The sequence below is a fragment of the Streptomyces winkii genome (assembly GCF_032248595.1).
In the GTDB taxonomy this organism is placed as follows: Bacteria; Actinomycetota; Actinomycetes; order Streptomycetales; family Streptomycetaceae; genus Streptomyces; species Streptomyces winkii.
This window is the reverse complement of the sequence record NZ_JASTTH010000001.1, coordinates 511,455-741,058: the sequence shown is the minus strand read 5'-3', so window position 1 is coordinate 741,058 and position 229,604 is coordinate 511,455. Positions and strand designations below refer to the sequence as shown.

Sequence of the window (229,604 nt, the reverse complement as noted above, 5' to 3'; positions counted from 1 at the left end):
CGCGAACATGTCGTCGATGAGCGCGGCCAGTTCGTCGTCGAAGGAGGTGACGTTTCGGCATTCCTTGTGCAGCACCGGGTTTCCCACGACGGTGATGGGACGCGCGGTGCCGCGCTCGCGGTGGGCGTTCTCGCGCGCCTCGCAGTCCCTGGTGTCGTCCACGAAGCCGGAACCGGACGTGGCACCCGCCCCCGCCACGGACTCCCCGCTGATCTCCTGCTGCTGTCGCGCCATCCCGCCGCTTGCCTTCCTCGCCACGTGAACCGTCGCCCCACAGCGTAGCCGGAGGCAGGGCAGGCCGGACGGCCCGCCATCGGTCGCGGATCTCTTCCGGGTTCAGCAGACCTCTTCGAGATCGCGCCACTCGCGGCTGTCCGGGCTGTCCGCGGCCCAGCTGTCCAGCAGACCCCGTACGAGACCTTCCGGAGCCGCCAGCCCGCACTCGCGCTCGGGCGCCCACAGTTCGCCCGGCCCACCGGGGGTCATATGGCCCAGGGGCCCGGGATGCCCCGGTGAGCTGTGGTCGTGCGGGTCGACGTGCGCGGAGCCGTCGCCCTCGTCCGCGGGCATCCTGCTCTCCGAGCACGTACGGCACAGCAGCCGCACCGACGAGGACCAGTCCTCGGCGGCGAAGCCGGCGTCCGCGGCCAGCCGCTCCAGCGCGTCCCGGTCGGCCTCCGTCGCCGCCTGGAGCAGCACCACCCACGTCGGTACGGGCGAGGGCGCCCACAGCTCGATCTCGTCGAAGACCGGGTAGCTCGGGCCGCCGGCCGTGGTCCGTTCGCCGTGCGGCACTCCGTCGTGCAGCACGACCTCGCCCCAGCGGCGCCCCGAGGACGGCAGCGGGATGCTCTGGATCTCCACCCGCGCCGGGTCGATGCGCCGCCCCCACACGACCTCGGCCTCGCCCTCCGGCGAGAGCCGCACGGCCGCGCTGCCCAGCTGCATCCCGGTCGGCTCGGCGACCGCTGCCGTCTGTGACTGCCCGGGCACGCGGAGCCCGTACGCCTGCCAGGCGCGCCGGGCAAGCGGCCAGTCCTGCAACGCGGTGGCGGCGATGCCGACGTTCCACCAGTCGGGAGCGCCGGTCTGCCGCTCCAGCAGCGCGACGGCGCGCAGACCGGCGGTGCGGGCCTGCTCCCAGTCGTGCCGGAACTTGTGCAGCAGCGCGAGGTTGAACCAGGACTCCGACAGCCACGGCTCGAGATCCGCGGCCTGCGTGAGGAGCTCGTCCGCGTCCTCGTAGCGCCCGTCTCCGATGAGTGCGAAGGCACGATCCGTCGCCTGCCGCCACGAGGCGGAGGGACGGTGCCTCACCCTGCCGAAGATCCTCACGATGTTCCCGCCTGATTCCCGCCTGTTGCTCGGCTGCTCTCGCGCTCGCTCCTGCTTCCGGCGCCTTGTCGTCCGGCCGCCCGCGCCCCGTGTGAGCACGGGCTCCGCCCCGTTCGGGGTTCCCCTCTCGCATCCAACCATGCCCGCGCGGGGGCCTGCTCACTACCCGGGCTCACCCCGTCGTCCCGCGCGACACCACGCGTGACAGGGCCTCCACGACGCGTGGTTCGAAGTCGCGCGCGGACCCCAGCCTGAGCCGCTCCAGCGCCCGCAACGACCGCTCCATGGAAGCCTTCCCGGCGACCATGTCGTCGTACGCGTTGACCGCGCGCACGATACGGGCCGTGAGTGGCTGCTCACGGAAGGGCTCGGCCTGCCGCTCCACCACCACGGCGACTTCGGAGGCCACGCCCGTCTGACGCACCACCGCGCCGCCCAGCAGTGCGATCCGGCGCTGCTGCTCGGTATCGAGCGCTTCGGTGGCACCCGAGGCCACCGGATCCACGAGGGAGAGCTGACCGATGTCGTGCATCAGCGCCGCGTACTCCAGCACGGTGAGTTCGGGATCGGTCAGCCCCAGCTCGCGCCCGACCGCACAGCTCAGCTCGGCGACCCTGCGCGCGTGTCCGTGCGGGGTGTAACCGGCCACTTCGGTGGAGCGCGCGAGCGAGGCGATGGTCTGCCGGTACGTCGCACGTACGGAGGCGTAGCGGCGGAAGGAGAACTGCGTGAGCAGCAGCGGCACGCAGAAGACGGGCAGCGCCCACAGCCCGGCGACGGCGACGGCGAGCGCGATCACCGCGCCCGTCGCGCCGATCGCCGGCGCTATGCCGATGCGTGCGCGCAGCTGACCGCGCAGCAGCGGCCCGACAGGCCTGCCGGTGCCGCCCGCTGCGAAGACGGCCGCCAGCACCACGTCACACAGACCGGTCAGCAGTGTGACGGCGAGCAGGCAGAGCGCGTAGTACGGTCCGGGCCCCACCCAGTGCGCCAACGCGCCGGAGGTGTAGAGGGGTTGGAAGCAGGTGGCGGCGAATCCGATGGCGAGCAGCCCTCGTATCGCGTCGTCGAGTTCGAGGGACGGGCCGCTGCTCATCGCGCGGGGCGCGTTCCCGGCCAGCGCCGCGACGACCACGACGGCGACGACCTGAAGCGCTCCGTGCGAGGTGTTCCGTCCGGCGACCTCGCCGAGGAGCGCGTAGCCGAGGGCGCCCGCGGCGCCCAGGGGCGCGCTCGTCGGGGCGCGGCCGTCGTGACCGTGGCCGGGCAGTTGCACGCGCGCGGACTCGCCGACCGCGATGACGGCCGCGAACGCCAGCGCCACCCAGGGCTGTTCGAGCCCGCGCCACGCCGTGAAGCCCAGCGCCACACAGGCCAGGAGGACCGCCGCGACGCGGCTCGCCGCGATGACGTACCTCATGACGGGCGCCGCCCCGCGCCCGCCTGCTCGGCGGTGAGAGCCGAACCGGCGGCGCTGCCTGCGCCGTTGGCGGCATGGGCGGCCTCGGCGCCATCGGTGAGCTCGGTGACCTGAAGGCCGTCGCCCACCTCACCGCGCTCGCGCGCCGCCGGTACGTTTCCGCCTGCCGGTACGTTTCCGCCCGGACGGTCCGCCGTGACGGCGGGCGACCACTCCTGCCGCTCAAGGGCCCGGGCCAGCGCCCACACCATCCGCGGGTCGAACTGCGAGCCGGCGCACCGTTTCAGCTCGGCCACCGCCGTCCCCACCGACCGTGCGCTGCGGTAGCTGCGCGTGGACGTCATCGCGTCGAAGGCGTCGGCGACCGCCACCACCCTTGCGAACTCGGGGATTTCGTCGCCGGAGAGCCCGTACGGATAGCCGCTGCCGTCCAGCCGCTCATGGTGGTGCAGGATCGCCGCGCGCGCCTCGCCGAGGAAGCCGATGCCCCGGACCATCTCGTGCCCGTACTCCGGATGCAGTTCGATGACCTGCCGCTCCTCGGGCGTGAGCGGTCCGTCCTTGCGCAACAGCCGGGTGGGCACGCCGAGTTTGCCGACGTCGTGCAGGATGCCCGCGAAGCGCAGCGCCTCGGTCCGCTCGTCGTCCATGCCGAGTTCGCGCGCTATCAGGACCGACGCGCGGCCGACCCGTTCGCTGTGGCCGCGCGTGTAGCGGTCCTTGATGTCGACGGCCTGCACGAGCGCGCGGATCGTGGCCTGGTGCGCGCCGCGTTCGCGGTGGTACTGCGCGAACACCCAGCAGCAGATGTACATCGGCAGCAGTACGAAGAAGGCCGCGGCCGGTCCGTACGGGCTGCGCCACAGCACGGCCATCATCAACCCGACGAATCCGTGCAGCAGATGGGGCGCCACCGCCCGCTGGAACTGGCCGCGCCATGCCGAGCGCAGCGCACACCTCTCCGCGGCGACGAGGACGGCGCCGTCGAGCAGGGTGACCACCGCACACATGGTGAGCGCGGCGGCGCCCGCGCCCCACAGCACGTCCGGGAAACCCGCCGCGATGTGCGCCGCACCGGGCGCCGGGCCGGAGAGACCGACGCCCAGCAGCACGCAGATCTGCGCGGACGCCCAGGCGGCGAGGCCCAGTTGGGCCGCGTGCCACACACGGCGGGCCCCCGCGTGCCGCGGCTCGACACGTCCGATCAGCGCCCCCGGAAGCGGCACGAGGGCGGCCGCCGCGGGCGGAAGAAGAAAGGCGCCTGTCAGCAGTACGGGGAAGAAGGCGCCCATGTTGCCCGGGACCTTGTGGCCCATCAGCGGGCAGCGCGGGGCGAATTCGCAGATCGCGTAGAGCGCGGCGAGCGGCAGCAGGACGCCCCATTCGAGGCGGGGAAGGTTCAGCAGCGCGGGGGCCGCACAGCACAGCGCGCCCGACGCCGCGACCGCGATGAGCCCACGGGCCGCCCACGGCAGGCCTGCTCGCCCTGCACGCATCGGAAACTCCTCCCCGTACCACGCTGGAAGGGGAGAATAGGACGGCTGGGGCTCCAGTGGGGCCTCAACGGCTCAATGGTCCGCACGGGACGGGAAGTTCTCACGCGTTCGAGTGAGACGGAATTGAAAGTCGGGGCAGCGCGGCGCCCAACTCCCGTACCGGCAAGGGCAGTCGGCACGGCGTGCGGTGCAGTGCACGCCGCTGTGCGTGCACGCACCCCGCTTTCGCCCCCGCGTCCGTTCCCGCCCTCGTCAGACGTACTTCTGTCAGGCGTACTTCTTGCGCCCGGGGGCGGACCCGCGCCGCGACGCCGACGGCTCGGCCTCCGGCTCCTGCGCGCCCGGTACCTCGGTGCCCGCGGCCTCGGCCTCGCGGATCAGCTCGATCCTGCCCATCACCTTCGAGCGCAGGTCGGACGGCACGTCGTCATGGCCGCAGCAGCGCTTGACGAGCTTCTTGACCTCCTGCTCGAGGCCGTACTTCTCCAGGCAGGGCGAGCACTCCTCGAAGTGCTCCTTGAACTTCTCGCAGTCACTGTCCGGCATCTCCCGGTCCAGGTACTCGTAGAGGTGGTCCAGCACCTCGGAGCAGTCCGTCTCGTGCGGCTCTCCGCAACTCATGAGCCCGAGCCTTTCCCGTCGTGCGACTGCGCGGCTCCGGCAGGAACGAGGCCCCGGTCACGCGCGTAGTCCTCCAGCATGCCGCGAAGCTGCCGCCGGCCGCGGTGCAGCCGGGACATGACCGTGCCGATCGGTGTCCCCATGATGTCGGCGATCTCCTTGTACGCGAACCCCTCGACGTCCGCGAGATACACCGCGATGCGGAACTCCTCCGGGATGGCCTGAAGGGCCTCCTTCACATCGGAGTCCGGCAGGTGGTCGAGAGCCTGCGCCTCGGCGGAGCGCAGCCCGGTCGACATGTGCGACTCGGCACGCGCGAGCTGCCAGTCCTCGATGTCCTCGGCAGCGCTGCGCTGGGGCTCGCGCTGCTTCTTCCGGTAGGAGTTGATGAACGTGTTGGTGAGGATCCGGTACAGCCACGCCTTGAGGTTCGTGCCTTCCCGGAACTGGTGGAACGAGGCGTACGCCTTCGCGTACATCTCCTGCACCAGGTCCTCGGCGTCTGCCGGGTTACGCGTCATGCGCAGGGCCGCCGAGTACATCTGGTCGAGGTAGTTCAGCGCGTCCCGCTCGAAGCGGGCGCTGCGCTCCGCCTCGGTCTCCTGCCCGGCGTTCCCGCCGTCTTCGGTCCCGGTGACCGGAACCACCTCCTCCGATGCTCCGGCGAGCCCGGTCGCGGACCCGCCCGAATCGGAGAATAGACGACGTTCCATTCCGCGCGCCGCCCCGTTGCTCGTCCCGCCTGCAAGCGCGACCGTGGCCCAGTCCAGGTCAACGGCCTTCGGACGCTGCGGGCAAGCGAGAGGACCCATACCGACGGCTCCCTTGGTCTCGACACTCTGACTGTGGCGTGAACACATCCGCGCCGGGTGTTCATTCCCGCGTCCCCCAGTCACCGCCGTGATCCGCGTCATGGCGCCTCCGGCGCGGGCGGCAGCGAGAGCCCCGAGAGCCAGCCGGCGACGGCGTCCGTGAGCAGGGCCAGCGCGTCCTCCTGGCCGGGATCGGCCCGCTTGGGCACGGCGAAGCCGTGGTCGCCGTTCGGCACCTCCACGATCCGCGTGCCCTCGGGGAACTCCGCGGGGCGCCCGAACGGGTCGCGTCCCCCCTGCACGACCAGCACCGGCAGCCCCGTACCGGTCAGCTCCCCGGCGCGGGACTTCTCCGGCCTGGCCGGCGGATGCAGCGGGAACGACAGAGCGAGCACCGCACCCGCGCCCAGCTCCCTGCCCGTACGACACGCGACCCGCGCGCCCGCGCTGCGCCCGCCCGCGACGACGGGAAGCCCCGGCGCGCAGAGGGCGGGCCACAGCTCCCGCCAGGCGGAGTCGAGCGTCTTGGGCGCGGGCGCGACCTTCTTTCCGGCCACGCGCCACGGCTGCTCGACGAGCGCGACCGTGACGCCCGTCGCGGGAAGCGCACCGGCGAGCGCCCTCAGGTCCCGCGCCTCGATCCCGCCGCCCGCGCCGTGGCCCAGGGCGAGCACGCATCGCGCCCCGCGGGCGGTGTGCCAGGTGATCCGGGCGTCCCCGGCGGAGGTGGGCACGGTCTCGGCCTCGCCGCTCGTACTCGCGACGGCGCCGTCCCGCGCGCTCTCGGCTCCTGCGGCGTTCCTGGCGCCTGCGGCGTTCTCGGTCTCTGCGGCCTTCTTGGTCATGGAAAGCCATCCTGCCCGCCTCGTCCCCGTCCGGCCCGTACGGGCGCCCGCGTCAGAACAGCGTGCCGACCTCGGGCCCGGTCAGCTCCCTGACCAGTTCGGGGCTGTTGTTCCGTACGTTGCTCACGTCCGTGGACACCGGGTACGCGCGCATCATCCCGGGAGGCGGCGGCTCCAGCAGCGCGCGCAGGTCGTCCTGCGGGCGGCGGGCCGGACTCAGCCAGGCGTTCCAGCGCTCCGGCAGCAGCATCAGCGGCATCCGCGGGTGGATGTCCGCGAGCGACTTGGGGCCGTTCTCACCCGTGGAGCCGACGAGCGGGGCGGTCTCCGCCTCCGTGGTGACCACGGTGCAGGTCGTCCACCACGCCCTCGGGTGGTCGTCCGGCAGCGTCCCGTCGCGCCAGAACTCGTACAGACCGGCCATGGCCATCACCGAGCCGTCCGCCGGCGTCACGAAGTACGGCTGCTTGCGCGGCCGCTTCCTCTTCCCCTCCTGCTCCAGCTGGAGTTCGCCCTTCGCCGTGACCCACTCGAAGTAGCCGTCCGCCGGGAGCAGGCACCGGCGGGCGGCGAAAGGCCGCCGGTAGGCCGGCTTCTCGTGCACCGTCTCGGCCCTCGCGTTGATCATCTTGGCGCCCATGTCCGGCGACTGGGCCCAGCTCGGTACGAGCCCCCACGTCAGGGTCCGCAACTGCCGTACGGGCCGCGGGTCGTTCGAGCCCTTCAGCGGGCGGTCCAGAACCGCGTGCACCTCCTTGGTCGGAGCGACGTTCCAGTCGGGCGCGAGTGTCTCCCGGGGTTCCCACAACTCCACGCCGAAGAGCGTGGCCAGGTCCTCGGGTCTCCGGCTTGCTGCATAGCGTCCGCACATAAGTGCCACACTGCCACGGCACTGATATGGAGCGCCCCGCGTTCAGGGGAGAAGCGCATTCCGCTCAGGGAGAAGCCGAGGAGAAGGCGTGCGAGGCAGCGCACGCCCGGGGCCGGGGAGGACGAAGGAGAGCATGGACACGACGAGCATCGCCGGTCTCTGGGACCGGGTCTTCGGCACGCAGCCGGATCCGAGCCAGTGGCTGGTCCTCACGACCGCCGTGATAGCCCTCGCGGCCGTCGTGCCGCACGGCGTGTGGCGGTTGTCACGGAACGCGGTGACGATCGCACACGAAGGCGGGCACGGCCTGATCGCCCTGCTGTCCGGACGTCAACTCCAGGGCATCCGGCTCCACTCCGACACCTCCGGCCTCACCCTCTCCCGCGGCAAGCCGACCGGCTTCGGCATGGTCCTCACCGCCGCCGCGGGCTACACCGCGCCCTCCCTGCTGGGCCTCGGCGGTGCGTGGCTGCTCGCGGCGAACCACATAACGCTCCTCCTGTGGAGCGCCACGGCGCTGCTGCTGGCGATGCTCGCGATGATCCGCAACGCCTACGGCGTGCTCACCGTCTTCCTCACCGGCGGCGCCTTCGTCCTCGTCTCCTGGCTGACGGAGGCGCAGGTGCAGGCGGCGTTCGCGTACGTCGTGGTCTGGTTCCTGCTGCTGGGCGGCGTACGGCCGGTCTTCGAGCTCCAGGGGAAGCGGCGCCGCGGCGGTGCGCCCGACTCGGACGCGGACCAGCTCTCGCGGCTCACGCGCGTGCCCGCGCTGATCTGGCTGCTGCTCTTCCACGCGGTCTCGCTGTGCTCGCTGACCGGCGGCGGCCGGTGGCTCCTCGGCTGGTGAGAGTGCGGCCGCCGGGGGCGTGAGCAGCCCCGGGCGGCTCCGTGCGGGGCAGCGGCGCGCCCGTCGCAGGCCGCTCCCGTGCGGCAATCCGCCGAGGTCGGCGCACCCGGCGAGCGACTAAGGTGAAAGTCATGACCGAGCAAACCGCCTCCGCCCTGTGGTCCGCGCCGTCCGCACACCGGCCCGTCGACGCGACGGTGGCCGTGCCCGGCTCGAAGTCGGTCACCAACCGCGGTCTCGTGCTCGCCGCGCTGTCCGCGGACACGGGATGCCTGCGCCGCCCGCTGCGCTCGCGGGACACCCTGCTGATGGCGGACGCGATGCGCGCGCTCGGCGTGCACGTCGAGGAGGGCGTCGACCCGGACGGCGAGGGCGAGTTCTGGCGCGTCATCCCGGCCGGGCTGCAGGGCCCCGCCACGGTCGACGTCGGCAACGCGGGCACCGTGATGCGCTTCCTTCCGCCCGTCGCCGCCCTCGCGGACGGGCCGGTGCACTTCGACGGCGATCCGCGCTCGTACGAACGTCCGCTGCACGGCGTCATCGACGCGCTGCGCGCCCTGGGCGCCCGCATCGACGACGACGGCCGCGGGCGCCTGCCGATGACGGTGCACGGCGGCGGTTCGCTCGCCGGCGGCGCCGTCGATGTCGACGCGTCGGCGTCCAGCCAGTTCGTCAGCGCACTGCTGCTGTCCGGCCCGCGCTTCAACCAGGGCGTCGAGGTGCGTCACACCGGCGCCACCCTGCCCTCGGCACCGCACATCCGCATGACGATCGACATGCTGCGCAAGGCCGGAGCGCAGGTCGACGCGCCGGAGGACGGCGGCGAGCCCGACGTCTGGCGGGTCACCCCCGGCGCCCTCCTCGGCCGGGACCTGGTCGTCGAGCCGGACCTCTCCAACGCCCAGCCCTTCCTGGCGGCGGCGCTGATCACCGGCGGGCGGGTCACCGTCCCCGACTGGCCCGAGCACACCACCCAGCCCGGCGACGCGCTGCGCGGAATCCTCACCGAGATGGGCGGCTCCTGCGAACTGGACGAGCGCGGGCTGACGTTGACCGGAAGCGGCCGCGTCCACGGGCTCGACGTCGACCTGAGCGACGTCGGCGAGCTGACCCCCGGCATCGCGGCCGTCGCCGCCCTGGCCGAGTCGGAGTCGGTGCTGCGCGGCGTGGGCCATCTGCGGCTGCACGAGACCGACCGCCTCGCCGCGCTCACCAAGGAGATCAACGGTCTCGGCGGCGACGTCACCGAGACCGAGGACGGCCTGCGCATCCGCCCGCGCCCGCTGCACGGCGGCGTCTTCCACACGTACGACGACCACCGCCTGGCCACGGCCGGCGCCGTCCTCGGCTTGGTCGTCGACGGCGTACAGGTCGAGAACATCGCCACGACCGGCAAGACGCTCCCCGGCTTCGACGAGATGTGGGCCCGGATGCTGGGCGTGGCGGCCCCGGCCGCTCCGCGGGTGAACGGCGGCACGCGCGTCGGAGAGAGCGCCTGAGGGCGGGTCCTGGCGATGCGCCGTTACGGCAAGCACACCGACGAGGACGACATCCGCGTACGTCCCAACCGCAAGGGCAGCCGTCCGCGCACGCACAACCGCCCCAAGCACGAGGACGCGGCGCAGGGCATGGTGCTCACCGTCGACCGCGGCCGGATCACCTGCCTCGTCGAGGACCGCATCGTCACCGCGATGAAGGCGCGCGAACTCGGCCGCAAGGGCGTGGTCGTCGGCGACCAGGTGGGCCTCGTCGGTGATCTGTCGGGCGCGAAGGACACGCTCGCGCGCATCGTCCGCGTCGAGGAGCGCACTTCGGTGCTGCGGCGCACGGCCGACGACAACGACCCGTACGAACGCGTCGTCGTCGCCAACGCCGACCAGCTCGCCATCGTCACCGCCCTCGCCGATCCGGAGCCCCGGCCGCGGCTGATCGACCGCTGTCTGGTCGCCGCGTACGACGCGGGGCTGGAGCCGCTGCTCGTACTGACCAAGTCCGATCTCGCCCCCGCCGAGCCGCTGTTGGAGAAGTACACGCCGCTCGGGGTGCGCCACGCCGTGACCAACCGCGCCGAACTGGCCGACGGCGAGGCGGCGGAGCGCGTACGGGAGTCGCTGTACGGACGGATCACCGTCTTCGTCGGCCACAGCGGCGTCGGCAAGACCACCCTCGTCAACGCCCTCGTGCCGGAGGAGCGCCAGCGCACCACGGGCCACGTCAACGCGGTGACCGGACGGGGCCGCCACACGACCACGTCCGCGCTCGCGCTGCCGCTTCCCGGGGACGGAAGCTGGGTGATCGACACCCCGGGCGTCCGCTCCTTCGGGCTGCACCACGTCGACCCGTCGCGGGTCATCGGCGCCTTCCCCGACCTCGAACCGGGCACCGCCGGCTGCCCGCGCGCGTGCAGCCACGACGAGCGGGACTGCGCCCTCGACCAGTGGGTCGCGGACGGCCACGCCGACCCGCAACGCCTGTACTCGCTGCGCCGGCTGCTGGCGACGCGGGAGCAGCGCGAGGGGGATTGACCAGGACATTCCGTCCGTCCATGGGCATAATCGCCCGCAAGTGCGGCACGGAAACCGCGCATCGCGACATCGCCAAACCGCCAAATCACCCGGATCGGGAAATCGCAGAATCGCGGAAGCACACAACCACGGACTCGGCGCACCCACGGCTCCCGGAGCGTCACAGGCTTCCGCACGCAGGGACGCAGGCACGCAAGCTCGGAGGCATCCACATGGCAGCGTGGCTGCTGGTCATCGTCGCGGGGTTCCTGGAGACCGGGTTCGCCGTCTGCCTCAAGCTCTCCCACGGCTTCACGCGCCTGTGGCCCACCGTCGCGTTCTGCGCCTTCGCGCTCGGCAGCTTCGGACTGCTCACGCTCTCCCTCAGACGGCTGGAGGTCGGGCCCGCATACGCGGTGTGGACGGGCATCGGGGCCGCGGGCACAGCCGTGTACGGGATGCTGTTCCTCGGCGACGTCGTCTCGACGCTGAAGCTGGTGTCGATCTCACTCGTCGTCGTGGGTCTGGTGGGCCTTCAGTTCTCGGGGAGCGTGCACTGACGGCGCGCTCTGTCGACAGGTCGACGTGTTCACGAACCGACGCCGCACGGGTCACGCCAACGCCCGCTCCGGGACCGGTACTTCACGCGGTGCGCGCTCGCCCGTACGCCCCGGACGCGGCGTCGGCGGGCTGCGCCGCGAGCAGCGCCCGTACGACCTCCCGGATCTTTCCCACCGCCTCCTCGTCGGGCCGCCCCACGGGGGGCGCGACCACGAACGACAGCGCGATCCGCATCCCCGCCTCGCAGGCCAGGCCCAGCTTGCCCGTGGACCCGTTGGGCGAGAGTCCGTCGATCATGCGCTCGCACAGCGTGGCGGCGAGCGCTCCCGGCTGCGTCAGGCGCAGGGCGACGGGCGGCCCCTCATGACTCACGACAGTTCCGGCGCCGTTCTCCGAACCGGGGGCAGTGCCGGTCGCGGTGGGGGTCGCCGTGGGCGCGGGCAGCGGCATCCGGGCGCCCCAGCATCCCGTGAGCGCGGCACGCACGATGGGTTCGTCGCGAGCGGTGCGCAGCATCCACGCGGCCGCGGCCGCGCAGGAGGCCGCCGGGTCCGCGCCTCCCCCGCCGCCTTCCGCCGCCGCCCGTACGGCACCGTCGACGAAGCCGTCGACCAGGCGGTCGACCAGCGCGGCACCGAGCCCTTCCTTCGTGCCGAACTCGTTATAGAGCGTCTGCCGGGACACTCCGGCGGCGGTGGCGACGTCCACCATCCGCACTCCTGTCCACGGCTGTGTGCCGACGGCCGTGTGCGCGGCTTCCAGCAATGTCTCGCGTGCAGTAGGCATCGTGCCTCCGAACCCGGCGGCTGGGGTGCGGGACAGAATTGACGCGTCGCCAAGTCCTGTCAAGACAGCGTGCGGACTCCCGTCGAAGACGCCCGTCAGGCGCCCGCAGCCCGCTGTGCCGGCCTCCCCCGGACCGCGCGGCCGCCCTCCGCCGGGGCGAATGGGCGGCACTCGCATGGCGTCCCGGTGGCACTGCCCTGTGGCTGCCTATCCGGCAGGTCGATACTGTTCACACATGCCGGACTACCACGATGATCTGCGTCTCGCCCACGTACTGGCCGACGCCGCCGACGCCGCCACCATGGAGCGGTACAAGGCCCTCGACCTCAAGGTCGAGACGAAGCCTGACCTGACCCCGGTGAGCGAGGCCGACAAGGCTGCCGAGGAGCTGATCCGTACCTCGCTCAAGCGCACGCGTCCGCGCGACGCCGTGCTGGGCGAGGAGTTCGGCACGGAGGGGCACGGTTCGCGCCGGTGGATCATCGATCCGATCGACGGCACGAAGAACTACGTCCGCGGCGTCCCGGTGTGGGCCACCCTGATCGCGCTGACCGAGCTCGGCGAGGGGGGCGACCAGCCCGTGGTCGGGCTCGTCTCCGCTCCGGCGCTCAACCGGCGCTGGTGGGCGGCGAAGGGCGGCGGCGCCTACACGGGCCGCAGCCTCTCGCAGGCCACCCGCCTCCACGTCTCGGGGATCGAGGCCGTGCGGAACGCGTCGTTCGCGTACTCCTCGCTGCACGGCTGGGAGGAGCGCGGAATGCTCCCCGGCTTCCTCGAACTGACCCGTGACTGCTGGCGCACGCGGGGCTACGGGGACTTCTGGCCGTACATGATGGTCGCCGAGGGCTCGGTGGACGCGTGCGCCGAACCCGAGCTGTCGCTCTGGGACATGGCGGCTCCCGCGATCATCGTGCAGGAGGCCGGCGGCATGTTCACCGGCCTCGACGGCAGGGACGGCCCGCACAGCGGAAGCGCCCTGGCCTCCAACGGCGTGGTGCACGAAGAGGTGCTCACCTATCTGACGGCGTAGCCGCGCACTCCGCGCTCCCTCAGCGCGCGATCCCGTCCGTGTACGTCCGCGTACGTGCTCTTGTTGTGGTCCCGGAGCCATGTGAACATGAGACTCCGAAAGCTTGTGACCTTGTGAATCTCTTCTCGAAGGGGAGAGGTTTCTCCAAGGAGGTGGACCACGCACATGCCCACCCTCGTCCGAGACGCAATGACCACGGTCGTACTCACCATCGGTCCCGCCCACACACTCCGCCAGGCCGCCGCGCTGATGTCGGCCCGGCGGGTCGGCGCAGCCGTGGTCTTCGACCCCGACACCAGCGGGCTCGGCATCCTGACCGAGCGCGACATCCTCAACTCCCTCGGCGCGGGCCAGGATCCGGACCAGGAGACGGCCCAGTCCCACACCACCAACGACGTCGTCTTCGCGGCCGAGGAGTGGACGCTGGACCAGGCGTCCGAGGCCATGACCCGCGGCGGATTCCGCCACTTGATCGTGCTCCGCGCGCAGGAGCCCGTAGGCGTCGTGTCCGTACGGGACATCGTGCGCTGCTGGACCGGACGAGCCGAGGCCGTAGGAGCCGTCGGGGTGTGAGCCGGGCGCGGCACCGATCCGCGCACCCGGCCGCACAGGCACTCACAAGCACGACGACCCGCACGGGAAGGGACACGGGCAACACCGGAGGGACCGCGCGACGGCACGGTCCCTCCGGGTTCTTACGGCGAGCTTCCGATCAGCCGCGCAGGGCCTGTACCGCGGCCTCCAGTCGCTTGCCGTAGTCCTCGTCCGCCTTGCGGAAGTTCTCGATCGCGCGCTGCGCGATGTCGTCGCGCGAGACCTTCGCGATGAACCCGGCGGCGGTGTCGATCAGACGCTGCTTCGCGTCCTCCGGCATCAGGCGGTAGAGGTTGCCCGCCTGGACGAAGTCGTCGTCCTCGGCGTGCGACGGGGTCACGTGATCGCCCGTCACACCCGAGACCGCGACCGGCTCCCACAGCGGCTCGCCGGTCTCCTTCGCCTCGTCGAAGCTGTTGGGCTCGTAGTTCTTCGCACCTCCGTGCCGGCCGTCGTACATCACGCCGTCACGGCCGTGGGTGTTGGCGGTCGTGGCGTGCGGGCGGTTCACCGGCAGGTGGTCGCCGTTGATGCCGACGCGGTAGCGGTGCGCGTCGCCGTACGCGAACAGGCGGCCCTGGAGCATCTTGTCCGGTGACGGGCCGATGCCGGGCACGAAGTGGTGCGGCGAGAAGATGGACTGCTCGACCTCGGCGAAGATGTTCTCGGGATTGCGGTTGAGCTCCAGCCTCCCGATCTCGATCGGCGGGTAGTCGTCGTGCGGCCAGACCTTCGTCAGGTCGAACGGGTTGAAGCGGTAGTTCGGCGCGTCCGCGGCGGGCATGATCTGCACCTGCACCGTCCAGCTCGGGTAGTCCCCGCGCTCGATGGACTCACGAAGATCCCGCTGGTGGCTGTCCGGGTCCTTGCCCGCCAGCAGCTCGGCCTCCTCGTTGGTGAGGCATTTGATGCCCTGGTCGGTCTTGAAGTGGTACTTGACCCAGAAGACCTCGCCGTCGGCGTTGTTCCACTGGAAGGTGTGGGAGCCGTAGCCGTTCATGTGACGGTACGAGGCGGGGATCCCGCGATCGCCCAGCAGCCAGGTCACCTGGTGCGTCGACTCCGGCGAGAGCCCCCAGAAGTCCCAGACGTTGTCCGCCTCCTGCGAGCCCGTGTACGGGTCGCGCTTCTGAGTGTGGATGAAGTCGGGGAACTTGATGGCGTCCCGGATGAAGAAGACCGGGGTGTTGTTGCCGACGAGGTCGTAATTGCCCTCCTCGGTGTAGAACTTCAGCGCGAAGCCGCGCGGGTCGCGGACGGCGTCCGGGGCGCCCAGGTTGCCGGCCACCGTGGAGAAGCGGAGGAAGGTCTCCGTCTGCTTGCCGACCTCGGAGAGGAACTTCGCCCTCGTGTACCGCGTCACGTCGGCGGTCACGGTGAAGGTGCCGTAGGCGCCGGCGCCGCGGGCGTGGACGATGCGCTCCGGGATGCGCTCGCGGTTGAAGTGCGCCAGCTTCTCCAGCAGGAGCTGGTCCTGGATCAAGGTCGGCCCGCCGGGCCCTGCGGTCTGGCTCTGCTGGTTGTCCGCGACCGGGGCGCCCGCTTCCGTGGTCAGCGGACCGGTGGTCTTGTCCTGCACCGTCACGTACTCCTCCTGCTTTCCTGCGCTGGGTGAGCTTGTCCGCGATCCTACATTGGACATTGTCTAAGTCAAGAAGAGGACGAAGTCCATACGGGTTCTTTTCCCGGACCCCCGCACTGCTAGGGTTGACGTATGAGCGACCTGCTGGAGCGGCTCCGGAACCGTGGCTGGCGGCTCACCGCACAGCGGCGAGTCGTCGCCGAAGTGCTCGACGGCGATCACGTGCATTACACGGCCGACGAGGTGCACGCGCGTGCGGCTGCGCTGCTGCCGGAGATCGCGCGCGCCACCGTCTACAACACGCTGAGCGAACTCGTCTCCATCGGCGAGGTGATCGAGGTCAGCACGGACGGCCGCGCCAAGCGGTACGACCCCAACGCCCGCCACACACATCAGCACTTGGTCTGCTCGCGGTGCGGCACGATCCGCGACGTGCACCCCTCCGGCGATCCGCTGGCCGGACTTCCCGAGACCGAGCGTTACGGCTTCACGATCTCGGACGCGACGATCACCTACCGGGGCACCTGCCCGCAGTGCGCGGCCGAGTGAGCCCACTGAGGCCGCCCGCCTGATCGTCCCGCCGCTCCCCTGGCTTGACCTGCGGTCCGTAGGCATGCCGTCCGTACACATGCGAAGGGCCCGGATCCTTGAGGATCCGGGCCCTTCGACTTCAGTAGCGGGGACAGGATTTGAACCTGCGACCTCTGGGTTATGAGCCCAGCGAGCTACCGAGCTGCTCCACCCCGCGCCGTGTTCCGTAACTCTAACCCTGCGTCGACGACCAGCGCAAATCGCTTCCGGACCGCCCTGCCGGGCCCGGTGCGCGAACGCATCGGGCCCGGCAGGACAGCGTGATCGACGTCGGCCGCGGACCGTCAGGCCGTGAGCTCCGAGCGCAGCGCGTCGCGCAGCTTGGCCGCCCGCGCGGCCACCTCGGCCGGGCCGAGCTCGACCGCCTTCGCGCACCAGCGCTGCCCGGTCTCGAGCTCGCCGCGGCGCGCGCTCAGGAGCGCGAGACGCAGAGCCGCGCGACCGTGCCCCGCCTCCGCGGCACGGGTCCACCACAGCGCCGCCTCCGGCTCGCTGCCCTCACGGGCCAGCAACAGCCCGAGGTTGAAAGCCCCGTTGGGGCTTCCGGCCTCGGCCGCCGCGCGGTACCAGCGGGCCGCGTCGACGATCTCGCCGCGGGCCGCCAGGCACATGCCCAGCCGTACCTGCGCACGACGGTGGCCGTGCTCGGCCGCGCGCTCGTACCACTCCTCGTGCTCCTCGCGGCCGCTCACAGGCGCCGAGCCCGTACCGTCGGACTCCTGCGGCGTGCGCCGCTCCAGGAGCACGGCCAGCCGGAACGCACCCTCGACGCTTCCGCCGCCGGCCGCGCAGCGCAGCTGACGCTCCGCCCCCTGCTCGTCGTCCTCCGTCAGCAGCGCGATGCCCACTTGCAGCGCGGCCTCCGCGTGCCCCGCTGCCGCCGCCCGCGCATACCAGACCCGGGCCGTACGGTTATCGCCGCGGCCCACGTGCAGGATGCCCAGGTTGAACGCGGCGTCGATGCTGCCCGCCTCCGCCGCCTTGGAGAACCAGGGCTCGGCGCCGTCGGCGTCGCCGCGCTGGAGCAGCAGCACGGCGAGCGCGTTGGCCGCCTCGCGGTGACCGGCGTACGCGGCACGGCGGTACCACTGCTCTGCCTGGGCCGTCCGCCCCTGGGCCGCGCACAGCAGCCCGAGGTTGAACGCACCGTTGTCGCAGCCCGCTTCGAGCGCCACCCGGTACCAGCGCTCGGCGGACTGGCGCTCCCCGCGGTCGGCGTGGAGGGCGCCCAGCGCGTTCGCGGCGTTGCCGTCGCCGTCCTCGGCCGCACGGCGCCACCAGAGCGCGGCGTTCTCCTCGTCGCCCGCGTCACGGAGCAGGAAGCCCAGCGCGCAAGCGGCGCGCGGCTCGCCCTCCTTCGCGGAGGTGAGATACCAGCGCCCGGCCTCCTTCAGCTCACCGCGGCGCTCCAGGATCGCGCCGAGCCGGAGCGCGGCGCGGCGGTGACCGCGGGCGGCCGCCTGCCTGTACCACTGCTCCGCCTCGTGTACGACGGCATCGAGAGCCTCCTCCCGTGCCTCCCCCTCGGTGGTGACGTCGCCCGCCCGCCCGCTGATGATCTGCGCCAGGCGATAGGCCGCCTCACGGTGCCCCTGCTCGGCGGCAGCGCGGAACCAGGCCTCCGCGCCGTCCTCACCACGGTGGTCGAGCAGGTCCGCCAGGGCGTACGCGCCCAGTGCGTGCCCGCACTCGGCGGCGTGGAGCAGCCAGTAGTGCGCCGCGGCCTCGTCGCCGCGCTCGCGGTGGTGCCTCCCGAGCGCGTGGGCCGCCGGAGCCGAACCCGCGACGGCGGCGACGCGCCACCAGCCGGCCGCTTCGTCGTCGCACCCTCGCTGGTGGAGCAGAACCCCCAGGTTGTTGGCCGCGGCACGGTCGCCGGCCGCAGTGGCGGCACGCAGCGGCGCCTCCGCGCCGTCGAGGTCGCCGTGGCGCAGCAGCCGGGCGCCGAGCACGCTCAACGCGCCGACGTCTTCTGCCTCTTCGCCCCTGTTGTCAACACCGGCCTGGCCTGTGCCGGCACCCGGCGGAGCCTCCAGCCTCACCTTGTCCCCCATGAACCCCATGTTCGCACCACCCGCAACCCACGTACACCTGGTATACCACCACCGAGTGAGGTCACTTCAGAGGTTTGTCGACTTCCCGACAGAGAGACACCTCAAACCGCCGCCCACGAAAGGGGTTTGAGGTGTGACGCGTTGACACATGCGAAGGGCCCGGATCCTTGAGGATCCGGGCCCTTCGACTTCAGTAGCGGGGACAGGATTTGAACCTGCGACCTCTGGGTTATGAGCCCAGCGAGCTACCGAGCTGCTCCACCCCGCGCCGTTGTTCGACAACCCTACACCACGGCGCGGGGTGCTCCGCACCCGGGCGGCGGCCCCCCATCGGGGCACCGCCGCCGGGCCTCAACTACTGCTTCTTCGCGCCCTTTTCGGCGTCCTTCTCGGCGTCCTGCGCCTCCTTGATGGCGTCCTTGAGGTCGTCCTGCGCCTTGCCGTACGCCTTCCAGTCGCCCTTCTCCAGCGCGTCCTGGCCCGCGTCGTAGGCGTCCTGAACGTTCTTCAGTGCCTCACGCACCGAGGCGTTGCCGGACGACGGCGGCTCCTCGGGCTGCTCGCCCGGGCCCGTGCCGCCGGACTCACCCTTGGCGTCGAAGACCTTGTCGAGGGCCTGGCCGAGAGTGTCCTCGAAGGCGATGCGCTCGCCGTACGTGACCAGAACCTTGCGCATGCGCGGGTAGTTGGTGCCCGCACCGCGCACGTACACCGGCTCGACGTAGAGCAGGCCGCCCTCCAGTGGCACCGTCAGCAGGTTGCCGTACTCGATCTCGGAGTCGCCTCGCTTCAGGAGGTTGAGCGACTCGGCGATGCTGGGATCGGAGTTGAACTTGCTCTGCACCTGCGACGGCCCGGACACCGTCGTGTTGGACGGCAGCCGCAGCATCTTGATCTTGCCGTACCCCGAGCTGCGCGGATCCGCGTCGATCGCCATGAACGCACCGAGCGTCTCGCGTTTGTTGGGGTTGAACGTGGTCGTCAGCGAGAACGTCTGCTTCTTCGCGTCCGGCATCTGAAGACTCAGGTAGTACGGCGGCACCGCGTTGCCCTTGTGCGTCGGGTCGTCCGGGATCTGCCACCGCTCACTGCCGCTGTAGAACTGCGACGGCGACGTGACGTGGTAGCGCGTCAGCAGTTCGCGCTGCACCTTGAACAGGTCCTGCGGATACCGGAGATGGTCCATCAGGTCGTTGCCGATGGCGCTCTTCGGCTTGACCGTGTCGGGGAACGCCTTCATCCAGGTCTTGAGCACCGGGTCCTTCTTGTCCCACTGGTACATGTCGACCTTGCCGGTGTACGCGTCCACCGTGGCCTTCACCGAGTTGCGGATGTAGTTGACGCGGTTCTGCCGGGCGACGACGGCGCGCTGGCCGTCCGTCAGCGAGTCCTCCGTGGTGTCGCCCAGGGTCGTGCGCGAGGAGTACGGGTAGTTGTCCGACGTCGTGTAGGCGTCGATGATCCACTTGATCCGGCCGTTGACGACCGCCGGATACGGATCGCCGTCGATCGTCAGCCAGGGCGCGACGGCCTCGACCCGCTCCTTGGGCGTCCGGTTGTACAGGATCCGCGAACCCTCGCCGATCGCCCCGGAGTAGAGGATCTGCGGTTCGTTGAAGTTCACCGCGTACGCGGCGCGGTTGACCGGGTTGGCGAGGTTGACGCCGCTCTTGCCCTTGTAGGTGTACGTCTTCTCGCCCTTGTCGTCCGCGTAGTCGAGCTCCTTCTGCGGACCGCCGACGATCGAGTACTGGTTCGTCTTCTCGCCGTAGTAGACGCGCCCCTCGTACTGGCCCTTGTCGCCCTTGGGCGGCAGGTCCTGCTCGGTGAAGGAGGGCGCGCCGTCCTTGTCGACCGTCGTGCCCTTCGCGGCGACCATGCCGTAGCCGTGGGTGTACTTGAAGTGGGCGTTGATCCAGTTCTTCTCGGGGATGCCGTCCGTGTTGATCTCACGCAGACCGACGACGGTGTCCTGCTCCCGGCCGTCCTTGTTCTTGTAGCGGTCCACATCGAGCACGGCGGGGAACTGGTAGTAGCCCCTGACCTGTTGCTTCTGCTGGAACGTCGGAGAGACGACGTTCGGGTCGAGCAGGCGCGTGCTGGCCGTGGTGTCCGCGGCGTCGCGCAGCTGCTGCTTGCCGGCCTTGCTGGTGCCCGAGTAGTCCGTCACGTCGGAGTCGTCGATTCCGTACGCCTCGCGCGTGGCCTTGATGTTCTTCTTGATGTACGGCGTCTCCTTGGCCTGTTCGTTCGGCTGGACCTGGAACTTCTGGACTATCGCCGGGTACAGGCCGCCGATCAGGATCGCCGAGAGCACCATCAGCCCGAAGCCGATCACCGGAAGCTGCCAGGTGCGGCGCCAGATCGTGGCGAAGAAGAGCACCGCGCAGATGATCGCGATGCAGAACAGGATCGTCTTGGCCGGGAGGTAGGCGTTGGCGTCGACGAACTTCAGGCCCGTCCAGTTGTCCGTCGCCTTGAAGTCGCCGGTCTTCACGGCCAGTCCGTACCTGTCCAGCCAGTACGCGATGGCCTTCAGGGAGACGAAGAAGCCGAGCAGCACCGAGAGATGGCCGGTGGCCTGAGCGGTCGCGCGGGCGCCGGGCGTCGTCACCCGCAGACCGCCGTAGAGGTAGTGCACCAGCGCGGCGGCGAGCAGCGAGAGGACGACCGCGGCGAACCCGAAGCTGAGGAGGAAGCGGTACCAGGGCAGGTCGAAGGCGTAGAACGAGATGTCCTTACCGAACTGCGGGTCCGTCTTGTGGAACGGCACGGAGTTCACCCACAGCAGCCAGGTGCGCCACTGCCCCGCGGCGGAGGCGCCCCCGATCAGCCCGACGAGCGCGGTGATTCCGAGCAGCACCCACTTCTTGTACGGAGCGATGCTCATCCGGTAGCGGTCAAGGCTCTGCTGCTCCAGCGACATCGCGCTGAGCGGAGGCCGCAGCCGGTGAGCGATCCAGATGTTGAGCCCGACGGCACCCGCCATGAGAACGCCGAAGACGGCGAACATGCCGACCTTCGTCCACAGCGTCTTGGTGAAGACGGAGCTGTACTGGACCGAGCGGTACCAGAGCCAGTCCGTCCAGAAACCGGCGAACATGACGAAGAGCATGGCGAGAACTGCGAGCACGCCGACTGTCATCAGCAGCGTACGGGCACGCCGCGACGGCCGGCCCACTCTGATCCGTGGCCCTGAGGGGCCGCCTGAGCCACGGTCCGGCATCTGGAAAGCCAAGGTGTGCACCTCGAGATCGCTGTGACAGAAGGGGCCCCGCATCGTAAGCCCACTCATGCAACTTAACGAAGCTTTACCCAGTTCCCGATCCCGGGGTGGAAGCGGGCACGATATACGCATGGACAACCTCCCCGCCGATGGCACGCCCCTGGCCTCCGATCCGCTCACCCAAGCGGTGCTGGAACTCGACGAGTACGCGGCAGGCTTGGGCTGGGACCAGCCCAGCCGCCTCTTCGCCCTCGTCGACACGGCCCGGCTGCGCGCCGAGGAGCCCGAACTCGCAGGTCAGCTCGGTTTCGACGACACCGAACAGCCGGCCGCCTCACTCACCCCCGTCGAGCAGGACGAGCTGCCGACCGGCGCCCCGCTCGACGAGTTCCTGGCGACGATCGCCTGGCCCGAGGCCGTCGCGGGCTGCGCGATGACGGTCGAGCGGCTGATGCTGCCGCAGTCCGCCGAGGCGGCGGTGCCGGAGGAACTCCAGCGGGAGGGCTCCGAGGAGAGGCTCACGGAGTGGGTCGCCGGGCATCCCGAGCGTCAGGAGGTGCGGCTCACCGTCGCCGTACTGCGGGACGGGACGCGGGAATCCGCGCTGCGGCTGCGCGACAAGGACAGCCCGACGGAGGTGCTGACCGGGGCGGGCCTGGTGCCCGGGCTGGCCGACGCATTGGCGGCGACGTTCGAGGAGTGAGCCGCGGAGAGCGGGACCGCGCGGCCGTCAGCTCGCCTTGCAGCGCGAGAGGGCGGCCGTGTCGTCGTCCCGGATCTTCTTCAGCGCGTCCATGGCGTCGTCCATGGTGCGGGTCTTCACGAGCGTGAGACCGGCGGGCTTGTCCTTGGCGGCCGCTCCGCAGTTGGCGGCGGGCGTGAGGAAGTACTTGGCGCCCTTGGCGCGTGCGGCGACGGTCTTCATCTGGATGCCGCCGATGGCGCCGACCTTGCCCTTGTCGTCGATCGTGCCGGTGCCCGCGATGAAGGAGCCGCCGGTGAGATCCTCGCGGGTCAGCTTGTCGACGATGCCGAGGGAGAACATCAGCCCCGCGCTCGGGCCGCCGACGTCTGCGAGCTTGATGTCGATGTCGAACGGGAACGTGTGCCCGGTCGCGGGCTGGATGCCGACTATCGCGCGCCCGTCGTCACCGGCCTTCTTGGTGCCGACCGTTATCTGCTCGGCGTCGCTCGGCGACGGCTGCTTCCCGGCCTTCTGAGCCGACTTGACCTGTGCCGCCGGGATGATCGTGAAGGCGACCTTCTCGCCCGGCTTGTGCTTGGTCACGAGGTCGGCGACCTCCTTGGGGTTCTTGACCGCCTTGCCGTCGACGGTGCGGATGAGATCCCCGGCGTGCAGCTTGCCCTCCGACGCCCCGCCCTTGACGACGGACCCCACGATGATGTGCGAGGGAACGCGGATCCCGAGCTGCTTGAGCGCCGAGACCTTCGCGCTCTCCTGCGACGCGCTGAACTCCTCCGCGTTCTGCTGGTCGACCTCCTTGGCCGACTTGTCCTCCGGATAGAGCGTGGAATGCGGAACGACCGCGCTGTCGTGCTGCAACCAGCCGCCGACGGCCTCCAGCAGGTTCATGCGGTAGTCCGCGCCCGTGACGCGCACCGTCGTCATGTTCAGATGACCCGCCGTCTCGAACGTCCTGTGGTCCTTGATGTTGAGCACCGGCTCTCCGTCGTGCTCACCGAGAGTGTTCACCGTCGGGCCGGGCGACATCTCGGCGTAAGGCACGTTGATCAGCAGCCCGGCACAGAGCATCGCTATGAGGAGCAGCGTGGACGCGAGCATCGTCGCGGTGCGTCGTGGCATGGCACGACAGTACGGGAAAGGACCGTCAGTCCGCCGTCCGGGCCGGATGATCCGCGACCTGCCGGGCGGCCGTCACGACGGGCTCGACGGGAGGTTCCGGCTGGAATGCCTCACCGGTCTCTTCGACGCGTGAACGTTCCATCGCGGCACGGAAGCGCTCGTAACCGGCGACCCCCGCGGAATCAGGGAGACCCGTCCGACGTCGACTGGCCCAGCTGCCCCAGACGCCAGCCGCGACCGCGCCCATGATCGGAATCAGCAACCAGGAGAGTGCCGCCATGAAGACCTCCCGACCCCTTGTGAAAACGCTGTCCGACGAGACCTGCCGGGCAGAACGGCCGATGAGCAGATTAACTCTCGGCACGACAACGCTCTTTCCCGGGATCCGGTTACGCAACCGGAATGTGCACCGTACGGGTGCGCCGATCGCCTCTCACGGGGACGCGGGCTAGGCCGAACCGGCCAGGCCCAAGGGTCACGGAGTGCTACGGGCCGAATGGAGCCGGGCTACGCACGCACCCTCCCGCCCGTCGCCCGACCAACGCCCCTCACGGACAGCGCTACGCGCCGACCCACCCACCCGTCACCGACAGCGCTACGCGCCGACCCACTCCTCGGTGCCGTCCGCGAAAGTCTGGTGCTTCCAGATCGGGACCTCGCGCTTGAGCTCGTCGACGAACCTGTGGCACGCCTCGAACGCCTCCGCGCGGTGCGGGCACGAGACCGCCGCGATCACGGCCACGTCGCCGATCGTCAGCTCGCCGACCCTGTGGACCGCCGCGAGCGCCCGTACCGGGAAATCGGCTGCGATCTTCTCCGCGATCCTCCGCAGCTCGGCCTCGGCGGTGGGATGCGACGAGTACCCCAGACGAGTGACGTCGGTGCCGCCGTCGTGATCTCGCACCGTGCCCACGAAGAGAGCGGTGCCGCCCGCCGAGGAGTCGCCGACGGCGGTGAAGATCTCGTCGACGGAGAGCGGGGCGTCGCGGATGCCCAGCAGCCGGATCGGGTCCGCCGCGGCCTGCTCGCCGGGATGATCGTGGTTCTGCGCCATGGCCTCATGCTGCCGCACACCCGGCGCCGACGGGAACTGCCCCGGCCTGCCGAGCCCTGCTGGGCCGCTACAGACCCCGGCGCTTGCGGGCCCTGCGCACCAGCGCCGCCGTACCCAGCAGGGCCACGGTCGCTCCCGCGCCGGCCGCCGTCGCGGCCTCCGTACGGCCGAGCCTGCGGCCCGCGACCGTATGGCGGCCCGCGACCTCCTCCAGCAGTTCGGCGAGCACCTCTTCGTTCGTCCAGCGCGGGCGCCAGCCCGCATCGTGCAGCCGGGCGCCGGAGACGACCCAGGGGTGCATCGTGTACGCGAGGTCGCCGGCGGGCGAGGGCGTGAGGCCCAGCCGGTGCAGCCGGGAAGCCGCGCCGAGTGCGACGGCCGAAGGCAGCTCCATGCGGCGGATGCCGGTGAGCTCCTCGACTTCCTCCTGCTCCAGCCAGCCGTCGCAGCCGACGGCCATCTCGCCGTCGGCCTTCTCCAGCACCGCGAACTCCAGCGCGCTGACCAGGTCCTCGACATGGCAGAACTGCCAGCAGGGGCGGGAGTCGGCCACGACGAGCAGCCGGGGCGACTCGAAGTAGCGAGTCAGAGCGGTGTCCATGCCCGCGCCCACGAGCACCGAGGGGCGCACGACCGTCACGTTGAGCCCCGGGTGGGCACGGGGCGCCCGGCGTGCGAGCCGCTCGATCTCCAGCAGGTCGCCGACGGCGGTCGCCTCGGCCGTCGCCCGCAGTTCCGCGTCCTCGGCGAGCGGCACGTCGTTGTCGGGCAGGGCCCCGTAGACCATCGTCGAGGTGCACAGGATGACGCGGTGGACGCCCGCCGCCGCGGCCGCGGTCAGCACCGTCTGGGTCCCTCGTACGTTGAGGGCGGTACGGGCGGTGGGATCGGTCTCCAGGTCGAGATCGAGGGCGAGATGCACGAGGACGTCCACGGCGTCGCCGTCGTTGCGCAGCCGGTCGGCGATCGCCGGATCACGCACGTCGAGGGTGTGCCACTGGGCCTCGCTGACCTCGCCGCGGCGCTCGTCCAGCGCGATGACCCTCTTGATCTCCTCCGATGCCGCGAGCCGCTCCGTCAGCAGCGCGCCCACTCCTGACGCTGCGCCCGTGACGGCGACGGTCGGGGTTCGCGCTGCGCGAACGTTGCTGTCGGAGGAACTCACCAGTCGTCTCCAGCGGTTGTTTCTGGTAGGAGGTGCGCAAGCTCCATCCTGCCTGACAGGTGTCTAGGCTGGAGGTGGAGCCCGCGTCACCCAAGCAGGCTCGCCCGTGTCCCGATTGGTCCGCTTCGACCAGTCGAGGCATCCAACGTAGTCCACGTGCTCGTGTCCGCGAGCCGACCGCCGGGCGGGGCACCACCCGGGCCGCGAGGCCCAGGGGGAGCACCCTCCGCGAGACCCGCACGACCGTACGAAGAGCCACGAGACCCACACGACAGAGCCGAGGAAACCCGTGAGTGACACCCCATTCGGATTCGGCGTACCTCCCGAGGAGCCCGAAGACGGGGACGACGGCAAGAAGAAGGGCGACGGCGCGGACCAGCGCGGCCGGGGCGGTCAGGGCGACCGCAGCGGCGGCAAGGGCGGCCAGGGCGGCACCCCGAGTCCCTTCGGCTTCGGCGGCGGCACCGGCGGTTCCGGCGGCCAGGGCGCCGACAACCCGCTGGCGGCGATGTTCGGTTCGCTCGGCGGCGGTCAGGGCGGCATGGACCCGAACGACCTGGGCGCCGCGTTTCAGAAGCTCGGCCAGATGCTCTCGTACGAGGGCGGGCCCGTGAACTGGGACATGGCCAAGGACATCGCGCGGCAGACCGTCGCGGCGGGTCCTCCCGGAAGCGACGCCGCATCCGAGTCCCCGGGGACGGGCACCAAGGACGCCAGCATCGGCCCGTCCGACCGCTCGGCGGTCGAGGAGGCCGTGCGCCTCGCCGACCTGTGGCTGGACGGTGTGACGTCCCTGCCCTCCGGCTCCACCACCGCGGAGGCCTGGAGCCGGGCGGAGTGGGTGGAGAACACGCTGCCCGTGTGGAAGGACCTGGTCGATCCGGTCGCGGAGCGCGTCGGCGCGGCGATGGGCGACGTACTGCCCGAGGAGATGCAGGCCATGGCCGGCCCGCTGCTCGGAATGATGCGTTCCATGGGCGGGGCCATGTTCGGTACGCAGATCGGGCAGGCGCTGGGCGTGCTGGCGGGCGAGGTCGTCGGCTCGTCGGACATCGGGCTGCCGCTCGGGCCGGACGGAAAGGCCGCGCTGCTGCCCGCGAACATGTCCGCGCTCGGCGAGGGCCTCGGCGTCCCGCAGGAAGAGGTGCGCCTGTATCTCGCGCTGCGCGAGGCCGCACATCAGCGGCTCTTCATGCACGTGCCGTGGCTGCGCTCGCACCTCTTCGGCGCGGTCGACGGCTACGCGCGCGGCATCAAGGTGGACACCAGCAAGCTCGAGGACGTCGTCGGCCAGTTCGATCCGCAGAACCCCGAAGAGCTCCAACAGGCGCTTCAGCAGGGCATGTTCCAGCCGGAGGACACCCCCGAGCAGCGGGCGGCGAAGGCACGGCTGGAGACCGCTCTCGCGCTCGTCGAGGGGTGGGTCGACGCCGTCGTGCACGCCGCGGCCGAGCCGCACCTGCCCTCGGCCTCCGCGCTGCGCGAGACGCTGCGCCGGCGCCGGGCGTCGGGCGGTCCCGCCGAGCAGACCTTCGCGACGCTGATCGGGATGGAGCTGCGTCCGCGACGGCTCCGTGACGCCTCGCGGCTGTGGGCCTCGCTGACGGACGCACGCGGCGCCGACGGCCGCGACGGCCTGTGGGCGCACCCCGACATGCTGCCGACGGCGGACGATCTCGACGACCCGGACGGCTTCGTCCACCGCGAGAACGTGGACTTCTCGGAGCTGGAGTCGCTGCTCGGCGACGCGGCGGAGGGCGAGTCCACCGGCGGCGGGGACGGCCAGAGCGACGAGGACCGCCGGGGCGAGGGGCGCAACGAAGGCGACGAGGGCGACGGCGACGGCGACGGCGACGGAAAGAAGCCGTGACCCTGCACGAGAGCGCCACCCGGACCCTGACGGAATGGCCCGCCCCGGCTGACGACGGCCAGGAGGGCCTGCGTCGCGACTACCTCGCACACCTCCGTACCCACGAGGACGGCATGTGGAAGGCGTGCGCCGACGGTCACATCACGGCGAGCGCCCTCGTGGTCGACCCGTCGGCCGGCCGCGTGCTGCTCACGCTCCACCGCAAGCTGCACAGATGGCTTCAGATGGGCGGTCACTGCGAGCCGGAGGACGCCAGTCTCGCCGCGGCCGCGCTGCGCGAGGCGACGGAGGAGTCCGGGATCGACGGGCTGACGCTGCTGCCGGGCGGCCCTCTCCGTCTCGACCGCCATCTCACGCCGTGCGCCTGGCACTTGGACGTGCAGTACGCGGCGCTCGCCCCCGAGGGCGCGCTGGAGAAGGTGAGCGAGGAGTCGCTGGAGCTGCGCTGGTACGGGTACGACGACGTGGCCGCGGCAGCCGACGAGTCGGTCGTACGGCTCATGGAGCGCACCCGTGCGCTCGTCGGGGGCGGGCAGCGCTGAGAGCGCCGTACGCCTCCTCGTCCGCCTAGTCCTCCAAGTCCTCCTGCTCCTCGCGCGCGGCGGGGAGATGGGGCAGCCGCTCGGCGGCGACGGCCCCTTCGAGGAAGCCGCGCGCCCGCTCCGTACGGGGATAGGCGTCGAGCAGCTGCCAGAAGCGCGAGCCGTGACCCGGCACCAGCAGATGGGCCAGCTCGTGCAGGAGCACGTAGTCGATCACGTACTCGGGCATGCCGCGCAGCCGGTGCGAGAGCCGGATGCTGCCCTCGGCGGGGGTGCACGACCCCCACCGGGTGTTCTGGTTCGTCACCCAGCGCACGCTGTGGGGCCTGGCCCGGCCGTCGAGATACTGCTCGGAGAGCCGGGCGGCGCGCTCGGCGAGTTCGGCGTCGCCGAGCATGCGCTTGCTCTCCTGGGCCGCCAGCTTGTCGAGCATGACGCCGACCCAGCGCCGCTCCTCGTCCCTGGACATGCGGGCGGGGATCATCACGACGGTGCGGTCGCCCTCGCGGTACGCGGAGACGGTGCGTCTGCGTCGCGCGCTGCGACGCACTTCGACCGCCGGCTGGCTTGCGCTGTTCAGCGGGTCGGCGGACACGCTTCGACGTTACCCGCTGATGGGAGCGGAAGTCCCACCTCCGGTCGGGTTCGCGGCAATCGCCCCATATGTGTTCGCTTCATATGACTGCTTCCCGAGGCTGTGGATAACTTTCGTCGGGCTCCGGCTCGGGAATCGCATGCTGTCCGAGGCAGCGGGATCGATGGAAAACACGGAAGAACGGGGCGGCAGCATGCATCCGATGATCAAGCCGGCACTGCGGCGTGCGTGGCGCGACAGGCAGACGGTGCAGTACGGCGTGGCACCGGCGCACGCGGTGCTGCTCGGCCCGGTGGACAACACGACGGCGGCGTTCTTGGAGTCGATGGACGGCACCCGCTCTCTTGTGCAGCTGCGCGAGGAGGCCGGCCGGCTGGGGCTGCCAGAGGGGACGACGGAGCAACTCGTCGACGGGCTCGCCTCGGCAGGGGTGCTCGACGACGCCACGGCGGACCGTGAGGCCGCGGCCGGCGTGGGAGACAGGCTCCGGCCCGATCTGGCCTCCCTCTCGGTCGTGCACCGCGGGCCGGGAGAGGGGCTGCGCAGGCTCGTGGCCAGGCGGGAGGCGTGCGTGCAGGTGCGGGGCGCGGGCCGGGTGGGCGCCCAAGTCGCGTCGACACTGTCCGCGGCGGGTGTGGGCGAGGTCGCGGTCGTGGACGGAGGCCGCGTCGAACCCTGGGACACCGGGCCGGGCGGTATTCCGTCCGACGACTGCGGCGAGCGGCGGGACGTGGCCGCGCGCAGGGCTGTCTCCCGGGCGCGGCCCTGGCGTTCACGGCCACGGTCCCGCTCCCGGTCGCGGCCGAAGCTGAGGCTCGTGGTGTTCGCGCCGCGCGACGGGCTCGACGCCTACGCGCCCGACCCCGGAGCCGCGGAGGGGTTCGTCGGAGCGGGCACTCCGCATCTGTACGGCGGGGTGGTGGAGAGCACGGGGTTCGTCGGGCCGCTGGTGACGCCGGGGCGCTCTCCGTGCGCCGGCTGCATACTGCGCAGCCGGGCGGAGGGTGAGCCGAGTTGGCCTCTCGTGGTGGGTCAGTGGCGCATGTCGGCGAGACGGCGGTCGGGGGTCGCGGCATGCGACTCGGCGCTGGCGACGGTGGTCGCGGGGGCCATCGCCTCCTACGCCCTCAGCTTTCTCGACGGCGACGGGGCCTGCTCGGCCGGATACCGGATGCGGTTCGCGCTGCCGCATCTGATCGGCAGCGCCGAGCAGTTCTCGGCCCATCCCGAGTGTCCGTGCGGTGCCTCTTCCGTGACTGCGGATCGCCCGCCCTCGGCTAGGGCCGCCGAAGAGGTCACAATGGCCTGACGGCCGCCGTTCGCGGTGCGCTCTGGCCGAGCCGTCTGGAAGTTGGAGGGGCCATGTCTGATCTTCCGCGTAAGGCAGTGACGCGTACCGCCAAACTGGCTGCGCTGCCGCTGGGGTTCGCCGGGCGCTCCGCGTGGGGGCTCGGCAAGCGGATCGGAGGGCTCTCCGCCGAGCTCGTCGGCCACGACCTTCAACAGCGCACAGCGGAGCAGCTGTTCAAGGTGCTGGGCGAACTGAAGGGCGGTGCCATGAAGTTCGGGCAGGCGCTCTCGGTCTTCGAGTCGGCGCTTCCCGAGGAGATCGCGGGGCCGTACAGGGCGACGCTCACCAAGCTCCAGGAGGCCGCTCCGCCGATGCCGACCAGCACCGTCCACGAGGTGCTGGCCGAACGGATGGGCGAGGAGTGGCTCGAACTCTTCGTGGAGTTCGACGACATGCCGTCGGCGGCGGCGTCCATCGGCCAGGTGCACCACGCCGTCTGGCACGACGGACGCGAGGTCGCGGTGAAGGTGCAGTATCCGGGCGCGGGCGAGGCGCTCGTATCGGATCTCACCCAACTCGGCCGTTTCGTCCGCATGCTGGGCCCGCTGATCCCCGGCATGGACATCAAGCCGCTCGTCACCGAGCTGCGGGACCGGGTCACCGAGGAGCTGGACTACGGGCTGGAGTCGCAGGCACAGAAGGTCTACGCGGAGGAGTTCGCCGAGGATCCTGACGTGGTGATCCCGGACGTCGTCTACCAGTGCGAGCAGGTGCTGGTGACGGAGTGGATGGACGGAGTGCCGCTCGCCGACGTCATATCGGAGGGCACGGAGGAGGAACGAGACCGTGCCGGGCAGCTGCTGGCTCGTTTCCTCTGCTCCGGAACGGCGCGTACGGGGCTGCTGCACGCGGATCCGCATCCGGGCAACTTCCGCCTGCTGCCGGCCGAGGAGTCCGCGGACGGGCAGGGCGAGTGGCGGCTGGGCGTGATGGACTTCGGCACCGTGGACCGGCTTCCGGGAGGGCTGCCGCCCGTGATCGGTACCGCGTTGCGCATGGTCATCGACGGGGAAGCCGACGCCGTCTACGAACTGCTGTGTTCGGAGGGCTTCGTCAAGGACTCGATCGAGCTGGAGCCGTCAGCGGTGCTCGACTATCTGGTGCCCGTCATCGAGCCGGCGCGAGCGGAGTCGTTCCGCTTCCACCGGGGCTGGATGCGGGAGCAGGCCGCCCGGATCGCCGATCCTCGTTCTCCGGCGCACCAGTTGGGCAAGCAGCTCAATCTGCCTCCGTCGTATCTGCTCATACACCGCGTGACGCTGAGCACCATCGGTGTGCTCTGCCAGCTCGGGGCCACGGTACGGATGAGGGAGGAGATGGAGGCCTGGGTGCCCGGCTTCACCCCGGAAGCGGACGACGGTGAGGACGGCTCGCCCGCCACCGCGGAGACCTCTGCCTGAGGCAGGCTCACCGGGCGGGAGCCTCCGGTTGGAGCGGAGCCGGTCCGGCCGTGCCCGCTCGGCGCGGGCCTTCTGGCCGGGCCCGCCGACATTTGTGCGCCGCAACGGCGGAGAGCCGGGGCGGGCCGCCCCGGCTCTCCGGTTCTTCACTGCATGACCGCCATTGCCAGCGCTCTGCGGGCGCGAAGTGAAGCGCGCTCCGCACGGCGCTGAAGGCGACGGGCCGATGTGACGCGCAGCGCCCTGCGTTCGGACTCGGCCTCGTGCAGGCGGTGATTCATATGGGCTCGGGCCAGGGATTCTGGCATGAGTTGCATTTGTCGTGTCCTGTTCTGCGGCGAGGTGTTCGCCTCGCTACCAGAGTGGTTCGGAATGTCGGAGTCGGCTGTCATCGTCGGGCCTGGCTTCGGAAGGGGACGCTGCGGATCGCGCGTCGTCGGGCGGTCGATCGTGCCTGCGCTGCTCATGCCGTGACCGGGTTCTTGCGGGGACGGCCACGCGGACGCTTCCGGGGCACGACCACGCCCTGGACGAACAGCTCGCCTCCCCAGACACCCCAGGGCTCGCGGCGGTCCTTGGCACCGGCGAGGCAGGCCTCGCGCAGCGGGCAGGTCTGGCACAGCGTCTTCGCGTACTCCACGTCGGCCGGGGCCTCGGCGAAGAAGACCTCCGGGTCGTAGGAGCGGCAGGGCACGGTCACACCGAGTCGCTCGATGGCTTCGTCGAGCTCTGTGAGCGTGATCAGCGGGGCGGTCACGAGATCCTCCGTGGTGGCATCAGGCGGCATCAGGTCTGTCGTGGGTGACGGGGTGTGCGTTTCGGGGTGCACTGCCGGTTCCTCGTCTGTCGATGTCTGTTGTCTTGTCGGCCCGGCTGGTGGCCGGGCGGGGGCAAACAGAAGGGCCGCGGATCCCTGTGTGGGTTCCGCGGCCCTGGAAGGTGCCGACCTGATCTCGCGTATCAGGCTGGATCTCTCCAGGGTTCGAGCCCACGGAAGGCCCACATCGGGTTGTGCTTCGTCTTCTGGCTGCCATCGCCGACACCAGGGGCCGCGAGCGCAAAGGCGTAGGCCGCTGCCGGCGCCACTGCTGCCGCTACCTCGTGTGCCGTCGCCGGTCGCTCGTCGGCGCCGGGAACGACGCGGGACAGACCCGTCTCGTCGACCCGGGAACCGAGCAGGCAAGAGGAGACGACCGAGCGGTCGGTCATCTTGGTGGTGTTAATGAAGTCGATCACTGGGCTCGCCTCCCTTCGGCGACTCGGGGGACCGGCCGGAGCCGATCCGCAAACGTGCAAGAGTCAGTACAGCATGGATGGGTTGGAGCGGAAAGCCCCCGCCCTGTCCACGTCCGGAAGGCTATGGGGCTCCGGACGGCGCGCGCAAACTATTTTTCCGCCGTCTCCCAAAAAGCTTCCGGGCCGGTTTCGGGCGCGGCCGCCGCAGGGCCTTCACCGGGCCCGTCAGCCGGAGAAAGTGAAGTCCCGCCGCGCTCCTGCCCGTTCAGTCAGTCGCTCCGGCTCCAGTGCCGGCCCCGGTGGCGTTCCCGGCCGCGGTCTCCGCCTCCGCCTCCTCGCCGCCGTCCTCGTCGGAGGACGCCGGGTCCTCGCCCGCGCACAGCGCGAGGACGTCGGCCCCGAACCGCTCCAGCTTCCGCCCGCCCACGCCGGAGATGCGCGCGAGAGCCCCTTCGCCGTCAGGCACCGCCTCGGCGATCGCCATCAGCGTCTTGTCGGTGAAGACGCAGTACGCGGGCTGGCCCAGCTGCTTGGCGCGCTCCGAGCGCCACTCGCGCAGCCGCTCGTACAGCTCCTCGTCGAGATCCGAGGGGCAGCCCTCGCACCGCATCAGCTTCATCTCGCCCGGATCCGTCAGCGAACGCCCGCACACCCGGCAGCGGACGGGACCGCGCCGCTTGCGTCCGCGCCCCCCGGAGGCTCCGCCGCGCTCGATCCCGCCACGGCCCCCGGGCGAGCCCGCCCCAGCGGCCGACGTGCCGGGCCGGAGCCCGTTGAGGAACCGGCTCGGGCGGCGCCCGCCACGGCCCCCGGGCGAACGGGACAGCGCCCAGGAGAGGTTGAGATGGAGGCGGGCACGCGTGACCCCCACATACAGCAGGCGCCGCTCCTCCTCGATCTCGGCGTCCCTCTTCGCGTGGGTGATGGGCAGCATGCCCTCGGTGAGCCCGACCAGGAACACCGCATCCCATTCGAGGCCCTTCGCCGAATGGAGCGACGCCAGGGTGACGCCCTCGACGGTCGGCGCGTGCTGGGCGTTCGCCCGCTCGTCCAGCTCCGCCACGAAGTCGGAGAGCGTGGGCTCCTCCCCGCCCGCCGCCGCGCGCCCCGCGGAGAGTGCCTCAGCCAGCCGGACCAGAGCCATCAGGGACTCCCACCGGTCGCGAACGGCGCCCGAGCCCGCCGGAGGCTCGTCGCTCCAGCCCTTGCCGCTGAGGACTGCGCGCACCTGGGAGGGCAGGCCGACGGCATCGTCGAGCAGGGTGTCGTTCCCGCCGAAGCGGGCCGCGCTGCGCAGCGCCACGCCCGCCTCCCGCACCTCGGGACGTTCGAAGAACCGCTCCGCCCCGCGGAGTTGATAGGGCACACCGGCGTCGACGAGAGCCTGTTCGTAGATCTCGGACTGGGCGTTGATGCGGTAGAGCACGGCGATCTCGCTGGCCGGGACCCCCGAGTCGATGAGCGCGCGGATCCGCTTGGCGGCACCCTCCGCCTCGGACGGCTCGTCCGCGTACTCCGTGTAGACCGGCTCCGGGCCGGGCTCACGCTGCGAGATCAGTTCCAGGCGGTGCTCGGCGGTGCGGCCTGCGGCCTGGGAGAGCAGGCCGTTGGCGAGATGGACGACCTGGGGCGTCGAGCGGTAGTCACGCACGAGCTTCACGACCGTCGCCTGCGGGTGGCGGGCGCGGAAGTCGAGCAGGTGGTCGGGGGTGGCGCCGGTGAAGGAGTAGATGGTCTGGCTGGCGTCGCCGACGACGCACAGGCTGTCCCGCTCGCCGAGCCACAGCTCCAGGAGGCGCTGCTGGAGCGGGCTGACGTCCTGGTACTCGTCGACGACGAAGTGCTGGTACTGGGCGCGGACCCGCTCGGCGATGTCCGGACGGTCCTGGAGGACGCCGACCGTCAGCAGCAGCACGTCCTCGAAGTCGATCGCCGAGCGCTCGCGCTTGAGCTGCTCGTAGAGCCCGAAGACCTTGGCCGTCTCGGCCGGGTCGCGCGGCGGGACACGGCCGGACTTGGCGAGCATCGCCGGATAGTCCTCCGGCACCGTCTGCGTCACCTTCGACCACTCGATCTCGCCGGTGAGATCCCTCAGTTCACTGCGGTCGAGCCGGAGCCGGCAGCGGGCCGCGGCCTCCGCGACGAGCTGCACCTTGCGCTCCAGCAGCCGCGGCAGCTCACCGCCGACCGCGCGCGGCCAGAAGAACTGGAGCTGCCGCAGCGCCGCCGAGTGGAACGTGCGGGCCTGCACCCCCTCGGCACCCAGCTGCCGCAGCCGCCCGCGCATCTCGCCCGCGGCCCGGTTGGTGAATGTGACTGCGAGCACACTGGCGGGCGGCAGGATCCCGGCCCGCACTCCGTACGCGATCCGGTGGGTGATCGCGCGGGTCTTGCCCGTGCCCGCTCCCGCGAGCACGCACACCGGGCCGTGCAGCGACGTCGCCACCTCGCGCTGCTCGGGGTCGAGCCCCTCCAGCACCGCGTCCGCATCGCGCGGCGGCCCCGCGAACGCATCCTGATCGGGGTGGGAGAAGAGAGTGGAGTCAGTTGCTGCTGTCACCCCGCCATGCTGTCAGGTCGCAAGGGACAGAGGTGACGCTTGTCCACAGCCGGGCCCGGATCGTCATACGACACTCAGCGACGCCCCCGGACCCTCACGAACCCGCCGCGGCCCGGGAATGGTCCGGCCCGTTCACGCGTTCCCCTGTCACCAACGGACGCGAAGGAGCGCAGGACCCATGACGGGAAACGTGACGATGTACAGCACCACGTGGTGCGGCTACTGCCGTCGGCTGAAGGGCCAGATGGACCGCGCGGGCATCCCGTACACCGAGATCAACATCGAACACGACCCGGAGTCCGCCGACTTCGTGGAGAAGGCCAACAACGGCAACCAGACCGTGCCGACGGTGCTCTTCCCCGACGGGTCCACGCTGACCAACCCCTCGCTGGCCCAGGTCAAGGAGAAGGTCGGCGCCTGACGCGGCGTACGAGCCCGGCCCGGCGTATGGGCCGCCCCGCCCGGGGCCTCAGCGCCCGGGCCGGGGCAGCGGCTCCCCGTACCAGCGCTCCACGAGGCGGGACGCGATGGAGATGCCGGACGGCGGGAGCACCTCGCCGGAGGCGAACGCCTCCTTGAGGTCGTCGCGGGAGAACCAGCGGGCCTCCTCGATCTCGTCCCCGTCCACGCGGATCTCCGGTGACGTGGCACGCGCCATGAAGCCCAGCATCAGGCTGGCCGGGAACGGCCACGGCTGGCTGGCCACGTACTCGACGCCGCCCACCGCGACGCCCGCCTCCTCGGCGACCTCCCTGACGACGGCCGCCTCCAGCGACTCCCCCGGCTCGACGAATCCGGCCAGCGTCGAGAAGCGGCCCTCGGGCCAGTGGATCTGACGGCCCAGCAGTGCCCGGTCCTTCTCGTCGGTCACCAGCATGATCACGGCGGGGTCCGTACGCGGGTAGTGCTCGGCGCCGCAGGCGGGGCAGCGGCGCACATGTCCGGCCGCGGCGATGACGGTCCGCTGGCCGCAGCGCGAGCAGAAGCGGTGGGTGCGCTGCCAGTTCTCCAGGCCCACGGCGTGCGCCATCAGCTCGGCGTCGCGCGCGGAGAGCAGCACTCCGGCCTCCCGCAGGCCGGCCGGGCGTGCGATGTCGTCCATGCGGCCCGGCAGCGAGTCCTTCTGGAGCGCGAAGTAGCGGACGCCCTCGTCGTCGACGCCGAGGAAGTAGCGGTGGGCCTCGGTGAAGGGCGCGTCGAACGACGGCATCATGACCAGCTCGGTGCTGCCCTCGTCGTCGTCCTCGACCAGGGCCTGTCCGCCGGAGACCACGAACACTCGCGTCGTCGGGTGGCTCCAGGCGGCCGCCAGCCACGCCTCGTCCATGCGGTGATGCGCGGCACGGTCGATGCCGCCGGTCGGGGCGAGGGCGATGGGGCGGTCCGCGCCGGTGCCGGCTGCGGCCGAGTCGGTCCGAGTGGTCACGTCAGCTTCCTATTCCTCCTGCGACGGCACTGCGGGGAGTGCGTGAGTGCGTGATTCGGTGCTCAGGTGCTCCGCGCGCCCGGGGTCGGCGCTCCGTCGCTGCTCCAGGCTCCGGTGCTCCGCGAGATCGCACCAGAGGCGGGCGGCGGTCCCGGCGCTCTTCGCCGGCAGATCCGGTTCGGCCGGCTCGTCCGGCTCGTCCGGCTCGTCCGGCTCATCCAGCTCGTCCGACTCATCCAGCTCGTCCGGCGAGTTCCGGACGTCCTGCGGTACGGAGACGCCCGCCCGCGCCAGGCGGGCCCGCTGCCCGAGACGGACGGGATGCGCGGCCACTCCACGAGGTCGTCGAGGAAGGCGGCCCGGCCGTCTTCGATGCGGGCCCGGACGGCGTCGTCCGGAGCTGCCGGGTTGGTGCTCATGCCGGGCAGCCTATCCGTCATACGGGGGACGGCTCCCATCCGTATCCGCGCCCGCCGGGCTCAGCGCGGGGCGCCGTTCTCCCGGTGCTCCCGGTGCTGCTCGCGCTCCCCGGACTCCCTCGACGTACGGGCGGACTGCTCGCCGTCCTCGCCGCCGGCTGCTTCCTCGCCCGTTCCTTCCTGGCCGAGAAGCAGCGCTTCGAGCGCGGAGCGGCCGAGGAGGCCCTCGGGGCGCACGAGTTCGCCGCCACGTACGTAGAGGAAGGCCGCGCCGACGGATTCCAGCGGCACGCGCTGCTTCTCCGCCCAGGCCAGCCGGTAGACGGAGAGCTGGAGCGGATCGGCGTCGCGCGCGCGGCCGGTCTTCCAGTCGACGATGTCGTACGTGGCCGTGCCGTCCGGTGCGACGTCGCGGTACACCGCGTCGATGCGGCCGCGGACGACGCGGCCCGCGAGTTCGAGCTGGAAGGGCTCCTCGACGCGGTACGGCGTGCGCTGCGCGTACGACGAGCGCTGGAACGCCTCCTTCAGCGCGGTCAGATCGCGCTCGTCCGCGATGCCGTCGGGCTCGCCCGAACCGTCCGGCGCGATCGGGCCGCCCGATCCCACGAAGCCGTCGCCGGAGCCGGGCAGTTCGTCGGGGCCGAGCATCGGAAGAGTCAATTCCTCGAACCGGGACTCCACCCAGGCGTGGAACCGGGTGCCCCGGCGGGCGGCCGCGGGCTGCGGAGGACGGGGCATCGGACGGGCCAGCTCGCGCGCGAAGCCCTCCGGGTCCGCAGCCATGCGCAGCAGTTGCGACGCGGAGAGCGAGGACGGCAGCGGGACGTCCCGTACGGGGACGCGGGCGCGCCTGAGTTCGCCGGTGAGCGCGTCCAGATCGCGGTCCCAGGACGCGACGAGCCGCGACTCCTCGGGGGTCAGCCCGGGCTTGAAACCGGGGCTGAACTCGGGGCTGGACTCAGGGCTGGACTCAGGGCTGAGGGTGTCGTCCGGCCCGGCGGCCGCCTCTCCCCCGCCGAAGACCGACCCGGCAGCGGCCTGTTCGGAGTCCGCCGGCTCGGCGTGCTGCGGCTCGGCGTGCTGCGGCTCGGCGTCCCCCGGCACGTCGTCCGCGAGCCGCGCCAGCACCGCGCTCGCCGCCGCCCGCCGGTGCGCCAGCGCACCCTCGTCCAGCGGCAGCGGCCACTCCCGCGCCTCGGCGGCAGCGGCGGCGAGCGCCGGATTCTCCTCACCCTCACCGGGGGCCTCGGCCCACTGCTCGACCTCGCCGTGCGCCGGATCCGCCTCGCAGTGGGAGCGCAGGGCCTCCAGGAACGCCGAGGGCCCGCGGGGCCGCTTCTGGTGCGGCCCCCACCAGTGCCCCGAGCCGAGCAGCAGCGAGCGTGGACGCGTGAACGTGACGTAGCCGAGGCGGAGTTCCTCGGTGGCCTGGTGGTCCCGCATCGCCGTCTCGTAGTCCTTCACGCCCTTGGCGGTCCACTCCCGCACATCCGGGAGGGTGGCCGCGTCCCCACGCAGCGCGTGCGGCAGCACTTTCGGACGGCTGAGCCACGACTCGCGCGGCTGCTCACTGGGGAACTGCTTCGCGACGAGCCCCGGCACCGCCACGACGTCCCACTCCAGGCCCTTCGCCTTGTGCGCGGTGAGCACCTTCACGGCGTTCTCCCCGCCGGGCAGCGAGCTGTCGAGTCCCTTCTCGTGCTGCGCCGCCGTACGGAGAAAGCCCAGGAACGCGAGCAGCGTGGCCTCGCCGTCGAGCGCGGCGAACCCGGCCGCCACGTCGAGGAATCCGCTCAGCGTCTCGCGGCGGCGGGCAGCCAGCGCGTGCGGCGACGCGGACAGCTCGACCTCCAGCCCGCTCACCGCGAGCACGCGGTGCAGCACATCCATCAGCGGGTCGGCCAGCGAGCGCCGCAGATCCCGTATCTCGGCGGCGAGCCTGGTGAAGCGCACCCGCGCCTCCGCCGAGAAGGGAAGCCCGTCGTCGTGCCCGGAGCCGGAGTCCAGGAACGTCTCCAGGGCGTCGGCGAGCGAGACGACCTCGGCCGGATCGACGCCCTCGACGGCGGCGGCCAGGCGCCCGTCCGGATCGCCCTCGTGATCCTCCTCGTGCCGTACGAGGAGCTTCGCCCGCCTCCCGAGCAGCGCGAGATCGCGCGGGCCGATGCGCCAGCGCGGGCCGGTCAGGAGCCGTACGAGGGCGGCGTTGGCGGTCGGGTCCGAGAGCACCTCGCACATGGCCACCAGGTCGGCGACCTCCGGCAGATGCAGCAGCCCGGTCAGGCCGACGACTTCCACGGGCAGTTCGCGGGCGACCAGCGCGCCCTGGATCGCCGCGAAGTCGCCCGCGCCACGGCACAGTACGGCGATCTCGCCGGGCGGTGTGCCCGTACGGACGAGGTGGGCGAGCGAGTCGGCCAGCCACTCGACCTCGTCCTCCTGCGTGGGCAGCAGGGCGCACCGCACGAGGCCGTCGCGCTCCGCGCCGGGGGCGGGCCGCAGCGCCTCGACGCCCTCGTGGCGGCTGCGGAGCGGCGCGGCAAGGGAGTTGGCGAGGGAGAGCAGCCGGCCGCCGCTGCGGCGGTTCTCGCCGAGCGAGTGGCGACGGGCGGGACTGCCGTCGGCGTTCGGGAAGTGGCGGGGGAAGTCGTCGAGGTTGGCGACGGAGGCACCGCGCCAGCCGTAGATGGCCTGGCACGGGTCGCCGACAGCGGTGACGGCGTGGCCTGTGCCCTCGCTCCCGCGCCCGCCGCCATCGGGGCCCGCGGCCCTCCCGTGGGTCTGCCCCGCGCCGAACAGCCCGGAGAGCAGGACGCGTTGGGCCACGGAGGTGTCCTGGTACTCGTCGAGCAGGACCACCGAGAACTGCGCACGCAGCGCCCGGCCGACCTCCGGCACGTCGCGCGCCAGCGTGGCGGCGAGGGCGATCTGGTCGCCGAAGTCGAGCAGGTCGCGCTCCCGCTTGCGTGCTCGGTACTTCTCGACGAGGCCGAGGAGTTCGCCCCGGCCGAGCGCCGCCCGCGGCACACCGCGCAGCGCGGAGTTGCTGAGGTGGGCGCTCTCCAGGGAGGCGAGCAACTCCTCGTCGTACGCGCGGAGTCGGCCGGGCTGCACCAGATGCTCGTTGAGCTCGCCGTCGAGCGCGAGCAACTCCTCGACGAGTGCGGCGACCGGCCTGGTCAGCGCCTCGAAGGGGCCCGGATCGGAGCGCAGCACGCTCGCCGCGAGCTGGAAGCGCGTGGCGTCGGCGAGGAGCCGCGCGCCCGGCTCGATGCCGAGGCGGAGTCCGTGCTCGGTCAGGAGGCGCCCCGCGAACGCGTGGTAGGTGGAGATCTGCGGCTCGCCCGCGGCGGGTTCGAGACCGTCGAGGCCGGAGTCGGCCGGGTCGGCCGGGTCGGGATCCGGGTCCGTGACTCCCGCCCGTACGAGCGCCCTGCGGACCCGCTCGGTGAGCTCACCGGCGGCCTTGTTGGTGAAGGTCAGGCCGAGCACCTGCTCCGGCCGCACCTGGCCCGTGCCCACCAGCCACACGACCCGCGCCGCCATGACCGTCGTCTTGCCGGAACCCGCGCCCGCCACGATCACTTGGGGAGCGGGAGGCGCCGTGATGCAGGCGAGCTGCTCCGGGGTGAACGGGATGCCGAGAAGCTCTCCGAGCTGTCCGGTACTGGTGAGTCGTGCGGGCACGGGAGAGACGCTAACGGCTCGCACCGACAACCGGCGGAGAAAGCCGGCCGCCGACCGCCCGGACGGTACATCAACTGCACGCGCGCGCAGGGCAGTCCGCCACGTCTGCCGAGCCGTCAGGGGCGAGGAGTTCGACCCTCGGGGGGTAGGAGGGACGGGGGGTGGCAACCGTTGCGCGAGCCGGTCACTCGATGATCTGGCGGCCCTCGGTCCGCGCGGAGCAGGCGCTGCGGAAGGAGCAGTGCGAGCAGTGCGTGCCGGGCGAGGGCACGAACCGCTCGTCGAGGACGCGTCCGGCGGCCTTGGCGAGCAGCTCGCCGATCCACTCGCCGCTCCCGCCCTCGCCCTCACCGCCGCCCGCGGAGGCATCCGTACCGGAATCAGCACCGCCATCGGCGTCCTCGCCGCCGCCAACGGCGTCGCCGTCCGGCGTCAGCGCGTCCTGACGCTGCACCACCGGCAGCGATTCGCCGCCGTCCCGCTCGGACGCGCCCAGCCGCAGATGCACCAGCTGCGCGCCGCCGGGCTCCGGGCGCCGTCCGCCGAAGAGATGGTCGGCGGCGCCTTCCCGCACGGCCAACTGGTAGACGGCGAGCTGCGGATGGCGATCGACCTCCTTGCCGCTCGGCCTGGAGCGTCCCGTCTTGAAGTCGACGACGTACGCACGCCCCTGCCCGTCGCTCTCCACGCGGTCGACGCTGCCGCGGATCCGCACCTCGTACTCCCCCGCCTCCAGCGTCACGTCGAAGCCGAGTTCGCTGCCCGCGACGCGGCTCCCCTCACCGTCCCCTTCACCGTCCGGCTCGCCCCCCGCGTCACCACGCGCCTCGTCGCCGCCCCGCATGACGTGCCAGCGCAGGAACCTCTCCAGCGCCGCCCGCGCGTTCTGCTTCTCCTGCCGTGACTGCCACGGCGCCTCGAACGCGAGACCGTCCCAGACCGTCTCCAACCGCTCCATGAGCACCGCGAGATCGGCGGGCGTGCTTCCGGAGGCGACCTCGTCGGCGAGTACGTGCAGCACGTTCCCGAAGCCCTGTGCGGCGGTGGCCGGGACGTCCGCCTTCACCTCGCGGGCCAGGAACCAGCGCAGCGAACAGGAGTTGGCCAGCTGGTCCAGCGCGCTGCCCGACAGCGTGACGGGCAGGTCGCGGTCGCGGAGCGGCACCGCCGACCGCGTCGGCTCGTCCAGCCCCCACCAGCGGTGCGGATGCGCCGCCGGTACGAGGGCGTGGCCCTCCTCGTCCCGCAGCCCCGCCAGCCGGGCGAGCCGCTCGGCCGCGGCCGAGCGCAGGGCGGGCGAGGCCGCCGGGTCGACGGTCGTGGCGCGCAGCTCCGCGACGAGTCCGGGCACCGAAAGGGGCCGCCGCGGACGGGAGTTGACGGTCTTCGGCTCGACCCCCAGTTCGCCGAGGAACCGCGACGGCTGATCGCCGTCGTCCGCCGGTGCCCGTACGGCGGTGACGACCAGACGCTCCTTCGCACGCGTCGACGCCACGTAGAACAGCCTGCGCTCCTCGGTCAGCACGGCGCCCGGCGTCAGCGGCTCGGCGAGCCCGTCGCGCCCGATGCGGTCGGGCTCCAGCAGCGAACCGCGGCGCCGCAGATCGGGCCACAGCCCCTCCTGCACGCCCGCGACGACGACGAGGCGCCACTCCAGCCCCTTCGAGCGGTGCGCCGTCATCAGCCGTACGGCGTCGGGACGTACGGCACGGCGCGTGAGCGTGTCCGCGACGATGTCCTGGGCGTCGACCTCTTCGAGGAAGTTGAGCGCCCCCCGGCCGCCGCTGCGCTCCTCCGCGCGGGCCGCCGCGTCGAACAGCGCGCACACGGCGTCCAGATCGCGGTCGGCGTTGCGCCCCGCGGCTCCGCCCCGGAAGGCCGCGCGCTCCAGGCGCCGCGGCCACGGCGTGCCGTCCCACAGCTGCCACAGCGCCTCCTCCGCGGTGCCGCCGCCCGCGAGCAGTTCCCGGGCCTTGCGGAGCAGCAGACCGAGGCGCTGTGCTCCGCGGGCGTACGCCGGGTCGTGCGCCACCAGGCGCTCGGGCTCGGCGAGCGCCTCAGCGAGCAGTACGTCTGAGGGCCGCGGGACCCTCGCGCCCGCCGCGCGCTCCTCCTCGCGCAGGGCGCGGCCGAGACGGCGCAGATCGGCGCCGTCCATGCCGCCGAGCGGTGAGCCGAGGAGGGTGAGCGCGGTCTCGGTGTCCAGCCAGCCGGGCGCGGGGGTGCCGCCGGCGTCCCGATCGCCGCCGCCCGGGCCGGAGTCGGCGGACTCCGGGCCGGCCGGATCGGGGACTTCGGGATCGGGGACTTCGGGATCCGGGACTTCGGGATCTGCACCACCCGAACCCGCGTCCGCGGCGTCCCCGGCAGCGGCGTCCGAACCGGCGCCCGGCTCGCCCCCCGCCACGGTGTCCAGCGCCGCGCTCGCCCCCGTGTCCGCGTCCGCGTGAGCGGCCGCGCTGGCCACCGCCCGCAGCGCCGTCAGCAGCGGCGCGACCGCCGGTTCATGGCGCAGCGGCACGTCGTCGCCGTCCACGTCCAGCGGCACGCCCGCCGACGTCAGCGCCCGCCTGGCCGCCGGGATCGTACGGCCTCCCGCACGCACCAGGACCGCCATCTCGCCCCACGGGACGCCCTCTTCGAGGTGTGCGCGCCGCAACAGGTCGGCGATGTTGTCGAGTTCGGCGCCGGACGTCGGGCAGGTGAAGGTCTCGACCCGCCCGCCCGGCCGCTGGGCGACGAGCCCGCGGTGTGCCCGTACGGCCTCCGCGGGCAGCCGCGTCAGCGGGATTCGGCGGGCGACCTCGCGCGTGGCCTCCAGCAGCCGGCCGCCGCTGCGGCGCCCCGCGCGCAGCACGCGCACCGGCGCGGGCGCACCCGAGCGCTGCCGGAAGACCTGCGGAAAGTCGAGGATGCCGTTCACGTCGGCGCCGCGGAACGTGTAGATCGACTGGTCCGGGTCGCCGAAGACGACGAGGGTGCGGCCGCCGCCCGCGATCGCCCGCAGCAGCCGCACCTGGGAGGGATCGGTGTCCTGGTACTCGTCGACGTAGACGGCGTCGTAGCGCCCGCGCAGCTCGGCGGCGACGTCGTCGGTCTCGGCGAGCAGCACGGCGCGGTGCACCAACTCGGCGTAGTCGAGGACACCTTGGGCGTCGAGCACGTCTAGGTACTCGGCGAGGAAGCCCGCCGCCGCGGACCAGTCTGGTCTGCCGGTGCGCCGCGCGAAGTCGCCGAGCTCGTCCGGCCCGAGGCCCAGCTCCCTGGTGCGGGCGAGCACCGCCCGCACCTCGTCGGCGAAGCCTCGCGTGGTCAGGCAGGCGCGCAGCTCGCCGGGCCAGGCGATCCCGCCGCGCCCCTCGGACTCCAGCGCGAGCTGGCCCTCCAGCAACTCCCGGATGTACAGGTCCTGTTCGGGACCGGACAGCAGTCGCAGCGGCTCGGCGAAGAGCTCGGCGTCCTGGTGCGCGCGGACGAGCGCGTAGCAGTACGAGTGGAACGTCGTCGCCTGCGGGGCGGACGCGCGCTCCACGAGGCCCGTCAGGCGTGCGGCCATCCGGTCGCGCAGCGCGACGGCGGCCTTGCGGCTGAACGTCAGGACGAGGATGCGCTCGGGGTCGCCTCCCGCCCGTACCCTCTCCGCTACGGCCTCGGTCAGCGTCGTGGTCTTGCCCGTGCCGGGACCGGCCAGCACCAGCAGCGGCCCGCCGGAATGGTCAACCACTTCGCGTTGCTGTGCGTCCAAGGCAGGAGCGGCGGTGGGCTCCGGCCGCGTGCGCACCAACCGGTACGTACCCGCGCCCGAACCGGGGCCCGGGGCCGGACCGGTGCCGGACACCGGCCGGTGCGCGTACGGGATGGAGGAGCTCACGTGGATCGCCTCGGGGAGGGTCTGTGCTGACTGGTGCAGACGCTACGCCAGCGGGCACACGGGCCGCAGCGCAGTGCTTGTGTACTCCGTACGGGTGGCCCGGTACGAGCAGGGAGCGGACATGGCGGAAGGTGGTAACCGTGAGCAGCCGCAGTACGTGGTCACATCTCGCCGCCGTCCCATCGGGCCCTGCGCATGTCGATCCGCGGAACGTGTCCCTCCGTGGCACGGCCGGCCTCACGCAGCGGTGTGCCCTCGGCCCGGTAGTGCTCCAGCGCGCGCAGCTCGTGCCCTTCGAGCAGCACGCCGTCGGCCCGTACGACGCGCCACCACGGCGCGGCACCTCCGTACAGCGCCATGACGCGGCCCACTTGACGGGGGCCGCCCTCTTCGAGCCACTCGGCGATGTCCCCGTACGTCATCACGCGGCCCGGCGGGATGCGCTCGGCGGTGTCGAGAACCCGCTCCGCGTACTCGGGCAGTTCAGGCAGTTCGGGCAGCTCTTCCCGCTCGGGCGGCCGGGGTGGCTCCGGCCCGTCCGGTGGCCCCGGCTCGCTCGCATGCATGCGGGCCATGGTGCCGTACGCCACCGACAGCCGCCGCGACGGCGGACTCGGCGGACGTGCGAGCCCACCCTCGGCGGCCGGTCCCGTGCGGCCTCGTGCCACCATCGTGCAGGCGGTGACGAGTGATACGGGACCAGGACGGACGGGCAGCCGGTCAGCGGCAAGGTGAGCGGCCCGCCACGGGAGCGGGCGGTGGCACCTCCCGCGGTGCTGCCCGCGGCCGGGGCGACGCGCGCCCCGGAACACCGGGCCGGGGCGAGCCGCACGGCGCGCGGGAGTGGCACGGCCCGGACAGATCGCCCGACGGGGACGAGTCCCGGGACGGGGACGGATCGGGTCGTACGGGCGGATCGGATCGCGGGGACGGGCCAGGTCGTACGGGCGGATCGGATCGCAAGGACGACAGGGGGCATGCGGACGGCGCAGGACCCGGCGCGGAGACGCCGTCCGAGCCGAACGACGCGGTGGACAGCGACGAGCCGCTGCTCTCCGCCCGCGTGCACCGCCCCTCCGATCTGCTGCGCCTGGGGCTCGGCCTGCTGGCCATCGCCGTCGTGCTGGTCATCGCGAACTTCGCGCACGGAACCACCGCGGGCCTGGAACAGGACATCGACAAGGGCACCCAGCAGGCGCCGCCGCTGCTGATCAGCGTCACCGGGCTCGCGTCCAGCATCGCGATCCTGCTCGTCCCGGTGGCGTTCGCGATCGAGCGGCTGATCAAGCGGGACGGGCTGCGCATCGCCGACGGCGTGCTGGCCGCCGTCCTCGCGCACGGCGCCTCGCTGGCCGTCGACCTGTGGGTGGCGCAGGCCGCGCCCGACTCGGTGCGCGACGCCCTCACCAAGCAGATCACCGACACCGACCTCACGACGCCGGTGCACAGCTATCTCGCCCCGGTCATCGCCTATATGACCGCCGTGGGCATGGCGCGCAGGCCGCGCTGGCGGGTGCTGCTGTGGGCTGTGCTGCTGCTGAACGCCTTCGCGATCCTCTTCCCCGGCTACTCGACCCTCTTCTCGATCATCGTCACGGTGCTGATCGGCTGGTCCGTCGCGTACGGGACCCTCTACGCCGTCGGCACCCCCAACGTCCGCCCCACCGGGCAGACGCTGCTCGCGGGGCTGCGGCGGGTCGGCTTCAACCCGGTCAGCGCGCAGCGCGTCGAGGATCCGGAGAGCTTCGACCCGGCGGAGTCGGGCGACCACGGCCGCCGCTACCTCGTCACGCTGGAGAACGGCCCGCCGATCGACGTGACCGTCGTCGACCGCGAGCAGCAGGCGCACGGCTTCTTCTACCGGGTGTGGCGCCGCCTGACGCTGCGCGGCATCATCCAGAACCGCAGCCTCCAGTCCCTGCGCCAGGCCCTCGAACAGGAGGCGCTGCTCGCGTACGCCGCCATCGCCGCCGGAGCCAACGCCCCCCGCCTCATCGCGACCTCCGAGCTGGGCCCGGACGCGGTGATGCTCGTCTACGAGCACATCGACGCCCGCACTCTCGACTCCCTCCAGGACGAGGAGATCACCGACACCCTGATGCGCGCGGCCTGGCGCCAGGTCGAGGCGCTCCAGTCGCGGCGCATCACGCACCGCCGCCTCGTCGGGGACGCGCTGCTGGTGGACGGCTCCGGCACGGTCTATCTGACGGACATGCGAGGCGGGGAGATCGCGGCCGGCGACGTCGTACTGCGCATGGACATCGCCCAGTTGATGACGACGTTCGGGCTGCGGGTCGGCGCGGAGCGGGCGGTCGCCGCCGCCGTCGACGTGCTCGGCCCGGACTCCGTCGCCGACAGCCTGCCGCTGCTCCAGCCGATCGCCCTCAGCCGCCGTACGCGCACCACGCTGCGCAGGCTCGCCAAGGAGCGCGCCCAGCGCGAACGCACCGCCGTCATCGAGGCGTCCCGCGCGGGCAAGGAGACCAAGGGCCAGGGCGGGGAGAACGCGCCGCACGCGGCCGCGCAGAAGTCGGACCGCAAGTCGCTGCGCGCCGAGAAGAACGCCGAGAAGCGGGCCATCGACGACGCGCTGGAGGAGGCGCGCGAGGAGGACCTGCTGGCGCTGATCCGCAAGCAGGTGCTGCTGATCAGACCGCAGGCACCGATAGAGCCGGCGCGTCTGGAGCGGGTCAAGCCCCGCACGCTGGTCACCTTCATCGCGGGTGCGCTGGCCGCGTACTTCCTGCTCTCGCAGCTCACGCAGGTGCAGTTCGGGCACGTCGTCGGGGAGGCGAACTGGGCCTGGGTGGGCGGTGCCGCGCTCTTCTCCGCGTGCACCTACTTCGCCGCCGCCATGGCGCTGCTGGGCTTCGTGCCGGAGAAGGTGCCGTTCCTGCGTACGGTCGTCGCCCAGGTCGCGGGTTCCTTCGTCAAGCTCGTCGCTCCGGCCGCCGTGGGGGGCGTCGCGCTCAACGCCCGCTTCCTCCAGCGGGCGGGCGTACGGCCCGGGCACGCGGTGGCGAGCGTCGGCGCCTCGCAGCTCTTCGGGCTGGGAAGCCACATCACGCTGCTGCTGCTCTTCGGCTATCTCACCGGCACCGAGCACACCCCGACGCTCTCGCCGTCGAGGACGGTCATCGCGGGTCTGCTCGCGGCGGCCGTGCTGATCCTGATCGTCACGGCGATCCCGGCGCTGCGCAGATTCGTCTCCACCAGGCTGCGTTCGCTCTTCGCGGGCGTCGTTCCCCGGATGCTGGACGTCGTTCAGCGGCCGAGGAAGCTCGTGACGGGCATCGGCGGGATGCTGCTGATGACGCTGCTGTTCGTGATGTGCCTGGACGCCTGCGTGCGGGCGTTCGGCCACGACGCGAGCTACGCGAGCATCGCCGTCGTCTTCCTCGCGGGCAACGCCCTGGGTTCGGCGGCCCCGACGCCGGGCGGTCTGGGCGCGGTGGAGGCGGCGCTCATCGCCGGTCTCATCACGTTCGGGGTGCCGAAGGAGATCGCGACGCCGGCGGTGCTGCTCTTCAGGCTGCTGACGCTGTGGCTGCCGGTCGGGCCGGGGTGGCTGTCGTTCACGCATCTCACGCGGAAGGGCGCGATCTGATCCGCGTCTCCGAGTCACGCTCCGGGGAGCACGCCGACGGCCGGGGCCCGGCGCGCGGTCTGCGCGGTCCGGGCCCCGGCCGTAAGCGATGCCGTATGCGGTGCCGTATCGGTGGGAGCCTGCCGGCTCAGTACACCGGCTTGTCCGGCTCGATCTGATTGACCCAGCCGATGACGCCGCCGCCGACGTGCACGGCGTCCGAGAAGCCCGCGTCCTTCAGCACGGCGAGGACTTCCGCGGAGCGGACACCCGTCTTGCAATGCAAGACGATCTTCTTGTCCTGGGGCAGGTCCTGAAGCGCGTTCCCCATGAGGAAGTCGTTCTTCGGGACGAGCTTCGCGCCGGGGATCGAGACGATCTCGTACTCGTTCGGCTCGCGCACGTCGATGACCTCGATGGACTCGCCGTCGTCCATCCACTCCTTGAGCTGCTTGGGAGTGATGGTCGATCCGGCCGCGGCCTCCTGCGCCTCGTCGGAGACGACGCCGCAGAACGCCTCGTAGTCGATGAGCTCGGTCACGGTCGCATTCTCGCCGCAGACCGCGCAGTCCGGGTCCTTGCGGACCTTCACCTGCCGGTAGCTCATCTCCAGGGCGTCGTAGATCATCAGGCGGCCGACCAGCGGCTCGCCGATCCCGGCGAGCACCTTGATCGCCTCGTTCACCTGGATCGAGCCGACCGACGCGCACAGCACGCCCAGCACGCCGCCCTCGGCGCAGCTCGGCACCATGCCGGGCGGCGGGGGCTCGGGGTACAGGCAGCGGTAGCAGGGGCCGTGCTCGCTCCAGAAGACGGACGCCTGGCCGTCGAAGCGGTAGATGGAACCCCATACGTACGGCTTGTTCAGCAGCACGCAGGCGTCGTTCACGAGATAGCGGGTGGCGAAGTTGTCCGTCCCGTCGAGGATCAGGTCGTACGGGGCGAAGATGTCCATCACGTTCGAGGAGTCGAGACGCTCCTCGTGGATGTTCACCGTCGTGTAGGGGTTGATCCCCAGCACCGTCTCCTTCGCGGACTCGGCCTTGGAACGCCCGATGTCCGACTGACTGTGGATGATCTGGCGCTGCAGGTTCGACTCGTCGACCTCGTCGAACTCCACGATCCCCAGCGTGCCCACGCCCGCGGCGGCCAGGTACATCAGGGCGGGCGACCCGAGGCCGCCCGCACCGACGCAGAGCACCTTGGCGTTCTTCAGCCGCTTCTGCCCGTCCATCCCGACGTCGGGGATGATCAGGTGACGCGAGTACCTGCGGACCTCGTCAACGGTGAGCTCGGCAGCCGGCTCGACCAGGGGTGGCAGCGACACGGGGACTCCGTTGGTCGGTGGAACGTACGGTTGTTCTTCCGTAACACTGCCACGCACGGTCTCATTCCGAGATGGCCGGTCCGATGCGCGAGACGAGCTCGTCCCAGTAGCCGGGCAGCGCCTCCCAGGGGTTCTGGCCGTCCCGGTCGGTCCTGTCCGTGAACCACACCGTGCCCGCGCCCTGCCAGCGTGCGACGCGCAGCGCCTCGTCGATGTGCATGCGCGGAACGCCGTGCACGAGGTGGCAGAAGCGCTCCGGCGGATGGTCCGCGGTCCACTCGGCGGCCTGGGACCACCGGTAGTCGGTCCAGCAGCCGGAGAAGGTCACCAACTGGTCTGCCAGATCCGCGTATCCGGGATGCGGATGCGTGCCGTGGCCGAAGACCAGCGCCGGGCGCGGCCGTGCCGCCGCGCGCTCCGAGGCGTCCGGTGCCGGGCGCATGCCCGCCCCGTACGGTCCTCGGGCCCCGGAGCCGACGGGGTGCCGGTCCTGGTAGCGGCGCTGCTGCACGCAGAGCGCGCGCAGTGTCGTCACCGTCCGCGCGGTCTCCGCCAGTTGGGCCCGCTCGGACGGACAGGCGGCGAGGTAGAAGCCGTCCACGCCGTACCAGTCCAGGAAGCGGTGCGCGTCCGAGACCAGTTCCCCGAACGACCGCGTGCCGTCCCGCATGCCGAGATGGCCGAGCACGGTCACGCCGGCCTCGCGCAGCCTGGCCGCCGCCGCCAGGCAGTACGGGTCGGGCCGCGCGCCGGGACCTCCGGCCACGTCGAGCACCGCCCAGTGCAGGGGCAGCCCCGGCTCGGCCAGGGCCGCCCACTCGACGGGCGCGAGCATCGGGTGCGCCCAGCCGGGGACACCGAATCCCGTACGGCCCTTCGACGCGGCCGGTGCCCGTGCCGCTCCGCCGGGAGTCATCAGATGCGGCATGCGGCCTCCATCCAAATGTCGGCCATCGACTCCTCGAGGCCGATGCGGGGGCGCCATCCGAGGCGGTCGCGCGCGGTCCGCACGTCCGCCTGCTGCCAGCTGCCGCAGCCGTCGGGGTAGGGGTACGCGGACGGGGCGCCCGACCCCGGCGGCGACGCTCCGGCGCCCGGTTCCAGCTCGTGCAGCGAGCCGCCGAAGCCGGCCACCCGCGCGAGCACGCCGGCTGCATCGCGCACCCTGACGGCCCTGCCCGTCCCGATGTTGACGACGCCCTGGGCCGCCGAGAGGGACGCCGCGTGCACGGCACGCGCGATGTCCCGTACGTCGACGAAGTCGCGCTGCACGCCGAGCCCGCCGAGCTTGAGCTCGCTGTCGCCCTGCTGCATGGCGCGGCGCATGCCTTCCGCGAGCCGGCCGAGCGGCGAGCCAGCCGGGGTGCTGGGCCCCGCGGGCGAGAAGACGCGCAGCACCACGGCGTCCAGGCCCGAGGCGAGCACCAGCTCCGTCGCCGCCAGCTTGCTCACGCCGTACGGCCCGCCGGGGCGCGGCACGGCGGCCTCCCCGATCGACGAACCGGACGTCGACGGCCCGTACTCCGCGGCACAGCCGATGTGCACCAGGCGCGCGTCGCACGCGCTGCGCCGCAGCGACTCGCAGACGGTCGCCGTGGAGACGGTGTTCTGCCGCGTCAGTTCGCGCGCGCCACCGCGCGTGGCGCCCGCGCAGTTGATGACGACGCCCGGGTGCACAGCGTCAAGGAACCGTGTCAGAGCGCCGGGGCTTCCCGTCGACAGGTCGAAGCGAACGTCGGCGTCGTCGTTCCGGCCGAGGGCCGTGAGCTGTACGGCGGGGTCCGCCAGCAGCCGGTCGGCCACGAAGCGGCCGAGATAGCCGCCCGCGCCGAGCAGGAGCACTCTCATCGCGCATCCTCCTCTTCGGACGTCCGGTACGGCAGCCGTGCAGTGATCATCTGGTGTTCGCTCCTTGTCGTTCTGCGGGTCGCGCGTCCGGCCCTCGGCGGGCGTCGTACGCGGGCATATGGGCGGGTCTGCGGGCGGGAGACCGGCTGCCGTCAGAGGGCCGTGCCGCCGCCGGGGCGCTCGCAGTGCTCGCACTGCTCGCAGGTCTGGCACTGCTCGCGGTCGGTGCGGCTCTCGCGGCGCCGCGGGCGGGGGATGCGGCCGATGCGACCGCCGAGTCCGCGGACTCCGCTTGTCCCGCCCGATCCGGCCGGGCCGCCGGCGCCGTGGATTCCGCCGGTCCCGCCGGTCCCGCCTGTTCCGTCGTCGCCCGGCGGTTCGGACCTCGCCGTGACGTCGCGCGGCCGGTGCGCCGAGGCCCCGCCGAGCAGGCGGTACGCGCACGCCAGCAGGAGCAGCGCCGCGAAGCCGCACGCGGCGGCCGCGTACAGGCCCGCGTCGTCGTCGGGCGGCCGTGGGCCTCCTGCTACGGCGGAGCCCGCGGCGGACGCCGCGGTCGCGGCAGCCGCCTGGAGCGCGCACGCGGCGACGAGCCCCGCCGCGGCCGTGCCCCGGAATCCATGCATCCGCAGCAGCAGCGCCGCGAAGAGCAGCACTCCGAGCGCGAGGACGCACGCCGCCAGCTCGGCCGCCGCCGCACCGCCCCGCGGCGCCCCGGCAGGCAAGCCCCGTACGCCCGCGAAGACCGCGATCTCCCGCGAGACGAGGTGGAGGCCGGTCAGCGCCACCGCGAAGAGCACCACGGCCGCGGTCAGCAGCGGCCGCGTCCCGGCTGCGAACTCGGCCAGGCTGCGGCTGTGTTCGAGCCTGCGCCGCGCCCGTACGGCGAACCAGCGCGCACACCACACGGCGGGCACGAGCGCGCAGACGAGCCCGGCACCGAGACCGAACGCGGCGGCGAGGACGCCTCCCGCACCCGGCCCGGCGCCCGCACCCGACGACGCGAAGACCGCGACGGCCGCTGCGACGGCCACACCGGGAAGGACCGCGAGCAGCGGGAGCAGCACACGGGGCGGTGCGGCACAACCGGCCGCAGGCCGCGCTGGGTTCGGCGCCTGCCGGCCTGCGCGTGACGCTCCTGCGGAGGCGGAGGCGGAGGCCGTGTCCGGGCCCGGTTCCTCCGCGCGCGGCACCCGAGCGAACAGCTCCTCTGCCAGCGAGAAGACGTCGCGGTGCCGGAAGCGCGCCGCGACGCGGTCGGTCACCCCGTGCGCCTCCAGCGTGGCGGCGATCTCCAGCGGGTCGACCGCCCGCTCGCACAGTTCGCGGTGGCGGTGCATCAACTCCCGTACGGGGTCGGCGGGTCGGGACGGGTGCGCGACGGGCCTGGGGCCCGGCCTGCCGCGCCCGGCACGCGCGCCGTCCGCGCCCCCCGACCGCTGTCCGGCCTGTCCGGCTCGCTCCGCGTTGCCCGCCCGGCGTCCTCCGCCGGAGTCCGCCCTGTCACGGGCACCGTCGACCAGCGCCCGGGAGCGGGTGTCCCATGCGTCCGCGCCCTCAGGGGTGCGCGGCTCGTACGGACAGCCCGCCGGGGCGGACGGCCCAGCGGTGCGCGCCGTGGAGCCCGATGCGGGTCTGTGAACACTCAACTGCCCTCACCCTTCCGGTGTTCGCGCCCGGCGTGTGCCGCGGAGAGAAGCGCCGGCCGGACCGATGCCGCGGAGAGCATGAGCGGCGCCTGAGCGTTCCCCGTACGCAGCACGGACAACGGCAGACCCGCTCGCCCGGCGCCCGCTCGGGGCGGCCCTCCGGCCCAGCGGCCCGGCAGATGCGACTCGGCCGGCCTCGCGAAGGGCAGCGGCTCCTCCGCCTCCCCGGCCGGCACCGCGTCGGCGGCGCCGACGGGCCAACGGGACATCAGCTCCAGATAGATGGCGCGGAAGGCGGCGACGTTCTGCTCCACGGTGAAGAGTTCGAGCGCGCGCGCCCGCGCCGCCGCCCCGAGGCGCTCGCGGCGCTCCGGATCGCGCAGCAGCGCGATGCAACTGTCCGCCAGCGCGCGCGGGTTGCGCGACGGTACGACCAGGCCCGTGCCGCCGATCACCTCGCACACCGCGCCGACGTCCGTGGAGACGGTCGCGCATCCGCTGAACATGGCCTCGACCAGCGGCACGGGAAAGCCCTCCACCGAGCTGGAGAGCACCACGACGCATCCCGCGCCGTAGGCGTCCGCCGGCGTGGGCACGGACGGCGTGCCCGACTCCTCGAAGGAGACGGGGTTCTCGCCGACGGCCACGGCGTCGGCCGCCTCGTCCGGGAAGAGCTGCGCCGCCAGCGCCCGGCACCGCGACTCGTACTCGCGTGCCTCGGAACCCCGCCCGGGCGCCGTGGAGATCAGCCGCAGCCGCGCCTCCGGAATCGACCGCCGGACCTCCGCGAAGGCGTGGAGCAGGCCGACGAGGTCCTTGGACGGCTCGATGCGCCCCGCCCAGACCAGCGTCGCGTCGTCCGGAGCCGCACGGCCGCCCGCGCGCTCGCCCAGCGCCGCGAACGGCTCGGCGTCCATGCCCGGGTAGACCGTGCGCAGCTTGTCGCGGGGCGCTCCGCAGCGCTCCTGCCAGCGCCGCGCATGGGTGTTGCCCGGGGTGATCAACTGCGCCTGGGCGTACGACTCGTGGGCCAGCTGCCGCTGGAAGGAGGCGAGCAGCGCCCGTACGGGCGCACCCGCGGCGGCGGGCGCGACGGCCGCGGCCGGGGCGACCGCGTCGGCGGCGCTGGCGAGATAGTGCTCACGGACGCGGACTCCGTACTCGGTGATCAGCAGCGGCGTACCGAAGAATCGCTTCGCCAGGAGCCCCGGAAGAGCCGCGGGACCGCCCCCGACCGCGTGGCACAGATCGACGCCCGCCAGGCCCTGCCGGCCCCCGTCGGGGTCTCCGCCTGCCGCCGTCCTCTGCGCCGCCTCAGCGTCCGCCCCGTCTCCGTACCAGTCGAGAGAGAGCGGCCGCAGCGCGCGCTCCAGCCGCGCCGAGACGGCGAGGAGGTCGGTGACCTGAGCCGAGTGCACCGCACGGAGATTGCCGGGTGCGCGGCAGGCCGACTGGAGGATGCGGACGGCCAGTTCGGAGCGGAGCGCCGCGCGCAGGCCGCCGCCGCAGTCGCGCGCCAGCTCGGCGAGGCCGTAGAGGCCCGCGGCGAAACGGTCCGCCAACTGCCCGGCGTCCGGGCCGTCTTCACCGGGACGCGGGCCCTCGCCGGCACCCGGACCGGCTCCCCCGCCGTGCCCGGCACCGCACACGGCCGCGGCGAGCTCGCCGAAGCACTCGGCGAAGCGCCGCTTCTCGCGCCGCCCGTACGGGACGGGCGAGCCCGCCCGCGCGTCGGCGGAACCGCGGCCCGCGGCGGCGTCCCACAGCGGAGCCGTGCGAACTCGGCTTACGTTGCGGGGCAGTTCGCACCGGTGGCCGTGGTCCTGCCGGGCGCTGCGGCTCAGCGCGTACACCTCGAACTCGTGCCCGCCGAGACCGCGCAGCAGCCGGTCGCACCACACGACCGCCTCACCACGCGCATAGGGATAGCCACCCTCCGTAAGCAATGCGATGCGCACGGACGCACCACCCCCGACCGGTTCTCCGACTGGGCCACCGGCCGAACGGCCGACGACATGACGCGGAAGACGCTATGGCGCGCCGTTCGCACACGGTGGACGGTTGTCCGTCGCACCACCAAAAGGGGTGAAAGCCCGTGACTTACCGCCCAGTCGGACGTTCCCGTGCGCTAGGCGGCAATCCGGACTCACGGAACCGCGGCGCGAGCACCGCAACGAGAGCGCGCACACATGCCCGCGCACACCGCGCCGAAGTCACGCGCGCACGCACCTGAAGAGCCGGGTGTGCCCTAACTCCCTAACTCCTTGGATACGGCCACGGGTTGGGCCGGCACTTGTCCCCGCCGGAGGTGAGGGACTTGGTCTGCTGCATCATCACCGGCGCGAGGGCGCCGTCCTTCGGGCAGCCGACGTGGTCGCGGCCCAGCCTGTGCCCCACCTCGTGGTTGATGAGCATCTGCCGGTACGCGAGCATCTTGTCGTCGCCGAAGGTCTTCGAACCCTGCGCCCACCTGTAGGCGTTGATCATGACGCGGTCCGTGGAGGCCGAGTCGCAGGAGACCTTGTCCTGGCTGGTGTCCAGTCCGGACTTCGCGCACCACACGTCGGTGGTGGGCGAACTGGCCAGCGTGATGACGAAGTCGGCCTTCCCTTTCGAGATCCTCTCGAAGCTGCGCTCCCCGCCGTGCGCCCAACTACGCTTGTCGTTCAGCGTCTTCTGCACGAACTGCGCGAACAGTTCGGATTCCAGGGGGAGTCCCTTCTCCACGTCGACGCGGTAGCGCATCACGTCGCTGGCGCCAACGCCCTCGTCGCTCCCGGCCACCGCCTTGAAGTCGCCCTTGCCCTTGAAGTTCGCGTCCAGGGAGTACGTCTTGCTCAGCTTCTCCGTGTACGACAGCGCCGCTCCCTTCGCCTCGGCGGCGGCGCCTCTGCTCTTCTCCGAGCGGGACGCGGGACCGTCCGCCGACAGGCCGCGCTCGGCCCCTCCGGCGCCGTCGTCCGTACCGTCGTCGCCGGGCTGGCCCGCGCCGGTGACCTGGCCGGCCACGGCGAAGGCGATCACGGTCGTGACGGCGACGGCGAGCACGCCCGTGAGGGCCTTGCCCTTGCCGCTGCCGCCCTTACGGTCCGAATACGGGGTCTGCACGGGCACGCGGGGCGGCGGAGGCGCATGCGGAATGCCCCCGTCGGCTTCGGGGTCGGCGGGGCCGCCGGGCTCGGACGCCGAGGCGCCCTCATAGCCGTTCCACGGGCCCGGGGTCCCCGGCCTGCGGCCGCCGAGGCCCTGAGCGAGGTCCTGTCCGCGGCCCGGAAGCGGCGCCGGGCCCCTGCCCGGCTCGCCGCCGCGGGTCCCCGGATGACGTGGTGCGGGCGCGCGTACCGAGTTCGTCGCGGAACCGCCCGGACCGCCGCCGTTCGGCCCCTTGCCGAACACGGAGTCGTCGAAGGCGTCGATGTACTCCTGGCGCGGCCCGGCGGGCAGCCCCATGCCGAGAGCACCGCCGCCCGGCGTCCCCTGGAGCACCCGCCCCGCGGCGGTGCCCCCTTCGGGCCCGCGCCCGGAGGCGTCCGCGCCCCAGCCGCCGCCCGGTTCGCGGTGCTCGGGATGCCCGCCGCGCACGTCGCCATGGCGGTACCCGCGCCGGTACCGGTCGCGAAGCGGGGAAGGAGTGCCGTCCGCGGAGGCGTCACGCGGATCGGGCGGCCCGTACGGCGGCTGCGGGCGGTAGGCCGCGACATCCGCCTCGGACATGCCGTACGACGCGTACGACGGCGGGTCGTCGGCGTGTGGCTCCGACCGCTCGGACGGGTGACCGGCCTTTGCGCGCCCCTTGCGGCTATGGCGTCCCACTAGTCACCTTTCGGGGATAGGAGCCTCGGCGACGGAGCGATCCCCACCTCGGCATGACCCGTCAACTGAGCTGTGTCCACGAGTAGTTCACGAAAAGCACACGCGACGATCTCCGGATACTCCATCATCGCCACATGCCCGGCCTCGGGCAACGCCAGCATCCGGTTGTCGCGGAACACCGCAGCGGCGCGTCGCGCCATCCGGAAGCTCACGAGCTGGTCTCGCCCGCCGTACACCAGCAGCGTCGGTGCGAGCACGCGCTCCGCTTGCCGCCACAACGAATGCTGACCGCCCAGAGTGTAGGCGTCTACGATGCCGCGCGCGGAACGTGCGAGAGAATCCCAGAAGTACGGCAGCCGCAGCCTCCGCTCGAACTCCGCGACGGCGGCGGCGAATCCCCCTGGTGACACCCTTCCCGGGTCGCCGTAGCACAGCGCCAGCACCTCCCGGGTGCGCCGCTCGGCGGACCAGCCCTTCGTGAGCCTCCCGAAGAGACCGGCGACGCCGGGCACCGCCAGCAGCGCCGTCGGCACCGCGGTCCGCTGCGGAGGCAGCTCCGGCAGCGCCGGCGAGACCAGCGTCAGGGTGCGTACGAGATCGGGACGCCGGGCCGCCACGCGCGTCGCGACCGCACCGCCGAGCGAGTTCCCCAGGAGATGCACGGGAGCGCGCCCGCACGCGTCGAGGTAGCGGACCACCGCGCGCGCGTGCCCGGAGACCGAGTAGTCGCCGTCGTCGGGCGGAGGCGAGAGGCCGAAGCCCGGGAGGTCGACCGCCTCGCTGTCGACGTCGCCGGCCAGCTCCAGCATCAGCGCGGACCAGTTGAGGGAGGAGCCGCCGAGCCCGTGCACGTAGACGGCGGGCGGAAGCCCGGCGCTCCCGGGCGGCCGCGAGCGCACGTTCAGCGTCAGACCGGAGAGGGCCACCGACCGGACGGTCTCGCCGTCGTGGACCGGAGGATCACCGGCGGGCGGCACCGACTGTGCCGCCTCCGGGGCACTCCGTACACCAGGCCGCTCCGTCGATGACATGGCGCAATATTACGAGACGATCACGCGGCTCCACCGGTGTTCATGCTCACACGACCGCCCCGGCCACGTCGTAGCCTCGAATAAGAGGCGTCTTTCCTGGAAAGGGGAGCGAGCATGTCTGTTGACCCGACCGACCCGGAGAACTTCGAGGACACCTACGAGGCGGAGCCGGAGGAGGAACCGGCCGGTTTCGAGGCCCCTCCGGAGGACGCCGCCGAACAGCACGCCGATCTGCTCCGTCAGCGGAGGATGCCGATCACCGGCCGCGAGGACATCGAGGCCGACCCCGCCGACGCCGCCGAGCAGGCACGCGTGGTGGAACTGAACGAGGATGAGTACCGATAAAGCGCCCGCTGTGTCAGCCGCAGTCTGAAATATTCGGCCCGCAGCAGTCACAGTCCAGTTACCGAAAAGTACGATGGCGGGCGCAGCGCACACAGCGCACAGAGACTGATCAGGGAGGCGGCGTGACAGCCATCGAGCAAACAGAGGCGCGCCCACGCGGCACGCGCCTGCCGCGCCGGGCCCGACGCAACCAACTGCTGGGAGCAGCACAGGAGGTCTTCGTCGCGCAGGGCTACCACGCGGCGGCCATGGACGACATCGCCGACCGGGCGGGCGTCAGCAAGCCCGTGCTCTACCAGCACTTTCCAGGGAAGCTCGATCTCTATCTGGCGCTGCTCGACCAGCACTGCGAGTCCCTGCTCGAAGCGGTGCGTGCGGCTCTGGCCTCCACGACGGACAACAAGCAGCGGGTCGCGGCGACGATGGACGCCTACTTCGCGTACGTCGAGGACGAGGGCGGCGCCTTCCGGCTCGTCTTCGAGTCCGACCTCACCAACGAGCCCGCGGTCCGCGACCGGGTCGACAGGGTGAGCCTCGAGTGCGCGGAGGCCGTCAGCGACGTCATCGCCGAGGACACGAAGCTCTCGCGCGACCAGTCGATGCTGCTCGCCGTGGGGCTGTGCGGGATGGCGCAGATCACCGCGCGCTACTGGCTCGGCTCGGGCCGGCCGATCCCCCGAGACGCGGCGGCCAAGTTGATCTCCTCCCTCTCCTGGAGGGGCATCGCCGGCTTCCCCATGCAGTGACGCCCGAGTGAGGCCGGGGCGTCCGTCGCGGACGCGTACACGGACCTCGTACGGAGCCCCCGCCGAAGCGCCGCGGGGGCTCCCGCTTGTTCGCTGCGGGCGTGCGGAGCCGGGCCCCGGGGCAGGGGGCGGTCGGGCTAATGTGTGCTCCGTACAGCGCGGCTGACCGCGTATTCAACTGACCGTTCGGAGGGACATAGCCGTGGAGGTCAAGATCGGCGTGCAGCACGCGCCCCGCGAGATCGTCTTCGAGAGCAAGCAGTCTCCCGAGGAAGTCGAGAGCGCGGTGTCGGCCGCACTGGCCGACAGCGGCTCGAACATGCTCAACCTCGAGGACGAGCACGGCCGCAAGATCCTCGTTCCCGCGGACCGCGTCGCCTACGTCGAGATCGGCGAACACAGCGGCCGCAAGGTGGGGTTCGGCACGATCTGAGGGCCAGGACGACGGATACGTCCGGCATCCCGGCGGCTTCCCGAATCTTTCGGGGAGCCGCCGTTTCGTGTGCGGGCCACACGGGGAGTACGGGAGCGACTCCAAACTGCACGGCCGGCCGGACCGGCCGCCGTCCACACCGAGGAGGTCCCATGATCTGGGAGGCACTCGGCGCCATGGCTCTCGGGTTCGCCATCGCCTACGCCGCCGCCAGGCGGCTGCCCGAGCGACTCCCGAACCGTCCCCTCGTGCTCGCCACCGGCCCCTCGGCCGCGCTTCTGGGCGGGCTCATCTGCCACATCGTCCTCGGCGGGGGTCACTCACTGGTGACCCTGACGGTCGCGGCGCTCGTGAGTGTGGCGATCCTCTCACTGCTGCTCGGCGAGAGCGCCCGTCCGCCTCAGCGCCGGCTGGGCGCCAAGGTGGCCAGCCCGCCGCACGCTTAGCGGCGAGGTCCGGCCGGTCACGTACGGAACGTACGGACGGTCAAGGGCGGCCGGTTCACGTACGTAGCTCGTTCGAGCGTCGGTTCCGCTCAGGCAGCGAGCCCCAGCGCGGCCATGCGCTTCGTGTGCGCCTCCGTGATCCGGGAGAACATCCGGCCCACCTCCGCGAGGTCGAACCCGTCCGCGAGCCCGCCGACCAGCATCGTCGAGAGCGCGTCGCGGTCCGCGACCACCCGCTGCGCCTGCGAGAGCGCCTCCCCCATCAGCCGCCGCGCCCACAGGGCCAGCCGCCCGCCGACTCGCGGATCGTCCTCGATGGCGGCCCGCACCTTCTCCACGGCGAAGCTGGAGTGCCCGCTGTCGTCGAGAACCGCGAGCACCAGCGCACGGGTGTCGGAGTCGAGATGGGTGGCGACCTCGCGGTAGAAGTCCGCGGCGATCGAGTCGCCGACGTACGCCTTGATCAGGCCCTCCAGCCAGTCCGAGGGCGCGGTCTGCCGGTGGAACTCGTCCAGCGCGGCGGCGAACGGCTGCATGGCCTCGGTCGGCTCGGCGTCGATCACCGACAGCCGGTCCCGCAGCTGCGCGAAGTGCTGGAACTCGGCGGAGGCCATGGACGCCAGCTGGGCCTTGTCCCCCAGCGTCGGCGCGAGCTTGGCGTCCTCCGCGAGCCGTTCGAAGGCGGCAAGCTCCCCGTAGGCCAGCGCACCCAGCAGATCCACTACCGCCGCCCGGTACGTCGGGTCGGCGGACGCCTCGTCCCAGTCCTGGGTGGCGATCCCTGTGTGCACAGCCTCGGGGGTCTTCCCATTGGTCTCCATGCCGAGCACGATAGCCCGCGTCACCTGGCCTGGAAGCCCCTGGTTCCGGCCTCGCCGGCCACAGTGAACTCGTACACAACAATCGCCCCGGTACACATGCGCGGATCCGGGGTACAGTGATATTGGCTCTCGCCGTACGGTGAGACTCACGTACGCAAGACTGCGGATGCCCGGTCGGAGGCCCGATCGGCTCCCGACCCCGACAGCCCTCCGCGTGGCGCGTGTTCCCCACACGTCCCGTGACCATGAGGGACCGCTCGCGTGAAGAGCGCTTGAGCGAGAGACAGTGGTCCCGCACAGACGGGCGGGCCGGCAAGTCGCCGCCCCCGTTGATGCGGTACGACCCTCCTCGCCGCCTCCTCGCGCGTCACACAGAAGAGGCCAGCATCCTGACCACCACGACATTTCGAGAACTCGGAATCCTCTCCGAGACCGCCGAGGCCCTCGAGGCCGTCGGCATCAACAGTCCCTTCCCCATCCAGGAGATGACGCTTCCGGTCGCCCTCGCGGGCGGCGACGTCATCGGCCAGGCGAAGACCGGGACCGGCAAGACGCTCGGGTTCGGGCTTCCGCTGCTGGAGTCCGTCACCGTGCCCGCCGACGTCGAGTCGGGCCGGGCCGAGCCGGAGCTGCTCACCGACTCCCCCCAGGCGCTCATCGTCGTACCGACGCGCGAGCTGTGCCAGCAGGTCACGAACGACCTGCTGACCGCGGGCAAGGTCCGCAACGTGCGCGTGGTGCCCATCTACGGCGGGCGCGCGTACGAGCCGCAGGTCGACGCCCTGAAGCAGGGCGTCGACGTCGTCGTCGGGACCCCCGGGCGGCTGCTCGACCTCGCCGGCCAGAAGAAGCTGCGCCTGTCCGACGTGCGCACGCTCGTCCTCGACGAGGCCGACGAGATGCTCGACCTGGGCTTCCTTCCGGACGTCGAGAAGATCATCCAGATGCTGCCGGTCAAGCGGCAGACCATGCTCTTCTCGGCGACCATGCCCGGCCAGGTCATCTCCCTGGCCCGGCGGTATATGAACCGGCCCACCCACATCCGCGCCTCCGAGCCGGACGACGCCGGTCAGACCGTGGCCAACACCACGCAGCACGCCTTCCGCGCGCACTCCCTCGACAAGCAGGAGATGGTCGCGCGCATCCTCCAGGCCGAGGGCTGCGAGCTCGCGATGATCTTCTGCCGTACGAAGCGGACGGCGGCCGACGTCGCGGACCAGCTCACGCGCCGCGGCTTCGCCGCCGGCGCCGTCCACGGCGACCTGGGCCAGGGCGCGCGCGAGCAGGCGCTGCGCGCGTTCCGCAACGGCAAGGTCAACGTCCTGGTCTGCACGGACGTGGCGGCGCGCGGCATCGACGTCGACAACGTGACGCACGTCATCAACTACCAGACCCCCGAGGACGAGAAGACCTATCTGCACCGCATCGGGCGCACCGGCAGGGCCGGGGCCTCCGGTACGGCCGTCACGCTCGTCGACTGGGACGACATCCCGCGCTGGCAGCTGATCAACAAGGCGCTGGAGCTCGGGCTTCCCGACCCGGAGGAGACCTACTCCACCTCCGCGCACCTTTACGAGGCGCTGGGCATCCCCGAGGGCACCAAGGGCGTTCTGCCGCGCGGCGACCGCACCCGTGCCGGGCTCAATGCGGAGCAGGTCGAGGACCTGGGCGAGACGGGGCGCGGTCCGGCGCGCGGTGGCGGCCGGTCCGGCCGCGGCGGCCAGGGCTCCGGCGGGGACTCCGGCGAGCAGCCCAAGCGCACGCGCACGCCGCGCCAGCGGCGCCGTACGCGTAACGGACAGCCGGTCGGCGACGAGGGCGCGGCGGCGCCGAAGGCCGCGCAGGCCGACGGCGGTCCGGTGACCCCGGCCGCGAAGGACGCGAACGACGAGGGCGGGGCCCGCAAGCCGCGCCGCAGGCGGCGTACGCGCGGAGGCGGCGGTTCGGCCGGGACCTCCGGGGCTTCCGCGCAGACGGCGGCCGCCACCACGGCGACCGCGACGGCCACCGCCCCGGCGGCCGGCCGGCAGCGCGACGCAGGCGAGGACGGCGCCAACCCGCGCCGCAGGCGCCGCACGCGGGGCGCCGGTGCCGGTGCGGCGGCACAGCAGCCGAAGGCGAGCCCGGAGGGCTGACCACGGTCGGTCCTCTGCTCTCGTACGAACCTCGCGCGAGGCCCGGCACCCCTGCTTCGGGGGTGCCGGGCCTCGCGCTGCGCGCGCCGCGAACGCATGAGTCCCGCCGCCGGCCGTCGTGTACGCGGCGCTGCCCCACGGCGCGCGGAGCGGTAGCGTCCTCGCATGAGCAAGCCGCCGTTCCTCGGGCTGCCGCCGGCAGTCCGCGCGTACAAACTCCCCACCGAGCGGGGCGAGTTCGCCGTGCACGAGGCCGGTGAGCCGCGTCTGGGCACGGCGCTGCTGATGCCGGGCTTCACCGGCAGCAAGGAAGACTTCATCGCCCTGCTGGATCCCCTCGCCGGCATGGGCTTCCGCGTCGTGGCGGTCGACGGGCGCGGTCAGTACGAGACGGACGGGCCGCGCGAGGAGTCCGCGTACGCACAGCCGGAGCTCGCGCGGGACGTGCACGCCCTCACGGCGGCGCTGCGGGACGGCGACGGGCCACAGGAGTCACAGGGGCCGCAGGGGCAGTCCCGCGGCGTACATCTGCTGGGCCACTCGCTGGGCGGCCTCGTCGCGCGCGCCGCCGTGCTGAGCGACGCCTCGCCGTTCGCCTCCCTGACGCTCATGAGCAGCGGCCCCGCCGCGGTCTCCACCGCGCAGCAGCGGCGGCTGAAGATGCTGCTGGGCGCCCTCGGGGTGATGGAGATGGAGGACATCTGGCAGGCGATGTGCGAGCTGGACCCGGTCGAGGCGGCCGACGAGGAGACGCCGCCCGAGGTGGCGGAGTTCCTGCACCGTCGCTGGATGGGCCACGTACCGGAGCAACTCTCCGCCACCGCGCAGCAGTTGATCGCCGAGCCGGACCGGGTCGACGAGCTCGCCGCGGCCGTCTCCGGACGCGCCGAGCCCCTCCCCGTGCATGTGCTGTCCGGCTCCGTGGACTACGCGTGGCCGGTGCCGCTGCTGGACGAGACGGCCGTACGGCTGGGAGCCGTCCGTACCGTCGTGGCCGGCGCCGGGCACTCGCCGAACGCCGAGCGCCCCGAGGAGACGGCCCGCGCGCTCGCGTCCTTCTGGAGCGGGGGCGCCGTCAGCCGGTGAGCGATCCGGGCGCGGACCCGGCGCCGGGAGCGTCCTCGTCCCGCTGCGTGACGGGCGCGGCGCCCGAGGCGCGGGCCACGATCTCCTCGTAGACGCCGGGATCGGTGGTGTGCTCGCCGAGGCGGCAGTTCTTGCGGCTGCCGTGGTAGTCGCTGGAGCCGGTGGCGAGCAGGCCCAGATCGGCGGCCATCGCGTGCAGGCGCGCGCGGGTCGCGGGCTCGTGGTCCATGTGGTCGGCCTCGATGCCGTCGAGACCGGCGGCGGCCAGATCCGCGATCGCGCTCTCCGGTACGCACTGGCCGCGCTTGGCGGCGAGCGGATGCGCGAAGACGGCGACGCCGCCCGCTCCCTTGATCAGGCGGAGCGCGTCGAAGGGATCGAGCTCGTGCTTCTCGGCGTAGGCCCTGCCGTCGTTCGCGATCCACTCCTCGGTGAAGGCGTCCGAGACGCTGCCGACGACACCGGCCTCGACCATGGCGGTCGCGATGTGCGGGCGGCCCACGGCTCCGTCGCCCGCGATCTCCGCGACCCGCTCCCAGGTCACGGGGACCCCGAGCTCGCGCAGTTTGCTCACCATGCTGCGGGCGCGGGGAACGCGGTCGTCGCGTACGAGTTCGCGCTCGCGGGCGAGTTCCGGCTCGGCGGGGTCGAAGAGGTAGGCCAGCATGTGCAGGCTCACGCCGTCCAGGCGGCAGGAGAGCTCGGCGCCGGTCACCAGCGTCAGGCCCGGCGGCAGGGCGCGCACCGCCGCGGCGTGCCCGGAGACGGTGTCGTGGTCGGTGAGCGCGACGACGTCGAGACCGGCGGCAGCCGCGCCCCGTACGAGTTCGGCGGGGCTGTCCGTGCCGTCCGAGGCGGTGGAGTGGGTGTGCAGGTCGATGCGCACGAGGAGGCTCCAGCTGCGGACGAGGGCTTACGGAAGGCGGCTCCACCAGCATAGCCGCGCCCGCGCGGAGCCCTTCCGGGAGCGTGGGACGGCGCCCGGTGCCGGGTACCGGGTCCTGGCGGGGACGATCAGGAGATGATGCGCGGCGAGAGCGTGCCGCACGGCAGCAGATCGACCTCCGCACCGGCGTCACGCAGATCGGTGAGCACGAGTTCGTCGTACATCAGCAGCCCCGACTGCTCGGGCCACACGATCGCCCACAGCCACAGCCCGCGCGCCTCGCCGGCGAAGACGGCGCGGTCGCTGGCCGAGCCCCCCACGTGCCACAGCGGCGTCGGCCGCCCCGCCGCGAGCACCTTCACCGGTGGCGGCGTGTCGACGCGCATGCCGGGACCGGGATCGGGGCCGTCGACGCCCGCGTACCGTGCGCCGAGTCCGACGCCCAACTCCTCGGCCACCAGGATGAGTTCGCCCGGGCCTCCGAGCGGACCGGGCCCGGAGCAGGCCACGGCCGTCGCACGGCCGCCGCTGCGGTCGTCACCGGCGCAGGCCACACCGGAGAAGAGCCAGCCGACCGGCAGCGGCCACGGCATCCAGACGGGCACCTTCGTACGGCCGACGGCCACGGCGAGAGCTTCGACGCTGGGGGGAACGACGGGCTGCAACGGGTGCACCGTCCCGTGCAGATCGCACTGCCAGGTGTCGGCGAAGAGTCCGGGCGCCCGTACCCGGCCACCGCACTTCGGGCAACTGGGTTCGCCCCTCATGCTGAACAACGGTGCTCCCCGGCGGCGCCGGCGTCAAGGACGATCTCCTCCCCGAACCGGCCCTGCCGTGCCCGGGACGCCCCTGCCGGCGCGCGGCACACCCGCTCCCCCGCCGGTGCCCCGCAGGCGCTCATCCGGCCAGCGGGACGGCCTCGCGCAGCGGGTCACGCAGGTCCGTTCCGTGCTGGAGCCATCGCTCCTGGAGCGCGTCGGCTCCCCGCGCCCGCTTCCACGCGGCCTCGTTCGGCGTCATCGGCAGCAGCGGCAGGAACCGCACCGGTTCGAGCGGGGCGTCCAGCTCCAAGTCCTCGACCAGACCGCCCGGTTCGGCCACGAGTACGGACGTGAACGGGGCGCCGGGCCACAGCGGCTCGCCCACGTCCAGCGAGGCGCCCGGTGTGACGACGACCCCCTCGACCTGCGGTGAGGCCGCGAGCACGGCCAGCGGACGCAGCACCTTGTCGGTCTCCGCGGCCCCGGCCCGTACGGAGAGCACGAGTTCGGCACGCGGGCCCCGCTCGGGGTCCGCGAGGGCGGCGGCCGGATCGGTCATCGGCGCGGCGGACATTCCGAGGGTGGCGTAGCGCACGATGCCCGCGCCCGCGTCCACGCCCGTGTCCAGGAAGCGCAGCACCTCGATGCGTTCGGTGCCGAGGAACGTCACGGACGCACGCGCGTCCGGCTCGCCCAGCGCCGAACGCAGCCTCGCCTCCACCAGTTCCGGTACGTCTGCCATGACGCGAGCATAGATCCCGTAAGGACGAGGCAAAGAGATGCGTCCGGTGGCCGGAAGGGACACAGCACTGCCCGACCGGTGTTACCGTTGGCTGCTGGTCAGACATGCGAATCGTCCCCCGACGGGGGCCGGCCGGAGGAGGTGGGACTGACATGGATCCGAGTCGACCGTGCAGTACCAACTGCTCTTCCGTCGCAAGGCCGCGTTCCCACTCCTGAGCGCCCTGCTCCCCGGTGGTTCCAGCACTGAAACCTCGTCGGGACGCTTTTTCCGGGGCTGTTCGCCGCCGGATGCCGCACGACGCGCGAGATGGAAGAGCGCAGAGCTTCGCTCCACCCCCGTCCGACAGCGAATCACCGAACGCCGTCGCGACCGGCACCGAGCGGTACCCGCTTTGCAGACCTCCGGCCGTCGGGCACGACACGATTCCGTAGGTCCACATTCCGGGCAGCGCTGAGCCGGGCCGCCGTACGGCACCGACAAGGAGCTCAGCATGTCGATGATCCGAGACCTGCGCGCCGCCGTCCGCCCGTCCCTGCGCAAGGGCCGTTCGGCGTACCCCTACGAGAACACCCGCACCGACGCCGCAGGCACCGCCGTGGTCGACTGCGCGGTCTACCGCGACGGGCAGCGCGTCCACGCCCACTTGACGCCCGACGAGGCGCTGCGTCGCGTGCGCTCCAGCGGCGGCCGCGAGTTCGTGTGGATCGGGCTCCACGAGCCGACCGAGCGCGAGTTCTCCGGCATCGCGACGGAGTACGGGCTGCACCCGCTGGCCGTCGAGGACGCCGTACAGGCCCACCAGCGCCCGAAGTTGGAGCGCTACGACGACAGCGTCTTCACCGTCTTCAAGACGATCCACTACGTGGAGCACGTCGAACTCACCGCCACAAGCGAGGTGGTGGAGACCGGCGAGGTGATGTGCTTCACGGGCCGGGACTACATCATCACGGTGCGGCACGGCGGCCAGGGCTCGCTGCGCGCGCTCCGGCACCGCATGGAGGAGGACGCCGAACTGCTCGCCAAGGGCCCCTCGGTGGTGCTGCACGCGATCGCCGACCAGACGGTGGACGGCTACCTCGCCGTGGCCGACGCCGTCCAGGACGACATCGACGAGGTGGAGATCGAGGTCTTCTCCAACACCACCAACGGGCGGCGCGGGGGCGACGCGGGCCGCATCTACCAGCTCAAGCGCGAGGTGCTGGAGTTCAAGCGTGCCGTCTCCCCGCTGCTGCGCCCGATGCAGCTGGTGAGCGAGCGGCCGTTGCAGGTGATCGACCCGGAGATCCAGAAGTACTTCCGCGATGTGGCGGACCATCTGACGCGCGTCAACGAGCAGGTGCTGGGCTTCGACGATCTCCTCAACTCGATCCTCCAGGCCAACCTCGCGCAGGCCACCGTCGCGCAGAACGAGGACATGCGCAAGATCACTTCGTGGGCGGCGATCTTCGCGGTGCCCACGATGATCGCCGGCATCTACGGGATGAACTTCCAGTACATGCCTGAACTGGGTTGGAAATACGGCTATCCCACGGTCATGGGCGTCACGGTCACGATCTGCATCGCCATTTACCGCGGGTTCAAGCGGAACGGCTGGCTCTGACGGGCTACATCGACGAGCTCCCTTGACGCGTCGCATTGACAGCCGGTGGCGACAGGCGGCCCCTGCGCCACCGGCCCGTACGCCCTCGCCCGGTAGCCTGCGGACATGACGCTGCTCGATCAGGCCCTCATCGAGGAGGCCACCAAGAAGTCCGGCCTCATCTGGGTGCGCGGCCCGGAGGGTCCTTCCCGCTCCCTGTGGCACGTGTGGCACGACGGCGCGGTCTGCATCGTCGGCGGCGGCCCGCTCGAACAGCCCCTGGACGGCCTCGGGTTGACGGACGGAGGCACCGCCACGGTCAGCGTGCGCAGCAAGGACAAGGGCGGCCGGCTGGTCGTCTGGCCCGCGCGCGTCGTGGAGTTGGAGCCGCGCGGCGAACGCTGGGAGACGGTCGTGGGCGAGCTGCGGAGCAAGCGGCTGAACGCACCCGACTTCCCCACCGTCGCCGAGCGCTGGGCCCGCGAGTGCCGGGTGCTGCGGCTGGAGCCCGCCGGTGCGCCCGTGCAGAAACCCGGTGCGATGCCGGACGGTTCGCAGGCGGCGGTGCCGCGGCCGACACCCGCGACGACGCGCCGCCGCATTCCCGCGGGGCTGCCGAGGCTGCTCTTCCGCAAGCGCCGTCAGCAGGGCACGTAGCCCCGCGGGGAGCCGTCAGGTCCGTACGCGGGCGGCGCGAGCCGCGCACGCTCGTACGGAAGCAGCCGCGAAGCAGGCGAAAAGCAGCCGGGAACCATCCGAATCAGCCGCGAACCGGCCCGGAATCAGCCCTTGTTCGCGACGATCTTCCTGCCGTAGTCCACGACGTTCTGTTTCGCGGGCGGCCGCAACTCGAACTCCTTGTTCCAGTCGTCGAGTTCGAGCGTGCCTGCGCCGCCGGCGCGCTCGACGCGCAGCGGGTACGGAGTGCCGATCAGCGAGACGTCGACGTTGCCGCCGCTCCCCCCGCCCCCCTGGACGCGGATGGTCCGCACGCCGCCGACCTCGCCGTGGTCGCCGGTCTCGCGCTCCCCGTTCATCACGAGCAGCCCCTCAAGCAGCACCCGCATGTCCGCGAAGCCGCTGAGCTGCTTGTACGCCGGATCGCCGGAGGGCACCTTCACGTACTTGCCGTCCAGCTTGCCCGCCGCCTGCACGTCGGACTTCGACGGCTGCTCGCCGCCCTTCTCCTGCCGCGCCCAGAAGCCCGCGTCGGCCTTGAGATACAGCTCCTTGCCGATGCGCAGCAGCCAGAACGTCGAACCGCCCCTCGTCGCGACCTTGCCCATGGCGCCGCCGTCGCGCTTGAGCCGCATGTTCAGACGGTAGGTCTGGCCCTTGCTGACGACGGTGCCGGACAGCTTGACCGAGCCGGCCTTGTCCGCGGCGGCCCGCGCCTTCTTCTCGATTTTGGAAGCGGAGAGCTTGCCGACCCCGTTCGTGCCGGCGTCGGGATCGCTGCTTCCGCAAGCGGCCAGCGCCAGTGTGAGTCCCACGCAGAGGGCCCCCTTCAGGACCAGGTCTCCTCGCGTGCCCCCTGCCGTCGGCGGGGAGGCCACATGAGCGCGTCCAACCACGTCGGCAACCTCCTGGAGATCGGGCTGGACCCGCACCCTACCGGTGTCCGCGGCGGGTAGCGGACGGCAGCCGTCCGGACCATCGCGCACGGTCCGACAGGGCCGGGCCAGGCTAGGCTGAAGACGGCAAAGGGTGCTTATGCGCCGAAGTACGGACGGACGAGGAGGGCCCGACCGATGGCCGCAGGCGCCTCCCGGGTCTTCGTGTCGCACCTGTCCGGCATCGCCGTCTTCGACCCCAACGGCGACCAGGTCGGGCGGGTGCGCGACGTCGTCGTCATGCTGCGCGGCCAGCCCGCCGCCGATGCCGGCGGTCCGCAGGGCGAGCGGCCGCCCAGCGTGCTCGGGCTGGTCGTCGAAGTGGTCAGCAGGCGCCGGGTCTTCCTGCCGATGACGCGGGTGACGGGGGTGGAGTCCGGCCAGGTCATCACCACCGGTGTCGTGAACATGCGCCGCTTCGAGCAGCGTCCGTCGGAGACGCTCGTCCTGGGCGAGCTGCTGGACCGTCAGGTGACCCTCGTGGAGACAGGCGAGCAGGTCACGGTGCTCGACGTCGGCGTCCAGCAGCTGCCGGCCCGGCGCGACTGGCAGATCGACAAGGTCTTCGTACGGCGGCTGCGGCACGGCAAGGGCGGTGCGCTGCGGCGGCGCGGCGAAGCCCTGACCGTCGAGTGGTCGGCCGTGACGGGCTTCGCGCTGGAGGAGAAGGAGCAGGGAGCGGCCACGCTGCTCGCCACCTTCGAACGCATGCGCCCCGCGGACATCGCCAACACGGTCCACCACCTCTCCGCGAAGCGGCGGATGGAGGTCGCGGCGGCCCTCGACGACGACCGGCTCGCCGACGTCGTCGAAGAGCTTCCCACCGACGACCAGGTCGAGCTCCTCGGCGAACTCCCGGACGAGCGTGCCGCGGACGTACTGGAGGCGATGGATCCGGACGACGCCGCCGACCTGCTCTCGGAGCTGGCCGAGCACGACAAGGAGCGGCTGCTCCAGCTGATGCGGCCGCAGGACGCGGCGCCGGTACGGCGGCTGCTGTCGTACGAGGAGGGCACGGCCGGCGGCCTGATGACGACGGAGCCCATCGTCCTCCAGCCCGACGACACCGTCGCGCTCGCTCTCGCGCGCGTGCGCAACGCCGATCTGTCGGCGCCGCTGGCCGCGCAGGTATTCGTCTGCCGACCGCCCGACGAGACCCCGACGGGGAAGTATCTGGGGCTCGTTCACTTCCAGCGGCTGCTGCGCGACCCGCCCTTCACCCTCGTCGGTTCGATCGTCGACACCGATCTGCGCCCGCTGCCGCCCGAGACGACGCTGCCCTCGGTGAGCAGCTACCTCGCGACGTACAACATCGTGGCCGCACCCGTCGTCGACGAGGCCGGCCATCTGCTGGGCGCCGTCACCGTGGACGACGTCCTGGATCACCTGCTGCCGGAGGACTGGCGCGAGGAGGCGGCGCAGCGGCTGCCCGGCGCCGGCGGACCGCGCGCGGAGGGGGTCGGACAGCATGGCGCCTGAACGGGAGAGGGAGCGGGAACGGGAGCGGGACCGCGAACGCGAGGGAGCCCGCGAGCGTGAGCGCGAGAGGGAGCGCGAGCGCAGCACCCGCGGCCGGCTCGATGTGCCCCGGGCCCCGCGCCGCAGGCTGCTCCCCGAGTACGACCCCGACGCCTTCGGGCGTCTGTCGGAGGAGATCGCGCGCTTCCTCGGCACGGGCCGCTTCATCGTATGGATGACGTTCGTCGTCACGGTCTGGATCGCCTGGAACGTGCTGCTCCCGGAGGCGCTGCGGTTCGACGACTACCCCTTCATCTTCCTGACCCTCGCCCTGTCCCTTCAGGCGTCGTACGCGGCGCCGCTGATCCTCCTCGCGCAGAACCGGCAGGACGACCGCGATCGGGTCAACCTGGAGCAGGACCGCAAGCAGAACGAACGCAGCATCGCCGACACCGAGTTCCTGACCCGCGAGATCGCCTCGCTCCGCATGGGCCTCGGCGAGGTCGCCACCCGCGACTGGATCCGCTCCGAACTACAGGAACTGGTCAAGGAGCTGGAGCAGACGGAACAGGCGGAGCGCCCGGCCGAGAAGACCGAGTCCCGTGCGGGAGGTCCGCCGCACGGAGCGTGATCCGTTCCGCACACCCGCGGCTTCGGGTGCCCCGCGGGACGGCCGTACCATTTGCGCATGGCTACCGACACTCCCCCAGAGTCCGTACGGGAGGGGGATCCCTCTGCGACCCCTCCCACCGAGGACGCAGTGCGTGCCGCGCTCGCGACGGTGGACGATCCGGAGATCCACCGGCCGATCACCGACCTCGGCATGGTCAAGTCCATCGCCATCACGGCCGACGGCGCGGTCGACGTCGGGATCTATCTCACGGTCTCCGGCTGTCCGCTGCGCGAGACGATCACCGCGAACGTGACCGAGGCCGTGCAGCGCGTCGAGGGCGTCACCCGCGTCGCCGTCGAACTCGATGTGATGAGCGACGAGCAGCGGCGCGAACTCGCCTCCTCGCTGCGCGGCGGCAAGGCCGAACGTGAGATCCCTTTCGCCCAGCCCGGCTCGCTGACCCGCGTGTACTGCGTGGCGTCCGGCAAGGGCGGGGTCGGCAAGTCGTCGGTGACCGTGAACCTGGCCGCGGCGCTGGCCGCCGAGGGCCAGAAGGTGGGCGTGGTCGACGCCGACATCTACGGGCACTCCGTACCGCGGATGCTCGGCACGGACGGCAGGCCGACGCAGGTCGAGGACATGATCATGCCGCCGTCGGCGCACGGCGTGAAGGTCATCTCGATCGGCATGTTCACGCCCGGCAACGCCCCTGTGGTGTGGCGCGGCCCCATGCTCCACCGCGCGCTCCAGCAGTTCCTCGCGGACGTCTACTGGGGCGACTTGGACGTGCTGCTGCTCGACCTGCCGCCCGGCACCGGCGACATCGCGATCTCCGTCGCTCAGCTCGTGCCGAACGCCGAGATCCTCGTCGTGACGACGCCGCAGCAGGCCGCGGCGGAGGTCGCGGAGCGTGCGGGATCCATCGCCGTGCAGACGCACCAGAAGATCATCGGTGTCATCGAGAACATGTCGGGCATGCCCTGCCCGCACTGCGACGAGATGATCGACGTCTTCGGCACGGGCGGCGGGCAGCGCGTCGCCGAGGGCCTGACGAAGACGACCGGCACCGAAGTGCCGGTCCTGGGCGGCATTCCCATCGACCTGCGGCTGCGCGAGGGCGGCGACGAGGGCAAGCCGGTCGTGCTCAGCGACCCGGACTCGCCGGCGGGCGCGGCACTGCGCGGTGTGGCCGGCAAGATCGCCGCACGGCAGCGGGGTCTGTCGGGAATGTCACTCGGGCTCACGCCGAGCAACAAGTTCTGACGCGGCGGCGGTGTCCGGGCCTCCGGACACCGCCCACGCACAAGTGAGGGGCGCTCCCCGACCGGGAAGCGCCCCTCAGTTGTGCCTTACGCGTTGTGCGGGTGATCCGCGTCAGTCCTGCTGATAGCTGGTGATGTCCTTCACGACGGCGAAACCCAGGCCGTACGCGCTCATGCCCCGCCCGTACGCCCCGATGTGCACGCCTTCCTGTGCCGCTCCGGCGAGCACCCACCCGTACTCGGACTCGCGGTAGTGGAAGTCGGTCGGCACACCGTCGACCGGCAGGGTCAGCGTGGACCATCCGGCGCCGCCGAGATCGTCGGCGAGCTCCCAGGCCACCACTGTCTGCTGGTCGAGCCAGTCCTGCCGCAGACCGCGCTCCATCTCCTGCGGCCATGTGCAGGACAGCAGCCCCGAGCCCGCGAGCCACGCGGCCGTGGACACGGATGTCGCCTCCAGCACGCCGGTGCCGTCCGCACTGCGCCGAACCGGACGGCTCGCGACCGTGACGGTCACCGCGAAACGCTGGTTGTCCGGGTTCGCCTCGACCTTGAGCGAGGGCACCTCTCCGTGCCCGGTAGAACCGTGCTCGACGGTGCCGTCCGCCGTCGTACCGACCTGCATCAGCCAGCGCGGGCCGGTGAACGCCTCGTCGAGGCCGTACCACGGAAAGGAAGCCGTCAGAAACCCGTCCACAGCCCGCTCGACACCGGTCTCCTCCGGTGCGGCGGGCCCGGGTTCACCGGCCACCCGACTCGTCGTCTCCATCTGCGCGACGCCTCCTCAATGCCCTGTGCCACGGGCAGCCTGCCCCCCTCGGACGGCGAACCCCGGACACAGGGAGGATAGCCACCCGGGTCCGCCGTTTCGGGCATGACCAAACAACGGCCCTTCATCAGGGACGTGAGATGCGCCTCTCAGGTGACCCGCGTGAGGCAGATGATGCGGGCTATGCGTGATGTGCCCTGGGATGTGACCCGAAAGATTCAGGTGGCGTCGGCATCGAACGGCGGCGGCTCGTCCTTCGGGCGCTCCCGCGGGTTCTCCTTGCTGAGCGGATCGGGGGTCTCCAGGCCGGTGGCCGGGCCGCCCTTCGTCAGGCTCGTACGGCTTCCGCTGCCGCCGGAGGCGCCTCCGCGTGAGCTCACGCTCTCGGTCCCGTTCACCGCGTCGGTGACCTCCGCCATGTCGTCGCGGAAGTCGAAGTTGTTGCGGATCTCCTTCAGGCCCAGGTCGTCACCGTCGAGCAGATGCTTACGGGCGAAGTTCTTCGGGTTCAGGTCCTCGAACTCGAAGTCCTTGAACTCCGGCCCCAGCTCGGAGCGGATGTCCTCCTTGGCGTTGTCGGAGAACTGGCGCACCTTGCGGATGAAACCGGACACGTCCTGGATCACCTTGGGCAGCTTCTCCGGCCCGAACACGAGGATCGCCAGGATGACGAGCGCGACCAGCTCTAGGGGTCCTATGTCGAAGAACACCTTGCAGCTCCCTCATCCTGATACGTCCACGGGCAGTGCTTCGGCCCGCTCTCACGGTACCCGGAGAGCCGCCCGCGGTGGGAGCCCACCCGGCCATCCGCACGAACGGCCCGGCCAGGGCCGGGAGGCGTGCCGTCGCACCGCCGATGCCTGCAATTCGCCTGCACCCGGCGGGAGTTGAGCCGGGCGCGGTCGGGCCCGATGGACCACCGCACGCTCAGCGCCGCGGCGGAGCCGCCGTGGTGATCGCGGAGGGCGAGGGCGCGCTGTCGTTGCGGACGCCGCCGCCGGAGAAGGAGTCCGCGCGGAGCCCGGCATACGACTCCGTCCCGTACGCGTACGAACCGAGGGCGACCGAGGGCGGCGCGTGCCGCACGGCAAGCGAGGAGAAGAAGGCGTCGCGGAGCAGCGGGTGCGGGGTGGCTTGCTCGCCCTCGACCGGAGGCGCGGTGGGGGCCGCCCAGGGGGCGCCGCGCTGGAAGCCCGTGCCGCGCACCGCCTTGAGGGACGCGCCCGCGCTGTCCGCGGCCGTGTTCGCGCTGAGGACGGTGCCGCTCACCTCGTTCTGCGCTCCGTTCACATCGCGGCGGCGGCGCTCGCGGTCGGTGCCGCTGCCGGACGCGGCCGTACGGACGGAGCTGGCCGAGGCCGTACCGCCGTCGCCCTTCGCGATGGACGGGCCGCTCCCCGCCGTGCTGCCGCCGACCCCGCCGGCCAGGGCGAGGGCCGCCAGCGAGACCGCGCCCGCCGCGGCGAAGGCGAAGCGCCGGCCGCGTGAGGAGAGCCGCTCCATCTCGTGTATCCGGAAACCCCGGCTCGGTGAGAGCGCGCTTCCGCCGCGCCCGCCGCGCAGCTGGTCGAAGGCCCAGACGGAGCCGGACTCCGCTTGCGACGCACGCGCCGCCGGGCTGGAGACGCCGCTGCCGGAGTCGCCGCCCGGAAGGCCGAAGCCGTCGCCCGCGGACGGCATGCCGTCGAACGGGCCGTCGTCCGGGCCTTCGGCGGGCAGACCTTGGAGGCGCGCCAGCAGACCGTCAGAAGGGGGCGGGGGCGCGGTGACCGCGAAGACGTTCTTCACCCTGCGCTGCGCGTCCGCCTCCGCCTTGCAGCTCCGGCAGGTGGCCAGGTGCGAGAGCACGCGCTCGCGTGCGTCGTGTCCCAACTCCCCGTCGATCAACGCCGCGAGGCGGTCGCCGAGATGCTGCTCGGCCGGAGTGAGTTCTCTCTCCGGCTGCGGCGCTCTGCCACCCATGCCCGTGCCACTCACGCGGCACCGACCTCCCCGCCCCCCACGGCCGCCGCGCTCAGCGCACGCTGCTGCTCGGCGCGCGCCTCGGGAGAGCGGTGCTGAAGGGCCTTGCGCAGCTGCGAGCGCCCGCGGTGGATACGGCTGCGCACGGTGCCGAGCTTCACCCCGAGGGTGGCGGCGATCTCCTCGTACGACAGCCCTTCGATGTCACAGAGCACCACCGCGGCGCGGAACTCCGGCGCGAGAGTGTCCAGCGCCTGCTGCACGTCCGCGTCGAAGTGGGTGTCGTTGAAGTGCTGCTGCGGCGTGGGCTCACGGCTGGGCAGGCGCTCCGCCGCGTCGTCGGCGAGCGCGTCGAACCGGATGCGCTGCTTGCGGCGCACGGTGTCCAGGAAGAGGTTCGTGGTGATGCGGTGCAGCCAGCCCTCGAACGTGCCGGGCGTATACGTCGACAGGGATCGGAAGACGCGGACGAAGACCTCCTGAGTGAGATCCTCCGCGTCGTGCTGGTTGCCCGTGAGGCGGTAGGCGAGGCGGTAGACGCGCGCACTGTGCGTGCTGACGATCTCCTCCCAGGTAGGAGGGGTCCACGCCTGGTTCTCCGCATCGGTGTCGAAAGTCGCCGTGGTCGCGGATTCGGCAGTACGGACCTGGTCAGCGGTGTCTGTCACGGATTTCGGCTCGTCCGCCGACCTGCGAAAACGCCGGAGCATTCCACGGTCCCGGACAGCAGCCGCACCTCCCCTGTCGGCTCTGGTGGTGTCCAGTGGAATCCCAACCATAACCACCTCGCCCGTTAGCTCCGGATAAGCACTTTTGACCGGCTCCCGGTCCTGACGCTCTTCCTGCTGCACAGTCGTCGGTCGCAATCTCACGGCACCCCCCTGCACCTTCCACCCCGCTACAACGCTCGGTCCCATCAGCGGGTTCCCGGGGCAACGGATACAGTCACCGTTGCGTGGAGGTTGGGGACAGGAGAGGGCCATTACCGGCAACCGGCAGTCGAGCTGGGCGTTCGCCGACGCCTACGGCGCCGAACTCGTCGACGACGCCGAGAACGCGGCACTGCGCTGGGCCCGCGAGCGGGCTCAGCAGGCAGGCGTGCGCGCTGTGTCCCCCGCCACAGGTTCCACGCTGCGTCTGCTGGCGGCGACCGCCGGCGCCAAGTCCGTCGCCGAGATCGGCACCGGCACCGGGGTCTCCGGCATCCATCTGCTCGCCGGGATGCGGCCCGACGGCGTCCTGACGACGGTGGACACCGACCCCGAGCAGCAGCAGTTCGCGCGGCAGGCCTTCCGCGCCGCGGGGTTCGCGGGGAACCGGGCGCGGTTCATCCCCGGCTCGGCCCTCGACGTACTGCCGCGGCTGGCCGACGGAGGCTACGACCTGGTGTTCTGCGACGGCGACCGGGCCGAGTGCCTCGACTACTTCGCCGAGGCGCTGCGTCTGCTCCGGCCCGGCGGCCTCGTCTGCTTCGAAGGGGTCTTCGCCAACGGCCGTACGGTCGAGTCCGCCGCCCAGCCCGCCGAGGTGCGCAAACTGCGCGAACTGCTGGGCGCCGTACGGGAGAGCACCGCGCTCGTGCCGTCGCTGCTTCCCGTGGGGGACGGCCTGCTCTGCGCGGTCAAGCGCGAGCAGTGAGCGCCCGGGGACGCGGAGAACGCGGGGAACGCGGGCGCTCCAGGCGTGCCCGAGGTCCCGAGCGCCCCGGCCGGAACACAGCTGCCCCGGAGCACGATGTGTGCTCCGGGGCAGCGGAGAACCCACTGATGGCTGGCTCGGTCCGCGCCGGGCGGGCCGCCCTGCTGCCGGGCGTCAGCCGCAGACCTTCTTCAGCTCCTCACCGAGCGCAGTCGCCTCGTCCGGGGTCAGCTCGACGACGAGTCGCCCACCGCCTTCGAGCGGAACGCGCATGACGATGCCCCGCCCCTCCTTGGTCACCTCGAGCGGGCCGTCACCCGTCCGCGGCTTCATCGCCGCCATGCTCGTTCCCCTTCCTGAAACCAGCTGATCGCAGCCGACAACGCGCGTGTCAACGGCATCGAACACATTGCTTCAAAGCCATTATCCCGCATGGCAGGACCCGATGACCAACAAGAGGTCGCATCACTTGTGACTCGCTCTCGCACAAAACCACTCAATCCGTCGAGGAAGCTGCGATACTGCTCCGCTTCGCCCCTCCGGTAACCGGGCCGTGCGCCTCACCGGTCGGCCTCAGGCACACCCGCAACTCGTGTGTGCCCGGCGGGACGCCCTGTCGGGGCCCGGTGATCTGGGCCATGCTGGCCCCATGTCGGACACCGTGCTCTATGACGTGACCGAGGGTCTCGCGACAGTCACCCTCAACCGCCCCGATGCGATGAACGCCCTGAACGACGAGCTCAAGTCGGCGCTTCGCGACACCCTCCAGCAGGCCGCCGAGGACGAATCGGTGCGTGCCGTGCTGCTGACAGGGAACGGGCGGGCCTTCTGCGTGGGCCAGGACCTCAAGGAACACATCGGCGCGCTGAAGAGCGGCGGGGGCAACGCCCTGCGCACCGTCGAGGACCACTACAACCCCATCACGCTCGCCATCGCGGGCATGCCGAAGCCCGTCGTGGCCGCGGTCAACGGCGTCGCCGCGGGGGCCGGTGCCGGGTTCGCGTTCGCCGCCGATCACCGGATCCTCGCCGAGTCGGCCGCCTTCAACACCTCGTTCGCCGGGATCGCGCTCACCGCCGACTCCGGGATCTCCTGGACGCTGCCGCGCCTTGTGGGCCCCGGACGCGCCGCCGACCTGCTGTTCTTCCCGCGGAGCGTGCGTTCCGGGGAGGCGCTGGAGCTGGGTCTCGCGCACCGGGTCGTGCCGGACGGCGAACTCGCGGAGCAGGCCCTCACCGTGGCGCGCGAACTCGCCCAGGGGCCCACCCGCGCCTACGCGGCGATCAAGGAGTCCCTCGCGTACGGCGCCGGCCACTCGCTGGCCGAGACGCTGGAGAAGGAGGCCGAGCTCCAGATCAGGGCGGGCGCGTCGGAGGACCACCAGGCGGCGGTCGAGGCGTTCGTGAACAAGGAGAAGCCCCGCTTCACGGGGCGCTGAGGCACCGCGGACCGCACGGCACCCTCACCGGACGCCCCCTCGCATCTCGCCCCTCGCCCAGCAGTCGGCCAGGTGATCGTTGACCAGGCCGCACGCCTGCATCAGTGCGTACGCCGTCGTGGGACCGACGAAGCGGAAGCCTCGCTTCTTCAGGTCTTTCGCGAGCGCCGTCGACTCCTGCGTGACGGCGGGGATCTCGGCATGCGTACGGGGCGCGGGGCGCTTCTCCGGGTCGGGGGCGAACGACCAGATCAGCGAGTCCAGTTCGCCCTCGCCGAGTGCGGCGGCGACCTTCGCGTTGGAGACCGCCGCCTGGATCTTCGCGCGGTTCCGGATGATGCCGGGATCGGCCAGCAGCCGCGCCTCGTCGGCCTCGGTGAACTCCGCGACCTTCGCGATGCGGAACCCCGCGAAAGCCGAGCGGAACCCCTCGCGGCGGCGCAGGATCGTCAGCCAGGACAGGCCGGACTGGAACGCCTCCAGACACAGCCGCTCGTAGAGCGCGTCGTCTCCGTGGACGGGGCGGCCCCACTCGGTGTCGTGGTACGCCACATAGTCCTCCGTGGACAGACCCCACGGGCAGCGCAGCGCCCCGTCGGGACCCGGCTGCGCACCGCCCTCAACGCCCATCGCGCGGCTCCTGATCCTGTGCGAGCCCGCCCGGCCCGTACTCCTTGCCGTACTCCTTGCCGAATTCGCCGCCGAACTCGCCGGAGCCGCCAGGCCCGCGGAACCCGCCGGGCTCGCCGCGCCCCATCGCGGACGCCTGCGCTCCCGCGAGCGCGGACTCCAGCTCCGCGATGCGGGCGTCGCGCTCGGCCAGTTCGGCACCGAGCCGGTCCAGCACGTCGTCGACCTGCTGCATCCGGTAGCCCCGTGCCGTCACCGGCAGCCGCAGCCCGTCCACGTCCACACGGCTCACGGGGCGGCCCGCGGGCAGCGGCTCGTCGAGCTGGTCGGGAGCGGCGTCGGCGAGGCCGCCGGCGACCGGGCCGCCCCGCCCGTCACCGGTGCTGCCCACCACGGCGAGCGTGACCGCGGCCACGACCACGGCGAGCGAGATCAGCAGGAACCAGAACACGGCCAACTCCCCGAGGGCATCTTGTGCGAGAGGGCCCTCTCGCAGCATCTTCCGCGAGAGTCCCTCTCGCAGACGTCCGGATGACTACGGCTTCCCATGGTCCCTGATCGTGCCACGCCCCACCGACACAACCGACGGGTCTCGGAACTGAGGGCTCCAGGCCGCCCGTTAAGGTCGCCTCCGGGGGAAACAGCACATGCCTCCCCTTTGCCGAGTGAGAGGACGGCGATGCTGCGCCTGGGGACACGCGAGTTCGGTCCGCACGAGATGGTGATCATGGCCATCGTGAACCGGACACCGGACTCCTTCTACGACCGCGGCGCCACCTTCCGGGACGAACCCGCCCTGGAACGGGTCGAGAAGGCCGTCGCCGAGGGCGCGGCCGTCATCGACATCGGCGGCGTGAAGGCCGGCCCCGGCGACGAGGTGAGCGCCGAGGAGGAGGTACGGCGCACTGTGGGCTTCGTCGCCGAGGTGCGCCGCCGCCATCCGGACATCGTGATCAGCGTGGACACCTGGCGGCACGAGGTCGGCGAGGCCGCGTGCGAGGCCGGAGCGGATCTGATCAACGACGCGTGGGGCGGCGTCGATCCGGCCCTCGCCGAGGTGGCTGCCCGGCACGGCGCCGGACTGGTCTGCACGCACGCGGGCGGGGCCGAGCCGCGCACGCGCCCGCACCGCGTGAGCTACGACGGCGAGGGCGGCGTGCTGGCCGACATCCTGCACGTGACGCTCGGGCTGGCCGAGCGAGCTGTCGCGCTCGGCGTGCGCAGGGACGGCATCCTCATCGACCCCGGGCACGACTTCGGCAAGTCCACCCGGCACTCGCTCGAAGCCACCCGCGGCCTGGAGGAGATGACCCGTACCGGCTGGCCGGTGCTCGTTTCCCTGTCCAACAAGGACTTCGTGGGCGAGACGCTGGACAAGCCCCTCAAGGAACGGCTGACGGGCACGCTCGCCACGACCGCGATCTCCGCGTGGCTCGGGGCAAGGGTCTACCGCGTGCACGAGGTCGCGGAGACGAGGCAGGTGCTGGACATGGTCGCGTCGATCGCGGGGCACCGCCCGCCCGCCGTGGCGCGGCGGGGGCTCGCCTGACGAGGACCCGCGGGCCCGCGCCGTCGCCGCGCCCCCTCACCGGCGCCTTCACCGGCCCCCTCACGCGCAGCGCCGTCAGCCGGCTTCCTTCGTCACCACCGCGACGGCTTCCTCGATGTCGTCCGTGACGTGGAACAGCTCGACGTCGCGCGCCGACGCCTTGCCCTGGGCGACGACCGAGCCGTGCAGCCAGTCGACGAGGCCCTTCCAGTACCCGCTGCCGAACAGGACGATCGGGAAGCGCGTGACCTTCCTCGTCTGCACGAGGGTCATCGCCTCGAACAGCTCGTCCATCGTGCCGAGCCCGCCGGGCAGCACGACGAAGCCCTGTGCGTACTTCACGAACATCGTCTTGCGGACGAAGAAGTAGCGGAAGTTCACGCCGATGTCGACGTACGGGTTGAGGCCCTGCTCGAAGGGGAGCTCGATGCCGAGCCCGACCGAGGTGCCGCCCGCCTCCAGCGCGCCCTTGTTGGCGGCCTCCATCGCCCCCGGGCCGCCCCCGGTGATCACCCCGAAGCCCGCCTCGGTCAGCGCGCGCCCGATCCGCACGCCCGCCTCGTACTCCGGCGAGTCCACGGGCGTACGGGCCGAGCCGAAGACGCTGATGGCCGGGCCGAGTTCCGCGAGAGCGCCGAAGCCCTCCACGAACTCCGACTGGATGCGCATGACCCGCCACGGGTCCTGGTGCACCCAGTCCGAAGGTCCCGTGGTGTCCAGCAGCCGCTGGTCCGTCGTCTCGGCCTGCATCTGCTTCCGGCGGCGCACCACCGGGCCGAGACGCTGCTCGCGCGGCTTCCGTGCTCGCTCTCGCTCCGGGCTGGTCATCCCACGCTCCCTCCGACTGCGATCATTCTGATTCAGCCTACGCACGCGGAAGCCGTACCGACGTGACAGACGGCCGCACTCCTTGGGGCGGGGAGGTGTACGGCGCGAGGGCGGGCGGCGGATTCAGGCCGTCAGCCAGGCGCGGAGCCGCTCCTCGCAGTGGTGGATCCGCTCCGTCTCCACCCGCTCGTCGCGCTTGTGCGCCAGGTTCGGATCGCCCGGGCCGTAGTTCACGGCCGGGACGCCGAGGGCGCTGAAGCGGGAGACGTCCGTCCATCCGTACTTGGGCTGCGGCTCGCCGCCTACGGCGTCCGTGAACGCCTTCGCCGCCGGATGCGACAGCCCGGGCAGGGCTCCGGGCGAGGTGTCGTCCACGGTCAGCTCCCACTCGCCGCAGTCCGCGAACACCTCCCGTACATGTGCGAGAGCCTGCTCCTCGCCGATGTCCGGGGCGTAGCGGTAGTTGACGGTGACCGTGCAGTCGTCCGGGATGACGTTCCCCGCGACGCCCCCCTCGACGCGGACGGCGTTGAGCCCCTCCCGGTACTCCAGCCCGTCGATCACCTTCCGGCGCGGCTCGTACGAGGCGAGCCGGGCCAGGATCGGCGCCGCGGCGTGGATCGCGTTCTCGCCCTTCCAGCTGCGCGCGGAGTGCGCGCGCACTCCGGTGGTACGCAGCAGGACGCGCAGCGTGCCCTGGCAGCCGCCCTCGACCTCGCCGCTGGTGCCCTCCAGCAGTACGGCGAAGTCGCCCGCGAGCCAGTCGGGGTGCGCCTCGGCGAGGCGGCCGAGGCCGTTGAGGTGCGCGGCGACCTCCTCGTTGTCGTAGAAGACGAAGGTCAGGTCCCTGTTGGGCTCCGGCACGGTCGCGGCGATGCGCAGCTGCACGGCCACGCCGGACTTCATGTCGCTCGTGCCGCACCCCCACAGCACGCCGTCCTCGTCGAGGCGGGAGGGCACGTTGCCGGCGATGGGCACGGTGTCGAGATGACCGGCGAGGATGACGCGCTCGGGCCGCCCGAGCGCGGTGCGGGCGACGACGTTGTTGCCGTACCGGTCGACGGTCAGGTGGGGCAGGGCGCGCAGGGCGGTCTCGACGGCGTCGGCCAGGGGCCGCTCGTCGCCGCTCTCGGAGGGCGTGTCCACGAGCTGAGCGGTCAGCAGGGCGGCGTCCCGGTGCAGGTCGAGTCCGTTCTGTTGCATGAACACAGCCTACGGGGCTGGGGACTTGGCACACCGGCTACCTTTGTGCCCGTGTCCCCCTCGGAATCCGCTCCCCGGAAGTCCCGCGCCAGAACCGTCCGCACCGTGGCGGCGTGCGCGATGCTGCTCGTCGTCGCAGGTTACGTGGTGACGCAGTACGTCACCAGCAGTACCGGGCCGGCCCGCTGCACGGTCAGAACCGCCGGGGACAAACCCGAGGACTACGAGATCAAACCCGAACAGGCCGCCAACGCCGCGACGATCACCGCCGTGGCCTCCCGGCGCGGTCTGCCCGAGCGGGCGGTGACGATAGCCCTGGCCACGGCCATGCAGGAGTCCGCGCTGCGCAACATCGAACACGGCGACCGGGATTCGCTGGGCCTCTTCCAGCAGCGTCCGTCGCAGGGGTGGGGAAGCACGCGACAGATCCAGGACCCTGTGTACTCCTCGGGGAAGTTCTATGACCATCTCGTGGAGATCCCGGGCTACTCCCGGCTGCCGCTGACCGTGGCCGCGCAGCGAGTGCAGCGCAGCGGCTACCCGCAGGCGTACGCGAAGCACGAGACGAACGCCGCGCTGCTCACAGCCGCCCTTACCGGCCGCCGGGCCGCCGCGTTCAACTGCACCACGGGGCCGGCGGGCGGCGACGGCAAGGCGGGGAACCCCGCGCAGCTGCGCGAGCGGCTCGTGCGGGAGTTCGGCGACGGCGTACTGCCGGGGCAGCGCCCCGCGGCGGCGCCGTCCGGCGCGGAGGCCGGCAGCGTCGGCCTGGACGGGGGCGGGGACGCGCAGGCGTCCGACGCGTCGGACGGGGTCCGGGCAGCGCCCGCGGACGACGAGCCGTCGGAGGTGCGCATCCCGGTGCGGCGCGGTCAGCGCGGCTGGGAGCTGGCGCACTGGGCCGTGGCGAACGCCTCCGAGATGCACATCGAGCAGATCTCGTACCGCAACCGCGTCTGGGACGCGTCCAGTTCGGAGGAGGGCTGGCGGCCGCGCGAGGACTCCGGCGGCGGGAAGGGCGGCGGAGGGAGCGTCAGCGTAAAGCTGGCGAAGGGGAAGTAGCCGCAGGAGGCGCGTAGTTCGGCATTTCGCGTCGGTCGGGTGCCGGAAGCAACGAGAAACCGCGGGCCGAGAGAGCCGCGGAAGTCACGCGATCCGCGAGAAGCGATTCGCTCACCGTGATGTACACATCACCATCGGGGGATTTCCCCGCGCCGGGGTGGACGCCGCACCCGCCCGGGGCCGCAGGCACTGGCGCATGCCAACACCCCCTCTCTTGCAGGGGTTTGACGTCCTCGCAGCCGTGAAGTCCGTGCGCTGAAGGCCCGTTCGGCGCAGCCGATGATGCGACGCATTGCCAATCCTTTACCTCGACGGCCCGCAACTTTCGGGCTCCTCAAGGCGATAGGCACAGCGCCCGGCCCGGCGATTGCCCGGCCGGGTTTGCATCACGTTTTCCGTAGCATCAGAACTCTCCGTCAAAGGAGCAACATGTCCCTCCCTCTCACGCGCCGGATCGCCAAGACCGTGCTGCTGACGGCCGCGGGCGCCGCCTCCGTCGTAGGCGCGGCCGGTGCCGCGAGTGCCGCCGAACTGCCGACGACCGCAGACGTGGGCGGGCTGAGCAACCTGGACAAGGGCGTCGGCGGCGACGTCGCCGGCACCGCCTCCGAGGGCGCCCAGGCGCTCACCCCGATGAGCAGCACCACGCCCCTCGACACCAACTCCGTTCCGGACGCCGGAGTTCGCGCCGGCACCGACAACGCCCGGGCCGGGCAGGAGGCCGCGAAGCTCGTCGGCAACACGGCCAGCGGTGCTCAGACCGGCATGCAGAAGCAGACTCCGAACGTCCAGCAGTCCCTGCCGAACGTGCAGACCCAGGGCCTGCCCACCGACAGCCTCGGGCAGCTGGGCCAGCCCGGCCAGGCGACCCCGGCGCAGAGCACTCCCGCTCAGAGCACCCCCGCCAAGGGCACTCCGGCCAAGACCCAGCCCGCGAACGGGCAGGGGAACAACCAGCTCCTCGGCGGCAAGGTGCTGCCGAACGGTCTGGGCACGATCGGGCTCGGCGGCAGCGGCCGCTGACGCCGCCACCGGCGCCGCACAAGCGCACCAGTACGCGAAAGGGCCGCGGAGAGCACGTCTCCGCGGCCCTTTCGCGGCGTCTCTGCCTTCCGGCCTCCCCGCCCTCCGGCCCCTCAGCCCTCCAGCCGCCGCACCGCCTCCGAGACGCGCTCGTCCGTGGCCGTGAGCGCGACACGTACGAACTGCTCCCCGGCCGTGCCGTAGAAGTCGCCCGGCGCGACGAGGACTCCGAGCTTGGACAGATCGCCGACGGTGTCCCAGCACGGCTCGTCCCGCGTCGCCCAGAGGTAGAGGGACGCCTCGCTGTGCTCGATGCGGAAGCCGCGGGTTTCAAGCGCCGCCCGAAGGGCCGTGCGGCGGGCCGCGTAGCGCTCGCGCTGCCGCACGACGTGCTCGTCGTCACCGAGCGCCGCGACCGTCGCGGCCTGCACCGGAGCGGGGACCATCATCCCGCCGTGCTTGCGGATGTGCAGCAACTCCCCCAGCACCGCGGGGTCTCCGGCGGCGAAGGCCGCACGGTAGCCCGCGAGGTTGGAGCGCTTGGAGAGCGAGTGGACGGCGAGGACGCCCTCGTACGATCCGCCGCAGACGTCCGGGTGCAGCACCGAGACCGGCTCGGCCTCCCAGCCGAGTTCCAGATAGCACTCGTCGCTCGCGAGCAGCACCCCGTGCTCGCGCGCCCACGCGACGGTGCGGGTCAGCTGCGCGGCGTCCAGGACCGCGCCCGTCGGATTGGACGGGGAGTTGAGCCACAGCAGGCGCAGGCCGTCCGGGTCGAGCGCGGTCGGGTCGTCGTAGTCGACGGGTTCGGCGCGGGCGAGGCGCGCGCCCACCTCGTACGTCGGGTAGGCCAGCCGCGGATACGCCACGCGGTCGCCCGGGCCGAGGCCGAGCTGGGTGGGCAGCCACGCGACGAACTCCTTGGAGCCGACGACCGGGAGCACGTTCCGGTGCGTCATGCCGATCGCTCCCAGGCGGCGTTCGCACCAGCCGGTGAGGGCGTCGCGCAACGCGGTCGTGCCCCACACCGTGGGATAGCCGGGGCTGTCGGCCGCGTCGGCGAGGGCGCGCCGGATCACCTCGGGCACGGGGTCGACGGGAGTGCCGACGGACAGGTCGACGATGCCGCCGTCGTGCGCCGCGGCCGTGGACTTGTACGGCTCCAGCCTGTCCCAGGGGAACTCAGGGAGCCGCGCGGAGACCGGGGAACCGGAGGAAGAAGCCACGGGATGACTCGCTTTCTGCTGTGAAACACGCGGTCCCGCACGCCCGCCGGACGGACCGGCGCACTGTGCGGGACCACAAGACCGCGGAGGGGAAACGCCCGTACCGCGGTGTCACTCGTCGTGGCTCTGCGGCGGGAGCGCGGCGATGACGGGGTGGTCCCGCTCGATCAGACCGAGCTTGCTGGCCCCGCCGGGCGAGCCGAGTTCGTCGAAGAACTCGACGTTCGCCTTGTAGTAGTCCTTCCACTCCTCAGGAGTGTCGTCCTCGTAGAAGATCGCCTCGACCGGGCAGACCGGCTCGCAGGCACCGCAGTCGACGCATTCGTCCGGGTGGATGTACAAGGACCGCTGGCCCTCGTAGATGCAGTCGACGGGGCACTCCTCGATGCAGGCCTTGTCCTTAAGGTCGACACAAGGCTCCGCGATGACGTAGGTCACGCTGTCGTTCCTCCTCAATAGGGCCGGCGGACCGGTGTCGGGGATCCGCCGCTGGGCGCGCGGGAGCGCGGCGTCGTCGATGCCCGTCCTAGTATCTCCGTTCCCGGTACCGAGACGAACAGGAGGGGCGGGTAGAGCAGTGGAATTCACCACGGGCGGACGCCTCGAAGTCCGAATTACCGCGTCTGACGTGGGAAAACGTGTTTCTGTACGGTCATTGACCGGTGCCGGGGGACGGCACGCCTCCTTCACCGACACGGTCGGGGTTCTCACATCCTGGGACGGCGGTGTGCTGCACATCACCCGGCGCGGCGGACAGAGCGTGCCGATCGACGAGTCGGCGCTGGTCGCCGGGAAGGTCGTCCCCGGCGCACCGGCACGGCGGCGCGGCATCCCCGCTGCGAGCGTACGTGAACTCGTCGAGGTCGCGGCGCGCGGTTGGCCCGCCGTCGAGACGGAGCGGCTGGGCGGCTGGACGCTCAGGGCGAGCGCGGACGACGCGACGGGCCCCGAGGACGGCGTACGGGCCGGCACTCCGTCCGCGGCGCGCCGCGAGGGCTTCACGGCACGTGCCAACTCCGTTCTGCCGCTGGACGATTCGGGCCTGCCGCTCGCCGAGGCGCTGTCGCGGGCGCGGCGCTGGTACGAGGCGCGTGGACTGGTGCCGCGCGTACAGGTCACGACCGGCGGCGAGCGCACCGACGAACTGCTCGCCGCGGAGCTGGAAGAGCGCGGCTGGAGCGGCGAACGGCACGCGCTGCTGCGGGTGGCGGCGCTCGCGCCGCTGGCCGACCGGCAGCCGGACGCCCGGGTGCTGCTCGGCCGCACCCCCGGCGCCGGCTGGTTCTCGCTCTACCGCCGCGCCGGTCGAATGCCGCGCACGGCGAGGAAGGTGCTGACGGGTGGCCCGTCGGTCTGGTTCGCCACGGTGCCCGCGACGGAGGCCGACGGGACCGCGGGCCCGGGCACGGCGGCCATCGGACGGTGCGTCGTCGACGGACGGTGGGCCGGCTTCGCCGCGATAGAGGTCGCGCCGGGACACCGCAGGCAGGGGCTGGCCACAGCCGTGATGGCCGAGTTGGCGCGGGCGGCCCTCGCCGAAGGCGCCTCGGCCGCGTACCTCCAGGTGGAGCGCGACAACGACGCGGCACGTGCGCTCTACGACGGAATGGGCTTCGCCGACCACCACGCCTACCATTACCGCCGCGCTCCGGAGGACTGATCCGCGTTGTCCGACGAGGAGAGCGGGAAGGGCCCCGGCCCCGGCGAGAGCGACGGCGGCGAGGGCACCAACCGCGAGCGGTTCGCGCAGGCCGCACGCGAGGACCGGCCCGATCTGGCGCTGCTCTGCCTGCTGATCGGCGTCGAGGCGGCCGCCCCGGATGAGAGCGGCGGCGCAGGCGGCGCCCGGCAGACACGAGAAGAGCCCGCGCACGAGCGCGAGTACGAGCGCGAGCACGAGCACAGGGTTCTCGAGGCGCAGATCGAACTCGACCGTCTCGCGGGGCTGTTGCCGTACGCACCGTCCCGTACGCCCGAGGAGTGGGCACGCGCGCTGGGGCAGCTGCTCGGCTCGGAGCTCGGCTTCCACGGCACCCCCGAGGACTACCGGCGGCTGGACTCGTCCTTGTTGCAGTCCGTGCTGCACCGCCGGCGCGGGCTGCCGATCCTGCTCTCGGTGGTCTGGATGGAGGTGGCACGGCGCGCGGGCGCCCCGGTGTACGGGGTGGGCCTGCCGGGCCACTTCGTGGTCGGTTTCGGCGACGCCACCGGGGAGCACGCGCTCGCCGATCCGTACAACGGCGGCCGTCTGCTCTCCGCCGGCGACCTGGAGCTGCTCGTCGCGGGTGCCACGGGCACGCGTCGGCCGCTGTCCGAGGCGACGCTGCACCCCGCGGGTCCCCTGGAGATCGTGCTGCGCATCCTCAACAACATCCGCGCGTGGGCCGCCGCGCGCCCCGAGCGGTCCGGCGTGCAGCTGTGGGCGCTCGACCTCTCGCTGCTCCTGCCGCACCGCCCCGCGCGGCTGCGGCACGAGCGGGCACGGCTGCTGGTCGAGCGCGGCGACTTCCTCGGCGGCGCCGCCGAGTTGGAGGAGTACGCGTCGGCGATCGAGTCCGCGGAGCCCGTCGAGGCGGAGTCCGTACGGAGGGCGGCGCAGGCCGCCAGGGCACGGCTCAACTGACGTGAGGCGCCCGCGAGTCGGCCCGGCCGCGTACCCCGTATTCCGAGCCGGACTGCCCGCGGGTGCTCAGGCCCGAGCGCTCACAGCCAGCCCTTGTCGCGGGCGAGGCGCACGGCCTCCGCCCGGTTGCGGGCGCCGGTCTTCTGGATCGCCGTCGAGAGGTAGTTGCGCACGGTCCCGTGCGAGAGATGCATCGCCTCGGCGATCCCCGCGTTGCCCGAGCCGTCGGCGGCGGCGTTCAGCACGTCCCGCTCGCGGTCGGTGAGGGGGTTCGCGCCCACCGCGAGGGCCGACGCCGCGAGCCCCGGGTCGATGACGTGCTCCCCGCGCAGCACCCGCCGTACGGCGTCGGCGAGCCGGGCCGCCGGGGCGTCCTTGACGAGGAAGGCGTCCGCCCCGGCGTCCATCGCCCGGCGCAGATATCCGGGGCGTCCGAAGGTCGTCAGGATCACGACCTTCAGCTCCGGATGTTCCGTGCGCAGCCGCTCCGCGGCCTCGATGCCGGAGCCGCCGGGCATCTCGATGTCGAGAAGCGCCACGTCCGGCGCGTGCTTCCGTACCGCGTCCGACACCTCGTCGCCGCGGCCCACTTGGGCCACCACCTCGATGCCGGGTTCCAGCCCCAGCAGCGCCGCGAGTGCCTCCCGCACCATCGCCTGGTCCTCGGCCAGCAGCAGTCGGATCACGACGACAAGGCTACGTTCCGCCCGTCCTGCGGGGCTTCGGGGCCGTGGGGTCTCGCGGGGACGACGGCGCGCAGCTGGAAGCCTCCGCGCACGCCCGGACCGGTCTCGAGCGCGCCGTCCGCCAGGGCGAGCCGTTCGGCGAGGCCGGTGAGCCCGTTGCCCTGCGGGGCGTCCGCGCCGCGGCCGTTGTCGGTGACCGACAAGCAGACGGTCTCGTCGGCCTGTTCGGCGAGGGTCACCGTGCAGCGTGTGGCGCCGCTGTGCCGTACGACGTTCGTGCACGCCTCGCGCAGCGCCCACGCCAGCGCGCTCTCCTGGTCCGGGTGGAGACCGCCCAGGAGGGCGGACGCGGGCGGCAGGTGCGCGGTGATCCCGGCGGCGCCGAGCGCCGTGCCCGCACTGGCCAGTTCGACCTGGAGGGTGGGCCTCCGGTAGTCGCTGACCGCCTCCCGTACGTCGACGAGGGCCTGGCGGCTGACCCGTTCGATGTCGGCCACCTGCCCGGCCGCCGCCTCCGGGTCGCCCGGGAGCATTCGCTTGGCGAGCTCGCTCTTGAGCGTGATGACGGACAGCGAGTGCCCGAGCAGGTCGTGCAGGTCGCGGGCGAGCCGCAGCCGCTCCTCGCTGGCGGCCAGGTGCGCCACGGTGGCCCGCGCCTCGCGCAGTTCACGCGTCGTACGGATCATCTGCCGCACCCCCACCATGGCGAAGCCGCCCAGCAGCGCCGGAATGAACAAGGCCGGCCACAGTTCGGCCCCGGCGTCGACGTGCGTTCCGAGGGCGACGAGCACCGCGACGGCACCGGGAATCACCCAGCGCGAGCGGCGAGGCGGCAGAACGGCGCCCGCCGCCACGGAGAAGTACACGAAGAGGACCAGCCACGGGAGTCCGAGCGTGAGCGACGGGACGACCGCGAGCAGCAGCATGACGCCCAGCGACCCGTGTACGAGGCGCCATTCCTCATGAGGGCGTGTGTGGCGGAAGATCAGCGTCACGTAGACGGCGACGAACGCGACGAGGCCGAGCGCGGCGAGACCCGTCGCGAGAGCGCTGTGGCCGCCGTCGAAGAGGTCGGAGACCGGGGCGCCGAGATAGACCATCCAGATGCCGGTCCACAGCAACTTGACCATGAACTGGCGCCGGTTCTCCGGCTTGTGGCCGATCGACGGTGCCGTCCCGCTGTCGGACGGCACGCCCAAGCGCGCGTCGCCCGGACCTCCGGCGGCGGGCGTCCCGTCCCGTGTGCCGCTCCCCGGGGCGGGCGCCCCGTCCTGCGCCGCGCCCCCGGCCCCGTCGTCCCTCACCGCGCTCATGCGGTCCTCTCCTTCCCCCGCTCCGTACCGCCCGTTCACACCTTGCGGGTGTCCCGCCTGTACAGCCAAGCGGCCGCGGCGCTGAAGAGCACGAGGTAGCCGGCGAGAATCCCCGCGTCCTTCATGTGCGGCGCCTCGCCGATCTCGACGGCCTGGCCGAGCGCGGCGTACGCGTGCGTCGGCAGCCATGTGGAGATGTCGCTCACCCAGGACGGCAGGAAGGTCAGCGGCATCCACAGCCCGCCCAGCATCGCCAGCGCGAAGTAGACGATCATCGTGATCGGGCGTACGGCGTCGCCCGTCGCGAGATATCCGATCGCCACTCCCAGCGCGGCGAAGACGAAGCTCCCCGCCCATGTGCAGAGCGCGATGGCGGCCCACTGCCAGGCGTCCAGCCGTACGTCCTTGACAGTGGCCGCCACCACGAGCACCAGGACGATCGAGGGCAGACTCACCGTCGACGCCGCGGCGATCTTGGCGATCACATAGCCCCGGCCGGGCAGCGGCGTCAGGCGCAGCTGACGCACCCAGCCCTGCTCCCGCTCCTTGGCGATCTTCTCGCTGTTCCCGAGCAGTACGGCGGTCATCGCGCCGAACGCGGCCATCGCGACCATGTAGTAGAGCGCCATGTCGATCCGCATGCCCGGCAGCTTCGCGTTCCCCGCGCCGCCCGCGATGATCAGGTAGAGGACGGACGGATAGACGACGGAGAAGAAGAGGAACTTCCGGTTGCGCAGGGCCCGGAGGATCTCCAGCTTGATGAGCGTCTTCATGCCACCGCCGCCTCGGCTCCGGATCGGTCCGCTCCGTCTGTCTGCCGCCGCTCGGCGCCTTCCGCGCCTTCCGCGTCGCCCGCCTCTTCTGCCTCTTCCGCGTGGCGCGTGATCGTGAGGAACGCCTCCTCCAGACCGAGGTGCGCCACCTCCAGGTCGCGCGGATAGAGGCCCGTCGCGTACAGGGCGTGCACGGTCGCGTCGGCGTCCGCCGACCTCATCCGGACGGTGCGTCCGGACAGTTCGAGTTCGGTCACCCCCGGAAGCGACCGCAGGGCGGCCTCGTCGACCGTCCCGTCGGCCGCCTTGACGGTCGTCCCGTCGGTCCCCACCCCCGCGAGGGGCCGCCGGGCCGGCTCACCGCCGCCACGGCCGTCCAGCGCGAAGCTGATACGGCGCGCGCCCGCCCGGTTCTTGATGTCGGCGGCCGTGCCGTCGGCGAGCAACCGCCCCCGGTGCAGCACGAGGACGCGGTCGGCGATCGCGTCCGCCTCCTCCAGATAGTGCGTGGCGAAGAGGACCGTACGGCCCCGCGCCGCCTGTTCGCGCATCGCCGCCCAGAACGCCTGCCGTGCGGAGACGTCCATGCCCGTGGTCGGCTCGTCCAGCACGATGAGGTCGCATTCGCCCGCGGTGGCGAGCGCGAACCGCACGCGCTGCTCCTGGCCGCCGGAGAGCTTGCCGACGACGCGGTCCGCGATGCCGGTGATCCCGGCGTCGGCGAGGACCTTCTCCACGGGGTGGGCACGGGGGTGCAAGTCGCAGGCGAGGCCCACGAGTTCGCGTACCCGTACGCCTTCCATGAGGCCCCCGGACTGGAGCATCGCCCCGACGCGGCTGTCGGTGACGGCCCTTCGCGGTGACCCGCCGAACAGCCGGACCGTGCCGCCCGGGTCCGGGGGACGCAGCCCGAGAAGGAGATCGAGCGCGGTCGACTTGCCTGCCCCGTTCGGTCCGAGGAGCGCGACCGTCTCTCCCGGATGAAGACTGACGGTGAGGTCCGACAGCGCGCGCACAGTGCCGTAGCTCTTGCTCGCGCCGGCGAACTCAACCACCGGAGACTGATGTGTGGTCATGCACCCAGCATCGCGAGCGGGCGGTGCCGGGTGCAGTGCCGGAAGTCGTGAGCTGCGTATGACAGTTGTCAGCGGTCAGCCGGCTTCCCTCAGCCGACCGCCGTCCGTCCGCGTCACTGCGGCTTCAGCGGGATCTCCTGCACGCGCTTGGCCGGGCTGGTCTCCTTCAGCGCGAGACGCAGCGCACCCGCCACGTCCTGCGGCGAGACCGGCGTCTTGCTGCCGTCGCCACGGGTGATCTTCACGCCGTCGAACGTCGTGCCGTACAGGCTCCGCAGCACCGGCAGATCGTACGTGTCGACCAGGGTGCCGTTGACGGGCTTCATCGACAGGAACTTCGGCAGCGACTTCTCCGGGCTGAACTGGATCGAGGCGTCACCCGCCTTGATCGTCACAAGTCCGGACATGGCGGGCTTGCCGAACTCCCTGATCGCCCTGGCGATCTCCTTCTTCCCGACCTTCGGCTGCTGGAGGGCGACGGGCAGTTCGACGGGGCTGTTGTTCCCCGTGGCGGCGCGCGTGCGGTACGCCTTCTGAAGCGCCTTGCTCGCCTTGCCCGTGTCGATCCCCTTGTGCGTCTTGCCCGGTACGGCGACGGCCTTGCCGTCGACGAACTTGACCATTCCGTCCTTGGGCGCACCCCCGCCGATCCCCGTCTCCTTGGAGACCTGCGAGAGGGCCGAGGCCATCTTCTCCTTGTCCACCTTGAGCGCGGGCTCCGCGTCCCGCTCGACGCCGAAGAGCGAGCCGATGACGCTGACGGGGTTGTAGTCCCGTCCGGCGGCGCTGCGCACCGTCGCCTCGGTGTCCAGCGTCATGCCCGCGACGCTCGGCTTGAGCTTGGTCCGCTTGTCCCCGGCCACGACGGTGAACGCCTGCGTCGTACGGTCGCCGAAGGCGGCGTCCAGCTTGTTGACCGCCTCGTGCCGGCTCATGCCGCCGATCTCGACGCCGAGCACGGTGGTGCCGTTCGGCACGTCCGCGTGGTCGAGGAGCAGCCCCGCGCCGTACGCGATGCCGACGACGCCGAGCACGGCCACGCCCGCGATCATCAGCTTCGAACGCCCGCCGGACGACGCGTCGCCGCGGTCCACGGCCGGCTTGGAGGAGGCGCGCTCGAACGGCGAGCCGGAGGTGCCGATGCTGTCCTCGTCGGCGAGACGGGGCGCCCGGCTCATCAGGGTCTCGCTGACGATGCGGTCGCCGTCGGCGTCGTCCTCCACGGCGACGCCGTCGCGGCTGCCGTTGGACCCGCCGTAGGCGGGCAGGCCGCCCGAACCTCCCGGTTCGCGCGCGAGCATCTCCTCGCCCACGCCGCCGGGCGCGAACGGCGCCCGGCCGGTGCCCAGTCCGAGAGTCGAGCTCGCCGGCGACTCGGGCGGCGCACCGCCCTGACCAAGCGGCGGGGGCAGCGGCATGTCGCCGCTGACGGGGCCGGTCGTCGGCCCGTCCTGACCCTGGCCGGCGCCCGGTTCGGCCGGGCCGCCCGGTGCGGGTGTGCCGCCAGGCGGGGTGTCGGTACGGGGCAGGGAGTACGAGCCCGTGTCGTACGGATCGCCCGATCCGTACGAATCGCCCACGCCGTAGGGGTTTTGCACGCCGTACGGATCCTGGCCGTCGCGGCCGCCGTACGGGAGGTCCGCGCCGGGCGGCGTGCCCGGGCCGGGGCCCGCGGGACCGCCGGGGCGCGGACCGGTGAGCGGACCCGCGCCGACGCCGGACCCGGCGCCCGCTCCCGTACCGGAACCCGAACTGCCCGAAGACGGCTTCGCCTTGCGGGGCGCGAACCAGTCGCTGGTCTCCTGCGTGAACTCGCCGCCGGCGGAGGTGTCCTCGGACGCCCGCGACGAACCTGGCGCTCCGGCACCGGCGCCGGGACCCGAACCCGGCGAACCCGGTGCTCCCGCACCGCCGCCCGGACCCGCGCCGGGCCCGGTGCCGGGAACCCCGTCGCCGGGTGCGCGCAGCGGGTGCGCGTCGTCCGGAGAGGCCCCTCGCTGCTCCGGGCCGCCCGCCGCACCGTCGGCCTTGCCGCCGCCTGTTTCGCCTTCGCTCACGGGCGTACGCATCACGACAGGCGGAATCGGCCGCGAGCCGGGGATGTTGATCCGGATGCGGGTGGTCAGCGTCGTCTCTGTCTTGCGGTCTTCGGGCCGCCTCTGCGTGTCCGAGGCCGCCGCCTCCTCCGAGTCGGCGGAGTCACCGGCGGCACCGGGGCCGTACGGCTCGGTGCCCGGCGGATACGACGAACCGCCACGGCCCTGCGGCCCGGAGGACGAACGGTCAGTTTCACGACTCAAAGCAGGTACTCCCGGTTGGGTTCACCGCCCATCATGCTTGCCCAGGACGGCTCGCCGGCGCGCACAAGCTTACTTGGGGTCGCCGTCGCTGGACCCTCTCCCTCGTAATCCCCTGGACAACGGCCTCATCAGCGGTACTTGTGCCCTGGCACTGGCGGTGCCGGCAGCGCGATGGTGGCACACATCACAGCCGCGAGCACCCCGCCGAGTAGAAACACGTACGAACCGAGTCCCGCCCCGAAGACGAAGTCGCCCTCAGGCCGCGGAGATGTCAACACGAACGCGGTGACCACCCAGCCCGCACCGGGCATCGCCGCCCCCACCCGAGTACGGCACAACTTGCCGCCGCCCCAGAAGAGTCCGACCGCACCGGCCAGCGCGAGCAGCAGACCGCCGGGGAACCAGCCGCTCTGCACGAGCGCCCCGGCGGACGCCGTCAGCACGCCGAGCACGAGCAGCACGAGGTAGACGCCCATGCGTGCCGGGCGGGACGCGGGCACCCGCGACGGCCACGGCGGTTGCTCCTGGCGGCCAGCCGCCGGCCGGCCTCCGCCGCCCGGCTCACGCTTCTCCTCGTCACGCCCCTCGCTCATGCTTCCGCTCCCGCTCCCGCGAACAAGTCCTGTGTGATGCGCCCGGCATGCTCTCCCGCACGATGCGCGAGGCGGTAGTACTCCGTACTCAGCAGGGGCTGGCCCAGGCCGTTGGAGAGGGCGAACGTGTCGCCGGCCACGGTGATCTGGGTCGCGTGCGCACGCATGGCGGCGGCCTTCGCCTCCGCGTGCGCCCGTCCGTCGACCACGGCGTCGACCGACGTCTCGTCCTCCACGAGCCCCGGCACGTCCTCCGGCTCCGCCAGCACGGCGTACGGGGACGGCGACGCCGCTCGCAGCCGTGCGAAGCCCTCCTCGACTGCTGCGCGGGGCACGCAGTTCCAGTAGATACGGGCCACTTCGTGCGGTTCGCCCGCGTCGGGCGCCACGCCCGCTTCGGCGGCAAGTTCGGCGGCGCGCATGGCGACGCGGTGCGTCTGGATGTGATCGGGATGCCCGTAGCCGCCGTCCGGGTCGTACGTGACCAGCACCTGCGGACGCACCTCGCGGACGATTCGGACGAGGTGCAGCGCGGCCTCGTCGAGCGGTGCCTGCCAGAAGCAGCCGGCGCGCAGGTTCGTGGAGAGGTTCATCATCCCGGAGTCCCGGTAGCGGCCGGGGCCGCCGAGGATGCGGTGGTCCGCGACGCCGAGTTCGCGCATGGCGTGGGCGAGTTCGCCCATGCGGTGACGGGCCAGCGGGGTGAGGCCGGCCGGCGCGGGCCCCTGCTCCGGCGCTGTTCCCGGCTGGGACTGCCGTCCCGGCTGCGCCCGTTCCGGCTGCTCCGGCTCGTGCCCCGGCTGTGCGGGGGCGAGGTGCGCCAGTTCGGCGGGGATGACCTCGCCCTCCTCGCCCAAAGTGCAGGTGACCAGCGTGACGTGGACGCCCTCGGCCACGTATTTCGCCATGCTGGCACCGTTGTTGATCGATTCGTCGTCCGGGTGCGCGTGCACCAGCAGCAGACGCCGGTCAGGGGCTGCGCTCATGCCCAGACCCTACGGCCCCGCCGGAACGCCCCCGTAGAACAGGTCAGAACTTGATGTCCCCGAGCATCCCCGCGACGTTCGTCGTCAGTTCGTTGATCGTGGGAGCGATCGACGACCCTGCCAGATAGAAGCCCAGCAGTACGCAGACCACGGCGTGCCCCGCCTTCAGACCGGACTTCTTCACGAGAAGCAGGACGATGATCAAGAGCAGCACGACCGCCGAAATCGAGAGTGCCACGGCGGTTCACCTCCAAGTACGCGCGGTCGGGCGACGGATCCGGACAGCATGAGCCCATGACACGAGCGGGCACCGGCTTCCTACCCGGCTCCCGTCTCGCGCAATGGATCATAACTATCCGTCAGATGGCATGGGCCGGGTGCACGGGTGCAGACGAGGGGCGCATATTCGATTCCGGCCACCGCGGGGAGCGCCCGCCAGCCTCTACGCTCTGCCGCATGGCCACTACCTTCCCCCGTCAGTACGCGCGCACCCAGCGTTTCACCCTGGGCGCCCCCCGCGCGTTCACCGTCAGCCCCGATGGCTCGCGCGTCGTCTTCCTCCGCTCCCGCGAGGGCACTGACCGGGCGAATCTGCTGTGGGTGCGAGACCCGTCCGGCGCGCGGGAGTACGCCGCGGCGGACCCCGCGGAGCTGCTGGGGGGCGCAGAGGAGGAGCTCTCCGCGGAGGAGCGCGCCCGGCGTGAGCGCAGCCGCGAAGGTTCGGCCGGAATCGTCGGATATGCCGCTGACAAGGCGGTCGAGCGTGCCGCCTTCGCGCTCTCCGGGCGGCTGTTCACCGCCGACCTGCGGACGGGCGACTGGAGCGAACTGGGAACGCCCGCACCGGTCGTCGACCCGCGCCCCTCCCCCGACGGCTCGCTCATCGCGTACGTCGCGGGCGGCGCGCTGCGCGTCGTCGGCACGGACGGCACGGGAGACCGCGTCGTCGCCGCCCCCGAGAACGACCGGATCACATACGGTCTGGCCGAATTCGTCGCCGCCGAGGAGATGGACCGCAGCCGCGGCTTCTGGTGGGCCCCGGACGGCGAGCGGCTGCTCATCGCCCGCGCCGACGACGCCCCCGTGCGGCGGTGGTGGATCGCCGACCCGGCGCACCCGGACCGGGAGCCGTCCGAGGTGGCGTATCCGGCGGCCGGCACGCCCAACGCCGACGTCACGCTGCACCTGTTGAGCGCGGACGGCGAGGAGCGCCGTGCCGTCGAGTGGGACCGCGACGGCTTTCCGTATCTCGCACGCGTCCACTGGTCGGCGGGCGGACCGCCGCTGCTGCTCGTGCAGTCCCGCGAGCAGCGCACGCAGCGGTATCTGCGCGTCGACACCGCTACGGGCGCCACCAGCACGCTCCTCACGGAGGAGGACCCCGACTGGCTGGAGCTGTTCGCGGGCGTGCCCGCGTGGACGCCGGACGGGCGGCTCGTACGCATCGCGGACGTGCGGGGGGCGCGGGTGCTGATGGTGGGCGAAGAGGCCTTCACAGCCGCCTCGTTGCACGTACGGGCCGTGCTCGACGTCGCCGCGGACGGCGTGCTCTTCTCCGCTTCTGCGGGCGGCGGCGAGGGCGGCACGGCGGACGGGGACGGGAAAGGGGACGCGGACGGGGACGCCCAAGTCGGCGATGTCGGCGTGCACTTCGCGCGCTTCGCCGACGACGGCTCGCCCGGCGGCGTCGAGCGCCTCACCGACCCGGACGCTCACGGCGGCCCGGGTGCCGCCGCCGACGGCACCGACAACTCCGGCTCCGGCGGCACCGGCAGCACCGGCAGCACCGCCTCAAGTGACGCCGCCGGTCCGCCTCATGTGGCCTCCGCCGTGCGCGGCGGCGACACCCTCGTGATGTCCACCGCGTCGCTCTCACGCGCGGGTTCGCGTGCCGCCGTCCTGCGCATGGGCGGCGCGGGCAGGGCGCTTCCGCTCAAGCCCGTTGACGTTGTGCCCTCCCACGCCGAACAGCCCCTGCTCTCCACGGCACCGCGCCTGCTGCACACCGGTGAGCGGCGGATCCCCGCGGGCCTGGTGCTGCCCACGGGCTACCGGGACGGCGACGGGCCGCTGCCCGTGCTGATGGACCCGTACGGCGGGCCGCACGGCCAGCGCGTGGTCGCGGCGCACAACGCCTGGCTCACCTCGCAGTGGTTCGCCGACCAGGGCTTCGCGGTGGTCGTCGCCGACGGCCGCGGTACGCCCGGCCGTTCGCCCGCGTGGGAGAAGGCGGTCTCGCGGAACATCGCCGACGTCACGCTCGACGACCAGATCGAGGTGCTGCTGGCGCTCGCGGCGGACCATCCGCTGGATCTGACGCGGGTCGGCATCCGCGGCTGGTCGTACGGGGGTTATCTCGCGGCGCTCGCCGTGCTGCGCCGTCCCGATGTCTTCCACGCGGCCGTCGCGGGCGCGCCCGTCACCGACTGGCGGCTGTACGACACGCACTACACCGAGCGCTACTGCGGCATGCCGGAGGAGGATCCCGAGGTGTACGCGCGCTCCTCCGTGATCACCGACGAGGGGCTCTCCGGCGCCGCCGCGCAGCACCGTCCGCTCATGCTGATCCACGGGCTGGCGGACGACAACGTGGCCGCCGCGCACACGCTCCGCCTCTCCTCCGCGCTTCTCGCCGCGGGCCGCCCGCACGAGATGCTGCCGCTGTCGGGCGTCACGCACATGACGCCGCAGGAGCAGATCGCCGAGAACCTGCTGCTGCTCCAAGTGGCCTTCCTCAAGCGCACGTTGGGCGTCGCGTAGCGGCGGCCGAAGAGAGCGGAGAACGCAAGAGAACGCGGAGAACGCGACGAACGATTCGAGGCCGGTACGGAGCCCGGGCGGCGCCCCGGCTCCGTACCGGCCTCGTACCGGCTTCGTATGGCAGCAGACCGGCCTCAGCCGGCCGCAGAACGTGTCTCAGGCCTCCATCGCCTTGAGCGCCGAGTCCAGGACGACGTCCTCGCCCCGCCCCGTCGTCGAGCCCTCCTCCGGGAAGTGGCACGCCGTCAGGTGCCCCGCGGTGTTGCCCGCGATCTGGACGAGCGGCGGCTCCTCCGTCGCGCACTTGTCCTGCGCCTTCCAGCAGCGCGTGCGGAACCGGCACCCCGAGGGCGGGTTGATCGGCGAGGGCACGTCGCCGGCGAGGCGGATGCGCTCGCGCTGCTCCTCCTCGTCGTCGTCCAGCTTCGCCTCGGGCACGGCGGAGAGCAGCGCGTGCGTGTACGGGTGGCGCGGGCGCATGTAGATGGAGTCGCGGTCGCCGACCTCGACGATCTTCCCCAGGTACATCACCGCGAGGCGCTGCGAGAAGTGCCGCACGATGGCCAGGTCGTGCGCGATGAAGACGAAGGCGATGCCGAGGTCGCGCTGCACCTTCTGAAGCAGGTTGACGACCTGTGCCTGGATCGAGACGTCGAGCGCGGAGACCGGCTCGTCCGCCACGATCAGCTTCGGCTCCAGCGCGAGCGCCCGCGCGACGCCGATGCGCTGCCGCTGGCCGCCGGAGAACTCGTGCGGGAAGCGGTTGTAGTGCTCCGGGTTGAGGCCGACGGTCTCCAGCATCTCCCGGATGCGCTTCTCGCGTCCGCCGGGCGGATCGATCCCGTTGACCTCCATCGGGTTGCCGATGATGGAGCCGACGGTCTGCCGCGGGTTCAGCGACGAGTACGGGTCCTGGAAGATCATCTGGATCTCGGAGCGTACGGGCGCCAGTTGCTTGCGGCTGGCGTGCGAGATGTCCCGGCCGCGGTAGGAGATCTTGCCGCGCGTGGGCTCCAGCAGCCGCGTCAGCAGCCGTCCGGTCGTGGACTTGCCGCATCCCGACTCGCCGACGAGGCCGAAGCTCTCGCCCTCCATCACGGTCATGTCGACGCCGTCGACGGCCTGGACCGCGCCCACCTGCCGCTTGAACGGGAAGCCGCCCATGATCGGAAAGTGCTTGGTCAGGCCCTCGACGGACAACAGGGGCTCGCCGGAGGCCGGCCCATCGTCCTGCGGCTTGGTCAGGGTGAGTTCTTCGCTCATTGCTGTGATTCTCCCTAGCCCAGCCGGGGTTTGATCTGGTCGATGAAGAAGGTCTTCTTCTGCTCGGCCGTCAGGTGGCAGGCGGAGCCGCGCCCGGCGGGCAGCCGCGGCCGGTCGGCGGAGCAGGACTTGTCGCCGGCGACCTGGTCCACGTAGTCGCACCGGGGGTGGAACGGGCAGCCCGGCGGCGGCGCGAGCAGGCTCGGCGGAGTGCCCTTGATCGGGACCAGCTCCTCCTCGACGTCGCTCGACAGCCGCGGCATGGAGCTCAGCAGGCCCCAGGTGTACGGGTGTTGGGGCGCCCGCAGCACCTCGGTGACGCTGCCGCGCTCCACGGCGCGCCCGCCGTACATCACCAGGATGTCGTCGGCGACGTTGGCGATCACACCCAGGTCGTGGGTGATGAAGATGATCGCCGAACCGAACTCCTGCTGGAGGTCCTTGAGAAGGTCCAGGATCTGCGCCTGGACGGTCACGTCGAGCGCGGTCGTCGGCTCGTCGGCGATCAGCAGGTCCGGGTTGCACACGAGCGCCATCGCGATCATCGCGCGCTGCCGCATGCCGCCGCTGAACTGGTGCGGGTAGTCGTCGACGCGCAGCTTGGCGTTGGGGATGCCGACCTTGTCCAGCATCTCGATCGCCCGCTGATGCGCGTCGTGCTTGGAGGCGCCCATGTGCTTGCGGTACGGCTCGGCGATCTGGCGGCCCACCGTGTAGTACGGCGAGAGCGCCGTCAGCGGGTCCTGGAAGATCATCGCCATCTTGTTGCCGCGCAGCGACTCCAGCGTCTTCTCCCGCGCGCCGGTCAACTCCTGTCCGTCCAGCAGGATTTCGCCGGAGACATCGGTCTTCTTCGGGTTGTGCAGCCCGAGGATGGACAGGTTCGTCACCGACTTGCCGGAGCCGGACTCGCCGACGATGCCGAGGGTGCGGCCGCGCTCCAGGTCGAAGGAGAGGCCGTCGACGGCCTTGACGGTGCCGCCCTCGGTGTCGAAGTGCACATACAGGTCGCGTACGGAGAGGAACGCGCCGGACGCTCCCGCATCGCGCGGAGCCGGGACGTCCGCTTCCTGGGTCAGGGTGGTCACAGCGGTACTCCTAGGCCAGCCGCACGCGCGGGTCGATGAATGCGTAAGCGGCGTCCACGATGACGTTGAAGAGGATGATGAACGTCGCCGAGAAGAGCATCACGCCCATCACCATGGGGAGATCGGTGTTCTGCACGGACTCGACCGCGAGCCTTCCCAGGCCCGGCAGCGAGAAGGTCCACTCGGTGATCATCGCGCCGCCGAGGAGCGAGCCGAGGTCGACGCCGAAGATCGTCACGATGGGGATGAGCGAGCCGCGCCAGGCGTAGCGGAAGAAGACGAACTTCCCCGACATGCCCTTGGCCCTCGCCGTGCGGACGTGGTCCTCGGCGAGCTGCTCGATCATCGAAGAGCGCGCCAGACGTGTGTAGTTCGCGGTGAAGATGATCTGGATCACGAGCCACGGGATGAGCAGGCCCATGAACCAGGCGCCCGGATCCTCCGTCAGCGGCACGTACGCGGGCTGGTCCAGGATCCCCAGGTTGAACACGAAGAGCGCCAGTGCGAGGGGGCCGACGAAGTAGATCTGCATCGAGCTGAGCACGAGCGAGATCGTGCTGAAGAGCTTGTCGGCCATGGTGCCGCGCTTCCAGGCCGCGATCATGCCCGCGCCGAGCCCGATCGTCAGGAAGACCACCGCACCGCCGATGGTGAGCGAGACCGTGGTCGGGAAGCGGTCGAGGATCGTGTTCCAGACCGGGTCCGAGTTGGCGAAGGAGTAGCCGAAGCACGGTGCGGGGCACGCGCCTTGGGCGAAGTCACGGCCGGCCACGATGCCCACCATGAAGTGCCAGTACTGGAGCGGGATGGGCTCGTCGATCCCCATGTTCTTGCGGATGACTTCCAGGGCGTCCGGCGTGCAGTTCTTGCCGCAGGCCAGCATCGCCGGATCTCGCGGTACGGCGTAGAAGAGGAAGAAGGTGACCGCGCTGATGATCAGCAGGATCACGATCGCGCCGAGGGACCGGCGGACGAGGAAACGAAGCATGACGGAACGCAGCTCTCGTGGGCAGCGGATTCAGTGGTGGGGGAATGCCCCGTGGTGCCCTCCCCCGGGGGAGGGCACCACGGCCGGCGCGACCGACCGCGCCGTGTGCGCTGTTACTTCTTGATGTACAGCTGGGTCGGGTCGATGCTGCTCGTGACGTCGTTCACGACGGCGCCTCCGACCTGCGATCCGTACAGCTGGATCTGCTTGTAGTACATCAGCGGAACGTCGGGCACGTCCTCCTTGAGGATCTTGTCCGAGAGCTTGGCCCATTCCTTCGCGGCCGTGTCCGCGTTCTTGATCTTGGAGATGCGGTCCATCTCCTTGTTCATCTTCGGGTTGTTGTAGTGCGAGTAGTTCGCCGCACCGTCCTGCACCTGGCGGCCGTCCAGAGTCGGCGGGACCACGGTGGAGGCACTCGGCCAGTCGGCACCCCAAGAGGAGTGGTACATGTCGTACTTGTTCTTGATCTTGCCGATCTGGTCGTAGTACGTGTCCGTGACGATGTCCTTGAGCTGGACGTTGAACCCGGCCTTCTTCAGGTTGTCCTTGGCCGCGATCGAGTAGTCCTGCCACTCAGGCGCGTTCTGGTAGGCGAAGGTGATCTTCGTGCCGGTCTTGCCGGCCTCCTTCAGAATGCGCTTGGCCTTCTTCACGTCGCCCTGCGGGCTCTTGACCTTCCCGTACGGGTCGGACTCGGTGTGACCCGCGACCGTCGGGCTCAGGTAGTTGCCCGCCAGCTCGCCGCCGCCGGAACCACCGAACGCCTGGACCAGCGACTGGGCCGGCAGCGCGTAGGCGATGGCCTGGCGGACCCGCTTGTCCTTCAGCCGGTCCATGTTGAGCGAGATCTTGCCGACGTAGGGCTGGTAGCCCGCCAGCGAGCGCTTCTTGACCTTGGGGTCGGAGCGCACCGACTGCATGCTGGAGGCGTCGACCTGGTTGGTGTAGCTGACGGCCGTCTTGTTCTCCGCGCTGTCGGAGACGAGCCGCTTGGTCGAGGCCTCGAAGGAGACGCCGAACTGGATGTTGTGCGCGTCCGGGTACTGGTGGCGCACCGCGTCCGTCTTCGGGTCCCACTCGGTGTTGCGGACGAGCTTCATGCTCTTGCCCGACTTGAAGGAGGCGATCTTGTACGGGCCGGAGGACACCGGCTTCTTGTCGTACTTCTCCTTCGTGTCGCCCTTCTCCTGGACGGCCGCGTATCCGGCCATGCCCAGCGCGTAGGGCAGGTCGGGCTGCGGGTCCTTGAAGTGGAAGACGATGGTCTTGTCATCCGGCGTCTCGAGGACCTTGTCCGGCAGGTGCTTGCCCTTGAACGGACCGTCCGGCAGGAGCTTGCGGTAGCCGGTGCCGCTCTTGCCCGCCAGCCACTGCTGGACGTAGACGGGGCCCTCGGAGATGAACGGCGCGAACTGCCGCTCGAAGGTGTGGCGTATGTCCTTCGAGGTGATGGGAGTGCCGTCCTCCCACTTGATGCCGTCCTTCAGTTCGTACTTCCACGTCCTCTTGTCCGCGGACGGCTGGCCGCTGTCCTTGGCGAGGTCGCCGACGACGGTGTACTTACCGGCGTTGTCGCGCTTGTAGGTCGTCAGGCGGCGGTGGATGAGGGTCGACATGGCGCCCTCGTCGCTGACGTACATCTGCGCGGGGTCGAGGTGGGCGAAGCTGTCGCGCTGGTAGACGGTGAGGGTGCCGCCCTTCTTGGCGCCCTTGACCGGCGCGGCCGGCCCCGTCGACGCCTTCGCGTCGCCGAAGTCGTACTTGACCTGCTGCTTCGCGGCGTCGTCCTTGCTCACGCCCCCCGCGTCGCCTCCGCCGCCGCTGCTGCACCCCGTAAGGATGAGAGCGCCCGCGGCGAGCCCCACGACGGAGACGCGCGCCGTACGCATCCTGAATCTGCTCATGGTGGTGGTAGCACCTGCCTGTCGGTTGTCCGTTGCTGCCTGACTCATGCGGTGCTGGGGTGGCAGCACCCCCCGCCTCTCGGTCATCAACGTCCCGATTTCGGGTCGAAGGCGTCCCTGACCGAGTCCCCGAGCAGGTTGAACGCGACGATGAAGATCACCATCGCCACCCCGGGGAAGATCATGTAGGTGATGTCGCTCTGGTAGACCTCGGCGCCCTTCGAGAACATCCGGCCCCAGTCGGGAGTGGACGGGGGCATGCCGACGCCGAGGAAGGAGAGACCGGCGACACCGGTGACGAAGTTCGGAAGCATGTACGTCGACTGGACGAGGATCGGCGTGACCACGTTCGGGATGAGTTCCTTGCGCACGATCCGCCACGGCGGAGTGCCGGCGACCTTCGCCGCCTCGATGAACTCCCGCTCCCGCAGGGTCAGTACCTGTCCGCGCAGCAGCCTCGCGAGGGTCATCCAGCCCAGCAGCCACATGACGAAGATCAGCACCGAGGCACGCATCCAGGTCGGCATCTCGTCCTGCGGGTCGACCATGAGGGCCCCGACCACCGGGATGAAGGCCACGAAGAAGAGCTGGTTCGGGAACGACATCATCAGGTCGGTCAGCCGGCCGAGGAAGTAGTCCGTCTTGCCGCCCAAGTAGCCGCCGGCGACGCCGATCACGATGGCGAGGAGCACCGACAGGATGGTGATCACCACCGCCAGCGACAGCGAGGTGCGGATCCCGTAGATGAGCTGGGTGAACACATCGCGCCCGAGGCCGGGTTCGAGGCCGAACCAGAACTCGCCGTCGATCCCGCCGTTGGGCTTGATCGGGTAGGCGCTGTCGTTGAGCAGACCCGGGCGTTCCTGCCCGTAACGGGTCCAGGGATCCTTGCCGTACAGCCACGAGATCACCGGCGCCAGCGCCGCGATCGCGAACACCGCAAGAACGACGAACGCCGATATGACGCCCGTACGGTCACGCTTGAAGCGCATCCACATGAGCTGGCCGGGCGAACGGCCCACGAGCTGGTCCTTGACGGGCTCTTGGCCGTCGGACGGCTCGGTGGTCAGGCCTGCGCCGTCGGGATCTGGGGTCTCTGCCCCGGCGATCGCGGCCTGGGATGGACTTGTCATCGTGTCTGCGCCCCCGCGCTCGTCATCTATGCGGATAGATCCATGCGTTGGCACGCTGGCAGTCCGTGCCATGGGTTGAGGAGACTTTGCAAGTGAATAACTGCTCAGTCAAGGGGTACCGGCGGCGGCTTGTGGACCCTCGGCGCATCTTGAGCGAAGGTTTTGCAGATTGAGGTCACAGCGTGCTTGACGTGGTTCCCGGCTATCAGACATGTCGTCATATGGACCCCTGAAACGCGTTAACGCGACCGCAACTCAGTCGTCGCAGCTCCGATATACGAACCCGCCACCCTGAACTTCGTACGGCCGTGCGGGTGCCGTAACGCCGGGCCGGGGCGGGGCCATGCCGTCCCGGCCCGGCCGCCGTAGGCCGGGACAGGCCGCGATCAACCGGCCGGCAGGGCGCCGGACCCGGGCCGGACCGAGGCCCGGCCGAACCCCCGCCGAGCCGACCCGCGACGAGCCGAGCCGCCACGAGACACCCCAAGCCGTCACGAGCCGCCATGAGTCGCCGGGAAGCGCCACAGTACGCTTGTCCGACGCTCCGACGCCGCCGGACCTGACCGACCCGCGCGACGCTCGGTTAACCGCACCGCGGGGGGCCGCAGATGAGCCACGACAGGACGCTCAGAACGGGAGCACGCACGGCCGGCACCGTACTGCTGGCCGCGCTCGCGGTGCTCGATCTCGCCTGGATCGTCCGCGACTTCGACAAGGCCACCGATGTGATAGATGCGTGGTGGATGTGGTCGGGCCTCATCTTCCGCGCACAGGACGGGATATGGGCCAGCTCGTTCGTGGAGCCCACGCTGCTGGTCCTCTACACGGTGTGTGCCGTCACCACCGCGGTGTCCTCGTCCGCGGGCGGCATCCTGGTCTCCACCGGCGCGCTGACGATCCTGCTGCGCGTCCCCACCCTGTGGAATCTCAACGCCAGCTGGGTGCGCAGCGGCGTCTCCGACGGGCTGCGGAACACGGTCCTGGCCAGTGTGATCGCGATGCTCGTGATCGGTGCGGCGCTGATCGTCCTCGCGCTCGCGGGACGCCTTCCTCGACGGTCGAGCGGGGGTCGGCCGGAAGCCGAGGACTCCGGCGGCGCTCGGAGCACCCGAGGCGACCGGAGCACTCGGGACGAGCCGCCCGCACGCCCCACGCGCGCCGGAGGCGCCGTCGCCTGCGGACTGCTGGCCGCGGTGACTGCGGTGCTCGTCTCGTGGGAGGTCCACGCCGCCACCCGGCAGGGCTGGGAGCTGTACTCGCGCCACTTCACCGGCGACAGGTCGCTGGCCACGCTCCTCGCCGTGCCCGAGAGCTGGTACGGCTGCGCCCTCGCCCTCGTCTCCCTGTGCGCCGCGGTCGCCGCCCTCGCCCGCACCCCGTACTCACGTCCCCTCGGGATGACGGTGAGCGGCCCGCTGCTCGGGCTCGGCCTCTTCCGGCTCTCGTTCGGGGCCAAGGCCGGACTCCTCGGCGGCTTCGGTGGGCTCACCACCCGGGACCAACTGTGGCTCTCCACGGCCGCGTTCGAGATCCTCGCCGCATTCGGGATACTGCTGGCCCTGTCCGCCCGCGACGGTGACACCACCACCGGTCCGGAGGCTCAGTCGGGCACGACCCGGGCGCTCTCCTCCGCCTCCTCGGCGTAGTGGCAGGCCGAGGGATGGGCCGCTCCTCCGGCAGCCCGGCCCGGCCCCTCGGGGATCCGCAGCGCCGGCTCCTCCGTCGCGCACCTGTCGTCCGCCCGCCGGCAGCGGGTGCGGAACCGGCAGCCGGACGGCGGGTTCGCCGGCGAGGGCACGTCGCCCTCCAGCACGATGCGCGCACGCCCCGCCTCCGCCTCCGGATCGGGTACGGGCACGGCGGACAGCAGCGCCTGCGTGTACGGGTGGGTGGGGTGCTCGTAGATCTCGCTCTCCGTGCCCGTCTCGACGAGCTTGCCGAGATACATCACGGCGACCCGGTCGGAGATGTGCCGTACGACGGACAGATCGTGGGCGATGAAGATGTACGACAGGTCGAACTCGTCCTGGAGCTGCTCCAGGAGATTCACGACCTGCGCCTGCACCGAGACGTCCAGGGCCGAGACCGGCTCGTCCGCGACGATGATCTCCGGCCGCAGCGCGAGCCCCCGTGCGATGCCGATGCGCTGCCGCTGCCCGCCGCTGAACTGGTGCGGGTAGCGGTTGACGTACTCCGGGTTGAGCCCTACGACGTCCAGCAACTCCCGCACCCTGGCTCGCCGGTCGCCCTTGGGCGCCGCCTCTGGGTGGATGTCGAAGGGTTCGCCGACGATGTCGCCGACCGTCATGCGGGGGTTGAGCGAGGTGTACGGGTCCTGGAAGACCATCTGGATGTTACGGCGCACGGCCTTCAGCGCCCTGCGGCTCATCCGCGTCACGTCCTCGCCCTTGAAGCGGATGCTTCCGGACGTGGGCGCCTCCAGGCTCGTCACCAGCTTCGCCACCGTCGACTTGCCGCACCCCGACTCCCCCACGATGCCGAGAGTCTCGCCCCGCCTCAGCTCGAAGGAGACGCCGTCGACGGCCTTGACCGCGCCCACCTGCCGCTTGATGACGACGCCCTGCGTGAGCGGGTAGTGCTTGACCAGATCCCGCACCTGAAGGATCGCCTCGCCCTGCGGGCGCGGGGCGAGAGCCGCGGGCGCCGGCTGCGCCCCGCCGGCGTCACTCGGCGCACTCGTCATCGAGCAGCTCCTTCCAGAAGTGGCACGCGCTGGCCCGGCCCGCGCCCACCTCGTACAACGGCGGTTCGTCGGCGCCGCACACGGGACGCGCCACGGCGCAGCGGGGGTGGAAGCCGCACCCGGGCGGGACGCTCAGCAGGCTCGGCGGCAGCCCCTTGACGGCGTTGAGGCGCTGCCCCTTCTGATCGAGGCGCGGGATGGAGTCCAGCAGCCCCCGGGTGTACGGGTGGGCGGGCGCCCGGTAGAGGTCGCGGACCGGTGCGGTCTCGACGATGCGCCCCGCATACATGACGGCGATCCTGTCGGCGACGTCCGCGACGACGCCCAAGTCGTGGGTGATCAGGATCAGGCCCATCCGGTACTCGCTCTGGAGATCCGCCAGCAGCTCCATCACCTGGGCCTGGACGGTGACGTCGAGGGCGGTGGTCGGCTCGTCCGCGATGATCAGCTCCGGCTCCAGGGCGAGCGCCATGGCGATCATGATGCGCTGCCGCATGCCGCCGCTGAACTGGTGCGGGTAGTCGCCGACTCGTGCGCGGGCGGCGGGAATCCGTACGCGCTCCATCAGCTCGACGGCCCTGGCCAGCGCCTCCTTGCGGGAGGCGCCGCGATGGACCTGGAACATCTCGCCGAGCTGCCTGCCGACGCTGAGCACGGGGTTCAGCGCGGACAGCGCGTCCTGGAAGATCATCGCCATGCGCGCGCCGCGGACGGAGCGGCGCTCCTCCGCGGAGACCTTCAGCAGGTCCCGTCCGCCGAAGAGGACCTCGCCTCCCGTGATCCGCCCCGGCGGGGAGTCGAGGATGCCCATCACGGCCTGCGCGGTCACGGACTTGCCGCAGCCGGACTCGCCGAGCACGGCCAGCGTCTCGCCCGCCTCCACGCCGAAGCTGACGCCGTCCACGGCGGTCGCGACGCCGTCGCGGGTACGGAACTCCACGCGCAGATCCCGTACTTGCAGCAGCGGCGCTCCGCCGGCGCCGGGAAGCGGCCCGCGTCCGGGCTGTGTCTGTGTCACGTACGCCTCCCTCAGCGCAGCTTGGGATCGAGGGCGTCGCGCACCGCGTCGCCGAGCATGATGAACGCCAGCACGGTCAGGCTCAGCGCGGCGGCGGGGTAGAGCAGGATGTGCGGCGCGTTGCGGAACTGCATCCCCTGCGAGGCGTCGGAGATGTCGGCCCCCCAGGAGACGGTCGGCGGCTGGAGCCCGACGCCGAGGTAGCTGAGGGTCGCCTCCAGCGCGATGTACGTGCCGAGCGCGATGGTGGCCGTCACGATCACCGGCGCGACCGCGTTCGGGAGGATGTGCCGCACGAGCATCCGCACGTTGCCGGCGCCGAGGGCGCGCGCCGCCAGCACGTAGTCGTTCTGCTTGGCGGAGATGACCGATCCGCGCGCGATGCGGGCGATCTGCGGCCAGCCGAGCAGCACGATGAAGGCCACCACGGTCCATACGGAGCGGCTGCCGGTCATCGACAGGAAGACCAGGCCGCCGAGCATGATCGGGATGCCGAAGAAGACGTCGGTGAGCCGCGAGATCAGCGCGTCCCACCAGCCGCCGAAGAAGCCCGCGAGCCCCCCGAAGACGCTGCCGACGGCGGCCACTCCGAGCGTGGCGCAGACGCCGACGGTCACCGACGTACGGGCGCCGTACACGACCCGCGTGTACACATCGCAGCCCTGGGTGTCGTAGCCGAACCAGTGCCCGGGCGAGGCCGGGTCCAGGGACTTGTCCAGCCGGCAGGAGAGGGGGTCGCGGGTCGCGATGAGCCCGGGCCAGACCGAGATGAGGAGGAGGAAGAGGATCAGCAGCGCCGAGATCACGAACACGGGGTTGCGGCTCAGGTCGTGCCACGCGTCCGACCAGAGGCTGCGCGCCCGCTCTCCCGGTGCGGGCTCGGCGGGCGCCGCGGGCGGCGCTCCGGGGCCGGTTCCCGTGCCGGGCGCCAGGCTTGTGGCACCGGCTGCACCCGCGGCCGCCGCGGAACCGGCCGCGGCGGAAGGCTCGTCGGGGGCGGACGGGCTCTCCGGCGCGCGCTCAACCATGCGCCGCCTCCTGCCTGTTCCGCCCGCTGTCTGCGGTGCCTTCGGTGCCGTTGAGTTCACGCATAGCGGATCCTCGGGTCGAGCACGGCGTAGAGGAGATCGACGATCAGATTCGCGAGCAGGAAGACGATCACCAGGATCGTCACGAAACCGACCACGGTCGGCGAGTTCTGCCGCACGATGCCCTGCCAGAGCTGGAAGCCGACCCCCTGGATGTTGAAGATCCGCTCGGTGACGAGGGCGCCCGCCATCAGGTTCCCGACGTCCGTCCCCAGGAACGTGACGACCGGGATCAGCGAATTGCGCAGCAGGTGACGCACGTTCACGCGGGCCCGCGGCAGCCCCTTGGCCAGCGCGGTGCGCACGTAGTCCGCGCGGGCGTTCTCGCTGATGGAGGTGCGCGTGAGGCGCGTGACGTACGCGAGCGACAGCAGCGCGAGCACCAGCCCCGGCAGCAGGAGCTGGCCGACCGGCGCCTCCGGCGAGACGGCGGGCGCGATCCACCCCCACTTCACGCCCAGCAGATACTGCGCGAGGGTGCCGGTGACGAACGTCGGCACCGAGATGACGAGCAGCGTGAGCATCAGCACCGAGCTGTCCACGGGACGACCGCGCCGCAGCCCGGTGACCACGCCGAGGGCGATGCCGATGACGATCTCGAGGACGATCGCGATCAGCGCGAGCCGCAGCGTCACGGGAAAGGCCCGGCCCATCAGCTCGGTGACGGGCTGCCCGTTGAAGGAGTTGCCGAAGTCACCGGTGAAGATGTCGCCCATGTAGAGCAGGTACTGAAGCCACAGGGGCTTGTCGAGATTGAACTCGGCGCGCAGCTGGGCCGCCGTGGCGGGGTCGGGCGCCCGGTCCCCGAACATCGCGTTGACCGGGTCGCCGACCGCGTACACCATCACGAAGATGAGGAACGTCGTCCCGATGAAGACCGGGACCATCTGGAGCAGTCGTCTCACGACGTAGCGCCCCACGGTATTTCACTGCCTCACTTGACTCTGATGTCGGTGAAGACGGGAACCGAGAAGGGGTTGAGCCGCACGTCGCTCACCCTGTCCGAATATCCCGCGTTGCCGTCCTGGTACCAGAGGGGAATCGCGGGCAGGTCCTTGAGGACGATCTCCTCGGCCTTCCGGAACTTGCTCACCGCCTCTTCCTCGCCGGCCGCGTTCGCCTCGTCGATGAGCTTGTCGACGCGCTTGTCGGAGTATCCGGCGTCGTTGGAGGAGGCGCCGGTGTAGTACAGGGGCTGCATGAAGTTCTGGATCAGCGGATAGTCCATCTGCCAGCCGGTGCGGAACAGGCTCTTCAGCTTCTTCCCGGCGATGTCCTTGCGGAATTCGCTGAAGGTCGGCACGGGGTTCACGCTGCACGCGTCGCTCTTGTCGAGGGTGTTGTTGATGCTGTTGCACACGGCGTCCATCCACTGCCGGTGCGACCCGGTGTCGACGTTCGAGGTGAGCGTGACCTTGCCGCCCGGCAGGCCGCCCGCGTCCTCGATCAGCTTCTTCGCCTCCTTCGGGTCGTACTTGCAGACCTCGCCGCACATTCCCGGCTCGAAGCCTCCCGCCTTCGTGAGTACGGGAGAGGTGAGGTCGCCGGCCGGTCTGCGGGTGCCGTGGTAGATCTTCTCGGTCACTTCCTTGCGGTTGATGGCCATCGACAGCCCGATGCGGACCTGCTTGGCCTTGTCGCTCTTCCATTCCTTCCGGTAGAGCGGGAAGGAGAGTGTCTGGAGGATCCCCGCGGGCTGGTTGATGTAGCGGCCGTCGAGATCCCGCTTGGCGTTCTTGAGCTGGCCCGCGGGCAGTTCGTCGAATACGTCGAGGTTGCCGGCCTGGAGGTCGGTGTAGCCGGTGTTCTGGTCCGTGTAGACCTTGAGTTCCACGCCCTTGTTCTTGGGCTTGTCCGGGCCCGCGTACTTCTTGTTGACCGACAGCTGCATCGACTGGCCCTTGGTGTAGGAGTCGATCTGGTAGGGGCCGTTGCCGACCGGCTTCTTCAGCCAGCTCGCGTGGTCCGTGAAGAACTTCTCCGGGAGCGGCGAGAACGCCGCGTAGCCGAGTGTGTCGGGCCACTGCGAGAACTTCTGGTTGAGCTTCACGCTGAAGCTGTTCTTGCCCGTCACCTTCAGCCCGGACATCTTCTTCGCCTTGGGCTTCGCGCTCTCGTTCTCCGGGTGCACGTCGTCGTAGCCGTCGATGTACTCGAAGAAGTAGGAACTCACCTGCTTGTTAGTGACGAGCGCGCCGTAATTCCACGCGTCGACAAAGGACTTGGCGGTCACGGGGGTGCCGTCGGAGAACTTCCAGCCCTTCTTCAGGGTGATGTCGAAGTTCTGCTGGTCGTCGGTCTTGATGGACTTCGCGACGGCGTTCTCCGCCTTGCCCGTACGGGGGTTGTAGCGCTTGAGCCCCCGGAACGTCATCTCCAGGACCTTGCCGCCCTGCACCTCGTTGGTGTTGGCGGGTTCGAGCGGATTCTGGGGGTCGGTCCAGAAGGCCCGTACGATGCCGGCGTCCGATCCGGCGGCGGCGCCACCTGCGGCTCCTCCCCCGCCGCACCCCGCAGCCGCCAGGGTGACGACTGTCGCACAGCCGAATGCCCACGTGACACGCGTGGCTCCACGCATGGGGTGCCTCCCTCGGTACCGCCGACGTCTTGCCTTGCCGACCAGATAACACCCTTCACGCATCTTCATCTCGCTGCCCCGGCGGTGAGAGAGCCCCGTTCAGCGCAGAAAACTCCCTTTGCCGCAGCCCATTTCCGGGCCGTACAAGGGGAATTCGGGCAACGGAAAGCGGCGGCCCCTCGTACGTCCGGCCGGGTGACCGGAGACCGAGGGGCCGCCGCCTTCGGATGTGGAACCGCTGGGGGCGCACGGACCATGCGGGCCCGCGCGCACGGCGCTCAGCGCTTGGCCCGCGCCGCCGCCCGCCCGCGGGCCTTCTGGTCGAGCTCGGTCTTGCGGATGCGAACCGTATCCGGTGTGACCTCGATGCACTCGTCCTCGCGGCAGAACTCCAGGGCCTGCTCCAGCGACAGCTTCCGCGGCGGCACCAGGTTCTCCGTGGTGTCGGCTGCCGCCGCCCGCATGTTGGTGAGCTTCTTCTCCTTGGTGATGTTGACGTCCATGTCGTCGGAGCGCGAGTTCTCGCCGACGATCATGCCCTCGTACACCTCGGTGCCCGGTTCGATGAAGATGGTGCCGCGCTCCTGGAGATTCATCATCGCGAACGGCGTGGCCGAGCCCGCCCTGTCCGCGACGAGCGAGCCGCTGCGCCTCGTGCGCAGTTCGCCGAACCACTGCTCGTGTCCCTCGAAGAGGCTGTGCGCGATGCCCGTGCCCCTGGTCTCCGTCAGGAACTCCGTACGGAATCCGATCAGGCCGCGGGCCGGGACGATCCACTCCATGCGGATCCAGCCGGACCCGTGGTTGGTCATCGTCTCCATGCGCCCCTTGCGCGTCGCCATCAGCTGTGTGATGGCGCCCATGAACTCCTCCGGGGCGTCGATCGTCATCCGCTCCACGGGCTCGTGGAGCTTGCCGTCGATCTCCCGGGTGACGACCTCGGGCTTGCCCACGGTCAGTTCGAAGCCCTCGCGGCGCATGGTCTCGACGAGGATCGCGAGGGCCAGCTCGCCGCGGCCCTGCACCTCCCAGGCGTCCGGGCGCTCGGTCGGCAGCACGCGCAGCGAGACGTTGCCGACGAGCTCGCGCTCCAGCCGGTCCTTCACCAGCCGCGCCGTGACCTTGTGGCCCTTGCCGCCCTTGCCGACGAGCGGCGAGGTGTTCGTGCCGATCGTCATGGAGATCGCCGGCTCGTCGACGGTGATGAGCGGCAGCGCCACCGGGTTCTCCGGGTCGGCGAGCGTCTCGCCGATCATGATGTCGGGGATGCCCGCGACCGCGCAGATGTCGCCGGGGCCGGCGGCCTGCGCGGGCTTGCGGGTCAGGGCGTCCGTCATCATCAGCTCGGTGATGCGTACGTTCTGCTCGCTGCCGTCGCGCTTGAGCCACGCGACCGTCTGGCCCTTCTTGAGCGTGCCGTTCTTCACGCGCAGCAGCGCGATGCGGCCGAGGAAGTTGTCGGCGTCGAGGTTGGTGACGTGGGCCTGGAGCGGCGCGTCCTCCTCGTACGTCGGCGCTGGGACCGTCTCCAGCAGGGTCGTGAAGAAGGGCTCCAGGCTGTCGCTGTCCGCGGGGACGGTGCCGTCCTCGGGCTGGGTGAGCGAGGCCACGCCGTCGCGCGCGCACGCGTAGACGATGGGGAACTCGATCTGCTCCTCGTCGGCGTCCAGGTCGAGGAAGAGGTCGTACGTGTCGTCGACGACGGCGGAGATGCGGGCGTCGGACCGGTCGGTCTTGTTGATGCACAGGATGACCGGCAGCCGCGCCTCCAGCGCCTTGCGCAGGACGAACCGGGTCTGCGGGAGCGGCCCCTCGGAGGCGTCCACCAGCAGCACCACGGCGTCCACCATGGACAGGCCGCGCTCGACCTCGCCGCCGAAGTCGGCGTGGCCGGGGGTGTCGATGATGTTGATGACGACGGAGCCGCCGCCGTCCTTCGGGTGGTATTTGACCGCGGTGTTCTTCGCGAGAATGGTGATGCCCTTCTCGCGCTCCAGGTCGCTGGAGTCCATCACGCGGTCGTCGACCGACTCCAGCTGGTGCGCTGCGAACGCCCCTGCCTGCTTGAGCATGGCGTCGACGAGGGTGGTCTTCCCGTGGTCGACGTGGGCGACGATGGCGACGTTGCGGATGTCGTGGCGCGTGGGCATGGCTGGCTGACGCTTCTCCCGGATAGTGAGTGGGGCACGGTGCGTAGCTGCTCCTCACGCGCCCTGCCGCGCTGGACCTCGCCGCGGCTCCGCCCACCATGGTAAGGCCCGGCCGCCCGGCGGGCGTCTTCCGCCCGATGCCGGGGGCCGGGCCCGGGCCCGGTGCCGGCGCCCGGTGGCTACTTCTCGAAGCCGATGTCCTGGTAGCGCGGCGTCTGGAACCCGAAGGCCCCGGCGTTGGCGACCTTGGCCCCGGCCGCCACCAGCTGCGGCCGCTGGTAGAGGGGCACCGAGCCCGCCGCCGCCCAGATGCGGGCGTCGGCACGCTTGATGAGGTCGTTGCGGGCGCCGTCGTCCAGCTCCCTGGAGGCCTGGTCGAAGAGCTGGTCGATCTGGTTGGTGCCGACGCGCGTGTAGTTCTGCTCGACGAACAGCGAACCGTCCGCGGCGGCCGCCGGCTTGGCGAAGATCGGACGGGCGTCGGTCGCCGGGTAGGCGGTGCCGGGCCACGAGTAGATGGCCAGGTCGTAGTCGCCCGCGGCGATGTGCTTGCCGAAGTAGTCCTCGTCGGGGACCTGCTTGATCCGCGTACGGACACCGATGCGGGTCAGCGACTTGGCGATGCGGTTGCCGGTGTCCCTGATCGACTCCGAGCCGGGCCCCGAGGGGAGGACGAAGCGCAGCGTGAGCGGCTTGCCCGCCTTCATCCGCTGCACCTTCGCGCCGCCGTCGGAGAGCCGCCGCAGCTCGTCGGCGTCGGCGCGTGCCCGGGTGGCGTTCGCCATGGCGGCGTGCGCCTGGCGCACTCCGCTGCCCGTGCCGCTCGCCTCCGCCGTGTTGAGCTGTACGCGGGCCGCCTGGGTCATCACCGAGGCGCGCTGCCCGGCGGTGGCCGGTGAGAGGACGAGCGGCTGGCCGGCGAGCCGCGCCGCCTCCTCGGCGCTGACGGGGGCGACGGCCGGAGCAGCGGCGCCGGCGCGGTCGTGGGCGCTGCTCTGCTGGGCGTTCTTGTCGCCCTCGCTCCCGGCCCTGTCGCTCCGCTCGCCCTTCTCGCTCCTCTGGTCCTTGTCGTTCCTCTCGTCCTTCTTCTGGTCTGTGTTCTGGTCTGTCTTCTGGTCCTTCTCGTTCTTGTCGTTGTCCTTCTTGGCGTGCTCGCCCTTCTTCGCGTCCGCGCCCGCCGTCGACCCCGATTGCGCGCCGCCCTCCTTCCACCCGGCCTCCGCGAGCAGGGACTGGGCCGATTCCACGTCCTGCTTGCCGAGTGCGTCGCTGTTGTCGGCGTATCCGTCCTGGTCGATCATCCGCAGATGGCTGCCGAGCGCCTTGACGGGCAGCCCCGTGCCGCGCAGCGCGTGCTTCGCGATGGCCTCGCGGTCGATCGCACGGGCGACGGCACGCCGTACCCGCTCGTCGGCGAGCGGACCTTCGGCGCCGTTGAGCGCGAGCTGCGTGTACGCGGGCTCGAACGCGTGCCGTACGGCGACGTGGCGCAGCTGCCCGTCCCGCTGCGCCGTCTTGCGGAGCTCCGCCGCGGACTTCTTGGGTGCGTGGCCGTCCCGTCCCCGGCTCTTGGCGTCTTCTTCTCCGCCCTTGTGCGCCCGGACGATGCTGCGCACCGTCGACACATCGACCTCGGCCAGGTCGAGTTGCCCCTGCCGCAGCGCCTCCTCGCGCTGGTCGCGGGGGACGACGCGGAGCGCGATCCGCTTCAGCCTCGCCTGGTCGCCCCACCACTTCTTGTTCCGTACGAGAGTGACCGACGTGTCGCCGCGGTGGATCTTCTCGACCCGGAACGGACCGGCGGACGTCGAGAGCGACTTGCGCGCGGCGTGCTTGAAGTCGTCGGGCCGCTCCATGACCGTCCTCGGATACAGCGGCGTGAAGAGCGACTTCCAGTCGGCGTACGGCTTGCGGAAGACGACCTTCACCTCATGCGGCTTGTCTCCCTTGGTCACCTTGCCGATCCGGTCGTAACCGGCGTTGCGCGCGGCACCGAACGACTTCTTGCTGCCGTTGAGGGCCTTCCACTGAGCCTTGAAGTCGGCGACGCCGATCGAGCGTCCGCTGCTCCACTTCGCCTTCGGATTGAGCTTGTAGACGACTGTCTGGTGCGGCTCGTGCGAGGTGACGTCGGCGGTCTCGACGTAGTCCGGGTTGAGCTGCGGGCGTGCTGCCGCGTCAAGGGTGAAGAGCGAGGGCAAGGTGGCGCCGGTGATGCGTTCGGTGGTCGCGTCGGCGTTGGGCTGGAAGGCGTTGAGAGTGGAGGGCAGGGCATCGACGGCCCAGTGCAGCGTGCCGCCCGCGGCGACCTGCTCCCGGTCGAGGTGCGGAACGTCGCGCGAGGCGCCGCTGCCGCCTCCTTCGGAGCTGGGTCCACTGCCGTCGCCGGACGTGCACCCGGCGAGCGGGATCAGTACGCCGGCCAGGAGGAGTGCGAGTGAACGCCGGGTGGCTGCGTCGAGAGCTTGCGCGGCTGGCATGTCTGAACCTCCGGGGCTGACGGGGTCCGACTGTGCGTACACGCGGCTCGGTGCCTGCGTGGGCACGTTCGGCGGCATAGGCGTTTCATCACATCTATCGCCCACTGAAGGCGAGGCCCCTCGCCGTGGCGCGGAGGCTCGGCCGGGTCGTCCGGCACGCCACCCGTGCGGAGCACAGCAGTTCGTACGCGACCGGAGGCGCCGGGAAGCGGGCGGAAAGGGCCGGGCAGAGCCACGAAAGACTCGCGAGGAGCCGCGAAGAACCGAAGAGAAGAAGGGGAGAGACAGCCGCGCCGCCTCGGGCATACCTTTGACTCAGTCAAAGAAAGGGAGGACGTGCGATGGCCGTTCGTACCGTCCAGGAGATGCGGTCGTTCAACCGCTTCTACACCAACCTCATCGGCGCGCTCGACTACAGCCGCCACCTGCACACCCCGTACACGCTCACCGAGGCGCGCGTGCTCTACGAGCTGGTGCACGTGCCGCGTACGGACGCCGCCGATCTGCGGGCGGCGCTCTCCGTGGACGCGGGGCAGCTGAGCCGCATGCTCGCGCGCTTCGAGGAGCGGGGGCTGGTCAGCCGCGGGCCCTCGCGGCGGGACGCGCGGCGCGTCAACGTCGAGCTGACCGAGGAGGGCCGGGAGGCGGCGCGGCTGCTGGAGGAGCGCTCGCAGAGCGCGGTCGAGTCGCTGCTCGACGGCATGGCGGAGGCCGAGCGCGAACTGCTGGCGCGCAGCCTGCGCACCGCCCGCGGGATCCTGGAGGGCGGCGCCGCGCAGGACGGCGGCACGGAGCCCGGCGGTGAGGACGGCGTCCAGAACGGCGAGCAGGACGGCCACGCGGCACGGGGCGGTCACTCCCCGCGGATACGGGTCCGGGCCCCGCGCCCCGGCGACCTGGGCTGGATCGTCGAGCGCAACGCGTCCGTCTACGCCGAGGAGTTCGGCTGGGACGCGACGTACGAGGCGCTCGTCGCGCGCATCGTCGCCGAGTTCGCCGCGGAACACGACCCCCGGCGGGAGGCCGCCTGGATCGCCGAGCTCGACGGGCGCCGGGTGGGCTGCGTGATGTGCGTGGCGGACAGCGCCCCGGACACGGCACGGCTGCGGCTGCTGCTCGTCGACCCGTCCGCGCGGGGCCACGGACTCGGGGACCGGCTCGTGGCCGAGTGCCTCGCCTTCGCCCGCGCCGCCGGCTACCGGGAGATCGTGCTGTGGACCAACGACGTGCTCGCCGCGGCCCGGCGCATCTACCAGCGGGCCGGCTTCGAGCTGGTCGACGAGGAACCGCACCGCAGCTTCGGCCACGACCTGACCGGGCAGAACTGGCGCCTGAAGCTCTGAGTGTGACGCCCGTCATGCCGCCGCCGGGCCTTCGCCGATTCCGCCGGATCTCCGGAGCGGCGACGGCTCCCGCAGCGTGCGGCGGCCGGGGCTGATCACGGGCCTGGTCCGGCTGGACGTTCTTTTTGTGGGCGGGCCGCAGCAGCCGTTACACGTCCGGGTGACCGGGCTTGGTGATCATGCCCCGCACGGTGTAAACCCGTGCAGCGCCCTTCACAACGGGCAGTGTGAAGAGCGACACTCGCCATCTCACCTGGGCACGCAAGCCGCTCATGTACACAAGCCAGCCGCCACGACCAGCGGAGGTAGGCACGTCATGTCTCCTCACACGTCACTGCACGACGACCTGACGGCGGCCCAGCGCTGCCTCGACGAGCTCACCCGGACCGTCGACCGCCTGGAGCACACCCTCGGCAGCGGCCTGGAGGTCAGGCGCGTACGCAGCGACGCCCAGCATCTGCGGGAGTCACTGGCGCTGCTGCGTGCCGCCTCGCCGGCCGCCGGGGCGCCGGGCTCGGCGCACCCCGAGATGGTCACCATCCCCGACAAGCCCTACGACCACGGCCTGTGGTCGGACGTCGACGACGAGGGGGTGGGCGCCAAGGACCGGCACGCGCCGTGAGCCCCGCGCCCCCGAGCTGAAACCCGGCCGGCGGCAGCGGACAGCTGCCGGAGGCCGGCAACGGCTCAAAGGCAGCCCAACCGACAAGCAAGTCGCCCCTACCGGAGAAACCGTTGGCCACTGGCACCCAACCCCAACCGAATACGAGCAGCACAGCAGGCAAGAGCAGTCCGCCGGGCGCCGGCGGCACGGGCGGCGTCCGCACGGGCACACGCGCGGCCATTCCCGAGCGGCATCTGCGCACCGACCGCTGGTGGCTCGCGCCGGCGTCCACAGCGTTCGGCCTCTTCGTCTTCGTCGTCTACTCGACGTGGCGGGCCTTCGCGAACGCCGACTACTACCACGCGCCGTACGTCTCGCCCTTCTACTCGCCGTGCCTCGCGGAGAGCTGCGAGAAGATGCAGAGCGGCCCCAACTGGGCGCTGTTCGGCGAATGGTGGCCGCTGTCCCCCGCGCTGATCATCCTGATCTTCCCGCTGGGCTTCCGGCTCACCTGCTACTACTACCGCAAGGCCTACTACCGCGGCTTCTGGGCCGCTCCCCCGGCCTGCGCGGTCGCCGAGCCCCACAAGAGCTACAGCGGCGAGACGCGGCTGCCGCTCATCCTTCAGAACATCCACCGGTACTTCTTCTACGCGGCGGTCGGAGTCGCGCTGATCCTCACCTGGGACACGCTGCTCGGCTTCCGCAACTCCGACTACGAGTGGGGCCACATGGGCCTGGGCACCGTGGTCTTCCTCATCAACATCGTGCTGATCTGGGCGTACACCATCTCGTGCCACTCCTGCCGGCACATCGTCGGCGGGCGGCTCAAGCACTTCTCGAAGCATCCGGTGCGGTACCGCATGTGGGGTCTGGTCGGAAAGCTCAACAGCCGTCACATGGAGTTGGCCTGGGCGTCGCTTCTGAGCGTGGGCCTCGCCGACTTCTACGTGTACCTGCTGGCGATCGGTGCCTTCACCGATCCGCAGCTGTTCTGACCACGCTTCTTCGAGAGGGATGCACGACAAATGACGCAAGTCGAACGCCAGGAGTGGGATGTCGTCATCGTGGGCGCGGGCGGTGCGGGTCTGCGGGCAGCGATCGAGGCACGCGAACAGGGGCTGCGTACAGCAGTGATCTGCAAGTCCCTGTTCGGCAAGGCACACACCGTCATGGCCGAGGGCGGCATCGCCGCCAGCATGGGCAACGCCAACCCGGGTGACAACTGGGAGGTGCACTTCCGGGACACCATGCGCGGCGGCAAGTTCCTCAACCACTGGCGGATGGCGGAGCTGCACGCCAAGGAGGCGCCGGACAGGGTCTGGGAGCTGGAGACGTGGGGCGCGCTCTTCGACCGCACGGCCGACGGCCGCATCTCCCAGCGGAACTTCGGCGGGCACGAGTATCCGCGCCTCGCGCACGTCGGCGACCGTACTGGCCTGGAGCTGATCCGTACGCTCCAGCAGAAGACCGTCTCGCTCCAGCAGGAGGACTTCAAGGAGACCGGGGACTACGAGTCCCGGCTGAAGGTCTTCCAGGAGTGCACGGTCACCAGGATCCTCAAGACCCCCGTCGAGGGCGGCGAGCCCGGCGAGGAGAGGGTCTCCGGCGTCTTCTGCTACGAGCGCGAGTCGGGTCGCTTCTTCGTCATCGAGGCGCCGGCCGTGGTCCTGGCCACCGGAGGCATCGGCAAGTCCTTCAAGGTGACGTCGAACTCCTGGGAGTACACGGGCGACGGGCACGCGCTCGCGCTGCTGGCCGGCGCCTCGCTGATCAACATGGAGTTCGTCCAGTTCCACCCCACGGGGATGGTCTGGCCGCCGTCGGTGAAGGGCATCCTCGTCACCGAGTCGGTGCGCGGCGACGGCGGCGTCCTGCGCAACTCCGAGGGCAAGCGGTTCATGTTCGACTACATCCCGGACGTCTTCAAGGAGAAGTACGCGGAGTCCGAACACGAGGCCGACGGCTGGTACGAGGACCCGGAGAACAACCGGCGCCCGCCCGAGCTGCTCCCGCGCGACGAGGTCGCCCGCGCCATCAACTCCGAGGTCAAGGCCGGCCGTGGCTCACCGCACGGCGGCGTCTTCCTCGACGTGTCGACACGCATGTCGCCCGAGGTGATCAGGCGGCGGCTGCCGTCCATGCACCACCAGTTCAAGGAGCTGGCGGACGTCGACATCACCAGCGAGGCCATGGAGGTCGGCCCGACCTGCCACTACGTGATGGGCGGCGTCGACGTCGACCCGGACACGGCGGCGGCCGTCGGCGTCACCGGCCTGTACGCGGCGGGCGAGGTCGCGGGCGGCATGCACGGCTCCAACCGGCTCGGCGGCAACTCGCTCTCCGACCTGCTCGTCTTCGGCCGCCGCGCCGGCCTGCACGCCGCGCAGTACGCGGCGTCGCTCAAGGACGACGGGCGGCCCGCCGTGAGCGACGAGCAGATCGACCGTGCCGCGGCGGAGGCCCTGCGCCCGTTCAGCGCCGCGGAGGTGCCGGACGGCGAGCCCGCCGAGAACCCGTACACGCTCCACCAGCACCTCCAGCAGTCCATGAACGACCTCGTCGGCATCATCCGCCGCGACGAGGAGATGACACAGGCGCTGGAGCGGCTCGCGGAGCTGCGCGTACGGGCGACGTACGCCGGCGTCGAGGGGCACCGGCAGTTCAACCCGGGCTGGCACCTCGCGATCGACCTGCGCAACATGCTGCTGGTCAGCGAGTGCGTGGCCCGTGCCGCGCTGACCCGTACCGAGTCGCGCGGCGGCCACACGCGCGACGACTACCCGGAGATGGACCGCCAGTGGCGGCGCTCGAACCTCGTCTGCACGCTCGCCGACGAGCCGGTGTCGCTCGACGCGTCCACCGAGCCGGGCGAGGCCGCCGAGCGCGCGGACCGCGGCCGCATCCATCTGCGGCGCCGCGACATGCCGCAGATCCGGCCGGATCTGCTGGAGCTCTTCGAGAAGGAGGAGCTGATCAAGTACCTGACGGACGAGGAGCTGACAGCCGAATGAGCGCCGAGACGCACGCGGGCGAGGGCACGGGTACGCACACGCGCCCCGGCGCGGACGACGCGGGGGGCACCGCCGAGGGCACCGGTACGCCGGGCGCCGTCAGCGGAGGCGCCCCGGACGCGGCCGGTACGAGCTACATCGCGGACTTCCGCGTCTGGCGCGGCGACATCGAGGGCGGCGGTCTGGAGGACTTCAAGGTCGAGGTCTTCGAGGGCGAGGTCGTCCTCGACATCGTCCACCGGCTCCAGGCCACGCAGGCGCCGGACCTGGCGGTCCGCTGGAACTGCAAGGCCGGCAAGTGCGGCTCGTGCAGTGCGGAGATCAACGGGCGGCCGCGGCTGCTGTGCATGACGCGGATGTCGGTCTTCGAGCGTTCGGAGACCATCACGATCACGCCGCTGCGGGCATTCCCCGTCGTACGGGACCTGGTCACGGACGTCTCGTACAACTACAAGAAGGCCCGCGAGATCCCGGCCTTCGTGCCGCCGCCGGACCTGGGTCCGGGCGAGTACCGGATGCAGCAGGAGGACGTCGGGCGCTCGCAGGAGTTCCGCAAGTGCATCGAGTGCTTCCTGTGCCAGGACGTGTGCCACGTGGTGCGCGACCACGAGGAGAACAAGGAGGCCTTCGCGGGTCCGCGCTTCCTGATGCGGATGGCGGAGCTGGACATGCACCCGCTGGACTCCGCCGAGGAGGCGGGCCTCGACCGCAAGTCCAGTGCCCAGGAGGACCACGGGCTGGGCTACTGCAACATCACCAAGTGCTGCACGGAGGTCTGCCCCGAGGGCATCAAGATCACCGACAACGCGCTGATCCCGCTCAAGGAGCGGGCCGCCGACCGCAAGTACGACCCGCTCGTGTGGCTCGGCAACAAGATCCGCCGCAGGAGCGGCGCCTGAGGGCGTCACGGTGAGAGGTGCATCACGGGGGCGTGCGAGTGCACGCCCCCGTCGCACTGCCCGTTTCGGCCCGCCCCCACCGCGTGGAAGCCGGTTCCGGACCGCCAGAGGTCCGACCATCGGCATCTCCGTACGACCGCTCGCTGCGGCCGTGACCTGGATACCCTGCTGAGAGTCCGGACGCGCCGCCGCACGCCGCGCGCCCGGACGCGCGTCACCGCACCGCCGCCACGACCGCACCAGCGCAGGGGATTCACGATGAGACGCCGGCAGTTCCTGGGCACCGTGGGCAGCGTCGCGCTCGCCTCCGGGGTGGGCCCGAGCTCGGCCCCGGCCTTCGCCGCGACGCCGTACCGGCCGAGCCTGGACGGGCCGCCCACCGTGACACCCGACGATCTGCGGTTCCGCCCCCGTACCCTGCGCCGCGGCAGCCCGCAGCGCGCCGGGCTGCTGCGCGCCGAGGTCGAGCGGATCGTGCCCGCGGCGGAGGAGTACATGCGGCCCGGGCCCGGCCGCCCCCATCCCTCGCACCCGGGCTTCGTGGTGCTGGCGGCCAGGGACGGCGTGGTCGTCGAGCACGCGGCGCGCGGCCACGCGCTGCGCTACGCCCGCTGGGACGCGGCCACCGGCACGGCGGTCGAGCTGCCGCGCGAGCAGTGGGTGCCGATGCGCGAGGACACGATCTTCGACATGGCGTCGATCTCGAAGCTGTTCACCTCGGTGGTCCTGGTCGCGCAGGCCGAGAAGGGAGAGCTCGACCTCGACGCCCCCGTCGCCCGCTACCTGCCGCCGTTCGACGAGAGCGATCCGGCCAAGTCCCCCATCGTCGTACGGCAGTTGGTGAACCACACCTCAGGCATGAAGGCCGACATGAACCTCAAGCCCTACCCGGACAACGAGGCGCGGCTGGCCGCGATCTACCGGGAGCCGCTGGAGAATCCGCCGGGCGAGCACTACACGTACTCGGACCTCAACCTCATCACCGCCGGGCACCTGCTGGAGGAGATCACCGGCAAGGGCCTGGACGAGCTCGTCGCCGAGCTGATCACCGAACCGCTGGGCATGGCCGACACCGGCTACAGGCCCCCGGCGTCGAAGCTGGACCGCATCGCCGCGACCGAGTACATGCCGTGGACGGGCCGGGGCATGGTGCGCGGCTCCGTGCACGACGAGAAGGCGTACTACCTGGGCGGGGTCGCGGGCCACGCGGGCGTCTTCTCCACCGCCGCCGACATGGCCGTCTTCGGGCAGATGGTCCTGAACGGCGGCACGTACGGCGGTCACCGGGTGCTTGGCGAGAAGTGGGTCCGGGCCATGATCACCAACGAGAACCCGGACCTCGGCGAGGACGCGGCACGCGGCCTGGGCTGGCAGCTCGACCAGCGCTTCTACATGGACGCCCTCACCTCGCCCGTCACCACCGGGCACACCGGATACACCGGGCCCTGCCTCGTGGCCGATCCGATCGCGGGCACGCTCTTCGTCCTCATGACCAACCGCGTGCATCCGACCCGCGATTGGGGCACGGAGAGCGTCTACCGCCGTGCCCCGGCACGCCGCCTGGCGCGCGCGGTGCCGGTGCGTCCGGCGGTCGGCCGCGCCGCCTGGTACTCGGGGCAGCGCGACGACGCCACGTCCACGCTGCGCGTGCCGCTGAAGGACGCCGTGCCGGAGGATGCCTCGCTGCGCTTCCGGGTCTGGTACGACACCCAGTCCACCGACGTGTGCACGGTGGAGGCCACCACGCAGGCGCGTCCCGGCGGGGACGACGCCTGGCGTCCCGTGCCGCTCAAGTTCAGCGCGTGCCGCCATCGCTGGGACAGCGACGGCGACTTCGCCGGTTTCTCCGCCCGCCGCTGGCTGCGCGCCGAGGGTGCGCTGCCGGACGGCGTCACGGCGGTGCGCTGGCGGTACGTCACCGACGAGGAGCAGCAGGGCCGCGGGATCTACCTCGACGACATCAGGGTGCTCCGCGGCGCGCGCCCCGTCTTCATGAGCCTGCGGCCGCGCGACAACGCCCGTATCCGCGCGAACGGTTGGAAGCTCTCCGAGGACTGAGTGCGGCCGAGCGCGACTGAGGACGGCCGAGTGCGTGAGTACGGGTGAGAGCCGAGCCGCACATCGGGGCCCGTGTCTCAGAAGAGGCTGAGCAGCGCCTCCGTCGGGTCGGCGGGCTTGGAGCTCTCGCCGGGGCGGGCCAGTTCGAACCAGACCGTCTTGCCGCGGTGCGTACGCCTGCTGCCCCATCCGGCGCTGAGCAGGCCGACGAGTTGGAGGCCCCTGCCGCCCTCGTCCGTGACATGGGCGCGGCGCCGGCGCGGCTGCACCAGGCCCGAGTCCCACACCTCGCACACCAGCGTGCGGTCCAGCAGCAGCCGCAGTCGGATCTCGCCCTCGCCGTGCCGCAGCGCGTTCGTCACGAGCTCGCTCACCAGCAGCTCGGCGGTGTCCGCGAGGGCGTCCAGCTCCCAGGTGGAGAGCTGCTCGCGGGTCAGCTCGCGGGCGCGGGCGACGGAGCGTGGCTCGGCGGAGAGCGTCCAGTCGCCGACGGCGCCGTCCGGCAGGCCCTGCACGCGGGCGACGAGCAGCGCGATGTCGTCCTCGCCGTGGTGGACGTTGAGCGTCGTCAGTACCTGGTCGGCGACGTTCTCCAGGGACTCGGTGGCGTCCGTGAGGGCCGCGCGCAGAGAGCCGAGGCCCTCGTCGATGGGGTGCTCGCGCGACTCGACGAGTCCGTCGGTGTAGAGGGCGATCATCGCCCCGTCGTTCAGTTCCATCTCGATCTCTTCGAAGGGCTCGCCGCCCACGCCGAGCGGTACGCCCTTGGGGACCTCCAACAGCAGCGCCGGCTCGTCCGGTTCGACCAGTACAGGAGGCAGATGGCCGGCGTTGGCTATCGTGCAGCGGCGGGAGACCGGGTCGTAGACGGCGAAGATGCACGTCGCGAGGTAGACCTCCGCGAGGTCGTCGCTGCCGCGCTGCGAGCCCGGCGAGTCGCCGAGGCCGCGGGCGATCTCGTCGAGCGCGCCCAGCACTTCGGCGGGCTCCATGTCGGTGGTGAGCGCCAACGTCCGTACGGCGGTGCGCAGTTCACCCATGGCGACGGCGGCGCGCAGCCCGCGGCCCATCACGTCGCCGACGACGACGGCGGTGCGGTGCCCGGGGAGTTCGATGACGTCGAACCAGTCGCCGCCGACCTCCGTCGCCGGATTGCCGGGAAGATAGCGGCAGGCGATGTCGAGGCCGGCGGCTTCGGGGTCACCGGGCGGCAGCAGACTGCGCTGAAGTATCAACGCCCGTTCGTGCTCCCGGCGGTAGAGGCGCGCGTTGTCTATGCAGACCGCGGCGCGGGAGGCCAACTCGGCGGCCAGGGCCGCGTCCCGCTCCCCGAACGGCTCGCTGCCCTTGACGCGGGAGAACTGCACGAGCCCCAGCACCCTGTCGCGGGCGACCATGGGAACGGCCAGCGTCGACTGGACGACGGCGCCGAACTGCACCGGCACCGTGCCGTCCTGCCCGGGTATGTGCTGGACGCGACCGCTGCGCAGGGCCTGCGCGCACGGGGTGCTGAAGGGATAGCAGTGCGTCGCGCCCACGGTGACCGGGCTCGAACCGGTCGCGCTCGTCTGCCCGTCGCGGGTGAGCGACGGCGGCGCCTCGGAGACGGAGCTCGCGAAGCCGACGCGGCGCAGCTCGCCGCTGCCGTCGCCGGGGCCGACGGGGCGCGGCTCGTCGCCGGCGAGGACGTCCATGTACAGGTCGACGGACGCGAGGTCGCAGAACTGCGGTACGCCCACGTCCAGCAGCTCACGGGCAGTCGTCTCAAGGTCGAGCGAGTTGCCGATACGGGCCCCCGCCGCGTTGAGAAGAGCGAGAGCGCGGCGAACGTCGTCCGGCTTGCCTGCCGCCTCCACAGGGATATCGCTCAACGCCGCCCCTTCCCGTGACCAGTGGCACCGGTTCTGAGCAGTGTGGCAGGCGTAAGGCACCCGGAACACGCTCTTCCCGATCGCCGCACGAAATTCGTCGTTCCCGTCGCTTGTGACAACTGACGTGCGGCCTCACACCTCCGTGCGCTCCCCCCTGACCTTGTGCGGCAGGGACACCTCTCTCCTAACCAGGCTGGGCCTGTTCGAACCATCTTCGCCAAGGGCGTACGGCGGATGCAGACGGAAGCGATGGGGCGAGCCGGTGAGGAACGGTGCCGGACCGGGGGCGCGGCGGCGGGTTCCGGACAGCGGGCGGCAGTGGACGGCCGGCCCCGCGCGCGCTCGAATCGGCCCCGCGCGCGCTCGAACTCCCCTCAGGGAAGCGCGATTTCGAACCAGACGGTCTTGCCCATCGGCCCGTGCCGCGTGCCCCAGCGGCGGGCCTCCCTGGCGACGAGCCGGATGCCTCGGCCCCCTTCGTCGTCGGGCATCGCGCTGCGCTCGCGCGGCGGATCGGGCAGCGGGTCGGAGACCTCGACCAGCAGCGAACTGCCGCGCACCATGCGGACTCCGATGGGACCGTGCGCGTACCGCAGCGAGTTGGTGACCAGTTCACTCACCAGCAGCACGGCGGTGTCCTCCAAGGCGTCCAGACCCCACTCGTGCAGAGTGCGGCGCACGACCTCGCGCGCCCGGCGTACGGCGTAGCTCTCGGAGGGGAACGTCCAGGAGGCGGCGCTGCCTTGGGGAAGTCCGCCGAGCTTCGCCATCAGCAGGGCCACGTCGTCGTTGGGCTGGGACTCCGTCCTGCCTTCGAGGTCGTCGATGATGCTGTCGCAGGCGTCCTCGATGGTGGCGGGGGTGTTCGGGTCACGCCGGGCGGGGCCGCCGGAGAGCATCTCGCAGAGGCGGTCGATGCCCTGGCTGATGTCCTCGCCGCGGGATTCGATGAGGCCGTCGGTGTAGAGGATGAGCACCGAGCCCTCGACGACCTCCAGATCGTAGGACTCGAAGGGGACGCCGCCGACGCCGAGCGGTGCGCCCGAGGGCAGTTCGAGGGTGCCGGCCTCCCAGCTGCCGTCGGGGGTCTCGGTGAGCAGCAGCGGGGGAGGGTGCCCGGCCTTGGCGAGGCTGCACCGGCGCGTGGACGGGTCGTAGACGGCGTAGACGCAGGTGGCGATGAGGGGGTCGTCGGAGCTCTGGACGAAGTCGTCCGCCAAGTCGTTGATGCGGCGCAGCATTTCGTCGGGCGGGAGGTCGAGTCCGGCCAGGGTCCGTACGGCCGTCCGCAGGCGTGCCATCGTCACGGCTGCGTGCAGTCCGTGCCCCATCACGTCGCCCACGACGAAGGCGACCCGGCCTCCGGCGAGCGGGATCACGTCGAACCAGTCGCCGCCTACCTCGGTGCCGCTGCTGCCGGGGACGTAGCGGTAGGCCACGTGGACTCCGGGCGGCTCCGGCACCTTCTGCGGCAGCAGGCTCCGCTGGAGCATCAGCGCACCGGCGCGTTCGCGCTCGTACAGGCGCGCGTTGTCGAGGGAGACGCCTGCGCGGTCCGCGAGTTCCATGGCCAGTGCTATGTCGTCCCTGCCGAACTGCTCGCGGCCCTGGGCGCGGCTGACGACGAGCAGACCGAGCACGACGCCGCGGGCGCGCAGCGGCACGGCCATCATCGAGTGGACGTTCAGATCGAGGGCGGCCTGCATCTTGGGGTCGCCGGGATAGGTGGCGGCGAGCAGTTCGCGCGGCGAAGAGGCGACGTGCGGGACGCCGCTGGCCAGCGTACGGCCGAAGAAGGAGTCGGCGAGAAAGGGCACGTCCTGGCCGACCCGGAGCATCCGGTTCACCAGCGGCCCCTCGTCGCGTGCCGCGACGCCGAGCTGGAACAGCGGGGTTCCGGTGAGGAGTTCGATGTCGGGGAGGTCGCCGCCGTGCGCCGCGGCGCCGATGAGCATCACGCCCGCGTAGTCGGCGAGGCGCGGGACGAGCGCGGAGGCGAGCGCCTGCGAGATCGCCGTGACGTCGAACCGGTCCGCGAGCCCGACGCCGACGTCGTCGAGGAGGGCCAGCCGCTCACGCGCGGCCTCGATCTTCTCCAGTGCCTCGCGCCGCTCGGTGATGTCCATGATCACGGTACTCACGCCGAGCACTTCGCCCTTGTCGCTGGTGAGCCTGCTGTACGAGACGGAGCGCGAGCCGGGGCCGTCCGGCGCGGGCATCACGACGTCGACGACGGGCTCCCCGGTCTCCAGCACGGTCGACTGGACGGTGGAGACCTCGTCGGCCATCCATGACGGCAGGACCTCGAAGACGGACTTTCCGACGTGTTCCTCGACGCTGAGCTCGTTGAGCCTGGCGAGCGCCTCGTTGACGCGTACGAACCGCTTGTCGTTGTCGAAGAGGGCGATGCCGAGCGGGGAGGAGGCGAACAGCGCGTCGAGGGCGGCCAGATCGTGCTCGACGGCGCGGATCCTGCTGGTCTCGACGATGTTGGCGAGGATGACGGGGCGGTTCTGTCTGTCGCGGAGGAGCGAGACGCGCCCCTCGACGGGGACGTGGTGACCGGCGCTGTGCAGGATGCGCATGCTGCCGCGCCATCGGCCGTGGTTCCGCAGGGCCTCGTCGCGCTTGCGCTCGCCCTCGCCGTACCCGTCCTCGAGAAAGTCCTGGATGCGACGGCCGACGACCTGGTCGGCCCGCCAGCCGAGGATCTCCTCCGTGATCGGGTTCCAGAGCAGGATCTTTCCGTTGCCGTCGAGCATGACGATGCCGACTCGGAGGGTGTCGAGGATCGAGGCCGCTCCCTCGGAGGGTCCTGTGCTCACACCGCCCACGTCCCTGATCGGGTAGCTGACCCGCCCGGTCCTTCCGGGCAGGCAAGGACGAAGAGTCCCTGCTTCCGATTTTGGGACTAGTCAGGCGTACTCGCCGCTCGCGCATCCCAGTGGCTCGACCAGATAGCTGCCGTCGCGATCGCCGCCGCCCTCCGCGGGGCCTGCGCCGCTTCCGAGCCGGTCCGCTACCTGCTGTGCTTCCGTACGGGTGGCGTAGCTGCCGACGCGGTAGCGGTTGCCGTGGCCGTCTTCCCGTATGACATGCCAGGGCAGCACAGAGTCGCCGTCGCCGCTCACGCTTCGCATATGCCGGAGCTTACGCCCGGCGTTCACTCAGCGCATTCGGCTTGGCACAACGAGGCATCGATTTCGGCCACACGTTCGCACGCGGGAGCCCGGGTCACCTCACGGGCATGTGGTACGAGACGCGGAAGCGGTCCGCGGGGACGATCACGTCCGCTGTCTCCACGGGGCGCCCGCCAGCGAAGAACGTACGGGTCACGACCAGCACGGAATGCCCCGGAACGCCGCCGAGATCGATCATCTCCTCGGCCAGCCCGGGGCGGGCGCCGACCTCCTCCGCGACGTTGTCCACGACGACGTCGATGGCGGCCATCCGCTCCACCACGCCCTTGCCGCCCAGCGGCCCGTCCTCGGGCAGGACCACGGGCGTGCGGCCCGTCAGCGACAGCGGCTCCCAGGACGTGGAGAGCATGACGGGCTCGCCGTCCACGCGGAAGACATACCTGGTCCGCATCACGCGCTCACCGGGCTCGATGCGCAACCGCTCGGCGGTGAGCGGACTCGCGTCCTCCTGCTCGCTGCGCGACTCCCAGGTGCCCTTCACGTCCTCATCGGACTGCTCCTGCCGGAACGGCGTGGAATCACCGAGGGACCGGAAGCCGCTGCGGAAGACGCTGCGCGGAACGGGATGCTCGCGCACATACGTGCCGGAGCCGGACCGGCCCTCGACAAGACCCTCGGCCATCAGCACCTTGCGGGCCTCCAGGGCGACGGTGTCCGAGACGCCGTACTCCGCGCGGATGCGGGCCTGGGAGGGCAGCCGGGTGTGCGGCGGCAGATCGCCACCGATGATCTTCTGGCGGAGATCGCCGGCGACGCGAAGATAGGCGGGCTGTTCACCGAATGGCACGAGTGCCCTCCCCGTTCTCGAAAGGCCAGTACCGCCGACGGCGCCCTCTGTGAAAAGGGGTCGCGACAGGTAGTGAAGTTGACAATGGGCAACAGCTTCGCAACTCACCGTTGCGCGTTGCAACTGACGCCCAGAGTTTCACCCGATGTGATGAGTAGCTGCTCAGAGCCTCCACACGGCTCCGGAATCGTTCACACACAAGGGCTTCGAAGCCCCTCTCGGCCGCATGGCGCAGGACGTCTCCGGGAGGCCGGAGGGCGGGAGCCGGGAAGCCGAAGCCGATCGGGAATCGGAGAGCGGTAATTGCTTTTCCGACACGAAATCAATTCCGGGTCAGGGTTCGATGAGGCCGGCCCGGCTCGCGTACCGGGTCAGCTCCAGCCGGTCCTTGAGACAGAGCTTCTGCAGGAGGTTCGCCGGGTGCCTCTCGACGGTCTTGGCGCTGATGAAGAGGATCTCGCCGGTCTCCTTCGACGTGTGGCCCTCGGCGACGAGTTGAGGATCTCCTCCTCCCGGTCGGCGATGGCACGGGCGGGCAGCCTCTCGCCGTCTCTCGCCCGGGCCGGGTAGTCGCGGATGAGCGCGGTGACGGCGCCGGGGTAGAGGCAACGGCTCGTCGCGCGGACACCACATCTCCTTCTGGCAGTTCTCGCGCTACGGCCTCGTCTCACCGCCGTGACGATCCTCGTTTCGGCCCTCTACGTGTGGCTGCGCTACTTCACGCCGGTCTGACGAGGAGGGCGGAGCGGTGGAGGGCGACGACGACGGGCGGAACCGTGAATCCCCCACGTCCGACGGCGCGACCGGGCGTCCCGCGCGTCCCGGGCCGCACTCACCGACGCGCGCCGGCGTCTGCTCGGATGGCTGGTGCTGATCGCGGCCACTGCGATCCTGGTGGCCGGCATCGCCATGGGCCAGTGCTTGCTCATCGCCACGGGATCGGTACTGGCGGGCTTCGCGGGACGCCTCTTCCCACCGGAGTTCCCCCGACGGCACGGCGCCCCCATTCGTGACTGGGCCCCCTCCGGCAGCAGAAGTCACCCGTCCGGCGGCTTGCCCATCGGCTCCCCAAGCGACTCCGGAGGAACCGTGCTTGCATGAGTGAGGCAGGTGAATTCGCTGAGGAGGTGGGCCTTTCTCATTTCCGGAGATGCACGCGAAAGCCCTCGGGGCGGCGCATTCGACATGAGAGCCTGATCGACCGGCGAGCTCGGCCGACCCGTTTCCTGACGTACGACGAGCTCACGTCCGCCGGCCGATGCCACTCGGAGCTCGCTCGGCTCCCTTGCGCCGGACGGAACGCAGCACTCGGTGATCTTGCCGGTCAGGCCCCAGGGGACCGTACATGTCCAGAGAGAAAACGCTGCCCAGCAGACGTACTCCCCTTCGTGCGCTGGCGAACGAGATCGCGAAGTTCGCTGCCGTGGGCGGTTTGGGAATAGCGGTGAACTTCGCGGTTTTCAACCTGTGCCGCGCGGTCACGTCGATGGCCACGGTGAAGTGCAGTTTCATCGGGACCAGCGTCGCCATCGTCGCCAATTACCTCGGATTCCGTTATTTCGCCTACCGGGACCGGCGCAGCAGTGAGCACACCCGGGAATTCGCGCTCTTCGTCCTGTTCAGCGTGGCCGGGCTGGTGATCGAGAACGGAGTCCTCTACTCCGCGACGAGCTGGTTCGGATGGAACACCGCGTTGCAGAGCAACCTCTTCAAGGCGCTGGGCATCGGCACTGCCACCTGCTTCCGCTTCTGCTCGTACCGCACCTGGGTCTTCAAGGCGAAGGCCGGGGGCGGCCCCGTCGGTCAGCCTCGGCCCTCGGAGGAGGAGTAGCGGAGGCAGAGGAGCGGCGACGGAAGTCCGCGCCCGGCGGGAACCGCCTCGGGCGCCGAGACGACGGAGGACACAGCGAATGTCCGCATCCCAGGTCACGCAGGCGCTGATCTTGGCCGGCGGCCGGGCGACCCGCATGCGGCCGTACACGGACGAGGCGCCCAAGGCCATGGTCCCCGTGGCCGAGGTCCCCATCGTGGGCTACCAGCTCGCATGGCTGGCCCAGCACGGCGTGCGGTCCGTGACGATCAGCGGAGGCTACCGGCACGAGATGATCGCGGACTATGCGGGAGACGGTTCCGGCTTCGGCCTGGCCATCCGGTACGCGATCGAGGACGAGCCGCTGGGCCGGGGCGGGGGCATGAAGTTCGCGGCCCGGCATCTGCACGACGTCCGCGCCCCGTTCTTCGTGCTGAACGGCGACGTGATCACGACCTTCTCCCTCGCCGAACTCGCGGAACACCACGGACGGCAACGCGGATCCGTCACCGTCGCGCTGTCTCCGTACCGCTCCAACTGGGGGCTCGCCGACCTGGACGAGGAGGACCGCATCCGGGGATTCACGCAGTCTCCGGAGCTGCCGTACTGGATCAATGCGGGCGTCTACGTGTTCAACCCCGACGTGATCGGACTGCTGCCGGACACAGGGGACCACGAGGAGACGACCTTTCCGAGGCTGGCCGGCGAGGGACGGCTCGTGGGCTACCGGCTGTCCGGCTACTGGCGCGGAATCGACACCGTGAAGGACGTCATCGACGCCTCCAGGGAGATCCAGGAATCCGGGGGGATTCTCCCGCCGGAATTCAGGGTGGGACGCTCCTGCCCTGAAGGAGCCTCACGCCCCTGAAGGGGCTCCCGCTGCGAACCAGATCCACCGCCCCGCGCCCCGCGGACGCCCGGCGGACGGCTCGTCCCGGCCCGTACTCCCACCGGACGGCCCCGTCTCGCCGGTCCGGCAGCACGCGCGCACCCTGACAGGAACCTGCCTGACGTGTGAGAAGGGCTGCCCTGCGCCCGCCGAGCTGGAGGGTCCATGGCCACAGACTCAGCCGAGAGCGAGAAGCGGAACGCCGCGCGGTACAGGCAGTTGAGCCTCGCGATCGCGAACGCGGCGCCGGCGCTCGGCGTCTACTCCGCGATCCGGCTCACCGGACTTCTGGCTGTCGTGGTCTCCGCCTGGGTGATGGGCAAGGAGCCGGCCATTCTCCTGGGGGGCTCCTGGGATTCGGCGTGGTATGCGCGGATCGCCACCGTGGGATACGGGACTGTCGTCAAGGACGGCAGCGGCTTCACGTACAACGACCTCGCGTTCTTCCCGCTCTTTCCCGGGCTGGAACGGGGCGTGACGACGGTCCTGCCGGTGGCCCCGATGGAAGCCGGAATCATCGCGGCATGCCTGGCCGCGCTCGCCGCCGCGTGGGGCCTCTACTCCGTCGGCACCGTCGTGCACAGCCGCTCCACCGGGATCTGGCTCGCGGCCCTCTGGGGCGCGCTGCCGAACGCCGTCGTCCAGACGATGGCGTACTCCGAATCCCTGCTGACGGCGCTGGCCGCCTGGTCGCTGTATGCCGCGCTCACGCGCCGGTGGCTCTGGTCGGGGTCTCTGGCGGTGCTCGCGGGACTCACTCGTCCCAACGGTTTCGCGGTCGCACTCGCGGTCGTCTGCGCGGCGGCGGTCGCACTCCGGCGGGATCCGGAATCCCGCGGGGACTGGCGGACATGGACGGCACCCGCCATGGCACCTCTCGGATACCTCGGATACATAGCCTGGGTCGGAGTACGGACCGGCACGCCCCTGGGTTATTTCACGGTCCAACGCGGATGGGGATCGCGTTTCGACTTCGGCCGGTTCACCGTCGGCTTCGCGCGAGAACAGCTCCTTCGCGGCCCGACCAGGCTCTCCTACCTCGTGGCGGCGGTCGTCGTGGCGGCCGCGCTCGTCGGACTTCTGCTCGTACTGCGAGCGCGACTGCCCCTGCCGCTGGTGGTGTACACGATCGCGATCATGGTGGTCGCTCTCGGGGGTTCGCACTACTTCTCCGCCAAGCCGCGCCTGCTGATGCCCGCCTTCCCCCTTCTCCTCCCCGTGGCGATCGCGGCGGGCGGGGCCCGGATGCGGATCTCCGGCTCGCTCGTCGGCGCGTGTGCCGTGTTGTCCGTGGTGTACGGCGTCCACCTCGTCATGGTGTCGCCCACCGCGCCGTGAGCGCGTTCCGTTGCGGGCATCCGGGACCGACCGCCGCCCCTCAGGCGCTCGGGCCGGCGAACCCGCCTCAGCGGCACGGATTCCGGGCCCCCTTGACGGCGACGTGAATCGTCCGAAGAATGCGACGTTGCTGACAACGTTGTCCGGAAAACTGTGCGCGTCGCCCGCCACCTCTGGCCGCCGGCAGTCCCACCGCGCCGCGCCTCACACAGCGGAGGTCCCACCATGCGATGGACGAGGCGCCTGCGCCTGCGTACCGCCGGCGCGCTGACGGCGACGGCCGTGCTCGCGGGCGTGCTCACGGCCGCGAGCCCGCAGACGCCCACACCGCAGGACGGCCCTCTCACCGACCTGGTCAACCCCTTCATAGGCACCGAGAACGAGGGCAACACCTATCCCGGAGCGGCCGTTCCGTTCGGAATGGTGCAGCTCTCCCCCGACACGGGGCACAACACCGGCTACGACTACTCGCAGGACCACATCCGGGGCTTCTCGTCCGTCCATCTCTCCGGTGTCGGCTGCGGGTTGGGCGGAGATCTGCCGGTGCTGCCGACCACCGGCGACGTCACCGAGACGGACAACGCCAAGTACGCGGCCCACTTCAGCCACGAGGACGAGAAGGCGAGCCCCGGCTACTACCGGGCCGGACTCGACGGCGGCATCGGCGCCGAGCTGAGCGCGACGCAGCGCACCGGCGTGCAGCGCTACACCTTCCCCGCCACGAAGAAGGCCAATGTCCTGCTCAACGCGGGCCAGTCGCTGCACAAGACGGTCTCCACGAAGGTGGAGGTCCTCGACGACAGGACGGTGCGTACGGCCATCACCGGCCGCGGCTTCTGCCAGGACACCCGGCCGTACACCGTCTACACCGTCACCCGCTTCGACCGGCCCTTCACCACCTCCGGCACCTGGAAGGGCGACGAGGTCAGCGAAGGCTCGAAGCAGTCGTCGGCGAAGGGCGGCCGCAACGGCGCCTTCGTGCGCTTCGACACCACCGGCGATGACCGCACCGTCGAGGCCACCACCGCCCTGTCGTACGTCGACGCGAAGGGCGCGGAGCGCAACCTGCGTGCCGAGGGCGGCCGTTCGTTCGACCAGGTCACCGGCGCCGCGCGGGCCGCCTGGGAGGACCGGCTCGACGACGTACGGACCCGGGGCGGCAGCGACACCCTGCGGCGCACCTTCTACTCGTCCCTGTACCGTTCGTTCCTCGCGCCCAACATCGGCAGCGACGTCGACGGCCGCTACACCGGCTGGGACCAACGAGTCCACCGCGCAAAGGACTTCACCTACTACCAGAACTACTCGCTGTGGGACACCTACCGCACCCAGAACCAGCTGCTCTCGCTGCTGGCGCCGCGCGAGGCGCGCGACATGGCGGTCTCCGCCCTGCACGTCGACGAGGACGGCGGCTGGCTGCCGAAATGGGGGTACGGCACCGTCGAGACGAACATCATGACCGGCGACCCGATCACGCCGTTCCTGACCAACGCGTACCAGCAGGGGCTGCTCAAGGGGTACGAGGAGCGCACATACCGGGCGCTGAAGAAGAACGCCGACGGGGTGCCGCCGGCCGATTCACCTGCGCTCGGCAGGGAGGCCAACAAGGAGTACATCGACCGCGGATTCGCCCCGTACATCAAGGGCCGCCCGCACACCAAGCCCGGCGACTCGGACTACGAGCACGGCGCCTCTGCCACGCTGGAGTACGCGCTCTCGGACGCGATGCTCGGCGAGATGGCCTCCGAACTCGGCCACGAGGCCGACGCGAAGCGCTACGCCGAGCGGGCCCGGAACTACCGGAAGATCTTCGACGGCTCCACCGGCTTCTTCCGGGCACGTGACGCCGCCGGCGACTTCACGGGCCCGTCCGACCCCGCCAAGAGCGAGGGCTTCCACGAGGGCACCTCGTGGCAGTACCAGTGGCTGGTGCCGCAGGACCTGCCAGGCCTGGTCGGGCTGATCGGAGGCGAGAGCGCGGCCAACAAGCGTCTCGACTCCTTCTTCGCCTACGACGAGTTGCTCAAGGACCCGGAGAAGACCGCCCGCGAGGTGTGGGTCAACGGCCCGTACGACTACTACAACGCGGACAAGTACAACCCGCAGAACGAGCCCGACCTCATCGCGCCCTACACGTATCTCTCGACCCGTCAGCCGTGGAAGACGACGGATGTGGTGCACGCGGCGCTGACCCTCTTCACCGACACCCCGACCGGCATGACCGGGAACGACGACCTGGGCACCATGTCCGCGTGGAACGTGCTCTCGTCGATCGGGATCTTCCCGGTCCAGCCCGGCACCGACACCTGGGGCCTGTCCACACCGGTCTTCGACCGCGTCGACATCACGCTCGACCGGCGCTACTACCCGAAGGGCCGGCTCACGGTGGAGGCACCGGGGACCTCGAAGACCGACCGGTACATCCAGTCGGCCTGCACCGACGGCCACGCCCTGGAACGTACGTATCTGACCACCGACGCGCTGCGGCACGTGGGGAAGCTGTCCTTCGAGGTCGGCGACTCCCCCTCGTCGTGGGGCACTTCGGAGCACGCCGCGCCGCCGCCGCTGAACTCGCGGTCCTCGGCCGGGGAGCCGGAGCGCGAGCGGTAGGCGCCGCGGTGCCGGGGGCCCGCCGCGTACTCCCGCGGCCCTAGACGTGGAAGGGGACGGTCGTGATGACCATCTTCGGAAGCGGGCGGAGCGCGCGGCGCAGCCGTGCGGCCAGATGCGAGTGCAGGAGCCGGTGGCGCCGGTGGCGCACGGCGATCTCCGGGATGATCACGGTCACGGTGACGTCCGAGCACTGGTAGTGCAGGCTCTCGATGTAGCTGACCAGCGGGGCGACGATGGCCCGGTAGGGCGAGACGACGACTTCCAGCGGCAGATGGTCGCCCCACACCTGCCAGTACTCCTGGAACCGCTCCGCTTCCTCCTCCGTGGGGCTGATGTGCACGGCGAGAGCGGGCTGTTGGAGCGAGGCGACGTAGGCCAGGGTCCGCATGGCCGCGCGGTCCAGGTCTCCGACGGGGATGACGGCGAGGTGGCGGATCTCTTCGGGCGCCTCCTCCACCTCCTCGACCTCCTCGTCGTCCTCATCCTCACCCTCCTCTTCCACCTCTTCCTCCTCGGTCCCGGCCTCCGGCTCCTCACCCGTGACCGCTTCGCCTCGCTTGCGGGGTGACGGGGCCCGCGTACGCGACCTCGGCGGAGCGAGCGACTGAGGCACCTCGACGCGGTGGGGATGGAGAGCCAGGGCATGGGCGACGTGGTCGTAGTGGTGCCGTACTCGCATCATCAGCGTGATCAGCAGCCCGACGATCACGATGGCCAGCCAGGCTCCGGCGGCGAACTTGGAGATGACGGCGGTGACGAGCACCGTCGCCGACAGCACGCAGCCCGTGGCGTTGAAGGCGAGGCTCCTGCGCCAATTCGCCGTCCGCAGACGGTTCCAGTGCACGACCATTCCCGACTGGGAGAGCGTGAAGGCGAGGAAGACGCCGACGGCGTACAGCGGGATCAGCGACGTGAGGTTCCCGCCGAAGAGCGTGAAGATGAGCGCCGCCGTCACGGCCAGGACGAGGATCCCGTTGGTGAACGCGAGCCGGTCCCCCATCCGCAGAAACGCGCGGGGCGCGTGGTGATCCCTGGCGAGGAAGAACAGCACTCGCGGAAAGTCGTTGAACGCCGTGTTCGCGGCGAGCAGCAGGATGGCCGCCGTCGCCAGCTGCGTGACGGCGTACAGGGGACCGCCGCCGAAGCTGCGGCCCGCCAGTTGCGAGAGGACCGTCTCGTCCGCGACCGGCACGACTCCCGTCAGATGGACGAGGACCATCACGCCGGCGAACAAGGTGATGAGGAAGCCCACCATCCACGTGAGCGTCGTACGCGCGTTCCGCCACTCGACGGGCTGGAACGCGGGCACCGCGTTGGAGACGGCCTCGATGCCCGTCATCGCCGTCGAGCCCGATGCGAACGCCCGCGCCACCAGGAGCAGGCCCACGCCCTCGGCCGGCGGCGGGAGATGGGGAGGCACCGGATGGAATCCGCGCTCGGCGGACTGGAAGAACCCCGTGACCACCACGGCGAACACCGCGGCGAGGAAGAGGTAGGTCGGTGCGGCGAACAGCATGCCCGCCTGCCGGACGCCGCGGAGATTCCCCGCCAGCAGAAGCGCGATGGCGCCCAGACCGAGGGGCACGGTGTACGGCAGGAGACCCGGCATGGCCGAGGTGACGGCCGCCATGCACGACGCGACGGAGACGGCGACGGTGAGGATGTAATCGGTCATCAGACCCGCGGCGGCGACGAGCCCGGGAAGCCGGCCGAGGTTGTCGCTGGCGACGATGTAGGACCCGCCGCCGTGCGGATACGCGCGTACGGTCTGCCGGTACGAGATCCCCAGCGAGAACATCAGCAGCACGATCACGGCGGCGATGGGCAGCGAGTAGTCGAGGCCCGCGGTTCCGGCGAGGACGAGCACCGCGAGCATCGCCTCGGGGCCGTACGCGATGGAGGAGAGCGCGTCGGCGGAGAGCACCGGCAAGGCCACGAGCTTCCGCATCCGCTCCCGTACGAGCGCCGTGCTCCGCAGGGGCGCACCGAGCACGACGAGCCGGGCCCGACGGGAGGCGCGGGCGAGCAGCGAGCGGGCACCGGACGCCGGCACGGCCTCGACCCTGTCCGTTCCGCCCCCGGGCCCGGCCCCGGGAACGACCACGAACCGTCCGAAGCGGCCGGGGGTCACGTCACGCGGGCTGGGAAAACCGGTGAGCCCGGGATCCGCCGGAAGCGCCTCACGCCAGCCCCGCGCGTCACCCGCCACGATGCCCCACTGGCGGCCGACCTGCCGCAGCGTCCGGATCTGCTGCGACGTCAGAGCCGGCATGATCGCGGCCGGGTTCGGCGCCGGCATCTGCCCGTACGACTGCCTTGCACTCACACCGGAGGCCTGATCCTTCATGGGTGCATTGTCATGGCATTTATGACTTCATCAGCTTTCCGGCCCTCCGGCGCGGGGTGTTGAGAGCGCCGGTCGAGGACGGCCCGCGGCGAGGGTTCGTTTGGATCAGCCGGACCCGGAGGGGGTGCCGGCTATGTGGGGTCCGACCGCGACCGGCTGATCCGAACGACGCTGCGCAGCCGCCTAGCCGCGGCCGCCGGCCCGCCGGTCCCAGGGGCCCGTGATGGCGAAGACGTGGCCCGGGCTCTGGATGTTGGCGAACAGGATGCGGCCGTCGTCGCTGAACGTCGGCCCGGTGAACTCGCTGTCGTTGAGATCGTTGCGGGCCAGCGGGTAGGCGGTGCCCCGCTCGGTGACGCCCACGAGGTGCTGGATGCCCTCTCCGTCCTCGGCGAGGATCAGGCCGCCGTGCGGATCGACGACGATGTTGTCGGGGCCGTCGTAGTTCGTGTCGGCGTCGGGGTCGGGGTTCACGCCGAAGATGGTCTTCAGCGTGACCGTCTCCGACTGCGGGTCGTAGAACCAGACTTGACCGTCGTGCTCGTTGGCGCTGCCGTCGTCGGCGCGGGCGTAGCTGGCGACGAAGTAGGCACCGCCGTCGGCCCAGTACGCGCCCTCGAGCTTGCGGCTGCCGGTCACCTGGCCGGCCTCGAACTGCTTGCGCACGGACTCGTTTCCGGCATCGCGGTCGGGCACGTCGGTCCACTTCACGTTGTAGCGGGTGCCCGTCTGCGTGGCCTCGGACAGGTCGGCGATGTGCTTGCCGCCCTTGAAGCAGCTCATCGCCTGGAGGCTGCCCGCGGTGTCGCCGCCGTCGGAGAGCGCGAGGGCCCGCAGCGCACCCTTGCCCGGGCGGAAGCCCCTGGGCGGAGTCCAGCGGTAGTACAGGCCGTGCGGCCCACTGGCGTCCTCGGTGAGGTAGACGGGCCCGCGGGGGTCGACGGCGACGGCCTCGTGCGCGTAGCGGCCCAGGAACTTCAGCGGTATCGGCTCGGTGTTGGCGTCGCGGTCGAAGGCGTCGACCTCGAAGACGTAACCGTGGTCCTTCTGGAGGGCGCCGCCGGCGCGCTCCTCGGTCTCCTCGCACGTCAGCCAGGTGTTCCACGGGGTGTGCCCGCCGGCGCAGTTGTTGACCGTGCCTGCCAGGCTCACGTACTGGCCCACTCGCTTGCCGTCGGAGTCGACGACGATGTTGGTGGTGCCGCCCCGGGCGCCCGGGTCGTACGTCAGGCCGGGCAGCGGCGGCACGGCGTGGTCCTCGTCGCCCTGGATCTCGTGGTTGCTGACCAGCACCGAGCCCTTGCCGTCGCCGCGCGGGAAGCACGCGGTGCCGTCGGGGTCGGACGGCGTCGGCTCACCGCTCTCCAGCTTCGTCACACCGCTCTCGGCGATGATCCGGTAGCTGAAACCCTCCGGCAGGGACAGCAGACCCGCCGGGTCGGAGACCAACTTGCCGTATCCGCCGGCACTGCGGGTGACCGCCGCGGCCGCGGGCGCCGCGATGGCGTCCAGGCTGCCGGCGACCGCGATGCCCAGCCCGCCGAAGGCGCTGGTACGGAGCACATCTCTACGGGACAGTGGTGATGACACGGTCCCCTCCTCATCTCGGGATCTCGAACGATCGGGACCTTGGTGATTGAAGACGGCCCCGTCGATCCGGGGGCGGGCCGCGAAGCGATACCGAGATGAATGGATGGCAAAGTTCCGGTTCGCGGGGGAACTTCCCATCAGCGCAACGACGTTCCTTTGACCCGTCTGGTCCTTCTGATCCGTCTGATCCCAGTGGGAGCTTTCGAGCGCTGTTTCCGGCAGCACATTTCGGGAGTAGTCCGAAATTGCCCTCGACAGTGCATACAACCGGCCATTCAACTAGTCCATGTCCATGCCACCCGCAGGGGGGTCCGCGGGTCATAGGAGGGGGAAACGGACATGAGCTTGAGTGAACTCGTACGCCGGCGCCGCAGACGGAGGGGAGCGCGCGCCGCAGTGATCGCCGCCCTGGCGCTCGTCATGGCAGGTGCGACCCTTCCCGCCGCGGCCGCTGACGGGACACCCGGTTCCCAGGACGGCCGCCTCGTCGGCAAGTTGGTCATGCCGAAGGGCAGCGACAAGGACACCTGGCAGGAGCTGACTCGCCGTCAGCTGAAGTCCGACGACGGTGAAAAGTCCACGCGTACGTTGCATGAAGCGGCACATGAGCAGCGCAAGGCGACCGTCGCCTCCCAGAACGACGAGCCGGAGCCGCCCCCCGCCCAGCGGACGAAGGCGGCCTACGACTACTACTCCTGGGATCAGTGCCGAGCACACGACCCTGGCGACGACAACGAACAGGAGGTGCGCCGCAAGAACCATTTCGCCTTCTGCCTGGTCTCACGCCCCACTTACCGCTTCTACAGGTACATCTGGGGCCGGCCCGTCCTCGTGGGCGAATACCAGTTCCGCCTGACCATGCTGGGCAGGGGCGAACGCGGTGTGCAGCGCATCAGGTTCGACCTGGAACTCGATGACTGGGACGGCTGGGGCATACGCGACTCCAAGGCACCGCTGGGCATCCGTCTGTCCTGCCTGAACCTCGTCAACGCCGAATGCGACGAGATCGGCGGAGGACGCCAGGACACCATCAGCGGCTGGCAGTTCAACGGGAATGCGTATGCCTCCTTCATCACGACCCGCTCCGAAGGAGGAGGCGACGGAGTCCACTACGACCAGGACCGCGTCAACTACCACGACATGCGGATCCGGCTGACGAGCGCGACCGGAAGCACCCAGTTCGAGGAACCGTTCCGCTGCGACGCAGCGGCCTACGCCAGCGGCGGTGGCTGCATCTTCGACCAGGTGCCGGCCACCATGCACTACAGCCTGAACGGGGCCGGTGTCGACTCGGTCGCCGCACACATCAAGAAGGCCCAGGACGATCCGGCGAACGTCTACCCCGGCGGCGTCGGTACGGAAATCCCCGGTGCCCGCAAGAGCGGCAAACCCCTGACCCGCCTGTATCCCGGGATGGACGAGGAGGCCAGGCTCTACTACAACGCCAACAACCGGGTGGTCCGCACAACATGCCGTGAGCGGGATCCCAACTGGGGCACTCCGGGGATGCAGTGCGACGAGTACCCCTTCCGGTCCACCTGGGAAGGCGCGCACTACACAGAAGTGCAGCCCGGGGCGCGGTGGAAGTACTCGGCCAGAATGGTCGACGGTGAGGAGAACGGTAACGCCGGTTCCGCGCTCGGCGCCTGGTATACCGAGGACCACATTCTGGCCAAGGACGCCTTCTGGGTGCAGATCAACCCCTGACACCGGAAAGCTCCATCGTTCAAGCGCCGGGGGTTCCGGACGTCCTGGATCCCCCGGCATCACGAAAGCTCCGGCCCCACGAAAGCTGAAGCGCCCAATGGACCGATCCGGCTTCCCGCGTCCAGTGCACCCTGTCCAGGTGGTAGAGGAGGAGGTACTGGCCGAGTACGGCGTCCTCGCGCTCCAGGCCCACCACAGTTCCGCCATCGCACTGGACCTCGGACGGCCCGCCCGCGGAACACTGATGGCAACCGGCTCCGGTGGGGCGACGTTCCGCAGCGGCGGCTTCGACCACTACGCCCGGGTGCGCGTCGAATACTGGCTGGGCCGGCCCCCGGAGCTGGACGACACCTGGGAGGAAGTGCAGGAGGGGACCGCACAAGTCGACTCGACCGAGCTCCGCTTGCAGTCCGCCACCGCTTGGGTCAGCGGCAACCCGATCACGCTCCGCCACCCCGGCAGCTATCGCCTGCGCGGAGCGGCCACCGGACGCCAAGCAGCAGCGGGCCTTTCCCAAGACGAGGTGGGCTTCCCACACGGCCCGGAGCGCTGGCTCATCCAGCTCTGGCCGACCACGGCATAGGCCACCACCGGTCTCGGCCGGAGAACGCCGAATCGCCGCATGGCTCGCGCCCCTCGACGCCATTGGGTTCTCTTCGGGGTCACAGGGCGAATACGCGGTAGGCGTCGCCGGACTGCCGGTTCGCGTCGGGAACGGCTTTCGCCATGCGGCTTCAGGCCCGTCGTTCTCTTTCCCGGAGCGGCGAGAAACGGAAAGGACATACGCCGTGACGAAGGCCGATTTCCGTATTCATCTCTCGGCACCTACCGAATGAGACTCGGGCGCGAGAGGGCCATGCTGACGTAAAGAAACCCTCCATGAGGCTGGGGCGATCGGCGACTACAGCGCCGCTGTGATCACCAAGGAGTACGACGGCGAGGTGCACGTCGACAAGAGCGAACTCGCAACACCGCACGGAACGTGGGGCGGTGCGGCCGCCGGCGCGGCCAACGGGATCCGGTTCCCGCCCGCCGCGCCTGCGGCTGCCGCCGTCGGCGCGGCGGGCGGTTGAACCCTTGTATGTCTGTGCCAAATTCCACTCGGCGGAGGTGTGCGGATTGCGCTGGTGGATACCGTACGGGAGAAGCGTGAGGACAATGCCATCCGCACTGCGGGCGAGGCATCACCCCGTAGAGGACGACTAGTTGAATCACGGAGAAGAATCATGGCGCCCGCAGGCCGAGACGTCACTGCTGCCGCTCCCTGATGCCACGCCGTGATCGATGGGGGAATCGGACGAATGGAACCTGAGCGGCTGTCCGACGCCGAACTGCTCGAACTCGCTCGTGCCGGCGGGGAGTCAGGCGACGCGGCCCAGATCGAACTGACGGGGCGTCATTTCGGCGCTGTGCGGAAAATGGCCGGGTTGTGCGTGACCGACGACGCGGCAGCGCACCAACTCGCCGAGCACGCTTGGCGGCTGGTCCTGTGGCCGCAGGACACGGGCGAGGACGGGGCGCTGCGACCCCGCGCGTTGTCGTCGGTGCTGCAAGCAGCCGCCGAAGTCGCGCACACGAACCAATGGGGCGCGCTCGACGCCAACTTGGCGGAATGGCTGCGCACGCGGCTGGCGGCACTGGACTACGACCCCTCCAGCGGTGATGCCACGATCTTCCACGGTGGCTCGGCGATCTGGCGGGCGTTCTACGCGCTGCCGGCCAACCTGCAGACGGTGATGTGGCATCAGGTCGTGGAGCACTCCGACAGCGGCTGGATCGGGCGCCTGCTGGGCTCCGAACTGTCCGACCCTCGGGAGATTCCGACGCTTACCAGGCGCGCGTACAGGGATTTCTACGACGCTTATGAGCGGATTTCGCATGAAGGAATGACGGACGACTGCCGCCGTTTCCACCGGATGGTCATGGCCTACGCCGACCACAGGGGCGGCAACACCGCGGCTGTGATTCCGCATCTTCAGGAATGTGCCCACTGCTCCCGCACGGTCGCCGATCTGGAGGGCATGTACGCGAACTTCGGCGGACTCCTGGTGGACGCCGTGCTCCCCTGGGGAGGGCAGGCATACGCCGCCACTCGACGCGCGGAATGGGTCTCGGCGCCCATCGCCGTCCATGGGGAAGAACGGGCGGATGCGCCCCGGGGAGACGCCGGAGAGGCGGTCTTCCCGGACTCCCCGGACCCCGAAGAGCACGGCGGTGTGCTTGGCAGAGCGAGGTGGGGCGCGCTGGCGAGGGCCGGGGTCGCCGAGCGGAAGGCCAGCGGCTCCAGGGGCCGTGCCGGGCGCATCACGCTGGTCGCCGGTGTCCTGGGCGTGTGTTCACTGGTGGCGGCGTTCGTCTATGCGCAGGAGTCCGGCTCATCGCTGCCTCAACGCAGTGGCGAACCGCCGGCGAAGAAGGTCCCATCGGTTCCGGCACCGTCGAAGTCCGGCGAACCCGGCACTTCGGGGTCGATCGCCGGCTCCTCGTCACCGACCGATTCTGCGAGCGGCTCTCGCCGGCAGCCTTCCGACGACCGCGATCGGCGCACCTCCGGTCCCTCGGTACCGGATGCGGCCCTGGAGTGGCTCTTCGACGAGACCAAAGACGGCGAAACCGACGACAGTTCGGGCAACGGCGAGGCCGGGAAGCTCATCGGGAATCCGCCGCCGAAGCCCCTGAAAGACGGTGGAGTGTCGTTCTTCGGGCAACAGTCGGTGACATCACAAGATCCCGTGCTCGACACCGACAGCAGCTTCTCTGTTTCGGCCCGTGTGAAGCTGCGTAACAAGGACGAGTATCAGACCGTGGCCAGCCAGGACGGAGCCGAGGTCAGTTCCTTTCAGCTCCAGTTCGACCCGGTGGAGGACCGCTGGGAGATGCGCATGCACAGGGAGGACGAGCAGACCTCCGCGGCCGATGAGGCGGAATCCGACGCGGCCCCGCGTGCCGGCCGCTGGACCGCTCTGGCCGGCGTCTACGACGCACCCGAGGGCCTGATCCGCCTGTACGTCGACGGGAAGCTCCAAGACACCGTCCACCGGGAGGGGGACCGGAGTTCGGAGGGAGACTTCGCCGTCGGCCGAGCCCGGCTGGGCGACCAGTTCGTCCGCGGCTTCGAAGGCACCATCAAGGACGTACGGGCATTCCCCAAGGCGCTGACGGGCGCACAAGTCAGGAAGCTCGCAGGCGAGAAGTGACGGATCCGCATCGCGATCCGGGCCCGTAACCGGGAACGAACACGGCGCGGGCCATCCCGGCACCGGAAGAAGCCAGAGGCCTGAACTCGAGCCGCGCTACACGTTGAAGCGGAACTCCACCACGTCGCCGTCGCGCATCACGTAGTCCTTGCCCTCCATACGGGCCTTGCCCCTGGCGCGGGCCTCGGCCACCGAGCCCGCCGCGACCAGTTCGTCGAACGAGACGATCTCCGCCTTGATGAAGCCGCGCTGGAAGTCGGTGTGGATGACCCCGGCGGCCTCCGGGGCCGTCGCGCCCTTCTTGATCGTCCAGGCACGGGATTCCTTCGGGCCCGCCGTCAGATACGTCTGGAGCCCTAGCGTGCGGAAGCCGACGTGGGCGAGGGTCGCGAGGCCGGGCTCGTCCTGACCGACGGTCTGGAGGAGTTCCAGGGCCTCGTCCTCGTCGAGCTCGGCGAGGTCCGCTTCCAGCTTGGCGTTGAGGAAGACGGCCTCGGCCGGGGCGACGAGTGCGCGCTGGCTCTCCTTGAAGTCCTCGTCGGTCAGCTCGTCCTCGTCGACGTTGAAGACGTAGATGAACGGCTTCGTCGTCAGCAGATGCAGGTCGTACAGCGGCGCCGCGGCCTCGCTGCCCTGCGCGAGGCCCGCGGAGTAGAGGGTGCGGCCCTGTTCCAGGATGTCCTTGGCCTCCTGGACGGCCTTGACCTCTCCCTGCTTGTCCTTCTTCACCCGGGCTTCCTTCTCCAGCCGGGGCAGCACCTTCTCGATGGTCTGGAGGTCGGCGAGGATCAGCTCGGTGTTGATCGTCTCGATGTCGTCCTTCGGCGAGATCTTGCCGTCGACGTGTACGACGTTGTCGTCGTGGAACGCGCGGATGACCTGGCAGATCGCGTCCGACTCGCGGATGTTCGCCAGGAACTTGTTGCCGAGGCCCTCGCCCTCGCTCGCCCCGCGCACGATGCCCGCGATGTCGACGAAGTCCACCGTGGCGGGCAGCACCTTCTCCGAGGCGAAGAGTTCGGCCAGGGTGCCCAGACGAGGGTCGGGCACGCCGACCACGCCGACGTTCGGCTCGATCGTGGCGAACGGATAGTTGGCCGCCAGCACCTCGTTCTTGGTCAGGGCGTTGAACAAGGTCGACTTGCCGACGTTCGGCAGGCCGACGATTCCGATCGTGAGCGACACGTGGCGACTTCCCGTTGCGAGATCTGAGGCTGGCAGAGCGTGCGAGGCGTGCGGACCGAGTCCGGCCGGTCCACCAGTCTACGGCTCGAACTGACGGCCAATGCGTGTCCGTCCCCGGTGAACAGCGGTGACGCGGCCTACGTTGGAGCAGTGGAACAGCAGCACAGCGCTCACACGGGTGGGAAAGACCCCGGTCAGGGGCCGGGGCAGGGGCAGGAACCGGGGCAGAGTCAGGGGCATTCACAGAACGAGGGGCAGCGGCAGCGCCGCCCGCGCAGTACGGCACCCCGGGCCGCGGCCGCCGCGGCAGCGGGCCCGCCCGCCTCGCCTCCCGTCAGCTCCGCACGTACGCCCGACTCCGCATCCGGCGCCGCCGCCCCGGCCGGGCGGGAGCGGCGCCGCAGGCCCGGCGGCGGCGCCGGCGCCGTACGGCAGGAGGCCGCCGCGCTCTACCAGGCGCAGCTGCGCTTCCCGCTGATCCCCGCACCGCTGACCGACGCGGTCTCGTGGCTGCCGCGGGCCCGCCTCACCGCGCTGGGCAGCGGACTGCTGGGCGTACTGCTGATGCTGCTGGCGGGAGCGGCCGACCGCTGGCTCCTCGGCGGCACGCCCGCCGTGTACGGGGGTGCCTTCCTGGTCGTCTGTGTGGCATGCGCCGCCTGGGTACGTCCCACCGATCTCGTGACCGCCCCCGTCGCGGCACCGCTCGCGTTCACCTCGGGGCTCTTCTTCATCAGCGGCGGTGCGGGAGACCAGGGCATCAAGGACCGGTTGACGAACCTGTTCCCCGTGCTCGCCGTCAACGCCGTCTGGCTCTACGCGGGGACGCTCCTCGCGGTGCTCATCGTCACCATGCGGAAGATCGCGCTGATGGTGCAGCAGTCGCGCGTACGGGCGCTCATGGAAGCCGAGGACGCCGAGGACGAGGCGGCGGCGGAGGCCGACAAACCCTGAGATCACGAGGGGGACCGGCGGCGAGGCGGACTTCGGACCCGCCGCCGGGCGCTGAACCGGCGGTCGAGGGGCGGCCGTCAGCCCGTCTTGCGGGCCGCCTCCGCGCGCAGATCCCGCCGCAGCTCCTTCGGCAGGGAGAACTGCATGCGCTCCTCCACCGGCTGCACGATCTCGACGTCTTCCCAGCCGCGCTCGGCGAGCCACTCCAGCACCCCGTCGACCAGCACGTCCGGAACGGACGCACCGGATGAGAGGCCGACCGTGGTCACGCCCTCCAGCCAGGCCTCGTCGATCTCCTCCGCGCCGTCGACCAGGCGGCCGTCCTTGGCGCCGTGCGCGAGGGCCGTCTCCACCAGGCGCACGGAGTTGGACGAGTTCTTGGAGCCGACGACCAGCACGAGATCGGCGTCCTTGGCGACCTGCTTGATGGCCGTCTGCCTGTTCTGCGTCGCGTAGCAGATGTCGTCGCTGGGCGGGGAGAGCAGGTTGGGGTAGCGGCCCTTGAGGGCGTCGACGGTCTCCATCGTCTCGTCGACGGAGAGCGTGGTCTGCGAGAGCCAGACGACCTTGTCCGGGTCGCGGACCTCGACGTTCCCGACGTCGTCCGGGCCGTCGACCAGAGTCACGTGGTCGGGCGCCTCGCCGCTCGTGCCGATGACCTCTTCGTGGCCCTCGTGGCCGATGAGGAGGATGTCGTAGTCCTCCTTGGCGTAGCGCACGGCCTCCTTGTGCACCTTCGTCACGAGCGGGCAGGTCGCGTCGATCGTGGCGAGTTTGCCGCGCTCCGCCTCCTCGTGGACCTCGGGGGCGACGCCGTGCGCGGAGAAGATGACGATCTCGCCCTCGGGGACCTCGGCGGTCTCCTCGACGAAGATCGCGCCCTTCTTCTCCAGCGTCTTCACCACGTACTTGTTGTGCACGATCTCGTGGCGTACGTAGACGGGGGCGCCGTACTGCTCCAGCGCCTGCTCGACGGCGATGACCGCGCGGTCCACGCCGGCGCAGTAGCCCCGGGGGGCGGCGAGCAGCACGCGGCGCCGGGCGCCGGGGGTGTCGGCTGCGGACCTTGGGGTCTCCCCAGGGCGATGCCCGAGGGGATGGGAGGGCGTTGCAGACATGCGTCCATCGTAAGGGCGTTGGCGGCGGGCGCCTCGCGCGCACGTCGGCGGCGGCGCACCGGTGGCACCCGTGGCACCGGCAGGCATCGGCAGGCATCGGCGGCACCAGCCGGGGGGCTGGTACCGGGGACGCGCGGGCCGCGGGCTGTCGGCGGCGGCCGTTAGGGTCCTCGTATGGCTCTCATCACCACGCCCGAGGCCCCGGTTCCCGTCGGTGAGATCTCCCGGCTGATCGGCGGCTGGATCGACCGGCTCGGCGCGGTGTGGGTGGAGGGCCAGATCATCCAGCTCTCGCCCCGGCCGGGTGCCGGGATGGCGTTCCTCACGCTGCGGGACCCGTCGCGTGACGTCTCGATCAGCGTCACCTGTTTCCGTGACGTCTTCGACCGTGTGAAGGACGTCGTCTCCGAGGGCGCGCGGGTCGTCGTCTACGCGAAGCCGGTCTGGTACGGGAGGCAGGGCACGCTGTCGCTGCGGGCCGCCGAGATCCGGCCGGTCGGGATCGGCGAGCTGCTGGCGCGGCTGGAGCAGCTGAAGAAGTCGCTTGCCGCAGAAGGGCTGTTCGCGGCGGAGCGGAAGCAGTCGCTGCCGTTCCTGCCGCAGCGCGTGGGCCTCGTCACGGGCCGCGCCTCGGACGCCGAGCGGGATGTGCTGCACACGGCGCGCGAGCGGTGGCCGGCCGTCCGGTTCGAGGTGCGGCACACGGCGGTGCAGGGCGTGCGGGCCGTGCCGCAGCTGATCGAGGCGGTGCGGGAGCTGGACGGGCGTCCCGACGTCGACGTGATCATCGTGACGCGCGGCGGCGGCAGCATGGAGGATCTGCTGCCCTTCTCGGACGAGGAACTCGTGCGCACGGTGGCCGCGTGCCGTACGCCCGTCGTCTCAGCCATCGGCCACGAGGCGGACGCGCCGCTGCTCGACCTCGTCGCCGATCTGCGCTCGCGCACGCCGACGCACGCGGCCAAGGACGTCGTGCCCGACGTCGGCGAAGAGCACGAGCGCGTACGGGAGTTGAGGGCGCGTGCGTACCGCGTGATCAACGCCTTCCTGGACCGGGAGGAGCGAGGGCTCGGCGACGTCATGAGCCGTCCTGCGATGGCCGATCCGCACGCGATGGTGGAGGAGCGCGCGGAGGAGATCGCATTTCTGCTGGCGCGCACCCGGCGCACGCTGGGCCACCGCCTGGAGAGGGCGGAGGACGAGCTGGCGCACACGCGCGCCCGGGTCGTCGCGCTCTCCCCCGCGGCGACGCTCCAGCGGGGCTACGCGGTGCTTCAGCGGGAGGACGGCAGCGTGGTCAGGGCCGCGGAGGAGACCGCGGAGGGCGAGAAGCTCCGGGCACGGGTCGCGGAAGGGGAGTTCGGCGTCACCGTCGGACCGGACGCTTAGGGTTGCCGCATGACCTCGGACACGGAGACGGAATCGGGCGTGGGGACGGACAGGGAGCAGGTGCGCTCCGCGCTCAGCTATGAGCAGGCCCGGGGCGAACTGGTGCGCGTCGTCCAGCAGTTGGAGGCGGGCGGCGCGACGCTGGAGGAGTCGCTGGCGCTGTGGGAGCGCGGCGAGGAGCTGGCCCGCATCTGCCGTGAGTGGCTGGAGGGCGCGAGGGCCCGGCTGGACGCCGTGCTGGAGGCGGAGGCCGAGGCGGGCGACGACGCGGACCCGGAGGCGGGGGCGGACGCGCTCCCCGCGGACTCGTACGAGGACGAGAGCGAGGGCGAGGCCGAGGACGAAGATGCGGAAGGCGCCCCGCGCGGGCGCTGACCAGCGTGAGCAAGTGAAAGCGCCGAAGCGGAAGATTGAGCGGGGCTCGGTTGTTGGTGGAGGACGCAAGAGGTTCCCGACTACGGTGAACCGCCCCTCGAACTACAGCGCGCAAAGGCAAGGCATCCCCACATGACTCTCGCCCTCGACCCGACCGCCCAGGATCTGCTCTTCCGCGAGGCACACACCGCGTACACCTTCTCCGACGAGCCGGTGAGCGACGAACAGATACGGGCGGTGTACGAGTTGGTCAAGTACGCCCCGACGGCGTTCAACCAGTCCCCGCTCCGGATCACCCTGGTCCGCTCCCCCGAAGCCCGCGCCCGGCTGGTGCGGCACATGTCGGAGGGCAACAGGCCCAAGACCTCGACGGCTCCGCTCACGGCCGTACTCTCCGTCGACCTCGAGTTCCACGAGCGGCTGCCCGAACTCCTGCCGCACGCGCCCTCCGTGAAGGACAAGTTCTTCTCCGAGGCCGGCGCGCGCGAGGCCGCGGGCACGTTCAACGCGACGCTCCAGGCCGGGTACTTCATCCTCGGGGTCCGTGCCGCCGGGCTGGCCGCGGGGCCGATGAGCGGCTTCGACCGGCACGGCGTCGACAAGGAGTTCTTCGGCGACGGCAAGCAGAAGACGCTGCTCGTGGTCAACATCGGCAGGCCCGGCGAGGAGGCGTACAGGACGCGCTCGCCGCGTCTCGCGTACGAGGACGCGGTCACGGAGGTCTGAGGCCGGGGCCTTGAGGCTGGCTTGAGGCCGGAACCCGAGGCCTGGGGCGGCGGGGGCAGGCGACGCCTCAGGCGGGCGTCAGCCCTTGCCGCTGCCGCCGTTCCCGCCGGAGCGGAGCGCGGACGCCATCTTCTGGAGCTGCCCGAAGGAAGCGGTCCCGGTCACGACGGTGGTGTACGGGCGGCCCTTGCCGGAGCCTCCGGAGGCCCCGGAATCCCCGGCGCTCTCGGAGGCGGCCTTGCCACCCGGGTCGCGGGTCGTGGACGTCCGTACGAGCGCGTCGTACTTCGGACCCTCGTACCGGGTCCACTCCTCGCCGCGCACGCGCACCGTCTTCCCGGTCTCCCGCGCGCCCTGCGTGACGTCCTCGATGAACTGCACCGGGCGTTTGGCGTCGCTCTGCTCGACCGCCGCGTACTGGGTGTCGGGCGTCATGAAGCCCAGGTGCCAGGCGCGTCCCCGGGGGCCCGTGGCGTCGTACCGCACGGACGTCGCGCGCCACTTCGCGGGCAGCCCCTCGGGCGCGAGCACCGGGTAGGGCGCGGCGCGGCGGGCGGAGTCCAGCTCGACCTTGTAGCCGACGGGCTTGACCGGGTCCACGCTCTCGTCGTGCGGGATGAAGAGATAGATCACAAACGCGGACAGCACGACCACTGCCAGCGAGGGCACCATGCCCCGCACCGTCCTGCTGCCCTGCCGTCTGCCCGGCTGCTCTGCTTGTGCTGCCACGCCCCCATCGTCGCCGACGCCACAGCACGCGTGGCATCGGGGGTCCCGCAGGGCCGGGACGGAGGGACGGCCCCGCGGGCCGGAGACCGGCCGGCGGGCACCGGAACAGGAGCGGAACCCTGCCGGAACGGGAACGGAGCAGACTCCGAACACGGCCGGAACAGGAGCGGAACACGCTCCGAACAGGAACGGAGCAAGATCCGATCGGGCCCCGGACAGGCCCGGAGCAGGTCCGTAGCAGGGCCTGGGCAGGCTGTGAGCAGGGCCTGGGCAGGGCCCGGCAAAGCCGCTCATCCGTGGGGCCCACTGCTCACTCTGGCGGATGCTGGGTACCCTCGAAGGACCCTCGTTTAGCCCGGCCGCCGTCACCAGCCGAGCAGAAAGGTGTGCCCGATGACCGATCATCAGCACCTCCCCTCCCCGCTCGACGTCAGCCCCGAGGCCCCCGACCGCAACCTCGCCCTCGAACTCGTACGGGTCACGGAGGCGGGCGCCATGGCCACGGGCCGCTGGGTCGGCCGCGGCGACAAGAACGGGGCGGACGGCGCGGCGGTGAAGGCGATGCGCCACCTCGTCTCGACGGTCTCGATGAACGGTGTGGTCGTCATCGGCGAGGGCGAGAAGGACGAGGCGCCGATGCTCTTCAACGGGGAGCGGGTCGGCGACGGCACGGGCCCCGAGTGCGACGTCGCCGTGGACCCGGTCGACGGCACCACGCTCACCGCCAAGGGGATGTCCAACGCGGTGTCCGTCCTCGCCGTGGCCGAGCGGGGCACGATGTTCGACCCGAGCGCGGTCTTCTATATGGACAAGCTCGTCACCGGCCCGGACGCGGCGGAGTTCGTCGACATCACGGCACCGCCCGCCGTCAACGTCCGCCGCGTCGCCAAGGCGAAGGGCTGCACACCGGACGACGTGACGGTCGTCGTCCTCGACCGTCCACGCCACGACGGCATGGTCAAGGAGCTCCGGGAGGCGGGAGCCCGGATCAAGTTCATCTCGGACGGCGACGTCGCGGGCGCGATCATGGCCGTGCGCGAAGGCACGGGCGTCGATCTGCTGCTGGGCGTCGGCGGCACGCCGGAGGGCATCATCGCGGCCTGCGCGATCAAGTGCCTGGGCGGCACGATCCAGGGCATGCTGTGGCCGAAGGACGAGGAGGAGAAGAAGCGGGCGCTCGACGCGGGGCACGACCTGGGCCGCGTGCTGCACACCGAGGATCTCGTCGGCGGCGAGAACGTCTTCTTCGTCGCCACCGGCATCACGGACGGCGAGCTGCTGCGCGGCGTGCACTACAGGGGCGAGCGCGCGTTCACCGAGTCACTGGTGATGCGCTCGAAGTCCGGCACGATCAGGATGATCGACTCGACGCACAAGCTCTCCAAGCTCCGTGCGTACAGCGCCGTCGACTTCGACCGCGCCCGCTAGGACGGTACGGCGCACGAAGGGCACGGGCCGGACGGGTCGGCCTGCCCGTGCGCGCCGCCTACCCGAGCAGCCGCTCGAAGCACCGGGACGCCTCCACGCCGGCGTACGCGCCGAAGTTCGGGATCGGCTCGTACCCGGAACGGGTGTAGAAGCGGACGGCGTCGGGCTGGCGGTCCCCGGTCTCCAGCCGGAGGCTCCGCCATCCCTGTCCGCGCGCCCAGTCCTCCAGCGCGTCCAGGATCCGCGGGGCGAACTCCGATCCGCGCCACGGCGGCGTCACATACATGCGCTTGATCTCTCCGACGCCGTCCCCGAGATCGCGGAGCCCGCCGCAGCCCACGGCGGTGCCGCCGTGCTCGTACGCGACGAAGAACACCACGACGTCCTCCTCCGAGGGCGCCACACCGGGCTCGCTGTCCGGGGTGCCGTACCGCTCGGCGATCTCCACGCGCTGCCTGGCGCGCAGCGCGACGGCGTCGGGGGCCGTCCAGTCGACCTGCTCGATCCTCATGTGGCGCGATTCTGCCGGGGGGCCGTTTCGGACACGTAACACGGTGCGGCCGGGACGGGCCCCCGGCGCGGCACATGCGCGGGCACGACAGACCGCGCGCAGGACAGACAGAGGGCGCGACAGACAGAGGGCCCGCTCAGGCGATGCGGGAGACCTGCCCGGCGTCTTCGGCCGCGGCAGCGGCCTCCCGCCTGCGCCGTCTGGCCAGTACGACGCGGCGCTCGGCGGCGGTCAGGCCGCCCCATACGCCGTACGGCTCGGGGAGCAGCAGTGCGTGCTCGCGGCACTCGATCATCACGGGGCAGCGGGCGCAGACCCGCTTCGCCGCCTGCTCGCGCGAGAGCCTCGCCGCGGTGGGCTCCTTCGACGGGGCAAAGAAGAGTCCCGCTTCGTCCCGGCGGCAGACTGCCTCCGAGTGCCAGGGGCCTTCCTCGTCCTCGCGAGCGGAAGTCCGCTGTGCGGGAACGGGGGCGGCTGCCTGAAGGGACTGATGCGGCGGTTGCAGCACGGTCTACTCCTGACGGGACGACGGGGGGCACCTTCACCCGACTTGCTGCGCACGGCAGTTCGCGCTGCCGCCGTACGTGAAACGATGCCCAGGCTCTACCCGCTGTGTGCACCGGTATGCATACCGTAGGAATGCGGACGGGTTTCCCCGCGCCGCCGAAGTGCCGCGCCGCCCGCCGTCGTTCAGAGCTCCTTGCGCGTGCGGCCGCGGAGATCGCGCAGCCGCTTCCCGATCTTCGGCTTGGCTTCGACGCCGCCGAAGACCGCGGCCCCTTCGACCAGCACGACCGGGGCGTGCGGATCGTCCGACTCCCCGGTGTGGACGTCGAATCCGCCGAAGATCCCGGCGCCCTTCTGCCGCAGCGTGACGTTCTCGGGGACGCGGATCTCGATGCCGCCGAAGATCGCGGTCGCGTTGATCTGGAGATGCTGCCGCTCGAAGACGGCCTCGGTCAGATCGATCTCGATGCCGCCGAAGCAGGCGAAGGCGTTGATCTTGCCCGGGACGCGGAAACGTCCCTTGCGGGTGCTGCCACTGAAGATCGCGACCAGGTTGTCCTTGGCGCCGTCTCCGTGCACGGACGCGTGCGTCTGCGCCGGCGGCCGGTACTCCGCGGACACGTGGGCCCGGGGCTCCTCCTGCCGCACCCGGCCGGCGGGCAGATCCCGTACGAGCGGCTCGAGTTCGCCGAGCGTCTTGGCCTTGTACAGGACGTCGATGCGCTCCGAATGCTCCTCCGCGTCGAGGCGGCCCTCCGCCAGCGCCTCACGGAGGATGTCGGCGATCCGGTCGCGGTCTGCGTCCGAGGCGCGCACGGAGACGGCGGCCGCCTCGGCGTCCTTGACCGCGGGCCTGGTCTCCGGGCCGGTCCCGGGCTTCTTTTCGAGCGGAGAATCAGTCACGCGAGCAGACTACCCAAACGCGATAGATCGCGACTAGACCGTCGGCCGCATCAATGAGACCCGGACGGAACCCAACACCGGCGCGGCGAGGCCCCGATGAGGACGATGAGGGCCACCTCACCTCCACGGCCCGGTCCGGGCGCTCTACGCTGATGGACGCGCTCTCCCCATCGCCTTCCCTCTGGGGAAGCCCCGAGGAGTGGCCCAGCCGAGAGCCGCACGAGCCGTACGAGAGGAAGAGCCCACCGATGGCAGCCAGCCCGTCCCGACCGGACTTCACCTACACGGATCTGCTCCCGCTGGGCGAGGACCCCACTCCGTACCGCCTCGTCACGACGGAGGGGGTGAGCACCTTCGAGGCCGACGGGCGGACCTTCCTGCGGGTGGAGCCGGAGGCCCTGCGCCTGCTCGCCGCCGAGGCCATTCACGACATCTCGCACTGCCTGCGGCCGGGGCATCTCGCGCAGCTGCGCCGGATCCTCGACGACCCGGAGGCGAGCGCCAACGACCGCTTCGTGGCGCTCGATCTGCTGAAGAACGCGAACATCGCCGCCGCGGGCGTGCTGCCCATGTGCCAGGACACCGGCACGGCCATCGTGATGGGCAAGCGCGGCCAGCAGGTCCTCACGGCGGGCGGCGACGAGGAAGCCCTCTCCCTCGGCGTCTACGACGCGTACACCCGGCTCAACCTGCGCTACTCGCAGATGGCGCCGCTGAACATGTGGGACGAGAAGAACACCGGCACCAACCTCCCGGCGCAGATCGAGCTGTACGCGACCGACGGCGACGCCTACAAGTTCCTCTTCATGGCCAAGGGCGGCGGCAGCGCCAACAAGTCCTTCCTCTACCAGGAGACGAAGGCCGTCCTCAACGAGGCGAGCATGATGAAGTTCCTGGAGGAGAAGATCCGTTCGCTGGGCACGGCCGCCTGCCCGCCGTACCACCTGGCGATCGTCGTGGGCGGGACGAGCGCCGAGTACGCGCTCAAGACCGCGAAGTACGCCTCCGCCCACTATCTCGACGAGCTTCCCGCCGAGGGTTCCCCGGCGGGGCACGGCTTCCGCGACAAGGAGCTGGAGCAGCAGGTCTTCGAACTGACTCAGAAGATCGGCATCGGCGCGCAGTTCGGCGGCAAGTACTTCTGCCACGACGTGCGCGTGGTGCGGCTGCCGCGGCACGGCGCGTCCTGCCCCGTCGCGATCGCCGTCTCGTGCTCCGCGGACCGGCAGGCCAAGGCGAAGATCACCGCCGAGGGCGTCTTCCTTGAGCAGCTGGAGACCGACCCGGCGCGCTTCCTGCCGGAGACGACCGAGGAGCAGCTGACCGAGGGCGCCGGGGCGGACCAGGACGCCGTACGCATCGACCTCGCGCGTCCCATGCCCGAGATCCTCGCCGAGCTGTCCAAGCATCCCGTCAAGACGCGGCTGTCGCTGACCGGGACGCTGGTCGTGGCCCGTGACATCGCGCACGCGAAGATCAAGGAACGGCTCGACGCGGGCGAGGAGATGCCGCAGTACCTCAAGGACCACCCCGTCTACTACGCGGGCCCGGCCAAGACCCCCGAGGGCTACGCCTCGGGCTCCTTCGGCCCGACGACCGCGGGGCGCATGGACGCGTACGTCGCACAGTTCCAGGCCGCCGGCGGCTCGATGGTCATGCTCGCGAAGGGCAACCGCAGCTCGCGCGTGACCGAGGCGTGCGCCGAGCACGGCGGCTTCTACCTCGGCTCCATCGGCGGCCCGGCCGCCCGCCTCGCGCAGGACTGCATCAAGAAGGTCGAGGTGCTGGAGTACGAGGAGCTGGGCATGGAGGCGGTCTGGCGGATCGAGGTGGAGAACTTCCCGGCGTTCATCGTCGTGGACGACAAGGGAAACGACTTCTTCACGGACCCAGGCCCGTCCCAGCCCTTCGTCACCTCGATCCCGGTCCGCACGGGCGGGTAGACGGCCCCCAGGGGCCGAGCAACGCGAGGGCGGCCGTCAGGAAAGGTGCGGGCCGCGTAGCGGGGTACCCGTCGGCGTCGGGAATGACCGCGCGCGGCGGGGGCGCTGCCCCCTACGGAGGTGCACACGAATGAGCGACAGCCAGGAGTACCGGGTCGAGCACGACTCGATGGGCGAGGTCCGCGTGCCCGCGGAGGCCAAGTGGCGGGCGCAGACGCAGCGCGCGGTGTGGAACTTTCCCATCAGCGGCCGGCGCCTGGAGCGCGCCCACATCGAGGCGCTGGCCCGCATCAAGGCCGCGGCGGCCAGGGTCAACGCCGATCTGGGCGTGCTGGAGCCCGAGTTGGCGGAGGCGGTCCGTGCGGCGGCCGAGGAGGTCGCCGGTGGGCGCTGGGACGCGGAGTTCCCGGTGGACGTCTTCCAGACCGGCTCCGGCACCTCGTCCAACATGAACATGAACGAGGTCGTCGCGACGCTCGCCACGGAGCGGCTGGGAGCGCCCGTACACCCCAACGACCATGTCAACGCGAGCCAGTCGTCGAACGACGTCTTCCCGTCCTCGATCCACATCGCCGCCACCGCCGCCGTCACCCGCGACCTGATCCCGGCCCTGGAGATGCTGGAGGCGTCGCTCTCCCGCAAGGCCGAGGAGTTCGCGGGGGTCGTCAAGTCGGGCCGTACGCATCTGATGGACGCGACCCCCGTCACGCTGGGCCAGGAGTTCGCCGGTTACGCGGCACAGATCCGGTACGGGGTCGAGCGGCTGCGCTCATCGCTGCCGCGCCTGGCCGAACTCCCCCTCGGCGGCACGGCGGTGGGCACCGGCATCAACACCCCGCCCGGCTTCGCCGCCGCCGTCATCGAACTGATCGCCGCGGACACGGGACTGCCGCTGACCGAGGCCCGTGACCACTTCGAGGCGCAGGGGGCGCGGGACGCGCTCGTGGAGACCTCGGGCCAGCTGCGTACGGTCGGAGTGAGCCTCACCAAGATCTGCAACGATCTGCGCTGGATGGCCTCGGGCCCGCGCACCGGCCTCGCCGAGATCAGGCTGCCGGACCTCCAGCCCGGCTCGTCGATCATGCCGGGGAAGGTGAACCCGGTGATCCCCGAGGCCGTGCTGATGGTCGCGGCCCAGGTGACGGGGAACGACGCGACGATCGCGGCGGCCGGGGCGTCCGGGAACTTCGAGCTGAACGTCATGCTGCCGGTGATGGGGAAGAACCTGCTGGAGTCGGTGCGGCTGCTCTCCAACGTCTCCCGGCTCCTCGCGGAGCGCACGGTGGACGGCATCACGGCCGATGCGGAGCGCGCCCGGGAGTACGCGGAGTCGTCGCCGTCCGTCGTGACACCGCTCAACAGGCACATCGGGTACGAGAACGCGGCGGCGGTGGCCAAGAAGGCGCTCGCGGAGCGCAAGACCATCCGGGAGGCGGTCCTGGAGGCGGGGCACGTCGAGCGCGGCGATCTGACCCTCGAAGAGCTGGACGAGGCGCTCGACGTCCTGCGCATGACCCGCCCCTGAGACGGTTTCAGCGGAGGCCCACGGGAGCCGGTGCCGCCGCCCGCCGGACCGTGGCGCATTCGGACCTCGGCTCACGGCGCCCGGTGCCGGGCACGCCTAGGATCTGCGCATGACAGCGGAGACGGCAGGAGCGGCGGGCCCCGCGGGAGCGGCAGCCGGCCCACGCGGCGGCGGCAGCGGCACCGGCACCGGCGGCGACCGGAGCGAAGGCCACTGGGCCCCGGGCACCCGCATCCTGTGGCGCTACCGCGCCAACGGCACCGGGAGCCCGCACATCTGCCGTCCCGTCACCGTCGTCCGCGACACCCCGGAGCTGCTCGCAGCATGGGTGGCACCGGGCACGGTCTGCGTCAAGCCGGAGATCGCGGACGGCACGCCCGTACACCACGAGCCGCTGGCGACCCGCTACACCAAGCCGCGCAGGACGGTGCTCTCCCGCTGGTTCGGGACGGGCGTGCTGAAGCTGGCCCGTCCCGGCGAGCCGTGGTCGGTGTGGCTGTTCTGGGAGCGCGACTGGCAGTTCAAGAACTGGTACGTGAACCTCGAAGAGCCGCGGCGTCGCTGGGCGGGCGGCATCGACTCCGAGGACCACTTCCTCGACATCGCCGTCTACGCGGACCGCAGTTGGGAGTGGCGGGACGAGGACGAGTTCGCAGCCGCGCAGCGCGCGGGCCTCGTCGACGACGCGCTCGCCGCGCGGGTACGGGCCGCCGGGCGCGCGGTGGTCGAGCAGATCGCCTCATGGGGGTCGCCGTTCCGGGACGGCTGGGAGAGCTGGCGCCCGGACCCGCGCTGGCCGGTGCCGGTGCTTCCGCAGGACTGGGACGGCAGCCCGCCGCCCGGAGCGGCCGAGCCGGCCGGTACGGAGGCGGCCACCGCCGCGGCGAACGGCACCGGGATCCACGGCACGGCGGCGAACGGCGCCGGAACGAACGGTTCCGGCGCGGGCCCCGCACTCGCGGCGGCGAACGGCACCGAGTTCACCGGCGAGCGCTCTCGCCGCTCCCTCCGCACCGGGGCCGAAGGAGCCCCGGCGGGCCACCGGAGCGGCGACGGGCGGCGCCCGTGAACGTGCCCGGGCTGCCCGGTCCCAGGCCGGCGCGCGTCCGGAATCCGGTGCGCACTCGGCCTGTTGTGCCCGGCAGCCGGACTCCGGGCGCTGTGTGGAAGACGGTCCGGCCCGAAAAATCCCCCCGCGGGGCCCGCGGAGGGAGGCTTGTTCCGTACTTGCGCGGATGTGCCCGTCCTGTCGGGCGACACGCGACCGCTTCGACCTCTCGTTCCCCCTTGCTGCGCCCCCATACTGCAAACGTAGGATCAACCTCCGTAGGCGCACTGCTGCAACAACTCCCCTCCCCTCTCGGGGATTTGGCGCGTGGCCAGAGAGGAGATCAAGCGTGAGCGGCACGGACGGAACCCTCGGGGGCACCCCCAGGCCGAAGGGCCAGGGTGAGGGCACCCCGGGCCGGGCCGACGGGGACGCTTCCGGCCGGGCCGGGGGCCGGGCCTCCGCGGGTCCGGCCGACGACGAGGGAACCCCGGACTCGGAGACCGGAGACGACGGTTCCCCGAAGTCGCCCGCGCGCGCCTACAGGGGCTTCGACTGGGACTCGATGGACCGGTCGGGGCAGGCCGCCGCTTTCGACGCGATCGGCGACCGCTACGACGAGGCGTTCCCTCACAAGGAGGGCCAGATCGCCGCCGGGGCCTGGCTCGCCGAGCAACTGCCCGCCGGCTCCCACATCCTGGATCTGGGCTGCGGTACGGGACTGCCGACGGCGCGTCAGCTCGTCGAGGCCGGCCACCAGGTCACCGGCATCGACCTCTCCCCCGGCATACTGGAACTCGCCCGGAGGAACGTGCCGGACGGCGAATTCCGCCGTATGGACATCTATGAGGTGGAGCGGTACGACCTCGGGCCGTTCGACGGTATCGCCGCTTTCTTCTCGCTCCTGATGCTGCCTCGGGCCGAAATTCCCTACGCGCTGCGCATGATGCACCAGCAACTGCGGGAAGGCGCACCGATGGCCATGTCGATGGTGGAAGCGGATGTCGATGACTTCTCATTGCCGTTCCTGGGCAACACGATCCGGGTATCCGGCTATCTGCGGGACGAATTGCGCCAGGTCGTGCGCGACGGCGGTTTCGAGATCGCCGGGGAGGACGCCTATGCCTACGCTCCGGCCAGTACGGACGTGCCGCCCGAGATCCAGATCTTCCTTCAGTGCCGACGGCGGCCGTAGGGGGCGGAGGGCAGTGAGCGCTGCGCGCCCGAGACGCGCGGCCCCGGATGGATGGAAACCGAACGCGTGACGGAGCACCAAGAGCCTGCGACCAGCACAGCGGTGCCGTCGCCCCCGCCCGCGGGCACACCCGCGGCGGGAGCGTCCTCGGCGGTCTCCCCCGGCCTGCGGCCCGGGGCGGCCCCGGACTTCGGTGTGCCGTCCGAGCCGCTCCCGACGGGACGCAGGCCGGGCGGAACCGCGGGCAGGGCGGCGGAGCGGGCACCCGCGGCGCGGGCCGGTGCGCACGACCCGCGCGAGAACGCCGCGGGCCCGTCCGGTGCCGCGGGCCCGTCCACGTCGGCGGGCCCCGGTGCTGCGGGCGCGGCAGGCGCTTCGCGTACGTCTCATGACAGCGCACCCCCCGCGTGCGCCGGTGGCGACGAGGTGGAGCGCGTGCGCCCCGCCTCGCGGCCCCGGCCCGGAGCGGGGCGTGCGGCACAGCAGGAAACCGCCGAGGCCTCACGGGGCTCCGGCGGGAGGGGCGGCGCAGGCCGGGCCGTCCCCGAACCGTCCCACGGCGGGCCGGGATCGACGCCCAAGCGGCCCTCCCGTGCCCCGTCCCAACCCCCTACCGCGGAGAGCGGTGCCGTGTCTCATCCGACTACAGGCGACGTGACAGCCGCCGACGTGCCTCCAGCCGCCCCGCCGGCCCCGGCTGCCGACCCCGCCGCGACGCGCGACAAGGCGGGGAACGGCGACGCCGCCGAGCGGGAGCGGCGCGGAGGCGACCGGCTGCGCTTCGTCGGCGCCGCCACCCGCCGCATCGCACGCGGCATGGACCTGGACGAGACCGTGCTCGGGCTCTGCCGGGCGAGCGTGCCCGCGTACTCCGACGCGATCCTCGTCTATCTGCGCGACCCGCTGCCCGTGGGCGACGAGCGCCCGACGGGCCCGGTCGTGCTGCGGCTGCGGCGCAGCGACCGCATCCCCGACGACCCGCACGCCATGGTGGCCGCCGCCTCCGCTGCCGACGGCAGGACGCCGCCGGACGGAGACGCCGCGGGCGGTCCGGGAGGCGCGGCCGCCGGCCCGTCGCTCTCCGCCGTCTCGGACGGCACCGCGGGCGCGACCGAGTACGTCGAGGTGCTCTCCGGCGGTCCGCTGGCCGAGGTGCTGCGCGGCGTGCGTCCGGTCTTCGCCGACGCGCCCGCCGCCCGCGACGCGCTTCCCGAACTGCTCGGCAGCGGGCCCGACGTGCCCTCCGGCCAGCGCGCCATACTCGCTCCGCTGCGTGGACGCCGAAGAGTCATCGGCGCCGCGGTCTTCCTGCGCGGCCCGGAGCGCGCTCCGTTCGAGCCCGACGATCTGCTGATCGCCGCTCAGCTCGCCACGCACACCGCGCTGGGCGTGGACAAGGCGGTGCTGTACGGGCGCGAGGCGTACATCGCGGACGAGCTCCAGCGCACCATGCTCCCCGACGAGTTGCCGCAGCCGACCGGCTGCCATCTCGCCAGCCGGTATCTTCCGGCGGCCGAGACGGCGCGCGTCGGCGGCGACTGGTACGACGCGATCCCGCTGCCCGGCAGCAGGGTCGCCCTCGTCGTGGGCGACGTCATGGGCCACTCCATGACGTCGGCGGCGATCATGGGTCAGCTCCGTACGACGGCGCAGACCCTGGCCGGTCTCGACCTGCCGCCGCAGGAGGTGCTGCACCACCTCGACGAGCAGGCGCAGCGCCTGGGCAGCGACCGCATGGCGACGTGTCTGTACGCGGTCTACGACCCGGTCGCGCACCGCATCATCATCGCCAACGCCGGCCATCCGCCGCCCGTACTGCTGCACCGCGACGGCCGCGCGGAGGTGCTGCGGATACCAGCCGGCGCTCCGATCGGCGTCGGCGGTGTCGACTTCGAGGCGGTGGAGCTGGACGCACCCGCGGGCGCCACGCTGCTGCTCTACACCGACGGGCTGGTCGAGTCGCGCCAGCGTGACGTGTGGACGGGCATCGAGCATCTGCGGGAGAAGCTGACGGCGACGGCGCGGCTGACGCGTCCCGACGCCTCGGCTCCGCTTGAACCCCTCTGCGACGAGGTGCTCGACATCCTGGGCCCGGGCGACCGCGACGACGACATCGCGCTGCTCGCCGCCCGGTTCGACGGGATCGCGCCGAGCGACGTCGCGTACTGGTTCCTCGACCCGCGCGCCCAGACGGCGGGTCAGGCCCGCAGGCTGGCGCGGCGCGCGCTGGCGCGCTGGGACCTGGAGGAGCTGTCCGACGCGGTCGAGCTGCTGGTGAGCGAGGTCGTCACCAATGCGGTGCGGTATGCCGAACGTCCCATCACGCTCCGGCTGTTGCGTACGGACACGCTGCGCTGCGAGGTCGGCGACGACGTTCCGCAGCTGCCGCGGCTGCGGCAGGCGCGGGCGACGGACGAGGGCGGCCGCGGGCTCTATCTCGTCAACCGGCTGGCCCGGCGCTGGGGTGCGACGCGGCTGTCGACGGGCAAGGTGGTGTGGTTCGAGCTGCCGGTGTCCTGACCCGTGGCCGAGGCTGCGGCCGCGGCCGCGTTCCAAGACCGCTCCAAGACCCGTGTGACCAGGCCGTGTTGTGAGCCCGGAGTGACGAGCCCGGAGTGACGAGGCCGGTTCTCCTCAGGAGGGCCGGCCTCGGTGCGTCCGAAGCTCCGCCTCCGCCTCCAGCGTCGTGCCGACCGCCTGCACGACGGCGGCGATCCTGAACGCCTCCTGCACCGTCTCGCGCTCGAAGCCCGCCCCGCGCAGGGCCTGTTCGTGCGAGTCGAGGCACTCGCCGCAGCCGTTCAGCGCGGAGACGGCGAGCGACCACAGCTCGTAGTCCGCCCTCTCGACGCCCGGGTCGCGGAGCACGTTCGTCCTCAGGCCGGCGCGCAGGGTGCGGTAGCCGGGGTCGGAGAGCAGATGCCGGGTGCGGTGGAAGACGTTGTTCATCGCCATGACCGATGCGGCCGACTTGGCCGCCTCGTACGCCACGTGGCTCAGGTTCTCCCTCGCCTCCGGCTCCAGCGCACGCAGCACGATGCCGGAGCGCGAGGCGATCGCGCAGACCAGCAGGGTGCCCCACAGCTGCTGCCGCGACAGCCGCGAACCGCCCGTGACCGAGGCGAGGTTGAGCCTGAGATCCTCGGCGTAGCCGGGAAGCGCCGACTTCAGATCGTCGATCGCCATCGCTGTGCACTCCCTGCCGGCGGCCGTCCGGGCGGGCGTGCCGCTCCCGCCCGACGTAGCAGCCTTCGACCCTGTGGAACCGGTTCTTGTCGTGTCGGGACGAAGCTCTACCGCATCCTCACACACCTTATTAACGTCCTACGCACTGCGAAGAGGTGTGGAGAGGGGGGCGGATGCGGTCCGCCATGATGTCCGGGCGGGCGATCGGCACAGTGCTGGTCGTGCTCGCTCTCATAGGAACGCTCGCTGCGCTACTGATACCCACGACGTGGTTCGAGGGCAACCGGTCCACGGCGCTCGCCCGAGCCGGATGGCAGGACGACGGCAAGGGCACCTGGAAGACGGAGTACGGTCCGCTGACCCCGATGGACCGCGACTTCATCCGGAAGGTCCGCTCGGCCGGCCTGTGGGAACTGCCCGCCGGACGCTCCGCCCAGGAGCGGGGCACGACGAAGTCCGTACGGATCGCGGGTGACCATCTCGTCGACGGGCACACGGAGTTGGACAGGCGCTCCGTCGCGGCCGGGCGCGCGATGGGGGTCTCGCTGCCGACCCAGCCGACGGGCTCCCAGCAGGAGTACCTGGGCGACATGGACAGGGCCAAAGGCAAGGACTTCGACAAGATCCTCGTCGCGCACCTGCGCAAGCAGCACGGCGTCGTCTTCGGCCTCGTCGGCCTCGTACGCGACCAGACCCGCAACTCGATGGTGCGGTCGCTGGCCACCCGGGCCAACGCCATCGTCCTCGACCACATCACGGTCCTGGAGGACACGGGGCTCGTGAAGTTCGAGGAGCTCAACGACGTGAAGTAGACGGGAGCCTGGCGCGGGTGGACTTCTGACGGTCATACGGGTGCGGCCGGAGCCGGTCTCACCCGTCGCGGCGCGTGCCGGGCGCCCGGTAGCGGGGCCTGGCGCGGAGCTGGGCGTTGGGAAGAGCCGGCGCGGGAAGGGCCGGGCCCGCGTATCCGCGCACCGCCCCGAAGCGGGCGCCGCCGTCCGCGAGTTCGCGCTCGGCCTCCCACGCGGTGCGGGCCTCGACGATCTCCTCGTGCGTACGGGCCACGAAGTTCCACCACATCACGAGGTGTTCCTCGAAGGGGACGCCGCCGAGCAGCAGCGCCCTGGCGGGCTTCTCCGCGGCCAGTACCACCTCGCGGCGGCCCCGGCCCAGGTAGAGCATGCTGCCGGGAGCGACCGTGCGGCCGTCGGCCGTGACGGGTTCCGAGAGCGCCAGCACGGCGTGCTCGAAGTCGGGCTGCACCGGCAGCCGCAGCCGCCCGTCCCCACCGGTGCCGCCCCCGTCGAGTGCGACGTCGGCGCCCACCAGGGGCGTATAGGCACGGGCCGGCGAGGCGGCGCCGGCGAGCTCGCCCATGATGACGGTGACGGTCCCGCCCGGCTCGGTGAACGCGGGCAGATCGCCGTAGTGGTCGAAGTGGGCGGGGCCGTTGCGATGCTCCTCGGGCTGGGCGACCCACAGCTGCACCCCGTGAAGGGTGTCGGAGTGGTCCGGCGGGGACTCCTCGGAGTGGGCGATTCCGGCTCCGGCGGTCATCAGATTCAGCTCACCGGGCCGTACGGTCCGCCTGCTGCCGAGGCTGTCCTGGTGCAGCACCTCGCCGTCGAGCAGCCAGCTCACGGTCTGGAGGCCGGTGTGCGGATGCGGAGGCACCTGCATGCCGGCCTCGCCGGTGATACGGGTCGGCCCGTACGAGTCGGCGAAGCACCAGGCACCGACCATGCGCCGGTCGCGATTGGGCAGGCTGCGGCGGACGAGCATCGCCCGCGGACCCCCGAGCGGGACCTCGCGCGGCTGAAGCAGCTCTATGTCGGGCTCGCCCTCGCCGGCGGGCGGGCCGTCGCAGACCGTCTGCTCGACGGGGCGGGTCTCTACGTTGCTCACGCGGTCACCGTAGCCTCCGCGGTACGCCGCGTCTCCGTGCCCCGCGGCCCGTACTCCCGTGCGCACAGGCCGAATTCGGGGCTCCGGCGGTTCCGGTTGCCCGGTCGCGACGGGGACGAACCTCAACAGACGGTACTTTTCACGCCGTTCGTGAGTGAGGTGGTGCCTAGGAAGTCAAATCGTGGAGCCTCAGTGTGGCCGTGGGGGCACACACTGTGATTGTCTAAGCGAACTAGCGCGGCTTCCGGCCATCCGGTTTCTCCCGTGCGCGGAAGTGAGGCAGTTGTGAACTGTGCCGACCAATTAGGGAACGACGTCATTCGGCTGCGTCACGACATCGCCTGCCAGGAGGTGATCTGCCGAGCTCAGGGCGCCTTGATGGCCGCCCATGGGTGTACGGCACAGGTGGCGGCGGGCATCCTCGGCGGAGTCGCGCGCAGCTCCGGCATCCAGCTGCACATCGTGGCCGAGAACGTGCTTGCCGTGGCGGAGATGAACTCCCAGTCCCCGCCTGAGGCGTTGCGGGCCGCGATCACGTGCGCACTGCGCAACGTCCTCCGGTAGAGCGGGCGTTGAGCGCGGGTGCCCGTCAGCTGTCGCGGCCGGGCCAGGCGGGCCGCGACCACTCCAGGCACAGCACTGTCGCGTCGTCCCGCGGATCGTGATCCGTCCGGTCCAGCACGGACTGGGTGAAGGCGCGTACGGCCTCGCGCGGATGCATGGCACGCGTCTGCTCGATGAGGCGGAGGAGCCGGTCGTGTTCGCCCTCGGGCTCCAGCATGCCGTCGGTGATCAGTACGAGCCGGTCGCCGGGGCGCAGATCGATGTTCTGGACGCGGTAGGTGGACTCCGGGGAGATGCCGAAGGGAAGGTCGACGGCCGGGGTGATCTCCTCCACCCGCCCCTCGCGCAGCCGCAGCGGCCACACGTGCCCGGCGTTGATGAAGGCGGTATCGCCCGTTTCGAAGTCCACCGTGAGCAGCTGGCCGGTGACCATGGCCGGTGCCCCGTGCTCGGCGAGCGCGCGCCGCACCTGGGCGGACTCGTCCATCACCACCCGGTGTTCCTGAACGGCGTGTTCGACGACGGCCATGTTGGCGGCGTCCGCCTGCTCGACGAGGCCGAGGCCGGCGCGGCGCGCGTTGCGCATGGCTCCGACGACCACGCTCGCCAGCTGGGCGGCGCGCACGTCGTGCCCCATCGCGTCCGTGAGGGACATGAACAGGCCCGTGCTGTTGAGGGTGTAGTCGAAGGTGTCGCCCCCGACGTTCGCGGCGGGCTCCAGCGACCCGGCGACGACGTACGGACCCGCGTCGCAGGTGAAGGAGTCGGGCAGCAGCCGGTGCTGGATCTCGGAGGCGAGCGAGAGCGGAGTCGTGCGCCGGCCCCACTCGTAGAAGTCGGTGAAGCGCCTGTTGACGATCACGACATAGGCGAAGGCGTGCGCCGCCTCGGCGAGAAGCTCCAGCGTGCGGTGGCTGGGAGGCCGCGGAAGCGTCACTTCGAGCAGTCCGATGGGGTCGCCGCGGTCGCTCACCGGGGCGATGACCTTCGTATGTCCCTCCGTGACCGGGGCTTCGGCGTCGGCCGTCGCCTGCGGGGCGTCGGCCGGGCTGCCGACCCACGGCTGCTGGGAGACGATCACCTTCTCGTAGACGCTGCCGGCGAGCGGCAGCCGCTCCGGCTCTTCCGTGCCGCGCTCGTCCGGCGCTCCGGTCAGCCGGACCACGGCGTTCCCGCCGAGGTCGTTGATCAGGAAGGCGACGTCCAGCGCGGAGAGCTGCTCCCGGAGGATCCGGGCCAGCACGGCGACCGACTGCACCGGCGGCGCCGCCTGCACCGACATCAGCAGTTCGCTCAACCAGTAGCGGTCGCGGTCGTCAGCCACCATCCCGTGCCTTCCCGTCGGCTTCGCACCCGACCCGGACGGCACGTCCGCTCCGGAGACAGGCGGAACACCCGGCCCTCGTAATGAGTATCGGCGTGGACGGGGCACAGCGGCGAGGCATGCTGCTCCGTCCGGGACCGCCGCGCCTGCCGACCGCGGGGCGCACCGAACCCACCGGCTTACGGGGCGTACGGGTCACTCCTCGCGCGGAGGGCGGCCCCGGCGGGGATGGGGCCGGGCGTTACGGGGCAGCCGCCGCGCCTCCGTCAGCGCCTTGCGCAGCAGATAGTCGATCTGGGCGTTGGTCGAGCGCAGCTCGTCGGCGGCCCAGCGGGCGATCGCCTCGTACATGGCGGGGTCGAGCCGCAGCAGCACCTGCTTGCGCTGCCGCCCGGCTCTGCCTCCGGTCCGCGCGCGCGGGGCGTCCGCGGGCCCGTCGTCCGTGCCGTCTGAAGGCGGCACGGACGGTGCGGGCTCCGCGGACCCGTCGCGCTCAGGGGGGTCGGTCACTGGTAGAGCGTCCCCGTGTTCATCACCGGCTGAGGCGAGCGGTCACCGCAGAGCACGACCAGCAGATTGCTGACCATCGTGGCCCTGCGCTCCTCGTCCAGCTCGACGAAGTCCTGCGCCGCGATACGGGTGATGGCGTCCTCGACCATGCCGCACGCACCCTCCACGATCGTCTTGCGGGCGGCGACGACGGCGCCGGCCTGCTGGCGCTGGAGCATGGCCGAGGCGATCTCCGGCGCGTACGCGAGGTGCGTGAAGCGGGACTCGATGATCTTCACTCCCGCCGCCTCCACGCGCACGGTCAGCTCCGCGGCGAGCTTCTCGGTGATCTCCTCGGCGTTGCCGCGCAGCGAGAGGCCGTCCTCTTCGTGGGCGTCGTAGGGGTACTCGATGGCGATGTGGCGCACGGCCGCCTCGGTCTGGGTGGCGACGAACTCGACGAAGTCGTCCACCGCGAAGGTCGCCTGCGCGGTGTCCTTGACCTGCCAGACGACGACCGCCGCCAGCTCGATCGGGTTGCCGTAGGCGTCGTTGACCTTCAGCACGGCGGTCTCGTGGTTCCGCACACGCGTCGAGACCTTGCTGCGGCTCGTGAGGGGGTTGACCCAGCGCAGGCCGTCCGTACGGATCGTGCCGGTGTAGCGCCCGAAGAGCTGGACCACGCGGGCCTCGCCCGGCGCCACCATGTTCAGGCCGCACATCGCGAAGACCGAGCCGATGAGCACCAGGACGCCGACGACGATCAGCGTCGCGCCGGGCCCGCCGGAGCCGCCCGACGCGATGCTGCCGCCGAGGACTATGCCTCCCACCCCCAGCAGGAAGCCGATCAGGCCGAGGAGCAGGGCGAGCCCGCCCGGGATGCTGTGCGCGGTGACCTCGCGGACCTCGGGGTCGGGCATCTCGGGAAGGTCCTGCTGCTCGGCCCCCGCGGCCGGCTCGTGCGAAGTGCTGGGCGTGCTGGGCGTGTTGGGCGGCTGCGGCGCCGGGTCCTGCTCTGACATCAGGGGTTCCCCCGTCTACGTGTCGGATGAGCGGCGGACGCCGTGCCCGCCACCGTCTAGCAAAGTGATAGCACTTTAGCGCGAAAACACGGTTCCGGCCAGCATGGGGGCCTGGCCGGAACCGTGTGCGGGTGGGAGCGGCCCACGGATCGCCCGCGGAGCCGCTCGGCGCGTCACTCCGTACGCAAGCCGTCCGGCCGCATCATCCGCCACAGGAACGGCAGGCTGACCAGGGTCACCAGCGCGATCACGCCGGCGCCCGAGGCCGCGGTCGGGACGAACACGAGCCAGTCCGCGGACGCGTCGCCGAGCATCCGCAACAGCACCCAGCCCAGGCCGAGTCCGAAGAGGACCGCGAGTCCGATGCCGAGCACGACCGGCACCGCCGTCTGCCACAGCACCGAGGCGCCGAGCGTCGAGCGTTTGGTGCCGAAGGCGACCAGGACCGACAACTGCCGCTTGCGCTCCCGCAGTTGCTCCAGCATCGAGACGGTCATGCTGGCGCCGATCAGCAGCAGCACCGCGACGGCGGCCGCCATCACCGCCCGCTTGAGGGTGCCGAGCTGCTCGGCCGTCTCCTGGTCGGCGTTCTCCCACAGGGTGAAGGAGGGGTCGGCGTGGAAGACGGTCGTACGGAGGTTCTCCAGCGCCTCGGTGTTCCGCTCCGTCACGGCCCAGCCCCTGAACGACGGGTTCTCCAGCCGATGCTGGGGCAGCACCGACGGCGTGAGCATGATGCCGCCGTACGGATAGCCCTCGGGTGAGCCGACGGCCCGGACCGTACGGGCGGAGTCGGGCACGCGCCAGAGGTTCTTCTTCTTGGCGTTCTTCGCGGTGGCACCGTCGAGGATCAGGGACATGCCCCGCTTGGGTGTCGGGTCACCGCTCTCCGGCTGCGGCATGGAGGGGTCGTCGCCCTTCTTGGGCGGCACGATGAAGACGTCTCCGTCGTTGCAGCGTCCGATGTGGGCCGCGGTGCGGAGCGTCGCGCACTTGCCGATCACGACGTTCACGCCGTCCTCGACGCCCTTGGCCTCCTGCCATGCCTCCAGATGGCCCTGCGCCTTCATGACGCCCTCGGTCCGCTTGAGCCGGCCGGCGAGGGCCTCGGCGTCGGCGAGCGTGGACTCCGGCCCGTAGACGTCGATATGGCTCTTGTCGGAACTGCTCGTGTAGCCCTCGGACGCCTGGGAGTTCTCCGCGACGGAGAAGAGCAGCTGGAGCGCGATCGCCCCGGCCACCGCGACGGTGATGCCGCTGACCGCCCTGGAGGCGTTGCCGCTGCTGAGCTGGAGCCTGCGCGTCGCGAGCTGCCAGGCGAGCGGCCCGCCGCGCAGCCGTCCGACGATGCGCTCGACGACCCACGGCAGCAGCAGCACGATGCCGCTCAGCAGCAGCACCACTCCGGAGACGACCTGCACCTCCTTGACCGATCCGCCGCCGCCGTCCAGCGATCCCGCCAGCGGGAGCAGCAGCGCCGCACCGCCCGCGGGAGCCAGCAGCCGCCACCACAGGCGCCGCTTGCGCTGCTCGCTCTTGCGTACGAGCCCCAGCGGCTCGATCGCGACTCCGCGCAGGGCGAAGATGGTGACCACCACGGCCGTGAGCGGCACACCGGCGACGATCAGCAGCCCCAGGGCGAAGCCAGGTGTGACGTCCTCGGGGAAGAGGCTGATGCGGAACAGCTCGACCTTGCCGATGAACGCCCTTCCCAGCAGGAAGAACCAGCCGCCGAGAAGCAGTCCCAGCAGCGCCCCGACCAGCGTCTCCCCCGCCGCCATCCGGCGGGCGCTCGCGATGTCGGCGCCGACGAGGCGCAGGGCGGCGAGTCTGGTGTCGCGCTGTTCGCCGCCGAAGCGCACGGCCGTGGCGATGAAGATGGCGACCGGCATCACCAGCACCGCACAGGCCACCACGACCAGCAGCACCAGCACCGGATCCATCGGCTCCTCGTCCTGCGGACTGCCGAACTTGGTGACTCGGGTGGCGCCGTTCGAGACCGAGAGGTCGTCCGCGCCCTTGTAGAAGGCGAGTTCGGACGGGCCGAGCAGGCCGTCCTCGCCGATGGTGCCGGTGACCTTCCCGTCGAGCCGCTTGCGCAGCTCCTCCCCCTGGGGGGATTCGAGCACGTTCTTCAGGGCGGGAGACACCGCGAGCTCTCCGGGAGCCGGTATGCGGTCCAGCCCGGGGGGAGTGGCCGGGCTGGACCCCTCGGCCTGGAGCAGGCGCCCGTACAACTGGTTGCCGTGCCAGCGGTTGTTGGCGTCCTTGCCGAGGACCGAGTACTCGCTCCGCTTGACCTTGTCGCTCTGCGTGCTGAACGCGCCCGAGCGCGCCTCCGAGCGGGTGTCCTGGCTGCGGACGATCTCCGGCACCGCCGCCGCGAGCAGCAGCACGGCCACGCCGAGCGCGACGCCGACGGCCGTCAGCAGCGTGCGGAGCCACCCCTGCCGCCCGCCGCTCGTCGCGAAGCGGGCGCCCAGCGCGAGATCGTGAGCCCATTCCCGGGGACCGGCGGCGCCCCTGCCGCGCCTTCGCGCAGCGGCGCCGGTTCCTCCTGTCCGCCAGGCCGGTCCGGCTGGTCCCGCCGGTCCGGCCTCCCCGGTGTGCTCGTCGTCCTCGTCCGCGCGCTGCTCGACGCGCGTGTCCGAGGCGCTCACAGGGCGCCCACCATGCTCCGCGCGCGGCCGTCCCGTACGACGACCTCGCGGTCCGAGTAGGCCGCGACCCGCGACTCGTGCGTCACGAGGACGACCGCCGCCCTGGTCTCGCGGGCGGCCTCGGTCAGCAGCTGCATCACGCGCTCGCCGTTGAGCGAGTCGAGCGCGCCCGTGGGCTCGTCCGCGAACAGCACGCGCGGTCCGGCCGCGAGCGCTCGGGCGACCGCGACCCGCTGGCCCTGTCCGCCGGAGACCTCGCCGGGGCGCTGACGCCGTACGTCCTCGACCTCCAGCCGCTCCAGCCACGCCGCGGCCCGCGACTCGGCCTCCTTGCGGGCCATGCCGGACAGGCGCAGCGGCAGCGCGGCGTTCTCCAGGCACGTCAACTCGGGGACCAGCTGGCCGAATTGGAAGACGAAGCCGAAGTCGGCACGGCGCAGGGCGCTGCGCCGCGCGTCGTTCATCGCGGTCACGTCCTCACCGCGGTACGTGACGGTGCCGGCGTCCGCCTGGACGATCCCGGCGAGGCAGTGCAGCAGCGTCGACTTGCCGGACCCCGAGGGGCCCATGACGGCCACGATCTCGCCGGGGCGGATCGCGAAGTCGGCGCCGTCGAGCGCGGCGGTCGAGCCGTAGGTCTTGTGCAGCCCGCTCGCGGCGAGCAGGAACTCAGAGGGCGCACCGGCTTCTTGAGCGCCGGCGGCCGCCGCGGATGCCGCGGCCTGCCCGGACGCCGCCGAAGCGGTCGATGCCGTGGACGTCATTTCCGTACCTCCGTGGCCAGCTTGTCGAGCCTCGCGGCCGTCAGCTCCAGCCACCGCAGATCGGCTTCGAGGTGGAAGAGCGCGTGGTCGCAGATGAGTTGGTCCGCCAGATCCCCGCCCTGCTTGCGCCGCGTGAGCTCCCGCATCAGGCGCAGGTGCTCGGCGCGCTGCGTGTCGAGCTGTTCGCCCGCGTCGCGCCCGGTGAGGAGAGCGAGCACGACCTTCGTGTAGAGGGTGCTCTGCAAGTACGGCTCCGGCTTCTCGGGACGGGAGAGCCACTCGGCGACGTCGGTGATGCCGGCGTCCGTGATGGCGTACCGCTTCCGTTCGGGTCCGCCGCCCGGTTCGATGCCGTCGACCTCCACGAGGCCGTGCTTCAGCAGGCGGGACATCGTCGAGTAGACCTGCCCGTAGTGGAGGGGGCGGTCGTGCCCGAAGCGTTCGTCGAAGGCGCGCTTCAGGTCGTAGCCGTGGCGGGGGCCCGACTCTTCCAAGAGGCCGAGCAGCGTGTGGCTGATGGACATGGCCGGGACTATACATCAGGGGTATACACCCCGTGCATAGAATCCCGTAAATGAGCTCTGAGCTGCGGAAAGGCGCCGAAGGGTCGCCGGATCGGCACCCGGGGCGGCGTCCTCAGGTCACGGGAGCCCGGCCGGTCGCCGGCTCGCCTTGAGGGCGCCGACGAAGGACGACCACGCCACCGGACCGAAGAACAGCGCGGGCCCGTGCGGATACTTGGCGTCCCTCACGGGGACGGCTCCGGGCCGGGGACCCGGGCCGGTAGCGGTACCGGAACCCGAACCGGCTCCAGCACCGGAACCGGCACCGCGGTCCGCGCGGGCGACCTCGACGCAGTTGCCGCCCTCCGCGTTGCTGTAGCTGGACGTGTGCCAGACGGGGCGGGCGGCGGCCGTCGCCCGTGGCGTCGTGCGCGGAGTCACGGTTCGTCTCCCTCCATCAGCTGCTCGATGAAGTCCGCGGACCGCGCGGGCGTCAGCGACGAGTCCCTCAGTACGTCGCACGAGACGCGGAGCCTGTCCACGTCCTCGGTCTCCTCGACCAGCTCCCCCGACCAGGAGCCCTCCGTATAGGCGACGGCCCGGCCGTCCGGCATCCACAGCAGCGTCAGCGAACTCCCCAGCAGATGCTGGAGACCCGCCGCGAACGGCAGCACCTGGAGCGTGACCCGCGGCAGCGACGCGATCTCCAGCAGACGCTTCAGCTGCCTGCGCCACGCCGCAGCGTCGCGCAGGCGCCGACGCAGCACGGCCTCGTCCAGCACCGCCCGGAAGCGCGGCGCCGCCTCGCCGGTGATCAGTCCCTGCCGCCCCAGCCGCGCGGCGGCCTGCTCCTCCACCTCCTGGTCGTTGCCGAGCCGAGCCGTATGGAGCTGCTCGCGTGCGTACTCCTCCGTCTGGAAGAGGCCGGGCACCGTGGCCGCCGCGTACTCGTCGCGGGCGGTGGCCCGCCGCTCCAGATCCATGAACCGCCTGAACCGCTCGCGGTACACCGCGTCACGGGCCAGCTTCCACAGCTCGCCGAGGTGGCCGCCCGTGCCGTACGCCTCGTCCAGGGCCGCGAACACCGCGGGCGTGCCGAGCCGTTCACCGCTCTCCAGCTCCCTCAGGTACGCGGGCTCGTACGCCGTGCCGGCCGCCAGATCCCCGAGCGACCTGCCCGACCGCTGCCTGAGCCGGGCCGTCTCCGCCGCCAGTACGAGCCTGGCCGACGGCTTGCGCCCGTGACCGGACTTGCGTGCGGGCATCGCCACTCCCCTGGTTTTCCTCTGAAACGTGCTTCCCGTCACCCCTACCGACGGCGGCTGTGGTGAACAACCCGTTTTCGGGACGGATATGCGCACTCAACCCGCTCCCTCCGCAATGCGTCAGCCGTAACGGCGACAGAGTTCCGGTATGGGGTGGGGGCGGACAATGGGGTACAGGACGGAGGAGAGACCGGGTCTCGACCGTACTGTCACGGGCACGGTCACCGATCGGGGTACGGACGCGGGTACGGAGACGGACGGGGATACGGAGGCGGACGCCTGTCCGGGTACGGACGCCCGTACGGGCACGGTTCAGGTGCGGAACGCGCTGCACACCGCGCCACCGGCCGTCCCCCGTCGCCGGGAGCACGGGCCTCTCGCGCCCTCCGCACCCGGCACGGGAGCCCCGTCGACGCCGCTGCCGCCGCCGCTTCCCGGCCCGGCCCCGCGGCAGCGCCGCACCCCCGCGCTGCTCCGGGCGCTCCGCCGCGCCGCCTCCCGTGGGGTCGCGATCGCCCGCCGGCCGTACTGGCAGCGTCCCGACCCCGCCTGGGTCGTACGGCGCTGGCCCGACCTGACCGCGACGTGCTTCGCCACGCTCTTCTTCTGGCTCTCCCTGACGCCGTCACTCGTGCCGCGCCCCTGGCTGCTGCAAGGCGTCATCGGCGGCATCACCGCCGCGATCGGCTATGCGATCGGGGCGCTGCTCGGCAGGCTCGCCCGCCTCGCGCTCGCACCGGTCTGCCGCCGCCTGCTGCCGCGACCGCCGGGCGAGCGCGCGCGGGCGCACGCGTGGCAGGCGTACTACGTGCTCGCGCTCGGGCTCACCGTCCTGGCCCTGTCCGAAAGCGCGCGCATGCAGCGGCAGTTGAGGGCGTTGCAGGATCTGCCCGAGACGCTGACCTGGCACTCGATGATGATCACGATCATGGCGCTGTCGCTGTGCGCGGCGCTGCTGTTCCTGGCCCGCGCCATACGCCTGGGCACGCGGACCCTGATACGGGGCCTGTGCCGCTTCGTGCCGCGCCCGGTCGCCGTCGTCGCGGGTCTGCTGATCAGCGCGACAGCGGTGGTCGTGGGCACGCGCGACGTCGTCTTCGACCGCGGTGTCGTGGACGTCGTGGCTCAGGTCGCGGAGAGCACCGACCGGGGCACCAAGGACGGCGTCGTCCAGTCCGGCTCCCGGCTCGTCTCCGGCAGCCCGCACTCGCTGATCCCCTGGCGCGAACTGGGCTACGAGGGCCGCAACTTCACCGGTTCCACGCCCTCGGCCCGCGCGATAAGCCGGGTCACGCACCGCCCCGCCCGGGACCCGGTGCGCGTGTACGTGGGCAGGCGCGCCTTCGGCGGACCGGGCGCGACCGAGGCCGAAGCGTACGAGGCCGGCGCCCGGCTGGCCGTCGCGGAGCTGGAGCGCACCGGCGCCTTCAAGCGCGAGGTACTGGCCGTCGCCGGCACCACCGGTATGGGGTGGGTCAACTCGACCGACGCCGAGCCGCTGGAGTACCTGCACGGCGGCGACACCGCCATCGTCGCGATGCAGTACTCGTATCTGCCCAGCTGGCTCTCCTTCGTGGTCGACAAGGAGCAGGCCGGACGCGCCAACCGGGCGCTCGTGAAGGCCGTACGGGAACGCTGGCTGGAGGAGCCGCCGGACAGCCGTCCCGAACTGGTCGTGTTCGGCGAGAGCTTGGGCGCGTACGGCGTCGAGGCGGCCTTCGACGGTCCGGACGACCTGCTGTCGAAGGTGGACGGCGCGGTCCTGGCGGGCTCGCCCGGCTTCTCACCGATCCGCGAGTCGATCACCGCACACCGCGACGCGGGAAGCCCCGTGTGGCGGCCGCAGTACGAGCAGGGCAGGCACTTCCGCTTCGCGCAGTGGCCCGCGAAGGATCTGGACCGGCCGCCGGGCCCGTGGAAGGGACCGCGGGTGGTGTACCTCCAGAACGCGTCCGACCCGATCGTGTGGTGGTCCTGGGACCTGGCCCTGGAACGGCCGCGCTGGCTCGCCGAACCCCTCGGCCCGGACATCACGGACGAGGTCCGCTGGTTCCCGTTCGTCACGTTCTGGCAGACGACGGTGGACCTGGCCGTCTCCTACGACGTCGACGCACCCCACGGCCACCGCTACGGCACCGGCTCGGTCGAGGCATGGATCGCCGTGGCCCCGCCGGACGGCTGGCACGCGGCGGACTACCACCGCCTCAAGCGGTACATGGACGACCGGAAGGCGCCCTACTGACGCGCGAGACCTCGGCACCTCCGAACAGCCCTGCCGGGCGGGGCGGTTGGGCGCCGCGTCCGGTGCCCTGCGCCGCCCTGAACGGCCGTACACACAGGGACGGTTCCAGACCCGCCCGGCGGCCCCGGCAACCCGGCACGGGCGCCTCGGACGGCCATTGGTACGGGGGGTGGCTTGGGCCCTGCCAACCCCGCAGGCAGCCATGACGGCACGGCCAGCGAGCCCCCGAGGGACGGCCCCCAACGGCCGTGCGTGGCCTGGCGGTTGGCGAACGCCTGCCGACCCGGCCGGGCTCGCGGCTCCATCGCATACGCCCGACCGCCTGGGGCGAGTCCGCAAAGCGGCGCGTCCCGCTCGTACGAGCGACGACGAGCGGTCTCGTGCGGCGATCGACAGGCTGGGGTGGGGGCACCCCCACCGGCGGCTAGGCAGAGCGTGCCAGGCCCGCGACCCGGGGCCCCAGACGGAGTCTGAGGGGGGACCTGCGGACACGCCCCAGCGCGAAGCGGCAGCTGTACAGGGGCAGTTGAGAGAGGCCCCGGCGCCCGACGCCTCAACGAGCCGATATGGACGACCCGGCACGCGCGCCACTGCGCGCTGCCACGACGGCGAAGGCTCGGCGGCGTGAAAGCCCGCCGGGCGGCCACCAGGCAGCGGGCCACCACCGCCTCAAGCGGGTACATGGACGACCGGAAGGCGCCGTACTGACCTTTCGCCGCGCCCCGGGGACCCGGCTCCGCCCAACAGCCCTGCCGAGCGGGGCGGTTGGGCGCCGCGTTCGGCGTCCGAGCCCGGACCGGCAGCCGCGCGGCGGCAGTTGAGGGCGGCGCGGCGGCGTGAAGGCCGCCGGGCCGTGGCCGCATTCCGGCGCCCGGCACCGTCTCCCGTACAGGAACTGGAACAGGAACAGCCCTACTTCTCGGGCCCGTTGGGACCGCCCGGCTCCGGCGGAGGTGCTTCGTCTGCGGACTCCGTGGGGGGCGCACCGGGTTCCGTGGGCGCTTCGGTGCCGCCCCGTCCCGTCCTGCCGCGCTTTCCGGGCTTGCCCGTACCCGGGCCGCCACCGGAGCCTGACGGGGCGCCGGAGGCGCCTCCAGAGGCACCGCGGGGGCCGCCCGCCGCCGCGGCACCCGCGACACCCGCGGGAAGCGCGTCCCCCCGCTGCCCCTCGGAGTACGCCCGCAGATAGCCGGACACCGTGTTGATCACCGCCACGAGCGGCACCGCCACCACGGCCCCGGGAATCCCGGCGATGAGGCTGCCGCCGGTCACCGCCAGCACCACCGCCAGCGGATGCACCCGTACCAGCCGTCCGAGAATGAACGGCTGGAGGATGTGGCTCTCGATCTGCTGCACGAGCAGTACGACGGCGAGCACCAGCAGCCCCGTGAGGGGCCCGTTGGTGACGAGCGCGACCATCACGGCCAGCGCACCCGAGACGACGGCGCCCACGATCGGCACGAACGCGAAGATGAAGATCAGGACGGCGAGCGGAACCGCCAGCGGCACTTCCAGGATGTAGATGCCGACGCCGATGAAGATCGCGTCGATCATCGCGACTATCACGGTCCCGCGCACATATCCGGTCAGCGTCCCCCACGCCCGCGGGCCGGCACCGGCGACGCCCTCGCGTGCCCCGGCCGGTACGAGCTTGAGGAACCAGTTCCAGATTCCCCGCCCGTCGTAGAGCAGGAACAGCGTGATGAACATCGTCAGCACCGCGCCGGAGAGGAACTCCAGCAGGACGGTGACCCCTTCGAGCCCCGCGGAGGTGACCTCCTGGCTGTTGTCGCCGAGCCACTGGCTGAGGTTCTTGGCGACGTCGTTGACCTGGTCCTCGGAGACGTGGAACGGGCCTTGGATCGCCCAGCGCTTCCCCTCCTCGATGGCGTCCTGCACGCGATCGGTGAGGGTGGGCAGGTTCTCCGTGACCTGCCAGACCACGAACCAGCCGACCAGGCCCATCACCACGAAGCCGGTGATGAAGGTGATCGCGGTGGCGAGGCCCCGTCCCACTCGGTGACGCCTGAGGCGGGCGACGGTCGGCTGCAACAGCGCCGTCACGAGCAGCCCGGCGGAGAACGAGAGCACGAGAAGGCTGACGGAGCTGATGACCTGTATCAGGACCCACACGACACCGGCGAGCACCAGCAGCCGCCACCCCGCCTCGGCCGCGACCCGTACCCCCCAGGGCACCGCCGTGGCGGGCGCGGGCCTGCCGGCGCCGGCCGCCCCGGCGGGCGCCGGGGGCCCGGGCGGCGAACCGGGCGGCTCGTCCGGCAAGGACGGCGACGACTCGGCGGCACCCTCCGCGCGCGGACCGGGCCCGGCGCCGGGGCCGCTGATCGCCGCCTCCTTCGCCAACTGCTCCTCGCGCCGCGCCGCGACGCGCGCCGCCATGCGGGCCACGCTGTCCCGGAGCCTGTCCACCCTGCTCGTCATCCCGCTTCCTCCACCCCCGGGAGACCCACATGTTCCCGTTGCCGTTGAGTGACGACGTTACCGGCGTGAAGGTTGCTTCCGCCGCGAGGAGGCGATGATGTTCACCACCTGGTCACGGCAGACGCTCACCCCCGTCCCGACGATGCGGGACGGGGGTGAGCGCTAAGTCTGTGACGTCGTACGGCTCAGGATCCGGCCGTGCCAACCGCCTTGATCAGTACCAGTTGTTGGCCTGCCAGAAGTCCCAGGCACCGCAGGGGCTGCCGTACCTGTCGTTCATGTAGTTCAGGCCCCACTTTATCTGCGTGGCGGGGTTCGTCTGCCAGTCGGAGCCGGCCGAGGACATCTTGGAGCCCGGCAGCGCCTGGAGCAGGCCGTAGGCACCCGAAGAGGCGTTGCTGGCGCGGTAGTTCCAGCCGGACTCGCGCTCGACGATGTTCGAGAAGCACTGGAAGTCGCCGCTGCCGACGATCTTCTGTGCCATCGACTTGACTTCGCCGACCGTGTACGAGCTCTGCGCGGGGAAGTCACCGGCGTCGGCACGGGAGGAACGGCTCGCGGCGAGCTTCGCCTGGCGCTCCTTCTCTGCCTTCTCAGCGGCAGCCTTCTTGGCCGCGGCGTCCTCGGCCGCCTGCTTGCGCGCTGCTTCCTCGGCGGACTTCTTCGCTTCGGCGTGCGCAGCGCTGGAGGCGGCGTCCGCCTGCTGCGTCAGGGAAGCGGTCTGTACCCGGGCCTGCTGACCCGCCGGTATGTCTTCGAGGAGCGTCGAGTCAGCAGCGGTGGCCTCGACATCGTTCGTCGTCTGACCCTGCTGACTGCCGGAGGCCACACCGACGACGGCGCCGACGGTGGTGACCGCGGTGGCGGACGCCACTGCGAATCCCCGGACGGAGATCCGAGTCACACGTTTTCCTTCCAACGTGCCCGCTTGGGTGACCACGCGGGCGCTGATCGTGCCCCTGGCACAGACCTCCTCGGAACACGGTCACAGGAGGTACGGGCCCGTAGGGCCCCCCTTGGGCTGGGAGGACCCGCATGGTGCTCGGGCGGCATACGGCGTGACTGCTTTTCAGTTCTGTACTGCCATGTGGTGCAGCACCATTGCTGGTACCGAAGTGCCGTATGCGGGGCCTGACAGGAACCACACCCTGCCGGACGCGAGTGGGCTGAGGCAATTCCAGGCTGAGTGGGATAGGTCACACGTGGTTTGGCTGTCACATTGAACGGAAACACGCGCGCGCGGCCCACCCGAGGGCTAGAGTGTCGCGTTCTCAACACCCCTCGTACGAGCGAACAGCGGGCGGCGAGGCTCTGAACAGCGTTGACGCCGGCCGCCCTTGAGAGCGACCGGCGCCGAACACCGGAAACGGGGTAAAACCCCTCAGATGTGCGTCTCTTCGAGCATCTCGGTCACAAGTGCCGCGATCGGCGACCTCTCGGACCGGCTGAGCGTGATGTGCGAGAAGAGCGGGTGCCCCTTCAACTTCTCGACCACGGCGACGACTCCGTCGTACCGGCCGACGCGCAGATTGTCCCGTTGCGCCACGTCATGGGTGAGAACGACCCGCGATCCGGCGCCGATCCGCGAGAGCACGGTCAGCAGCACGTTCCGCTCCAGCGACTGCGCCTCGTCGACGATCACGAACGCGTCGTGCAGCGAGCGCCCGCGGATGTGCGTCAGCGGCAGGACCTCCAGCATGCCGCGCTCCACGACCTCCTCGATCACCTCCCGGCTCGTGACCGCCGAGAGAGTGTCGAAGACGGCCTGCGCCCACGGGTTCATCTTCTCGGCCTCGGTGCCCGGCAGATAGCCGAGATCCTGGCCGCCGACCGCGTACAGCGGCCTGAAGACCATCACCTTCCGGTGCTGCCGGCGCTCCAGCACCGCCTCCAGCCCGGCGCAGAGCGCGAGCGCGCTCTTGCCCGTACCGGCACGGCCGCCCATGGAGATGATGCCGACGTCCGGGTCGAGCAACATGTCCAGAGCGATGCGCTGTTCGGCGCTGCGGCCCTTGATGCCGAAGGCCTCACGGTCGCCCCGCACGAGCTTGATGCGGCCCTCCGGCGTGACGCGGCCCAGCGCCCTGCCCTTCTCCGAGTGGAGCACCAGGCCCGTGTGGACGGGGAGTTCGGCGGCCTCGGCCACGAAGACGCTCTCGGCCGCGAAGAGTTCGTCGATCTCCTCCCCGGGCAGCGTCAGCTCGGACATGCCCGTCCAGCCGGACTCGGTGATGGCGAGCTCGGCGCGGTACTCCTCCGCGTGGAGTCCGACGGACGACGCCTTGATGCGCAGCGGCAGGTCCTTGGAGACGACGGTGACGTCGAACCCCTCTGCCTGAAGGTTCCTCGCCACGGCGAGAATCCGCGAGTCGTTGTCCTCCAGCCGGAAGCCGGCGGGCAGCACGCCCGGATCCGAGTGGTTCAGCTCGACACGGAGCGAGCCGCCCACGTCGCCGATGGGAATGGGGGCGTCCAGGCGGCCGTACTTGACGCGGTATTCATCCAGCCTCCGCAGTGCCTGCCGGGCGAAGTACCCGAGCTCCGGGTGATGCCGCTTTGCCTCCAACTCGGTCACGACGACGACGGGAAGCACGATCTCGTGCTCCTCGAAACGGTCCATCGCCATCGGGTCTGCGAGCAGCACGCTGGTGTCGATGACATACGTGCGCCGGTCGGAATCGTTGCGCTTCTTGCTTGTCACCACGGGTGGACGAACCCCCTCGGAAGAGGTCGGGGTGCGACGGCGTCGCAAGGGAAGAGACCGGTCCGGACCCGCGCGGGGCGGGCCGGGCACCGGCCCTCCGCGACATCCCAGTCGCCGCACTGGTGCTGCGGCGGTCCGTGGTCTGCAATCGGGCCTCCCGGCGCCGGGGCCTGTGGAGGGCACCCGGCCATGAGGGGATATTCCCCCGGGTGAGCACAAGCATGCAATGGCATATGCGGAGGTCCCCGCCAGGGTGATTTCGGCTACCCGTACCGGCGACACCGCCGCTGGTCACCGGCCGGAGCGGTGCCGGGGGCGCCTCGAAGCGCCCCTTCGGGCCTCCGTACGCGGGGGCGCGGAGAGGTGTGGATCAGTTCCCGTAGCGGCGGTGGCGGGCCGCGTAATCACGCAGAGCACGGAGGAAATCGACCTTGCGGAAGGCCGGCCAGAAAACCTCGCAGAAGTAGTACTCCGAGTGGGCGCTCTGCCAGAGCATGAAGCCGGAGAGCCGCTGCTCCCCGCTGGTGCGGATCACCAGGTCCGGATCGGGCTGGCCGCGGGTGTAGAGGTGCTCGGAGATGTCCTCGACGGTGAGCGTCTCCGCCAGCTCGTCCAGGCTCGTGCCGGCGGCGGCCCGGTCCACGAGCAGCGAGCGCACCGCGTCGGTGATCTCCTGGCGGCCGCCGTAGCCGACGGCCACGTTCACCAGCACGCCGTCGATGTCTCCGGCCTTCTCCTCGGCCTTCTTCAGCACCTGCTGCGTGCGGTCCGGCAGCAGGTCGAGCTGGCCGACGTGGTGGACGCGCCAGCGGCCGTCGTCCGCGAGGTCGCGCACGGTGTCCTCGATGATGCCGAGCAGCGGAAGCAGCTCGTTCTCCGCGCGGTTGAGATTGTCCGTGGAGAGCAGCCACAGGGTGACGACCTTGACGTCCGTCTCCTCGCACCAGCCGAGCAGCTCGCGGATCTTCTCCGCGCCCGCCTGGTGGCCCTGCTCCGTCGTGCCGCCCGAGGCCCGCGCCCAGCGGCGGTTCCCGTCCAGGATCACGCCGATGTGCTTGGGCACCTGGTCGGTGTCGAGGCGGTACTCCACCCGGCGGGCATAGAGCCTGTACACCAGGTCACGAAGCTTCTTGTAAATGGCCAGCCCCTCCTTCGGCGAGTCCGGGACCATTGAACCTTACTGCGGGTGAAGCCCTTGGACGAAGCCGGGCGGCAAGGCCTTCGCGGGCGGCCCCGCGCCTGAGACCGCCGGCTCCGGGTAAGCGCCGCCCGGGCGCGACGTCCCGCGGGTGAGGAGTCCGGGACCACGGTCGAGCGGCTCCGGTGGGGCGCTGATAGGAAAGGTCCATGACGGACGACTCTCCCCTTCACCCGTACCGCGCCGACGACTCCCGCTACGACTCCATGAACTACCGGCGCTCCGGCCGCTCCGGCCTGAAGCTCCCCGCGATCTCCCTCGGCCTGTGGCACAACTTCGGCGACGACCGTCCGCTGGAGACGCAGCGCGCGATCCTCCGCCGGGCCTTCGACCTCGGGGTGACCCACTTCGACCTGGCGAACAACTACGGTCCGCCGCCCGGCTCGGCGGAGCTGAACTTCGGCAAGCTGATGGCGCAGGACTTCCGCCCGTACCGCGACGAACTGGTCATATCGACCAAGGCGGGCTATCCGATGCACCCGGGCCCGTACGGCGACTGGGGCTCGCGCAAGTATCTGCTCTCCTCGCTCGACGCGTCGCTGCGGCGGACGGGCCTCGACTACGTCGACATCTTCTACTCGCACCGCTTCGACCCGGAGACCCCGCTGGAGGAGACGATGGGGGCGCTGGTCTCCGCCGTCCGCCAGGGGAAGGCCCTGTACGCCGGAATCTCGTCCTACAACTCCCGCCGTACGCGCGAAGCCGCCGCCCTGCTGCGGGAGATGGGCGTGCCCGCGCTCATCCACCAGCCCTCGTACTCGATGCTGAACCGCTGGACGGAGGAGGACGGGCTGCTCGACACCCTGGAGGGGGAGGGCATGGGCTGCATCTCCTTCGCCCCGCTCGCGCAGGGCCTGCTCACCGACAAGTACCTCCAGGGGATTCCGGAGGGCTCGCGCGCCTCGAAGGGCACGTCGCTGGACCCCGGGCTGCTGACGGAGGACGTCCAGCGCCGGCTGCGCGGACTGGACGACGTCGCCCGCCGCCGCGGCCAGTCTCTCGCGCAGCTGGCGCTGAGGTGGGTGCTGCGGGACCCGCGCATGACGTCGGCCCTGATCGGCGCGAGCAGCGTGCGGCAGCTCGAAGCGAACGTGGCGGCGCTGGACGGGCCGGAGCTGACGGCGGACGAGCTGCGGGAGATCGACTCGTACGCGGTGTCCGAGCCGGGCACCAACATCTGGGCCCGCAGCAGCGAGAGCTGACGGCGCCTCACGAGGAACCGCCCAAAACGTAAAACGGGCCGGTCCGTGGGGGGATACGGACCGGCCCGAGGGGGGGTTCCCACCCTAGCCCCTGTCAGGGGTTCGTCCGGACACCAACTGCCGCGCCCGCCACGTCGTTTCCACACTCTTCCCGCGCGCGGAACCCGCGGTTCGGACGGTCGTGGCGGGGCACGGAGGCCTGTGCCCGGGCTCGGGGCCTGCCCTCGCCGGACGTCGGGGTCGTGGGAGAGCGGCCGCGTGCAGTACCCCGACGAGCGACGCCATGGGACACACCAGCTTGACGCTCCCCGAGGCCCGGGCTCGGCGGACCCGGCGACGGCGCCGCCGAACGCTCGGGCCGGTCCTCGTGAGGCGCTGCTCACGTCGAGGCACGGCCGGCCGGAAGGGCGCGCACGGGCGGGCGGCGGCGCTGGGCTCGTCCTCGCGCGAAAGGCGCCGGTCAGGACCGACGCGGGCGGAGTTGAGCGGTCTTGAGAAAGTCGGCCTGGAGAGGTTTACATCCGGTGAGTTGGCGTCACGTGACCTAAATCGCCCACTATTTGGACGTGGCTGTCAGTCCGAGGCTCTAGTCTTGACTGCATGTCCTCGACTTCCCAGCCGCCAGTTTCCGACGGTCAGACCATCGCCGAAGCCAATGAGGCGATCCGGCAGTATGTCTCCGGCCGTACGATCTGGTCGCAGGCGGACCTCGCCGAGCTGGACCGTCTGCGTACGGACTGGAAGCGAGCCGTCCAGGCGGCGGTCACGCGCGCGGCCTGAGCGCCGTACACCGGCTCACAGCGGCTCACACGCCGCCTCGCTCCAAGGAAGCCCACCGAACCGGCTCGCCCGTCTCAGCCCGCCCCCGCCCCGTCGATCCAGGCGGGGGCCGGTCCTGCCCGGGCGTCAGTCCTTGCGGGGGAAGGACACCTCGACGCGGCGGTTCTTCTTGCGGCCTTCCTCGGTCTTGTTGTCCGCGATCGGATAGTCCTCGCTGTAACCGCGCACGTTGAAGGTGACGGTGGGGTCCAACTCCTCTGCCAGCGCCTTCTGTACGGCGTCGGCGCGCTTCTTCGAGAGCGTCTTCCCGTGCCCGTAGGAGCCGAGGTCGTCGGTGAAGCCGAAGACGTTGATCTCCTTCGCCTTCTGGGAGTTGACCTCGTCCGCGATGTCGGCGATGCGCGACCGTGCGCTGCTGTCGAGCTTCGAGCTGTCCTTGGGGAAGAGCACTTCCGCCTGAAGCGTGAACTTCGTCTTCTCCGTGCTGTCTTCGCGGCGTTCCTCACCGCCCAGGTCCTCGGTGACGAACTTGATGTCGAGCACCTTGGACGGCGCGAGCTTCGCCCCGTCCGCGAGCTTGAGGCCCGCGGCCTGCGGATCGATCTTCACCGGCGGCTTGGAGTCCCCGAAGTTGTCCGGGGGTTCGCTGTAGTCGGGCGCGGGCGCGCCGCCCTCGCCCGGAAGCGAGGGAGCGCTCGTGGGGATGGTCGTGGGGTCGTCCGCTCCGGGGAGGTCCGTGGGGCCGCCCGGAACCTCGACCGTCGGCTCCGGGGTGGGGTCGTCCGCCCGGGCGCCCGAGGCGCTGAACGTCGTCAGAAGTACGGCCGAGGCGGAGGTACACAGGACTGTGCGCAGCACGCGGGCGGTGCTCGGCTTCATCTCGTCACTCACCTGACAGCTTGACCGTCGCGCTGGGCATGTCCGCCACCTGGAAGTCGACCGAGGTCGTCGTCGGCGGCGGTGCGGGGAACTGGGCGAACCACTCGGAGGTCTCGCCCTCCTCGAATCCGCCGGTGAACTTCGTGCACAGGCAGTGCCCGTTGGTGTCCCGGAGGATGTAGTAGCGCTTCTTCCCCCGCTTGTCGATCATCGTCGCGCCGGCCATCGAGAGGCCGTTGTCCTTGAGTTCGGACTCGTCGCTCGCCCAGCCGGGCAGCACGGCGACGGTGGGGCCGTCGTTCTTCAACGTCCCCTTGAAGGTGGTGAACCCGGACTTGTCACGCTGCGCGGAGTTGATGGTCAGGGTGAAGTTCCCGCCCTGACCGCCCTTCACCTGCGCCAGCACCTTGTCCGTGTCGCCCGAACCGCCCCCGGAGCCCCCCGAACCGTCCTGCTGCGACGAGTCGGCGGAGTCCTTGCCGTCGCTCCCGCCGTCGTCGCCACCGCTGCAACCGGCCACAGCGAGCGCCAGGCCGGCGGCGACCGCAACCGCGGCCGCCGCTCTGCGGGTTCTCGGGGTGCGCCGAATGGTCATGGATTACCCGTCCCCTGTTCGTCGTCCACGCATCAACCGACCAGCACCACCGAGAAGAGATCCGACGGTCGCAGATCAAGGTCGATGTCGTCCGGGTCGATCGTGAAGTCCTCGCCGTCACACGTGATTTCGATCAGCTTCTTGGAGTCGCCCGTGAGCTCGCACCGGGGCTTGAGGACGGCGGTGGCGCTGGCCTCCGCCTTCTTGTTGCCGGTGCCGGGCACGACCGAGTCGCCGGTGTCGAAGCGCGTGCGGACCTTCACGGTGTAGCCGTTGTGCCCGTCCTTGTTGATCGCGTCGCAGCTGAGGACGTCCGAGCGGTTGCGGGCGGCGAAGTGGTCGGCCTCGCCGCATCCGTCTCCGAACAGGGAGCCGATTCCGTCGAGCAGGTCCTTCAGATCCTTGCCGTCGCCGATGGCGCCGAGGACGTCCTCGAAGAGTTCGTCCCGGTCGTCCTGGGCGGCCGCGAGTGCCGCGGCGTCCGCGGCCGACTGGCCTCCGTTGCGTACGGTGCCCGCCTGGGCCACCGCGAAGAAGGCGAAGGCGAGGAAGAGCAGGGCGGAGATGACGGCCGCGTAGAGGATCACGGTCGCCCCCTCGTCACGGCGCCCGAACCGTCTCCTCAGCCACCGATGATGCTGTTGACCGCCTTCGCGACCGCGGCGGAGATGGCGGTGTTCAGGCCCAGCCCCCGGATCGCCAGGATGATCGCGGCGACGATGATCACGATGCCCGCGTATTCGATGGCGCTGGCGCCCCTGTCCGACTCGCGGCCGTGCATTCTCTCTGTGACACGACGCCGCCAGTTGCGGATGGCGTTCGACATCGCGGTCTCCTTCGGTGATGGCGGGCTCGTTGTAGTTTTTGTCCGCCTCTTCGTCGGCCAAACGGCAAGACGGCGTAGGGGAGTTGGAAAGTGCTGAAGTGAACTGGCGCCCCGTCATGTCACCCCTCGCCCCGTCGCCCACCGTTGCTGTCCGAAAGCAGACTGTGCCACATCGGCAGGCTCCGACGAAGAGTTGGGCGTCACACTGCGGGACTTTGGCGGAATCGCTTGAGGTGCTTGACTCTTCGGCTGTCATCCCGTCACTCCCGTCACCCGCTCAGTACGGAGCCGAAGTCGGTGTCCGAACCGAGCACGAAAGTGGCCACGATCAGGATCAGCGTCCCGGGCAACAGGAAGCCGATCGTGGTCATCGTGGCCTTCGGGACGGTCTTGGCGGCCTGGCGACGGGCGTTCTGCGCGTCCGTGCGGCGCATGTCGGTCGCGATCTGGATGAGCGTGTCCGCGATGGGGGCGCCGAGTTCCTCGCCCTGCTGGAGGGCGGTGACGAACTGGTCGACCTGCTCGCTGTCGTTGCGCTTGCGCAGCTCGTCGAAGGCGGCACGGCGGCTCACGCCCAGGTCCATCTGCCGCAGGGTGATGCGGAGTTCGTCGGCCCACGGGCCCTCATAGTGCTCGGCTACGCGCTCCATCGCCTGACGGAAGCTGAGGCCCGCGGAGACCACGACGGCGAGGACGTCGAGGAAGTCGGGGAGCGTGCGCTCGATGACGCGCCTGCGGTCGCGTACGGCCTGCCGGATCCCCAGCTCGGCCGCGGAGAGGCCGAAGGCCAGCACGAGGAACGCGAACAGCCAGCTGTCCACGGCCACTCCGACGAGCGCCATGAGGACGCCGAAGACCCCGTACGCGGCACGGCGCGCGGCATAGCGGTGGATGGTCAGGCCGCCCGGGTTGCCGGCCCGGTCGATCTTGCGGCGCTTGGCGTTGACGCGCTCCTCGCCCATCAGACGCAGCACGAGCGGCGCCAGCGGCATGCCGAGACGGTCGACGGCGGCCTCGCGGGCCGTCGTACGCGTCGCGCCGACCTCGAGCGCGACGGCGAGGTCGCTGGGCAGCTCGATGTGGGCGCGGTACATGCGGATTCCCGCTATGGCTCCGTACACGGCGAGAGCCACGACGCCGGCGAGAAGGAACGGCAGCAGTGCGGTCACGGACTCCTCCTCAGATCTCGATCTTGCCGAGGCGGCGGATGACGAAGAAGCCGGTGGCGAAGAGGCCGACGGCCACGATGATCGCGATCTGACCGATGGCCGAGCCGGTGACGCGGGCGAGGGCGCCGGGCATCATCGAGTTCATCATCAGCATCGCGCCGAGGCCCAGTACGGGCACGGTGAAGGCGGTCGCGTTGACTTCGGCCAGCATGGTGCGCACCTCGCGGCGGGTCTCCTTGCGCTCCTCCAGCGTGTCGGTGAGGTTGCGCAGGGACGCGACGAGGGTGCCGCCCGCTCGGTTGGAGAGGACCAACGTCGTGACGAGGACGACCAGTTCACGCGACGGCAGGCGTTCGGCGAGTTCGCCGAGGGCGTCCTCGACGGAGCGGCCCATCGCCAGCTGATCGGTGACGTGCTTGAGTTCCTCGCCCGCCGGTGCCTCCAGCTCGTCCGCGGCCATGCTCAGCGCGGTACGCAGGGCGAGCCCCGCGGAGGTGGCGTTGGCGAGGATGCGGGAGAGCTCCGGCAGCTGGTTGATGAACTGCTCGGTGCGGCGCTGCCGTTGGTGGCTGAGGAAGGCGCCGGCGGACAGCACGCCCAGTATCGCCGCGATCGGCCCGAAGAACGGCGCGAGCACGGAGGCGGCCACGAGCCACAGACCGGCGACGACCACGGCGACGTAGACGGTGAACTCGCCGGGCGTGATGTCGAGTCCGGTCGCGGAGAGACCGCTCTGTACACGGTTTCCCAGCCGTGTGCCGCGCAGCCGCTTGTCCACGCCGGTGAAGGCGCGGCGGCGGCCCGGCGGCAGTTCACGGCCGGCCGCCTCCTCGGAGAGACGCTTGAGGATCTCCTTGTTCTGCGCGCGTCCCGACGCGAACGCCATGACCGCGGCGACGGCGAGCGCGCCGGCCAAGAGGGAGGCGCCGAGCGCGAGTTGGGCGGTGGTGTCCATGGCGTGGGTCCTGGGTCCTGGGTCCTGGTGGTCGGTCCTGGGGGGTTCCTGGCGAGTCCTGGGTGCGGTCCCGGTGCGGTGTTCCGTGTGTCTCGGGCGGGGACGTGGTGGCGGCCGGGCCGTCCCCGCGCCCCTACACCGCCTCCCTCGTGGCCAGTTGGCCCGCGTCGTCCGCGACCCCGAAGTGCGGCGGCACGGTCTCGCTCACCATGTGCAGCCGCTCGGCGGCGCGCCGGGGCACGGGCAGATGCTCGAAGGTCCCGTAGACCTTGCCGTCCGCGGACACGGGCTCGGCGTTGAACCGGGAGACCGAGGCGATGCGGAAGGTCTCGCGGCCGTGCGAGGCGAGGAGCGAGATCTCCACGATCTTCCGTGAGCCGTCGGGGAAGCGTGCGAGCTGGATGATCACGTCGACGGCGGAGTTGATCTGGTCCTGGAGCGCCGCGAAGGGGATCTCGACCTCCGACATGGAGGCGAGCGTCTGGAGGCGCATCAGCGCGTCCTCCGCGCTGTTGGCGTGCACCGTGGCCAGCGAGCCGTCGTGCCCCGTGGACATCGCCTGGAGCATGTCGAGCGTCTCCCCGCCACGCACCTCGCCGACGATGATGCGGTCGGGGCGCATGCGCAGCGAGTTCCGTACGAGGTCGCGGACCGTGATCTGGCCCTTGCCCTCGACGTTGGGCGGCCTGGTCTCCAGGCGGATGATGTGCCGCTGCTGGAGCTGGAGTTCGGCGGCGTCCTCGACGGTGATGATGCGCTCGTGGTCCGGGATGAGCCCGGAGAGCGCGTTGAGCAAGGTCGTCTTGCCGCTGCCCGTGCCCCCGGAGACGATCACGTTGAAGCGCGCACGGATGAAGCCCGACAGCAGCGCCACGATGTGCTCGTCGAGGGTGCCCAGCGCGATCAGTTCGTGCAGTGCGTAGGCGCGGGGGAAGCGCCGGATGGTGAGCGTCGGGCCGGTCAGGGAGAGCGGCGGGACGATGACGTTGACGCGCTCGCCGGACGGCAGGCGCGCGTCGACCATCGGATTCGACTCGTCCACACGCCTGTTGACGGTCGAGACGATGCGCTCGATCGTCTGCATCAGCTGCTCTTCGGAGGCGAAGCGGACCGGCACCTGCTCGACGCGGCCCGCCCGCTCGATGAAGACCTGGTCCGCGCCGTTGACCATGATCTCCGTGATGGAGGCGTCTTCCAGGAGCGGTTCGAGCACGCCCAGCCCGAGTGCCTCGTCGACGACGCGCCGGATCAGCAACTCCCGGTCGGCCGTGGACAGTACGGGCCCTTCACGGCTGACGATGTGCCCGAGTACGCGCTCCAGGCGTGCCCTGCGCTCGTGCGACGGCAGGGCTGACATCTCCGCGAGGTCTATCTCCTCGAGGAGCTTCGCGCGGTAGGCGGACACGAGATGCGCCGTGCCGCCGTCCGCGGCCGACCCGTTGCGCGTCCGGGATTCAGGGGTGGTGATGCGGGCCCGCAGACTCAATTCCGGCCTCCTCTCTGTGCGTTCGCGGTGGTCAGTCGCTCGGCATGGTCGCGGATCGGGACGCCTTCCCGAAGTCGTCCACACCGGGGACGACGGACGGAATGGTGACGGTCGTGGTGACCCGCACCTCGTCGTCTCCCTCGCCGAGGGAGAACTTGCTCCGGGACGCCGTCCACTTGGACATGGCCGCCTTACCGCTCGACGCGTAGTCCTCGGCGATGTCCTCCTGGCTGGCGATGCGGGCCGCGGCACGGGCGCCCGTACCGGCCTGCTGGATGGCGTAGCCCGCGACGCCGAGCTGGATCGCGGCCATGGCGACCAGCAGGAGCAGCGGCAGCATGCCCGCCAACTCCAGGCTGGACGCGCCGCGTTCGCGATCCGCGCCCCGTACGCGCGCCGGCAGGGAACGCGCGGCGCGGGACACACACATCGCACGGGGCACAGACATCGCACGAGGCACGGACATCGCGCGTGCCGCGCCCGCCGCCCGCGTCCGTCTCATGCCTCTCATGCCGCGCTCACCGGTCATCGCTCACCCCGCCTCCGCCCCCTCCTCGGCGGCACCGGCCGTGCCGGTGATGCTGAAGGGGAGCTTCCCCGCGCCGGGGAAGAGGACGGGCGCCGACAGATCGACGTCCGCCTTCCACAGATGGCCCTGGAGGCTGCAACTGACCGCCGAGTTGTCCCGCCACTCGGCGGGCAGGTGCTCGGTCGCCGCGGACTCGCAGGCGCCCTCCGCGTCGCCGGCGGACGCCGCCGCGGTCGCGGCGCGTGCCGCCTCGTCCGCGGCGTTGCCCGCGAGCGAGAAGGTGTAGCCGATCAGGACGCACTGCCACAGGATCGCCAGGACCGCGAGGATGACGGGCGCCATTCCGGCGAACTCCACGGTGACGGCGCCCTTTTCGCCCCAGACGCTCGTCTCGTTCTCGTCGTCGAAGTCGTCCAGCGACGGCCGCACGGGCCGGACTCCCGGTACGCCTCCGATCTCCGGGCCCACCGGTCCCACGCGTGTACGCGTGTGGAAGGGCGCCGCGCTGTTGGGCTCGTGCGGCCTGCGGTGGTCGCGGTAGTCGTTGCCGCTGCCCGCGGGCGCCTCGCCGGACGGACCGTGGGCGGCCCCGGTCGAGGCACCGGGTGGGAGTGCCTGCCGGCCGGCGGCGTCGGGCGGCGCCGCGTGCCGGGCCTGGGGTGCGCGGGGAGGAGCGGCGTGGCCGGGCGGTCCCGCCTGGGGACCAGGGCGGCCGCCGGGGCCGGGGCGACCCGCCTGGCCCGCATGACCGGCGTGGCCCGCGTGGCCTCCGGCTCCCGGGCCCGTCTGCTGGCCTGCCTGACCGCCCTGAGCTGCCTGGCCACCGCGCGCCGCCTGCGCCTGACCGCCCTCCGTGGACCCGCCCGGCGGCAGCGCACGTCCGCCCGACTCCGCGGCCGAGGAGGACGGCACCTGCTTGGAGTCCCCGCTCTGGCCCTTCACGGCTCTGACGCTGTGCTTGCCGCCGCTCACGGAGACCTTCGCCGCCGTGACGAGGCCCAGTTCACCGGCGAAGGACCACAGCGCCTGCCGGACCGTGCTCTTGGCGTCGAGGTCCTGAAGGCGCCCGGCGTCGACGGCGGTGTGAAGTTCCTTGTAGGCGGCGGGAATCGTGGTGCTGGCCACGGACGTCCCGACGATGCGGGAGATGAGCCCCGGATGGATCTCCGTGAAGCGCGAGGTCCGGTTGACGAGGGTGAGGGTCTCCTCCGCCTTGCGGATCTGCAACCGGTCCCACATCCGGACCATGCGCTTGGCCGCCCGTACGGCCACCACGTCGGGCGTCGTCACCAGCACCGCGTTGTCGGACGTCTCGATCGCGGCGGCGTTGGCGGCGTTGAGCTGGGTGCCGCAGTCGATCACGACGATGTCGTACCGGGCCCTGAGCGCGGAGATGATCTGCCGGGCCGCACGGTCGTCGACCTCCTCGCCCCGCTCGCCCTCGCCGGGGGCGAGCAGCAGCCCGAGCCCCGACTCGTGCGAGAAGAGCGCGTCCTGGAGCACGCGCGCGGAGAGGTCGTTGATCCCGGCGAGGTCGGCCGCCGAGCGGCGGAACTGCACGTCCAGGAACGAGGAGACGTCCCCGGACTGGAGGTCCATGTCGACCAGGGCCGTGCCGCGGCCCGACGCCTGTGCGGCGAGCGCCAGCTGGACGGCGGTGAGCGTCGTGCCGACGCCGCCCTTGGCGCCCGTCACGGCGACGACGGTGCCGCCGGGCCCGGACGTCTCCTCCGGCACGCCGCCCAGATGCTTCCGTACGCCCACCGCCCAGGAGGCGGCCGCGCCCACCCGAGCGGCGAGATCGTCGTAACTGAGGGGAAGCCCGAGAACGCCGCGCGCCCCCGCGTCCATCGCCGCGGAGTACAGCGGCTGGCTGGTGTCGCGCGTGATGAGCACGACCCCGACGGCGGGGAAGCGGAGCGCGATCTCACGGATCAGCTCCAGGGCCGGGAGCGGCCGGATGAGTTCGTGCACGAGCACGACCTCCGGCAGGTCCGCGACGGTCCCCTCGGCCAACCGCCCGAGCGAGTCGAGCAGTTGGGTGGAGTCGGCCGCCGGCGGCACCGGCTCGCTGTCCGGAAGCTGGCTGAGCAGTCCTACGACCGACCGGACCGCCTCCGGGTCGCTGACTGCTGGCTGAATGCGGGTGACCATGGGCTGACCTGCCTCACTTGTCCCCGTCGAGCGTGTACGTGCGGTCGCTCTCGGGGATGTCGTTGCCGTCGCCGGGGGCTACGAGCGCGAGCCGGACGTGCTCGGCGAAGGACTCCGCGTACGCGACGCGCTGCGCGTCCACGGTGGAGAGGGCGAAGGTGATGGGCACGCCGTCGCGCTCACGCTGCCGGCTGGTCTCGTCCTGGCCGGAGTTCTCCTTGAAGGGGGTGAGCTTCCCGACGTCGATGACCTTCGCGTCGCTGACGATGACCTTCGACTGGTTCGGCGACTTGGCCTTGCCCGCGGTCTGCTGCTCGCCCTCGAAGGTCGCGAAGATGTTGACCCTGTTCCCGGGATCGATCTTGCCGGCGACGCCCGTCTCGGCGTCGATCATGATGGCGATCTCCTGCTGGCCCGGCTTGAGTTCGGGACGCTGGTCGATCATGTCCGTCTGAAGCAGCGAGCCCTTGCGGAGCCTGTTGGTGGAGACCTTGCCGCGGACCTCGTCGAGGTCGGTGACCGCGGTGTCCGGCAGCCAGCGCTTCGGCACGGACACCTTCTCGAACTGCCCCTCGTCGAGGGAGTGGTACGGCGCGACGTCCGCCTTGAGCTTGTACGCCGTCTTCTCGGGGCCGACCTTGGTCTCCACGTCGCGTATGAGTGCCAGCACACCCCCGAACGCCGCCAGGGCACACAGGACGGAGACGATCAGCAGGATGACGCCACGGCGCTGGCGTGAATTCATGGACTACAGACCTCTGGGATCGGCGACAACTGCGTGACGGGATTGCGATTCGGAACGTGCGGCCGCGGCCGCGTGCCTCTGCTTGAGGAACGCGCCGAGGCCCGGGCCGCCCCTGCGCTGGGTGTCCGTACGGTCTCCGTCCGCGTCGTCGGCGGAGCCGGCGCGGGCGGCGGCGGAGCGGGAACCGAGCGCTGAGGCGGACGGACGGCGCGCGGAACGCACCGGCGCCGTCTTGCGCGACCCGGCCCCGTACGGCGCGGGCGCGGCGCAGAACGCGCAGCGGTCCCCGATGAGTTCGAGCCCGCACCAGTGGCACTCGTCCCGCCGTACGGACGAGACGAGCCGGTAGAGCACCGACACGTCCGGGATGGCGGCGGCGAACTCGACGAGCTTGCTGGTCCCCCACCAGCGGGCCGACTCCCCCGGCAGATACGCCTCTTCCACATTGCCCACGCGCCACTGCGTGGCCAGCGAGCCGGTGACCCACTCGGAGTTGAGCTGGCCGTTGGCGTAGGCGAGGTGCGTCGGGAACTGCGGCCCGGAGAGCGCGGCCCTGACCACGCCGCGCGCACCGCTGTCGGTGCGCACGAGCTGCGGCGTGGGCGCGGCCAGCACCGCGAACTGGGCCTTGGGATTCCAGGACCTGGCGCTCGCGGTGTAGGAGATCGGCAGATGTTCGAGCTTCGCGACGGAACTCAGCAGTGCACCCGCGTAGATGTAGTGCGCCAGCAGCCGAACGGACGCGCCGAGCACACCGGGGCTGAACTCGCACAGCGACAGCTGCCGCATCTGCCGCACGAGGACGGCCGTACCCAGCGGCGGCAGGGACGTCGGCATCAGCGCGATCCGGTCGCTCTCGAGGACGGAGCGGATGGAGTGGAGCCTGTGCAGGAAGGGCCTGGGCAGCGTCGTGGGATGGACGACGATCAGATGGCCGTGCTGGTCGATCAGCCGTTGCGTCTGGGCCAGCGCCACGTCGAAGGGCTGCTCGTCGGGGTTCTCGAAGACGTGCGCCCTCGGCGTGTGCCTGTCCGGCGGGGGCAGCATGTGACCATGGCTGGTGACTGCTATCGCAGTGGTCATCCCCGCCCCCGAGCTCCCAGTCGGGCCCTCTGGGACCCGAGTACCCGATCGTCATGTTGATCTGACGACACCACACCTTACGGGCGGAGGGCCAGCCTCGGAACAGCTTCGTCCCCGCCCGCTCCCCCTGCCATACCCCGCGCCGTCCGCGGGTCAATCCGGTCGTGCGCCCGCAGTCGCGTCGGCTGTGCCGGGACGGCGCGGTCCTCTCCCTTCTACCAGGGAATCTCCTTGACCTGCTGCACACATAGCACGATGAAGAGCATTCCTGAGACGAAGAGCATCACGTTGCTGAGGATGCCGTTGCGCCATTCACGCGGCGTACGGTCCGAGTTGAGCAGCCAGATGAGCGTGAGCGCGAGGAACGGCATGAAGAACGCGCCCAGCACGCCGTAGGCCACGACCAGGCCGAACGGCTGCTCCAGCCACAGCAGCGTCATCGGCGGGAACGTCAGCCACAGCAGGTACGCGCGGAAGGGCCACGAACGCTCGCGCCTGCCGCCGGCCACCGCGGCGACCGCCTCGTCGCCGTCGCCGGAACCCTCGCCCTCGCCGCCCCGCGTGCGGGCCGCGCGCAGCCGCTCCACGAAGTCGGCGAACATCAGGCTCACGCCGTGCCAGACGCCGATCAGCGACGTGAACGAGGTGGCGAAGAAGCCGATCAGGAAGAGGACGGAGGTGAAGGTCCCGAAGCGGTCTTCGAGCACCTTGTCCAGGTCGGCGAGGCCCGAATCCCCCTCGGCGATCGCGATGTTGGTGGAGTGCAGCAGCTCGGCGCCGACGATCAGCATCGCGACGACGAAGATGCCGGTGGTGATGTAGGCGACGCGGTTGTCGAGCCGCATCATCTTCATCCAGCTGCTGTCGGTCCAGCCCTTGGCGTTCACCCAGTACCCGTACGCGGCCATGGTGATGGTGCCGCCGACGCCGCCGATCAGCCCGAGGGTGTAGAAGACCGAGCCGTCCGGCAGGACCGGCACCAGCCCCGCGAAGCTGGCACCGATGTCCGGCGAGACGAGGATCGCCACGTACACGACGACCACGAACATGATGCCGACCATCGCCGTCATGACCTTCTCGAAGACGGCGTAGCGGTTGAACCAGACGAAGACCAGCCCGATCAGTCCGGTGACGATCGCCCAGCCCTTGAGGTCGAGCACCCCGGGGAAGAGCGCATCCAGCGGGAGCCCCGAGGACGACATGGCGGTGCCGCCGTAGACGAAGCCCCAGACCACGACGTACACGGCGAAGTAGACCGTGGTCCACGGGCCGAGCGAGCGCCAGCCGTCGAAGATCGTGCGGCCGGTGGCCAGATGCCAGCGGCCCGTCGCCTCGGCGAGCGCGATCTTGACGATGCAGCCGATGACCGCGGCCCACAGCAGGGTGTAGCCGTACTTGCTTCCCGCGATCAGCGTCGCGACCAGATCGCCCGCGCCGACGCCGGTCGCGGCGACGACGATGCCGGGGCCGACGAGTTTCCAACTGGCTTTCCGTACGGGAGGAGCGGGCCGGGTGGGGGCGGACTCCCCGCTCTGAGTGCTGTCCTCGCTTGCCATCTCTGACCGCCTTCGTACTCGTCCCCTGAAGAGGTCCTGCCCGGCGCATCCAATCCCCCGTAGACGATCAATACAAGAGCTCGGACGACTGTCAAAGGTCTTGACAACCGGATTGGTCTGGACCATCTTGTCGAGTTAAGCGCAGGGCCCCGCGCACCACATTCGGCACCTTTCCTCTCCTCCCATCTCTCCCCCCACCGGAGGCAGTTGTGGCACGCGCACGTTTCCTGTCCCGTTTGTGTACGCGTCCTCGCGTCATCGCCGCGGTCGCGGCAGCGGCACTGAGCGTCGGCGGGGTGATCACCGTCGGCACCGCCAACGCCGGCCCCGCCGCCAAGCCCGGCACGGGCCCCTCCGTGGGAGCTTCGGCGGTTCCCGACCACGCGGTGACCGGCTACTGGCAGAACTTCGACAACGGCGCCAAGAAGCAGAAGCTCTCCGACGTGCCGGACGACTACGACATCGTCGCCGTGGCATTCGCCGACGCCACCGGCAAGCCCGGCGAGGTCGACTTCAAGCTGGACCCGGCGACGGGCTACGGCTCCGAGGACGACTTCAAGGCCGACATCAAGGCCATGCACGAGGCGGGCAAGTCGGTCATCGTCTCGGTCGGCGGTGAGAAGGGCGCCGTCAGCGTCGCCGACGACGCCTCGGCCTCGGCCTTCGCCGACAGCATCGTCTCGCTCATGGACAAGTACGGCTTCGACGGGGTCGACATCGACCTGGAGAACGGCCTCAACGCGACGTACATGACGAAGGCGCTGGACGCGATCCACGGCAAGAAGAGCGACGTCGTGGTGACGATGGCTCCGCAGACCATCGACATGCAGTCCACCTCGACCGACTACTTCAAGACCGCGCTCAACATCAAGGACTACCTGACGGTGGTCAACATGCAGTACTACAACAGCGGTTCGATGAACGGCTGTGACGGCAAGACGTACGCGCAGGGCAGCGTCGACTTCCTCACCTCCCTCGCCTGCGTCCAGCTGAAGGGCGGTCTCGACCCCAAGCAGGTCGGCATCGGCACGCCGGCGTCGTCCAGCGCGGCGGGCTCCGGCTATGTCGAGCCCGGCGTGGTGACCGACGCCCTGGACTGCCTCGCCAAGGGCAGCAACTGCGGGAGCTTCAAGCCCGAGAAGACCTATCCCGGCATCCGCGGCGCCATGACCTGGTCCACCAACTGGGACGCCTCGAACGGCAACAGCTGGTCGGGCAAGGTCGGCCCGCACGTGCACGGGCTGGGCTAGGTCACGGGCCGCCGGCGTCCCGGGGCGGCCGCACCCGGCACTCCGCCACCGCCCCCGGCCCCGCCGTCCGGCCCCCTGACTGCTGCGGGGTGTCCCCCACCTCCCCGTACGCACGCGACGCCCCCGGACTCCATGTCCGGGGGCGTCGCACGTTTCGCGTGCTTGTCGCGCCGGTGCCGGGGCTGTCGCCGCCGGGCCGGCGCCATGGTGCCGCCGCACCACGCCGCCGGCCGGCAGCTGCCGGGCTCCGAGTACGGCCCGACGCTCAAGCCCTGCCTGTCTCTACGGGCCCCCGAAGGCGGCTGCGGCGGCCGGGGCCGCCGGCCGGTCCTCGAAGACCGCCCGGAGAGGACTTACGGCTTGGGCAGCTTGCAGTCCGGAAGGCTCAGGTCCACCTTGTTGCCCTCGGCTATGCAACTGGTGAGGGTGTGGGTCTGCTGCCCGTACGCGATGCCCTCGTGGACGCTGACCTTGCCGTCCTTGTCCACCTCGCACGGGTTGTTGAGGGTGCACTCCTCGCCGTCCTCGTTACGGGTGTTGTTGATCCCGATGATCTTCCCCGAGGAGTCGTCGACAATCGGAGAACCGGACGTGCCGCCCTTGGTCTCGCACTCCTTGGTGTAGCGGAGCGAGTCCTTCATGGTCCAGCCGTCCTCGCGCAGCTCCGGCACGAACGCGTCGACCGAGCAGCTGTACGTCTCCTTCCAGTAACCGGAGACGACGGTCATGGCGGTGCCCTCCTTGGGGTGCTCCGCCTGGACCTCGAGCGGGTCGATCTTCGTCTTGTCCTTGATCTCCTTGTAGGTGGAGTCCAGTTCGTAGAGCGTGACGTCGGTGTCCGTCATCGTCCCGTAGGCGATCTTCGTGGACGTCAGCGAGCCGGCGTCGCCGCCCTTGGCGTCGAGCAGGGTGAAGTCGCGCTTCACGTCCTCGTCGACGATGACCTGGCCCGGCTCCGGCATCCCCGCTTCGCGGCAGTGCCCGTTGGTGAGCACCAGCCCCGGGTCGGACGCCTTCGAGTCGGGCATCTTGACCAGGGCGCCGGAACAGTTGCTGAGCGCGACCGTGCCGGCGAAGTCCGGGGCGGCGGCCTTGCCGGCCTTGTCGGCCTTCTCGGCCTTGTGGGTCTGCGGGGCCTTGGGGGCCTGCTCGGCCTCCCCTGCGGACGCGGGGCCCGCGATGACGCCGGTGACCGCGGCGGCTCCGAAGAACGCCGAGGCAAGAGTGACCACGAGAGGTCTCTTCATGGTGGGGGGTTCCTCTCCTTATCCGAATCCTGTGACGGTGATTCGTTGGGGGTGACGCCGTGCATTCTTGGCGTTGGAGAGGTGCCCCCACAAGACCCCAACGGCGCCCCCAGAAACGGAAGATGATGTTCCGCACCGGGGGCGCCGCAGAGCCGCCTGTCAGACGAACGGACTCACCACCGCCGCCACCGCGAAGCCCGCCACGGACAGGACGGACTCCAGGACGGTCCACGACTTGAGGGTGTCCCGCTCGGAGATGCCGAAGTACTTCGAGACGATCCAGAAGCCGCCGTCGTTGACGTGCGAGGCGAAGATGGAGCCCGCGGAGATCGCCATGATGACGAGGGCGATGTGCGGCTGCGAGTAGTCGCCGGACGACAGCAGCGGGGCGACGATCCCTGCCGTGGTCACGATCGCGACGGTCGCCGAGCCCTGCGCGACGCGCAGCACGAGCGAGAGCAGATAGGACAGCACGATCACGGGCAGGCCCGCGTCGCCGAAGGTGTCGGCGAGCGCCTGCGCGACCCCGCTGCCGTCGAGCACGGCGCCGAACACGCCGCCCGCGCCCACGACCAGCAGGATGTTGCCGATCGGCTTGAGCGAGGCGGTCGAGACCGTCTCCAGCGACTGGCGGGACCAGCCCCGCTTGAGCCCGAGCTGCCAGTACGCCAGCAGCAGCGCGATCGTCAGCGCGACGAAGGGGTGCCCGAAGAACTCGATGACGGAGCGGAGCGTCGAGGGGTCGAGGGCGATGGACGAGAACGTCGCCAGCAGGATCAGGACCAGCGGGGTGCCGATGATGCCGAGCACCACCGCCAGCGAGACGGGCCGCTCCGTGGTGACGCCCGCCGCCTTCTGTTCCGCGGCGACGGCCGCCTTGGACTCCTCGGCCGCCTCGACCATGTCGTGCGGCACCTCGACGAAGAGCCGCTTGCCGATCCACGCCGCGTACGCCCATGCCGCGAGCACGGCCGGGATGCCGGTGACGATTCCCATCAGGATGATCCAGCCCAGGTCGACCTTGAGCAGACCCGCGGCGGCGACCGGTCCGGGGTGGGGCGGCAGGAACGCGTGCGTCATCGACAGGCCGGCGAGCAAGGGCATCGCGTAGAGGACGATCGACTTTCCGGAGCGCTTGGCGGCGGCGTAGACGATCGGCGCGAGGACGAAGATGCCGACGTCGAAGAAGACCGGGATGCCGAATATGAGGCCGGTCAGGCCCATGGCCAGCGGTGCGCGCTTCTCCCCGAAGAGGGCCAGAAGCCGGCTGGAGAGCGCCTCGGCTCCACCGCTGACCTCGAGTATCGCGCCCAGCATGGTGCCGAGGCCGATGATGACGGCGACGTGCCCGAGGATGCCGCCCATGCCGTCCTCGATGAGGGAGACGGCGTCCGACTTCTGCACGGTGCCGAAGAGTTCGGTCACCGACAGCCCTGCTCCCAGGCCGACGGCTATGGAGACGCCGAGCAGCGCCACGAAGGGCTGGAGGCGGACCTTGATGATCAGGAAGAGCAGCAGCACGATGCCCAGGGCGGCGACGGTCAGCAGACCTGGGACGCCGCCTATGAGCGCGAGCAGGCCGCCGGTGTGCGGTGGCGCCTTCTCGGGCGCGGTTGCGAGCAGCATTGTGGTGGACCTCGGGGTTTCTGTGTCAACGGCGTTGATTCGGGAGGGATCTGGGACATGCCGGGGGTGGGTGAGGGGGGCGTGCGGTGCGCATGAGGCACCGCGGGCCGGGAGGGCGGAGGCGCGTGCCGCGTCAGCGGGACGCGCCTGAGGGGGACTTGCCTCGGTCCGCCCGCTCGGTTCGGGTTGCTCGGGGTTCGGGTTGCTCGGGGGCGGCGGTGCCAGGAGGCGGCTCGCTCCGGGCCGTACGCCCGCGTCAGCCGAGCACGGCCAGTGCGTCGATCTCGACGAGCAGCCCGGCGGGCAGGCCGACGTACACGGTCGTACGGGCAGCCGGGGCCTCGGTGAGATCCGCGAAGTACTCGTTGTAGATCTCGTTGAACTCGGCGAAGTGCGCGGTGTCGGTGAGATAGACGCGGATCATCATCACGTCCTCCCAACTCGCCCCGCCCTCCTGGAGAACGGCCTCGACGTTGGCGAGAGTGCGCAGCGTCTGCTCGCGCAGCCCCGGGCCGACCGGCGCGGGCGGCTGCCCGGGGACGGCGGGCGCGAACCCGACCTGCCCGGCGACCTGGAGGATGTTGCCCTTGCGCACGCCGTGCGAGAACTTCGCCGGCGGTGCGGTGTGGGTGAAGGGGGTGAGGGCCGTCTTGGCCGGCTTCTCGCTCATGGCTGCCGTTCCTTGTGTGGTGTCTTTCCGGAGTACTCGTCGCTGATGGCATCGGCGGTGCGCCGCACCAGCGGGAGAAGGGTGAGGAGTTCGTCGGCGCTGACGACGACGTTCGGCGCCGACACGGACATGGCGGCCACGGCACGCCCGTCCGGTCCGCGTACCGGTGCGCCGACGCAGTTGATGGACTCCTCGTGGCCACCCAGATCGGTGGCCCAGCCCTGTTCGCGCACCTTCGCCAGCTCCGCGAGGAAGGACGCGGGGTCGGTGATCGAACGGGCCGTGTAGCGGGGGTAGTCGAGCCGTTCGGCGAGCGACCGCCGCTCCTGCTCGGGCAGATCGGCCAGCAGCAGCTTGGCGACCGCGGCGTTCGTGATCGCGACCGGCTTGCCGATGCGCGAGTACATCCGTACCGGGTAGCGGCTCTCCACCTTGTCGATGTAGAGGACTTCGTCCTCCTCGTGGACCGCGAGATGGACGGTGTGCCCCGTCTTCGCGTTCAGCTCCACGAGGTGGGGATGCGCTATCTCGCGCACGTCCAGGTTCTCCACGGCCTGCTGCGCGAGCGCGAAGAGCCGCGTGCCCAGCCGGTAGCGCTGGTCGGGCTGGCGGTGGACGATGCCGTGTTCGTGGAGCGTCCGCAGCAGCCGCAGCGCGGTGGACTTGTGCACACCGAGCCGGTTCGCGACCTGCTCCAGGTTCGCCGGTCCCTCCGCGAGCAGGGGCAGGATGCTCAGTGCACGGTCGACGGTCTGGCTCATGTCGCGTTCGCCTTCTGTGTGTTCCACCCGGGGCCGAGCCGCAGTCTCCCCCAGGCCTCGTCGTCCAGTGCGGCCAGCCGGTCCGCGACCTCGCGCGACGGCGGCTCCGCGAGGTCGCCGGGCACGGTCAGCGCGGCGGCGGCCATGAGATGCCCGTGCCGCAGCCGCTCCCGTACGGGCAGTCCGCGCAGCGTGGCCGAGAGGAATCCGGCGGCGAATCCGTCTCCGGCACCGACGGCGCCGGCCACGTCGATCCGCAGGGCGGGCACGGTGTGGACGGTGTCTCCCGCGACGACGGTGTCTCCGGCCCGGGGGGTGCCTTCCGCGTGGACGCCGTCCTCGCCGTCGCCGTCGCCGTCGCCGCCCCCTTCTCCCCGTACGGACGCGGTCTCTTCCCGTACGAACGCGGTAGCCGCCGTCGCGCCCTGCTTGACGACGAGCACGGCGGGCTCGGGCAGCCGCTCCCTGAGCGCGTGCGGGCCTCCGGTGACGCCCCAGGCCGCCGCCGCCTCGTCCTCCCCGGCGAAGACGAGGTCGCAGCCGCGGGCGAGTTCGAGCAGCACGCCAGGACCGTGGCCGCACTCGGGATCGGCCGCGGCCCGATCCCACAGGCCCACGCGGTAGTTGACGTCGAAGGAGACGAGTGGGCGCCCCGCGCGCGGGCCCGTGAGCAGGCGCATCAGGTCGAGGCACTCCCGGGAGAGCGCGGCCGTGATGCCGGTGACGTGCAGCACGGTGGCGTCGTCCACGTCCGCGAGGTCCACGGTGTCCGGCGACATCGCCGAGGCCGCGGACCCGGCGCGGTAGTAGACGACTTCGGCCGTGCCGCCGTCGGCGTCGTCCGGGTCGAGGGTCGTGGGCCGCTCGCCCTCCGTGCGGAAGTAGATGCCTGTCGGACGCCTCGGGTCCCTGCCCACACCTCCGACGTCGACGCCCCGTGCGGCGATCGTCTCCACGAGGTGGTCGCCGAACCCGTCGGCGCCGACCCGGCTGACCCACCGCACGGAGTGCCCCGAACCGGCAAGCGCGCAGGCCACGTTGGACTCGGCGCCGCCGATGGCACGCTCGAAGGACGGCACGTCCGCGAGCCGTCCCGCCTGCGAGGGCAGGAACGTGACCATGGATTCGCCGAGGCAGACGACGTCGGTGAGTGCCACTGTCCGCATCCGCTCCTCATCGATTGACGGGTGTCGGGCGGGATGCTAAACAGCTCAGAGCGAAATACGCAATGCCTGTTGCAGATTCTGCAACAGCACGCCTCACGTAACGGAGTAGGAGTCCCCATGGCCGCCGAGGACCCTCTCGCGTCCCTCGCCGACGAGCGCGTCGACCACCGCTTCAAGGGCCTGCCCCCGGACGCCGCCGGCTCCACCGTCGCCGCCCTCACCGCCGAGCACCGCGACCTGTTCACCGGCGGCTTCACCACGCCGGTCCTCACGCTCTCCACGGAGCGCCTGGAGCACAACCTCGCGCTGATGGAGACGTATACGGACCGGCACGGCCTCGCGTTCGCTCCGCACGGCAAGACCTCCATGGCTCCGCAGCTCTTCCACCGCCAACTCGCCCGCGGCGCCTGGGGGATCACGCTGGCGGTGCCCCATCAGGTGCGCGTTGCACGGGCGTTCGGAGTTCCGCGCGTCTTCCTCGCGAACGAGTGCGTCGACGTGGCGGCGCTCCGCTGGATCGCCCAAGAGCTCGACGCCGACCCGGACTTCGGCTTCCTCTGCTACGTCGACTCCACCGAGGGCGTCGCGCAGATGGACGCCGCCCTCGCCCGGGCGGGCGCCGGGCGCCCCGTCGACGTCGTGGTCGAACTCGCCGCCGGCGAGGGTGCCCGTACCGGAGCCCGCAGCGAGGCCGAGTGCGAGGCGATCGCCGACGCCGTCGCCGCGGCCCCGACCCTGCGACTGGCCGGCGTCGCCGGTTACGAGGGCGAAGTCCCGGACGCCTCCCCGGAGTCGGTCACCGCCTGGCTGCGCCGCCTCACCGCGCTCGCCGTCGCGTTCGACGCCGCGGGCCGCTTCGAGGGGCTCTCCGAGATCGTGCTGAGCGCGGGCGGCAGCGCGTGGTTCGACGCGGTCGCCGAGGTCTTCGCCGGCGTCCCGCCGCTCTCCCGCCCGGTGCTGAAGCTGCTGCGCTCCGGCGCGTACGTGTCGCACGACGACGGCGCGTACCGCGAGAAGACGCCGTTCAACCGCGTCCCCGAAGAGGGCGCGCTCCAGGCCGCGTTCACGCTCTGGACGCAGGTCGTCTCGCGGCCCTCCGCCGACCAGGCGTTCCTCAACGCGGGCAAGCGCGACGCCGCGTTCGACCTCGACCTCCCCCAGCCCCACACGATCCGCTCCCGCGGCGGGGAGACGCGCCCGGCGGACGGCCTCACGGTCACCGCCCTCTCCGACCAGCACGCCTGGGTCCGTACGAAGGCGCCGGTCGAGGTCGGCGAGTGGGTCGCCCTCGGCCTCTCCCACCCGTGCACGATCTTCGACAAGTGGAAGCTCATCCCCGAGACGACAGCGGACGGCACCGTCACCGGCTACGTCCGCACCTTCTTCTGACGAGCGCGGCCTCCTGACGAGTTTCTGACCGGCGCAGCCTTCTGACGGGCGGCGGCCCGCACCCACCCGGAAGGGACGACCTGATGGATCTGCTCATCCGCAACGCGGACGTCGTCGACGGCTCCGGGACGTCGGAGCCGTACCGCGCGGACGTCGCGGTCGAGGACGGCCGCATCACCGCCGTCACGCCCGAGTCGGCGGGCCGCGGCGCCCGCCCCGCCGGAGCCCGCCGGACGCTCGACGCCACGGGCCTCGCCCTCGCACCCGGCTTCATCGACATGCACGCCCACTCCGACCTGGCCCTCCTCCGCGACCCGGACCACTCGGCCAAGGCCGCGCAGGGCGTCACCCTCGAAGTCGTCGGCCAGGACGGCCTGTCCTACGCGCCCGTCGACGACCGCACCCTCGCCGAGGTGCGCAGGGCCATCACCGGCTGGAACGGCAGCGCGCCCGGAGACAGTTCCCCTGATGCCCTCGACTTCGACTGGCGCACCGTCGGCGAGTACCTGGACCGCATCGACCGCCAGGGCACCGCCGTCAACGCCGCCTACCTCGTACCGCAGGGCAGCGTCCGCATGCTCGTGATCGGCTGGGACGACCGGCCCGCGACGCGCGCCGAGACCGAGGCGATGTGCCGCGTGGTCGCCGAGGGCCTGGAGCAGGGCGCGGTCGGCATGTCCTCCGGGCTGACCTACACGCCCGGCATGTACGCCTCCGACGCCGAACTCACCGAACTCTGCCGCACAGTGGCCGCGTACGGCGGCTACTACTGCCCGCACCACCGCTCCTACGGACGGGGCGCCCTGGAGGCGTACGAGGAGATGATCGCGCTCACGCGCGAGGCGGGCTGCGCTCTCCATCTCGCCCACGCCACCATGAACTTCGGCGTCAACAAGGGCCGCGCGCCCGAGCTGACGGCCCTGCTCGACCGCGCGATCGCGGCCGGCGCCGACATCACCTTCGACACCTATCCGTACACCGCGGGCTGCACGACTCTCGTGGCGATGCTGCCGAGTTGGGCGAGCGCGGGCGGCCCAGAGGCGATCCTCGAACGCCTCTCGGACGAGGAGTCCTGCCGCCGCATCCGCCACGTCATGGAGGCCGAGGGCTCGGACGGCTGCCACGGCGTCCCGATCGACTGGGACACCATCGAGATCTCCGGCGTCTCCGACCCCGCGCTGGCCGCCCATGTCGGCAGGACGGTCGCGCAGTCGGCGGCGGAGAACGGAGAGGAGCCCTTCACCGCCGCACGACGCCTGCTCGTCGAGGACAGGCTCGGCACGACGATCCTCCAGCACGTGGGCCACGAGGAGAACGTGCGGCACATGATGCGCCACCCCGTCCACACCGGCGGCAGCGACGGCATCCTCCAGGGCGACAAGCCGCACCCGCGCGCGTACGGCACCTTCCCGCAGTATCTCGGGCGCTACGTACGGGAGTTGGGCGTGCTCTCCCTCCCGGAGTGCGTCGCCCGTCTCACCTCGCGTCCCGCGGCCCGCCTCCGCCTCCCCGACCGCGGCCTCGTCCGCGAGGGCTACCGCGCGGACCTCGTCCTCTTCGACCCGGCCACGGTCGCGCCCGGCGCCACGTACGACGATCCGCGCGTGCTGCCCACCGGCATCCCGCACGTGCTGATCGACGGCCGCTCCGTCATCGAGGACGGCCGCCGCACCGACGTCCTCGCGGGACGCTCGGTCCGCCGCACCGAGGCCCCCTCTCCGCGGCACTGAAGGCCTGCCGCCGAGGAGGCTTTTCCGGTGGCCGGGGGCGCACCGGCGCGGCGCACGAGGGGAGCGCGAGACACGCGGAAGGCGCACATAAAAGTGTCTATTCCAGAATTTTGAAGTATTTCCTGTGCCGACTCTTCTGATTTCCGGGAAAGGGCAATCTTCCCCCAGCGGGGAAAGGAAATCGCCCGCCCAGAGGGTGATTTGCCTCCGAGCCGCCTCCGGTCCTCAGGTGTTGCCCAGCGCCGTGACCGGCCTGTGAACACCACCCGGGCTGCCAAGACGATCAGGACGAATCACAGGAAGAAGCCACCGGCATGAGGAACACACTTCGACGCAGCAGTCTGAGCGCCGCCATCGGTCTCGGACTGTTTCTGGCAGTTTTGCCCGCGTCACCGGCCCACGCCACAACCGTCGTCCCCTGTAACGACATCGGGGCTCTCCGAGACGCCATCGATCTGGCCAACGTGACAGGCGAATCCATCGTCCTGGCATCCGGCTGCACCTACACCCTGAACGACACCGACAACGACTCGGACGGGCTCCCCGAGATCACCGGCAACGTCCAGATCTCCTCCCAGGGCTCGAGCACCATCCGGCGCTCACCCGCCGCCGCCGATGAGTTCCGCATCTTCCACGTCAAGGGTTCGGGGAGCCTCACCCTCAACCGGCTGACCGTCTCCGGCGGACGGGCCAATCAGGCCGTCACGGACGGCACCTTCGGCGGCGGCATCTACAACCAAGGGGGCACACTCACGCTCAACAGCACCACCGTCACCGGCAACGAGGCCAACAGGGGCGGTGGCGTCTACAACTCGGGGACCCTGACGATGCAGTTCGGAGCGCTCCGGCTCAACAAGTCCACGGGTCAATTCGGAGGGGGTCTCAACAACCAGAGCAGTGCGACCCTCAACTCCGCCGCCGTCGAGGACAACACGAGCGTCACGGACAGCGGCGGTATCGAGAACTGCGGCGCCGCCACACTTCGCCTCAACTCCTCCACACTCACGGGCAACAAAGCCGGCGGGAGCGGCGGGGGCATGTACCACTGCGGCGTCACGGCCAGGTTCGTCTCCAGCCAGGTGAGCGGCAACACCGCTGCCAGCAGCGGTGGCGGCATCTTCGCCGGAGCCGGCGGCGTGACGCTCACATCGAGCCAGGTCACCGGCAACTCCCCCGACAACTGCGCTCCCCCAGGGGCTGTCGCCGGCTGCACCAACCCCGTCAGCGCCTTCGCGCGGAACGCATCGGAGTCCGCCGGCGGATCTCAGCGTCACCGCGCCACAGAGACGACAACCCACTAGTCCGTGAGTCCGATATCGCGAAGACCTCCGCTGCGCTGGAGGCCGGCTCCGTCCCGCCGCCGCAGCGGAGGTCTTCGCATCTCCGCAACCCGGCGAGGGCCGGCGAGGGCTACGCGTGCTGGTAGGCGACCAGCGAGATCCCCACGTAGTGGACGGCGAAGGCCGCGAGCGTGAACGAGTGGAACACCTCGTGGAACCCGAACCAACGAGGCGACGGGTTCGGCCGCTTGATGCCGTAGACGACGCCCCCGGCGCTGTACAGCAGGCCGCCGACGATCACGCACACGAGCACCGCGATGCCGCCCTCGCGCAGGAAGTCGGGCAGATAGAAGACCGCCGCCCACCCCATCGCGATGTAGCAGGGCGTGTAGAGCCAGCGGGGTGCGCCGACCCAGAACACCCGGAAGCCGATGCCGAAAACGGCCCCCGCCCACACGCCCCACAGCAGCGGCGAACCGGAACCGTCCGGCAGCAGCAGGATCGTCAGCGGCGTATACGTGCCCGCGATGATCAGGAAGATGTTCGCGTGGTCGAGCCGCCGCAGTACGGCGTTGGCCCGCGGCCCCCACTCGCCGCGGTGGTACAGGGCGCTCACGCCGAAGAGCAGACACGCAGTCAGGGTGTAGACGGCGCAGGCGATACGGCCGCGGGTGCTGTCGGCGAGCGCGGTGAGAAATATCCCGGCCGCGAGCACCGCGGGGAACATCCCGGCGTGCAGCCAGCCGCGCAGCCGCGGCTTGATCAGGGCGGGGAACGCGGCGGCGCCCCTGGACGCGGCCGAACTGACCGCCGCCGCGGCCGACTCCAGGGATGCGGCGGCGGAGCTGCCGGCGCGGTCGGTCTTCCCGGTTCCGTCCGCGCCGAGTTCGGAGTCCGCGCTCTTCGCGGACTCGTGCGGACGAGGCGCGTCAGTCATACGGCCCATCGTAGCTACGGGGGCGTAACTACAGGCACGCTCTTCCGGGTCTTAACCCGCTCATCGGAGTGGTGATGGACACATCCTTTCCATCTGGACAGGCAGCCGATAGCCTCACATGCTCAGAGGAGCAAGGGTGACACCGGATGAGCGAGCCGCGCAGACGCACCAGCCCAGCACCACCACGAACGCATCCGGGTCGCGGCCCCCAAGGGGCGAGTTGAAGCACGAAGACAAAAAATGCGGATACCAGTGCAGTTATCCGCCCGAACCCTCAACGTCTGGAGAGATCGTGGCGCGCAGTTCTGCGGCTCCCGCCATCAACCCCGTTCCCACCCGCCACCAGGAGCTCGTCTCCTGGGTCGAGGAAATCGCCGCTCTCACAGAACCGGACCGGATCGTCTGGTGCAACGGCTCCGAGTCGGAGTACGAGCGCCTGTGCGAAGAGCTCGTCCAGAAGGGCACGTTCACCAAGCTCGATCCGGTGAAACGGCCGCACTCCTACTACGCCGCCTCCGACCCCAGCGACGTCGCACGCGTCGAGGACCGCACGTTCATCTGCTCCGAGAAGGAAGAGGACGCCGGTCCCACCAACCACTGGAAGGCCCCCGGCGAGATGCGGGCCGTCTTCCAGGGCGAGAACGGGGAAGGGGGGATCTTCCGCGGCTCCATGCGCGGCCGCACCATGTACGTCGTCCCCTTCTGCATGGGCCCCCTCGGCTCCCCGCTCTCCGCACTGGGCGTCGAGATCACCGACTCCGCGTACGTCGCCGTCTCGATGCGCACCATGACGCGCATGGGGCAGCAGGTCCTCGACGAGCTCGGTGAGGACGGCTTCTTCGTCAAGGCCGTCCACAGCGTCGGCGCACCGCTGGAGCCCGGCGAGCAGGACGTGCCCTGGCCGTGCAACAGCACCAAGTACATCTCCCACTTCCCCGAGAGCCGCGAGATCTGGTCCTACGGATCGGGTTACGGCGGCAACGCCCTGCTCGGCAAGAAGTGCTACGCGCTGCGCATCGCCTCCGTCATGGCGCGCGACGAGGGCTGGCTCGCCGAGCACATGCTCGTACTGAAGCTGACGCCGCCGCGCGGGGAGTCCAAGTACGTTGCCGCCGCCTTCCCTTCGGCCTGCGGCAAGACCAACCTGGCGATGCTCGAACCCACCATCAAGGGCTGGACCGTCGAGACCATCGGCGACGACATCGCGTGGATGCGCTTCGGCGAGGACGGGCGGCTGTACGCCATCAACCCCGAGGCCGGCTTCTTCGGCGTCGCGCCCGGCACCGGCGAGCACACCAACGCCAACGCCATGAAGACCCTCTGGGGCAACTCGGTCTTCACCAACGTCGCCCTCACCGACGACGGCGACGTGTGGTGGGAGGGCATGACCGAGGAGACGCCCGCACACCTCACCGACTGGAAGGGCAACGACTGGACTCCCGAGTCCGGGACTCCGGCCGCCCACCCCAACGCCCGCTTCACCACACCGGCCGGGCAGTGCCCGATCATCGCGCCGGAGTGGGAGGACCCGCGGGGCGTGCCCATCTCCGCGATCCTCTTCGGCGGGCGGCGCGCGTCGGCCGTACCGCTCGTGACGGAGTCCTTCAGCTGGCAGCACGGGGTCTTCCTCGGCGCGAACGTCGCCAGCGAGAAGACGGCGGCCGCCGAGGGCAAGGTCGGCGAGCTGCGGCGCGACCCGTTCGCGATGCTGCCCTTCTGCGGCTACAACATGGGCGACTACTTCGCGCACTGGGTCAACGTCGGCAAGAACGCCGACCAGGCCAAGCTGCCGAAGATCTACTACGTCAACTGGTTCAAGAAGGACCAGGACGGCAAGTTCGTCTGGCCCGGCTTCGGCGAGAACAGCCGCGTCCTGAAGTGGATCGTGGAGCGGCTCAACGGCGACGCGGAGGGCGTCGAGACGCCCATCGGCGTCCTGCCGACGAAGGAGTCGCTGGACCGGGACGGGCTCGGACTGTCGGACGCGGAGCTCGACTTCGTGCTCCAGGTCGACAAGGAGGTCTGGCGCGACGAGGCCTCCCTCGTCCCCGAGCACCTCAACACCTTCGGCGACCACACGCCGAAGGAGCTCTGGGACGAATACCGCGCCCTGGTCGACCGCTTGGGCTGACCTGACCGCCCTCAGGGCGTGCTCGGACTCTCCCGTCGCCCCTCGTGGGTTCGCATCGCGCGGACCCGCGAGGGGCGCCGTCGTGCGGTCGCGCCCGGGCCCCGCCCGCGTCGGCGCGCCTCTCAGGCCGCGGTGAGTCCGAGTGCCGACGCGTGGAAGTCGCGGCACTGGCTCGCCAGAACGAGGGCCGGTTCGTCGTCCCGGTACGTGGCGATCACGACCGCGTGCCCCGCGAGAGTGTGGGCCCGGTGGTGCAGCGAGTCGAGATGCGCGGAGTCGGCGACGGGGGTGGACGGGGCCGCACGCTGAGGGGACGCGCCGTTGCGGAGCCGGGTGACCTGGTCGGCCAACTCCTCCGCCGCCTCGTCCAGTTCGGCGGACGGGGTGAGGGCGCGCAGCTCGTCCGTCACCGTGAGCAGCGCCGTGAGGTGACCCGCCAGCCGGATGTCCAGCTCCTCTTCGCGCGAGCGGTGGGGAAAGTCGGACTCGGCCATGGCATGTACCGACTTGCTGCGGATCGGTTCGTACATGGTCGGCCTCCTGCGTGACGTCGCCTGGATGCCAGCCTAACTTAGACTCCGTCTAAAGTTGAGCCGTGTACATTTCACGGCCCGACGACAAGTGGCCCGCCGCGGCGCGGCCGCGGATCCGGGCAGGCGCAGCGAGCAGCTGGCAACTGGCGGGGCACGGCAGAACAGGGCCAGGGCAATGGCAAGGCACAGCAGGACAGGGAGAGATGACGGGCCACTCCGGGGGCGCCACGGTCGCGCCCCGCGAGATCACGGCTGGCTGTAGCCCTCGAGGAAGGCGCCGATGCGGGTCACCGCGTCCTCCAGTTCCTTCGCCGGCGGCAGGTTGACGATGCGGAAGTGGTCGGGGTCCGGCCAGTTGAACCCGGTGCCGTGGACGATCATGATCTGCTCGGCGCGCAGCAGATCGAGGACCATCTCCCGGTCGTCCTTGATCTTGTGGACCTTCGGGTCGAGCCGCGGGAACGCGTAGATCGCGCCCTTCGGCTTCACACACGTCACACCGGGGATCTGCGTGAGCAGATCGTGCACCTTGTCGCGCTGCTCCAGAAGCCGGCCGCCCGGCAGCACCAGGTCCTTGATCGACTGCCGCCCGCCCAGCGCGGCCGCCACCACGTGCTGCCCCGGCATGTTCGCGCACAGGCGCATGTTGGCGAGGATCGTCAGGCCCTCGATGTAGCTCTGCGCATGGTCCTTCGGGCCGCACACGGCCATCCAGCCGCTGCGGTACCCGGCCACCCGGTACGCCTTGGACAGGCCGTTGAAGGTGACGGTCAGCAGGTCCGGCGCGACGACGGTGGTCGGGGTGTGGGTGGCGCCGTCGTAGAGGATCTTGTCGTAGATCTCGTCGGAGTAGACGATCAGGCCGTGACGCCGCGCGATGTCCGTGAGGCCGCGCAGGATCTCCTCGTCGTAGACGGCGCCGGTGGGGTTGTTCGGGTTGATGACGACGAGCGCCTTGGTGCGGTCGGTGACCTTGCGCTCGACGTCGGCCAGATCCGGCATCCAGTCGGACTGCTCGTCGCAGCGGTAGTGCACGGCCTTGCCTCCGGAGAGGGAGACCGAGGCCGTCCACAGCGGGTAGTCGGGGGCCGGGACGAGGACCTCGTCGCCGTCGTCGAGCAGCGCCTGCATCGACATCTGGATCAGCTCGGAGACGCCGTTGCCGAGGTAGATGTCCTCGACGGAGAGCTCGATGCCCTGCGTCTGGTAGTGCTGCATCACCGCGCGGCGGGCCGAGAGGAGCCCCTTCGCGTCGCCGTAGCCGTGGGCCTCGCCGACGTTGCGGATCATGTCCTCGAGGATCTCCGGCGGGCACTCGAAGCCGAAGGGCGCCGGGTTGCCGGTGTTGAGCTTGAGGATGCGGTGGCCTGCCGCCTCAAGCCGCATCGCCTCCTCCAGGACCGGGCCCCGGATCTCGTAACAGACGTTTGCGAGCTTCGTCGACTGGATCACCTGCATTCCGCCACCCTACGGGCTGACCTGGTGCGCGGCCACGTGTTATTTGCCACCCGGCGTACGGCCCGGAAGCCGCTCTCCGCCCGTGCTCACGCCTCAGGTCCGCAGTGAGCGCTCCAGTACCTCCGGGTCGGCCGTCGGTGCGTCGCACGTGAAGTTGCGGCACACGTACGCCGTGGGGTTCCCGTCCAGCAGGGGACGGTCCCGCAGCAGCGGCACGTCCAGCGCCGCCTCCGAACCCGGTTCGCCCAGCGCGACCACCGCGCCGGGCGCCGTCGCGAGCAGCGCCGTACGGTGCAGCGTGCCCGTGCCGGGGTCGGTGTGCGGGCCGACCACCGCGACCTCGCGGGGGCCGTCGAGTGCGGCCTCCGCCGCGGCGAGACCCCAGCCGATGAAGCGCGGAGCCCGCGGCGCGAGGGCGCGCACGATGCCGAGGGCCCGCTCGGCTGCCTCGCGATGGCGGGAGCTGCCGGTGTAGGCGGCGTACGAGAGAAGGGCGTGCGCGGCGGCCGTCCAGCCCGACGGCGTCGAGCTGTCGGTCGGGTCCTGCGGGCGGCGGATGAGGGCCTCGGCGTCGTCGGCGGTGTCGTAGAGCGTGCCGTCGGCATCGGTGAAGTGGCCCAGCACGGTGTCCAGGAGTACGCCGGCCTTGTCGAGCCAACCGGCCTCTCCCGTAACGGAGTAGAGGCTGAGCAGGCCCTCGGCCACGTCCGCGTAGTCCTCCAGGACGCCGGCGCTGGGGCCGGCCGTGCCGTCGCGCGAGGTGCGCACGAGGCGGCCGTCGCCGTTCATGTGCACGTCGGCCAGCAGACGCGCGGCGGCGGACGCGGCCTCGACCAGGTCGGGACGTTCGAAGTACGCGCCGGTCTCGGCGAGGGCGGCGACCGCGAGCCCGTTCCAGGCGGCGACGACCTTGTCGTCACGGGCGGGGCGCGGCCGCTGCTCACGGGCGCGCAGCAGCCTCTCCCGTACGGACGCCAGCCGGCTCGCGTCGGAGAGGTGCGCGCCGTCGCGGAGCTGGAGTACGGAGGCGCCCTCCTCGAACGTGCCCTCCTCCGTGACGCCGAAGTACCCGGCCGCCCACTCCCCGTCCCGCTCGCCGAGGACCTCGGTCAGCTGGGCCGGAGTCCACACGTAGTAGGCGCCTTCGCGGTGCCCGCCGTCGCCGTCGCCGCTGTCGGCGTCGAGCGCCGACGCGAACCCGCCCTGGGACGTGCCGAGTTCGCGCACCATGAAGTCCGCGGTCTCCAGGGCGACCCGGCGGGCCAGGTCCGAGCCGGTGGTGCGCCAGGCGTGCGCGTACACGCGGCACAGGAGGGCGTTGTCGTAGAGCATCTTCTCGAAGTGCGGGACGACCCAGCCGGCGTCCACGGAGTAGCGGGCGAAGCCTCCGCCGAGCTGGTCGTAGATGCCGCCGCGGGCCATCGCCTCGCAGGTGGCCTGGACCATCTCGAGCGCGCCGCCGGAGCCCGTACGGGCGTGGTGGCGCAGCAGGAACTCCAGCGCCATCGACGGCGGGAACTTCGGCGCTCCGCCGAACCCGCCCCGCTCCGCGTCGAATTCGCGCGTCAGCTCCAGCAGCGCGGTGGCCGGCTCCTCCGGGCCGGGCGGCTGCGGCTGCTCGTAGTGGATGCCGCGCGCGGCGAGGTCCCGCACGATCCGGCCCGCCACGTCGGCGACCTCCTCGCGCCTGTCGGACCAGGCGGTGGCGACGCCCTCCAGCACCTGCCGGAAGGAGGGCATGCCGTGGCGGGGCGCGGGCGGGAAGTACGTGCCGAAGTAGAAGGGCTCGGCGGAGGGCGTGAGGAAGACGGTCATCGGCCATCCGCCCTGCCCGGTGGCCGCCTGCACGGCCTCCATGTAGACGGCGTCGACGTCGGGACGCTCCTCGCGGTCGACCTTGACGGAGACGAAGTGCGAGTTGAGGTACTCGGCGGTGGCGTCGTCCTCGAAGCTCTCGTGCGCCATGACGTGGCACCAGTGGCAGCTCGCGTATCCGACGCTGAGGAGCACCGGCACGCCCCGCCTGCGCGCCTCCTCGAAGGCGGCCTCCGACCAGGGCCACCAGTCGACCGGGTTCCCGGCGTGCTGGAGGAGGTACGGGCTCGTCTCGTCCGCGAGTCGGTTCGCCATCCCTCCATCGTGCCTGACGTGCTGCCGGACGCGGCTCCCGGTGCCTGCCGCGCGGCCGGGGTCGCGGCATGGGTCGCTGCTCGGGTCGCTGCTCGGGTCGCGGCCCGTGCCGTCAGATCTGGGCCCGGTCCCCGCCCGTCGCCTCCCAGCCCGAGACCGCCAGCGCGCGGTACGCCGTGTAGTGCGCGGCCGGGTCGCCCGAGTCGGCCCACGGCATCGCGCCGACATAGCCGTCGACGACGCGCAGCGCCTCCATCGCCTCGCCGTACCGCTCCGCCCGTACGAGGAAGCAGATCAGGAGATGCAGGACGTGCGGACGCACGGGATGGTCGCCCTCGACCTGGTCGACCGCGTACTCGGCGGCCTCCACGGCCTTCTCGATCTCCTCGCTCTGGTAGAGGCCGCGCACGACGTTGACCTCCGGCAGATGCTCGTACACGGCGAAGAGCGGAAGCGCCGGCAGCAGCGTGCCCTCGGGCGCGTGGGCCGCGGCGGTCTGTGCGAAGGCGTCGGCCTCCGCGCGCGAGCCGCTGCCCTTCTCGGACCAGTACGGCAGCGCGGCCAGATGTGCGCCCATGTGGTTCGGCGCCTTGCGCCGCAGCGTCGCCCACAGCTCCTCGAAGTCGGCGCGCCGGTAAGAGAGATGGCGCGCGATGAAGAGTTCCGTTATGTGCGGCGTGGGGTCGTCGGGGGCGAGCCGGGCCGCCTCCTCGCAGACCGTACGGGCCTCTTCGAGGATGATGCGGTGGTCCGGGGAGGAGGTGTCGGAGACGGCCTGCCAGACCAGGAACTGCGCGTAGACCTGGGCGCCGCCCGCGTCGCCGGGCTGCTGCGTACGCCACTCGCGCAGCCAGCTCGCGTCCCGCAGGCCCGGCTCCTTGCTGAAGGAGACGGCGGCGCCGGAGCCGTCCTTGCCGCGGGCCGGCGACTCGGGGGCGCCGAGCGCGCGCGCCTGCGCCAGCTCCATCGCCGCCGCGCCCGCCATCGACTGCACGCGCTGCCAGCGCAGCTCCCACTCGTCCCCGGTCAGGGCCAGCAGCCGGGCGACGGGCTGCCAGTCCTGGGTCCGCTGGGTCTCCTCCAGCGCCTCGGTGAACTCGTGGTCGGGGCCCGGCAGTCGTACGTCGAGCTGCTCTGTCGGCACGAAGCCGTAGCCGGTGCCCGGCTCTATGGCGCGGGCGACTCCCTGCGCGCCCTGGAGGCGCTGCCGCCGCCGGCGCATGGCGGGCGCGACGAGGACGCCGAAGACGGCGGTGAGTGCGATCAGCACGAGCAGGGCTTCCATGGCTGCTGTCTCCCCGTTGGTACGCGTGCGGGACATGGTGCGGACGTGACGGGCGTAATCGTGCGGGGCGGTTCGCCCGAGCCGCTCCGACTACACCGTACGGCGGATTACCCTCGCCCCATGAGCGACCAGCGCGACAGCGGGCACACGCCCCACAGCTTCGAGACCCTCGCGATCCACGCGGGGCAGACCGCCGACCCCGCCACGGGGGCGGTGGTACCGCCGATCTACCAGGTGTCCACGTACAAGCAGGACGGCGTCGGGGGCCTGCGCGGCGGTTACGAGTACAGCCGTTCCGCGAACCCGACCCGCACGGCACTCGAGCAGAACCTCGCCGCCCTGGAGGGCGGCCGCAACGCCTTCGCGTTCGCCTCCGGCATGGCCGCCGAGGACTGCCTGCTGCGGACCCTGCTCGTCCCGGGCGACCACGTGGTGATCCCGAACGACGCCTACGGCGGCACCTTCCGCCTCTTCGCGCGGGTCGCGGAACGCTGGGGCGTGGAGTGGTCGGTGGCCGACACGTCCGACCCGGGGGCGGTCCGGGCCGCGCTGCGCGACCGTACGAAGGCGGTGTGGGTGGAGACGCCGTCCAATCCGCTGCTCGGCATCAGCGACATCGCCGTCCTCGCCGAGATCGCGCACGGCGCGGGCGCACGGCTGGTCGTGGACAACACCTTCGCGAGCCCGTATCTCCAGCAGCCGCTCGCCCTCGGCGCGGACGTCGTCGTGCACTCGACGACGAAGTACATGGGCGGCCACTCGGACGTCGTGGGCGGCGCCCTCGTACTGGACGAGGCCGAACTGGCCGCGGAGATCGCCTTCCACCAGAACGCGATGGGCGGAGTGTCGGGCCCGTTCGACTCCTGGCTGGTCATGCGGGGCACGAAGACGCTGGCCGTACGGATGGAGCGGCACAGCTCGAACGCCTCCCGCGTGGCCGAGATGCTCCAGGCGCACCCGGCGGTGACGCAGGTCTACTACCCCGGCCTGCCCTCGCACCCCGGGCACGAGACGGCGGCGAAGCAGATGCGCGCCTTCGGCGGGATGGTCTCCTTCCGGGTGGCCGGCGGCGAGGAGGCGGCCGTGCGGGTGTGCGACCGCGCGCGGCTGTTCACGCTCGGGGAGTCGCTGGGCGGCGTCGAGTCGCTCATCGAGCACCCGGCACGCATGACGCACGCGTCGGCGGCGGGCTCGGCGCTGGAGGTGCCGGCGGATCTGGTGCGGCTCTCCGTGGGGATCGAGTCGGTGGAGGACCTGCTGGCGGACCTGCGGCAGGCGCTGGACTGACACCGCGCGGACGTCAGAGACGCACGAACGTGCCGCCCCTCCCTGCCAGTTGCCTGCCAGTTGCCTGCCAGTTGCCTGTTGCCAGTTGCCTGTTGCCAGTTGCCAGTTGCCAGTTGCCTGCCGGGCTCCTACCAGCCGAGGGGCGGCGTCGTCTGCACGGACGGTCCGGCCCAGGGCTCGGTGATTGCCGCCCAGACGGCGAAGGCGACGGCCGCGGCGAAGAACGCCCAGAGCAGCAGCGCCGCGGTGCGCCGCCGGTGCGCCGTGCGCAGCCCGCGCACCAGGGCGCGTTCGGCGAGGTCGGGGGGCACGGGAGCGGGCGGCACGGACTCCAGCAGGCCGCGCACCTCGCTCTCCTTGCGGTCGGGCAGTCTCACGTGGCCCCCTTCGGCTCGCGTCCCGCGCCGTCGCGCTGCGGGACGGCGCGTGCCGTAGTGGCTTGCCGTGCGGCCGCCGCTCCCCGGTGGCGCAGGCCGCCGCGGAGGCGGGAGGCGAAGTGGGCCGCCGCCCCGAGCGCCGTCCCGGACGCCCCGGCGGGTGCCGCGTCCGAGGTGGTTCCGCGCCCTGGCCTGCCGCCGCTCGGCCTGCCGTCCGTGCTGCCGCCCGTCTTGCCGTCCGCCTCGCGGCTGAGAACGGCCGCCATTCCGCGCGTGCACAGCGCCCGCACCCGCTCGACCGGAAGCCCGAGCGAGGCGGCGACCTGTTCCTCCGCCACCCCTTCGTACAGCCGCAGCACCAGCATCAGCCGCTCCTGGGGCGGCAGCCGGTCCAGCAGGCCGCCGCGCGGGCGCCGGTAGCGCCGGGCGGTGTGCGCGAAGTGGGCGGCGAGATCCTGCCGCGTGTGCTCGTACGGGTCCTCGCCGCGCAGGCGGTCCCAGTCCGCGTACGTACGCGACAGGGCGCCGACAAGCAGGTCCTCCGCGGCCGGAGCGGCGCCGAAGGGTTCGGCGGTCAGCAGCGTGGCGGCATGCAGCAGTCTGCCTGCCGCGCCCGCGACGAACGCCTCGAACTCCCGGGCCCGGCGGCGTTCTTCTCGCGCCCGCCGCTCTCCCACGTTGCGCCTCCCGTACGGCAATAGGACGGCAGGCGCGGTGATCAAATCAAGAGGCCGGTACTTCCGGAGTGTCCGTAGAGGGGTGAATGCTCTGCATCGCGCTGTTGAAGCGGGTCAGAAGCCGGCAGAACGTCTCGCGGTCCTCCTCGCTCCACTCCTCCGTCAGCACCGCCATCAGCTCGCGCCGCGAGGAGCGCACCTGCCCGAGCCGGGCCGTCCCGTGCGCGGACAGCTTCAGGACGACGGCACGGCCGTCCTCGGGGTGCGTGGTGCGAGTGACCAGCCCGGCCTCGACGAGCGGCGCGACCTGCCGGGTGACGGTCGAGGAGTCGATCCCCATTCCGGAAGCGAGCGCCTTGACGCCCATCGGGCCGACCTGGTCGAGCCTGTTGAGCAGCAGGTAAGCGGCACGGTCCATGGAATTGCGCGCCTGGCCTATCCCGCCCAGCCGGGTCTGCTCGGCCCGGCGCGCGAAGACGGCGACCTGGTGCTGCATCGCGTCGAGAACACGGCCTTCGGGGCTCTCCGGGCTTCCGTCGCGCTCGGCGCGTACGGAGCCGTCCTGTTCCGCCTCATGCCCGGCGCGGGCCTGCTCCGGGGCCTGGTCTGAGCTGTTCATCGTCATCATGTCCGTTTGCGTGGGCATGCCGGGTGCTCGCTTCTTCGGGGAAGTCCAAGGGACACGGAAAAGACCTGATTGTGCCGCCCAGAGTACTTGGCGACCACGCGACCCGTACCGCCGCTGCGCGAACCGCCCCGAACCACCCGGCGCTTCCCGCCTCGCCGACTGCGACACTGACGCCATGGTCTCCCCTGCCTCCGACGGCTCAGCCGTAACCGCGTCCGTCACCGTCGACGACGTGCGTGCCGCACAGAAGACGCTCACCGGAGTGGCCCGTACGACGTCGATGGAAGGCAGCCGTCACCTCAGCTCCCTCGTCGGCTCTCCCGTCCACCTCAAGTGCGAGAACCTCCAGCGCACCGGCTCGTTCAAGCTGCGCGGGGCGTACGTGCGCATCGCGGGGCTCACCCCGGGGGAGCGCGAGCGCGGCGTCGTCGCCGCGAGCGCGGGCAACCACGCCCAGGGGGTCGCGCTGGCGGCCTCGCTGCTGGGGGTGGCCTCGACGGTGTTCATGCCGGAGGGCGCCCCGCTGCCCAAGGTGGCCGCGACCCGCGACTACGGCGCCGAGGTGAGGCTGCGCGGTCAGGTCGTCGACGAGACGCTGCGGGCGGCGCAGGAGTACGCGCAAGAGACGGGCGCCGTCTTCATCCACCCCTTCGACCACCCCGACGTGGTGGCCGGACAGGGCACGCTCGGGCTGGAGATCCTGGAGCAGTGCCCCGAGGTGCGCACGATCGTGGTGGGCGTCGGAGGCGGCGGTCTGATCGCGGGCATCGCGGTCGCGGTCAAGGAGCTGCGGCCGGACGTACGGATCGTCGGCGTGCAGGCGGAGGGGGCGGCGGCGTATCCGCCGTCGCTCGCGGCCGGGAAGCCGGTGGTGCTGGACTCGGTCGCGACGATGGCCGACGGGATCAAGGTGGGCCGGCCCGGCGACGTGCCGTTCAAAATCGTTGGCGACCTGGTCGACGAGGTCCGTACGGTGTCCGAAGACGCCCTCTCCAGCGCGCTGCTGCTCTGCCTGGAACGGGCGAAGATGGTGGTGGAGCCGGCGGGGGCGAGCCCGGTGGCCGCCCTCCTCTCGCGGCCGGAGTCGGTCGAGGGGCCCGTCGTCGCGGTGCTTTCGGGAGGCAACGTCGATCCGCTGGTGCTCCAGCAGACGCTGCGGCACGGCATGGCCGCCGCGGGCCGCTATCTGTCGCTGAGGCTGCGCCTGACGGACCGGCCGGGGGCTCTGGCGGCGCTGCTGAAGGAGTTGTCAGTGGCGGACGCTAACGTCCTCGACGTGAGCCATGTACGGACCGATCCGCGGCTCGGGCTCGACGAGGTGGAGGTGGAGCTGCACTTGGAGACCAAGGGACCCGAGCACTGCACCGAGGTCGCGGCGAAGCTGCGCACGGCCGGATACACAGTGGTTCTGACCCGCTGACGCCACCGGCGGAACGGAGACAAGGGGGGAGAGACAGAGGGGGGAGAGAACCGGGGAAGCCGAACGAGGCGGACGGGCAGGTACGTTCACCGCTCCGGCGCCCGGCACCACGGCCCGCGTTTCACACCGCGCACTCGCGACTATCGCGAGTTATCGCAATCGGTTGACGCGATGTATCGCGTTCACTCATACTGCTTGCCTACCGGCTTGCAGAACGTCCGTTACTTCCGGATGCCGGACATGTCCGGCCTGCTCTACATTCACCGTTACTTCTCCATAACTGGGAGCCCACTTATGCCAGGCGCCATTTACGCCGAGGGTCTCGTGAAGACCTTCGGCGAGGTAAGGGCACTGGACGGCGTCGACCTCGATGTCCCCGAGGGCACTGTGCTGGGTCTGCTCGGGCCCAACGGCGCCGGCAAGACCACTGCCGTGCGGGTGCTCACCACCCTCATCCAGCCCGACAGCGGCAAGGCTGTCGTGGCGGGGCTCGACGTCCTCAAGCAGCCCAACGAGGTGCGGCGTTCGATCGGCCTGTCCGGCCAGTTCGCCGCCATCGACGAGTATCTGACCGGCAGGGAGAACCTCCGTATGGTCGGGCAGCTCTATCAGCTCTCCGCGCGCGACGCGAAGAAGAGGGCCGGCGAGCTGCTGGAGCGCTTCAACCTCGCGGACGCCGCCGACCGTACGGCCAAGACGTACTCGGGCGGCATGCGCCGGCGTCTCGACCTCGCGGCGGCCCTCGTCGTCCGTCCTCCGGTGATGTTCATGGACGAGCCGACCACGGGCCTCGACCCGCGGAACCGGCTTCAACTGTGGGAGGTCATCGAGGAGTTGGTCGCCGGAGGCACCACCCTCCTGCTCACCACGCAGTATCTGGAGGAGGCCGACCGCCTCGCCCACGACATCGCCGTGGTCGACCACGGCAAGATCATCGCCCGCGGCACGTCCGACCAGCTCAAGGCCCAGATGGGCGGCGAGCGCATCGAGGTCGTCGTGCACGACCGCGACGAGATCGCCACGGCGGAGACCATCCTCGCCAAGCACCGCCTGCCGGGCACCGGCCCGGACGGCGTCACCGTCGAACAGCACACCCGCAGGCTCACCGTCCCCGTCACCGGCGGCGCGAAGCTGCTCGCCGAAGTCATCCGCGAACTGGACGGCCGGGGCGTCGAGATCGACGACATCGGCCTGCGCCGCCCCACCCTCGACGACGTCTTCATCACGCTCACCGGCCACGCGGCCGAGGAGCGCGACGAGAACGGCGGCAAGGCGGACGCCGGCGACGGCACGGCGGACAAGAAGCAGAAGCGCAAGGACAGGAAGCAGCAGAAGCAGCAGAAGGAGGCCGTCAAGTGACTGCCACTACCGCGGCACCGACGGCTCCCACCCCGGCGGCTTCGGCCGGAGGCGGCCTCCGTCAGTCCGTACGCGACTCGCTCACGGTCGCCAAGCGCAACCTCATCCGGATGCTGCGCATCCCCGAGGTCGTCGTCTTCGGGCTCTTCCAGCCCATCATGTTCGTGGTGCTCTTCAGCTACGTCTTCGGCGGCTCCATCAACCTCCCGGGAGCCGGCCTGGACCCGGGCCTGTACCGCGAGTTCCTGATGGCCGGCATCTTCGCCCAGACCGTCACGTTCGCCACGGCGGGAGCGGGCGCCGGGATCGCCGAGGACATGCACAAGGGCCTCATCGACCGGTTCCGTTCGCTGCCGATGGCCCGCGGCGCGGTGCTCACGGGCCGTACGCTCGCCGACCTCGTGCAGACGGGGCTCACGCTGATAGTGCTGGCGCTCGTCGCGCTGCTCGTCGGCTGGCGCACCCATGAGAACGGGCTGAGGGTGCTCGCCGGTTTCGGCCTGCTGCTGCTCCTCGGGTACGCGTTCACGTGGATCGGCGCGCTGATCGGTCTGACCGTCCGCACACCCGAGGCGGCCACCTCCGGCGGGCTGATCTGGCTCTTCCCCCTGACGTTCATCTCGAACGCCTTCGTCCCCTCGCAGAACATGCCGACGGTGCTGCGGCACTTCGCCGAGTGGAACCCGTTCAGCGCCACGGTGCAGGCCTGCCGCGAGCTGTTCGGCAACCTCCCGCCGAACTACCCGGTGCCCGAGGCGTGGCCGATGCAGCACCCGGGCTGGGCCTCGCTGATCTGGTCGATCCTGATCATCGCGTTCTTCCGCACCCTGGCGGTGCGCAAGTACAAGTCCGCGACGGGCTGACGCCTTCCGGCGCGTTGCGCAGCATGGGCCCCGGCCGCTCCGGCCGGGGCCCATTCGTCTCTGCCTCCACTGCTGTGTCCGGCACTGCGGTATCCGGTTCCGGGACGCGTACGGACGGCCGGTGGAAGGCCGGCCCTCGCGGCGTCCCGCGCGTCAGCCCTGGTACGGCTTCGCCTCCAGGATCTTCACCGACGCCAGCTTGCCGTTGGGCAGTTCGTACTCGGCGTCCGTACCGACCTTCTTGCCGTTCACGCCGCTGCCCAGCGGGGACTGCGGCGAGTACGTCTCGATCTCCGAGCTCGCGTACTCCCTCGACGCGAGCAGGAAGGTCACCGTGTCGTCCTCGTCGCCGTCGAAGGCGATCGTGACGACCATGCCCGGCGCCACCACTCCGGTGTCCGCGGGAGCCTCGCCGACCTTGGCGTTCTCCAGCAGCTGTTCGAGCTGCCGCACACGCAGCTCCTGCTTGCCCTGCTCCTCCTTGGCCGCGTGGTACCCGCCGTTCTCGCGGAGGTCACCCTCTTCGCGAGCTGCCTCGATCTTCTTCGAGATCTCGGTACGTGCAGGACCCGACAGGTACTCCAGCTCGGCCTTGAGCTGGTCGTACGCCTCCTGGGTGAGCCAGGTGACGTTGTCGCTGGTCTGGGTCACAGGTGCTCCTCGTCGGTACTGGGAATAAAAACATCGCCCTGCCCAGGGGCTGCGCCTTCAGGGTGGGGCGGAAACTACGAGCCTAACAATTCAGGTGGAAAAGGGAAGAAGGCCGAACGCTGCGTACGGTCTCAGTGACCTTCGGTTTCCCGCGGTTCGCAGCCCAGCAGTTCCGCGCTCGTCGCGCGCCTCGTGGTCCGCAGGGAGGCCACGGTGTCGACCCGCTCGGCGCCGCGCGCGACGGGCACGTCCTTCCGCGCGACCTCGCCTCCGTCGGCCGCCCGTGCACGCAGTGTGCAGACGCCCTGGGCGTCCGCGTCCTTGCGGACCTCGAGGTGCACTTCCACCGTACGACTGGAGACGACCTTGAACTTGATCACCTGCCCGCTCACGGGCTGCCCGCCGATGTAGTCGACTCCGAACCAGGCGACCCCCGCGAGCCCCAGCACACCGAGCACAGCCCCGACGATCTTCAGTCTCCGGTCGCTGCGCGCGTCGCCGCCGAGGCCCGAGCGCGCCCCGTAACGCCCCTCGGGCGGGCCGCCGGCAGCGGGAGCGTGCCGCACGTCGTCCACGGATCGCGCGTCAGCCATGGCCGGGTCCACTTTCATCGCATCGAGGGGGCGGAGGAATAGGGAATACATCGGGATGCCGATTCGGTCACTATAGGTGTCGCCCCGCCATGACGAGTTACGAGGACCGAGTCTTGACTGAGCAGCTGCGACTGATGGCCGTCCACGCGCATCCCGACGACGAGTCGAGCAAGGGTGCGGCCACGATGGCCAAGTACGTATCCGAGGGGGTGGACGTGCTGGTCGCGACCTGCACAGGGGGCGAGCGGGGCTCGATCCTCAACCCCAAACTCCAGGGCGACCCGTACATCGAGGAGCACATCCACGAGGTCCGCAAGAAGGAGATGGACGAGGCCCGGGAGATCCTCGGCGTCAAGCAGGCCTGGCTCGGCTTCGTCGACTCAGGGCTGCCCGAGGGGGATCCGCTGCCGCCGCTGCCGGAGGGCTGCTTCGCCCTCCAGGACGTGGACGTCGCCGCGGGCGCCCTCGTGCGCCTGATCCGGGAGTTCAAGCCGCACGTGATGACGACGTACGACGAGAACGGCGGCTACCCGCACCCCGACCACATCATGACCCACAAGATCTCGATGGCGGCCTTCGATGCGGCGGGCGACCCGGAGAGGTATCCGGAGGCCGGGCCGGTGTGGCAGCCGCGGAAGATCTACTACAACCAGGGCTTCAACCGCCCGCGCACCGAGGCCCTGCACAAGGGGCTGCTGGACCGCGGGCTGGACTCCCCCTACGGAGAGTGGCTGGAGCGGTGGAAGTCGATGGGCCGCGAGCGCACGATCACCACGTACGTGCCGTGCGGCGACTTCTTCGAGATCCGCGACAAGGCGCTCATCGCCCACGCCACGCAGATCGATCCCGACGGCGGCTGGTTCCGCGTCCCGCTGGAGTTCCAGCGGGAGGTCTGGCCGACGGAGGAGTACGAGCTCGCGAAGTCCCTTGTGGATACCTCCGTACCCGAGGACGACCTCTTCGCCGGCATCCGCGACAATTGAAGACATGACCCTGACGAGTCCGGCCCAGACGGCCGTCGCCCAGGTCCTTCCGCTGGCGAAGGACCTGGATGAGAACAAGGTGACGCCCGGCGTTCTCGGCTTCATCGTCTTCGCCGTGATGGGCGTCGTGGTGTGGATGCTCATGAAGTCGATGAACCGGCACATGCAGAAGGTCGACTTCGAGGAGGCCCCGCCGGGCGGCCCTCGCGACGGCGGCGGCGCCTCGGGCTCCGCCTCCCCCGCCGCCTCCCCGTCAGCGGGGCACCGGGACGGGAAGAGTCCCGGGCCGGGCGCCTGACCGGCACGACACGCATACGTACGACGGGAGTTCAGCCATGCTGTTCGGCAGCCACAAGAATCGCCTCCCGACCGCGGACGAGGCCCTTCCGGGCCGCCCCGAGCGCCAATTCAGCGTTCCCGAGCGGCACACCGTCCTCGGCAGCCCACTGCTCGGCCCCTACCCGGAGGGCCTTGAAGTGGCGGACTTCGCCATGGGCTGCTTCTGGGGAGCCGAGCGGATCTTCTGGCGCGCCGAAGGCGTCTGGACGACCCTCGTCGGCTACCAGGGCGGCGTCACTCCCAACCCGACGTACGAAGAGGTCTGCTCCGGCATGACGGGGCACACGGAGACGGTGCGCGTGGTCTACGACCCCGCGCGGATCTCCTACGACTCCCTCCTCAAGCTCTTCTGGGAGTCCCACAACCCCACGCAGGGCTTCCGCCAGGGCAACGACACGGGCACCCAGTACCGCTCGGCGATCTTCACGCACGGCCCCGGCCGGCAGGCCGCGGCGGAGGCCTCGCGCGACGCGTACCAGAAGGTCCTCACCTCGGCGGGCCACGCCACGATCACCACGGAGATCCTCCCCGCCGAACCCCGCCCCTTCTACCCGGCGGAGGGCTATCACCAGCAGTACCTGGACAAGAACCCGGCGGGGTACTGCGGGATCGGGGGGACGGGCGTGAGCTGCCCGGTGGGGGTCGCGCCAAGGCCCCAGGACTGATACCCGGTGGCCCTCGGGAGCTGAACTCGGCAGGCTGATCGCACCATGACTGCCGCTGAGTTCATCCCGGGTCTTGAGTTGTCACGGGTCTTCTACGAGGACGCGGTGCGACCGATCCTCGACAGCGAGTACCCGGGACTCCGGTACGCGGCCGCACGCGTCGGCGCTGGATCCGAAGTGCTCGGCTTCGACACGGCGCGGTCGGCGGACCACGAGTGGGGTCCGCGACTGGATCTGTTCCTGGTGCCGGAGGACATCGCCCACGGGTCTGACCTGCGCCGGCTCCTGTCAGACCGGTTGCCCAAGCAAGTGCGGGGGTGGCCGACACACTTCAGCCACGACGACCCGAGCGACCCTGTCGGTCACATGGCGACCACCGACGGCCCGGTCAACCACCGCGTCTCAGTGGCGGACGTCGGCGGGTGGCTGAACACTCAGCTCGGCATCGACGGCGAGACTGCCGAACCCACCATCCGCACGTGGCTGGCGATGCCGCAGCAGAAGCTCGCCGAAGTCACCGGCGGCGCGGTGTTCCACGAGGGACCGGGCGCATTGAGCGCAGCACGGCGGCGGCTGGCCTGGTATCCCGATCAGGTGTGGCGGTATCTGCTGGCCTGCCAGTGGCAGCGGATTTCCCAGGAAGAGGCGTTCGTCGGGCGCTGCGCGGAGGTTGGGGACGACATCGGGTCTTCGGTCGTCGCGGGGCGGCTGGTGCGCGACCTGATGCGGTTGTGCCTTCTCCTCCAGCGGCGATATACGCCGTACAGCAAGTGGCTTGGGAGCGCGTTCGGGCGCCTGCCGGCCGCGGGGGAACTGACGCCGTCGCTTCGGGGCGCGCTGACAGCGACGGAGTATCCCGCAAGGGAACGCCACCTGTGCGACGCGTACGAGATCGTGGCCAGGCTGCAGAACGAGACCGGGATCGCGGAACCCGTGGACCCGACGCGTCGGCCGTACCACAGCCGGCCGTTCCAGGTCCTGCACGCTGAGCGCTTCGCCGACGCCCTCTTCGACACTGTCGCTGAACCTGAGCTGCGGACCCTGCCCCTGTCCGGAAGTGTGGATCAATGGGCGGACAGCACCGACTTCCTCGCACACCAACGCCCCGTCCACGCTGCTGTCAACGCACTCCCGTGACGCGAGGACCGAGGTCGCGCCTTCCGAAGAGTGAGCCACGGTCCCTGACGAGATCATTCCGCGCTGTGCGGTGCGCCGGAGATGGCGCCGTTGGGCGCTCTCTCCTCAAGCAGACTTGGCCTCGTGGATCGCGGCGAGAGCCGCGCGGGCGTCCGGCACGGTGACGGTCACGGTTCGGCCGGTGCGCAAGGTCAGCCGCAAGGCCGGCCCGGAGCGGACCGTGCAATACGTACGGCGAGGGGTCCACCAGAACCCGAAGGCCACGTACCACGGGGGGAGATCGATCACCTCTGCGCGCTCGACCCTTTCGAGGCCGTAGGTGCAGCGCGGCCACCCGAGCGGCCCGAACCTGACCGAAATCCCGTTGGGACCCGCCGTCGTCCGGACGCTGGACCCGGTCAGCGCGTTCACGAGCCCCACGGCGGCCGCCACCAGCAGCGGTACCGCGAAGCCGCGCCAACTCTCGTTCGACGAACCCCCCATGACCAGGAGCGGCGCCATCGGCACGACGCTGAGAACCACCAGGGGCCAGTTCGTGACCCGTCCCGTGTAGATCGAGTACCGGCCCCGGCCGGTCAGTGCGGATGCCATCACCGGGCACCGTCCTCTCGGTAGGTCACGTCAACTTCTCGATGAGGCGGATCAATTCGCTGCGTCCGAGCCCGTGCCGGCGGGCAACGGCCACCAGCGCCTGAGCCGCCTCGGTGACCGGGGCGGGCTCCGTGGCAGCGGACGCGACCCGCGCCCCGCGGCCCCGGCGGAACTCCAGCAGGCCCTCGTCCCGCAGCTGCCGGTAGGCGGCAAG

The 229,604-nt window shown here is 71.1% G+C and carries 198 protein-coding genes, 2 tRNA genes and 3 pseudogenes (2 of these 203 cut by a window edge); 76 read left to right on the top strand and 127 right to left on the bottom strand.

The annotated features are described in order from the left end of the window. The 8 genes from def to QQM67_RS03355 all read right to left on the bottom strand — a co-directional run. On the bottom strand, positions 1-234 hold the start of the coding sequence (def, locus tag QQM67_RS03390; protein WP_314171998.1) for a peptide deformylase. 426 nt of this gene lie to the left of the window's left edge; the window shows 234 of its 660 coding nt (coding positions 1-234); its start codon is at positions 232-234; its stop codon lies off the left edge, out of view. 102 nt (positions 235-336) lie between these two features. Next, complete coding sequence (locus QQM67_RS03385; protein ID WP_314171997.1) at positions 337-1,335, bottom strand: tetratricopeptide repeat protein; 999 nt, start codon at positions 1,333-1,335, stop codon at positions 337-339. A 172-nt stretch (positions 1,336-1,507) separates the two neighbouring features. Beyond that, positions 1,508-2,755, bottom strand: coding sequence for an HD-GYP domain-containing protein (locus QQM67_RS03380; RefSeq protein ID WP_314171996.1), 1,248 nt, complete (start codon positions 2,753-2,755; stop codon positions 1,508-1,510). Then, positions 2,752-4,251 carry an HD-GYP domain-containing protein gene (locus QQM67_RS03375; protein ID WP_314171995.1) on the bottom strand — a complete coding sequence of 500 codons (1,500 nt, stop codon included), beginning with the start codon at positions 4,249-4,251 and terminating at the stop codon, positions 2,752-2,754. Before QQM67_RS03375 ends, QQM67_RS03380 begins: the two co-directional genes overlap by 4 nt. Before the next feature lie 267 nt (positions 4,252-4,518). Continuing rightward, the gene (gene rsrA / locus QQM67_RS03370) at positions 4,519-4,872 is read right to left on the bottom strand and encodes a mycothiol system anti-sigma-R factor (RefSeq protein WP_314171994.1); all 354 of its coding nucleotides are present in this window, start codon (positions 4,870-4,872) and stop codon (positions 4,519-4,521) included. Next, positions 4,869-5,519 carry a sigma-70 family RNA polymerase sigma factor gene (locus QQM67_RS03365; RefSeq protein ID WP_399065229.1) on the bottom strand — a complete coding sequence of 217 codons (651 nt, stop codon included), beginning with the start codon at positions 5,517-5,519 and terminating at the stop codon, positions 4,869-4,871. The genes rsrA and QQM67_RS03365 overlap by 4 nt, the downstream gene beginning before the upstream one ends. Before the next feature lie 263 nt (positions 5,520-5,782). Further along, complete coding sequence (locus tag QQM67_RS03360) at positions 5,783-6,529, bottom strand: alpha/beta hydrolase family protein (RefSeq protein WP_314171992.1); 747 nt, start codon at positions 6,527-6,529, stop codon at positions 5,783-5,785. A 52-nt stretch (positions 6,530-6,581) separates the two neighbouring features. Continuing rightward, positions 6,582-7,400 carry an SOS response-associated peptidase gene (locus QQM67_RS03355; protein ID WP_314171991.1) on the bottom strand — a complete coding sequence of 273 codons (819 nt, stop codon included), beginning with the start codon at positions 7,398-7,400 and terminating at the stop codon, positions 6,582-6,584. Positions 7,401-7,533: 133 nt separating this feature from the next. Between QQM67_RS03355 and QQM67_RS03350 the strand changes: the two genes are divergently transcribed. The 4 genes from QQM67_RS03350 (at position 7,534) to QQM67_RS03335 (ending at position 11,311) form a co-directional block, all read left to right on the top strand. Then, the gene (locus tag QQM67_RS03350) at positions 7,534-8,247 is read left to right on the top strand and encodes a M50 family metallopeptidase (protein WP_314171990.1); all 714 of its coding nucleotides are present in this window, start codon (positions 7,534-7,536) and stop codon (positions 8,245-8,247) included. A gap of 131 nt (positions 8,248-8,378) precedes the next feature. Then, positions 8,379-9,746, top strand: coding sequence for a 3-phosphoshikimate 1-carboxyvinyltransferase (gene aroA, locus QQM67_RS03345; protein WP_314171989.1), 1,368 nt, complete (start codon positions 8,379-8,381; stop codon positions 9,744-9,746). Between the two features lie 15 nt (positions 9,747-9,761). Further along, entirely contained in the window at positions 9,762-10,772 is a 1,011-nt protein-coding gene (gene rsgA / locus QQM67_RS03340; RefSeq protein WP_314171988.1) for a ribosome small subunit-dependent GTPase A, read from the top strand. Between the two features lie 212 nt (positions 10,773-10,984). Continuing rightward, complete coding sequence (locus tag QQM67_RS03335) at positions 10,985-11,311, top strand: DMT family transporter (protein WP_314171987.1); 327 nt, start codon at positions 10,985-10,987, stop codon at positions 11,309-11,311. 82 nt (positions 11,312-11,393) lie between these two features. Here QQM67_RS03335 and QQM67_RS03330 read toward each other — a convergent pair whose 3' ends face one another. Next, on the bottom strand, positions 11,394-12,098 hold the full coding sequence (locus QQM67_RS03330; RefSeq protein WP_314171986.1) for a TetR/AcrR family transcriptional regulator: 705 nt from the start codon (positions 12,096-12,098) through the stop codon (positions 11,394-11,396). 235 nt (positions 12,099-12,333) lie between these two features. Between QQM67_RS03330 and hisN the strand changes: the two genes are divergently transcribed. Both hisN and QQM67_RS03320 read left to right on the top strand, forming a co-directional pair. Further along, the gene (hisN, locus tag QQM67_RS03325) at positions 12,334-13,128 is read left to right on the top strand and encodes a histidinol-phosphatase (protein ID WP_314171985.1); all 795 of its coding nucleotides are present in this window, start codon (positions 12,334-12,336) and stop codon (positions 13,126-13,128) included. 165 nt (positions 13,129-13,293) lie between these two features. Then, positions 13,294-13,701, top strand: a complete 408-nt coding sequence (locus tag QQM67_RS03320) for a CBS domain-containing protein (protein ID WP_314171984.1) — start codon at positions 13,294-13,296, stop codon at positions 13,699-13,701. Positions 13,702-13,840: 139 nt separating this feature from the next. Here QQM67_RS03320 and QQM67_RS03315 read toward each other — a convergent pair whose 3' ends face one another. Further along, a complete protein-coding gene (locus QQM67_RS03315) occupies positions 13,841-15,307 on the bottom strand; it encodes a catalase (protein ID WP_314171983.1) in 1,467 nt (488 codons plus the stop codon). Positions 15,308-15,436: 129 nt separating this feature from the next. Here QQM67_RS03315 and QQM67_RS03310 point away from each other — a divergent pair, with 129 nt between their 5' ends. Continuing rightward, the gene (locus QQM67_RS03310; protein WP_314171982.1) at positions 15,437-15,853 is read left to right on the top strand and encodes a Fur family transcriptional regulator; all 417 of its coding nucleotides are present in this window, start codon (positions 15,437-15,439) and stop codon (positions 15,851-15,853) included. A gap of 125 nt (positions 15,854-15,978) precedes the next feature. Here QQM67_RS03310 and QQM67_RS03305 read toward each other — a convergent pair. The 4 genes from QQM67_RS03305 to QQM67_RS03290 all read right to left on the bottom strand — a co-directional run bounded on the left by QQM67_RS03305 (position 15,979) and on the right by QQM67_RS03290 (position 21,196). Beyond that, positions 15,979-16,052, bottom strand: a tRNA-Met gene (locus QQM67_RS03305). Positions 16,053-16,179: 127 nt separating this feature from the next. Then, entirely contained in the window at positions 16,180-17,949 is a 1,770-nt protein-coding gene (locus QQM67_RS03300) for a tetratricopeptide repeat protein (RefSeq protein WP_399065044.1), read from the bottom strand. A 194-nt stretch (positions 17,950-18,143) separates the two neighbouring features. Next, positions 18,144-18,217, bottom strand: a tRNA-Met gene (locus QQM67_RS03295). A gap of 87 nt (positions 18,218-18,304) precedes the next feature. After that, complete coding sequence (locus QQM67_RS03290; RefSeq protein WP_314171980.1) at positions 18,305-21,196, bottom strand: UPF0182 family membrane protein; 2,892 nt, start codon at positions 21,194-21,196, stop codon at positions 18,305-18,307. A gap of 109 nt (positions 21,197-21,305) precedes the next feature. Here QQM67_RS03290 and QQM67_RS03285 point away from each other — a divergent pair, with 109 nt between their 5' ends. After that, positions 21,306-21,878, top strand: coding sequence for a PPA1309 family protein (locus QQM67_RS03285; protein WP_314171979.1), 573 nt, complete (start codon positions 21,306-21,308; stop codon positions 21,876-21,878). Positions 21,879-21,905: 27 nt separating this feature from the next. Here QQM67_RS03285 and QQM67_RS03280 read toward each other — a convergent pair whose 3' ends face one another. From QQM67_RS03280 to QQM67_RS03265, 4 genes are all read right to left on the bottom strand, one after another. Next, positions 21,906-23,000: a YlbL family protein gene (locus QQM67_RS03280; protein ID WP_314171978.1), complete on the bottom strand. Its 1,095-nt coding sequence runs from the start codon at positions 22,998-23,000 to the stop codon at positions 21,906-21,908. 25 nt (positions 23,001-23,025) lie between these two features. Next, on the bottom strand, positions 23,026-23,280 hold the full coding sequence (locus QQM67_RS03275) for a hypothetical protein (protein ID WP_314171977.1): 255 nt from the start codon (positions 23,278-23,280) through the stop codon (positions 23,026-23,028). Between the two features lie 315 nt (positions 23,281-23,595). After that, positions 23,596-24,054: a molybdenum cofactor biosynthesis protein MoaE gene (locus tag QQM67_RS03270; protein ID WP_314171976.1), complete on the bottom strand. Its 459-nt coding sequence runs from the start codon at positions 24,052-24,054 to the stop codon at positions 23,596-23,598. 67 nt (positions 24,055-24,121) lie between these two features. Next, positions 24,122-25,219 carry an SDR family oxidoreductase gene (locus tag QQM67_RS03265; protein ID WP_314171975.1) on the bottom strand — a complete coding sequence of 366 codons (1,098 nt, stop codon included), beginning with the start codon at positions 25,217-25,219 and terminating at the stop codon, positions 24,122-24,124. Positions 25,220-25,508: 289 nt separating this feature from the next. On the opposite strand from QQM67_RS03265, the gene QQM67_RS03260 reads away from it, so the two are divergent. Both QQM67_RS03260 and QQM67_RS03255 read left to right on the top strand, forming a co-directional pair. Then, positions 25,509-27,089, top strand: a complete 1,581-nt coding sequence (locus QQM67_RS03260) for a zinc-dependent metalloprotease (RefSeq protein ID WP_314171974.1) — start codon at positions 25,509-25,511, stop codon at positions 27,087-27,089. After that, entirely contained in the window at positions 27,086-27,631 is a 546-nt protein-coding gene (locus tag QQM67_RS03255) for an NUDIX hydrolase (protein ID WP_314171973.1), read from the top strand. The genes QQM67_RS03260 and QQM67_RS03255 overlap by 4 nt, the downstream gene beginning before the upstream one ends. Positions 27,632-27,656: 25 nt before the next feature. Here the strand turns inward: QQM67_RS03255 and QQM67_RS03250 are convergent, their stop codons facing one another. After that, complete coding sequence (locus QQM67_RS03250) at positions 27,657-28,226, bottom strand: M48 metallopeptidase family protein (RefSeq protein WP_314171972.1); 570 nt, start codon at positions 28,224-28,226, stop codon at positions 27,657-27,659. A 202-nt stretch (positions 28,227-28,428) separates the two neighbouring features. Between QQM67_RS03250 and QQM67_RS03245 the strand changes: the two genes are divergently transcribed. Together QQM67_RS03245 and QQM67_RS03240 are read left to right on the top strand one after the other, a co-directional pair. Next, positions 28,429-29,535, top strand: a complete 1,107-nt coding sequence (locus QQM67_RS03245; protein ID WP_314171971.1) for a ThiF family adenylyltransferase — start codon at positions 28,429-28,431, stop codon at positions 29,533-29,535. Between the two features lie 53 nt (positions 29,536-29,588). Continuing rightward, positions 29,589-30,977 (top strand): ABC1 kinase family protein, encoded by a 1,389-nt coding sequence (locus QQM67_RS03240; protein ID WP_314171970.1) that lies wholly within the window; start codon positions 29,589-29,591, stop codon positions 30,975-30,977. A gap of 146 nt (positions 30,978-31,123) precedes the next feature. Here QQM67_RS03240 and QQM67_RS03235 read toward each other — a convergent pair whose 3' ends face one another. The 4 genes from QQM67_RS03235 to QQM67_RS03220 form a co-directional block, all read right to left on the bottom strand. Continuing rightward, complete coding sequence (locus QQM67_RS03235; protein ID WP_314171969.1) at positions 31,124-31,444, bottom strand: hypothetical protein; 321 nt, start codon at positions 31,442-31,444, stop codon at positions 31,124-31,126. Beyond that, the gene (locus tag QQM67_RS03230) at positions 31,441-31,806 is read right to left on the bottom strand and encodes a WhiB family transcriptional regulator (protein WP_314171968.1); all 366 of its coding nucleotides are present in this window, start codon (positions 31,804-31,806) and stop codon (positions 31,441-31,443) included. The genes QQM67_RS03235 and QQM67_RS03230 overlap by 4 nt, the downstream gene beginning before the upstream one ends. A 131-nt stretch (positions 31,807-31,937) precedes the next feature. Further along, positions 31,938-32,213, bottom strand: a complete 276-nt coding sequence (locus QQM67_RS03225) for a hypothetical protein (protein ID WP_314171967.1) — start codon at positions 32,211-32,213, stop codon at positions 31,938-31,940. A 265-nt stretch (positions 32,214-32,478) separates the two neighbouring features. Then, entirely contained in the window at positions 32,479-34,773 is a 2,295-nt protein-coding gene (locus tag QQM67_RS03220; protein WP_314171966.1) for an ATP-dependent DNA helicase UvrD2, read from the bottom strand. A gap of 178 nt (positions 34,774-34,951) precedes the next feature. Between QQM67_RS03220 and QQM67_RS03215 the strand changes: the two genes are divergently transcribed. Next, entirely contained in the window at positions 34,952-35,194 is a 243-nt protein-coding gene (locus QQM67_RS03215; RefSeq protein WP_169134056.1) for a mycoredoxin, read from the top strand. A gap of 48 nt (positions 35,195-35,242) precedes the next feature. On the opposite strand, the gene nudC is transcribed toward QQM67_RS03215, so the two are convergent. The 5 genes from nudC to QQM67_RS03190 all read right to left on the bottom strand — a co-directional run bounded on the left by nudC (position 35,243) and on the right by QQM67_RS03190 (position 44,745). After that, positions 35,243-36,199 (bottom strand): NAD(+) diphosphatase, encoded by a 957-nt coding sequence (gene nudC, locus QQM67_RS03210; protein WP_314171965.1) that lies wholly within the window; start codon positions 36,197-36,199, stop codon positions 35,243-35,245. Positions 36,200-36,208: 9 nt separating this feature from the next. Continuing rightward, complete coding sequence (locus QQM67_RS03205; protein ID WP_314172250.1) at positions 36,209-36,532, bottom strand: hypothetical protein; 324 nt, start codon at positions 36,530-36,532, stop codon at positions 36,209-36,211. Between the two features lie 146 nt (positions 36,533-36,678). Continuing rightward, on the bottom strand, positions 36,679-40,308 hold the full coding sequence (locus QQM67_RS03200; RefSeq protein ID WP_314171964.1) for an ATP-dependent DNA helicase: 3,630 nt from the start codon (positions 40,306-40,308) through the stop codon (positions 36,679-36,681). Positions 40,309-40,492: 184 nt separating this feature from the next. Beyond that, positions 40,493-44,146: a UvrD-helicase domain-containing protein gene (locus QQM67_RS03195; RefSeq protein WP_399065226.1), complete on the bottom strand. Its 3,654-nt coding sequence runs from the start codon at positions 44,144-44,146 to the stop codon at positions 40,493-40,495. A 194-nt stretch (positions 44,147-44,340) separates the two neighbouring features. Further along, positions 44,341-44,745: an MGMT family protein gene (locus QQM67_RS03190; RefSeq protein WP_314171963.1), complete on the bottom strand. Its 405-nt coding sequence runs from the start codon at positions 44,743-44,745 to the stop codon at positions 44,341-44,343. A 122-nt stretch (positions 44,746-44,867) separates the two neighbouring features. Here QQM67_RS03190 and QQM67_RS03185 point away from each other — a divergent pair, with 122 nt between their 5' ends. Beyond that, positions 44,868-47,786: a flippase-like domain-containing protein gene (locus QQM67_RS03185; RefSeq protein ID WP_399065029.1), complete on the top strand. Its 2,919-nt coding sequence runs from the start codon at positions 44,868-44,870 to the stop codon at positions 47,784-47,786. Positions 47,787-47,913: 127 nt separating this feature from the next. Here QQM67_RS03185 and moeZ read toward each other — a convergent pair whose 3' ends face one another. The 7 genes from moeZ to QQM67_RS03150 all read right to left on the bottom strand — a co-directional run bounded on the left by moeZ (position 47,914) and on the right by QQM67_RS03150 (position 57,433). Further along, positions 47,914-49,092: an adenylyltransferase/sulfurtransferase MoeZ gene (gene moeZ / locus QQM67_RS03180; protein ID WP_314171961.1), complete on the bottom strand. Its 1,179-nt coding sequence runs from the start codon at positions 49,090-49,092 to the stop codon at positions 47,914-47,916. A 61-nt stretch (positions 49,093-49,153) separates the two neighbouring features. Then, a complete protein-coding gene (locus QQM67_RS03175) occupies positions 49,154-50,020 on the bottom strand; it encodes a spherulation-specific family 4 protein (protein WP_314171960.1) in 867 nt (288 codons plus the stop codon). Beyond that, positions 50,008-50,940: an NAD-dependent epimerase/dehydratase family protein gene (locus QQM67_RS03170; RefSeq protein WP_314171959.1), complete on the bottom strand. Its 933-nt coding sequence runs from the start codon at positions 50,938-50,940 to the stop codon at positions 50,008-50,010. Before QQM67_RS03170 ends, QQM67_RS03175 begins: the two co-directional genes overlap by 13 nt. Positions 50,941-51,092: 152 nt before the next feature. Continuing rightward, positions 51,093-52,589 carry an ATP synthase subunit I gene (locus QQM67_RS03165; RefSeq protein ID WP_314171958.1) on the bottom strand — a complete coding sequence of 499 codons (1,497 nt, stop codon included), beginning with the start codon at positions 52,587-52,589 and terminating at the stop codon, positions 51,093-51,095. Beyond that, entirely contained in the window at positions 52,586-54,547 is a 1,962-nt protein-coding gene (locus QQM67_RS03160) for a DUF3492 domain-containing protein (RefSeq protein ID WP_314171957.1), read from the bottom strand. Before QQM67_RS03160 ends, QQM67_RS03165 begins: the two co-directional genes overlap by 4 nt. 298 nt (positions 54,548-54,845) lie before the next feature. Beyond that, positions 54,846-56,303 carry a DUF3152 domain-containing protein gene (locus QQM67_RS03155; RefSeq protein ID WP_314171956.1) on the bottom strand — a complete coding sequence of 486 codons (1,458 nt, stop codon included), beginning with the start codon at positions 56,301-56,303 and terminating at the stop codon, positions 54,846-54,848. Between the two features lie 98 nt (positions 56,304-56,401). After that, entirely contained in the window at positions 56,402-57,433 is a 1,032-nt protein-coding gene (locus QQM67_RS03150) for an alpha/beta fold hydrolase (protein ID WP_314171955.1), read from the bottom strand. 114 nt (positions 57,434-57,547) lie between these two features. Here QQM67_RS03150 and QQM67_RS03145 point away from each other — a divergent pair, with 114 nt between their 5' ends. The 4 genes from QQM67_RS03145 (at position 57,548) to QQM67_RS03130 (ending at position 59,403) form a co-directional block, all read left to right on the top strand. After that, complete coding sequence (locus QQM67_RS03145) at positions 57,548-57,778, top strand: hypothetical protein (RefSeq protein ID WP_314171954.1); 231 nt, start codon at positions 57,548-57,550, stop codon at positions 57,776-57,778. A gap of 122 nt (positions 57,779-57,900) precedes the next feature. Beyond that, positions 57,901-58,524: a TetR/AcrR family transcriptional regulator gene (locus tag QQM67_RS03140; protein WP_111600785.1), complete on the top strand. Its 624-nt coding sequence runs from the start codon at positions 57,901-57,903 to the stop codon at positions 58,522-58,524. Between the two features lie 202 nt (positions 58,525-58,726). Further along, complete coding sequence (locus QQM67_RS03135) at positions 58,727-58,957, top strand: DUF3107 domain-containing protein (protein WP_314171953.1); 231 nt, start codon at positions 58,727-58,729, stop codon at positions 58,955-58,957. A gap of 152 nt (positions 58,958-59,109) precedes the next feature. After that, positions 59,110-59,403, top strand: coding sequence for a hypothetical protein (locus QQM67_RS03130; protein ID WP_314171952.1), 294 nt, complete (start codon positions 59,110-59,112; stop codon positions 59,401-59,403). 89 nt (positions 59,404-59,492) lie between these two features. Here the strand turns inward: QQM67_RS03130 and QQM67_RS03125 are convergent, their stop codons facing one another. Next, positions 59,493-60,224 (bottom strand): ferritin-like fold-containing protein, encoded by a 732-nt coding sequence (locus QQM67_RS03125; RefSeq protein WP_314171951.1) that lies wholly within the window; start codon positions 60,222-60,224, stop codon positions 59,493-59,495. A gap of 332 nt (positions 60,225-60,556) precedes the next feature. Between QQM67_RS03125 and QQM67_RS03120 the strand changes: the two genes are divergently transcribed. Next, positions 60,557-62,359 carry a DEAD/DEAH box helicase gene (locus QQM67_RS03120; protein ID WP_314172235.1) on the top strand — a complete coding sequence of 601 codons (1,803 nt, stop codon included), beginning with the start codon at positions 60,557-60,559 and terminating at the stop codon, positions 62,357-62,359. Positions 62,360-62,524: 165 nt separating this feature from the next. Then, the gene (locus QQM67_RS03115; RefSeq protein ID WP_314171950.1) at positions 62,525-63,445 is read left to right on the top strand and encodes an alpha/beta fold hydrolase; all 921 of its coding nucleotides are present in this window, start codon (positions 62,525-62,527) and stop codon (positions 63,443-63,445) included. On the opposite strand, the gene QQM67_RS03110 is transcribed toward QQM67_RS03115, so the two are convergent. From QQM67_RS03110 to QQM67_RS03100, 3 genes are all read right to left on the bottom strand, one after another. Further along, positions 63,435-64,331 (bottom strand): PHP domain-containing protein, encoded by an 897-nt coding sequence (locus QQM67_RS03110; protein ID WP_314171949.1) that lies wholly within the window; start codon positions 64,329-64,331, stop codon positions 63,435-63,437. The genes QQM67_RS03115 and QQM67_RS03110 overlap by 11 nt on opposite strands. A gap of 128 nt (positions 64,332-64,459) precedes the next feature. Beyond that, complete coding sequence (locus QQM67_RS03105; protein WP_314171948.1) at positions 64,460-65,098, bottom strand: DUF6758 family protein; 639 nt, start codon at positions 65,096-65,098, stop codon at positions 64,460-64,462. 130 nt (positions 65,099-65,228) lie between these two features. Continuing rightward, positions 65,229-65,834, bottom strand: a complete 606-nt coding sequence (locus tag QQM67_RS03100; RefSeq protein WP_314171947.1) for a suppressor of fused domain protein — start codon at positions 65,832-65,834, stop codon at positions 65,229-65,231. A gap of 493 nt (positions 65,835-66,327) precedes the next feature. On the opposite strand from QQM67_RS03100, the gene QQM67_RS03095 reads away from it, so the two are divergent. After that, the gene (locus tag QQM67_RS03095) at positions 66,328-67,437 is read left to right on the top strand and encodes a magnesium and cobalt transport protein CorA (protein ID WP_314171946.1); all 1,110 of its coding nucleotides are present in this window, start codon (positions 66,328-66,330) and stop codon (positions 67,435-67,437) included. 105 nt (positions 67,438-67,542) lie between these two features. Next, on the top strand, positions 67,543-68,073 hold the full coding sequence (locus tag QQM67_RS03090) for a hypothetical protein (protein WP_314171945.1): 531 nt from the start codon (positions 67,543-67,545) through the stop codon (positions 68,071-68,073). 125 nt (positions 68,074-68,198) lie between these two features. On the opposite strand, the gene QQM67_RS03085 is transcribed toward QQM67_RS03090, so the two are convergent. Further along, positions 68,199-68,909 (bottom strand): hypothetical protein, encoded by a 711-nt coding sequence (locus tag QQM67_RS03085; protein ID WP_314171944.1) that lies wholly within the window; start codon positions 68,907-68,909, stop codon positions 68,199-68,201. Positions 68,910-69,167: 258 nt separating this feature from the next. On the opposite strand from QQM67_RS03085, the gene QQM67_RS03080 reads away from it, so the two are divergent. The 3 genes from QQM67_RS03080 to QQM67_RS03070 all read left to right on the top strand — a co-directional run bounded on the left by QQM67_RS03080 (position 69,168) and on the right by QQM67_RS03070 (position 72,363). Next, positions 69,168-70,508, top strand: coding sequence for a magnesium transporter MgtE N-terminal domain-containing protein (locus QQM67_RS03080; protein WP_314171943.1), 1,341 nt, complete (start codon positions 69,168-69,170; stop codon positions 70,506-70,508). Further along, a complete protein-coding gene (locus QQM67_RS03075) occupies positions 70,498-71,118 on the top strand; it encodes a DUF1003 domain-containing protein (RefSeq protein ID WP_314171942.1) in 621 nt (206 codons plus the stop codon). Before QQM67_RS03080 ends, QQM67_RS03075 begins: the two co-directional genes overlap by 11 nt. A gap of 129 nt (positions 71,119-71,247) precedes the next feature. Then, positions 71,248-72,363, top strand: a complete 1,116-nt coding sequence (locus QQM67_RS03070) for an Mrp/NBP35 family ATP-binding protein (protein ID WP_314172234.1) — start codon at positions 71,248-71,250, stop codon at positions 72,361-72,363. A gap of 111 nt (positions 72,364-72,474) precedes the next feature. Here QQM67_RS03070 and QQM67_RS03065 read toward each other — a convergent pair whose 3' ends face one another. From QQM67_RS03065 to sigE, 4 genes are all read right to left on the bottom strand, one after another. Next, complete coding sequence (locus QQM67_RS03065) at positions 72,475-73,131, bottom strand: hypothetical protein (RefSeq protein WP_314171941.1); 657 nt, start codon at positions 73,129-73,131, stop codon at positions 72,475-72,477. A 218-nt stretch (positions 73,132-73,349) separates the two neighbouring features. Then, a complete protein-coding gene (locus tag QQM67_RS03060; protein ID WP_314171940.1) occupies positions 73,350-73,841 on the bottom strand; it encodes a sec-independent translocase in 492 nt (163 codons plus the stop codon). Positions 73,842-74,058: 217 nt separating this feature from the next. Then, positions 74,059-75,108 carry a zf-HC2 domain-containing protein gene (locus QQM67_RS03055; RefSeq protein ID WP_399065013.1) on the bottom strand — a complete coding sequence of 350 codons (1,050 nt, stop codon included), beginning with the start codon at positions 75,106-75,108 and terminating at the stop codon, positions 74,059-74,061. Further along, positions 75,105-75,872, bottom strand: coding sequence for an RNA polymerase sigma factor SigE (gene sigE / locus QQM67_RS03050; protein WP_314171939.1), 768 nt, complete (start codon positions 75,870-75,872; stop codon positions 75,105-75,107). Before sigE ends, QQM67_RS03055 begins: the two co-directional genes overlap by 4 nt. Before the next feature lie 172 nt (positions 75,873-76,044). Here sigE and QQM67_RS03045 point away from each other — a divergent pair, with 172 nt between their 5' ends. Then, on the top strand, positions 76,045-76,731 hold the full coding sequence (locus tag QQM67_RS03045; protein WP_314171938.1) for an O-methyltransferase: 687 nt from the start codon (positions 76,045-76,047) through the stop codon (positions 76,729-76,731). A gap of 174 nt (positions 76,732-76,905) precedes the next feature. On the opposite strand, the gene QQM67_RS03040 is transcribed toward QQM67_RS03045, so the two are convergent. Beyond that, positions 76,906-77,073, bottom strand: a complete 168-nt coding sequence (locus tag QQM67_RS03040) for a DUF3117 domain-containing protein (protein WP_016469583.1) — start codon at positions 77,071-77,073, stop codon at positions 76,906-76,908. A 307-nt stretch (positions 77,074-77,380) separates the two neighbouring features. Here QQM67_RS03040 and QQM67_RS03035 point away from each other — a divergent pair, with 307 nt between their 5' ends. After that, complete coding sequence (locus QQM67_RS03035; RefSeq protein ID WP_314171937.1) at positions 77,381-78,169, top strand: enoyl-CoA hydratase-related protein; 789 nt, start codon at positions 77,381-77,383, stop codon at positions 78,167-78,169. Positions 78,170-78,193: 24 nt separating this feature from the next. On the opposite strand, the gene QQM67_RS03030 is transcribed toward QQM67_RS03035, so the two are convergent. Beyond that, on the bottom strand, positions 78,194-78,799 hold the full coding sequence (locus tag QQM67_RS03030) for a DNA-3-methyladenine glycosylase I (RefSeq protein ID WP_314171936.1): 606 nt from the start codon (positions 78,797-78,799) through the stop codon (positions 78,194-78,196). Further along, positions 78,789-79,298, bottom strand: a complete 510-nt coding sequence (locus QQM67_RS03025) for a cell division protein DivIVA (protein WP_314171935.1) — start codon at positions 79,296-79,298, stop codon at positions 78,789-78,791. Before QQM67_RS03025 ends, QQM67_RS03030 begins: the two co-directional genes overlap by 11 nt. 180 nt (positions 79,299-79,478) lie before the next feature. Here QQM67_RS03025 and folP point away from each other — a divergent pair, with 180 nt between their 5' ends. Beyond that, positions 79,479-80,348, top strand: a complete 870-nt coding sequence (gene folP, locus QQM67_RS03020; protein WP_314171934.1) for a dihydropteroate synthase — start codon at positions 79,479-79,481, stop codon at positions 80,346-80,348. A gap of 75 nt (positions 80,349-80,423) precedes the next feature. Here folP and QQM67_RS03015 read toward each other — a convergent pair whose 3' ends face one another. Beyond that, positions 80,424-81,176, bottom strand: a complete 753-nt coding sequence (locus QQM67_RS03015; protein WP_314171933.1) for an LOG family protein — start codon at positions 81,174-81,176, stop codon at positions 80,424-80,426. Between the two features lie 123 nt (positions 81,177-81,299). Further along, the gene (dapE, locus tag QQM67_RS03010; protein WP_314171932.1) at positions 81,300-82,379 is read right to left on the bottom strand and encodes a succinyl-diaminopimelate desuccinylase; all 1,080 of its coding nucleotides are present in this window, start codon (positions 82,377-82,379) and stop codon (positions 81,300-81,302) included. A 51-nt stretch (positions 82,380-82,430) separates the two neighbouring features. Here dapE and QQM67_RS03005 point away from each other — a divergent pair, with 51 nt between their 5' ends. Further along, a complete protein-coding gene (locus QQM67_RS03005) occupies positions 82,431-83,441 on the top strand; it encodes a heavy metal transporter (RefSeq protein WP_399065005.1) in 1,011 nt (336 codons plus the stop codon). Positions 83,442-83,870: 429 nt separating this feature from the next. Beyond that, positions 83,871-84,464, top strand: coding sequence for an ATP-binding protein (locus QQM67_RS30565; protein WP_399065002.1), 594 nt, complete (start codon positions 83,871-83,873; stop codon positions 84,462-84,464). Positions 84,465-84,577: 113 nt separating this feature from the next. Here QQM67_RS30565 and dapC read toward each other — a convergent pair whose 3' ends face one another. Next, positions 84,578-85,690, bottom strand: a complete 1,113-nt coding sequence (dapC, locus tag QQM67_RS02995; protein WP_314171931.1) for a succinyldiaminopimelate transaminase — start codon at positions 85,688-85,690, stop codon at positions 84,578-84,580. A gap of 111 nt (positions 85,691-85,801) precedes the next feature. Continuing rightward, positions 85,802-86,128 carry a ferredoxin gene (gene fdxA / locus QQM67_RS02990; RefSeq protein WP_027764481.1) on the bottom strand — a complete coding sequence of 109 codons (327 nt, stop codon included), beginning with the start codon at positions 86,126-86,128 and terminating at the stop codon, positions 85,802-85,804. A 139-nt stretch (positions 86,129-86,267) separates the two neighbouring features. Here fdxA and QQM67_RS02985 point away from each other — a divergent pair, with 139 nt between their 5' ends. Then, entirely contained in the window at positions 86,268-87,350 is a 1,083-nt protein-coding gene (locus QQM67_RS02985) for a GNAT family N-acetyltransferase (RefSeq protein WP_314171930.1), read from the top strand. Between the two features lie 6 nt (positions 87,351-87,356). Next, the gene (locus tag QQM67_RS02980; protein ID WP_399064997.1) at positions 87,357-88,313 is read left to right on the top strand and encodes a transglutaminase-like domain-containing protein; all 957 of its coding nucleotides are present in this window, start codon (positions 87,357-87,359) and stop codon (positions 88,311-88,313) included. 80 nt (positions 88,314-88,393) lie between these two features. On the opposite strand, the gene QQM67_RS02975 is transcribed toward QQM67_RS02980, so the two are convergent. The 8 genes from QQM67_RS02975 to QQM67_RS02940 all read right to left on the bottom strand — a co-directional run bounded on the left by QQM67_RS02975 (position 88,394) and on the right by QQM67_RS02940 (position 96,278). After that, a complete protein-coding gene (locus QQM67_RS02975; RefSeq protein ID WP_314171929.1) occupies positions 88,394-88,999 on the bottom strand; it encodes a response regulator transcription factor in 606 nt (201 codons plus the stop codon). Further along, on the bottom strand, positions 88,996-90,129 hold the full coding sequence (locus tag QQM67_RS02970; RefSeq protein WP_314172230.1) for a sensor histidine kinase: 1,134 nt from the start codon (positions 90,127-90,129) through the stop codon (positions 88,996-88,998). Before QQM67_RS02970 ends, QQM67_RS02975 begins: the two co-directional genes overlap by 4 nt. Positions 90,130-90,347: 218 nt before the next feature. Further along, positions 90,348-91,085, bottom strand: coding sequence for an ABC transporter permease (locus QQM67_RS02965; RefSeq protein ID WP_314171928.1), 738 nt, complete (start codon positions 91,083-91,085; stop codon positions 90,348-90,350). Beyond that, positions 91,082-92,161, bottom strand: a complete 1,080-nt coding sequence (locus QQM67_RS02960) for an ABC transporter ATP-binding protein (RefSeq protein WP_314171927.1) — start codon at positions 92,159-92,161, stop codon at positions 91,082-91,084. The genes QQM67_RS02965 and QQM67_RS02960 overlap by 4 nt, the downstream gene beginning before the upstream one ends. Before the next feature lie 113 nt (positions 92,162-92,274). Further along, on the bottom strand, positions 92,275-94,461 hold the full coding sequence (locus QQM67_RS02955) for a peptidoglycan binding domain-containing protein (RefSeq protein ID WP_314171926.1): 2,187 nt from the start codon (positions 94,459-94,461) through the stop codon (positions 92,275-92,277). Positions 94,462-94,589: 128 nt separating this feature from the next. Next, positions 94,590-95,054: a DUF6113 family protein gene (locus QQM67_RS02950; RefSeq protein WP_314171925.1), complete on the bottom strand. Its 465-nt coding sequence runs from the start codon at positions 95,052-95,054 to the stop codon at positions 94,590-94,592. Beyond that, positions 95,051-96,040, bottom strand: a complete 990-nt coding sequence (gene mshB / locus QQM67_RS02945) for an N-acetyl-1-D-myo-inositol-2-amino-2-deoxy-alpha-D-glucopyranoside deacetylase (RefSeq protein WP_314171924.1) — start codon at positions 96,038-96,040, stop codon at positions 95,051-95,053. Before mshB ends, QQM67_RS02950 begins: the two co-directional genes overlap by 4 nt. Before the next feature lie 43 nt (positions 96,041-96,083). After that, positions 96,084-96,278, bottom strand: coding sequence for a hypothetical protein (locus QQM67_RS02940; RefSeq protein WP_314171923.1), 195 nt, complete (start codon positions 96,276-96,278; stop codon positions 96,084-96,086). Positions 96,279-96,496: 218 nt separating this feature from the next. Here QQM67_RS02940 and QQM67_RS02935 point away from each other — a divergent pair, with 218 nt between their 5' ends. Continuing rightward, positions 96,497-98,800, top strand: coding sequence for a S9 family peptidase (locus QQM67_RS02935; protein WP_314171922.1), 2,304 nt, complete (start codon positions 96,497-96,499; stop codon positions 98,798-98,800). 156 nt (positions 98,801-98,956) lie between these two features. Here QQM67_RS02935 and QQM67_RS02930 read toward each other — a convergent pair whose 3' ends face one another. The 5 genes from QQM67_RS02930 to QQM67_RS02910 form a co-directional block, all read right to left on the bottom strand. Further along, complete coding sequence (locus QQM67_RS02930; RefSeq protein ID WP_314171921.1) at positions 98,957-100,063, bottom strand: ABC transporter ATP-binding protein; 1,107 nt, start codon at positions 100,061-100,063, stop codon at positions 98,957-98,959. 14 nt (positions 100,064-100,077) lie between these two features. Continuing rightward, on the bottom strand, positions 100,078-101,151 hold the full coding sequence (locus QQM67_RS02925; RefSeq protein ID WP_314171920.1) for an ABC transporter ATP-binding protein: 1,074 nt from the start codon (positions 101,149-101,151) through the stop codon (positions 100,078-100,080). 10 nt (positions 101,152-101,161) lie between these two features. After that, positions 101,162-102,139, bottom strand: a complete 978-nt coding sequence (locus QQM67_RS02920) for an ABC transporter permease (protein ID WP_314171919.1) — start codon at positions 102,137-102,139, stop codon at positions 101,162-101,164. A gap of 113 nt (positions 102,140-102,252) precedes the next feature. Beyond that, positions 102,253-104,046, bottom strand: a complete 1,794-nt coding sequence (locus tag QQM67_RS02915; RefSeq protein ID WP_314171918.1) for an ABC transporter substrate-binding protein — start codon at positions 104,044-104,046, stop codon at positions 102,253-102,255. 86 nt (positions 104,047-104,132) lie between these two features. Then, positions 104,133-105,179: an ABC transporter permease gene (locus QQM67_RS02910; protein ID WP_314171917.1), complete on the bottom strand. Its 1,047-nt coding sequence runs from the start codon at positions 105,177-105,179 to the stop codon at positions 104,133-104,135. A 608-nt stretch (positions 105,180-105,787) separates the two neighbouring features. On the opposite strand from QQM67_RS02910, the gene QQM67_RS02905 reads away from it, so the two are divergent. After that, complete coding sequence (locus tag QQM67_RS02905) at positions 105,788-106,825, top strand: hypothetical protein (RefSeq protein ID WP_314171916.1); 1,038 nt, start codon at positions 105,788-105,790, stop codon at positions 106,823-106,825. On the opposite strand, the gene QQM67_RS02900 is transcribed toward QQM67_RS02905, so the two are convergent. The 7 genes from QQM67_RS02900 to QQM67_RS02870 all read right to left on the bottom strand — a co-directional run bounded on the left by QQM67_RS02900 (position 106,780) and on the right by QQM67_RS02870 (position 117,197). Next, entirely contained in the window at positions 106,780-107,883 is a 1,104-nt protein-coding gene (locus tag QQM67_RS02900; protein WP_314171915.1) for an ABC transporter ATP-binding protein, read from the bottom strand. The two genes, QQM67_RS02905 and QQM67_RS02900, sit on opposite strands and share 46 nt — an antisense overlap. Beyond that, positions 107,864-108,901, bottom strand: a complete 1,038-nt coding sequence (locus tag QQM67_RS02895; RefSeq protein ID WP_314171914.1) for an ABC transporter ATP-binding protein — start codon at positions 108,899-108,901, stop codon at positions 107,864-107,866. Before QQM67_RS02895 ends, QQM67_RS02900 begins: the two co-directional genes overlap by 20 nt. An 11-nt stretch (positions 108,902-108,912) precedes the next feature. After that, complete coding sequence (locus QQM67_RS02890) at positions 108,913-109,929, bottom strand: ABC transporter permease (RefSeq protein ID WP_314171913.1); 1,017 nt, start codon at positions 109,927-109,929, stop codon at positions 108,913-108,915. A gap of 56 nt (positions 109,930-109,985) precedes the next feature. After that, on the bottom strand, positions 109,986-110,909 hold the full coding sequence (locus QQM67_RS02885) for an ABC transporter permease (RefSeq protein WP_314171912.1): 924 nt from the start codon (positions 110,907-110,909) through the stop codon (positions 109,986-109,988). 14 nt (positions 110,910-110,923) lie between these two features. Next, the gene (locus QQM67_RS02880) at positions 110,924-112,567 is read right to left on the bottom strand and encodes a peptide ABC transporter substrate-binding protein (protein WP_314171911.1); all 1,644 of its coding nucleotides are present in this window, start codon (positions 112,565-112,567) and stop codon (positions 110,924-110,926) included. 278 nt (positions 112,568-112,845) lie between these two features. Next, positions 112,846-114,717, bottom strand: a complete 1,872-nt coding sequence (gene typA, locus QQM67_RS02875) for a translational GTPase TypA (RefSeq protein WP_314171910.1) — start codon at positions 114,715-114,717, stop codon at positions 112,846-112,848. Between the two features lie 179 nt (positions 114,718-114,896). Then, positions 114,897-117,197, bottom strand: coding sequence for an ABC transporter family substrate-binding protein (locus QQM67_RS02870; protein WP_314171909.1), 2,301 nt, complete (start codon positions 117,195-117,197; stop codon positions 114,897-114,899). A 341-nt stretch (positions 117,198-117,538) separates the two neighbouring features. Here QQM67_RS02870 and QQM67_RS02865 point away from each other — a divergent pair, with 341 nt between their 5' ends. The 6 genes from QQM67_RS02865 to QQM67_RS02840 all read left to right on the top strand — a co-directional run bounded on the left by QQM67_RS02865 (position 117,539) and on the right by QQM67_RS02840 (position 125,115). Next, positions 117,539-118,540 (top strand): bifunctional helix-turn-helix transcriptional regulator/GNAT family N-acetyltransferase, encoded by a 1,002-nt coding sequence (locus QQM67_RS02865; RefSeq protein WP_314171908.1) that lies wholly within the window; start codon positions 117,539-117,541, stop codon positions 118,538-118,540. Positions 118,541-118,856: 316 nt separating this feature from the next. Beyond that, positions 118,857-119,162, top strand: coding sequence for a hypothetical protein (locus QQM67_RS02860; RefSeq protein ID WP_314171907.1), 306 nt, complete (start codon positions 118,857-118,859; stop codon positions 119,160-119,162). Positions 119,163-119,275: 113 nt separating this feature from the next. After that, entirely contained in the window at positions 119,276-120,142 is an 867-nt protein-coding gene (locus tag QQM67_RS02855) for a hypothetical protein (RefSeq protein ID WP_314171906.1), read from the top strand. A 30-nt stretch (positions 120,143-120,172) separates the two neighbouring features. Then, positions 120,173-122,158 (top strand): fumarate reductase/succinate dehydrogenase flavoprotein subunit, encoded by a 1,986-nt coding sequence (locus QQM67_RS02850; RefSeq protein ID WP_314171905.1) that lies wholly within the window; start codon positions 120,173-120,175, stop codon positions 122,156-122,158. Continuing rightward, the gene (locus QQM67_RS02845) at positions 122,155-123,057 is read left to right on the top strand and encodes a succinate dehydrogenase/fumarate reductase iron-sulfur subunit (protein WP_314171904.1); all 903 of its coding nucleotides are present in this window, start codon (positions 122,155-122,157) and stop codon (positions 123,055-123,057) included. The genes QQM67_RS02850 and QQM67_RS02845 overlap by 4 nt, the downstream gene beginning before the upstream one ends. Positions 123,058-123,315: 258 nt before the next feature. After that, positions 123,316-125,115 carry a serine hydrolase gene (locus QQM67_RS02840; protein WP_314171903.1) on the top strand — a complete coding sequence of 600 codons (1,800 nt, stop codon included), beginning with the start codon at positions 123,316-123,318 and terminating at the stop codon, positions 125,113-125,115. A gap of 77 nt (positions 125,116-125,192) precedes the next feature. On the opposite strand, the gene QQM67_RS02835 is transcribed toward QQM67_RS02840, so the two are convergent. The 5 genes and pseudogenes from QQM67_RS02835 to QQM67_RS02815 form a co-directional block, all read right to left on the bottom strand. Further along, positions 125,193-126,986 carry a SpoIIE family protein phosphatase gene (locus QQM67_RS02835; protein WP_314171902.1) on the bottom strand — a complete coding sequence of 598 codons (1,794 nt, stop codon included), beginning with the start codon at positions 126,984-126,986 and terminating at the stop codon, positions 125,193-125,195. Positions 126,987-127,360: 374 nt separating this feature from the next. Continuing rightward, complete coding sequence (locus tag QQM67_RS02830; RefSeq protein WP_314171901.1) at positions 127,361-129,811, bottom strand: SpoIIE family protein phosphatase; 2,451 nt, start codon at positions 129,809-129,811, stop codon at positions 127,361-127,363. Positions 129,812-129,901: 90 nt separating this feature from the next. Beyond that, on the bottom strand, positions 129,902-130,126 hold the full coding sequence (locus QQM67_RS02825) for an SPOR domain-containing protein (protein WP_314171900.1): 225 nt from the start codon (positions 130,124-130,126) through the stop codon (positions 129,902-129,904). 94 nt (positions 130,127-130,220) lie between these two features. Next, positions 130,221-130,973, bottom strand: coding sequence for a GntR family transcriptional regulator (locus QQM67_RS02820; protein WP_314171899.1), 753 nt, complete (start codon positions 130,971-130,973; stop codon positions 130,221-130,223). A gap of 333 nt (positions 130,974-131,306) precedes the next feature. Next, a pseudogene (locus QQM67_RS02815) lies at positions 131,307-131,594 on the bottom strand (LuxR C-terminal-related transcriptional regulator); the annotation flags it as partial. Between the two features lie 724 nt (positions 131,595-132,318). Here QQM67_RS02815 and QQM67_RS02810 point away from each other — a divergent pair. The 4 genes from QQM67_RS02810 to QQM67_RS02795 all read left to right on the top strand — a co-directional run bounded on the left by QQM67_RS02810 (position 132,319) and on the right by QQM67_RS02795 (position 137,620). After that, on the top strand, positions 132,319-132,804 hold the full coding sequence (locus QQM67_RS02810) for a GtrA family protein (protein WP_314171898.1): 486 nt from the start codon (positions 132,319-132,321) through the stop codon (positions 132,802-132,804). Positions 132,805-132,883: 79 nt separating this feature from the next. Continuing rightward, positions 132,884-133,651 carry a nucleotidyltransferase family protein gene (locus QQM67_RS02805; protein ID WP_314171897.1) on the top strand — a complete coding sequence of 256 codons (768 nt, stop codon included), beginning with the start codon at positions 132,884-132,886 and terminating at the stop codon, positions 133,649-133,651. A gap of 186 nt (positions 133,652-133,837) precedes the next feature. Then, entirely contained in the window at positions 133,838-135,010 is a 1,173-nt protein-coding gene (locus QQM67_RS02800) for a hypothetical protein (RefSeq protein WP_314171896.1), read from the top strand. A 225-nt stretch (positions 135,011-135,235) separates the two neighbouring features. Further along, complete coding sequence (locus QQM67_RS02795) at positions 135,236-137,620, top strand: GH92 family glycosyl hydrolase (protein ID WP_314171895.1); 2,385 nt, start codon at positions 135,236-135,238, stop codon at positions 137,618-137,620. A gap of 40 nt (positions 137,621-137,660) precedes the next feature. Here the strand turns inward: QQM67_RS02795 and QQM67_RS02790 are convergent, their stop codons facing one another. Further along, on the bottom strand, positions 137,661-139,922 hold the full coding sequence (locus QQM67_RS02790) for an APC family permease (protein ID WP_314172229.1): 2,262 nt from the start codon (positions 139,920-139,922) through the stop codon (positions 137,661-137,663). A 231-nt stretch (positions 139,923-140,153) separates the two neighbouring features. Then, the gene (locus QQM67_RS02785) at positions 140,154-141,560 is read right to left on the bottom strand and encodes an alkaline phosphatase PhoX (RefSeq protein ID WP_314171894.1); all 1,407 of its coding nucleotides are present in this window, start codon (positions 141,558-141,560) and stop codon (positions 140,154-140,156) included. A 339-nt stretch (positions 141,561-141,899) separates the two neighbouring features. Between QQM67_RS02785 and QQM67_RS02780 the strand changes: the two genes are divergently transcribed. The 4 genes from QQM67_RS02780 (at position 141,900) to QQM67_RS02765 (ending at position 146,464) form a co-directional block, all read left to right on the top strand. Further along, positions 141,900-143,267, top strand: coding sequence for a NucA/NucB deoxyribonuclease domain-containing protein (locus tag QQM67_RS02780; RefSeq protein ID WP_314171893.1), 1,368 nt, complete (start codon positions 141,900-141,902; stop codon positions 143,265-143,267). A 139-nt stretch (positions 143,268-143,406) separates the two neighbouring features. Further along, positions 143,407-143,850 (top strand): hypothetical protein, encoded by a 444-nt coding sequence (locus tag QQM67_RS02775; protein ID WP_314171892.1) that lies wholly within the window; start codon positions 143,407-143,409, stop codon positions 143,848-143,850. A gap of 331 nt (positions 143,851-144,181) precedes the next feature. Next, the gene (locus QQM67_RS02770) at positions 144,182-144,340 is read left to right on the top strand and encodes a hypothetical protein (protein WP_314171891.1); all 159 of its coding nucleotides are present in this window, start codon (positions 144,182-144,184) and stop codon (positions 144,338-144,340) included. A gap of 228 nt (positions 144,341-144,568) precedes the next feature. Continuing rightward, complete coding sequence (locus tag QQM67_RS02765) at positions 144,569-146,464, top strand: LamG domain-containing protein (RefSeq protein ID WP_314171890.1); 1,896 nt, start codon at positions 144,569-144,571, stop codon at positions 146,462-146,464. Between the two features lie 96 nt (positions 146,465-146,560). On the opposite strand, the gene ychF is transcribed toward QQM67_RS02765, so the two are convergent. Next, positions 146,561-147,649: a redox-regulated ATPase YchF gene (ychF, locus tag QQM67_RS02760; RefSeq protein WP_314171889.1), complete on the bottom strand. Its 1,089-nt coding sequence runs from the start codon at positions 147,647-147,649 to the stop codon at positions 146,561-146,563. Positions 147,650-147,799: 150 nt separating this feature from the next. On the opposite strand from ychF, the gene QQM67_RS02755 reads away from it, so the two are divergent. After that, the gene (locus QQM67_RS02755; protein ID WP_314171888.1) at positions 147,800-148,603 is read left to right on the top strand and encodes a DUF6542 domain-containing protein; all 804 of its coding nucleotides are present in this window, start codon (positions 147,800-147,802) and stop codon (positions 148,601-148,603) included. Positions 148,604-148,680: 77 nt separating this feature from the next. Here the strand turns inward: QQM67_RS02755 and QQM67_RS02750 are convergent, their stop codons facing one another. Then, the gene (locus QQM67_RS02750) at positions 148,681-149,721 is read right to left on the bottom strand and encodes a 4-hydroxy-3-methylbut-2-enyl diphosphate reductase (protein WP_314171887.1); all 1,041 of its coding nucleotides are present in this window, start codon (positions 149,719-149,721) and stop codon (positions 148,681-148,683) included. A 174-nt stretch (positions 149,722-149,895) separates the two neighbouring features. On the opposite strand from QQM67_RS02750, the gene xseA reads away from it, so the two are divergent. The 3 genes from xseA (at position 149,896) to QQM67_RS02735 (ending at position 152,211) form a co-directional block, all read left to right on the top strand. Beyond that, complete coding sequence (gene xseA / locus QQM67_RS02745; RefSeq protein WP_314171886.1) at positions 149,896-151,110, top strand: exodeoxyribonuclease VII large subunit; 1,215 nt, start codon at positions 149,896-149,898, stop codon at positions 151,108-151,110. A gap of 9 nt (positions 151,111-151,119) precedes the next feature. Further along, complete coding sequence (locus QQM67_RS02740) at positions 151,120-151,485, top strand: exodeoxyribonuclease VII small subunit (RefSeq protein ID WP_314171885.1); 366 nt, start codon at positions 151,120-151,122, stop codon at positions 151,483-151,485. A gap of 132 nt (positions 151,486-151,617) precedes the next feature. Then, positions 151,618-152,211 (top strand): malonic semialdehyde reductase, encoded by a 594-nt coding sequence (locus QQM67_RS02735; protein WP_314171884.1) that lies wholly within the window; start codon positions 151,618-151,620, stop codon positions 152,209-152,211. Positions 152,212-152,289: 78 nt separating this feature from the next. Here the strand turns inward: QQM67_RS02735 and QQM67_RS02730 are convergent, their stop codons facing one another. Further along, positions 152,290-152,940: a DUF4245 domain-containing protein gene (locus QQM67_RS02730; protein WP_314171883.1), complete on the bottom strand. Its 651-nt coding sequence runs from the start codon at positions 152,938-152,940 to the stop codon at positions 152,290-152,292. Between the two features lie 393 nt (positions 152,941-153,333). Here QQM67_RS02730 and glpX point away from each other — a divergent pair, with 393 nt between their 5' ends. Continuing rightward, positions 153,334-154,368: a class II fructose-bisphosphatase gene (gene glpX, locus QQM67_RS02725; protein WP_314171882.1), complete on the top strand. Its 1,035-nt coding sequence runs from the start codon at positions 153,334-153,336 to the stop codon at positions 154,366-154,368. A 58-nt stretch (positions 154,369-154,426) separates the two neighbouring features. On the opposite strand, the gene QQM67_RS02720 is transcribed toward glpX, so the two are convergent. From QQM67_RS02720 to QQM67_RS02710, 3 genes are all read right to left on the bottom strand, one after another. Then, positions 154,427-154,879, bottom strand: coding sequence for a GNAT family N-acetyltransferase (locus QQM67_RS02720; protein WP_314171881.1), 453 nt, complete (start codon positions 154,877-154,879; stop codon positions 154,427-154,429). A gap of 136 nt (positions 154,880-155,015) precedes the next feature. Further along, positions 155,016-155,387 (bottom strand): WhiB family transcriptional regulator, encoded by a 372-nt coding sequence (locus QQM67_RS02715; protein WP_314171880.1) that lies wholly within the window; start codon positions 155,385-155,387, stop codon positions 155,016-155,018. A 182-nt stretch (positions 155,388-155,569) separates the two neighbouring features. Continuing rightward, complete coding sequence (locus QQM67_RS02710; protein ID WP_314171879.1) at positions 155,570-156,289, bottom strand: DUF1707 SHOCT-like domain-containing protein; 720 nt, start codon at positions 156,287-156,289, stop codon at positions 155,570-155,572. A gap of 248 nt (positions 156,290-156,537) precedes the next feature. Here QQM67_RS02710 and QQM67_RS02705 point away from each other — a divergent pair, with 248 nt between their 5' ends. The 5 genes and pseudogenes from QQM67_RS02705 to QQM67_RS02685 all read left to right on the top strand — a co-directional run bounded on the left by QQM67_RS02705 (position 156,538) and on the right by QQM67_RS02685 (position 164,520). Then, positions 156,538-158,232 (top strand): fumarate hydratase, encoded by a 1,695-nt coding sequence (locus QQM67_RS02705; protein WP_314171878.1) that lies wholly within the window; start codon positions 156,538-156,540, stop codon positions 158,230-158,232. Between the two features lie 130 nt (positions 158,233-158,362). Continuing rightward, positions 158,363-159,757 carry a class II fumarate hydratase gene (locus tag QQM67_RS02700; RefSeq protein ID WP_314171877.1) on the top strand — a complete coding sequence of 465 codons (1,395 nt, stop codon included), beginning with the start codon at positions 158,363-158,365 and terminating at the stop codon, positions 159,755-159,757. Positions 159,758-159,866: 109 nt separating this feature from the next. Further along, positions 159,867-160,592 (top strand): annotated as a pseudogene (gene fomD, locus QQM67_RS02695) (cytidylyl-2-hydroxypropylphosphonate hydrolase); the annotation flags it as partial. A 778-nt stretch (positions 160,593-161,370) separates the two neighbouring features. After that, positions 161,371-162,000, top strand: coding sequence for a class I SAM-dependent DNA methyltransferase (locus tag QQM67_RS02690; RefSeq protein ID WP_314172228.1), 630 nt, complete (start codon positions 161,371-161,373; stop codon positions 161,998-162,000). Between the two features lie 51 nt (positions 162,001-162,051). Next, positions 162,052-164,520, top strand: a complete 2,469-nt coding sequence (locus QQM67_RS02685; RefSeq protein WP_314171876.1) for a SpoIIE family protein phosphatase — start codon at positions 162,052-162,054, stop codon at positions 164,518-164,520. Positions 164,521-164,634: 114 nt separating this feature from the next. Here QQM67_RS02685 and QQM67_RS02680 read toward each other — a convergent pair whose 3' ends face one another. Continuing rightward, positions 164,635-165,186, bottom strand: a complete 552-nt coding sequence (locus QQM67_RS02680; protein WP_314171875.1) for a carboxymuconolactone decarboxylase family protein — start codon at positions 165,184-165,186, stop codon at positions 164,635-164,637. 173 nt (positions 165,187-165,359) lie between these two features. Here QQM67_RS02680 and QQM67_RS02675 point away from each other — a divergent pair, with 173 nt between their 5' ends. Continuing rightward, a complete protein-coding gene (locus tag QQM67_RS02675) occupies positions 165,360-165,998 on the top strand; it encodes a DUF4142 domain-containing protein (protein WP_314171874.1) in 639 nt (212 codons plus the stop codon). A gap of 58 nt (positions 165,999-166,056) precedes the next feature. On the opposite strand, the gene QQM67_RS02670 is transcribed toward QQM67_RS02675, so the two are convergent. Further along, positions 166,057-167,091, bottom strand: coding sequence for a pirin family protein (locus QQM67_RS02670; protein WP_399064960.1), 1,035 nt, complete (start codon positions 167,089-167,091; stop codon positions 166,057-166,059). Between the two features lie 264 nt (positions 167,092-167,355). On the opposite strand from QQM67_RS02670, the gene QQM67_RS02665 reads away from it, so the two are divergent. Continuing rightward, a complete protein-coding gene (locus tag QQM67_RS02665; protein ID WP_314171873.1) occupies positions 167,356-167,655 on the top strand; it encodes an ANTAR domain-containing protein in 300 nt (99 codons plus the stop codon). A gap of 25 nt (positions 167,656-167,680) precedes the next feature. Here QQM67_RS02665 and QQM67_RS02660 read toward each other — a convergent pair whose 3' ends face one another. The 8 genes from QQM67_RS02660 to QQM67_RS02625 form a co-directional block, all read right to left on the bottom strand. Next, positions 167,681-168,982, bottom strand: a complete 1,302-nt coding sequence (locus QQM67_RS02660) for a PP2C family protein-serine/threonine phosphatase (RefSeq protein ID WP_314171872.1) — start codon at positions 168,980-168,982, stop codon at positions 167,681-167,683. A 192-nt stretch (positions 168,983-169,174) separates the two neighbouring features. After that, on the bottom strand, positions 169,175-169,441 hold the full coding sequence (locus tag QQM67_RS02655) for a hypothetical protein (RefSeq protein WP_314172226.1): 267 nt from the start codon (positions 169,439-169,441) through the stop codon (positions 169,175-169,177). A gap of 44 nt (positions 169,442-169,485) precedes the next feature. Continuing rightward, complete coding sequence (locus tag QQM67_RS02650) at positions 169,486-170,388, bottom strand: SPFH domain-containing protein (RefSeq protein ID WP_314172225.1); 903 nt, start codon at positions 170,386-170,388, stop codon at positions 169,486-169,488. Positions 170,389-170,663: 275 nt separating this feature from the next. Then, the gene (locus tag QQM67_RS02645; protein WP_314171871.1) at positions 170,664-173,150 is read right to left on the bottom strand and encodes an ABC transporter permease; all 2,487 of its coding nucleotides are present in this window, start codon (positions 173,148-173,150) and stop codon (positions 170,664-170,666) included. Continuing rightward, positions 173,147-173,914: an ABC transporter ATP-binding protein gene (locus QQM67_RS02640; protein ID WP_314171870.1), complete on the bottom strand. Its 768-nt coding sequence runs from the start codon at positions 173,912-173,914 to the stop codon at positions 173,147-173,149. The genes QQM67_RS02645 and QQM67_RS02640 overlap by 4 nt, the downstream gene beginning before the upstream one ends. Beyond that, positions 173,911-174,438, bottom strand: coding sequence for a PadR family transcriptional regulator (locus QQM67_RS02635; RefSeq protein WP_314171869.1), 528 nt, complete (start codon positions 174,436-174,438; stop codon positions 173,911-173,913). The genes QQM67_RS02640 and QQM67_RS02635 overlap by 4 nt, the downstream gene beginning before the upstream one ends. A gap of 117 nt (positions 174,439-174,555) precedes the next feature. Continuing rightward, the gene (locus QQM67_RS02630; RefSeq protein WP_314171868.1) at positions 174,556-174,858 is read right to left on the bottom strand and encodes a DUF397 domain-containing protein; all 303 of its coding nucleotides are present in this window, start codon (positions 174,856-174,858) and stop codon (positions 174,556-174,558) included. After that, on the bottom strand, positions 174,855-175,682 hold the full coding sequence (locus QQM67_RS02625; RefSeq protein ID WP_314171867.1) for a helix-turn-helix domain-containing protein: 828 nt from the start codon (positions 175,680-175,682) through the stop codon (positions 174,855-174,857). Before QQM67_RS02625 ends, QQM67_RS02630 begins: the two co-directional genes overlap by 4 nt. Positions 175,683-175,848: 166 nt before the next feature. Between QQM67_RS02625 and QQM67_RS02620 the strand changes: the two genes are divergently transcribed. After that, the gene (locus QQM67_RS02620) at positions 175,849-177,924 is read left to right on the top strand and encodes an alpha/beta hydrolase (RefSeq protein ID WP_314171866.1); all 2,076 of its coding nucleotides are present in this window, start codon (positions 175,849-175,851) and stop codon (positions 177,922-177,924) included. Between the two features lie 912 nt (positions 177,925-178,836). On the opposite strand, the gene QQM67_RS02615 is transcribed toward QQM67_RS02620, so the two are convergent. The 4 genes from QQM67_RS02615 to QQM67_RS02600 all read right to left on the bottom strand — a co-directional run bounded on the left by QQM67_RS02615 (position 178,837) and on the right by QQM67_RS02600 (position 184,241). After that, the gene (locus QQM67_RS02615) at positions 178,837-180,366 is read right to left on the bottom strand and encodes an AI-2E family transporter (RefSeq protein ID WP_314171865.1); all 1,530 of its coding nucleotides are present in this window, start codon (positions 180,364-180,366) and stop codon (positions 178,837-178,839) included. Positions 180,367-180,580: 214 nt separating this feature from the next. Beyond that, positions 180,581-181,270: an aggregation-promoting factor C-terminal-like domain-containing protein gene (locus QQM67_RS02610; RefSeq protein WP_314171864.1), complete on the bottom strand. Its 690-nt coding sequence runs from the start codon at positions 181,268-181,270 to the stop codon at positions 180,581-180,583. A 477-nt stretch (positions 181,271-181,747) separates the two neighbouring features. Then, positions 181,748-183,070, bottom strand: a complete 1,323-nt coding sequence (locus QQM67_RS02605) for a PhoH family protein (protein ID WP_314171863.1) — start codon at positions 183,068-183,070, stop codon at positions 181,748-181,750. Positions 183,071-183,440: 370 nt separating this feature from the next. Continuing rightward, on the bottom strand, positions 183,441-184,241 hold the full coding sequence (locus QQM67_RS02600) for an isoprenyl transferase (RefSeq protein WP_314171862.1): 801 nt from the start codon (positions 184,239-184,241) through the stop codon (positions 183,441-183,443). A 176-nt stretch (positions 184,242-184,417) separates the two neighbouring features. Here QQM67_RS02600 and mgrA point away from each other — a divergent pair, with 176 nt between their 5' ends. Beyond that, complete coding sequence (mgrA, locus tag QQM67_RS02595) at positions 184,418-185,470, top strand: L-glyceraldehyde 3-phosphate reductase (protein ID WP_314171861.1); 1,053 nt, start codon at positions 184,418-184,420, stop codon at positions 185,468-185,470. A 600-nt stretch (positions 185,471-186,070) separates the two neighbouring features. Beyond that, positions 186,071-186,250 carry a hypothetical protein gene (locus tag QQM67_RS02590; protein WP_314171860.1) on the top strand — a complete coding sequence of 60 codons (180 nt, stop codon included), beginning with the start codon at positions 186,071-186,073 and terminating at the stop codon, positions 186,248-186,250. Positions 186,251-186,376: 126 nt separating this feature from the next. Here QQM67_RS02590 and QQM67_RS02585 read toward each other — a convergent pair whose 3' ends face one another. The 12 genes from QQM67_RS02585 to QQM67_RS02530 form a co-directional block, all read right to left on the bottom strand. After that, positions 186,377-187,129, bottom strand: a complete 753-nt coding sequence (locus tag QQM67_RS02585; RefSeq protein WP_314171859.1) for an OmpA family protein — start codon at positions 187,127-187,129, stop codon at positions 186,377-186,379. A gap of 4 nt (positions 187,130-187,133) precedes the next feature. Next, positions 187,134-187,724, bottom strand: coding sequence for a hypothetical protein (locus QQM67_RS02580; protein ID WP_314171858.1), 591 nt, complete (start codon positions 187,722-187,724; stop codon positions 187,134-187,136). 32 nt (positions 187,725-187,756) lie between these two features. Further along, entirely contained in the window at positions 187,757-188,311 is a 555-nt protein-coding gene (locus tag QQM67_RS02575) for a hypothetical protein (protein ID WP_314171857.1), read from the bottom strand. A 35-nt stretch (positions 188,312-188,346) separates the two neighbouring features. Continuing rightward, a complete protein-coding gene (locus QQM67_RS02570; RefSeq protein WP_314171856.1) occupies positions 188,347-188,550 on the bottom strand; it encodes a hypothetical protein in 204 nt (67 codons plus the stop codon). A gap of 269 nt (positions 188,551-188,819) precedes the next feature. Then, the gene (locus QQM67_RS02565; RefSeq protein WP_314172224.1) at positions 188,820-189,710 is read right to left on the bottom strand and encodes a DUF5936 domain-containing protein; all 891 of its coding nucleotides are present in this window, start codon (positions 189,708-189,710) and stop codon (positions 188,820-188,822) included. 19 nt (positions 189,711-189,729) lie between these two features. Continuing rightward, positions 189,730-190,674, bottom strand: a complete 945-nt coding sequence (locus QQM67_RS02560) for a type II secretion system F family protein (protein WP_314171855.1) — start codon at positions 190,672-190,674, stop codon at positions 189,730-189,732. Between the two features lie 133 nt (positions 190,675-190,807). Continuing rightward, a complete protein-coding gene (locus QQM67_RS02555) occupies positions 190,808-192,160 on the bottom strand; it encodes a CpaF family protein (protein ID WP_314171854.1) in 1,353 nt (450 codons plus the stop codon). A 31-nt stretch (positions 192,161-192,191) separates the two neighbouring features. Then, entirely contained in the window at positions 192,192-192,608 is a 417-nt protein-coding gene (locus QQM67_RS02550) for a TadE/TadG family type IV pilus assembly protein (protein ID WP_314171853.1), read from the bottom strand. An 84-nt stretch (positions 192,609-192,692) separates the two neighbouring features. Then, positions 192,693-194,843: an AAA family ATPase gene (locus QQM67_RS02545; protein WP_314171852.1), complete on the bottom strand. Its 2,151-nt coding sequence runs from the start codon at positions 194,841-194,843 to the stop codon at positions 192,693-192,695. A 13-nt stretch (positions 194,844-194,856) separates the two neighbouring features. Then, positions 194,857-195,588, bottom strand: coding sequence for a Flp pilus assembly protein CpaB (cpaB, locus tag QQM67_RS02540; protein ID WP_314171851.1), 732 nt, complete (start codon positions 195,586-195,588; stop codon positions 194,857-194,859). A 3-nt stretch (positions 195,589-195,591) separates the two neighbouring features. Next, on the bottom strand, positions 195,592-196,671 hold the full coding sequence (locus QQM67_RS02535; RefSeq protein WP_314171850.1) for a hypothetical protein: 1,080 nt from the start codon (positions 196,669-196,671) through the stop codon (positions 195,592-195,594). Positions 196,672-196,886: 215 nt separating this feature from the next. Beyond that, complete coding sequence (locus QQM67_RS02530; RefSeq protein ID WP_314171849.1) at positions 196,887-198,227, bottom strand: Nramp family divalent metal transporter; 1,341 nt, start codon at positions 198,225-198,227, stop codon at positions 196,887-196,889. A gap of 209 nt (positions 198,228-198,436) precedes the next feature. On the opposite strand from QQM67_RS02530, the gene QQM67_RS02525 reads away from it, so the two are divergent. After that, positions 198,437-199,477, top strand: coding sequence for a chitinase (locus QQM67_RS02525; protein ID WP_314171848.1), 1,041 nt, complete (start codon positions 198,437-198,439; stop codon positions 199,475-199,477). Between the two features lie 353 nt (positions 199,478-199,830). Here the strand turns inward: QQM67_RS02525 and QQM67_RS02520 are convergent, their stop codons facing one another. The 5 genes from QQM67_RS02520 to QQM67_RS02500 all read right to left on the bottom strand — a co-directional run bounded on the left by QQM67_RS02520 (position 199,831) and on the right by QQM67_RS02500 (position 204,947). After that, positions 199,831-200,724 carry a S1 family peptidase gene (locus QQM67_RS02520; protein WP_314171847.1) on the bottom strand — a complete coding sequence of 298 codons (894 nt, stop codon included), beginning with the start codon at positions 200,722-200,724 and terminating at the stop codon, positions 199,831-199,833. A gap of 159 nt (positions 200,725-200,883) precedes the next feature. Next, positions 200,884-202,350, bottom strand: coding sequence for a GntP family permease (locus tag QQM67_RS02515; protein ID WP_314171846.1), 1,467 nt, complete (start codon positions 202,348-202,350; stop codon positions 200,884-200,886). A 256-nt stretch (positions 202,351-202,606) separates the two neighbouring features. Next, positions 202,607-203,020: a RidA family protein gene (locus tag QQM67_RS02510; protein ID WP_314171845.1), complete on the bottom strand. Its 414-nt coding sequence runs from the start codon at positions 203,018-203,020 to the stop codon at positions 202,607-202,609. After that, the gene (locus QQM67_RS02505; protein WP_314171844.1) at positions 203,017-203,781 is read right to left on the bottom strand and encodes an IclR family transcriptional regulator; all 765 of its coding nucleotides are present in this window, start codon (positions 203,779-203,781) and stop codon (positions 203,017-203,019) included. Before QQM67_RS02505 ends, QQM67_RS02510 begins: the two co-directional genes overlap by 4 nt. Continuing rightward, positions 203,778-204,947, bottom strand: a complete 1,170-nt coding sequence (locus QQM67_RS02500) for a sugar kinase (RefSeq protein ID WP_314171843.1) — start codon at positions 204,945-204,947, stop codon at positions 203,778-203,780. Before QQM67_RS02500 ends, QQM67_RS02505 begins: the two co-directional genes overlap by 4 nt. 117 nt (positions 204,948-205,064) lie before the next feature. Between QQM67_RS02500 and QQM67_RS02495 the strand changes: the two genes are divergently transcribed. The 3 genes from QQM67_RS02495 to QQM67_RS02485 all read left to right on the top strand — a co-directional run bounded on the left by QQM67_RS02495 (position 205,065) and on the right by QQM67_RS02485 (position 209,367). Beyond that, on the top strand, positions 205,065-206,336 hold the full coding sequence (locus QQM67_RS02495; RefSeq protein ID WP_314171842.1) for an alanine racemase: 1,272 nt from the start codon (positions 205,065-205,067) through the stop codon (positions 206,334-206,336). A gap of 83 nt (positions 206,337-206,419) precedes the next feature. Beyond that, positions 206,420-208,066 (top strand): N-acyl-D-amino-acid deacylase family protein, encoded by a 1,647-nt coding sequence (locus QQM67_RS02490; protein WP_314171841.1) that lies wholly within the window; start codon positions 206,420-206,422, stop codon positions 208,064-208,066. Between the two features lie 464 nt (positions 208,067-208,530). Next, positions 208,531-209,367, top strand: coding sequence for a hypothetical protein (locus QQM67_RS02485; protein ID WP_314171840.1), 837 nt, complete (start codon positions 208,531-208,533; stop codon positions 209,365-209,367). Between the two features lie 109 nt (positions 209,368-209,476). On the opposite strand, the gene trhA is transcribed toward QQM67_RS02485, so the two are convergent. Beyond that, the gene (gene trhA / locus QQM67_RS02480) at positions 209,477-210,073 is read right to left on the bottom strand and encodes a PAQR family membrane homeostasis protein TrhA (protein ID WP_314172223.1); all 597 of its coding nucleotides are present in this window, start codon (positions 210,071-210,073) and stop codon (positions 209,477-209,479) included. Positions 210,074-210,575: 502 nt separating this feature from the next. On the opposite strand from trhA, the gene QQM67_RS02475 reads away from it, so the two are divergent. Next, complete coding sequence (locus QQM67_RS02475) at positions 210,576-212,414, top strand: phosphoenolpyruvate carboxykinase (GTP) (protein WP_314171839.1); 1,839 nt, start codon at positions 210,576-210,578, stop codon at positions 212,412-212,414. A gap of 122 nt (positions 212,415-212,536) precedes the next feature. Here QQM67_RS02475 and QQM67_RS02470 read toward each other — a convergent pair whose 3' ends face one another. The 4 genes from QQM67_RS02470 to QQM67_RS02455 all read right to left on the bottom strand — a co-directional run bounded on the left by QQM67_RS02470 (position 212,537) and on the right by QQM67_RS02455 (position 217,820). After that, positions 212,537-212,944, bottom strand: coding sequence for an SCO4983 family protein (locus tag QQM67_RS02470; protein WP_314171838.1), 408 nt, complete (start codon positions 212,942-212,944; stop codon positions 212,537-212,539). A 249-nt stretch (positions 212,945-213,193) separates the two neighbouring features. Further along, positions 213,194-214,405, bottom strand: a complete 1,212-nt coding sequence (locus QQM67_RS02465) for a pyridoxal phosphate-dependent aminotransferase (protein ID WP_314171837.1) — start codon at positions 214,403-214,405, stop codon at positions 213,194-213,196. Positions 214,406-214,498: 93 nt separating this feature from the next. Continuing rightward, positions 214,499-216,535, bottom strand: coding sequence for a thioredoxin domain-containing protein (locus QQM67_RS02460; protein WP_314171836.1), 2,037 nt, complete (start codon positions 216,533-216,535; stop codon positions 214,499-214,501). Between the two features lie 112 nt (positions 216,536-216,647). Further along, positions 216,648-217,820 (bottom strand): hypothetical protein, encoded by a 1,173-nt coding sequence (locus tag QQM67_RS02455; protein ID WP_314172222.1) that lies wholly within the window; start codon positions 217,818-217,820, stop codon positions 216,648-216,650. 120 nt (positions 217,821-217,940) lie between these two features. Here QQM67_RS02455 and QQM67_RS02450 point away from each other — a divergent pair, with 120 nt between their 5' ends. Next, the gene (locus QQM67_RS02450; protein ID WP_314171835.1) at positions 217,941-219,107 is read left to right on the top strand and encodes a cystathionine gamma-synthase; all 1,167 of its coding nucleotides are present in this window, start codon (positions 217,941-217,943) and stop codon (positions 219,105-219,107) included. A gap of 128 nt (positions 219,108-219,235) precedes the next feature. Here QQM67_RS02450 and QQM67_RS02445 read toward each other — a convergent pair whose 3' ends face one another. The 3 genes and pseudogenes from QQM67_RS02445 to QQM67_RS02435 form a co-directional block, all read right to left on the bottom strand. After that, entirely contained in the window at positions 219,236-219,484 is a 249-nt protein-coding gene (locus QQM67_RS02445) for a hypothetical protein (RefSeq protein WP_314171834.1), read from the bottom strand. Positions 219,485-219,714: 230 nt separating this feature from the next. Beyond that, a pseudogene (locus QQM67_RS02440) lies at positions 219,715-220,161 on the bottom strand (sigma factor-like helix-turn-helix DNA-binding protein); the annotation flags it as partial. A 46-nt stretch (positions 220,162-220,207) separates the two neighbouring features. Beyond that, positions 220,208-220,807: a MarR family transcriptional regulator gene (locus QQM67_RS02435; RefSeq protein WP_399064934.1), complete on the bottom strand. Its 600-nt coding sequence runs from the start codon at positions 220,805-220,807 to the stop codon at positions 220,208-220,210. 157 nt (positions 220,808-220,964) lie between these two features. Here QQM67_RS02435 and ilvA point away from each other — a divergent pair, with 157 nt between their 5' ends. From ilvA to QQM67_RS02420, 3 genes are all read left to right on the top strand, one after another. Beyond that, a complete protein-coding gene (ilvA, locus tag QQM67_RS02430; protein WP_314171833.1) occupies positions 220,965-222,209 on the top strand; it encodes a threonine ammonia-lyase in 1,245 nt (414 codons plus the stop codon). Positions 222,210-222,503: 294 nt separating this feature from the next. Next, positions 222,504-223,568 (top strand): ATP-binding cassette domain-containing protein, encoded by a 1,065-nt coding sequence (locus QQM67_RS02425; protein WP_314171832.1) that lies wholly within the window; start codon positions 222,504-222,506, stop codon positions 223,566-223,568. Next, the gene (locus tag QQM67_RS02420; RefSeq protein WP_314171831.1) at positions 223,565-224,431 is read left to right on the top strand and encodes an ABC transporter permease; all 867 of its coding nucleotides are present in this window, start codon (positions 223,565-223,567) and stop codon (positions 224,429-224,431) included. The genes QQM67_RS02425 and QQM67_RS02420 overlap by 4 nt, the downstream gene beginning before the upstream one ends. A gap of 153 nt (positions 224,432-224,584) precedes the next feature. Here QQM67_RS02420 and greA read toward each other — a convergent pair whose 3' ends face one another. Together greA and QQM67_RS02410 are read right to left on the bottom strand one after the other, a co-directional pair. Further along, positions 224,585-225,082 (bottom strand): transcription elongation factor GreA, encoded by a 498-nt coding sequence (greA, locus tag QQM67_RS02415; RefSeq protein WP_314171830.1) that lies wholly within the window; start codon positions 225,080-225,082, stop codon positions 224,585-224,587. A gap of 131 nt (positions 225,083-225,213) precedes the next feature. Then, on the bottom strand, positions 225,214-225,675 hold the full coding sequence (locus tag QQM67_RS02410) for a DUF4307 domain-containing protein (RefSeq protein WP_314171829.1): 462 nt from the start codon (positions 225,673-225,675) through the stop codon (positions 225,214-225,216). 113 nt (positions 225,676-225,788) lie between these two features. On the opposite strand from QQM67_RS02410, the gene mca reads away from it, so the two are divergent. The 4 genes from mca to QQM67_RS02390 are packed head-to-tail and all read left to right on the top strand — an operon-like array spanning position 225,789 to position 228,799. Beyond that, positions 225,789-226,658, top strand: coding sequence for a mycothiol conjugate amidase Mca (mca, locus tag QQM67_RS02405; RefSeq protein WP_314171828.1), 870 nt, complete (start codon positions 225,789-225,791; stop codon positions 226,656-226,658). A gap of 4 nt (positions 226,659-226,662) precedes the next feature. Beyond that, positions 226,663-226,956 (top strand): hypothetical protein, encoded by a 294-nt coding sequence (locus QQM67_RS02400; protein WP_314171827.1) that lies wholly within the window; start codon positions 226,663-226,665, stop codon positions 226,954-226,956. Positions 226,957-226,993: 37 nt separating this feature from the next. Further along, positions 226,994-227,662 carry a peptide-methionine (S)-S-oxide reductase MsrA gene (msrA, locus tag QQM67_RS02395; protein ID WP_314171826.1) on the top strand — a complete coding sequence of 223 codons (669 nt, stop codon included), beginning with the start codon at positions 226,994-226,996 and terminating at the stop codon, positions 227,660-227,662. 45 nt (positions 227,663-227,707) lie between these two features. Next, positions 227,708-228,799, top strand: coding sequence for a DUF4037 domain-containing protein (locus tag QQM67_RS02390; protein WP_314171825.1), 1,092 nt, complete (start codon positions 227,708-227,710; stop codon positions 228,797-228,799). Between the two features lie 105 nt (positions 228,800-228,904). On the opposite strand, the gene QQM67_RS02385 is transcribed toward QQM67_RS02390, so the two are convergent. Together QQM67_RS02385 and QQM67_RS02380 are read right to left on the bottom strand one after the other, a co-directional pair. Continuing rightward, positions 228,905-229,390 (bottom strand): hypothetical protein, encoded by a 486-nt coding sequence (locus tag QQM67_RS02385; RefSeq protein WP_314171824.1) that lies wholly within the window; start codon positions 229,388-229,390, stop codon positions 228,905-228,907. A 25-nt stretch (positions 229,391-229,415) separates the two neighbouring features. Beyond that, positions 229,416-229,604 carry the 3' portion of a GntR family transcriptional regulator gene (locus QQM67_RS02380; RefSeq protein WP_314171823.1) on the bottom strand. Its footprint extends 159 nt past the window's final position, so only the last 189 of its 348 coding nucleotides appear in the window; its start codon lies beyond the right edge, outside the window; the stop codon is at positions 229,416-229,418.

What these genes read in the sequence shown, in the direction of transcription:
- QQM67_RS03080 (WP_314171943.1), top strand. Translation starts at nt 69,168, where the DNA reads ATGGCCGCAGGCGCCTCCCGGGTCTTCGTGTCGCACCTGTCCGGCATC.
- QQM67_RS03095 (WP_314171946.1), top strand. Translation starts at nt 66,328, where the DNA reads ATGTCGATGATCCGAGACCTGCGCGCCGCCGTCCGCCCGTCCCTGCGC.
- QQM67_RS02910 (WP_314171917.1), bottom strand. Translation starts at nt 105,179, where the DNA reads ATGACAAGTCCATCCCAGGCCGCGATCGCCGGGGCAGAGACCCCAGAT.
- QQM67_RS02425 (WP_314171832.1), top strand. Translation starts at nt 222,504, where the DNA reads ATGCCAGGCGCCATTTACGCCGAGGGTCTCGTGAAGACCTTCGGCGAG.
- QQM67_RS02880 (WP_314171911.1), bottom strand. Translation starts at nt 112,567, where the DNA reads ATGCGTGGAGCCACGCGTGTCACGTGGGCATTCGGCTGTGCGACAGTC.
- QQM67_RS02680 (WP_314171875.1), bottom strand. Translation starts at nt 165,186, where the DNA reads ATGGCGATCGACGATCTGAAGTCGGCGCTTCCCGGCTACGCCGAGGAT.
- typA (WP_314171910.1), bottom strand. Translation starts at nt 114,717, where the DNA reads ATGCCCACGCGCCACGACATCCGCAACGTCGCCATCGTCGCCCACGTC.
- QQM67_RS03155 (WP_314171956.1), bottom strand. Translation starts at nt 56,303, where the DNA reads ATGTCCGAGGCGGATGTCGCGGCCTACCGCCCGCAGCCGCCGTACGGG.
- QQM67_RS03320 (WP_314171984.1), top strand. Translation starts at nt 13,294, where the DNA reads ATGCCCACCCTCGTCCGAGACGCAATGACCACGGTCGTACTCACCATC.
- QQM67_RS02400 (WP_314171827.1), top strand. Translation starts at nt 226,663, where the DNA reads ATGACCCTGACGAGTCCGGCCCAGACGGCCGTCGCCCAGGTCCTTCCG.
- QQM67_RS02410 (WP_314171829.1), bottom strand. Translation starts at nt 225,675, where the DNA reads ATGGCTGACGCGCGATCCGTGGACGACGTGCGGCACGCTCCCGCTGCC.
- cpaB (WP_314171851.1), bottom strand. Translation starts at nt 195,588, where the DNA reads ATGAATTCACGCCAGCGCCGTGGCGTCATCCTGCTGATCGTCTCCGTC.
- mgrA (WP_314171861.1), top strand. Translation starts at nt 184,418, where the DNA reads ATGACGGACGACTCTCCCCTTCACCCGTACCGCGCCGACGACTCCCGC.
- QQM67_RS02865 (WP_314171908.1), top strand. Translation starts at nt 117,539, where the DNA reads ATGGCCGTTCGTACCGTCCAGGAGATGCGGTCGTTCAACCGCTTCTAC.
- QQM67_RS03190 (WP_314171963.1), bottom strand. Translation starts at nt 44,745, where the DNA reads ATGCATGCGAGCGAGCCGGGGCCACCGGACGGGCCGGAGCCACCCCGG.
- QQM67_RS02585 (WP_314171859.1), bottom strand. Translation starts at nt 187,129, where the DNA reads ATGAAGCCGAGCACCGCCCGCGTGCTGCGCACAGTCCTGTGTACCTCC.
- QQM67_RS02635 (WP_314171869.1), bottom strand. Translation starts at nt 174,438, where the DNA reads ATGTCCATCAGCCACACGCTGCTCGGCCTCTTGGAAGAGTCGGGCCCC.
- QQM67_RS02600 (WP_314171862.1), bottom strand. Translation starts at nt 184,241, where the DNA reads ATGGTCCCGGACTCGCCGAAGGAGGGGCTGGCCATTTACAAGAAGCTT.
- QQM67_RS02435 (WP_399064934.1), bottom strand. Translation starts at nt 220,807, where the DNA reads ATGCCCACGCAAACGGACATGATGACGATGAACAGCTCAGACCAGGCC.
- QQM67_RS02470 (WP_314171838.1), bottom strand. Translation starts at nt 212,944, where the DNA reads ATGTACGAACCGATCCGCAGCAAGTCGGTACATGCCATGGCCGAGTCC.
- QQM67_RS02515 (WP_314171846.1), bottom strand. Translation starts at nt 202,350, where the DNA reads ATGCTGCTCGCAACCGCGCCCGAGAAGGCGCCACCGCACACCGGCGGC.
- QQM67_RS02800 (WP_314171896.1), top strand. Translation starts at nt 133,838, where the DNA reads ATGGCCACAGACTCAGCCGAGAGCGAGAAGCGGAACGCCGCGCGGTAC.
- QQM67_RS02660 (WP_314171872.1), bottom strand. Translation starts at nt 168,982, where the DNA reads ATGGTGGCTGACGACCGCGACCGCTACTGGTTGAGCGAACTGCTGATG.
- QQM67_RS02520 (WP_314171847.1), bottom strand. Translation starts at nt 200,724, where the DNA reads ATGAAGAGACCTCTCGTGGTCACTCTTGCCTCGGCGTTCTTCGGAGCC.
- QQM67_RS03350 (WP_314171990.1), top strand. Translation starts at nt 7,534, where the DNA reads ATGGACACGACGAGCATCGCCGGTCTCTGGGACCGGGTCTTCGGCACG.
- QQM67_RS02805 (WP_314171897.1), top strand. Translation starts at nt 132,884, where the DNA reads ATGTCCGCATCCCAGGTCACGCAGGCGCTGATCTTGGCCGGCGGCCGG.
- QQM67_RS02490 (WP_314171841.1), top strand. Translation starts at nt 206,420, where the DNA reads ATGGATCTGCTCATCCGCAACGCGGACGTCGTCGACGGCTCCGGGACG.
- QQM67_RS02505 (WP_314171844.1), bottom strand. Translation starts at nt 203,781, where the DNA reads ATGAGCCAGACCGTCGACCGTGCACTGAGCATCCTGCCCCTGCTCGCG.
- QQM67_RS03375 (WP_314171995.1), bottom strand. Translation starts at nt 4,251, where the DNA reads ATGCGTGCAGGGCGAGCAGGCCTGCCGTGGGCGGCCCGTGGGCTCATC.
- QQM67_RS02845 (WP_314171904.1), top strand. Translation starts at nt 122,155, where the DNA reads ATGAGCGCCGAGACGCACGCGGGCGAGGGCACGGGTACGCACACGCGC.
- QQM67_RS03040 (WP_016469583.1), bottom strand. Translation starts at nt 77,073, where the DNA reads ATGGCGGCGATGAAGCCGCGGACGGGTGACGGCCCGCTCGAGGTGACC.
- QQM67_RS02840 (WP_314171903.1), top strand. Translation starts at nt 123,316, where the DNA reads ATGAGACGCCGGCAGTTCCTGGGCACCGTGGGCAGCGTCGCGCTCGCC.
- QQM67_RS02460 (WP_314171836.1), bottom strand. Translation starts at nt 216,535, where the DNA reads ATGGCGAACCGACTCGCGGACGAGACGAGCCCGTACCTCCTCCAGCAC.
- QQM67_RS02625 (WP_314171867.1), bottom strand. Translation starts at nt 175,682, where the DNA reads ATGCCCGCACGCAAGTCCGGTCACGGGCGCAAGCCGTCGGCCAGGCTC.
- QQM67_RS03030 (WP_314171936.1), bottom strand. Translation starts at nt 78,799, where the DNA reads ATGGGCGTTGAGGGCGGTGCGCAGCCGGGTCCCGACGGGGCGCTGCGC.
- QQM67_RS02900 (WP_314171915.1), bottom strand. Translation starts at nt 107,883, where the DNA reads ATGACGAGTGCGCCGAGTGACGCCGGCGGGGCGCAGCCGGCGCCCGCG.
- QQM67_RS02750 (WP_314171887.1), bottom strand. Translation starts at nt 149,721, where the DNA reads ATGTCTGCAACGCCCTCCCATCCCCTCGGGCATCGCCCTGGGGAGACC.
- QQM67_RS02825 (WP_314171900.1), bottom strand. Translation starts at nt 130,126, where the DNA reads ATGCGAAGCGTGAGCGGCGACGGCGACTCTGTGCTGCCCTGGCATGTC.
- aroA (WP_314171989.1), top strand. Translation starts at nt 8,379, where the DNA reads ATGACCGAGCAAACCGCCTCCGCCCTGTGGTCCGCGCCGTCCGCACAC.
- QQM67_RS03355 (WP_314171991.1), bottom strand. Translation starts at nt 7,400, where the DNA reads ATGTGCGGACGCTATGCAGCAAGCCGGAGACCCGAGGACCTGGCCACG.
- msrA (WP_314171826.1), top strand. Translation starts at nt 226,994, where the DNA reads ATGCTGTTCGGCAGCCACAAGAATCGCCTCCCGACCGCGGACGAGGCC.
- QQM67_RS03065 (WP_314171941.1), bottom strand. Translation starts at nt 73,131, where the DNA reads ATGGAGACGACGAGTCGGGTGGCCGGTGAACCCGGGCCCGCCGCACCG.
- QQM67_RS02580 (WP_314171858.1), bottom strand. Translation starts at nt 187,724, where the DNA reads ATGACCATTCGGCGCACCCCGAGAACCCGCAGAGCGGCGGCCGCGGTT.
- folP (WP_314171934.1), top strand. Translation starts at nt 79,479, where the DNA reads ATGCTGCGCCTGGGGACACGCGAGTTCGGTCCGCACGAGATGGTGATC.
- QQM67_RS02735 (WP_314171884.1), top strand. Translation starts at nt 151,618, where the DNA reads ATGACTCTCGCCCTCGACCCGACCGCCCAGGATCTGCTCTTCCGCGAG.
- QQM67_RS02810 (WP_314171898.1), top strand. Translation starts at nt 132,319, where the DNA reads ATGTCCAGAGAGAAAACGCTGCCCAGCAGACGTACTCCCCTTCGTGCG.
- QQM67_RS02690 (WP_314172228.1), top strand. Translation starts at nt 161,371, where the DNA reads ATGGACCGGTCGGGGCAGGCCGCCGCTTTCGACGCGATCGGCGACCGC.
- QQM67_RS02705 (WP_314171878.1), top strand. Translation starts at nt 156,538, where the DNA reads ATGGCAGCCAGCCCGTCCCGACCGGACTTCACCTACACGGATCTGCTC.
- QQM67_RS03105 (WP_314171948.1), bottom strand. Translation starts at nt 65,098, where the DNA reads ATGAGGGGCGAACCCAGTTGCCCGAAGTGCGGTGGCCGGGTACGGGCG.
- QQM67_RS03280 (WP_314171978.1), bottom strand. Translation starts at nt 23,000, where the DNA reads ATGCCACGACGCACCGCGACGATGCTCGCGTCCACGCTGCTCCTCATA.
- glpX (WP_314171882.1), top strand. Translation starts at nt 153,334, where the DNA reads ATGACCGATCATCAGCACCTCCCCTCCCCGCTCGACGTCAGCCCCGAG.
- QQM67_RS02795 (WP_314171895.1), top strand. Translation starts at nt 135,236, where the DNA reads ATGCGATGGACGAGGCGCCTGCGCCTGCGTACCGCCGGCGCGCTGACG.
- QQM67_RS02720 (WP_314171881.1), bottom strand. Translation starts at nt 154,879, where the DNA reads ATGAGGATCGAGCAGGTCGACTGGACGGCCCCCGACGCCGTCGCGCTG.
- xseA (WP_314171886.1), top strand. Translation starts at nt 149,896, where the DNA reads ATGGCTCTCATCACCACGCCCGAGGCCCCGGTTCCCGTCGGTGAGATC.
- QQM67_RS02455 (WP_314172222.1), bottom strand. Translation starts at nt 217,820, where the DNA reads ATGGAAGCCCTGCTCGTGCTGATCGCACTCACCGCCGTCTTCGGCGTC.
- QQM67_RS03335 (WP_314171987.1), top strand. Translation starts at nt 10,985, where the DNA reads ATGGCAGCGTGGCTGCTGGTCATCGTCGCGGGGTTCCTGGAGACCGGG.
- QQM67_RS02920 (WP_314171919.1), bottom strand. Translation starts at nt 102,139, where the DNA reads ATGCTTCGTTTCCTCGTCCGCCGGTCCCTCGGCGCGATCGTGATCCTG.
- QQM67_RS02905 (WP_314171916.1), top strand. Translation starts at nt 105,788, where the DNA reads ATGAGCCACGACAGGACGCTCAGAACGGGAGCACGCACGGCCGGCACC.
- QQM67_RS02530 (WP_314171849.1), bottom strand. Translation starts at nt 198,227, where the DNA reads ATGGCAAGCGAGGACAGCACTCAGAGCGGGGAGTCCGCCCCCACCCGG.
- QQM67_RS02870 (WP_314171909.1), bottom strand. Translation starts at nt 117,197, where the DNA reads ATGCCAGCCGCGCAAGCTCTCGACGCAGCCACCCGGCGTTCACTCGCA.
- QQM67_RS02915 (WP_314171918.1), bottom strand. Translation starts at nt 104,046, where the DNA reads ATGAGCAGATTCAGGATGCGTACGGCGCGCGTCTCCGTCGTGGGGCTC.
- QQM67_RS02495 (WP_314171842.1), top strand. Translation starts at nt 205,065, where the DNA reads ATGGCCGCCGAGGACCCTCTCGCGTCCCTCGCCGACGAGCGCGTCGAC.
- QQM67_RS02650 (WP_314172225.1), bottom strand. Translation starts at nt 170,388, where the DNA reads ATGCCCGACCCCGAGGTCCGCGAGGTCACCGCGCACAGCATCCCGGGC.
- QQM67_RS03035 (WP_314171937.1), top strand. Translation starts at nt 77,381, where the DNA reads ATGTCGGACACCGTGCTCTATGACGTGACCGAGGGTCTCGCGACAGTC.
- QQM67_RS02950 (WP_314171925.1), bottom strand. Translation starts at nt 95,054, where the DNA reads ATGAGCGAGGGGCGTGACGAGGAGAAGCGTGAGCCGGGCGGCGGAGGC.
- QQM67_RS03300 (WP_399065044.1), bottom strand. Translation starts at nt 17,949, where the DNA reads ATGGGGGACAAGGTGAGGCTGGAGGCTCCGCCGGGTGCCGGCACAGGC.
- hisN (WP_314171985.1), top strand. Translation starts at nt 12,334, where the DNA reads ATGCCGGACTACCACGATGATCTGCGTCTCGCCCACGTACTGGCCGAC.
- QQM67_RS03240 (WP_314171970.1), top strand. Translation starts at nt 29,589, where the DNA reads ATGTCTGATCTTCCGCGTAAGGCAGTGACGCGTACCGCCAAACTGGCT.
- QQM67_RS02685 (WP_314171876.1), top strand. Translation starts at nt 162,052, where the DNA reads ATGGAAACCGAACGCGTGACGGAGCACCAAGAGCCTGCGACCAGCACA.
- QQM67_RS03245 (WP_314171971.1), top strand. Translation starts at nt 28,429, where the DNA reads ATGATCAAGCCGGCACTGCGGCGTGCGTGGCGCGACAGGCAGACGGTG.
- QQM67_RS03120 (WP_314172235.1), top strand. Translation starts at nt 60,557, where the DNA reads ATGCGGTACGACCCTCCTCGCCGCCTCCTCGCGCGTCACACAGAAGAG.
- QQM67_RS02500 (WP_314171843.1), bottom strand. Translation starts at nt 204,947, where the DNA reads ATGCGGACAGTGGCACTCACCGACGTCGTCTGCCTCGGCGAATCCATG.
- QQM67_RS03170 (WP_314171959.1), bottom strand. Translation starts at nt 50,940, where the DNA reads ATGAGAGTGCTCCTGCTCGGCGCGGGCGGCTATCTCGGCCGCTTCGTG.
- QQM67_RS03075 (WP_314171942.1), top strand. Translation starts at nt 70,498, where the DNA reads ATGGCGCCTGAACGGGAGAGGGAGCGGGAACGGGAGCGGGACCGCGAA.
- QQM67_RS02765 (WP_314171890.1), top strand. Translation starts at nt 144,569, where the DNA reads ATGGAACCTGAGCGGCTGTCCGACGCCGAACTGCTCGAACTCGCTCGT.
- QQM67_RS03125 (WP_314171951.1), bottom strand. Translation starts at nt 60,224, where the DNA reads ATGGAGACCAATGGGAAGACCCCCGAGGCTGTGCACACAGGGATCGCC.
- QQM67_RS03215 (WP_169134056.1), top strand. Translation starts at nt 34,952, where the DNA reads ATGACGGGAAACGTGACGATGTACAGCACCACGTGGTGCGGCTACTGC.
- QQM67_RS02740 (WP_314171885.1), top strand. Translation starts at nt 151,120, where the DNA reads ATGACCTCGGACACGGAGACGGAATCGGGCGTGGGGACGGACAGGGAG.
- ilvA (WP_314171833.1), top strand. Translation starts at nt 220,965, where the DNA reads ATGGTCTCCCCTGCCTCCGACGGCTCAGCCGTAACCGCGTCCGTCACC.
- QQM67_RS03090 (WP_314171945.1), top strand. Translation starts at nt 67,543, where the DNA reads ATGACGCTGCTCGATCAGGCCCTCATCGAGGAGGCCACCAAGAAGTCC.
- QQM67_RS02960 (WP_314171927.1), bottom strand. Translation starts at nt 92,161, where the DNA reads ATGACCACACATCAGTCTCCGGTGGTTGAGTTCGCCGGCGCGAGCAAG.
- QQM67_RS02620 (WP_314171866.1), top strand. Translation starts at nt 175,849, where the DNA reads ATGGGGTACAGGACGGAGGAGAGACCGGGTCTCGACCGTACTGTCACG.
- dapE (WP_314171932.1), bottom strand. Translation starts at nt 82,379, where the DNA reads ATGCAACAGAACGGACTCGACCTGCACCGGGACGCCGCCCTGCTGACC.
- QQM67_RS03015 (WP_314171933.1), bottom strand. Translation starts at nt 81,176, where the DNA reads ATGACCAGCCCGGAGCGAGAGCGAGCACGGAAGCCGCGCGAGCAGCGT.
- QQM67_RS02675 (WP_314171874.1), top strand. Translation starts at nt 165,360, where the DNA reads ATGCGGTCCGCCATGATGTCCGGGCGGGCGATCGGCACAGTGCTGGTC.
- QQM67_RS02590 (WP_314171860.1), top strand. Translation starts at nt 186,071, where the DNA reads ATGTCCTCGACTTCCCAGCCGCCAGTTTCCGACGGTCAGACCATCGCC.
- trhA (WP_314172223.1), bottom strand. Translation starts at nt 210,073, where the DNA reads ATGTTCCCCGCGGTGCTCGCGGCCGGGATATTTCTCACCGCGCTCGCC.
- sigE (WP_314171939.1), bottom strand. Translation starts at nt 75,872, where the DNA reads ATGGTTGGGATTCCACTGGACACCACCAGAGCCGACAGGGGAGGTGCG.
- QQM67_RS02535 (WP_314171850.1), bottom strand. Translation starts at nt 196,671, where the DNA reads ATGACCACTGCGATAGCAGTCACCAGCCATGGTCACATGCTGCCCCCG.
- QQM67_RS02450 (WP_314171835.1), top strand. Translation starts at nt 217,941, where the DNA reads ATGAGCGACCAGCGCGACAGCGGGCACACGCCCCACAGCTTCGAGACC.
- QQM67_RS03270 (WP_314171976.1), bottom strand. Translation starts at nt 24,054, where the DNA reads ATGGCGCAGAACCACGATCATCCCGGCGAGCAGGCCGCGGCGGACCCG.
- QQM67_RS03310 (WP_314171982.1), top strand. Translation starts at nt 15,437, where the DNA reads ATGAGCGACCTGCTGGAGCGGCTCCGGAACCGTGGCTGGCGGCTCACC.
- QQM67_RS03145 (WP_314171954.1), top strand. Translation starts at nt 57,548, where the DNA reads ATGTCTGTTGACCCGACCGACCCGGAGAACTTCGAGGACACCTACGAG.
- QQM67_RS02965 (WP_314171928.1), bottom strand. Translation starts at nt 91,085, where the DNA reads ATGAAGACGCTCATCAAGCTGGAGATCCTCCGGGCCCTGCGCAACCGG.
- QQM67_RS02550 (WP_314171853.1), bottom strand. Translation starts at nt 192,608, where the DNA reads ATGTCTGTGCCCCGTGCGATGTGTGTGTCCCGCGCCGCGCGTTCCCTG.
- QQM67_RS03115 (WP_314171950.1), top strand. Translation starts at nt 62,525, where the DNA reads ATGAGCAAGCCGCCGTTCCTCGGGCTGCCGCCGGCAGTCCGCGCGTAC.
- QQM67_RS03100 (WP_314171947.1), bottom strand. Translation starts at nt 65,834, where the DNA reads ATGGCAGACGTACCGGAACTGGTGGAGGCGAGGCTGCGTTCGGCGCTG.
- QQM67_RS02545 (WP_314171852.1), bottom strand. Translation starts at nt 194,843, where the DNA reads ATGGTCACCCGCATTCAGCCAGCAGTCAGCGACCCGGAGGCGGTCCGG.
- QQM67_RS03235 (WP_314171969.1), bottom strand. Translation starts at nt 31,444, where the DNA reads ATGAGCAGCGCAGGCACGATCGACCGCCCGACGACGCGCGATCCGCAG.
- QQM67_RS02850 (WP_314171905.1), top strand. Translation starts at nt 120,173, where the DNA reads ATGACGCAAGTCGAACGCCAGGAGTGGGATGTCGTCATCGTGGGCGCG.
- QQM67_RS03275 (WP_314171977.1), bottom strand. Translation starts at nt 23,280, where the DNA reads ATGGCGGCACTCTCCTGGTTGCTGATTCCGATCATGGGCGCGGTCGCG.
- QQM67_RS02385 (WP_314171824.1), bottom strand. Translation starts at nt 229,390, where the DNA reads ATGGCATCCGCACTGACCGGCCGGGGCCGGTACTCGATCTACACGGGA.
- QQM67_RS03175 (WP_314171960.1), bottom strand. Translation starts at nt 50,020, where the DNA reads ATGCCGCATCTGATGACTCCCGGCGGAGCGGCACGGGCACCGGCCGCG.
- QQM67_RS03025 (WP_314171935.1), bottom strand. Translation starts at nt 79,298, where the DNA reads ATGCTGCGAGAGGGCCCTCTCGCACAAGATGCCCTCGGGGAGTTGGCC.
- QQM67_RS02615 (WP_314171865.1), bottom strand. Translation starts at nt 180,366, where the DNA reads ATGACGAGCAGGGTGGACAGGCTCCGGGACAGCGTGGCCCGCATGGCG.
- rsgA (WP_314171988.1), top strand. Translation starts at nt 9,762, where the DNA reads ATGCGCCGTTACGGCAAGCACACCGACGAGGACGACATCCGCGTACGT.
- QQM67_RS02510 (WP_314171845.1), bottom strand. Translation starts at nt 203,020, where the DNA reads ATGAGCGAGAAGCCGGCCAAGACGGCCCTCACCCCCTTCACCCACACC.
- QQM67_RS02570 (WP_314171856.1), bottom strand. Translation starts at nt 188,550, where the DNA reads ATGTCGAACGCCATCCGCAACTGGCGGCGTCGTGTCACAGAGAGAATG.
- QQM67_RS02790 (WP_314172229.1), bottom strand. Translation starts at nt 139,922, where the DNA reads ATGCCGGCGCCGAACCCGGCCGCGATCATGCCGGCTCTGACGTCGCAG.
- QQM67_RS03130 (WP_314171952.1), top strand. Translation starts at nt 59,110, where the DNA reads ATGATCTGGGAGGCACTCGGCGCCATGGCTCTCGGGTTCGCCATCGCC.
- QQM67_RS02930 (WP_314171921.1), bottom strand. Translation starts at nt 100,063, where the DNA reads ATGAGCGAAGAACTCACCCTGACCAAGCCGCAGGACGATGGGCCGGCC.
- QQM67_RS02390 (WP_314171825.1), top strand. Translation starts at nt 227,708, where the DNA reads ATGACTGCCGCTGAGTTCATCCCGGGTCTTGAGTTGTCACGGGTCTTC.
- QQM67_RS03285 (WP_314171979.1), top strand. Translation starts at nt 21,306, where the DNA reads ATGGACAACCTCCCCGCCGATGGCACGCCCCTGGCCTCCGATCCGCTC.
- rsrA (WP_314171994.1), bottom strand. Translation starts at nt 4,872, where the DNA reads ATGAGTTGCGGAGAGCCGCACGAGACGGACTGCTCCGAGGTGCTGGAC.
- QQM67_RS03330 (WP_314171986.1), bottom strand. Translation starts at nt 12,098, where the DNA reads ATGCCTACTGCACGCGAGACATTGCTGGAAGCCGCGCACACGGCCGTC.
- QQM67_RS02860 (WP_314171907.1), top strand. Translation starts at nt 118,857, where the DNA reads ATGTCTCCTCACACGTCACTGCACGACGACCTGACGGCGGCCCAGCGC.
- QQM67_RS02780 (WP_314171893.1), top strand. Translation starts at nt 141,900, where the DNA reads ATGAGCTTGAGTGAACTCGTACGCCGGCGCCGCAGACGGAGGGGAGCG.
- QQM67_RS03150 (WP_314171955.1), bottom strand. Translation starts at nt 57,433, where the DNA reads ATGTCATCGACGGAGCGGCCTGGTGTACGGAGTGCCCCGGAGGCGGCA.
- QQM67_RS02970 (WP_314172230.1), bottom strand. Translation starts at nt 90,129, where the DNA reads ATGGTCAAGTTGCTGTGGACCGGCATCTGGATGGTCTATCTCGGCGCC.
- QQM67_RS03380 (WP_314171996.1), bottom strand. Translation starts at nt 2,755, where the DNA reads ATGAGGTACGTCATCGCGGCGAGCCGCGTCGCGGCGGTCCTCCTGGCC.
- mshB (WP_314171924.1), bottom strand. Translation starts at nt 96,040, where the DNA reads ATGAGCGCAGCCCCTGACCGGCGTCTGCTGCTGGTGCACGCGCACCCG.
- QQM67_RS02935 (WP_314171922.1), top strand. Translation starts at nt 96,497, where the DNA reads ATGGCCACTACCTTCCCCCGTCAGTACGCGCGCACCCAGCGTTTCACC.
- QQM67_RS02700 (WP_314171877.1), top strand. Translation starts at nt 158,363, where the DNA reads ATGAGCGACAGCCAGGAGTACCGGGTCGAGCACGACTCGATGGGCGAG.
- QQM67_RS30565 (WP_399065002.1), top strand. Translation starts at nt 83,871, where the DNA reads ATGTCCCTCCCTCTCACGCGCCGGATCGCCAAGACCGTGCTGCTGACG.
- QQM67_RS02465 (WP_314171837.1), bottom strand. Translation starts at nt 214,405, where the DNA reads ATGCAGGTGATCCAGTCGACGAAGCTCGCAAACGTCTGTTACGAGATC.
- QQM67_RS02640 (WP_314171870.1), bottom strand. Translation starts at nt 173,914, where the DNA reads ATGACGTCCACGGCATCGACCGCTTCGGCGGCGTCCGGGCAGGCCGCG.
- QQM67_RS03360 (WP_314171992.1), bottom strand. Translation starts at nt 6,529, where the DNA reads ATGACCAAGAAGGCCGCAGAGACCGAGAACGCCGCAGGCGCCAGGAAC.
- QQM67_RS02560 (WP_314171855.1), bottom strand. Translation starts at nt 190,674, where the DNA reads ATGGACACCACCGCCCAACTCGCGCTCGGCGCCTCCCTCTTGGCCGGC.
- QQM67_RS02890 (WP_314171913.1), bottom strand. Translation starts at nt 109,929, where the DNA reads ATGGTTGAGCGCGCGCCGGAGAGCCCGTCCGCCCCCGACGAGCCTTCC.